This is a genomic window from Pseudoxanthomonas sp. UTMC 1351 (genome assembly GCF_040948865.1).
GTDB lineage: Bacteria > Pseudomonadota > Gammaproteobacteria > Xanthomonadales > Xanthomonadaceae > Pseudoxanthomonas_A.
This window is the reverse complement of the sequence record NZ_JAVGJT010000006.1, coordinates 1-230,686: the sequence shown is the minus strand read 5'-3', so window position 1 is coordinate 230,686 and position 230,686 is coordinate 1. Positions and strand designations below refer to the sequence as shown.

Here is a 230,686-nt window from a genome sequence, read left to right as displayed (position 1 = left end):
GCGCCTGGGACAGTCGCCAGGGCCGTCCGGTGGTCATCCAGAACATCTCCAAAACCCCATGCCGCGAGAACGTCAACTGGGGTTATCAAGGTCAGCAAATCTGGGTGAACCGCGGCTGCCGCGCGCGCTTTGGGGTTCGATGAGCCGCTTAGTTGCGTTTTCGCGTCAGGTCACAACGAACTCGTCATCCCGGCGCAGGCCGGGACCCAGCGACTGTCCGCCATCTAGAACGCAAGGCACTGGGTCCCGGCCTGCGCCGGGATGACACTTTTCAGAGGTTTTTGTTTCCCGACCCAGAAGGACTAGCCCTCCGCGCCCCAAGGTGCCGGTGGCGCGGGCACCGGTTGGGTCAAATCGAACTCCACCTGAAACAGCCGCCCATTCGGGCGGCTAAGTTCGTACACAAAACGCTGCCCCGGCACGATTTCCATCGCCCAGGTATTGGTTACCGACGCCGCCAAACCTTCCCGCTGAAACAGCGCAATGGATTCCGCATCCACCGGGAAGGCCTGCCTAGTGGCGGTTCCGGCGTCAACGGTGTCGCCGCCATACATCGTGGTGGTATCTGGACTGCCGTCTTCATGCCGGTGATCGTGCTTGAGCTGCAGCCCCTGTTGCGTACGGGTCAACACCCAGGTACGCGAACGGTCATCGCCGACATGAAAAGGAATGCGCAGCTGTTTCTGCGGCTCATCGCAGCCGCGCACGTGCATGATCAGCGGCTTGCCTTCGAACGCATCCGGCGTGGACGGCTTGGGCACATTGGCGACCACCCGCCCCGCGAACGCTTGGCCGCAGTGATGGGCGATGGCCGCCATGAACCGATCCGCCGGCGCTGTTGCCGCGGGCCGGGAAAGCGGAGTGTTGGAAGAAGAAGCGCAGCCGGCGAGTAACCATACCGACGCGGCCATCAGGGCGGGCTTGAGGATATTCATGCGCCACCCTACCTGCGACGGCAGGTCGGCATCAAGCCGCCGCTTATTCCAAGCGGCTGCAGACCTCAAACCGCAGGCGTGGACGGCGCCGCCGCAGGTTTTGCTTCGGTCTTGGCCTCTGCCTTAGCCGCAGGCGCCGCTTCCGACGGCTTGCTGTCGCCAGAGGGCTTGGCCGCACCGTCGCCACTGTCGGCGAGGTTGCGCTTCTTGTCGCCATCTTTCTTGAAATCGGTCTCGTACCAGCCGCTGCCGGCCAGCCGGAACGACGGCGCCGTCAGCTGCCGCTTGACCGAAATCATGCTGCATTCCGGACAGGTATCCGGATCCGGGTCAGACAGCTTCTGCAAGCGGTCAAAACTGTGTCCGCACTGGGTGCATTCGAAGGCGTAGATGGGCATGTCAGGGAACGCAGAAAGTGGAAGGAACTAGCGAAGCAATGGGGGTGGAACGGCCAATATCAAGCACGGGCATCACGCGACGTCGTAAAGCGAAGACCAGGCCTGCTCGGCCTCTGCCAACTGGCGCAGCAGCACTTCGCGGTCCCGTCCCAGCTGGGCGAGGCGATCGGCTTGCCCATAGATCTTCGGATCGGCCAGCGCCGCATCCACTTCCGCCACCTTGGCTTCCAGCTCTGCGACGCGCGCTTCGGCTTGGGCCAGTTTGACCGGGTTGATCTTCTTTGCCGGGGTCAGCGGCTTGGCGTGTGGCGGCGGCGTGGGTACGGCTTCGGCCAGCTTCTGCTTGGTGCCTTGGGCCGCGGGGCGCGTGCGCAGCCAGGCGGCGTATTCGTCCAGGTCGCCATCGAAGGGTTCCACCACCCCGTCGGCGACGCGCCAGAAGGTATCGCAGACCAGACCGATCAAATGGCGGTCGTGCGAGACCATGACGATGGCGCCGTCGAAATCGCTGAGCGCTTCGGCCAGCGCCTCGCGCATTTCCAGGTCCAAGTGGTTGGTGGGTTCGTCCAGTAGCAGGACATTGGGTTGCTGCCACGCGATCAGGGCCAATGCCAGGCGCGCGCGTTCGCCACCGGAAAAACCATCGACAACCTCGAACGCACGGTCGCCAGGAAAATTCCATTTGCCCAGGAAGTCGCGGAAGGCCTGGGTAGGCGAATCCGGCGACAGATCGCGGAAGTGATCGATGGGCGATTGCCCTTCGTGCAGCGATTCGACCGTGTGCTGGGCGAAGTAACCAATGCGCAGATCCGGATGCGCGCTGCGCTCGCCAGCGATCAACGGCAAGTCACCCACAAGCGTTTTCACCAGCGTGGTCTTGCCGGCGCCGTTCGGTCCCAGCAAGCCGATGCGATCGCCGGCTTCCAGTCCGAAACCGACGTTGCGAAGAATGACGGTGTCGCCATATCCCGCTTCACCATGGTTGATGCGGATCAGCGAGTGCGGCAGGCGATTGGGTTGCGCGAATTCGACGCGGAATTCGCGCTCGGCGCGCACCGCTTCGGTACCGGCGAGTTTGGCCAGCCGCTTCATGCGGCTCTGCGCCTGCTTGGCCTTGCTGGCTTTGGCCTTGAAGCGGTCAATGAAGCTTTGCAGGTGCGCGCGTTCGGTCTGTTCCTTCTCGTGCGCGATCTGTTGCTGGCGCAGTTGCTCGGCGCGCTGGCGTTCGAAATCGGTGTAACCGCCGGTGTACAGTTTGGCGCCGCCGCCATGCAGGTGCAGCGTATGGGTGGCGACGTTGTCCAGGAATTCCCGGTCGTGCGAAATCAACAGCAACGTACCCGGATATTTCAGCAACCACTGCTCCAGCCACAGCACCGCGTCCAAGTCCAGGTGGTTGGTGGGTTCGTCCAGCAGCAGCAGATCGCTGGGCATCATCAGCGCACGCGCCAGATTCAAGCGCACGCGCCAACCGCCAGAGAATGCCGAAACCGCACGGGTGTGCGTTTCGGCGGGGAACCCAAGGCCGTGCAGCAACTTGCCGGCGCGTGCGGTGGCGTCGTAGCCGTTGACCTCTTCCAGCCGGTGATGGGCATTCGCCACGGCTTCCCAATCTTCCGCCGCCAACGCGTCGGCTTCCGCCTTGAGTGCGGCGGCCACGTCCGCGTCGCCGCCCAGCACGAAGTCCAAGGCCGAATCCGGCAGCGAAGGGGATTCCTGCGCCACGCTGGCGATCCGTAAACGGCCGGACAGCTCCACATCGCCCTTGTCGGCCTCGAGCTCACCCCGGATGGCGGCGAACAGGCTGGATTTGCCGGTGCCGTTGCGGCCGACCACGCCCACCCGGTAGCCGGCATGCAGGGTCAGGTCCACATTGGAAAGAAGCAGGCGTTCGCCCCGGCGCAGGGCGAAATTACGGAGGGAAATCAAGCGGGAACCTATTGCGATCAGCGGGTGCGTGGGGGCGCTAGTTTATCGGTACATGGCCGTCCCAGATTTGTTAATAAATTGTTGACTTCTTTGTCATGGCGCTGTAATCACCTTTGGTGCACCGCAAAAAAGTCCTTTCAAATGAAACGGATGGGCACGCATCAAACCCCGACCTTTCTAGGAGTAGCTATGACCCGTAAGCCTTCTCCACTCGCCCTTGCCGTTGCCTTGGCACTGGCCGCGTCCCCCGCTCTTGCGCAAGACCAACCACAAACCCCCGCGGACACCCGCACGCTGGACACGCTGATCGTGACCGGCACGCGCGTCGCTGATCGCACGGTGGCCGAGTCTGCTTCGCCTATCGACATCATCACCCCCGAGGCGTTGGAAGCCACTGGCACTACCGAGTTGGCGACCGCGTTGTCGCGCATGGTGCCCTCATTGAACTTCCCACGTCCGGCCATTACCGACGGTACCGATGCCGTTCGCCCCGCGCAGCTGCGCGGCCTCTCTCCGGACCAGGTGCTCGTGCTCGTCAACGGCAAGCGCTACCACACCACCGCGCTTATCAATTTGAATGGCAGCCAGGGCCGTGGTTCTTCGCCGGCGGATCTGAACACCATTCCCATCGCCGCTGTCGAACGCATTGAAGTGCTGCGCGACGGCGCGTCCGCCCAGTACGGCTCCGATGCCATCGCAGGCGTCATCAACGTGGTGCTGAAGGGCAGCGGCCAGGGCGGCAGTGTCGCCGCGCGCTATGGTCAATACAGCGCAGGCGATGGCGAGCAGTATCAGCTGTCCGGCGATGCCGGCTTCAGCCTGGGCGAGAAGGGTGCCATCCACCTCGCCGGCCAAGCCGGCCATCAGGACCAGACCGATCGTGCCAAGCCGTATCAGGGCGTGGTGCAACAACGCTATGGCGATCCTGACATCGACCAGGGCGCTGTGTCGTACAACGGCGAATACAGCCCTACGGACTACCTGACCTTCTATTCCTACGGCATGGCCAGCAAGCGCGAAGTGCTGTCCAATGGTTACTTCCGCTGGTCCGGCGACAATCGCAATCGTCCGGAGATCTACCCCAATGGCTTTCTGCCGCAGATCTACAACGTCAGCAAGGACGTGTCATGGGTCGGCGGCTTCAAAGGCAGCACCGAGGGCGGCCTGAATATCGACATCAGCTACAACTATGGCCAGAACAATCTGCGTTTCGAGGTGAAGAACAGCCTCAACAACAGTCTGGGACTGGATAGCCCCACCCAGTTCTATGCCGGTACGTTGGAAGTGACCCAGAACGTGCTCAACGCGGATTTCAGCAAGACATTGGATTGGGGCCTGGCCTATCCGGTCGCATTGGCCTTCGGTGGTGAATGGCGCGGCGAGAAGTTCAATGAATCGCCGGGTGAACTTGCCTCTTACGTCAACGGCGGCGTCCCCTCGGCCGACGGCACGATGCTGCCGGGTGCGCAAGTGTTCGCTGGATTCAAACCGTCCGATGCTGGCCATTTCGACCGTAACAGCTATTCGGCCTACGTCGACCTGGAAGCGGACCTAACCGACAAGCTGTCGGCCGGCCTGGCAGGCCGCTATGAGAACTACAGCGATTTCGGCAATACCACGACAGGCAAGCTGTCCGCGCGCTATGCGTTCACCGAGACAGTCGCGCTGCGTGCCACCGCATCCACCGGCTTCCGTGCACCGTCGTTGCAACAGCAGTACTTCCAGTCGGTCGCCACCAACTTCATCAACGTCACCCAGCCGGATGGAACCATAGCCGCGGTTCCTTTCGAGATTGGTACTTTCCGTACCGACAACCCGGCAGCCGTTGCGTTGGGTGCCGAGCCGTTGACGGCGGAAGAGTCGACCAACTATGGCCTGGGCCTGGTGCTGCAACCCGTCGAGGACCTCTACATCACCGTCGACGCCTATCGCATCGACATCGATGACCGCATCGTGCTTTCGGAGAACCTGACCTCGACGGATGTGCGCAACTATCTGCAGGCCAATGGCTATGCCGGTATCGGCGGCGGCCGCTACTTCACCAACGCCATCGATACCAAGACCACCGGTATCGATGTGGTCGGCACGTACCGGCTGGGCCTGGCCAGCAGCAACCTGGACCTCACGGCGGGCTATAACTACAACAAAACCGATATCGAAAAGATCGCCGAGAATCCGCCTGCACTCGAGGCCATCGATCCTACCGCGGTGCGCATCGGCCGTGCCGAGATCGGCCGCATCACCGAGGGCGCACCACGCGACAAGTTCTTCCTCAGCAGTACGTGGACGCCGGGCGACTGGGCGTTCACCGCAACAACAACGCGCTGGGGCGAGTTCACCACGTTCGGCACCACGGCGGCGGCCGATCAAACCTACAGCGCGAAATGGACGCTCGATCTGGCCGCAACCTACAAGCTCGGCAACTGGAGCTTCACCCTGGGTGGGGACAACGTCCTGGACGAATACCCCGACGACACCATCGCCGGCCAAGGCACGCGCAACTATCTGCCTTACAGCGGTTCCTCGCCGTTCGGTTTCAATGGCGCCTACATGTACGCCAACGCCGGATACAAATGGTGAGCGAAGCGGGTTAGCCCCTGTAAACGCCCCGCTTATGCGGGGCGTTTTTGTATAGGAAGAGTATTTCAACGTCTGTAACGCCAGTTTTTTTCTCCGCATGGGGTTTTGATGTGAGTATCTCTGGTCGGATGAATACGTCGCTCATCTTCCATTTGCCCCCATCGGCCCCATCAGCGACACTCTTTTCCCACCAAGCGGATCATTCTATTTAGATGCACCATGACACCGACCTGATCAACATCATCGCGGTTGGGCTTGCCCTCGCCTTCGTGCTGGGTGCGCTGGCCCATAAGCTGCGCCTGTCGCCGTTGGTCGGTTATCTGCTCGCCGGCATCTTCGTAGGTCCCTTCACGCCAGGCTTCGTCGCCGACCAGGACCTGGCCAATCAGTTGTCCGAACTTGGCGTGATGCTGTTGATGTTCGGTGTGGGCCTGCACTTCTCGCTGGAGGACCTGCTGGAAGTCAAAGCCATCGCCATTCCCGGCGCCCTTGCGCAGATCGCGGTCGCCACGTTGTTGGGCTGGGGCATGGCGTGGGGGATGGGCTGGTCGCCGTTGAACGGCTTCGTCTTCGGGCTGGCGTTGTCGGTGGCCAGCACCGTGGTGTTGTTGCGGGCGATGGAAGACCGCCGCCTCTTGGACACCAAGCGCGGACGCATCGCGGTGGGTTGGCTGATCGTCGAGGACGTGGCCATGGTGCTGGCGTTGGTGTTGCTGCCGGCGCTGGCGGAAGTCGTAAACGGAAAACCGGGCGCGGAAGCGGGCGCCGCGACGACCGGCAACGGCATGGCCATCGCGATGGCGATTGGCTGGACGCTGCTGAAACTGGGTTTGTTCGTGGCCGTGATGCTGGTGGTTGGCCGCCGCGTTATCCCCTGGACCTTGGAGCGCATCGCCGCCACCGGTTCGCGCGAACTGTTCACGCTGTCGATCCTGGCGATTGCATTGGGTGTGGCGTTCGGTTCGGCCATGCTGTTCGGCGTTTCGTTCGCGCTGGGCGCCTTCTTCGCCGGCATGCTGCTCAACGAATCCGAACTCAGCCAGAAGGCCGCCAACGATTCGTTGCCATTGCGCGACGCGTTCGCGGTGTTGTTCTTCGTCTCGGTCGGCATGCTGTTCGACCCGTCGATCCTGCTGGACCAGCCTTGGCAGGTATTGGCGACGTTCCTGATCATCGTGGTCGGCAAGTCGTTGGCGGCGTTCGCCATCGTGCGGCTTTTCAAGCATCCCACCAGCACTGCGCTGACCATCTCGGTCAGCCTGGCGCAGATCGGCGAGTTCTCCTTCATCCTGGCCGGACTGGGAGTAAGCCTGGAGATACTGCCGCCGGAAGGCCGCGATCTGATTCTCGCCGGCGCGTTGCTGTCGATCGTCGCCAATCCTTTTCTGTTCTCCTGGCTGGACCGCTGGCAGGCACGGCAGGCCAAGAAAGTCGCGACCGTCGAGGAATCGGAACCACCACCGGGCCCTTCGCTGGATATCAGCGACCACGCCATCATCATCGGCTATGGCCGCGTTGGGAGCGAGCTGGCGCGCGTTCTGCGCGAGCGTGGCGTGCCGCTGATCGTCATCGACGATAACGGCGATCACGTCTTGCGTGCGCACGCGGCTGGTATTCCCGCCATCCGGGGTAACGCCACCTCCGACAGAGTGCTGGCCGAGGCTCGTCCGGAGAAAGCCAAAATCGTGGTGCTGGCCATCCCGCAGCCGCTGGAAGCCGGCGAAGCGTTGGCCAAGCTGCGCGCGATCAATCCCGAGCTGACCTTGCTGGCGCGTGCGCATAGCGATGCCGAGGTGAAACATCTGCTGGCCCACGGCGCTGATGGTGCCGTCTTGGCCGAGCGCGAACTGGCGTTTTCGCTGGGCGAGATGGTGCTGGCTACGCCGCCGTACCGGGCCAAGCGGGTTTAGCGCTGTCGTTTTTGTAGGAGCGGCGTCCCCGCCGCGAGCTCTTCGCTTCTATTGCGATCTGACAGCAAGAACTCGCGGCGGGACGCCGCTCCTACATTCAGACGATGCTTGTTCGATTCTTTTGTTCACCGTCCCAATTGCGTTCAGCCCCGTTAGCCGACCGCAGACACCTTCGATAGCACCGGCACCGCCTCGGTCAATACATCGGACAACGGACGTGGTGCGCCGTACAGATAACCCTGCACGCGCTGCACGCCCAGTTCGCGCAAACAGTCGGCGGTCGCCTCATCTTCGACGAACTCCGCCACCGTCTCCGCACCGAACGCCTTGGCGATGGCCACCGATGCCTGCACCAGCGCGAAGTCGTTGCCGCGGGCTGTCACGTTGCGGATGAAGGAACCGTCGATCTTGATGATGTCCACCGGCAATTCCTTCAAACGCGAAAAGCTCTGCATGCCAGTGCCGAAATCGTCGATGGCAATGCGGCAACCCTTGGCGCGCAGATCGTTCAACAATTGGCTGGCGGCGGCGGTGCTGGAAATCGCCGCGGTTTCGGTCACTTCGAAACACAGGGAAGACAACGGCAGTGGCGTGTCGGCAAGCAAGGTGCGCAACTCCACCTGGAAACTCGTCGACGCCAGGCTTTGGCCGGTCAGGTTGATGGCTATCTGCCGGCAGTAAGGCAGCGACTCGGGGTACTTGCGCAATTGCCGGAACAAGGCGCGCAGTACCGCCAGATCCAGTTCGGCGCCGCGGCCGGCCGCTTCGATTGGGCCCATGAACCGGGCCGGCGGTATCAGTTCACCGCTTTCACTGCGCAACCTGCACAGCACCTCACCGTAGATGACCGATGACGGCGTATGTACCGCACCTTTGGCCAGCAATGGAGGGATCGGTTGGAAGTACAGGACGACACGCTCGTTGCGCAGGCAAGCCAGCGCTTCAGCTGCGTTCTGCAGCTGTTGGCGCTGCGAGTGGCGCACCAGCAAATCGCCGACTTCGCTGTAGCGCGGGCGGACTTCGCCATGCTGGCGCGCGTTGAAGGCCAGATGGGACGCAGTCTGCAGCGCGGCATCGAACATTTCGGGGCGGCCGCCGGAGAAAGTCGCGATGCCCAGGTAAGGCAGCAGGCGCACAGCTTGTCCGTCCACGTCGATTTCGGCGTGCTCCACGCGCGCCATCAGCATTTCCCAAAGGTCGTCATCAGCGGACGCGCGCGGCAACAGGGCGAACTGGCCGGTACCGACGTAATAGGATTCCACCAGGTCGCTCAGCCGGCGCGCCACCGCGTTCATCGCGGCGGCCTGCGTCTCCAGGCCGAAACCGGCCACCAGCGAATCGGTCTGGTCCAGTAGCAGGTATCCGAGTTCCGTGCGGCGCGGCGCCTGCTGCGCCATTCGCAACCGCAACGCTTTCAGATTGGGCAGGCCGGTGACCGTGTCGCGGCGGGTTTCGTCCGAAAGGCGTTCCGCCAACTCGCGCCGATCGCGGTTGATCAGCCACAGATACAGCATCGCCATCAGCAGGATGTTCACTTCCAACGCAATGTGCAGCAGGTTGACGAAGCCGATTGCGCTGTTGCCGTATTCGGCGGTGCCCGCCACTGCGTACACCAACAGCGCCAAAGCGCCAGACAACGCCAGCATCGACCAATGCGATGGCAAACGCAGCACACACCAGGCCAGCACGATGAACAACGCGAAACGGTAGTCCATCAGCACGATGCGCGGCGCCTGAGCGTCGGTTAGCGTCTCCTGCACATGCACGGTGGTCCACAGGCTGGCCGCCAGCACGCCGCACAACAGCAACGGCCACCACCAACCCCGTTTAGGCAGCCGCGATGGCTGTCGGCCGCGTTCGCACCAGACGATCACCAACGGCATCGTCACCACCGCAACGCCAAACAGTTTGGCGAAGAACGTCTGGAAGACATCGCTCAGCGCCACCTGGGGAGTCGACAGCAGGACAATGCTGGCGCCGAGCACCGCCATCCCCGCCGGATACAGCAAAAGACCCGCGCCGGCGAAACGAACCAGATCGGCCTGCCGGACCCGCCGGGTTTCGGCGGGCCGTGGCCAACCCGCCCAACGTGCGCAGGCGATCGTCCATACGTAGCCCAGCGTCGATACCGCCAAACCCCATAGCAAGGTGATGCTGGGTCCGCCCTCGTCAGCGGATTGGCGGACCGTCCAACCCAGAAAAGTGATGAAGTACGTACCCGCCAGCACCCACCGGTCGCGGTCCAGCATTGCGATGGCCAGCAACACACCAGCCTGCAGGTGGATCAGCGAGGCATCGTCCTGGTTGCCGAAGAAATCGATGCGATAGGGGATAGGGATCTGTTGCAGCAACAGGCATAACAATCCCAGCAGCACAATCTTGCCGGCTCGGCTGTGGATCATTTCTTCAGGCAGGAATCGGGCGATTGGCATGCCTCAGACAGGATTCGTGCTCCCCCAGCACGCCACTATCCTGACATGAAAGATGGACTTGGCAAGAACCGCGCCCTGCGATCGTTCCCGAGCCCGCAGCAATGAGGCCGTCGCAACGGCCGCCTATAGCCGCTTTTCGTAGAGCGGAGCTGCGCCTCGCAATACTACCGGCTCAGTAGCAATGAGGCCGTCGCAACGGCCAGCGATAGCGAATGGCCGCTTATAGCCGCTTTTCGTAGAGCGGAGCTTGCTCCGCTGCTCTTCGTGGGGCCGCGCGACGATTCATGGACGGCGGAGCAAAAGCAGCGGAGCAAGCTCCGCTCTACGACAAGCGCTATCTCGGGGCGCAGCCCCGCTCTTACGAAGTAACCGATTCGGCCTGCCTGTATCAGCTCCGCTTTACGAAGGACAACTGCCCACCCGCCGCTTCAACGACAACGGTGTCGCCCGCGCCGAATTCGCCTGACAGGATCTTCTGCGCCAAGGGATTCTCCAGCTGCGTCTGGATGGCGCGCTTCAACGGCCGCGCGCCATAAACCGGATCGAAGCCCACGTTGCCCAACAGCGTCAGCGCCGATTCGCTCAATTCAAACGCGATCTGCCGATCAGCCAGCCGCTTGGCCAGATACCGTGTCTGGATGCGGGCAATCTCGCGGATCTGCACCTTGTCCAGTGGATGGAAGACCACGATGTCATCCAGCCGGTTGATGAACTCCGGGCGGAAGTGCGCCTGCACCACACCCATCACCGCGGCCTTCATCTGGGTGTAGCTTTCCGGCGTGTCGCCCGACCCGCCACTATCGGACATGTCCTGGATCAGGCTGGAACCCAGATTGGAGGTCATCACGATGACAGTGTTGCGGAAATCCACCGTGCGTCCCTGGCCATCGGTCAGGCGTCCGTCGTCGAGCACCTGCAGCAGAATGTTGAATACATCCGGGTGCGCTTTCTCCACTTCGTCCAACAGAATGACGCTGTAAGGCCGGCGCCGTACCGCTTCGGTCAGATAACCGCCTTCCTCGTATCCCACGTAGCCCGGAGGTGCCCCGACCAAACGGCTGACCGCGTGCTTCTCCATGAACTCGCTCATGTCGATGCGGACCATGGCGTCGCTGCTGTCGAACAGGAACTCGGCCAGCGCTTTGCACAACTCGGTCTTGCCGACGCCGGTGGGGCCGAGGAACAGGAACGAGCCGCTGGGCCGTTCGGGATCCGACAGACCGGCGCGCGAGCGGCGCACCGCATCGGACACCACCTTGATGGCTTCTTCCTGCCCGATCACACGGCCACGCAACGAATCCTCCATCTTCAGCAGCTTTTCGCGCTCGCCTTCCAGCATCTTATTTACCGGAATGCCGGTCCAACGCGACACGACTTCCGCGATCTCCTCGTCGGTTACTTTGTCCTGCAGCAGCCGGAAACCCTTCTGCTCGACTTCCTGCGCGGCCGCCAACTGCTTTTCCAGCTCCGGCAACTGGCCGTACTGGATTTCGCTCATGCGCGCGTAATCCTGCTTGCGTTGCGCGGCCTCCAATTCCAGCTTGGCGCGTTCGATCTGTTCCTTGAGCTTGGTGGCACCCGTCAGCATGGCCTTCTCGGCCTTCCAGATTTCCTCCAGATCGTTGAACCCGCGCTGCAAGGATTCGATTTCGGTCTCGAGATCGGCCAGGCGCTGCTTGGACTGCGCGTCCTTTTCTTTTTTCAGGGCCTCGCGCTGGATCTTCAGCTGGATCAGCCGGCGCTCCATGCGGTCCATTTCTTCCGGCTTGGAGTCGATCTCCATGCGGATGCGGCTGGCGGCTTCGTCCATCAGGTCAATGGCCTTGTCCGGCAGCTGGCGGTCGGCGATGTAGCGGTGCGATAGCGTGGCGGCGGCGACGATGGCCGGGTCGGTGATTTCCACGCCATGATGCACGGCGTATTTTTCCTTTAACCCGCGCAGGATGGCGATGGTGTCCTCCACACTCGGCTCGCCGACGAACACCTTCTGGAAGCGACGTTCCAGTGCAGCGTCTTTTTCGACGTACTTGCGGTATTCGTCCAGCGTAGTGGCGCCAATGCAATGCAGCTCGCCGCGCGCCAGCGCCGGCTTCAGCATGTTGCCGGCATCCATGGAACCTTCCGCCTTGCCGGCGCCGACCATGGTATGCAGCTCATCGATGAAGAGAATGATCTGGCCTTCGTTCTTGGACAGATCGCTGAGCACCGCCTTCAAACGTTCTTCGAACTCACCGCGGAACTTGGCGCCCGCGATCAACGAACCCATGTCCAGCGACAGCACGCGCTTGCCGCGCAGTCCTTCCGGCACTTCGCCGTTGACGATGCGCTGGGCCAGTCCTTCGACGATGGCGGTCTTGCCCACGCCGGGCTCACCGATCAGCACCGGATTGTTCTTGGTGCGGCGTTGCAGGACCTGGATGGTGCGGCGGATCTCTTCGTCGCGTCCGATCACGGGGTCGAGCTTGCCTGATTCGGCCCGCTCGGTCAGATCGATCGTGTACTTCTCCAGCGCCTGACGCTGTTCTTCCGCATTCTCGGATTGCACTTTCTCGCCTCCACGCAGCTTGTCGATGGCAGCGCGGAGCTTCTGCTTGTCGACGCCGCTGGCTTTCAACTCAAGCCCCGCCGCGCTCATGTCGTCCAGCGCAGCCACCAGGAACCACTCGCTGGCGATGTACTGGTCGCCATTGTCCTGCGCCAGTTTGTCGGTGACGTTGAGCAACCGTGCCAGATCGTTGCCGATTGACAGGTTGCCGGCCTGGCCGGACACCTTGGGCAGCTTCTCCAGCGCTTCGCCCAGCCGCTCACGCAGCAGCGGGATGTTCGCGCCCGCTTGTGCCAGCAGCGGACGGGTGCTGCCGCCGCTCTGGTCCAGCAACGCGGTCAGCACGTGGATCGGTTCGATCATGTTGTGGTCGCGGCCCACGGCCAGCGATTGCGCGTCGGCCAGCGCCTGCTGGAAACGCGAGGTGAGCTTGTCCATCCGCATCGGGGATTCCTCAGAAAAGTAAGGCCAGCGTGTCCCGGCAATGCTATCCAGATGCGGTTAAAGGCGAGCGATTCAAGCCCACCGTGGAAAACCATTAGCCCTTGAATGAGCCTTATTCCAGCCTCTCCCTTGGAAAACCTGATTAGCGTCGAGTCTCAGCTTCCTTCTCCCTCTGGGAGAAGGTGCCCGGAGGGCGGATGAGGGAATGGCAGTGACTCGCCAGCGGATTCGTTACAAGCGGACACTCCATGCCCTCATCCGTCGCTGCGCGCCACCTTCTCCCGGAGGGAGAAGGGAAGGAGCCCAGCCGGCGTGATAGCGCCAAATCTCGCAACTAGATACGCGGCTGAGATTTGACGCTAATCAGGCAACAGCCGTCCTTATTGACCCATTTCGGGTTCCACATTCTTCTGCAACGACAACAACCCCAGCAACACCGCCAGCGCCACATAGGCACCAAAGAACTGCCACAGGATGATCTTCGGCAGACCCTCCACCGTCCAGGGCAAGTAGATACTGCCGCGCGCATCCACGGAGTGGATCAAGCCGAACAGGGTCAGCACGGCACCGACCAGCAGAACGCAGGCGGCACGGCGGAAGCGCTGGTCAATCATCGCCACCAGCGCGGTCGACCAGATCATCGCGGTGATGATGAAACCATTGCCCAGCGTGACGATGGCCGCCAGGTCCGGCAAGCCATGCCCTTCAATGCCGTTGTACAGCGCAGCGAAACGATCCGGTGCTATCCAAGCCGGATTACTCACCTTGATGACCAGCAAGTAGGCGATCGACGGCAGGAACGCCAGCGCTACCGCCGGCGCGTGCTTGCGCGGACTGTCGTGGAAGGCCTGCATCGTGATGTCCATGCCTACATAGACGATGATCGGCGCCAGCACGGCGATCGGCAGCCACTGCACCAACCCGGAGACATAACCCAGAACGCCGCCTAGGCCGATGAACAATCCGGTCAGCAGCGTGTAGCCCGTGCGCGCGCCCATGTGCTTGTAGGCAGGCTGGCCGATGTAGGGCGTGGTTTGCGCTACGCCGCCGCAGAATCCCGCGACCAATGTGGAAACAGCTTCGGCCAGCAGCACGTCGCGGGTACGGTAGTCGTCGCCGGCTGCACGCGCGCTTTCGCTGACGTTGATGCCGCCCACCACCATCAGCAAACCGAACGGCAGCAACAGCGGCAGATAAGGCACGGTGTAAGGAAGACCTTCCAGGAAGCCAAGCGTCGGTAGCGGCAAGGTGAAGGTCAGCGGCACCGCTTTAGGCAACGCAAAACCCGGCGCTCCCATTCCGGCCAGGCCCAGTCCGTAATACAACGCGGTGCCAACGATGAAGGCCAGCAGCACGCCGGGAATCTTCACCGGCAACTTGCCTTTCGCGACCAGCACGTACAACAACAGCCCGAAGGTCACCAGCCCGACCACGGGCGAACGCAGCGTTTCGATCAGCGGAAGAAAGCCCAGCAAGGTCAACGCCGCGCCACCGATCGAACCCAGCAACGCCGCGCGCGGTACCGCGCGAGTGATGGCATCGCCGAAGAACGACAGCACCAACTTCAACAAGCCCATCACCACCAGCGAAGCCATGCCCAGTTGCCATGTGGCGATCGCTGCCGCCTGCGCATCCAGTCCTTGCTGCTTGAAAGCGACGAACGATGGACCCAGCACCAACAATGCCATGCCGATGCTGGTAGGCGCATCCAGTCCCAGCGGCATCGCGGTCACGTCGTCACGACCGGTCTTCAATGCAAGCCGGCGTGCCATCCAGGTGTAGATGAGATTCCCCACCAGCACGCCCAGCGCGGTGCCAGGGAACATGCGGGTGAACACTACTTCCGCGGGGAACTGGAAGATGCCGATCAGCGCCGCGGAGATGAAGCCCAGGATGGACAGGTTGTCCACCACCAAGCCAAAGAAGCCATTGAGGTCACCAGCGACGAACCAGCGGGGGCGAGATGGGGAGGAGGTCATGACGGCCTTGGAAGTCAGAGACGGAGTAATGGTGTCATAGGGTGGGCCCTGGCCCACCGTTGCCATGCCGAGAATGCGCAAAAATTACATCGGAGTTGTTCGGCTGGTGGTCGGGAAAATTCGATGATTGCCATCGCTGTTTGAGGCATGGCAATGGTGGGCCGGGGCCCACCCTAGAACGACACTTCCGCTGCCTGTTGCGACCACAGCACCGACTGGTGCTTGGTGGCCTGCTTCCACGCTAAGCGAATGGCTTCGATATCGGCCCGCCGCTGCGGCGTGTTCTCATGCAGGACCACCAGCACTTTGGAGTTCAGCCGCTCCGGCCCCTGCGCTCCGCGAAACAACCATTGCCCGTACGCGTCGAACACCGTCAGCCCATCGGGAAAACGCGGCGTCACTTCCTTGTCCAGGAACGCACGCCATTGCGCCTCGGTGATGGCGTTCTTCTCGTCGCCCTCGGTGCCCACACCGAAATACAACTCGCTACGTACCCAGCCCTGCACCTGCGCCGGACGCGCCGCATCGCCTTGCATCGTCGCGGTGGTTGCGCCTGGAGTAGTTGCATCGGAGCTGGCAGCTACCGGCAGCTGGCTCGCACAACCGCCAAGGCCCAACAACAAAGCCAACAAAACAGCACGCAATGGCATGGAACGACTCCTCTTGTGGAAGCGGCACTCAACTTGTTGAGTGCCTTCATTTTTCCCTCCCTCGCGTTGCGGGGGAGGGCAAGGGTGGGGGGAAATTGATTCGGCCTTTTCCAGGATGGATTTTTTCCGAATCAATTGAAAGCGGGTCACTGTCGGCGCAGCGACGGCCTTCCCCGAAATAACCAATCGGCATGTCCACATAGACAGCCGCCATGGTATGGATACACACGTATGTGTACTGTATTGCTTTATCCGGATGGAAAGATAATCCCCCCGGCTGCGCAAACAAGAAAAAGATCCACTCCGATGCCCATGCTACCGATCCCCCGTCACCCCGCCCGCGCAGCACGCGTGCAGTGCACGGTTGATTGTTGACGACTGCATCCCGCCGGATCGCCGCAGCGGCGGCCGCCTTCACGCAAACAGCCTTTACCTAAGCAACTCGTTGCCATTCCACCCCACAGGAGTCCGCATGTCCCGTTCCTCCATAGCGCCGCTCGGCGTCGCCATTGCCTTGGCGCTCACCAGTCCGGCGTTCGCGCAAAGCACCTCCCCTAGCGCGTCCGGCGATACCATCGATCTGGACAAGGTCATCGTGACCGGCACCCGCGCACGCGACCGCACCGTGCTGGAATCCACTTCGCCCATTGACGTGCTGACAGCCGAGGATATCCGCAAGGCAGGCGTGCTGAATGGGGAGCTGGGCGGTGCGCTGCAGGCACTATTGCCTTCCTTCAATTTCCCGCGCCAATCCAACTCCGGCGGTGCCGACCATGTGCGTGCCGCGCAACTGCGCGGACTCAGCCCCAATCAGGTGCTGGTGCTGGTCAACGGCAAGCGACGCCACACCAGCGCATTGGTCAATACCGACAGCAAGATCGGCAAGGGCAATACGCCGGTCGATTTCAATGCCATCCCCGTCAGCGCGATCAAGCGCATCGAAGTGCTGCGCGACGGTGCCGGCGCACAGTACGGCTCCGATGCCGTGGCCGGCGTGATCAATGTGATTCTCAACGACGCTCCGGAAGGCGGCGCGTGGGAGGCCAGCTATGGCGCGCATCACACTGATGTGGAACCGATCAATCAAACGTTGACCGACGGTCAATCCGCTTTCGTGAGCGGTCAGGTCGGCAGCCGGTTAGGCGACGACGGTGGATTCTTCCGCGTCGGGTTCGAATACAAGAACCGCGAGCCCACCAACCGCGCCGGGTTCGACCAGATCCCGTTCTTCGAAGAACAGACACCCGACAATCTGGCGCTGGCAGGCCGGCGCAACTATGTGCTGGGCGACGGCTCATCCAAAGCCATCAATGCATGGCTCAACAGCGAAATTCCACTGGGCGAACTTACCGAGTTCTACGCCTTCGGCACGTATCACCAGAGCGACACAGAAGGCGCCAACTACTTCCGCTATCCCGATGGCGTGGCCAACTGGAAGGAGGTCTATCCCAATGGCTATCGTCCCATTTCCGAGGGCGAGAACCTGGATATCGCCGGCGTGGCCGGTGTGCGCGGGCAATGGGGCGACTGGGACTACGATGCCAGCCTCAACTACGGCCGTAACGAATTCACCTATCGCCTGCGCAATTCGCTCAATGCCTCGCTGGGTCCGGGAAGCCCCACTCGCTTCAAGACTGGCGACTACGAATTCCAACAAACGTTGTTCAATTTCGATCTGAGCCGCGTTTTTGGCCAGGGCGACAACACACATACCTTCGGCACCGGTGTGGAATTCCGTCGCGAGGATTTCGAAACCGGCGCAGGCGATCCGGCATCGTATGTCGCGGGACCGTTCACCGATCGTCCCACTGGCTCGCAGGCGGGCGGCGGTCTTACTCCGCGGGACACCGCGGACCTGAGCCGCGATGTATCCAGCATCTACGCCAGCCTCAGTAGCCAGTTCGGCGAAAAGTTCTTCACCGACCTCGCCACGCGCTATGAACACTACGACGACTTTGGTGGCGAGCTGACAGGCAAGCTGGCGGCGCGCTATGAATTCGTCCCGGCGTTCGCGATGCGCGGCTCGGTGTCGAACAATTTCCGCGCGCCGTCGCTGAGCCAGATCGGCTTCGAGTCCACTTCCACCGGTTACGACGCGTCCGGCCAACTTCTGCAGGGCCGGTTGTTGTCGGTCAACAACCCTATTGCTCGTGCTCTCGGCGCGCAGGATCTGCAGCCTGAGAAGTCGGTGAACTTCAGCGTGGGCTTCACCAGCCAGATCGGTGAGCACCTGGACCTGTCGCTGGATGTGTTCCGTATCGATATCGACGATCGCGTTGCGTTGACCGAACGTATCACCGGCGAAGCGCTGACCGAGTTCGTACAGGACAACTTCGGCGTGCCTGGTGTGCAGAGCGCCAACTTCTTCATCAACGCCGCCGACACGCGTACCGAAGGCGCCGAATTGGTCGCCAATTGGCGCCAGAAGTTGGGCGGTGGCGACCTGCTATTGACCGGCACCTACAGCTACGCGAAGACCGAAATCAAACGAATCGCCACGACGCCCGACGCATTGCTGACGATCGATCCCAGCTACGTGCTGTTCGGCGTTGAAGAGAGCAATACGCTGACCGATGCCGCGCCGCGCACGCGCGGGGTAATCAGCGCCAACTGGGGCAACGACGACTGGTCGCTACTGGGGCGCGTCAGTCGACATGGCAGCGCCAAGCGCGTGTTCAACTTCGGCGGCGGTTTCGAGCCCGAACAACGTTACGGTGCCGAATGGCAGCTGGATGCAGAGGTGGAATACCGCCTCACGCCGCAACTGAGTCTGGCTATCGGTGGTTTGAACCTGACCGACGAATATCCGGACCTGTCCAACGAAGACATCTACTACTTCCGCAACCTGCCCTACGACGTGCTATCGCCTATCGGCAGCAACGGCGCGTATTACTACACCAGGGTCCGGTATACGTTCTGACAGTGACGTGTTCTTGTAGGAGCGCCGTCCCGGCGCGAGCTCTTCGCTTCTATCGCGATCTGACGGGAAGAGCTCGCGCCGAGACGGCGCTCCTACTATGTGGGGTCAATCTATAAATCTGGCTCTTTGCGCTTCGTCAGGCACGTGGCAAACGGTGGTGCCGAACAAACGATAGCGGTTGCGGGCAATGGCGCGATAGATCGGATCGCGGACAACCCGCGGCACCAGCGAGATCAGCATCGCTACCCGCCAAACTCCACCCAACCCCATCAGCACCCGCCGTATCGCGTCGCTGTCTGTCCAGGCGCGGCCGTCCTCTACCAGGAGGAACGATGCCGGATCGTCGGCATCCAGCCCATGCACCGATAGCAGCGCCTTGCCGCTCTTCGACTGCATCGCCGCAAAGCGATACCTGCCTACAGGATCGTGCCGCAACAGAAAGCGCACCCAACCGTTGCACAACACGCAGATGCCATCGAAGACGATGATGGGGCCGGACGATAACGGTGGATCAAGCGGCATCCAGCCATCCCCGGTAGTGCACCAGCAAACCGGCAATCGGCATCGAAGCCGACACATCGAAATAGTAGCGGCCACGTTCATCAACCGATTCCCGCGCCTGCACCGATCGAAACCAACGAGACGGAAACGGCACGCCCAGGGTATGCACGCTTGCGACTCGCCAAACAATGGCGCCCTCTTCCACCGTCAATCGGAAACCGAAACGCGCCAGGCCCAGTTGTTCGCATAGCAAACCGTCCTGCATCCACAACCGCGACGGCATCGCCGCAGCGCCGATCTTGCGGACCCAGGACTCGCCGTGTTCGTTGGCATCGATGTCGACTTCGATCACGCCACAGCCCGCGGGTGGAAGTCTCGTCGCCCACGCGAGCAGTTGCGCAAGTGGATTGCGATCGCGGTTCACTTCGACCTGTCCACGGTAGCGATGCAGGCCTGCCCGCGAATGCAGCGCCTGCACCACGAGCGGCAGCGTATGGAAGTCATCGCCCAGCACGCGCTGGAACAAAGGCTGGTTTACCGCTGCATCCACACCAAGGTCGCCATGCGGCCCGTGCGCGCGTCGCGCCGGTGCGAATAGAAGCGCTGCGAGTCGGAAATGGTGCAAAGATCGCCGCCGAAAATCCGGGTGACGCCGGCATCGGCCAGACGCTGGCGCGCCAGCGCATACAAATCTACTTTCCAATGCCCTGGGCGTGTGGCGACGAAGGCGGACGCCGCGCGAGCATCGCGCGAAACGAAAGCATCGAACACTTCCTGCCCGATCTCATAAGCCTGCGGTCCCGCAGCCGGCCCTAGCCAAGCGATGAGGCGCTCCGGCGCAACATCCATCGCAGCCACTGTGTTTTCCAGCACACCGCCCGCCAATCCGCGCCAGCCCGCGTGCGCCGCGCCGACCGCACTGCCATCATCAGCGGCGAACACCACCGGCAGGCAATCTGCGGTGAGTATCGCCAGAACGGTGCCGGGGGTGGAGGTTACAGAAGCGTCGGCGATGGGTTCTGCCCCCTCCCCTGCGAAGGCAGGGGAGGGTTGGGGAGGGGTGCTGTTGGATTCACGAGATTCTGAAGCCACCCCCTCCCAGCCTCCCCCTGCCTTCGCAGGGGGAGGGGCGGAAAGCCTGATCACGTCCACCCCATGCACCTGCTGCAGCCAATGCGGCGAGGACGGAAGCGCAAAGCGTTCGACCAGCTCCGCACGATTCGTAGCCACTACCAACGGATCATCGCCACAGCGGGCACCCAGGTTGAAGTGATCGAATGGCGGCAGCGACACGCCCGCGCCATACCGCAACGTGGTGAACGCGTTGATTCCCGGCGGCGCCGGCCAATCCGCGCGGAGTGCCGCATTCATCCGCGATGCGCCTCGCTGTCCGCGCGCAGGGCGGCCATCAGCGTCAGCATGTCGGCGGGTACCGGCGCGGATACGCGGACCGGCTCGCCGGTGCGGGGATGCTTGAACTCCAGCGTTTCGGCATGCAGCGCCTGCCGCTTGAACCCGCGCAAGGCAGCGACCAGTTCTTCGCTGGCACCCTTCGGCAATTTCAACGGTCCGCCATACAACGGGTCGCCGACGATGGGGTACTTGATGTGCGCCATATGCACGCGGATCTGGTGGGTGCGGCCGGTCTCCAGACGGCACTCCAGCGCCGTGTGTGCGCGGAAGCGTTCACGCAGCCGGTAATGAGTGACGGCTTCGCGGCCGTCCTCGCGCACACCCATCTTCAAGCGGTCGCGCGGATGCCGATCGATCGCCATGTTGGCCGTGCCACCACTGACCATCGCGCCGACCACGATCGCCAGATACTGGCGATGCACCTCACGCGACGACAGTTGCGCGACCAGCGCGGTATGCGCCTGCAGGTTGCGCGCCACCACCATCACGCCGGAGGTGTCCTTATCCAGGCGGTGCACGATGCCGGCGCGCGGCAAAGTCTCCAGCGTGGCGTCCCGGTGGAGCAATGCATTGACCAGCGTGCCGGTCGGATTGCCGGCGCCGGGATGCACCACCAGCCCCGCAGGCTTGTTCAATACGAAAACGTCGACGTCTTCGTAAAGGACCTCCAGCGGGATGTCTTCGGCCAGGGCGTGGGTCTGGGTTTCCAGCACTACGTCCAGGCTGGCGACCTGGCCACCATGCACCGGATCGCGCGGTCGGACGGCCTGGCCGTCCAGCCGCGCGTCACCGGACTTGATCCATTCGGCCAGACGGGAGCGGGAGAATTCAGGGAAAAGCTCCGCCAGCACTGCATCGAAGCGGCGGCCGGACGCATTGTCCGGCACCGTGGCGGTGCGCGAGGGGGTCGAAGAATTTGCGTTGGGGGTATCTGTCATGCGGGGAAAGACGGCACGTTGGCCGATTGTTCATGGCTTGGGCGGCGCCTAGGCTATCATCGACACCCTGTTTCCCTGCCGCGGCTTGCCGCCAGCCCATGACCCAGCGCGTCCCAACCCGTTTTACCGCCTCTGCCCGACTCATCGTCCTGATCCTGGCGATCGCCATTACCGGAACCGGCTGCGGCAAGATCTTCAAGCGCGACAAGGACAATGCGGAAGGCCAGCCGGTCGAAGCCCTTTACGAAAAAGCGCACGGCGCCATGACCAAGGGCAACTGGGACCGCGCGGAGACCACTTTCCGCCAGCTGATCGCCCAGTATCCCTACGGGCCGTACACCGAGCAGGCGTTGATGGAAACCGCCTACGCCCAGTACAAGGCCGGCAAGATGGACGATGCGGTGTCGACGATCGACCGTTTTATCCGCACCTACCCGACCCAGCGCAACATCCCGTACATGTACTACCTGCGCGGTCTGGCCAATTCCGGCCGCGATACCGTGTTCCTGCAGAAGGTCTGGAGCCTGGACGCCAGCCGGCGCGACCTGTCCACGCCGATGCAGGGCTATAGCGACCTGAACATCGTCGCCGAGCGCTACCCCAACAGCCGCTATGCCGCCGATGCGCGCAAACGCATGATGGCGCTGCGCGACCAGTTCGCTCAGCACGAGCTGGACTCTGCCGTCTACTACCTGCGTCGCCAAGCCTGGGTGTCGGCCGCCAGCCGCGCTCGCTACCTGCTGGAAACCTATCCGCAAAGCACCCACCAGAACGATGCCGTCGCGGTGCTGGCCGAGGCCTACACCCATCTGGGCAACGAAGCGCTTGCCAATGATGCCAAGCGGGTATTGGAACTCAACGATCCCCAGCATCCCTGGCTGGCCGGAAAGTGGCCGGATTATCCTTGGATGGTCCGCAAGTTGAATCCGTTTGCTGGCGAAAAATCGATCAATACGACCGATCGCAAGCGCGACTGAAATCGCGCAGCGATGAGGTGAGAAAAAGGGCCGCAAGGCCCTTTTTCTTTGTCAACAGACCTGTGAACCGCCCCTTCCCCGCGTGCGGGGGAAGGCTGGGATGGGGGCAAAAGTACGGGGCAGGCTCTTCCCCCCGCACGCGGGGGAAGGGGCTGAATCACGACTCAGGCGGGGTACTTGTTGGTGATCGGATAGCGCCGTTCACGGCCGAAGGCGCGCCGTGACACCTTGGGCCCGGGTGCGGCCTGATGGCGCTTCCACTCATTGATGCGCACCAGCCGCAGCATTCTGTCCACGGTCTCGGCATCGAATCCCGCGGCGACGATTTCGTCGCGCGACTGTTCCTGGTCGACGTAGCGGAACAGGATGGCGTCCAGCACGTCGTACGGCGGCAGCGAATCCTGATCAGTCTGGTTCTCGCGTAGCTCGGCTGATGGTGGCCGAGTGATGACAGCCTCCGGAATCACAGGCGATCCACCAACGGTATTGCGCCAACGCGCCAGCGCAAATACTTCGGTCTTGTACAGATCCTTGATGGGCGCGTAGCCGCCGCACATGTCGCCGTAGATGGTGGCGTACCCCACGGCGTACTCGCTCTTGTTGCCCGTGGTCAGCAACAGCCCGCCTAGTTTGTTGCTGAGCGCCATCATGATCGCGCCACGGCTGCGCGATTGCAGGTTTTCTTCGGTGGCATCCACCTCCAAACCAGCGAAGACCGGCGACAGCGCTTCCATGAAGCCCTTGAACGGCGCCTCGATGGAGATGGTTTCCAGCTTCACGCCCATCGCCTCGCACTGTTCGGCAGCCAGGTCATTGGATAAACCCGCCGTATAACGCGAAGGCAGCCGCACTGCGGTAACGTTTTCGGCGCCTAAGGCATCGACAGCCATCGCCAATACCACGGCCGAATCGATGCCGCCCGACAATCCCAACCAGACTTTCTTGAAGCCGTTCTTGCCACAGTAATCGCGCACACCGCGCACAATGGCACGCCAAGCGAGCGCATCGCGGCTTTCGTCGCCATCGTCCATCCACTGCACCGCGTTGAAACGGCGCGTGGAGGCATCGAAATCCACGACCAACCATTGATCGGTGAACGCCGCGGCCGCTGGATGTACCACCGCGTCACCATCGGCAACGACCGAGGCACCATCGAATACCAGCGCATCCTGTCCACCAACAACGTTCAGATACGCCAATCCCACGCCGGTCTCTTTGATCCGCATGGTTAGCAGCGCGTCCCGTTGCGCGTGCTTGTCGCGTTCGAATGGCGATGCGTTTGGAACCACGACCAGTTCGGCGCCAGCGGTCGCCGTTTCCGCCAAGGGTTCGGGAAACCACAAGTCTTCGCAGATCACCAAGCCCACTTGCACGCCCTTCATCTCGAACACGCACGTGCCGCCGTCGGGGTCTACATCGAAATAGCGGCGCTCGTCGAACACCGCGTAGTTCGGCAATTCGCGCTTACGGTAGGTGGTTTCGATGGCGCCATCGCGCAGCACGCTGGCAGCGTTATAGACCACGCTGCCCACCGATTGCGGCCAGCCGACCACCGCCACGATGCCATGCGTGGTCGCCGCCAAATGACGCAGAGCGCTTTCGCAATCGGACAGGAAACGCGGCCGCAGCAGCAGATCTTCCGGCGGATAACCGCTGATCGCCAACTCAGGAAACATCACCACGTCCGCGCCGTATTCATCGCGCGCCTCGGCGATCATCGCTTCAATGCGCTCGGCGTTCTGCGCCACCGCGCCGACGGGGAAATCGAATTGGGCCAGGGCGATGCGGAGGATACGGGACATGTCAGCCTTCTGGTTCAGCCCCTTCCCCCGTCTGCGGGGGAAGAGCCTGCCCCGTACTTGATACGGGGTTGGGATGGGGGCAAGCCTCCGAAAGCCGCTGCGCGATCACCGCACGGACACCCTCCAGATTCGCCAGGACATCATTATTCCAGAACCTCAGCACTCTAAAGCCTTGCCTCGCCAAGTAGCTGTCGCGAGCAGCGTCGCTCGCCGACTCCAGATGCTGACCGCCGTCCACCTCAATGATCAAACTGGCTGCCAAGCAAGCGAAATCAGCGACATACGGGCCGACAGGCATTTGACACCTGAACCGATATCCGTCGAGTTGCTGTGCTTTAAGTATCGACCATAGCTTGCGCTCGGCCAGCGTCATGTCCTTGCGGAGTTCACATGCGCGATCGCGCTTTTGTCCATTTCGCATACGCACTTCCTGTGCTTTGTCGTCGTTGGCGACATTTTGCCCCCATCCCAGCCTTCCCCCGCAATCGGGGGAAGGGGCGATCCGCCGCGCATGGCATGAAAAGGCCGCCAAAAGGCGGCCTTTTTTGTCTCACATTTGGGAACGCTTACTTCAACCGCGAAGCAATCGCCGCACCCAAGTCACCGGGCGAACGCACCGTAGTGATGCCGGCCGCTTCCATCGCGGCGAATTTGCCTTCCGCGGTGCCCTTGCCGCCCGAGGCGATGGCGCCGGCGTGGCCCATGCGCTTGCCGGCCGGAGCCGAGGCGCCGGCGATGAAGCCGACCACTGGCTTCTTGACGTGCTTGGCGATGTATTCGGCGCCTTCTTCTTCCGCCGAACCGCCGATCTCGCCGACCATGATGATGCCTTCGGTCTGCGGATCTTCGTTGAACAGCTTCAGGCAGTCGACGAAGTTCAGGCCATTGATCGGGTCGCCGCCGATGCCGATGCAGGTGCTCTGGCCCAGGCCGACGGCCGTGGTCTGGTGCACCGCTTCATAGGTCAGCGTGCCCGAACGCGACACGATGCCGATCTTGCCCGGCTTGTGGATGTGGCCCGGCATGATGCCGATCTTGCACTCGCCCGGGGTGATGATGCCGGGGCAGTTGGGACCGATCAGGGTCACGCCCGGGTAACCCTTCAGCGTGTTCTTGACGCGCAGCATGTCCAGCACCGGGATGCCTTCGGTAATCGTCACGATGACCTTGATGCCGGCATCGGCCGCTTCCAGGATGGCATCGGCCGCGAACGGCGGCGGCACGTAGATGACCGAGGCGTCGGCGCCAGTACCTTCGACCGCTTCACGCACGGTGTTGAACACCGGCAGTTCGATATGGGTGGTGCCGCCCTTGCCCGGGGTTACGCCACCGACCACCTGGGTACCGTATTCCACCATCTGGGTGGCGTGGAAGGTGCCCTGCTGGCCGGTGAAGCCCTGGACGATGACCTTCGTGTTCTTGTTGACCAAAACGCTCATGAATTCTTCCTAGTCTGGTTTTGAGCCCTTCCCTCGCTTGCGGGGGGGAAGGGTTGGGATGGGGGCAGCCGTCAAAAGCGCCCCCACCCTAGCCCTCCCCCGCAAGCGGAGGAGGGGACCAAAAAAACGATCAGGCGGCGACCGCAGCGACGGCTTTCTTGGCGCCGTCGTTGATGTCGTCCGCCGGGGTGATGGCCAGGCCGGAGTCACGCAGCAGCGTCTTGCCGGCTTCCACGTTGGTGCCTTCCAGGCGCACGATCACCGGCACCTTGACGCCCACGTCCTTGACCGCGGCGATGATGCCTTCGGCGATCATGTCGCAGCGGACAATGCCGCCGAAGATGTTGACGAAGATCGCCTTCACCTTGTCCGAGGACAGGATCAGCTTGAACGCCGTGGTCACGCGTTCCTTGGTGGCGCCACCGCCGACGTCCAGGAAGTTGGCCGGCTCGCCGCCGTTGAGCTTGATCACGTCCATGGTGGCCATCGCCAGACCCGCGCCATTGACCATGCAGCCGATGTTGCCGTCCATGGTGACGTAGTTGAGGTCATGCTCGGAAGCCAGCACTTCGGTCTCGTCTTCCTGCGCCTTGTCGCGCATGGCGACCAGGTCTGGGTGGCGGAAGCTGGCGTTGTCGTCGGAATTGACCTTGCCATCCAGCACGGCCAGATCGCCGTTGGTAAGGATGGCCAGCGGGTTCAACTCGACCAGCGCCAGGTCCTTTTCATTGAACAGCTTGTACAGGCCCATCATGATCTTGGTCAGCTGGTTGACCTGCTTGGCGTTCAAGCCCAGCTTGAAGCCGATCTCGCGGCACTGGTAAGGCTGCAGGCCCTGGACGAAGTTGACGTCCAGCTGATGAATGAGTTCGGGCGTTTCAGCGGCAACCTTCTCGATTTCCACACCGCCTTCGCTGGAGGTGATGAAGGTGACGGCCTGCGTGGCGCGGTCCACCAGCACCGACAAGTACAGCTCCTTGGCGATATCGGTGCCTTCGGAAATCAGCACGGTGTCGATGGGCAGGGCCACGCCGGCGGACTGATAGGTCGCCATCTTGGTGCCCAGCATCGCGGCGGCGTACTGTTTCACTTCGTCCAGGGTCTTGGCCAGCTTGACGCCGCCGGCTTTACCGCGGCCGCCCGCGTGAATCTGGGCCTTGACCACCCAGAGATCGCCGGGGATGGACTTCGCGGCTTCTACCGCTTCTTCCGGCGTGCGCGCGACGCGCCCGGCCGGGACTGCAATGCCATATTCGGCAAACAGTTGTTTTGCCTGGTATTCGTGGAAATTCATGCGTCACCGTGGGTAGGGAACAGAAGTAAAGCAAGCACTTCGCCCGCAGCCGGACCTGGCAAAACGCCTCCAGGCGGCTCGGGCGAGCCCCCTATTGTGGCCGACCCGGGCGGGTGGCGCAAAACGGGACGCCCGTGGCGCCTTGGGGCCGATAAAGGATGCCTATACTGTCCCCCTCGTTCTGGGGGAAGTACGGGCTTGCGACACGCACAAGCGATCATGGCGCACATCGAGTCGGCTCCGAAGCGCGAGCTCTACTCCTTCGCCCTGTTCCGTCTGCTGGAAGCCGGCGTATTGGCGGCGTTGCTGTTCAGTCCGCTGATCAGCGTACTGGGCCAGGCGCACAACCCGGAACTGGCCACGTGGGTCACCATCGCCTACATGGTCTTGGCGCTGGTGCTGTTTTTCTTCGGGCGCAACGTCCGCTGGCTGATGCCGATCGTGTTCGTCAGTATCTGCATCGACGTCGCGGCGGCGATGCTGATCACCCATGCCCTGCCTTCGGCCACCGCTGGCGTCGCCATGATGCTGCTGTTCAACGTGTCGGCCGCCGCATTGCTGATGCCCTCGTGGCGCTGGGTGGCGGCGGTGGCGGCACTGTCCACGGGAGCATTGTTCGGCGAATTCTTCTGGAGCACCTTCACCGAAACCGATTATTCCCGGCCGATCGCCGAAGTCATGATGTTCGCCATCGGCTATCTGTCGTTGTCATATCTGGCGTTCCAGATCGGGCGCCGTGCGCGTTCCAGCGAGGCCCTGGCGGACAAACGCGGGGTGGAAGTCGCCAACCTGTTCGAAGTCAACGAACTGATCATCCGCCGCATGCGCACCGGCGTATTGGTGGTGGATGCCGACAATCGCATCAAGCTGGCCAATGAAGCCGCCAACCTGCTGCTGGGCGACGGCACCGAAGCCGGCGACGGCAAGAACGATGGCCAGGGAATTTCCTTGAACGACGCGGCTCCGGAACTGGCCCGCCGGCTGCAGCGCTGGCGCAGCGGCTGGCAGACCGACGAGACACCGATGCAGCTTTCGCCCGATCAGCCGGAGGTGCAGCCGCGCTTCGCTCGTTTATTGGCCGACAGCGATACCTCGCTGATTTTCCTGGACGATGCCACCGTGGTTTCGCGGCGCGCCGAATCGCTGACACTGGCCGCGCTGGGCCGGTTTTCCGCCAGCCTGGCGCACGAAATTCGCAACCCTCTGGCGGCCATCAACTACGCGGTACAACTGCTGGAAGAGTCACCCAGCATCGTCGATGGCGATCGCCGCCTGCTGCAGATCATCCATCAGCAATGCCAGCGCACCAACGGCATCGTGGAGAGCGTGCTGGGGCTGGCCCGGCGCGAACGCGCGACGCCCGAGCACGTGGAGCTCGGCACGTTCGCCCGCCGCTTCGTCGAGGAATATCGGCAGAGCCTGTCCATCGAAACCGATACGCTGGAAGTGATCACCGGCGCCAAGTCCGTACCGGCTCTGATCGATACGCGCCACCTGCAGCAGGTGATGACCGTGCTGGTACACAACGCACTGAATTATGGCCGTCTGCCAGGCGAGCCGGCGCGGATCCGGATCCGCGTGTTCCAGTCCGATCACCGCCCCATGATCGATGTGATGGACCGCGGTCCTGGCATCCCCGAGGTGGTCGCGGCGCAGCTGTTCCGGCCGTTCTTCACCACCTCCGAGCACGGCACCGGCCTGGGCCTGTATATCGCCCGCGAACTCTGCCGCGCCAACCAGGCCACATTGGAATATGTCGCCGTACCCGGCGGCGGCAGCTGCTTCCGCGTCACCCTGCCTGGCCCGCACGCGTTGTTGCCTGCGTGAAGGTGTCGCGATGAGTCGGCATCGTTTCCCCGCCCACCTGTAGGAGCGCCGTCCCGGCGCGAGCTCTTCCTGTCAGATCGCGATAAAGGCCAAGAGCTCGCGCCGGGACGGCGCTCCTACGTTGGTGACTGCGCCTACCATCGTTCACACCGAGCCGTTACACTCACGCGACAGGGGCCGAAGGGGGATTCATGAGCGAAAATCGTAGCGCCCTGATTGTCGATGACGAACGCGATATCCGCGAACTGCTGGTATTGACCCTGGGCCGCATGGGCCTGCGTATCGACACCGCTGCCAATCTCGGCGAAGCCCGCGAGCTGCTCGCCCGCAACACCTACGGTCTGTGCTTCACCGATATGCGGCTGCCAGACGGCAACGGCATCGACCTGGTCAGCGAGATCGCCCGCCTGTACCCAAAGATGCCGGTCGCCATGATCACGGCGTTCGGCAATATCGAACTGGCAGTGGAGGCGCTGAAGGCCGGCGCTTTCGACTTCGTCAGCAAGCCGGTCGACCTCACCGTGCTGCGTGGCCTGGTCAAGCACGCCCTGGAACTCAGCAACGCCGACCGCGCGCCGCCCGCCCCACCGCCGCCGGAACAGGCCAGCCGCCTGCTGGGCGGTTCGGCTGCCATGGCCACCCTGCGCGAAACCATCGCCAAGGTGTCGCGCAGCCAGGCGCCGGTCTACATCCTGGGCGAATCCGGCGTGGGCAAGGAACTGGTGGCCCGCACCATCCACGAACAGGGCGCGCGCGCGGTCGGGCCGTTCGTTCCCGTCAACTGCGGCGCGATCCCGGCGGAGCTCATGGAAAGCGAGTTCTTCGGCCACAAGAAGGGCAGCTTCACAGGCGCGCATGCCGACAAGCCTGGCCTGTTCCAGGCGGCCAACGGCGGCACCCTGTTCCTGGACGAAGTCGCCGAGCTACCGCTGCCCATGCAGGTCAAACTGCTGCGCGCCATCCAGGAAAAGTCCGTGCGCCCGGTCGGTGCTTCCACAGAGTCGCTGGTTGACGTCCGCATTCTTTCCGCGACCCACAAGGATTTGGGCGAACTGGCCAGCGACGGACGCTTCCGCCACGACCTGTACTACCGCATCAACGTCATCGAACTGCGGGTCCCACCACTGCGCGAACGCACCGGCGATTTGCCGCAGCTGACGTCGGCCATCCTGGATCGCCTGGCCGAGCAGCACGGACGCAATCCACCCTCGGTTTCACCGGACGCCATGGCGTCACTCGGCCGCTATTCCTTCCCGGGCAACGTGCGCGAGCTGGAAAACATCCTGGAGCGCGCACTGGCCATGGCCGAAGGCCACAGCATCGAAGTCGACGACCTGTACCTGCCGCAAGTCCCAGCCAATGCCCGTAAGTCCGGCAACGACATCGGCGCTGGCGAAGCGATTCCCGACGCGCCCGGCGCCATCGACATCGACCCCGCCAGCGGCGCCCTGCCCTCCTACATCGAACAGCTGGAACGCGCCGCCATCCAGAAAGCCCTGGAAGAAAACCGCTGGAACAAGACCAAGGCTGCCGCGCAATTGGGCATCACGTTTCGTGCGTTGCGGTACAAGCTGAAGAAGCTGGGGATGGAGTAACTGTAGGAGCGTCCCATGGGCGCGAGCTTCTCCGCCGGTATCTCGCAATAAAAGCTCGCGGGCATGGCCCGCTCCTACCAACAACCGTCGTAGGAGCGCCCCATGGGCGCGACCGCAATCCTGCACCGTCCGCTCCCCATCACAGCCATACCGCATCCCAAAACGGGTAATCCCCGATTCGCTCCACCAAACCGGCCCGCAGCGGATTGGCAATGAGATAGCGCGCCACTTTTTGCACATCCTCATCCCGGCGCAGCGCGTGGTCGTGAAAGGAGCGACTACACAGCGGTCCCTCCTGGCCCCGCGCACGGTTCGCACACCGCGCCGTCGCTGACTTTAATCGCGCAACCGCATGCGACAGTGACTCCAACTGTCCTAACTGCAACAGCCAATGCGTGTGGTCCGGCATCAACACCCAAGCCAGCAAACGCGACCCGTTCAAATCCGACTGCCGGTGCAGGCAGCGAGCGGCCGCAACCGCCACGTCGTACTGCTTGAACACAGGGGTACGGCCATGGGTTACCACCGTCACGTGATAGATCTGTCCCGCCGACGAAAATCGTCCGCGCCGCAATGCAGCATGCCCCGATGGAGATGCAAGCTTCCAGACCATGCTGGACAGATTTGCAAATACCCGGCCGCAGCGCCATCGGAAAACCACGTCACGCAAGGTCGGAAATCGCCTTGCAAACCCGTCTCGGTAGGAGCGCCCCATGGGCGCGAAGCTCTTCCCTCACACCCCGCCAAAACCTTCGCGGGCATGGCCCGCTCCTACGCCAGCCGCTCACCATCCGCATCCGCCATTTCCTTGACACCACCCGTAAGCCACACCCCTACAAACTGACCCACAAGGTCACAAAGTGACGCACCTCGTCAGCCTTGCTACCGCTGGCTTTGCGCCGCTTTAAGACGCCGCAACCAACAAGCTTCCAATTCTGTGATGCACCCCAGAATTGCGAACTTTGGCCGATACACAAAGCTAAAAATTGGTGCGATAGTCGCCGCCGACTTCAGCGTCTGGGTCCCCGAAGCATCGGGACAGGGGACCACCAGGGGGCTCTGACAGTTGGCACGCAACATGCTCCAGTTCCTAGGCACGTGCGGCGTATGCACGGCGCCCACGGTCCATTCTTAGGGGCATGGACGCTCACGTGTCCCTAACCATCCACGCCAAATCCTCAAAGGGGAATTGTTTATGAAGAAGAACATGCAGGGCTTCACCCTCATCGAACTGATGATCGTCGTCGCCATCATCGCCATCCTGGCTGCGATCGCGCTGCCGGCTTATCAGGACTACACAGTCAAGGCACGCGTGTCAGAATTGGTGTTGGCCGCCAGCGCCGCCCGCACCTGCGTAACCGAAGCCTCCCAGGTTGCTGGTTCTGCAACGGCTGGCAACTGCCAAGCGCCAGGCACCGGCGGCAAAGTGGCTACCGCCACTATTTCTTCTGCAGGCGTCATCGCCATCACGGGGGCAGCAGGCACCGGCGGCCCCGATGGCACTGGCGGCCAGGTCATCACCCTGACTCCGGCCTGGAATGCTCAATTGGGTTCAGTCACCTGGAGCTGCAGTGCTAGCGTCGCTCGTTATGCTCCGCAGTCGTGTCAGGCTGCTGCTGCTCTGTAATTGACGTCAAGCCAATTTGCGCTTGGACAAGGGGCGTTGAATACGCCCCTTGTCATTTTGAATGATTGCTCTGGTCAGGTAGACATTAACCGCCACCACTAGTGTTGCGCAGACGTCGCGGCGACTTATGCTAAATGCTGAAGACACATTGATAGATTCACTTACGCAGCTGCTCTCCGCTGTATTCGATGCAACCAGGGCCTTGTCGGTGGAAGCGGGTGCTTTCCTATTGCTTTCGGCAATCTTGCATAGAAAGGACCTGATACAGGTGCTACGGAAAATCTCCGGCGCCAGCTTCCGGGTCAACTATCTTTGCTTCCTTCTTGATGCGCTGTTTGTCGGCCCTCTGCTGGTGACACTGGCGTTTTTAATTCAAGACACCGTAGCAACCACGCAAATAAATCGACTCGGCCTTTCATTCTTCGAAGCGTTACCCACCTGGGCAACGCTGCTGATAGCCGTGGCAACAGGGGACTTGATCGGCTATTTTCGCCACCGATTGGAGCACAGCATCTGGCTTTGGCCGATCCATTCCATGCACCACAGCGATCGGGAGATGAATTGGCTTACTGTTTACCGTATCCACCCCTTGAATCGGGTAGTTACTGTTTTGATTGACATGGGGACCCTGTATCTAATTGGCTTTCCGTTCTGGGCACTTATCGCCAACGGCCTCATTCGCCACTACTATGGCCTCCTAACTCACGCGAACGTCCCATGGACGTATGGGCCAGTTGGGCGCATCTTAGTATCGCCCGCCATGCATAGGTGGCACCATGTCAGGGAAGGGCTCGGCATTGGCAACAATTTCGCCACCATCTTTTCCGTGTTTGATCAAGCCTTCAAGACTTACTACGTACCGGGAGTCTGTGATGCAAAGGTAGGAACCGACTGCATCAACCATGCTTCGTTTACACGTCAACTGCTAAATCCAATCGCTCAATGGGCGAGCTTGCTGAGGGAAAAGTCATCGCGTTTATGGAGTAGCTGCTTCGCGGCTAAAAGCTAGGGATTTTATAGTGGCGGGTTCGTATAAAACGACCGCTATCGATGATGGATGAACGAATTTTTACAATGACTTGGCAGTTGGTCTGCTTCCTGCCCGCCTACCAGTTTCGTTTGCGTCACAGAGAGTTTCACTATGAATGCCCAAGTCTCCAATACTGTCAATCTGGTCGGGATTACCGGCATCGCTCGGCGCCTGGTCATCGATAGCGCAATGGACGAAACATCGGCACGCACCGCGATGGCCAACGCCGCCGAGGCGAAAATTCCGTTGGCGCAATGGGTCGCCGAGAAGAAGTTGGCTACTGCGGCACAGCTTGCTGCCGCGAATGCGATCGAGTTTGGCATGCCATTGCTGGATGCCACTGCCTTCGCTCCTGCACATAATGCCATCAAGTTGGTGAGTGATGACTTGTTGCAAAAGCACCGCGTGCTACCGCTGTTCAAACGTGGTAACAAGTTGTTCGTTGGCGTATCCGACCCCACGAATACTCATGCACTAGATGAAGTCAAGTTCCATACCAATTTGGTGGTGGAACCGATCTTAGTTGACGAAGACATGCTGCGGCGCACGCTGGATCAGTGGCTCAATGCTGTCAGCAATCTGACTAATGCTTTCAGTGACGACGATGACGGCTTAGAGAATCTGGAAGTTGGCACCGACGAAGATTTGGCCAATACCGCAGATAGCGCGATGGATAGCAAGGGCGACGATACACCTGTCGTCAAGTTCGTCAACAAGGTACTGATAGATGCCATCAAACGCGGAGCGTCGGACATTCACTTCGAGCCTTATGAGACCGACTACCGAGTCCGCCTGCGTATCGACGGCATCCTGAAACAGGTGGCGAAAGCGCCAGTCAAGTTGAGCCAGCGCATCGCTGCCCGTCTGAAGGTGATGTCGCAATTAGACATCGCCGAAAAGCGTGTGCCACAGGACGGGCGCATCAAGTTGAATCTCAGCAAGACCAAGCAGATCGACTTCCGTGTCAGCACCCTGCCTACCCTGTTCGGTGAAAAAGTGGTGCTGCGTATCCTGGACGGCAGCGCGGCCAAGCTAGGCATCGAAAAACTGGGTTACGAGCCGGACCAGCAGGCGCTCTTCGAGGCGGCTATCCAGAAGCCTTACGGTATGGTACTCGTCACCGGCCCCACCGGCTCCGGTAAAACCGTATCCCTATACACCGCACTGGGCATCCTCAACGACGAAGTCCGTAATATTTCCACCGTGGAAGACCCGGTGGAAATCCGTTTGCCGGGTGTCAATCAGGTGCAGCAGAACATCAAGCGCGGCATGACCTTCGCCGCGGCGTTGCGCAGCTTCCTGCGCCAGGATCCGGACGTGATCATGGTCGGCGAAATTCGCGACTTGGAAACCGCCGAAATCGGCATCAAGGCGGCCCAGACTGGCCATATGGTGCTATCCACGCTGCACACCAACGATGCCCCCCAGACCATTGCCCGCCTGATGAATATGGGTATCGCGCCCTACAACATCACAAGTTCGGTCACCCTGATCATCGCCCAACGCTTGGCTAGGCGGCTGTGCAACCGCTGCAAGCGTGCGGTTGAGTTGCCGGCGCATGCCTTGTTGGCAGAGGGCTTCAACCAGCAGGAAATCGATGCTGGGTTCATTCTCTACGAGCCAGTGGGCTGCGACGAATGCACCGAAGGTTATAAAGGCCGGACCGGCATCTATCAGGTCATGCCGATGAGCGACGAGATCCAAGCCATCGTGCTAGAAGGCGGCAATGCCATGCAGATTGCGGAGGTTGCGCAGAAGGCTGGCATCCGGGACCTGCGGCAGTCCGCTCTTTTAAAGGTCCGCAACGGCGTTACCGGGCTGGCGGAGATCAATCGCGTTACTAAGGATTGAGGCGCGCGCTCCTGGCATCCAGGAAACAGTCCGCCCGCGTAGGAGCACCCCATGGGCGCGAGCTTTTCCAGGGGCGATCTAAGCTCACGCCCATGGGGCGCTCCTACGGTTCGTCGGTTTGGAACCGCAAACCCTGCCGACCGTCACAGCAGGGGTGGTTCCCTTCCCCTGATAACCGGCTACCATGAAGAGAGACGTCCGGCTGGGGAAGCCGGCCAGGGGAAAACAGATGGCTATTACCCGTTCCGCCGCCAAGAAGACAGTCACGCCTGTTCGCGACAACCCGCTGAGCCTATTCGTCTGGGAAGGCGTGGACAAGCGCGGCGTGAAGATGAAGGGCGAGCAGCAGTCCAAGAACGCCAATATGCTGCGCGCCGAGCTGCGCCGGCAGGGCATCACACCCAATGTGGTCAAGGCCAAGCCGAAACCATTGTTCGGACAGGCCGGCAAGCCAATCAGTGTCAAGGAAATCGCATTCTTCAGCCGCCAGATGGCGACCATGATGAAGTCCGGCGTACCTATCGTGAGCGCGCTGGAAATCATCGAAGGCGGACAGAAGAACGTACGGATGAAGAAGATGGTGAGAACCATCCGCAATGATATCGAAGGCGGCTCATCACTGTCCGAGGCCATCAGCAAGCACCCTGTGCAATTCGACGAGTTGTATCGGGGACTGGTACGGGCCGGCGAAAGCGCAGGCGTGCTGGAGATCGTGCTGGATACGATCGCCAACTACAAGGAAAATCTGGAAGCCCTGAAAGGCAAGATCAAGAAGGCGCTGTTCTACCCCGCGATGACCATTGCGGTTGCGATCATTGTCAGTGCGATCCTGCTGATCTTTGTCGTCCCGCAGTTCGAAGAGACGTTCAAAGGATTTGGTGCCGAACTTCCCGCGTTTACGCAGATGATTGTCGGCGCGTCTCGTTTTCTGGTGAGCTGGTGGTGGGTCGCGCTGTTGCTGGTTGTTGGCGGCTTGTTTGCTTTCATCTTCTTCTTCAAACGTTCCCCCGCTTTTCAGCATTTCATCGACAAAGCCATCCTGAAAATTCCAGTGATCGGTGAAATCATGCATAACTCGGCCATTGCCCGGTTCGCCCGGACCACGGCGGTCACCTTCAAGGCCGGTGTGCCACTGGTGGAAGCTTTGGAGACGGTGGCCGGCGCGACCGGTAACACTGTCTATGAAAAAGCAGTCCTCCGTATGCGCGACGATGTGGCCGTAGGCTATCCAGTCAACATGGCGATGAAGCAGACGGCGCTATTCCCGCATATGGTGATCCAGATGACCGCAATCGGCGAAGAAGCCGGTGCGCTGGATACCATGTTGTTCAAAGTGGCCGAGTACTACGAACAGGAAGTCAACAATGCGGTGGATGCGTTGGCAAGTCTGATCGAACCGATGATCATGGTAGTGATTGGTGTCCTAGTTGGCGGCATGGTGATAGGCATGTACCTACCCATCTTCAAGCTGGCTGCTACGATTTGATGTATACCCGCTAGAATCGCCAAATGGCATTCCTCGATCAGCACCCAGAACTGGGCTACCCAGTCGTAGCCGGCCTTGGCCTGCTTGTTGGTAGTTTTCTCAATGTGGTGATCCTGCGGTTGCCGCGGCGGTTGGAGTGGCACTGGAAGCGCGATTCGCGGGAGATCCTGGAGTTGCCGGAGATCTACGACCCGCCTCCACCTGGGATCGTGGTGGAGCGGTCGCACTGCCCGCATTGCAAGCACACGCTGTCGTGGTTCGAGAACATTCCGCTGATCAGCTGGCTGGCGCTGCGTGGGCGTTGCCGCCACTGCAAGGCGCCGATTTCTGCGCAGTATCCGTTGGTGGAGCTCCTGACGGGCTTGCTGGCGGTCGCCGCGGTCTGGCGCTTTGGTTTTGGGTGGCAGGGCTTTGGTGCGGCGTTGCTGAGTTGCTTTCTGGTGGCTTTGTCTGGGATCGACTTTCGCACCCGGTTGCTGCCGGATCAGCTGACCTTGCCTTTGATGTGGCTGGGATTGATCGCCAGCGTGGACAACCTTTATATGCCGGCCAAACCGGCGTTGCTGGGTGCGATTGCCGGCTACACGTCCCTGTGGGTGGTGTGGTGGCTGTTCAAGCAGGTGACTGGCAAGGAAGGCATGGGCCATGGCGATTTCAAGCTATTGGCCGCGATTGGTGCCTGGGTCGGCCTGAAGGGCGTGCTGCCGACGATCTTGTTGTCTTCGGTGGTGGGCGCGGTGGTCGGCTCCATCTGGCTGGCGATGAAGGGGCGTGACCGTGCCACTCCTATTCCTTTTGGCCCCTATTTGGCGATCGCGGGTTGGATTGTTTTCTTTTGGGGCGAAGCGCTGATTGATGGGTATCTTCGGTTTGCTGGGTTGAGGTAGGTCTTTAGACCATTGTGGGAGCGACGTGAGTCGCGACCGGAAAGTGGCCGGCATGGGAAAGCGTCGCGACTCACCCGTACCGGCATGCCGGTACGACTCCCACAATGCAGGAATCGAGACGGCTTCCCCTGTCACTGGGGAACAGGGTCTAATCCCCCTCATGGCCGATTACTTCATTGGACTGACCGGCGGCATCGCTTCGGGCAAGAGTGCGCTGGAGAGAGGCTTCGCCGAGAGAGGCGTTGCGGTGGCCGATGCCGATTTGATTGCCCGTGAGATTGTCGAACCCGGACAGCCCGCCCTGGCTGCCGTTGTGGCGCATTTTGGCGGTCAGGTGCTGCTGGCGGATGGCCGGCTGGATCGGGCCGCTTTACGGGCGCGGGTGTTCCAGAATGATGAGGAGCGGCGTGCGCTGGAAGTGATCCTGCATCCTGCGATTCGGGCACGACTGCACGCCATCTGTGCCGACGCACCGGGTCCGTACGCCATAGCGACGATTCCGCTGCTGACTGAGGCGGGTGGTCGAGCGGGCTATCCATGGCTGGACCGCATTCTGGTGGTGGATGTTTCACCCGCCACGCAGAAGGCGCGCCTGATGCTGCGTGATGGTATCGATGCCGTATTGGCCGACAAGATGATGGCCGCTCAGGCCAGCCGCGCCCAACGCTTGGCGTTGGCTGATGATGTGGTGGTCAACGAGGGGGATATCGAGAATTTGCGGGATGCAGTGGCTGAGTTGGATGGGCGCTATCGGGTGCTGGCGGCGGAAGCTCTTAGCGGCCATGCCCAGTAGCAGCTTGGGCGGCGGCCTTCTGACCGCCGCCGAGGAGCTCGGTCGTGAGCGTTTCCGGCATATGCCGTGAATGATGCTCATATCTGGGGATGCGTGTCGTTTGCGGAGCAAGAGCTCGCGCCGGGGACGGCGCTCCTACAACAGCAACGGCAACGGCAACGGCAACAGCAACAGCAGCGGCAGCGGCAGCGGCAGCGGCAGCGGCTGCAATAGCGACAAGCAAGGTCTCCGGCAGGGGCGCTGGCTGGTGGTAGGAGCGACGTCCCGCCGCGAGCTGTTCGCTTTTGTCGCGACCTGATGGGAAGAGCTCGCGCCGGGACGGCGCTCCTACAACAGCAACAGCAACAATCGAAGCCTGCGGTAGGTCTGGGCTTCCTACATTGTCACGCCGGCCACAACGCCCGAATAGCAGCGATACCCTGGGCTCCATGTTGCCTGGCTTCGGCGATGTCCTGCGGGCGCAGGCCGCCAATGGCGTAGATGGGAAGCGATACGTTTTCACGGAGACGGGCGAAGCCTTCCCAGCCTAAAGGCGATGTGCGGGGATGAGTCGCGGTGGGATTCAGGCTGCCGAGTACGGCGAAATCGCAGCCCAGGGATTCGGCTATCTGCAGGTCATCGGCGGTGTGGCAGGAAGCAGCAACCGGAACATCTTCCGGTAGCGGCCGAGCCGTTACGTCGCGCAGTTGGGAGGCGCGCAGCTGCACGCCGGTGTTTAGCTGGCGGGCCAGATCGATATCGCCGTTGATCAGCACTTCCGCCTTGGCGTCGCGGCAGGCTTGCACGGCGGCGCTGGCGAGCGCCTGCCAGCGCTCACCACTGATACTGCGAGCACGCACCTGCACGCGCTGAACACCGACCGCCAGCGCGCGCCGTAGCGCCGCCAGCCAAGCCGCATCGTCATCGCCTGGCTCTGGCGTCACCAGATAGTGATCAGAATGCAGCAGCGCCGCGACCACCGGCCGGTCCGCGGGCGGCATGGCATAACGGGTCAGTTTGTCGGGCGCCACCCAGGCCAATGCTTGGCCTTCGTGACCGCGTGGCGTGCCCTTCCAGCGGGTCAGTCGGCGCACGTCCAGGCGCAGGCGCTTGTCCGGATATTGCTGGGGCACGCTAATCACGTGCTCGCCCACTTCGATATCGATGCCCAGCTCTTCCTGCAGCTCGCGCGCCAGTGCGGCTTCAGGTGTTTCACCAGGTTCGCGCTTCCCGCCTGGGAATTCCCAACGTCCGGCAAGGTCTCGGCCTTCGGTGCGTCGGGCCAGCAGGATGCGGCCGCGGGCGTCGGTGATGACGGCAGCCATGACGTGAATGGAACGGACAGGAGTCAGCATGGCCGAAGCTTGCCGGGAATCAGGTGGGTAACGCAATTACCTGGTCGCGCCGCGATCGGGTGCCGATTCGGATCGTGTAGGAGCGGCGTCTGGGCGGTTAGGGCACCGTCTCGGGGTAGCAACGGCTGTCTCGACGGTAGGAGCGGCGTCCCGCCGCGAGCTCTTCGCTTTTATCGCGATCTGACGGGAAGAGCTCGCGGCGGGACGCCGCTCCTACATATATGCCGACGGGGATCTATGCTTAGCCCAGCTGACCGTGGCAGTGCTTGTACTTCTTGCCGCTGCCGCAGGGGCAGGGATCGTTGCGCCCAACCTTGGGCGAATCGCGGTGGACGGTTTGCGGAGGGGATTGCACGAAACCGCCCTGCGCCGCCTGGCTCATCGCCTGCTCGCGCGCGGCTTCCTCGTCGGCGCCGTAACCGCCGGCATCTTCGTGCTGGAACTGCAGCTGCCGCGCCTTGGCTTCGGCCAGCGCGCGTTCCTGCGCTTCCAGCGCCGCCACTTCCTCTTCGCTGCGGATGCGCACGCGTGCGAGGATGGTGATGACTTCGCGCTTCACCTGCTCCAGCATGCTGGAGAACAGTTCGAACGCTTCTTTCTTGTATTCCTGCTTGGGCTGCTTTTGCGCATAGCCACGCAGGTGGATGCCCTGGCGCAGGTAGTCCATGCGGGCCAGATGCTCTTTCCAGCTCTTGTCCAGCACGGTCAGCATGATGTGCTTTTCCAGCGCGCGCATGGTGTCGGCGCCAATCACTTCTTCCTTGGCATTGAAGTATTGCGCCATGGCGTCCTGCACACGCTGTTCGATCGCTTCGGCGTCCAGCTCCTCGGTTTCCTGCGGCCAGCGCGTGACCGGCAGCTCCAGGCCCGCTTCCTCGCGCAGTTCATTTTCCAGGCCGGTCAGGTCCCACAGTTCGTCCACCGAATTAGGCGGCACGAAGCGATTTACCAATTCTTCGACCACATCGCCGCGGATGCCATCGATGTTCTCCTTCACCGAATCGGCTTCCAGCAATTCATCGCGCTGGGCGTAGATGACCTTGCGTTGGTCGTTGTTGACGTCGTCGAAATCCAGCAGGTTCTTGCGGATGTCGAAGTTGTGCGCTTCTACCTTGCGCTGTGCCTTTTCGATCTGGCGGCTGACCAGCTTGTCCTCGATGACGTCGTCTTCCTTCATGCCGATCAGCTTCATCGCTTTCTGCACCCAGTCGGATGCGAAGATGCGCATGAGGTTGTCTTCCAGCGACAGGTAGAAGCGGGACGAACCCGGATCGCCCTGGCGGCCGGAGCGGCCGCGCAACTGGTTGTCGATGCGGCGGGATTCATGGCGCTCGGTACCGATGATGTGCAGGCCGCCAGCGGCCTTCACTTCGTCGTGGCGCTTCTGCCATTCGCGCTTCACCCGCAGACGGTCGGCGTCGGTGGCGTCTTCCGGCAGTTGCTCCAACTCCGCTTCCAGCGAACCACCCAGCACGATGTCGGTACCGCGGCCTGCCATATTCGTGGCGATGGTGACCGCCTTGGGACGGCCGGCCTGGGCCACGATCTGCGCTTCGCGCTCGTGCTGCTTGGCGTTGAGCACCTCGTGCGGCACGCCGGCCTTGCGCAGGTGGTCGGACAGCAGTTCCGACGTCTCGATGGAGGTGGTGCCCACCAGCGCCGGCTGGCCGCGGGCGTAGCAATCCTGGATATCGGCCAGCACGGCATTGAACTTGCCGGTGCGGTTGAGGAACACCTGGTCCGGCGAGTCCCTGCGCACGGTTGGGCGATTGGTCGGAATGACGATCACTTCCAGGCCGTAGATGCTCTGGAATTCGTAGGCCTCTGTATCCGCCGTGCCGGTCATGCCGGACAGCTTCTTGTACATGCGGAACAGGTTTTGGAAGGTGATGCTGGCCAGCGTCTGGTTCTCGCGCTGGACCGGCACGCCCTCCTTCGCTTCCACTGCCTGATGCAGGCCATCGGACCAGCGTCGGCCCACCAGCGTGCGACCCGTGAACTCGTCAACGATCACTACTTCTCCATCGCGCACGATGTAGTCCACATCTCGCTGGTAGATGGCGTGCGCGCGCAGGGCGGCGTTGAGGTGATGGACGATCGACAAATTCGTGGCGCCGTACAGGCTGTCCTCTTCGTCTTTCAGGATGCCGGCCTGGCGCAGCAGCTCTTCGGCATGCTCCATACCCGCTTCGGACAGGTGCACCTGCTTGCCCTTCTCGTCCACCCAGTAGTCGCCTTCGCCTTCCTCGGTTTCCTGCTTGATCAGCGAGGGCACGATGCGGTTGACGCGGATATACAGCTCCGGGGATTCGTCGGCCGGGCCGGAGATGATCAGTGGAGTGCGGGCCTCGTCGATCAGGATGGAGTCCACTTCGTCGACGATGGCGTAGTGCAGGCCTCGCTGATAGCGGTCCTGCTTGGCCATGGCCATGTTGTCGCGCAGGTAGTCGAAGCCGAATTCGTTATTGGTGCCGTAGGTGATGTCGGCGGCATAGGCGGCGTGCTTGTCGCTGTGCGGCATGCCCGGGTAGACCACACCCACGGTGAGACCCAGCCAGCTGTACAACTTGCCCATCCAGGCAGCGTCGCGGCGCGCCAGGTAGTCGTTGACGGTAACGACGTGCACGCCCTTGCCTTCCAGCGCGTTGAGGTAGACCGGCAGCGTACCGACCAGTGTCTTGCCTTCACCGGTGCGCATTTCGGCGATCTTGCCCAGGTGCAGCACCATGCCGCCGATCAGCTGCACGTCGTAGTGGCGCATACCCAGCACGCGGCGCGAGGCTTCACGGGCTACGGCAAAGGCTTCCGGCAGAATCTTGTCCAGCGATTCTCCATCGCGGATGCGCTGCTGGAACTCGGGAGTCTTGGCTTTGAGCGCGTCGTCGGAGAGCTTTTCCATCTCCGATTCCAGCGCATTGATTTTGCCGACGCTGCGCTGGAGCTGTTTCAACAGGCGTTCGTTGCGGCTGCCAAAGACACGGGTAAGCAGGTTGTTGATCATGTAAGGAACCGAATGGGAAAGGAGCGCCCGGGGCGAACCGCAGTGAATACCGCAGCGCCCAAAACGAAACAGGGCGCAATGCGCCCTGTTGGCAACGTCGTATTGTAGCTTGGGGCGGCGCCCCGGGGGATCAAGTGGGCGGGACTCACCCGCCATCACCATCCAAGCGGTGAATGCGTCAACTCGGGCGGCGGGTCGAGACCCGCCTACGTCAACCCCGCTTGACCTTGCCTACCGGGGTCGGGCCGTCGCCCAGGAACTTACGCGGATTGACCACGCGGCCGTTTTCCCAGACTTCAAAGTGCACGTGCGCGCCAGTGGAACGGCCGGTGGAACCTGCCTTGGCCACCACACTGCCGACGCGGATCAGATCACCGGCTTTCACCATCAAGCGGGAATTGTGCGCGTAACGAGTGATGTAGCCATTGCCATGGTCCACATCCACTACGTTGCCGTAGCCGCCCTTGACGCCCGCAAAGCTGACCACGCCATCGGCAACCGCCAGGACCGGGTCGCCCACGTTGGCCTTGAAGTCGATGCCTTTGTGATACTGGCCGCCGCCGCCGAACGGATCCGCGCGGCCGCCGAAGCCCGACGTGATGTAGCTGTTGGCGATGGGCATGCGCGAAGGCGTGGCGTTCTTGTCCAGCTCACGATTGAACAGCAACGCCTCCAGCACGGACAGCTGCTGGCCGGAAGCGGCGAACTGGCGCTCCAACTGGTTCACGCCTTCCTTCAATTCGGCCGGCCGCATGTCGAAGGCGACATCGTTGCCGCCAACGCCCACGGGCTCGTTGAAATCGAACTCGCCGTCCTGCAACTGGCCGACTCGGGTCAGGCGCTCGCCCAGGGCATTCAGCCGATTGGCCTGCGCCTGCAGCTCGCCCAACCGCGCCGCCATGGCGTTGATTTCCTGTTGAGCACCGCGGCGCACCTGATCCAGTTCGGTTTGCTGCTGATCCACATTGGCCTGCAGCAACGACACCTGTGCCATTCCCATCGCGCTACGGCCCGCCATGCCGACCACAAGGCCGGTCGCAAGAAGAAAACCTGCGCTGAGGAAGGGACGGGAATGGAAAAAGTGACTTGTCCGGTGGTGGGCATTGGTCAGCGAAAGCGCCAACCTATTGCGTGAATTGTTTACGATGGTCTGAAAGGTCATAAATACCGATGTCTGATTCGAAGTCCAAACCGCGCCGTTCCGGCATCGCACAGCCCGCCTTGCAGGCTGCCATGTCCGATGCCGCTACCGACCCGGTGCGCCGTGCCCTCTGGCTCGACGCGCTGGAACAGCAACTTCGCCCCTGTCTTCCGCCAACCCTGGCCCCGCATTGCCGACTGGCGAACGTGGCGGGCAAGCGGCTCGTTTTTATCGTCGATTCCCCAGTGTGGCGGGCCAAATTGCGCCTAGCCGCACCGGAACTGATCAACGTGGCCCAATCCATCGGACTGGCGATCACCGAAGTCACCGCCAAGACAACGACTGCACCGCTCCACCCTTCCAACACGGTGCAACGCACGGCCAAACCTGTTTCGGAGGCTTCGCGCTCAGCGCTGAAAGCCATCCTCGCGTCCTTGGAAGACTCCGGCTCCGCGGAGTCAGGTAACGCTCCTCAAGACCGGCGTAGCGGGCGGAAACTCTGATTGCCCGACGCACAGGTGCAGGCATAGTACCGATCCAGGCCAGCTGGGTGGTTAGCCAAAAGTTAAATAATGGTTAATATACAGGTTGTGTCGTGACATCCGTCACGCTTCCGAAAAGGTGTAACCGGAATGATCCCCAACGACGGCTGTGTCGGACGACACCGGTAGCCAATAAATCCAGGGATGAGTAAGACGTACAGCAGCTGGATTAGCCGGCTTGCTCAGCCCGCCAGAACGGGATTGCCGTAGCTCACCGGGCCAGGACCGTGCGCGGCCCCGAAAACGACTTCTTCCCAGGCGGAAGTATCGGCGAGCAACGCTCGCACCAGCTTGTTGTTGAGCGCATGCCCGGACTTGTAGCCCTCGTAGGCGCCCAGGATGGGGCGGCCGGCGAGGTAGAGATCGCCGATGGCGTCCAGGATCTTATGACGGACGAACTCGTCCGCGTAGCGCAGGCCGTCGTCGTTGAGTACGCGGAACTCATCCAGCACGATGGCGTTGTCCATCGAACCGCCCAGGCCCAGATTGCGTTCGCGCATGTATTCCAGATCGCGCATGAAGCCGAAGGTGCGCGCACGCGCCACTTCCTTGATGTAGGCGCCGGTGGAAAATTCCACTTCCGCCCGCGACTGCGAGGCCGGAATCATCGGATGGTCGAACTTGACGGTGAAGCCGATGCGGAACCCGTTGTAGGGCTCGAAACGCGCGACTTTGTCGCCGTCGGTGACTTCCACGGTGCGCTTGATGCGGATGAAACGCTTGGGCGCATTCTGTTCCGCGACACCTGCCGACTGCAGCAAGAATACAAACGGGCCAGCGGAGCCGTCCATGATCGGCAATTCCGCCGAGGACAGTTCTACATAGGCGTTATCGATACCCAGGCCGGCCATGGCTGACATCAGGTGTTCCACCGTCTGCACTTTGGCGCCTTCGCGGCTCAAGCCGGTGCACAAGGTGGTTTCGGTTACCAGCTCGGCGTTGGCCGGAATTTCGACCACGGGATCCAGGTCCACACGGCGGAACACTATGCCCGTATCCGGAGCGGCCGGCCGCAGCGTCATGTAGACCTTTTCGCCGCTGTGCAGGCCCACGCCGGTGGCGCGGATCACGTTCTTGAGGGTGCGTTGCTGAGCCATGGGCAAAAAAATAGGCACGGATGCTGAGTGCGAGCGGCGAGAATAGCACGCAATTAGCTGAATCTTAACGGAAGAACCGCTCTGTCCCAGGGCCGAAACAATCGCTTGGCATCCTGGCAGGTTCACCCGCGGGTCCATGAAAAAGCTGCCGGACCGGACAGTCCGGCAGCAAAGGACATGGCGATGTTGCATTGCGCTTTCCCCGGTTCACTGAGGAAAGCTGGGATGAGGCGGCTTTCAAAGAAAACCACGCGACACATTATTCATGCATCCGGAACCGCAAAGCTCCGACCTGCACCTCACCCCCTCCTCCGACCAGCGGAGGAGGATTCCACAGTTACATCAGTCCGCTTGGCGGCGCAGGAACGCCGGGATATCCAGATAGTCGTTGGGCAGATCGGCTGCCACGGGCGCTGAGGCGGGCGAAGAAGCCGGTGCCGCCGAACCCCGGCGCAGGCCCAAGGACCCGACCGCATCGGCCACCGGATCGGCATGCGCCATCGCGTCGTACATCGGCATGCCGGTGGTAGCGTCGCGAACCAGCTTGATGGGTGCCCGCACCGGCTCGCGGTGGCTGCCACCGGACAAGTCGCCGCGCAGCGGCTGGCGGACGGCAGCACGATTGAGGCCGGTGGCGACCACCGTGACCCGCACTTCGTCCTGCATGTCCGGGTCCAGCACGGTGCCCAACACCACGGTGGCGTCCTCGGAAGCGAAGCCTTCGATGGTGCGGCCCACTTCGTCGAACTCGGCCATGGTGAAGTCCGGGCCGGCGGTGATGTTGACCAGGATGCCGTTGGCGCCGGACAGATTAACGTCGTCCAGCAACGGATTCTGGATGGCGCTTTCAGCGGCGGCCTGAGCGCGGTCGTCGCCGCGTGCGCTGCCGGTGCCCATCATCGCCAGGCCCATCTCCGACATCACGGTGCGCACGTCGGCGAAATCGACGTTGATCAGGCCCGGACGCACGATCAGATCGGCGATACCCTGCACGGCACCCAGCAATACGTCATTCGCGGCGCGGAAGGCCTGGATCATGGTGGCATTGCGGCCCAGCACGGTGATCAGCTTTTCGTTGGGGATGGTGATGAGCGAATCGCAGTGCTGCGAAAGTTCCTCGATGCCCTTCAGTGCCACCTGCATGCGGCGGCGGCCTTCAAACGGGAAAGGCTTGGTGACCACAGCAACGGTCAGGATGCCCATTTCCTTGGCCAGCTGCGCGACAACCGGCGCCGCGCCAGTGCCGGTGCCACCGCCCATGCCCGCGGTGATGAACACCATGTCGGCGCCTTCCAGCGCTTCGATGATGCGTTCGCGATCTTCCAGTGCGGCCTGACGACCGACTTCAGGGTTGGCGCCAGCGCCCAAGCCCTTGGTGACGTTGCCGCCCAACTGCAACTGCAACTTGGCGCCACAGTTCTTGATGGCTTGCGAGTCGGTGTTGGCGGTGACGAATTCCACGCCTTCCACGCTGCTGCTGACCATGTGCGCGACCGCGTTGCCGCCGCCGCCGCCCACACCAATCACCTTGATCACCGCATTCGGAGCCATTTTTTCAACCAGTTCGAAATGTGCCATGTCCGTAGTCCTCATTTATTTAGTTATGTGTTGCTTGAAGCGGGAACGGGGAACAGGGAACGGGGAATGACGCTTCCTCGGATGTTCGATGTTCTCTTCCCGAATCGGGTTACCGCTTTACCAACGTTTAGCCTTTGCTTCTCTTACTACTCCGCACGATCCATGCGCGTTCCTACACTTGAATTCCCTGTTCCCGGCTCCCTGTTCCCTGTTCCATGCTCTTCAAAATTCACCGCGATACCAGTTCTGCAATTTCTTCAGCCAACTTCCCGCCTTGCCCGTAGGCAGCGATGGGCGGCGCGGGTGTTCTATCTGGCTGCCCATCAGCAGCAGGCCCACGCCGGTCGCGTGCACCGGGTTGCCCACTACTTCGCCCAAACCGTGTACGTGCTGCGGGATACCCACGCGCACCGGCATCTGCACCATTTCTTCGGCCAGTTCGACCACGCCTTCCATCTTCGAGGCGCCGCCCGTCAGCACCATGCCGGCGCGCACCAGTTCCTCGAAGCCGGAGCGACGTAGTTCCGCTTGCACCATCTCGAAGATTTCCTCGTAACGGCCCTGCACTGCCTGCGCCAGCGAATGGCGCGGCATGCGTCGTGGCGGACGGTCGCCGACGCTGGGTACCTGGATGCTTTCTTCCGCCGTCGCCAGTTGCGCGAGCGCACAGGCGTAGCGAACTTTGATCTGCTCGGCTTCCGGCGTCGGCGTGCGCAGCATGTGCGCGATGTCGTTGGTGACATGGTCGCCGGCGATCGGCAGCGAAGCCGTGTGGCAGATGGCGCCTTGCACGAACACGGCCAAATCGGTGGTGCCTGCGCCCATGTCTACCAGCACCACGCCCAGTTCGCGCTCATCGCTGGTCAGCACCGCCACACTGGAGGCAAGCGACGACAGGATCAGATCATCGATCTGCAAACCGCAACGCTGCACGCACTTACTGATATTGGCAGCGGCCGATTGCGCGCACACCACCAGGTGCGCATGCACTTCCAGGCGCACGCCGGTCATGCCGACGGGATTGCGGATGCCTTCCTGAGAATCGTCCAGCACATACTCGCGCGGAATCGCGTGCAGGATTTTCTGGTCGGCCGGAATGGCGACCGCCTTGGCCGCTTCCAGGACCCGGTCCAGATCGCCCCAGGTCACTTCGCCGTCGCGGATCGGCACGATGCCGGGCGAGTTCTTGCATTGCACATGGTTGCCGGAGATCGACGCATAGACCGAGCGGATCTCGCAGCCGGCCATCAGCTCCGCTTCCTCCACCGCGCGCTGGATCGACTGCACGGTGGATTCGATATCGACCACCACGCCGCGCTTGAGCCCACGCGACTCGTGCGAGCCGATGCCGATCACCTCGATAGGATTGCCCGGCGAGTACTCACCCACCAGTGCGGTCACTTTGGAGGTGCCGACGTCGAGTCCGACGATCAGCGATTTGTCGCCTTTGCGGTTCATGTTTTTGATGCCTGTTGTGGAGCGAGAGCGGGAACGGGGAACGGGGAACGGGGAATGCGGCGATACAGGGAGCGGAGAAGACGCGACTCATCTGGTGGAACGTTGTTTCGCATCCCGCGTGCTATCCCTTGTCCGCTGCCCGGCGCGGGTTCGCGATCTTTCATTCCCTGTTCCCCGTTCCCTGTTCCCTGCTTTTCCGTATCCCAACTCAACGCAAATCCATTCGTGTAACGCAGGTCCGCGCGTCGCAGCGCCTGCGGCTGCATGGTCAAAAGCTGTGGAAGCATCCGTGCGAAGCGGCCCAGACGTGGGCGCGCGTCGGCGCGGCCAATCACCACTTCCGTTCCATTGCCCAACGTCAGCGACCAACTGCCACGGCGATCCAAGGTCAGGCGCTCGACTTCCAAACCCAACGGCGCGAACAACTGGCGCGATTCGTTGTACAGCGCGATCACTTCCTGCACCTGCGAATCCGGTCCGCCCAGCTGCGGCAGTTTCAAACCCGAAAGTGCTTTTGGCGTCGGGAAAAGACGGCCGTGCTCGGACAACAGGCGATCCTGGCCCCAGCGTGCGAATGGTTCATGCTCCACCACGCGGATTTCCATCACATCCGGCCAGCGCTTGCGCACTTCGGCACGCTCCACCCACGGCAGCTTTTCGACGGCGTCTTGAGCGTCCTGCAGGCGGACAGCAAAGAATCCATGCTTCGCATAAGGCAGCACCGCCGCGCGCAACTGCGCCGGATCGACGCGCTCGAACTCGCCGTGCATACGCAGTTTGGCCAACGGCCAGCGTTCGGCACCGATCCAGCCATTCATGACGGCGACCACGGGCAATGCCACCAGAGCCAGTGCGAGCAGCCAAGCGATGATGCGCAGCGCGGCGTTCATGGGTTGCTCCTGCGGAGCGGGGAACGGGGAACGGGGAACGGGGAATGACGCAGTCCCGCGACCGACGCTGCGTTGCTCCAGCGATGACGGGAATGAAAAACAGGGAATAGGGAATGGCGCAGCACTGCAGCAGAAGCCGCATTGCTCCATTCCCTGTTCCCTGTTCCCTGTTCCCGCTTCTGCATTCTCATGCCGCGATCTCCGGCAGTGTCGTTTCCAGGATCCGCCAGCACAGCTCTTCGAAACCGATGCCGGCCTGGCCCGCCGCCTTGGGCACCAGCGAATGACTGGTCATGCCTGGTGCGGTGTTCACTTCCAACAGATAGAACTTGCCGCTGTTGCGGTCGCGCATGACGTCCACGCGGCCCCAGCCTTTGCAACCGGCAGCCTGGAATGCGGCCAGCGCGATACGGCCGATTTCGGCTTCCGCTTCGCTTTCCAAACCTGGACACAGGTACTGCGTATCCTCGGCCACGTATTTGGCGTGGTAGTCGTACCACTGCCCCTTCGGCACGATGCGAATCGACGGCAATGCGACATCGCTCAGAACGGCGACGGTCAGCTCGTCGCCTTCGATCAGCTGTTCCATCAGCAGTTCGCCGTCGTAGCGCGCTGCCAGCTCGACCGCCGCGTCGAGATCAGCTTCCTGAAAGACGCGCGTTATGCCAACGCTGGAACCTTCATTGGCCGGCTTGACGATGACGGGAAGCCCGAGCTGCTTGGCGGCAGCATGCATCGCCTGCCCACTGTCAGCACCACTCAACAAACGGACATAGCGAGGTGTCGGCAGATCCAGCGACAACCACACTTGCTTGGTACGAACCTTGTCCATGCTGAGCGCGGAGCCCAACACACCAGAGCCGGTATACGGTGTACCGAAAGCTTCCATCAAACCTTGTACGACGCCATCCTCGCCGCCACCTTTGTGGCCGTGCAGAATGTTGAACACGCGGTCGAAACGACGCTGGATCAGCGCTTCCGCCAGCGCGGGAATACCGTCCACCGCCGTCGCGTCGACGCCGCGAGCACGGAGCGCCTCCAGCACGTTGCGTCCGGAATCGCGGGAAACTTCCGCTTCACTGGAAGTTCCGCCCAGCAATACGGCGACTCGGCCAAAGGCATTCGGCTCTGTCACACGCAACGGCGGGAAAGTGTAGTGACTCATTCCACCTGCCCTCCGAATCCCTGCGTGGCGATCTGCTGTGCGATGTGGCCGATGTCGCCGGCACCCATCAGCAGCAGCAAGTCGCCGTCCTGCAAGACGTCCGGCAGCACGACCGCTAGTTCCGCAACTTGGCTGACCACGATGGGTTCGTTGCGCCCGCGCGCACGGATCGCGCGCGCCAGCGATTTGGCATCGGCTCCTGCAATCGGCGCTTCACCGGCGGGATAGACTTCGCTGAGCACCAGTACGTCGACTTCGGAAAGCACTGCCGCAAAGGCATCGAACTGATCGCGTGTACGGCTGTAGCGGTGCGGCTGGAAGGCGACCACCAGTCGCTTGTCCGGCCAGCCTCCGCGCGCGGCGGCGAAAACAGCGGCAAGCTCTTTGGGATGATGACCGTAGTCGTCGACCAAGCGCACCTGCGCTCCAGAGGGCGTGGCGATTTCGCCCAGGTCATTGAAGCGACGGCCGATACCGGCAAACTTTTCCAGCGCCGTGGCGATACTTTCCGGCGTCACACCCAACTGCCAGGCCACTGCCGCCGCGGCCAATGCGTTCTGCACGTTGTGCCGACCCGGCAACGCCAGCTTCACCGGCACATTCACGTCTTCGGGCAAGCGCAGGGTGAAGTGCATGCAGCCGCCCTCCTGCACCACGTTCTCGGCACGCACGTCGGCGTTCTCGGCAAAACCGTAGGTCATCACGTGGCGCGGGGTATCCGCGGCCAACACTGCAACCTCGGGGTCGTCGATGCAAAGCACCGCCAATCCGTAGAACGGCAGTCGCTGCAGAAACTCGGCGAACGCCGCCTTCACCCGCTCGAAGTCGTTGTCGTAGTTTTCCAGATGGTCGGCATCGATATTGGTGACGACGGAGATCAATGGATTCAGACGCAGGAAGCTGCCATCACTCTCATCGGCTTCCGCCACCAGCCACTGCCCATCGCCGAGCTTGGCGTTGGCACCGGCCGCCAACAACTGACCACCGATCACGAACGTCGGATCCATGCCGCCTTCGCTCAATACGGCGGCGGTCAAGCTGGTGGTGGTGGTCTTGCCGTGCGTACCGGCGATGGCGATGCCGCGGCGGAAACGCATCAGCTCGGCGAGCATGGCAGCGCGCGGCACGATGGGAATGCGCTGCGACCGTGCTTCCATCAGTTCCGGGTTGTCATGCTTGATGGCACTGGAAACCACGACGCAATCGGTGCCCAGCACGTTGGATGCATTGTGGCCGCGCATCACGCGCGCGCCCAACGAAGCCAGGCGGCGTGTCGCCGCATTGTCGGCGTTGTCGGACCCGGACACTTCATAACCCAACGTGCACAGCACCTCAGCGATCCCGCTCATGCCCGACCCGCCGATGCCGACGAAGTGAACACGACGGAATTCGCGAGCCAGATTGCCCGTGTGCTGCAGGCGACGCTCGCGTGCGGCGGCCATCATGGGGTGGCTCCTTCGAAGCGGGAAACGGGGAACGGGGAACGGGGAATGACAGACCCCCATGCCCGCACGTCCGCGATGCTGTCGAAGCCGCGGACCGTCGTTCCCTGTTGCCCGTTACCTGTTCCCAGCTTCATAGTGCTTCTTCCAAAATAATGTCGGCGATGCGTTCGGCCGCATCGGTCTTTGCCAGTCCGCGTGCTGCTTCCGCCATTGAGAGGCGCTTGCCCGCATCAGCAGCCAGGTCGCGCAACATGCCGGTGAGTTCGGTGGACAGGGATTCGTCTTGTTTCAGCAGCAACGCCGCACCGCGTTCGACCAGGAATTCGGCGTTGCGGGTCTGGTGGTCGTCGACTGCTTGCGGGAATGGCACCAGCACGCTGCCGATACCCACCGCGCACAGTTCCGCCAAGGTCGACGCGCCCGCACGGCAGATCACCAGATCGGCCCAGCCATAGGCTTCCGCCATATCGGCGATGAACGGCTCCACCTTGGCCATAACGCCTGCATCCGCATAGGCACGTACCGCTTCGTCGTGCAGTTTTTCGCCGCACTGGTGGCGCACTTCCATGGCGAAGCCATCCAGCGCCGCGGCCGCTTTGGGAACCGCCTGATTCAACGCACGTGCGCCCTGGCTGCCACCCAGCACCAGCAGGCGCAATGGTCCTACCCGGTTCGCCAGGCGCTGCGTGGGCTCCGGCACCGCGGCGATTTCGTCGCGCACCGGATTACCCACGTATTCTTCGCGCTGCGCAAAACTGCCGGGGAAGCCAGTCATCAATCGACGTGCGTATCGAGCCAATACCCGATTGGTGAAGCCAGGCGCGCGGTTCTGCTCATGCACTAGCAGCGGCGTCCGCATTAGTCGTGCTGCGATGCCACCCGGCCCCGCGGCGAACCCTCCGAAACTGACCACGGCACGTGGCGCACGCCGACGCAGCACGAAGCCAGCCGCGCGAATCGCACGCAAGACCCGTATGGGCGCACCTAGCAATGCCAATTTGCCTTTGCCACGCAATCCCGAGATAGCGATGGTGTCCAGCTCGATGCCGTGTTGCGGTACCAGGCGCGTTTCCATGGCACCGTCCGCTCCCAGCCACACCACCGGCACACGGCGCGCGCGCAGCACCTTGGCCACCGCCAATGCAGGGAAAATATGCCCACCGGTGCCGCCCGCCAGGATCATCACTGGGGCGCCTTGAGTCGCCACGCTGGATTGCCCTGATGTCTGCGAGGGATGCGCATACGTGCTCATGTGATCCTCTCGAAGGTCGGTTCGACACGCGGGCGCAGCCGGTTGGTACCGCGTATCGGATTCGATGCGGCGGTCGGCGCAGGCGTAGCCACCTTAGGCAAGGGAACGGCGGCTTCCGTTTCCGTGTGCGGCTCGGCGGACGCCTGCATCGCTTCGCCGCGCAGCGCGACCTGGCGCTGGGCGCGCTCCAGCTCATAGGAAACCCGCAGCAGCAAACCCATTGCCACGCAGGTCATCAGCACACTGGAACCACCTGAAGAGATCAGCGGCAGCGTCAAACCCTTGGTCGGCAGCAGACCCAGGTTGACGCCCACCGAAACGAAACTCTGCATGCCGATCCACAACGCGATACCGAACGCGCAGTAGCCGGCGAAGTGGCGGCGCATTTCCACGCAACGCAAGCCGATCCAGAAAGCGCGGCCGACCAGCAGTGTGTACAACGCAATGACCAGGCACAGTCCAACGAAACCCAGTTCCTCGCCGATTACCGCGAGAATGAAGTCGGTGTGCGCTTCCGGTAGGTAGTTCAGTTTTTGGATCGAGCCGCCAAGGCCCACACCGAACCATTCGCCACGGCCGATCGCCATCAAGGCGTTGGTCAGCTGATAGCCGCTGCCGAACGGATCGGCCCATGGATCGGAGAACGAGGTCAGGCGGCGCATGCGGTAAGGCTCGGCAATGGCGATCACCGCTAGCACCGGGAGCCCGACCAGCACTGGTCCAAACATGCGCGGCATGTTGACGCCACCCAGCACCAGCATGCCCGCGGTGATCGCCAACAGCAGCGAGGAAGAACCGAAGTCCGGTTGCGCCAGCAACAGCGCCACCAGACCCACCGCCACACCCAGCGGCTTCAGCATCGCCGGCCAGGTGGCGTTGACTTCGTCGCGGAAGCGCACCAGATAGCTCGCCAACCAGACGATGAAGAACACCTTTACCGCTTCGACTACCTGGAAGTTGGAAACACCCAGGTTGATCCAGCGATGCGCGCCTTTCACGCTCACGCCCAAGCCCGGCACGAACACCAGCAACAACAACACGAAACAACCCAGCAACAGCAGGTGGTTGTAGTGCTCGATGGTCTTCAGCTCAGTGCGCATCGCCCACCATGCCAAGCCCAGACCGGCGGCGAGAAACAGGATGTGGCGGGTGGTGTAATAGAAAGGCGATGCAGCCAGTTCGATCGAACTGGAAGCGACCATCACCACACCCAGCGATGCCAATGCCAACGCGGCGCCCAGCAGCCACGGATCGTAGCGGCCGCCGATGGCCTCCAACCGGGTTGCCTGGCGCAGCGTATCGTTCATCAGCGCACCTTCAATGTCGCCAGCCCCACCAGGACCAGCACGACGGAGATGATCCAGAAGCGCACGATCACGCGCGGCTCAGGCCAGCCCTTGAGTTCGAAGTGATGATGGATGGGCGCCATCCGGAACACGCGCTTGCCGGTGAGCTTGAACGACGCCACCTGGATCATCACCGACAGCGTTTCGATCACGAACACACCACCCATGACCACCAGCACCAACTCCTGGCGCACGATCACGGCAATGGTGCCCAGCACCGCACCCAGCGCCAGCGCACCGATGTCGCCCATGAACACCATGGCCGGATAAGTGTTGAACCACAGGAAGCCGAGCCCGGCACCGGCGATCGCCGCGCAGATGATCACCAGCTCGCCCGCACCTGGGATCTGCGGAATCTGCAGGTAGTTGGAGAACACCGCATTGCCCGAGGCATAGGCGAACACACCCAGCGCGCAAGCCACCAGTACCGTCGGCATGATCGCCAAGCCATCCAGGCCGTCGGTCAGATTGACCGCGTTGGAGAAACCGACGATCCAGAAGTACGCGATGGCAACAAAGGTGACCCCGACCAGCGGTAGCGCGATGGCTTTGAAGAACGGGATATAGAACGTGGTCGCTGCCGGCACATCGGCGGTGTAGAACAGGAAAAGGCCCGCAGCCAAACCGCACACCGATTGCAACAGGTATTTCCAGCGCGACTTCAACCCGTTGGGATCGCGCCGGACGATCTTGATCCAATCGTCGTACCAGCCGATGGCGCCGAACGCCAGCATCACTGCCAGCACCAGCCACACGTAGCGGTTACGCAGGTCACCCCACAGCAGCACCGAGAACAGCACCGTCATCAGAATCAGCGCGCCACCCATCGTTGGCGTGCCGGCCTTGGTGAAATGCGTCTGCGGGCCATCCTGACGGATCGGCTGGCCGCCCTTGAACTGCGCGAGGCGGCGGATCACAGCCGGACCGACCCACAACGACAGGAACAACGCAGTCAACGCCGCGAGAATGCCGCGAAAGGTCAGGTAGCCGAACAGGCCAAAAAAGTTTTCCAGGCTTTGCAGCCAGCGTGCCAGTTCAAGCAGCATGTGTTTTGTCCTCCCCTGCGGACAACAGTGCAGCGACGATGCGATCCATGGCGCTGCCGCGCGAACCTTTGACCAGCACGCGGACCAGACCGGACGCAGCATCGGCCGTGGCCGCATTCAAATCGGCACGCAATGCGTCCGCCAATGCTTTATGGGTATCGAAAGAACCCGCGCCTTCACCGAACGTCAATGCGGCGGCTTGGCTCAATGGTCCAAATGTGTACAACCGACGAATACCGGCGCTCTTGGCGCGACGCCCGGCTTCGGCATGCAGCGCCATCTCGCCGGCACCGAGTTCGCGCATATCGCCCAGCACCAGCCACGCTTGACCCTGCCCCGACGCAGTGGCAGCAGCCAGCGTGTCGATGGCTGCGTCCAGCGAACCGGGATTGGCGTTGTAGCTGTCGTCGATCAACACCGCACCATTACGCAACCGATGTGCGATATGGCGGCCCGCCACCGGCTTGGCCGCGGCCAGGCCTTCGGCGATGGTGGACAGCGAAATCCCACAGCCCAGCGCCAGCGACGCCGCCGCCAGTGCATTCAGCATGTTGTGGCGGCCAGGCAGATGCAGCTCGACGGCGACCTCGCCCTGTGGCGCGACCAGCATGAAACGCGAACCTTCTTCGCCAACGTGCACATTGCGTGCCGTGACGTCCGCGGACGCCTCCAGTCCAAACCGGATGACCCGCCGACCTGAAGCCAGCTGCGCGAAGTATTCGGCAAAACCGTCGTCGGCATTGATCACCGCCACACCGTCGGGCCGCAGCGCTTCGTAGACAGCACCCTTGGTTTCCGCCACGCCCAACAGTGAACCCATGCGCTCCAGATGAGCCGCCGCAACGTTGTTCACCAGCGCGACGTCAGGCGTGACGATGTCGGTCAGATAAGCGATATCGCCCGGCTTGCCGGCGCCCATTTCGTAGACGGTGAAGTCAGCGTCTTCCGGCGCGTCGATCACCGCCAGCGGCAAACCGATTTCGTTGTTGCGATTGCCGGGATTGGCATAGGCGATACCGGCCCGTTGCAAGATGGCCACGATCAGCGTCTTGACGCTGGTCTTGCCGTTGCTACCGGTGATGGCGACGACTTTCCCACTGTTCTCTTGCTGGATGCCCGTGGCGATACGCGCCAGCGCCAGCTGGCTGTCGGCAACCACCACTTGTGGCAGATCGACCTTTACCGTGTGCTCGGTCAACAGCGCGACGGCACCGCGCATGGCGGCGTCATAGGCAAAATCGTGTCCATCGAAGCGTTCGCCTCGCAGCGCGACGTACAGGCTGCCCGGCTCCAACGCCCGCGTATCGTGGGTGATGGCACCGATGACGACATCGTCGCCGATCAGTTCGCCGCCCGCCCAATGCGCCAGCAGGGAAAGAGGAATCCGCTTCATGGCGTCGCCTCCAGGGCCGCTCGCGCCACGGCGGTATCGTCGAACGGATGCTTCACGCCATTGATTTCCTGATAAGGCTCGTGTCCCTTGCCGGCGACCAGCACGATGTCGTTCGCGGTGGCTTGGCCGATGGCATGGGCGATGGCGCGGCCGCGGTCGCGCAATACCGTCACGTCATTCGGCCGCGAAAAACCCGCCAGAATGTCCGCCACGATGCGATCACCATCTTCGCCGCGCGGGTTGTCATCGGTGACTATCACCACGTCGGCCAAACGCTCGGCGCTGGCCGCCATCTGCGGCCGCTTGCCGGCATCGCGCTCACCACCGCAGCCGAACACGCAGATCAATCGGCCGTGCACGTGATCGCGCAGACTGGACAGCGCTTGTTCCAAAGCGTCCGGCGTATGCGCGTAGTCGATGACCACCAGCGGGCGACCCTTGTCGCCTTGCCCGGTATCGCCGCCCAAACGGTTCATCCGGCCATGGATCGGCAACAGTCGCGACAGTGTGCGGGCGATCTCCACGGGCGTTTCGCCCAATGCGTACAAGCTGCCGGCCACCGCCAACAGGTTGTCGACATTGAAGCGGCCCAGCAAGCGCGACTGCACGGGGTGCGATTCTTCGTCCACGGCCAAGTCGAATGCGATTCCTGCCGAATCCAGACGCAGGTTTTCCGCGCGCATGTTGGCGCCAGCCTGGCCGCGCGAACTCAGGCCAACACGTTGCAGCGCGGGCGGCAACAAGCCGAACAATTCGCGGCCGTAGGCATCGTCAAGGTTGATCACTGCTGCTTTCAGTTCTGGCCAATGGAACAACTGGGCCTTGGCAGCACCATAGCGGACCATGTCGCCGTGATAATCGAGGTGATCGCGGGTGAGATTGGTGAAGACACCCACATCGAAGTGAACGCCGTCGACGCGCCCCTGATCCAGTGCGTGCGAGCTGACTTCCATGGCGACGGCCTTGGCACCAGCGTCGCGCAGCTGCGCGAGCAGCGCATGCAGCTGCAGCACCAGAGGCGTGGTGAAACCGGTGGGCGTCACTTCGCCATACATGCCGGCTCCCAGCGTGCCGATGCTGCCGCAGCGTGTGCCACGGATGTGCCACGCTTGCGCAAGCAGCTGTACCGTCGAGGTCTTGCCATTGGTGCCGGTAACGCCCACCACCTTCATGTCACGCGATGGATAGGCATGGAAGCGGTCGGCCAAGGCGCCCATGCGTGCACGCAAGCCGGGGACCGCAATCGCGTCCTTCGGTGCGGACAAACCTGATGGCACCGGAGGTTCGAACAGGATCGCGCTGGCGCCGTTCTCTTTCGCTTGCTCGGCGAAGTTGAGCCCGTGCGCACCGAAGCCGGCGATGGCGACAAAGACATCGCCGGACTCGACTGCACGACTGTCCTGTACCAGTCCGCGCACCACGATGTCGCGCGGTACGTCCACGTCGGGCAACAGTTCGGCAAGCGCCATCATGCGCCTCATCGCGTCGCTCCCGGTGGGTTCATCGCGGCAGGAATGGTGCTGTCGTAGATCGCGGCTTCGTCGACTACTTCACCCAATACAGGGACCGGGAGCGGGAGTGATGTTGGAAGCGTCGTACTTGCAGCGCGAGACTTCGTGTTTCCCGCGGCCTGCGCGGCAAGCCACGTCTCGATATCGTCAGGCGGCACATCCATCAGCCGCAACGCGCCTTCCATCACGTTGTGGAAAACCGGCGCGGATACATGTCCGCCGTAGTAGCCGCGTCCGGGGTCAGGATCGTTGACCACCACCACCATCGAAAAGCGGGGATTCTCCACCGGGACCACGCCGGCGAAAAACGACACGTAGCGGCGCGAGTAACCGCCTCCGCTCGCCTTGCGCGCCGTACCGGACTTGCCGGCGACGTGGTAACCCAGTATCGCGGCCTGGGTTGCGGTGCCGCCCGGCTCGGTTACCGTCTGCATCATCTTCATCACTTGTTGCGCGGTGGCCGGCTCCAGCACCTGGCGCGGTTCGTTTCGCTGGCCTTTGACGAAGGTGGGAGCGATGAGCTTGCCGCCGTTGGCCAACGCCGCGTACGCCTGCGCAATCTGCAACGGGGTAGCACTCAAACCATAGCCATAGGACATGGTCGCCTTGGTGGTACCACTCCAACGAGAAGGCGGCATCAGTACGCCAGCCGATTCGCCCGGGAAGCCGCTGCCCGGCTTCTGCCCATACCCAAAGTTACGAAGGAACTCGTAGAAATAATCGTTGGGCAGTTTGGCGACCACTTTCGCCGCGCCTATGTTCGAGCTTTTGGTGATCAGGCCGGTGATGGTCTGCACGCCATAGTTGCGAAAGTCGCGGATGGTGTAGCGACCCAGCGCCATGGTGCCGGGGGAAACATCGATCTGAGTATCGGGCGTCACGAGGCCGGCCTTGAGTGCGGCGGCCACGGTGAGCGGCTTCATTGTCGAACCCGGCTCCACCACATCGGTCACGGCGCGGTTGCGGTGCGTATCGGGCTTGCCGACATTGACAGCGTTCGGGTTGTAGGTCGGCAGATTGACCATGGCCAGCACTTCGCCGGTGGCGACATCCAGCACGACCGCGGAACCACTGCTGGCACCGAGCTCCAGCAGCTGGTGCTTCAGTTCGCGATAAGCCAGGAACTGGATGCGGCGATCGATGCTGAGTGTCAGCTCCTTGCCAGGCTGCGCGGAGCGCACCAGGTCCACGCTTTCGACGATCCGGCCGCGGTTGTCGCGGATGACCTTTTTCGCGCCGGGAGTACCGCGCAGCCATTCGTCGAATGCCAGCTCCAGACCTTCCTGGCCCTGGTCGTCGATATTGGTGAAGCCCAGCACGTGGGCCATCGCTTCGCCTTGCGGATAGAAGCGGCGGAATTCGCGCTGCGAAAACACGCCGGGGACTTTGTGGTCCAGGATGCGGCGTGCTTCGTCCGGATTGATGCGGCGCTTGAGGTACAGGAATTCCTTGTCGGCACGTTGCGCCAGGCGATTGGTCAGGTGCTCGCTCGGCACGCCCAGGGCCTTCGCCAACTCGGGCAGTCGCTCCGGATACTTCAGCAGTTCCTGCGGATTTCCCCACACCGATTCCACCGGCGAAGACACGGCGACCGGTTCTCCGTTGCGGTCGGTGATCATGCCGCGCGACGTGGGAATGGGAATTTCGCGCAGGAAGCGCGCATCGCCTTGGCGCTGGTAGAAATCGTTGTTGATCAGCTGCACATACGCGGCTCGCCCTACCAGGCTGACCGAGCACAAGCCCATCACACCGACCACCAGCGCGAGCCGCCCACGCAAGTTGAAGCGGGCGCGATTGCGGCCCTTCGGTGGCGGAGCGTTTTTTCCGGACCGGTTCATGGGCGCACCACCACGACGTCGGTCGCCTCGGGGAACTTCATCCCCAAGCGGGTACGCGCGATTTGGTCGATCCGATTGCTTTCGGCGACGGTCGCTTGTTCCAGCTGCAGTCGGCCGAACTCGACGTTCAATTCATCACGCGCTTTTTCCAGCCGTGAGAGCTCGACGAACAGCACACGATGCCGATGGCGCGCGTAGATCACCCCAATGGCGGACCCCACATTGGCGAGGATCAGGACGACCAGGAGGACGCGGATCACGGTGTGCCTCCTGCGGAGGCGGGGAACAGGGAACGGGGAACAGGGAATTCGAGGGCATTGCGGGCTGATGTATCCCGTGCACGACCAACTTCCCGTCGCATGGGTTCCTTCATTCCCCGTTCCCCGTTCCCCGTTCCCAGCTTTTCAGCCACCCGCAGCACCGCGCTGCGCGCGCGCGGGTTGGCGGCGAGCTCTTCTGGTTCGGCACGTTGCGTATCACCAACGGCGCGCAGTACGGGTACGAAGTCTTCCACCATGGGTAGGCGCCGGTTGGCCGGCGGCGCCTTGGCGTGGCGCAGGATGAATCGTTTGACGATGCGGTCTTCCAGCGAATGGAAGCTGATGACCGCCAACCGGCCTCCCGGCTTCAGCTGCGCCAGCGCAGCGTCCAAACCGGTTTCCAGATCGGCCAACTCGCGATTGATGTGGATGCGAATGGCCTGGAAACTGCGGGTGGCGGGATGGATGTTGTCGTGCTTGCCGCGCGGCACCACGGATGCGATCAGGTCGGCCAGCTGCGCGGTACGGGTCAACGGCTGCTCCGCGCGCCGCGCAACGATGGTGCGAGCGATGCGGCGGCTCAAGCGCTCCTCGCCATAGGTCCACAGCACGTCGGCGATTTCACGCTCGTCGGCACGCGCCAGCCATTGCGCAGCGCTTTCGCCCGACTCCGGATCCATGCGCATGTCCAGCGGGCCGTCCTTGCCGAAGCTGAAACCGCGCTCGGCCACATCCAGCTGCGGCGATGACACACCCAGGTCCAACAGCACACCGTCCAATCCTTCCGTGGTCTGGTCCCATTGCGCCAACTCCGCGAAGCTGCCGCGCCGGATCGTCACGCGCGCATCGCCCGCGAACGTCTGTTCGGCATGTGCGATCGCTTCGGGATCCTTGTCCATCAACAGCAGCCGGCCTCCCGGGCCGAGTTGTTGCAGCACGCCGCGCGCGTGCCCGCCGCGCCCGAACGTGCCGTCCAGATACGTTCCGTTTTCCTTGACCTGCAGCCCTTCCATGACCTGTGCGTACAACACCGGCAAATGCAGCGGGGAAAGGTGATCGGCCTGCGCGGACTGCCGCGTGCCGTCACCCTTGCTCACAACCGCAACTCGAGCATGTGCGCACTCAGATCATCGTCAGTGAGGGTCTGACGGATCTGCGCGTGATGCGCTTGCTCGCTCCATAGTTCGAACTTGTCGCCCATGCCCAGCAGCACGGCTTTCTTCTCGATGCCTACCGCGCTGCGGTGGCTGGCGGGAATGCTGATGCGGCCATTGCCGTCCAGCTCCACCGGCGTGGCCGCGCCGACCAGCTTCAATTGCAGACTGCGATGCGCGCGCTGGGTGCTGGGCAGTTTGTTGACGTCATCCCTGACCCGCTGCCACACGGTTTCCGGATACAGGTAGAGGCTGCCGGCTTCGAACGGGTTGTAGGTAATGACCAGCCGGTTGCCGCACTCGCGCGCGACCAGGTCCCGGTAGGCGGTGGGCACCGCTAACCGGCCCTTGTCATCGACTGTGATGGCGGTCTCACCTTGAAACACGAGCCTGCACCTGCAATCCGCTTGGAAAGGCGGTCATTGAACCACGAAAAACCACAAAAACCCGGGTTTTCCCTCTGACGCCCACATTAGCACCGAGCACAGGGTTGTCAACAGGCAAGACAAGAAAAAATCACGAGAAGGATCAATAGCTTGCGGCGAACTTGAGAGAGTTGTTCAAGCTTTATCCACAAGTCGCTGTTTAGTCTCAAATTTTGAGATTGAGGCGTGATTCAGCGACATGATCAGGGCGTTACGGCGATCTCATCAAAACTTGCGACACTAGACGGGTGGGGTTCGCCTCGTCATTCAGATTCCGCCAATGTGCGTGCTCGCTCTCGCTTGGAACGTCCACCCCCGCTGGCGATTGCTGCTGGCCGGAAACCGCGATGAATTCCATGAGCGCCCCACTGCCGCCCTTTCCCCATGGGAATCCGGCGGCGACGTGCTGGCAGGTCGGGATCTGCGATCGGGTGGAACCTGGGCCGGACTGGACCGAGGTGGACGAATGGCCGTCGTCACCAATGTGCGGGATCCCCGCATCGTGCTTCCGCAAGCGCCCTCACGCGGGCGGCTGACGACGGAATTCCTGACCACGGCGGGACACGCCACCAGGTACGGGCAGGCGTTGCTGGGCAGCGCCGTGGATTACGCCCCCTTCAACCTGCTGGTGTCCGACGCGGTCCGCTGCGAATTCATCAGCAACTACCCCGCTCCTCGGCAGATGAGCCTCAGCGACGGCGTACATGGCCTTTCCAACGGTGATCTGGACGAGCCCTGGCCCAAGACCCGCCGGCTGGCCGGGGCGTTGGCTGATTGGCTGGCGGCAGGGGAAAGCGATCTGGAGCCGCTTTGGCGCGCGCTGACCGACGAAACCCCCGCGCCCGACGACGAGCTTCCGGATACTGGCCTGGAACTGGAGCGCGAGCGGATGCTGTCGGCCATCTTCATCCGTGACGCGGTTTATGGCACCCGCGCCAGCACGTTGATTGCCATCGGCTATGACGGCCAAGGCTGGATCAGCGAGCGCCGGTTCAACGCCGGCGGCGAATTCACAGGCGAAACGACGCTGAGCAACAACAACTGAATTTGCCCAAGTCCCCTGTCGTAGGAGCGCCGTCCTCGGCGCGAGCTCTTCGCTTCTCCCGCGATCTGACGCGAAGAGCTCGCGCCGAGGACGGCGCTCCTACATCGAATAACGATCGAACATAGGCACATCCCGAAGCAATCGATGTACCTCGACAAAAGTGGCGGAGCCGGCCGATAAGCCGGGTTCTGTCGTGGACAGTCATTCCTCTAGGCGCAGCGTCACCGCTACGCTCAAGCAACCTACCCGGAGACACCGCGGGCCGCGGCATTGCCTCCCTATTTGGTCTTGCTCCCGGTGGGGTTTGCCGTGCCGGTCCGTTGCCGGACTCGCGGTGCGCTCTTACCGCACCATTTCACCCTTGCCGTCCTACTTGCGTAGTCTTAGGCGGTATCTTTCTGTTGCACTTTCCGTCGGCTTGCGCCGCCCAGGCGTTACCTGGCACCGTGCCCTATGGAGCCCGGACTTTCCTCGGCACCCATCATGCAAGCATGATCGATGACGCGACTGTCTGGCCGGCTCCGCCACGCGCATTGTCGCACGCCAGTGACCGCGCGACGCGTGGTTGGGAGAACGCAGCCTGTACGGCTGGATACAAAGATATGCCGGCTTAAATCGAAAAGAACGCCATCGCGAATCCGCCGAAGCCCAACGCCAGCACCACCAGCCAGGGAGGCAGTTTGGCCCACATCAGCGCTGCTATCGCCGCCAGCACCAAAGCGATATCTCGCCAATCGCGCACGCTGCTGGTCCATAGCGGGTTGTATAGCGCAGCCAGCAGCAGGCCAACCACGGCGCCGTTGACACCCGCCAGTGCTGATTGAATCAATGCGTGACGCCGCACTTGCGCCCAGAACGGCAGCACGCCAACCACCAGCAGAAACGAGGGAAGAAAAATGGCGAACAGGCACCCTGTTCCCCCTAGCCAGCCGCCGGGTCCCACCGCCATCGCCGCACCCAGAAATGCGGAGAAGGTAAACAACGGCCCCGGCACCGCTTGAGCGGCGCCGTAACCTGCCAAGAAATCACTCGCGCTCATCCATCCCGGGGCTACGACTTCGGCCTGCAGCAACGGCAGCACAACGTGTCCGCCACCGAATACCAGCGACCCCGCGCGATAGAACGCATCGAGAATCCGCGCATTTTCGTCGCCCGACCATGCGGCAACCAACGGCAGCGCCAACAGAAGAGCAAAGAAGATCGACAGCGCCCATCCGCCGTATCTTTTGGGTAACGCAATCGCCAAGCCGGTTTCCCCGATCACGGTTGATGATCGCCGCAACAGCAAGCCGACGCCGGCACCCAGCAGAATCACCCCGACCTGCATCAACGCCTGCGGCCATACGATCATCAGCAGCGCCGAGACCAGCGCCAGCGCCAGATGCACCGGCTCACGGCAAAACATCCGCGCCATTCCCCACACCGCCTGCGCCACCACCGCAACCGCCACCAGCTTCATGCCGTGCAGCGCGTCGGCCGGCAATGCCTGCCCCCAACGCATCAAGCCAAGCGCGAACAGGATCATCAACAGCGCCGACGGCAGTGTAAACCCGCACCACGCCGCCAATGCTCCGCGCAAGCCCGCACGCTTGATGCCGATCGCCATGCCGACCTGGCTGCTGGCCGGACCGGGCAGGAACTGGCAAAGCGCGATCAGCTCGGCGTATTCGCTTTCCGATAACCAACGGCGACGCACCACGAACTCGTCCCGAAAATATCCGAGATGAGCGATAGGCCCGCCGAAGGAAGTCAGACCCAGACGCAGGAAGACCAGAAACACACCTCGGAGATTCCCACGGAGTTGTTCCGTTGCCGTTCCTGTTTCCATCACCTGCTCATACAGAACGATAGATGGGCGAAAGCTGGTTTCTCACGACGGCTCCTTCAACCCATACAACGCCTTGCGCGGAGCTCCCGTGATCTCGGCGGCCAGTTTGGCGGCGGTGGACGGCGGCAGATGCTCGTTGAGCATCGAATAGACGCGTTTTCCTTCCGCCAGCTGCGCGTCGGCATCATCGCCAGCGCCTTGCACGATCAAGACGAACTCGCCCTTGCGTTGGTTATCGTCGGCTTCGACGCGTGCATGCAGCTCGGCCAAATTGCCGTCCAGCACCGTTTCGAACAGTTTGGTCAGCTCGCGCGCGAGTACCGCTGGGCGTTCGTCGCCGAAAGCGCCGCGCATGTCCTCCAGCGAGTCGGCGATGCGGTGCGAGGACTCGTAGAACACCAAGGTGCGGGTCTCGCCGGCCAATCGCGCCAGGCGTTCGCGCCGTGCCGACGCTTTGGCCGCCAGAAAGCCTTCGAAAACGAATCGATCACTCGGCAGCCCGGCTACGCTCAACGCTGCGATTGCGGCGCATGCGCCGGGGATGGGGCTGACAACGATTCCTGCTGCACGCGCCGCGCGGACCAGGCGATAACCGGGATCGCTGACCAGCGGCGTGCCGGCATCGCTGACCAGCGCCAGCGACTCACCAGAGGTCAAACGCGCGACAACGCGCTGCGCCAGCGCCTCTTCGTTGTGCTCATGCAGCGCCACCAGTGCGTTGTCGATGCCGAAATGCGACAGCAACTGCCTGGTACGGCGGGTGTCCTCTGCGCAGACCGCAGCCACGCCCCGCAGGGTATCGAGCGCCCTGGGCGATAGATCGGACAGGTTGCCAATAGGGGTGGCGACGATGAACAGGGTTCCAGCTGGCATTTAGGGAGCATCCTTCCACAAGGGTAGAATCGTAGCCGGTTCCCACGTCCCGCCGCTGAGTATGCCCATGGATAAGCGATTCGGAAGGATCTTCACATTGCTGCTGGCCACGTTGCTGATGGCCAGCTGCGCCACGTCCCAGGTCAGTGGACCGGTTAAGCCGGCACCGCGATCGAATCCCGCCTTCGTGGCGGCGGCACCCTTGGCGGCCAATGACGCCCAATTGACGGGCCAGGCCCGGATCGACAATGCGCGCGAGATCGAGCGGCTGCTGTCAGGGCTGGACGACGCCACGTTGTCGCGTGATGCCGCCGCATTGCCGCCAGGCGATCCTTTGTACGACTTCGCGGGCCGCGCCCTGTTGCGCCGTGGCCTTCCGCTGCCGCGGCCGTTCGAACGAGGCGAACAATGGGGTTTCGCCGCCGGGAATCGTCCGCCCGCGGACAGCGATGGCTACCGACCGCCCATGAAATTGGCGGTATTGCTCCCGCTTTCCGGCGACCTGGCTACTGCCGCCGCCCCCGTCCGCGACGGTCTGCTGACCGGCTACTACGATGAAAAGCGCCGTCGTCCGGAAGTCGATTTCTACGACACCGCCGGCACGCCTGGCGGTGCCATCGCCGCATACGGACGAGCGGTCGCCGCTGGCGCTGATTTCGTCGTCGGGCCGTTGGGCCGCGATGAAGTGGGCGCGATATTCAAAGAGTCCAACCTGTCGGTGCCGATGCTGGTGCTGAATCGTGCCGCGGAAACGCCGCCGCCGGGCAATGCCGGTTTTTCGCTGGCACCGGAGGACGATGGATTGATCGCTGCGGAGTATCTGCTGGAACGCGAACGCCGCGCCGTCCTGGTGATCGCCGGCAACGACGACAACGGTCGTCGTGCGGCACAGGCGTTCGGTGATCGCTTTCGCGAACGTGGCGGCACCATCGTGCAGATATTGAGCGTTGCGGATGCGCCGGGTGATCTATCCGCTGCCCTGACCGCGGCTGCGCAACGCGGAACGGATTCGGTGTTCCTCGCGCTGAAGGGCGCTCCAGCGCGAGCGATCATGCCGCAGTTGGCATTCGCGGGACTGGGCGCCAAGACGCGTGTAGCCACTTCGCAGCTGCCATCGGGCACCGGCAAGCCCGAAGAGGACATGGCACTGGACGGCGTAGTGTTCCCCACCGACCTGTGGAGCTCGCGCGGTACCGCGGGCCTGCCCGCCGCCAGCGTGGTGGCCGAACGCGTCGCCACCGCCCGTGGCCCGGCGGCGCGTTTGTTCGCTTTCGGATACGACGCCTGGCTGCTGACGGCTTATCTGGAGAAGCTCGCACTCGGCAATACGGAACTTCGCGGTGCCACCGGCAAGTTGCAATTGGACGGGTTCGGCAACGTACTGCGCTCGCCGGCATGGTCCACCTTCAGCGGCGGTCGTGCGGTGCCGATCGCCGATGGCGGTTGATCGCCGCGCACGCGGCAATGTTGCGGAAGACGCCGCCCGCACGGAACTGAAGCGCGCGGGCTTGCGTGAGATAGCCGCCAATGCGAACTACCGCGGCGGCGAACTGGACCTGGTGATGGAGGACGCGGGCACCTTGGTGTTCGTGGAAGTGCGCTACCGGCGCTCGCGCGCTTTTGGTGGCGGCGCGGCGTCGGTCGATATCCGCAAACGCCGCAAACTGGTCCTGGCCGCGCAGCTGTTCCTGGTTGGCCACCGCCAATACGCGCACGCGCCGTGCCGCTTCGATGTCGTCGAAGCCGAAGGCGATCCAACCGCACCGCGCCTCCATTGGATCAAAGACGCCTTCCGCGCCGACGACGTGTAGCCGGATACACCGCGGGGATAGCCCAGGCGGTAGTAGCGCCGTCTCAGCGGTAGGAGCGGCGTCCCGCCGCGAGCTCTTAGCTTCTCCCGCGACCTGACAGGAAGAGCTCGCGGCGGGACGCCGCTCCTACCGCCGAGACCGGCACGCCTACCTCTACAATGCCCGGGTGAATACGCTCCCGCCCGCCTTCGACACCGAGATGTCCGCTTTGCTGGGCGAATACTGGCGTACCGATGATCTCTCTCGCCGTGGCTATGGCGAAGACAATTCCAAGCGATATGCGCTTCCCGTTGGCGTAGCGTTGCCGGAGACGCGCGAACAAGTCGCCTCACTGGTTCGTGTCTGTCGTCGCCATGGCGTGCCCATCGTGGCGCGCGGCGCTGGCACCAGCAGCACGGGCGCGGCGATTCCCTACAGCGGGGGCGTAGTGCTCTCGTTCGAACGCATGAACCGCATTCTGCACATCCAGCCGGGGGATCGTTACGCCGTGGTGGAGCCTGGAGTTTTGAACGGCGATCTGCAGCGTGCGCTCGCGCCGCATGGGTTGTTCTGGGCGCCAGATCCGGCCAGTGCCGATGTTTCCACCATTGGCGGCAATCTGGCCTGCAATGCCGGTGGACCGCACGCGGTGAAGTACGGCACCGCTCGCGACAACGTGCTCGCATTGACCGCCGTCAGCGGCACCGGCGAAGTGATCCATAGCGGCGGTCTCACCACCAAGAACGCGACAGGCTATGACCTGACCCGCCTGCTGGTGGGTAGCGAAGGCACGTTGGCGTTGATCGTGGAAGCCACACTGAAACTGCTGCCGCTGCCGCCGCAACGCGCCAGCCTGCGGGCGTTGTATCAAGACGTGGGTAGCGCCGCCGCGGCGGTGATGCGAGTGATGACGCAACCGATCGCGCCCGCCATGCTGGAATTCATGGACCGCGCCTGCATCCGCTTGGCGCGCGAGGTCGGCGGTGCCGATATTCCCGATGCCGGCGCACTGTTGATGATCGAAGTCGATGGAGATGAAGCGACGCTGCCGCACGCACTGGAAGCAGTGACGGTCGCCGCGCGCGGGGCCGGCCTGCTGACTTTGGATGTCGCGCCCGACGAGGCCTCGCGCGAAATCCTGTGGGCGGCGCGCAAATCCTTGTCGCCAGCGCTGCGTACTATCGCTGCGGGCAAGATCAACGAAGACGTCGTGGTGCCGGTATCGCGCATCCCAGAACTCGTCGCCGGCGTGGAGGCAATGGCGACGGAGTTCAATCTGCCCATCGTCGCCTTCGGCCATGCCGGCAACGGCAACCTGCACGTCAATATTCTTTTCGATCCGGCCGATGACGGCCAATGCCAGCGCGCCGAAGCCGCGCTTCCGCGTCTGTTCGCCCTAACGCTGAGTTTGGACGGCACACTGTCCGGCGAGCACGGCATCGGCGTGACCAAGCGTGAATTCATGCGCGATGCTTTTGGCACGCCCACGCTGGATGTCATGCGTGCGATCAAAGCCGCCTTCGATCCTGACGGCATTCTCAATCCTGGGAAAGTGTTGCCCGCGCGTTGATCCTGATATGGATGGCGGATCGAAATCGCTGCATTTATAGGAACCGCCTCTGACCGTAGGAGCGCCGTCTCGGCGCGAGCTCTTCCTGTCAGATTGCAATAGAAGCGAAGAGCTCGCGGCGGGACGCCGCTCCTGCACGAGGTTCACCATCTATCTTGAGAAATGGTCGAAGCCTTGGCGCAGAGCCTGCCACGCACGACTATCTGCATCCAGGGCCACAATGCCGCTGCCGCGTACGATGCGGCCGATGCGTGTAGCCGCGACGCCAATGGATTCGCAGACGCGAAGCAATTCATCGCGATGCGACGGCGGTGCGGTGAAGCACAGTTCGTAATCGTCGCCGCCCGCGGCCTGGAATGACCAACGTTGTGCCGTTTCGAATGCCTGCTGCAAAGCAGGCGATGCCGGCAACGATGTCATTTCGATTTCCGCCCCCACCCCGCTACGCTCGCAGATGTGACCCAGATCGGCCAACAAGCCATCGGAAATATCCACCGCCGCGTTCGCAATGCCGATCAATGCGCGGCCCACTTCAACGCGCGGTGTCGGGCGGTCCAGACGAACCCGTAACGCGGCATCCCCATGGCCACCGAGCTGCGCCAGCGCAGCGGCGGCATCGCCCAGCGTTCCGCTCACCCATATCTCATCGCCTACCTGCGCGGCATCGCGACGCAGTGCGCGACCGGGTTCAATGAAGCCCATCGCAGTGACCGAGATCGACAGCGGGCCACGCGTGGTATCGCCGCCGATCAAGGCAATATCATGCTGCCGCGCGAGTTCCAGGAACCCGTCGAGGAATGCATCGGTCCATGCGGAATCCGCTTCCGGCAGCGAGAGCGACAGCGTGCACCACGCCGGTTCCGCGCCCATCGCCGCCAAGTCGGACAAATTGACCGCCAGCGCTTTCCAGCCGACATCCGCAGGTGCGGTTTCCCCAGGAAAATGCACGCCGTCGTTGAGGGTATCGGCGGTGACGACCAGTTGCCGCCCCGAAGGCGGCTGCAGCAACGCCGCATCGTCGCCAATACCCAATACGACATCGCCGCGCTGCTGGACGCGCGCGCGGATGCGGGCAATCAGATCGAATTCGCCGAGACTCATGGCGACAGGATAGCCGGCAATCCGCGGGTAGCGATGGGCGTGAGCTTTTTCTGCCCGATCGCGACAGAAGCGAAGCCTGCCTGTTTGGCATACGGACGCGCTGCGGCGCGTTCTTGATTCGCGCGCACTGAGAAACTATCGGGGCGCGGTTAGCGGCTCTTACCCGCTTCCACGGGCCGCCATTCCACGGCGGCATGGTCCAGCACGCCGTTGACGTACGTGTGGCCATGCTCCGCACCGAAACGCTTGGAAGTTTCGATCGCCTCGTTCAGCACCACGCGGTAAGGCACGTCGATGCGGTGAAGCAGCTCATAGGCGGCAATGCGCAGCACCGCGCGCTCGATGGGGTCGACTTCTTCCACCGTGCGGTCCAAAAACGGCAGCAAGGCTTCATCCAGTTCGCGGCGATGCTTGACCACGCCGCGCACCAAGTCCTCGAAATACTCCAGATCAGCGATTTCATGCGCCTGCTCATGCGCGAACTGGGAGATCACCTGCCCCACTTCGCCACCGGACATTTGCCAGGCATACACCGCCTGCAGGGCGCGCCGACGCGCACGTGCACGAGTGACGGGGTCCACGCCGTCCTTGCGGGGGGGATGCTGATGCCGGCTCATGGCTGCTCCTGCACTGCGTTAATCATGGCAACTGCTCCAGCAGCTGCGCCATTTCCACCGCGGCCAGCGCGACTTCTTCGCCCTTGTTGCCATGGCTACCGCCTGCGCGTGCCTCGGCATCTTCGATACGGTCCACGGCCAGGACGCCGTTAAGCACCGGAATTCCGAAATCCAACTGCACCCGCATCAGGCCTTCGGCGCAACGGTCGGCCACGTGTTCGTAATGGCGGGTCTCACCGCGGATCACGCAACCCAGCGCGATGACCGCCGCATGGCCGCCTCCTGCTGCGATGCGTGCGACCGCGACAGGGATTTCCCAAGCACCCGGCACCCGGATCACATCGATAGCACCCTCGACCACACCGTTGCTGGCCAAGCTTTGACGGGCACCCGCCACCAGCACATCGGTGATGCGCGCATTCCACCGGCTGGCAATGATCGCGAAGCGGGCGCCATCAGGGGCACGCAAATCGCCTTCGTAATGAGGCATGGGGCTTGGAGTTCCTAGGGGTCGTGCAGTTTAGCAGGGAGCTGATAGCCGGGAACGGGGAACGGGGAATGTTCGATCTCAGGCACCGGAAGTCCGTGCACCTTCAGACACACGCGGAAATGCGTTCCCTGTTCCCTGCTCCCTGCTCCCTGTTCCCTGTTCCCTGTTCCCTGTTCCCTGTTCCCTGTTCCCTGTTCCCTGTTCCCTGTTCCCTGTTCCCTGTTCCCTGTTCCCTGTTCCCTATTCCCTGTTCCCCGTTCCCCGCCTCACGGCGCCACATACTCCACCACATCCAGCCCAAACCCCGCCAAACCGATCTGCCGGCGCGGGGTACCCAGCACTCGCAGCTTGCCCAGGCCAAGGTCGGCCAAGATCTGGCTGCCTGCGCCGTTGCGCCGCCATTCGGCCAGCGCACCGGCTCGGGAAGGTGCGGGTTCGGGGGATTCACGGATGCGGTCGAGGAGAGCGTCGGGCGATGTGGAATCGCCCAGCAATACCAGCGCGCCCTGCCCTTCGGCGGCGATGCGTTTGAGCACGTCACCCACCGCTGGGCCAAAGTCGGCGCGCCGCCAGTGCAGCGCGTCAGCCAGCGGATTCTGCATGTGCACGCGCACCAGGGTGGGCGTCTGCGCATCCGCCTGTCCGCGCAGCAGGGCAAAGTGCAGCCCATGGCTCAACCGGTCACGATAGGTGAACAGACGGAACGCGCCGTGCTCGGTATCGATGTCGCGCTGATCGACGCGTTCCACCGTGTGCTCGGTGCTGAGGCGATAGCTGATGAGGTCTTCGATCGAACCGATCTTCAACCCGTGCTCGCGGGCGAACACTTCCAGTTCCGCGCGGCGCGCCATGCTGCCGTCGGGGTTGAGGATCTCCACCAACACCCCAGCGGGCTCCAGACCGGCTAACAGCGCCAGGTCGGCAGCCGCTTCGGTATGGCCGGCGCGGTTCAGCACGCCGCCGGGTTGCGACATCAGTGGAAAGATATGGCCCGGCTGCGACAGGTCTTCAGGCTTGGCGTCCGGCCGCACGGCGGTACGGATGGTGTGGGCACGGTCGTAGGCGGAGATGCCGGTGGTGACGCCTTCGGCCGCTTCGATGCTGACGGTGAAGTTGGTGTGGTGCTGCGAAGTGTTGTCCTGGACCATCGGCGGCAGGCCCAACTGACGGCAACGTTCGCGCGTCAGCGACAAACAGACCAGGCCACGTGCGTGGGTCACCATGAAATTGATGTCCGACGGCTTGACCAGTTCGGCGGCCATGATCAGATCGCCCTCGTTCTCGCGGTCTTCATCATCGACGATGACGACCATGCGGCCGTTGCGGATTTCTTCTAGTAATTCGGGGATTGGAGCGAAGGACATGGGTATTCCAAAGAAAAGTGGTACTTGTCATGCAGCCGGATTCAACAGCTGAATGGATGGCCAAGCCGGGAACATCTGGCTGCTTTTGTTTTTTGCCGTTTCTGTTCGCGGTCCAAAGAAAGCAAAAGCAAAATGGATCCCAGCCTGACCAGCCATTCGGCTGTTAGAAGCCGCTGGGATGACGACTGAAGATCTCAAGAAATGGACGTACCCTGCAGAAGCCGCTCCACGTAGCGCGCAACCAGATCGATTTCCAGATTCACAGCGTCGCCCACGCCTGTCTGCGAGAAAGCGGTGTGCGAGACGGTATGCGGAATCAACGCGACTTCGAAGCCTTCGTTGTCCACCTCGTTAACGGTCAGGCTGACCCCATCCACGCAGATGGACCCTTTCTTGGCGATATAGCGCAGCAGCGGAGCCGGCGCGGAAAAGCGCCAACGCTGCGCGCGTGCATCTTCACGGATGTCGATCACAGTGCCCATTCCATCGACATGCCCACTGACCAGATGGCCACCCAGCCGATCAGTGGGAAGCATCGCGCGTTCAAGGTTGACCAGCGCGCCCGGCTTCAGAGCGCCCAGCGTGGTCAGCGACAAGGTTTCGTTGGAAGCATCCGCGTGAAACGAAGCCTTATCGAACTCCACCACCGTCAGGCAGACGCCATTGACGGCGATGCTCTCGCCCAGGCGCACGTCCGTGAATGGCAGCGTGCCCACCTCGATGATCAACCGTGCGTCGCCCCCGCGAACTTCCGAATCACGCAGGCGACCTACGCCTTCGATGATGCCGGTGAACATCAGCGCACCTCCAAGATAGGCATTGCATGCGCGGCGCTATCGGATTTTGTCCGCGCCGTCCGTCGCCCCTCATGGGACTGCAAGAAAACGAAAATGCCCACGGCGCTCATTTCCAACGAGCGGTGGGTGGATTCACGGTGCGGCACTGGGTTCGACTTGAACATGGAAAACGTTTCTCGCAAAAGGCAAAAGCGAAAAACGCCCCAAGGCATGAGGCAGGCAGGCGAACGCAAGGTCTTGGACCTTGCGCAATCGCGCACCGCCGTCTTCTTTCATCCGGACTATGACCGTCGGCTCCGGCATTGGACCGGATCTGCTGACCTTCCGGCGGGGCCGGAAGCGCTCGCGGGCTCGTCGCTATCGATCCAGAACGAATTCGGCTTGAAATCGACCGGACCCATCCCCCACCCTTGCCCTCCCCCGCAGTGCGAGGCAGGGAAAATGGAAGGCGCTCTACCGAGCGCCGCATCTCTAAGCAACCTACCGCCGGTGGGGAATCGCACCCCGCCCTGAAGACGTTACGTGTGCCGGCGAACCGGCGCCCGCATTCTAGCACCGCGTCCTCCTACGCTCTTTCGGACGGACCGTTCCGGATTTCGTAGCCAAGCGGAAGTAGGCAAACGGTCAAAATGGCGCCAAGCGTCAATGGGCACCCGCGCCAGCTTCCTTGCGAATACGCGCACTTATGTCGCAGCTTGCAGGGCGAAGCAGCGCGTTTCGGACTCGTGCGGCCCTTTCAGGCGGTGGTCAGCCCAGGCTCTCTTGGCCTGCGGAAAGCGTCGGCTTGCGACGCAAATGCAGCACCAGTGGCCAGCGCAAGGTACGTACCGTCATCGGATCGCCCCAGGCTTCGGCCAGCTCCGCCGCATGGGTTTCCACCGGGTCGCGCCCTGTCGCGGCGCGGTAACACGCGGTCGCCGACAGGCTGCCGAAATACCCCAAAAGATGCGGCAGGGTCCAATCGGCGGTGAGCCATAGATTGGGGGCGGGCAAGGCTTCGAATGGCCAGGGGTAGTCGCTGTAGCCCAGATCCACGTCGTTGCGTTCCGGCGGCCAGTAATCGTCGATGTCGTCGCGGATGTTTTCCGCGGCCTCGGCCATGTCGTCGGAAAACACGATGTCCTGATACGTCCAAGCGGCCAGCACACCGCCCGGTTGCAACACACGCTCGCAACTGGCGAAGAATGCTTTCCGCTCGAACCAGTGCAGTGCCTGCGCCACGGCTATCAATCCCACGCTGCAGTCCGGCAATGCGGTGGTTTCGGCCAGTTCCACCGCCACGGTGACGTTGCTGTTTTTATCTTGCGCCGCCCAATGGCGTTCGATCTGCGCGGCACTGGGATCGGTAGCGTAGACATGAGCGAAGCGCTGGCTGAGGCCGCGAGTGGCTTGGCCGCTGCCGCAGCCGGGCTCCCAAACGTCGGCGGTGGCGGGCACCACGGCCGTGATCGCATCGTACAGTGCGTCCGGATAGGTTGGCCGCGACGAGGCATAGGCCTGGGCGATACCGGAAAAGTGATCTTTGAAAGACGTCATGGGGTTTTCCGAAGTCCGTCAGGCCGGCGCTACCGGTCGCAACAGGAGGCGGTGATCTTCGCCAATTGCACGCGAGTCGACAATCTTCAGATGCATCCGCTGGGCCATCGCGTCGATTCCCAGTCCACCGAACAGTGGACGAGCGCGATCACCCAGCAGAACCGGCGCCACGTACAGCAACAGCTCATCGGCAAGCCCGGCGGCAACGAAAGCGCCCGCCAAGGTGGCGCCCGCTTCCACCTGGACCTCGTTGATGCCACGGGCCGCCAATAATTCCAAGACGGCCTTCAGGTCGAAATTGCTGCCGATCGCCGGTGCCACCATGCGCTCGGCATCCATGGCCCGGGGTGGTTTGACATCCGCGGTGTGGATGTAAAGCGTGGGCGCATCGCCTTCGCGCACTTTTCCGCGTGCGACCGTCGCCAGCCCCGGGTCCAGCACCACCCGTGTCGGCGGCACGAACGGCGTGTCGTCGCCCAGGCGCACCGTAAGCGAGGGGTCGTCCGCCAGCACTGTGCCCGCGCCGGTCAGGATGGCGCCTGCGCGCGCGCGCCAGCGCTGTACGTCAAGGCGCGAGGCTTCACCACTGATCCACTTGGAATCCCCGCTGGCCGTCGCGGTGCGGCCGTCCAGGCTGGTGGCCAGCTTCACCCTCAACCAGGGCCGGCCGCGCTCCACCCGCGAGAGGAACCCACGGTTGACCTGGCGCGCCTGGGCTTCCATCAATCCCGACTCCGTCGCGATGCCCGACGCCCGCAGCCGATCGAAACCGGCGCCATCCACCTGCGGGAATGGATCGCGCATGGCGGCGACCACCCGCGATACGCCCGCTGCGATCAATGCATCCGCGCAGGGTCCGGTGCGGCCGGTATGCGCGCAAGGTTCCAGCGTCACATAAGCGGTGGCGCCTTTGACACGCTCGCCCGCCGCCTGCAGCGCGTAAACCTCGGCATGCGGTTCGCCGGCACGCTGGTGAAAACCTTCGCCGATGACTTCCCCATCGCGGACGATCACACAGCCCACCATCGGGTTGGGCTTGGTGGTGTAGGCGCCACGTTCGGCCAAGCGCAGCGCGCGCGCCATGCACTGGTGATCGAATGCGGTGAACGTCGTTTCAGTCACGGGGAATATCCTGGTTGCTGCTTAGTCAGAAAGTAATCGGTTCACTGCCGCGCCTGGTTTCTATCGCCACCCAGCTTCTATCGTCACCTGACAGGAAGAGCTCGCGGCCAGAGGCCGCTCCTACCTGGCATGGAAGCGGTCCTTAGAGTCACAAGACACCAAATCGATAGCCATCACGGTAACGAATAACGGACCCAGCTGCAGTTGGTCGTGCACTTGCCAACCCAAGGCGCGGTAATAGTCGACCGCGTCCGTGCAGTACAGGTAGAGCCGATCAATCCCCAGAGCCGCCGCCTCCTGCACGCAACGCGTCACCAGCAGGCGACCCGCGCCATGCCGGCGCGCTTCCGGTTTGACGTACAGGCTGGCCAGCCAGGGCGAGTACTGGCGAATATCGTCGTGATCGTTCTGCAGCAGGCTGACCGAACCCAGCCAATCGCCATCACCTATTGCTATCAGCGTGGTGGGAATGGCGCGGCGGCGATCATGCGTTCTCAGTTCGTCCAGTGCCTGCTCGACCGTCCAATCCGGAAGCAAACCACCAAAGGCGTCCACATGGGCCTGCGCCAAGGCCGGTGCGAGTGAAGGATGATCGCAAAGATAGGCGATTTCCACGCCAGCTTAGCGTTTCTTGTTCTTATCGATAGGCACGATATCCGCACCCAACAACGGTAGCTGGCCGCTAGCGGTGGGCAGATCGCGCTCGAGCTTTTCGATTTCCTCGCGAAAGTCGGCTACATCTTCAAAACTGCGATAGACCGACGCGAAGCGCACGTAACCGACGTGGTCCAGTTTGCGCAATTCGTTCATCACAAATTCGCCGATGCGGCGCGAAGGCAATTCGCGCTCGCCGCTCATTCGAATGTTGTGCACCACCGCGCGGACGGCAGATTCGATCTGCTCTTCCGACACCGGCCGCTTCTGCAACGCGCGATCGAAGCCGGCGCGCAGCTTGCGGGCATCGAATGTATCGCGGCGGCCATCGCTCTTGATTACCGCCGGCAGCTTGATCTCGATGTTCTCCAGCGTGCTGAAACGCTCCCCGCAAGCCTCGCACTCGCGGCGGCGCCGAATCGTCGCGCCGTCTTCGGAAACGCGCGAATCGATAACGCGGGTGTCTGTGTGCTGGCAGAAGGGGCAGTGCATCAGAGCGCCGGGGAACGGGGAACGGGGAACGGGGAATGAGCTCCTGCGGACACGGATGCGCTACGGCGTTGCAGAGAGTTTTTCATTGCCTGCAAGAGCATGGAAACCGATCGATGCTGCGCTAAGCAAGGATCTGCATGCTTGCGTTCGACAAAACCCAGCCTCAACGCCAACAGTATTTGCGTTTGTATCTCTGCAAGTGAGCCAGCCGCCATGGACAGGAAGCGGAGATAGTCACGTATAGAACCGCGCCCATTACCTTCGGCAATGCAAGATGGCACTGACATAGAGGCGCGCTTAAGCTGACTCGTCAGCCCAAAACGTTCATCAGCGGGAAATCGCTGTACCAGCTGATAAACCTGTTCGGTCAGTACCATCGCCTCCTCCCAAACTCGCAACTCACGAAAGTCCGTCGCCATTTCCAACCTCCTTGTTGTCTATCAGTTCATCCCGAACCGTCATTCCCTGTTCCCCGCTCCCTGGTCCCGCTTCTCTCAGCCATAAACCGGAAACTGCCTGCACTGCTTGGTCACGTTCTCACGCACCGAAGCGATGACATTCTCATCCTTCGGATTGTCCAGGACGTCGCAGATCCAGTTGGCCAAGGCTACGCAGTCGGGTTCCAGATAGCCGCGCGTGGTGACCGCCGGGGTACCGATGCGCAGGCCGGAGGTGACGAAGGGCTTCTGCGGGTCGTTGGGCACGGCGTTCTTGTTGACGGTGATATGAGCCTTGCCCAGCGCGGCTTCCGCGTCCTTGCCGGTGATGCCCTTGCCGATCATGTCGACCAGCATCAGGTGATTCTGAGTGCCGCCGGAGACGATCTTGTAGCCACGCTTGATGATGGTCTCGGCCATCGCCTGGGCGTTCTTCACCACCTGCTGCTGGTACGTGGTGAATTCCGGCTCCAGCGCTTCCTTGAACGCCACGGCCTTGGCGGCGATCACGTGCATCAGCGGACCGCCCTGGATTCCCGGGAAAACGATGCTCTGAAGTTTCTTCTCGATCTCTTCACCCGCATCGCCGCTGCCCTGGCGACTGGACAGGATGATGCCGCCGCGTGGACCGCGCAGCGTCTTGTGCGTGGTGGACGTCACCACGTGCGCATGCGGCAGCGGATTGGGATACACACCGGCGGCGACCAGGCCGGCGACGTGCGCCATGTCCACGAACAGATACGCACCCACCTTGTCGGCGATGGCGCGGAAACGCGACCAATCGATGACTTGCGAATACGCGGAGAAGCCCGCCACCACCATCTTCGGCTTGTGCTCCACCGCCAGTTTCTCGACTTCGTCGTAGTCGATCATGCCCTGGTCATTCACGCCGTACTGCACGGCATTGAACAGCTTGCCGGAGGCATTCACCTTGGCGCCGTGGGTCAGGTGACCGCCGTGGGCCAGCGACATGCCCAGGATGGTGTCGCCCGGATTCAGCAGGGCGAAGTAGACCGCCTGGTTGGCTTGCGAACCGGAGTGCGGCTGCACGTTGGCATAGTCCGCGGTAAACAGCTGCTTGACGCGGTCAATGGCCAGCTGCTCGGCCACGTCGACGAATTCACAACCGCCGTAGTAGCGCTTGTGGGGGTAGCCTTCGGCGTACTTGTTGGTCAGCACGCTGCCCTGGGCTTCCAGCACCCGGGGGCTGGCGTAATTCTCGCTGGCGATCAGCTCGACATGGTCTTCCTGCCGCTGGGCTTCGGACGCGATGGCCGCAGCCAGTTCAGGGTCATAACCTTCGATACGGGCGTCGCGCGGGAACATCGTCACTCCAAGGCGGGAATCGGGGCCTGGGATTGTAACGGTTCCGACCATGTTGGATGGGCTGCTCCCGCTGGCGGCGGGTTTCGTGAGGGCAGCTGCCTCCCGCCACCCCAATCGCTCCCTCCCTGCTCAACCGCATCTTTCCGATAAGGCTCGTAACGCTCAGAAATGGGCGCCCACCACTCGAAAATTGGCATGCCACCCCCATATCCGCGATAATCCGGATATCCCGATTTCCTTTTCGCGGCCCCTGCCCCAGGCAGGCCGTCGCTGACCGTCTGCGGAGTTTCATCGCCAATGTCGCAATACATCTACACCATGAACGGCGTCAGCAAGACCGTGCCGCCGAAGCGCCAAATCATCAAGGACATCTCGCTGTCGTTCTTCCCGGGCGCGAAGATCGGCCTGCTGGGCCTGAACGGCGCCGGCAAGTCGACCGTTCTGAGGATCATGGCCGGCGTGGACAAGGACTTCCAGGGCGAGGCCCGTCCGCAGCCCGGCATCAAGGTCGGCTATCTGGCGCAGGAGCCCGAACTGGATGCGAACAAAACCGTGCGCGAAGCAGTAGAGGAAGGCGTCGGCGAAGTCCTGCAGGCGCAGGCCGCGCTGGATCGCGTCTACGAAGCCTACGCCGAGGAAGGCGCCGATTTCGACAAGCTGGCCGCCGAACAGCAGCGCCTGGAAGCCATCCTGGCCGCCGGCGATGCGCATACGTTGGAACATCAGCTGGAAGTTGCCGCGGACGCGCTGCGCCTGCCGCCGTGGGACGCGGTGGTCGGCAAGCTGTCCGGTGGCGAAAAGCGCCGCGTGGCGCTGTGCCGCCTGCTGCTGCAGAAGCCGGACATGCTGCTGCTGGACGAACCCACCAACCACTTGGACGCCGAGTCGGTGGAATGGCTGGAGCAGTTCCTGGCCCGTTACACCGGCACCGTGGTGGCGGTCACCCACGACCGCTACTTCCTGGACAACGCGGCCGAGTGGATCCTGGAACTGGACCGCGGCCGCGGCATTCCGTGGAAAGGCAACTACACCGACTGGCTGGTGCAGAAGGACGAGCGCCTGAAGCAGGAAGACAACCAGGAAAAGGCCCGCCAGAAAGCGATCCAAAAGGAACTGGAATGGTCGCGGCAGAATGCCAAGGGCGGCCGCAGCAAGGGCAAAGCCCGTCTTGCCCGCCTGGACGAGCTGCAATCGGTCGATTACCAGCGCCGCAACGAAACCAATGAAATCTTCATTCCCCCTGGCGAGCGCCTGGGCAACAGCGTCATCGAGTTCAAGAACGTCTCCAAGAAGTTCGGCGACCGCTTGCTGATCGACAACTTGAGCTTCATCGTGCCGCCTGGCGCCATCGTCGGCATCATCGGCCCCAACGGCGCGGGCAAATCGACGCTGTTCAAGATGATCACCGGGCAGGAAAAGCCCGATTCGGGCCAGATCGCCATGGGCCCGACCGTCAAGCTGGCCTACGTGGACCAGAGCCGCGAAAAGCTGGAAGGCAACCACAACGTCTTCCAGGAAGTTTCCGGCGGCCTGGACATCCTTAACATCAACGGTGTGGAAATCCAGTCGCGTGCGTACATCGGCCGCTTCAACTTCAAGGGCCAGGACCAGCAGAAGATGGTCGGCTCACTGTCGGGTGGTGAACGCGGCCGCCTGCATATGGCCAAGACGCTGTTGCAGGGCGGCAACGTGCTGCTGCTGGACGAACCGTCCAACGACCTGGACATCGAAACGCTGCGCGCGCTGGAAGACGCCTTGCTTGAGTTCCCGGGCAACACCTTCGTGATTTCGCATGACCGCTGGTTCCTGGATCGTATCGCCACCCACATCCTGGCGTTCGAAGGCGACTCGCACGTGGAGTTCTTCCAGGGCAACTACCGCGAATACGAAGAAGACAAGAAGCGCCGGCTGGGCGAAGAAGGCGCCAAGCCCCACCGCCTAAGGTTCAAGGCACTCAAGTGACGTGATGGCCCGTGCGCAAAGCGCACGGCTTTGCCATCCCGTCACCCCGGCGCAGGCCGGGGTCCAGCGCCGTTGCTGTTAGCTGTTAGCTGTTAGCTGTTAGCTGTTAGCTGTTAGCTGTTAGCTGTTAGCTGTTAGCTGTTAGCTGTTAGCTTTGCTGCTGACTATTGAATCAACAGACAAAAACAGAAAAACGCCGGTCACACCACCGGCGTTTTTTCTTTTTGTATCTCCACATCAGCCGCCTAACCTTCCCACCCAGCCCGATGAGCCTATTCAACAGCGAACCTACCGTCCGGCGACCTTACGTCAACTAAAACCAAGACATCTAGTCAAGGTATAAGCCAAGGCACTGGGTCCCGGCATACGCCGGGATGACGGATGACGGATGACGGATGACGGATGACGGATGACGGATAGCGGATGACGCCACGGTCGATCAGCGGCGAAGCAACCGCGCAGCACAAACCGCCAAAAAATGCGCCCAAATAACGCCAAACACCCCCGCACGCGTAAACCAACTACGCTGCCCAGCCTCGAACTTACCGAAGTAGCGCCATAACCCACGATGCTTGTGCCATTCAACAAACACCGGACGGGCGCGACTGGAAACACCGCGAATATGCACCACCCGGATGTCATTGGCGACCGCCACGACAGCACCGACTTGGCGCGCGCGGCGACAGATATCCATGTCTTCGGCATGCAGGCGGTAGCCTTCATCCAAGCCTTGCAGCCGATCGAACAAGCTGCGCGGCATCAGCATCAGTGCGCCGGACACCGCATCAACCGGCTGCAAGCGCACACTGTCGTCCACAGGCACACCCAGGCGCGACGCCGCGGCAGGTGACGTCAGCATCGCTGCAAAATCAGGATCGCGGCGGCGCGCGGCCACGTCGCGGACACCTGCCTCGTCGACCAGGTCGACGCCCAGCAACGCATCGCCAAAGTTTTCAGCATGCGCGCGCAGTCGCGACAAGGTATCGGGCTCGACCAGCAAGTCAGGATTGATGAAGGCAAGCCACGGTGATTGCGTATCTTTCGCGCCCTGATTGCAGCCCACCGCAAAGCCGGGGTTGTCAGGATTGGCGACGAAGCGTACGCGTGAATCGGACACCGCGTGGCGTTGCACGATGTCCAGCGTGCCATCCTCGGAGGCGTTGTCGATAACGCGAATCTCGGCGACATCATGCGCCACGCGCAGTCGCATCAAGCATTCGTCAATAGTGGAGGCGCTTTCGTGAGTAACCACGATGGCGGCTACCGCCACCGCGCCCAGATCAGTGGAAGAGTTCACGCTGCGGCTCCGGCGATCCTATTTCGGCATACAACGCGCCCAGCCGTTCACGCGGCTGGCGCAGCGGATCGTTCATCAGGAAGCCCGCCAAGCGCGGGTGCCAGGCCGGCCAACGCGCGTTGATCGCATCCATGTCGCCATCTGCGGGCCGGCCCTCGCCACCACGCGCGACGAATGCGGTCTCGCACAGCACGTTGCGCCAACCCAGCCCGGCTAAACGCAACGAAAGGTCGATCAGCGCGGCGTACCAGGAGCCGTAGCTGCTCGCATCCAGGCCGCCGACCTTCTGGCGTGCACTGCCGCGCAACGCGACCGCATGCGCGACCGCCGCCGGTAGCTCCGGGTGCAATGGCGGCATTGCGGCGCAGGCTTGCGCGGTGCGGAGGAAATCCATGGGTGGTGAGGAAACCTCACCCAAACGAGGCCATGCTGCCGATTCGCCCGCGTTGCACCATGGGGTGGCAGTCGCGATAGCGGCATCACGCGCCAGACAAGCACCGAGTTGCTGCAACCAACCCGGCAATGGTTGGGCATCCGGCGCCAACACCACGACGTCGGCATCGGCGCAGGCGGCCAACATCTCGTCCAGATGCGCGACTTCGCCGGCCATGCGCGGCCGGCGTGTGTAATTGGCTTGCAAGCAGGTGCGTTTCAGCCAGCGCTCGATGATGGCCAATCCGCGTGGACCGGCTTGCGCATCGTCGGCCAGCCACACGCGGGTGCCTGCTGGCGTTCCGGCTTCCAATGCGCCCAGGCAGGCATCCAATGCATCGTCGTCGACACCGACTGGCAACAGGACGACAGGCAGTATGGAGGCCGGCCGTTCGCTCACTTCTTCGGCGCGCGCAAGGGTTCCAGGGCGCGGAAGCGCTGGCCGTATTCGTCGGTCAGATTGCGCGCTTCCAACGGGTTACGGACGATGGTGGGGGTCAGCAGGATGATCGTTTCATTGCGCCGGTTATTGACACTCTGCCGCCCAAACAATGCACCGATGATCGGTAACCGGCTCAAGCCGGGAAATCCGGTCGAACCCTTGACGGCGCTATCATCGATCAGACCTGCCAGCATCACCGTGTCGCCCGCCTGCACGGCGGCTTCGGTCTTCATGCGCCGTGTATTGATGGATCGGTTTCCGTTCGCATCACGATCCCCGCTAGGCGAACTCACTTCCTGCACGATATCCAGGAATACCATGCCGTCCTTGGTGACGCGTGGACGCACCTTCAAGATGACGCCGGTATCCAGATACTGCACCTGGCTGTAGGTGGTATCGGTGTTGCTGCCAGGATTGACGTTGACCGAATTGATCGGAATCCGGCTACCGACGTTCAACGTGGCTTCGGCGTTGTTACGCACGAATATGGAGGGTGTCTGCAGCAGGCGCACATCGGAGACCTGATCCAGCGCCGAGATAATCGCTGCCGCATTGCGGCCCAGGAAGGTCCAGCTGAAACCGGGGGCCACGCCGCCCACCTGGCTGCCGCTGACATTGCCAGCCAATCCGCTCCAGGTCGTGCGATTTACCGCATCGGGCAGTCCAGCATCGGTCACTGCGCGCTCGAAATACCAGTTCACGCCGTAACTCAGCTCGCCAGACAACGTGACCTCGGCGATCTGCGCCTCAATGTGCACCTGCATTGGCATCACATCGAGTTTCTCCACCACGTCCTGGATCGACTTCCAGGCCGACGCGGTGGAGCGCACCAGCAGCGTATTGGTTTCTTCCACCGCCGATACGCCGACACGATTGCCGTCGACCTCCAGTGTGACGCTGCCGCTGCCGCCGCCTTCGCGCGGACCCAGCGACAGCGAGCCACCACCCAGGCCACCACCACTGCCGCCTGAGCCGCCGCCCGAACCACCGAAGTCGACACTGCTGTTGCGGCCATCCATGCCGCCGTCGTTGATCTGTACCGGATCTGTGCCCGGCATCAGTGACACGTTGCCGGGGCCGCCAGTATCGCGGCCAGAACCGCCACTACCGCCACCGAACACTTCCGCCAATCGCTGTGCCAGCTCCTTGGCTTTGATGTACTTCAGCTCGTAGGAGAACAGGCGCGCGCCTTCACCGGAACCATCGATGCGTTCCATCCATTCCTGGATATCGTCCAAATAGGCGGCTTGCGGCGTGATCACCAGCACCGCGTTGGCGCCTTCCAGCGGCATGAAGCGGAACATGCCGGCGCTGGGCGTCTTGCTGTTCTCGCCAAAGACCTTTTCCAGATCGGCGACTACCTTGGTGGCGCGACTGCTCTGCAAGGGGAACACGCCCACTGACATGCCGGCAAGCCAATCCACGTCGAAGATCTCCACCGTGCGCAGGTAGTTTTCCAACTCCGAGCGGGTGCCGGCCAGCGTGATCACATTGCGGGCGGGATCGATGTTGACGATGGCGTTGGCGCGAGCGTACGGCTCCAGCACCTTCTTCATCTCGCTAGCGGAAATGAAACGCAGCGGCACCACTCGCACTTCGTAGCCGCGCGCGTTGGCGGGAGCGCCGGTGCGCGGAGCCACCGAGCCGCTCAGGTTCTGCTCGTTGGGCACGATGCTGTAGCGGCCGTCGCTGTACACCATGCGCGCGTTGTTCCAGCTGAGCACCTGCTCCAGCACGCTCAGCGCCTCAGCCGGAGATACCGGCTTGGAAGTCGTGTAGGTCACGGTGCCTTGCACGCCCGGTGCGATGACGTAGTTCTGTCCCAACATGTCGCCCAGGATGGCTTTGACCACGGCGTGCAGCGATTCGCCTTCGAAATTGAAGGTCGCCGTGCCTGTGCGGGCGTTCGCCAGCGAAGGCAGCGGCGCGGCAGCGGCGCTGCGGTTGATCATCTGCCCGCTACCGCGGCGTATCACCGCCTGCGGCCCGCTTTGCGGTTCTTCCGAAGTGGCCATGGGCAAGGTCTGCGCCGTACCGGGCTGGGCCTCTCCGCTGCCAGGCTGTTGAGTGCCGCCCCGCCGTATGTCGGGCGCGGGCGTGGTGGCGCAGGCCGCCAGCAGCCCGACGCATAGGGAAATCAAAATCACGCGTAGGTTCATGCCTGCTCTCTACTGGGTCTTGTCCGGCGCTGTCGGCGGCGGTGGGGTGGGCTGAGCCTGCTGCTGACGCATCTGGGCACGGCGCGCTTCGATGCGTTTGCGGATGGCTTCCATCTGTTCTTCGGTGCTCTGGGGCGGCGCCGGCGGCGGATCGGGTGGCTGATTCTGCGCCGTTGCGGGCGCGTTGGGTGCCATGGGCGTCGGCACCGCGGCTCCTCCGGTGACCCGCGCGGCACCCGGCGGCGTTACCGGCGGCGTGGCAGCCCTCACCTGCGTAGGTGGAACGCCGCCGCTGCCGTCGAATACCCGCAACTCCAACGCACGGCGGCCCCCTGGCCCTTCGAACACGGCGCTGCGCGGCTGCAGTTCCGCCAGCCGCCATCCTGATTGCCCGGTAAGCTCTTCGCCCAATTTCACGCGGACGCCCTCGCCTCCCTGCGGGGTTTGCAGAATGGCCAGCTTCACCTGCGGCGTAATCAGCACGCTGCTCAGCACCCAGTCGAAACTCGCTGGAGCGGCGGAGGCCTCCTCCTTGCCCGCAATGTAGAACGGTTGCGGCTGCCGGTTTTCCGAGAACAACGGGCGGGCGGCAATGTCCGCGTACTGGCTCAAGGGGCCCAGCCGTTCCGGCGCAGGCGCCGTCAGCTTGGGCAGCGCCTGCACCAGCGCCGGATCGTCCGCCATGGGCGTAATGCGGCCAGCCAGGCCGAAGAGCGCCAACAGCGCCAACAGCACCGCCCAACCGGCGACCACCGCCAGCAACCACGTCCGCGGACCGAAAGCGTCAGGGCGCACGTTCGTCTCCCGGCGCCGGCGCAGCGGTTCCTGAAGGGGATGCTCCTGCGCCCTCACCGGTCGCGGCGACGCCTGACGGCTTCAGAAAGCCATAAAGATCGAAACTGATATCCAACCCACCCGCGCCGCCTTCCACCGCCGCCATGTAAGCGTAGCGTTGGGCGAGCACGTTGAAATTGTCGATAAACAACCGCGGGCTGCCGGATTCCAGTTGGTGCAGCACGGATGCCAGTTCCGGCGTGCCGCAACGCAGCCGCACCTGCACGGTCACCCGCGTAAGCGCATCTCGGCCGGGCAGCGACAGGGGCGATTGATTGCTGATGGCGCAACTGCGGTTGCCTGGGCTGGCCTCTTTGACTACGGCTTCCAGCCGCTGCACCAAGCCCGCGGTCGCCAGTTCCACCGTGGGTTCGGGCAGGAATCCGGGGCGCTGCGCCTGTTGCGCAATCGCTTCGCCCAGCAAGCGCTCGATCTGCGGTGCTTGTCGCAGCTGCGTGCGCATGCGCAGGTCGCGTTCGCGCAGTGCGGCGATGCGTTCATTGGTTTCCAGCATTGGCGAGGTCCACCACGGATGCACCAGCACCAGATAGGCCAATGCCAGGACCGCCAGCAGCAGTCCCAGCGCCAACCAACGGTCCCGCTTAGCGATTGCTCGCGCCACTGGCGTCTCCTGCCGGTGCGGGCGTTGCGGAAGGCGCTGGCGCTGCGGCCGCGGAGGTGCCAATCAGTTCGGCCGTCATGGTGAACCGGTCCAGGCGACTGCGCGAATCCGGTTGCAGGGCGCCGCTAAGCGCCGGGTTTCGCCAGAGCGGAGAATCCTGCAGGCGAGCAACCAGGCCTGAGGCTTCAGGACTGAGACCGATCAGCAACAGACGTTGGCCTTCGATGGAAAGCTTCTCCAGATATGTGTTGTCGGGCAGGCGGCGAGTGACCTCCTCCAGCACTTCCACCGTGGTGGGGCGACTGGCGCGCGCCTGATCCAAGGTGATAGCGCCCTGAGTCAATTCGACCAGTTGCTGACGCTTGGCCGACACGCGCCGCGCTTCCGCCGAACGGCTTTCCATTTGCGCCTCGAACGCATCTGCCGCCGCACGGCGGTTGTCCAGCATTTGCCAGCCCGCGAACGCAAGAGCTAACACAGCCGCAGACGCCAGCCCCCAATGCAGACCGCGATGCGCGGCACGGCCCGCGCGACGCAACTCGGACGGCAGCAGGTTGACACCCATCGGCTGGCCGTCGGAGCCGGCGACATCAACGCCCACCAGGTCGGCGGAGAGCGGCTCCAGGGCCTGCAGCGCCACGTCGAAACGAGCGCGCGGTACGACCACGAGTTCGGTTTCCAGCTGCCCATCTTCGCGGCGCTCAAGAATGCGCGCGTCGAAGCACACTTGGTCGGCCGTGAACGGGGTCTGCCGATCCAACTCGAATCGCACCACATCACGCAGGCGTTCGGCTGCCGCCGCGGGCAGCAGCAACCGTCGATGCAACACGCTATCCACGGGCAACAGCAACCAGCGCGGCAGTTCCGCCAAGCGGCGGCTCAACAAGGCCTGCAGCTCTTCGCTGGTCACAGGTGCAGGAACCTGCGCGATGTCGCGCATTTGATGAGCTTCCTCCCAACGCAGCTGGAGTTCGTTATCCAATCGCTGGATCAGCAAGCGGTCCTGCGTAAGCCCCAGCAGCACCCGCCAGCGCAGCGGCAACCAGGACGCCAACGCATCCGACCACCACGCCAGAAAACTGCGCGGCCCCGGCCCCACGTGGGAACGGAACCAATCGATGCTATCGCGCAGACTACTCATTGTGGTGTCGCCCCCTCCTCCCAACGCAGTACCGTGTAGGCAGACCCCAACATGGGATTGCCGCCTGCCCGCACCACTGTCCGTAATACTGCTTCTCGTCCTTCCGCCAGCGTTGCGCGGCTCTCGATACTATACGTGCCGCTGCCGGAGCCTACGAGTTGGTTCTGCCCGGCGACGCCCGCCGTCTGCCGCTGCTGCAGCCATTGGACAGGATCCTGGCCCATCGCGGTCAATACCGCGGCGGGCGCATAGGTCGTATCGGGCATTACGCGGCCCGAATAGAGAGTGAGGTAAGGCGCCACCAGCGCATAGATTTCCGGCGTCATTCCCAGCACCTGCTCCACTTCAGCCACCGTTTCGAATGCCGCATCCTTGGCACCGTATTCCAGGCCCGCCGACGCATAGTCGGGGTCTTCCGCACCGCCCGTTGGCTGAGTCAACGGATCCGGGTCACGCCAGTCGACGATCGCCGCCGCCAGCTGTTCGGCTTGTTCGCGCGGTACTCCCACTGCCTGCATCAACTGGGAGAGCAAGGGGTGTTCAGCCTGATTGAGATCGACCTTGCCGGTCTCGTCGACAATGTTTATCTCCAATGTGCTGCCTGCATACGGCCAGCGATAAGAACGACCGTCAGGTAGCCAGCGCGTTTCGGGGCGGCTGTCCGCCAGCCGCACCAGCGCGTATTCGACGCCGGCGCGCGCTACTTCCTGCGCCACCGCGCCGCGGCTGACAACGCGGCCCTGCATGGCTTCCACTCGCGCCGTCAGCGCGAAAGCGCCGATCAATGCGGTCAGCAACGCCACCAGCCAAAGCACCAGCAACAGAGCCGCGCCATGCTGCGGTTTTCTCAGAACCTGTTGACCATCCTGCTGCGCTCGGCATGCAGCCCGCGTCGCGCCTTTCATAGCGCTTCCGGGGGAGGTTCGAAGCCCGCCCCGCCTTCACTGCGGGCGAGAGTGACGATCATGGGCGGCCAATGCCTGCCGTCGTCGGACTGCAATTCCACCGCCACCTGCAATGGCAGTACTTCGACATTGTTCCAACTGTCCTGCCACTCGCCGAGCCGATTTTCCTGGTCCAGTCCCCGGTACCGGAAACGCACCGCCTTCATGCGATCGGCCAATCGCTCCGGATCCGCGCCCGCTACTTCATCCAAGGTGCGCGTGTTGCCGGGTTGCACTATGGAGAATGCGATCGACAACCGACCATCGGCATCGACGGAGAGATCGTGCAGATAGGGACCGCCACGGCCGAGATAATCGGGAAGATCGGCGACGAAGCGCATGCGTTGTGGTCCACCGGCAAAACGCGATTGCCGCAAGTTAGCCGGATCGGTGGCGAACACGATCGGTTGCGCCGACGCCAGCCGCTGGCGCAGGAAACCTTCGACCGCGCGCATGCGTTCATTGCGCTGCGCGATGGCTTCGCCACGGCCGACCATCGTCGTGGAAGCACGGAGTGTGGCGAACGCCAGCGCCAGTCCCGCTGCCAACAACACCGTGGCCAGCAGGACTTCGATCAGGGTGAAACCACGCGCGTGCCGACTCATGGCAATGCCGATTGGTTGGGATCGTGCGGCGCCAGCCGCAAGGTCTGCCACCGCTGCGCCTGGCCGGCGGCCTCGCCCCAACGTACGACCAATTGCAATTCCAGCAGCCGCGACCCAGACGGATCGATCACCGCGCCGGGCACCAGGGGATCGGTGTACGGCGCGATATCCAAGGACCAGCGATACCGGCCTTCTTCGAACTCGCCTTCGCTATGACCCGGCTGCAAGACTTCGACGACACCCAGCTGCGAAAACAGCGATTGCGCGTGCAAACTGGCACGGCTGGCATCATCCGCCGCGCGTATCTGCCGGGCAGCACCGGACAACGTACCCAGCAGCAGCGTCAGCGCCAAGGCCAACAGCGCGAATGCCACGATGACTTCGATCAAAGTGAAGCCCCGCTGCTGGCGGGCGGGCCGTGGACGAGCACGTTGCTGGCGAGAAAAGCTGCTCGTCAGGCCATTCGTCGCGGAGCTCATGGCGCGGCTCCGACAGAATCGCGCATCACCCGCACTTCGCCGGTCAACCAACCCACGTCCACCACCCACGACGCGCTCTTTGCACTCAGGCGCACGCGGCCACCCGTAGAGCCGCCATCATGGAAAAAAAGAATGCCGCCTTCGCCCGCTCGCGCCTGTGCCTGCCGGGCGCCGGTGAACTGGATGTCCAGCGATTCTGAAATCGTGCCGCGATGATCGTTGGGCGCCTGCCAGCGGCGCGCCTGCGGGTCAATGGTGAAACGTTGCGGCCGTCCGGTGGCGAGCGCTTGCGCACGCGTGTAGCGGAGCTCCGCCGCGATTTCCTTCGCCTCGGTTCGCAGTCGCATGCCGTTCAATCCACCGGTCAGCACCATCGCCGCCAAAGTGCTGGCAATGGCGATCAAAGCCACCACCAGCAGCATCTCAAGCAACGAGACGCCACGTACGCGCCTCAGCGAAGGGGCTTGCCTGGCGAAAGCATGCTTATTGCGGGCGCGCACATTCCAAGCCAATGCACTCAAAGCGCACCCGCCCAATCCGGAATTCAACTGTGGCGCTTCTGCCAAACGCATGCCTTTATCTGCTGTTCCCGATACCATTCCATGGAATCGATCCGGCGCGCACGGCCAATACCCGTTCGCTCGCCTGCACTGTCACTCGTTCTTGATGTCGGCATCAACGCTGTCGCCGCCAGGCTTGCCATCCCTGCCCAGGCTAAGCAGATCATACGACTGCGACTCGCCAGGCACGCGATACTGAATATCGTTGCCCCAGGGGTCCTTCAGCTCGGACGATTTTGCGTACGGACCCAACCAACCGGCCGCGCCACCGGGCTGGGTCACCAGGTCGTCCAGCTGACTGGGAAGTCGACCCGTGTCCAACTGATAATTTTCCACCTTGCCGGACAGTGTCTGGATTTGCGATTTGGCCAGATTGGCCTTGCCGCGATCCGCGCCGCCCAGCACCCGGCTGCCCACCAGCGTGAGCACCGCGCCGATCAGGACGATCACGATGATGATCTCCAGCAGGCTCATGCCACTTTGGGCAGCGGGGGACGGCGAACGGGTCAAAGAGCGGGAAAGGCGCATCGCGGGGGTCCTTGTTGAATCTCGATAGTGTGAGCGTGAGCTACTGAACAATTTGTTCTGCCGCCGTGACCAAGATACCCGTCCGCCGCGTCCACGGCCTCAACCGATGGCGTTGGTCAGATCGTACAAGGGCACCAGCACCGCAATGATGACCAACCCCACGACGGTCGCCAAGACCAAGGTAATCAGCGGCACCAGGGCGGCCAGCATGCGATCCATCGCCTGGGCGGTTTCGCGTTCGAACGTATCGGCGGTTTTCAGCAGCATGCTGTCCAGCGCGCCGGATTCCTCGCCCACCTGGATCATCTGCAACGCCAAACGCGGAAACCGCTTTCCCTTCGCCAGCGACGACGACAAACCGTGACCGTTCTTGACATCTTCGGCGGCGGCTTCCACATCGGCGGACAACGCCCGATTGCCCAGCACATTCCGGGAAATGCCCAGCGCGCTCAGTAGCGGCACCCCGTTCTTCAACAGCGTGCCCAGGGTGCGCGCGAGTCGTGCGGTTTCCAGCTTGGCGATCAATGAACCGATGAAGTTGAATTCCAGCAGCCGTTTATCGAAACGGTCGCGGAACGCCTGGTCACGCCGCTTGCGGTCGAACCACCACCCCGCCAGCGCCGGCACTCCCACCAACAGGAACCACCAGTCGCGCACGAACAAGCCCAGCGCCAGCACGCCGCGGGTAAACCACGGCAGCTCCACATCCAGACTCTCGTACATCAGCGCGAACTGCGGCACCACGTAACCCATCAGGAACAGCAGCGCGAAGCCGACCACGACTACCAGGATGGCGGGGTAGATCAACGCGTTGATCACCCGTCCCTTCAAGGCACGGCTGCGCTCCAGGTAATCGGCCAACCGTTGCAACGTGTCATGCAGGCTGCCGCCAGCCTCGCCCGCGCGCACCATGTTGATGTAAAGCCGGGAAAAGATGCCGTGCTGGCGATCCAGCGCCGCCGACAACGGCGCACCGCCGCGCACCGCATCGCGGATATCGGTCAGCACGCCTTTGGCTTTCGGGTCCTCCGGCAGATCGAGCAGGATGGACAGCGAACGGTCCAGCGGTTGCCCGGCACCGAGCAGCGTCGCCAACTGCTGAGTGAACTGCACCAGCCGGTCGCCGCTGAAAGCATTGGGCTGGAACAGCCTGCGCCAGTTTCCGACGCCGCCGGCTTCGGCCGCCAATTTGGTTTCGACCGGCAAATGGCCTTGCTCCTGCAGTCGCGACACGACCTCGGTGTCGCTGGCGGCCTCCATCTGGCCATCCATGACTTCACCGCGCGGATTCAGGGCCTTGTAGCGGTACAGCGGCATGCGGACTCTCGCGGACAAGGGACGCCAAACTACCGCAGAACCAAGTGCCTGCGCCATGGGCGTCGTGCTTCCTGCACAATCCCCGCCCCCGGAGTACGGAGGCGGGGCCAATCTCATCGAGAGTGCTTACGGGGCGGTGAAGCTGCCCCTGATGCTGACGTTGCTGAACTTTGTCTTCCCTACCAGTGTTACGTAGTAGGTGCCGGCCTGGGGATTGGCGATATTCACCATTTCGTTGTTGCCCGGCCGAGCTGAGCGGAAATCGTAACTCCCGCTACTGGCCTCGCTTCCGAACTTCACGTAAAGATCGGCGTTGCCCTTGCCGCCGAAACTGATGAACGACAGTTGCGTGGCACCCGCGGGAACCACCAGCGCGTACTTGATCTCCGCGTTCTTCGCACCCGTGTTGCCGCCCACTGCGACATTGTTGGTCAATGGGGTTGCCGTGGGTGGTTCACCACCCAGCACCGCATCGACGGCCGCCGATGCATTGACGATGCCTGCGCCGATCGGCCGGTTCGCCGGCGGCGCCACCGGGAATGGACGCGCGGTCGCCTTCAGTGTCGACAACACTTGCGCGGGCGTCAGCGGCGTTTCGGCAACGCTCTGCATCAATGCAACAACGGCTGCCACGTGCGGCGAAGCCATCGACGTTCCGCCCATGCCGAAATACGTCTCGGTGGTGGGAACCGTGGTGCCCGCGTTGCCGGCGGACCAGACATAGCCACCGGGATTCCCATCCACGCTGCCACCGCCTCCCGGCGCGGAAATGTCCACGACGGATCCGTAGTTGGAATAGGAGGTAATGCCGCCAGTGATGCGTGTCGCCGCCACCGCAATCACACCGTCGCAGCTGGCAGGCGAATAGTCGCCTGCATCGTCGGCGTCGTTGCCAGCGGCCACCACCACGGTGGAACCATTGGCCAGCGCGATATCGAACGCAGCCTGCTCGGTCTGGCTACAAGCGCCGCTGCCTCCCAGGCTGAGGTTGATGACTTCCGCGGGATTGGCGTTGGCGGGTATGCCTGCCACGGTGCCACCCGAAGCCCAGATCACCGCATCGGAAATGTCAGAGGTGTAGCCGCCGCAGCGACCCAATGCGCGTACCGGCACGACCTTGGCATTGAAGGCGGCGCCGGCCATGCCTTTGGCGTTGTTGGTGACCTCGGCGACAGTACCGCTCACATGCGTGCCGTGCCAGCTGCTGTCCTGGACCGGGGATCCTGGATAACACTCGTCGGCTACCGGATTCCAGTCGCCCTCGTCCAGCGGGTTGGCATCGCGAAGATCGCCGTCGCGCGAAACGAACGTGTCGCTGATGAAGTCGTAGCCCCGCAGTATGTTGGCGTCCAGGTCGGTATGCGGCGTGATGCCGGTATCGATCACGGCCACTACCACTCCGGCGCCCGTCGCTTTATCCCAGGCTGCGGGCAGGTTGATGCCGCCGACCGGATCCTGGAAATGCCATTGATACTGAGCGTAGTAGGTATCGTTTGGCACCAGGTTGCGCGTGCGACGCGCGTCGACCTCCGCATAGGCCACATTCGGATCTGCGGCGAGCTGCCGAAGCAGACTCTCTGCTTCCACGCGATCGAGCTTGCGCGAGGTGCGAATGACCTCGGCACCGATCGCCAATCGGCGGAGCTTGGTGGCGGCGACGGCGGAGCGCCCCTTGGCCGTTGCGCCCAAGCCGGCACCGGAAACCGCCGAAGCCAAGGAACGTTGCAACGTGGCGGCACTGGCGCTTGCCTCGCTGCCGTCACGGTATTTCACGATGAAGCGGTCGTAGCTTCCCCCATTCTGCAAGCCCGCGGTGCTGGCCTCGCCACCCAGCGCAACCGCGCTGGCTCCGGCGATGGCCAAGCCGACGGCTATGGCGGAGAACACAACATGCACATGCTTGCGGTTACTGAGCTTCTGAGGATTCACTTGACATACTCCGTGTCTGACAGGAAAAGAAAAAAAGCGCACGTGTCTGCGCACCAAAACGTCATGGTTCAAACACTTGCACGCCCCACTTCATGCAACATGATCAGGTATCTCTGTTCACCTACAACGCCGGATCTTCACGCGACTTACACATTACGTTGACACGCTGTTAACCCCTTAAAAACAGCTGCGAAGTACCGACACGCCTAACGTAGCAAATCCGCTCGCAAATGCTACTGCGCGCATGTAGTGTTGAGTGACACGGAGTTGTTGGCATCACCTTGGGGAAGGGGAAACGGATGCGGGACGCGGTCGGTAGTGCCACTTTTTCTTCACTGGTTCGCTTGCGATACCTCGCGTATCCATTCGGCTGCGCTTCGATGGAAGGGCGGAATTCCCGTTCCCGTTTTATCTTTCCCCTTGTCTCCCCGTTTGCGTCGTCTCCAGCCTTCCCCGGGCCGGAAGACTTCGCGTGCCCTCACCTGTTGCGTGCGATTCACTGCCGCGCGGATCGCCGCACCACTTCCTGAAATCCGTTACGAAACCGTCCCGACTCCGCAAGGAGCTGGGCGTCGTCGCATTCCCCCGAACACCCAACGCGAAGGACGTAAATCATGAACAGGATCTACAGCAAGGTTTGGAATCGGTCTCTCGGCATGCTGGTTGTCGCATCCGAATTCGCGAAGCGCTCGCACGGCAGCACCGGCACCACCCGGCGCACTGGCCAGCGCGTCGGCATCGCCGCATTGACGCTGGCAGTCTGCGGCGCATTCTCGACCGCATCGGTGGAAGCGTACGACAAGGACCATCCGCAGCAGCAAAAGAAGAACGGTGCAAATGCGGCTTACTGTGTAGATGCCAAGGACCGTCCGATCGTCGACGGCAAACCGGGCGAAAACGCGGTTTCCTGCGGAGATGGCGTGGACGCTTCCGGACGCAATGCCGTCGCGGTCGGCTACAAGAGCGTTGCCAACAAGACCGGCGCCACCGCTGTCGGCGGTTACGCCGAAGCCACCGGCACGAACGCCACCGCGTTGGGCTATCAAAGCCAAGCCAGCCGCCAAGGCGCTATTGCCGTCGGTAGTTACAGCGAAGCCGACGGCGGCAACAGCACTGCCGTGGGTACCGAATCGATTGCGTCGGGCGATGCATCCACTGCTGTGGGTTATCGCAGCGAAGCGTCCGGCGCTTCGGCGACCGCTATCGGCAACGGCAGCGCCGCGACCGGCGCGTTCTCCTCGGCGTTCGGCAATGGATCTTCGGCTTCCGGGCTCCAGTCGATTTCCGCCGGCCATAACAGCGCGGCATCCGGTGTGGCGTCATCAGCATTTGGCGGCTACAGCCAGGCGTTCGGCGACTTCGACGCGGCCTTCGGCTATGGCGCCGAGGCGAGCGGCGGCGATAGCACCGCGCTGGGATCAGGCGCGATCTCAAGTGGTTACAACAGCGTAGCGGTCGGTGGGACGTTGCTCGGCTTGTTGCCGACCGAAGCATCAGGCGATTTTTCCACAGCAGTCGGCGGCGGTGCGTGGGCGGCGGGCGTCAATGCCAGCGCCTTCGGCAATCTCGCTTCGGCAATCGCCGACAACAGCGTAGCCATCGGCGGCGATTCGGTGGCCGATCGGGAAAACACGGTATCGATAGGCAGCGAAGGCAACGAACGCCAGATCGCAAACGTCGCCGCCGGCACGGAAGGCACCGATGCAGTGAACCTGGATCAATTGCAGGATGCCACGGCCGATGCGCGTTATTTCAAAGCCAACGGTGCCGACGACGGCACGGATGACGCGGTCGCTTCGGGCGATTACGCGACTGCATCCGGTTCGGCGAGTCTCGCCGAAGGCACGGGCGCGACCGCTACGGGTTCGGGTGCTTTCGCATTGGGCGAGTACAGCAACGCCACAGGTTTCAATTCGGTCGCCAGCGGCGACAACAGCGTCGCCAATGGTTCGATGGCGCAAGCCACCGGAGCTAGTGCTACGGCGATAGGCGGACAGCGCCAGCTGTTCGATGATGAAGGCAATCCGATTCTTGACGAGGACGGCAACCCGGTCTACGCCAGCACGGAAGCCAGCGGAGAAGACGCGACCGCTCTCGGTGCCGGTGCGGTAGCCAGCGAGATCGGTGCGACCGCGACCGGTGCTGGCGCCAATGCCTCCGGCGCGTATTCCACTGCGCTGGGGACCGAGGCCAGCGCGTCGGATACGCAGGCCACCGCAGTGGGTTTTCGCAGCGATGCCGCGGGCATTGCCGGTACCAGCGTCGGCGGCTATAGCAGCGCATCAGGTTTTGGTGCGTCAGCCTTTGGATATGGCGCCGAGGCCACTTCGGATAGCGCGACAGCGTTGGGTTTTGGCGCAGTAGCCAGCAACTTCGATACCACCGCGCTAGGCTCCAATTCGATCGCCAGCGGCAACAACAGCGTCGCGGTAGGTGGTGCGTTGTTCGGCCTGTTGCCGACCGAAGCTTCCGGCAACTTCTCCGTCGCGGTCGGTGGCGGCGCGTATACGCCTGCGTTCAACGCGGTCGCACTCGGCAATCTCGCTTCGGCAATCGCCGACAACAGCGTCGCCATCGGCGGGGATTCGGTGGCCGATCGGGAAGACACCGTTTCGGTCGGCGGCGAAGGCAACGAGCGCCAGATCGCCAACGTGGCCGCCGGCACCGAAAGCACCGATGCGGTGAATCTGGATCAATTGCAGGATGCCACCGCCGATGCGCGTTACTTCAAAGCCAGTGGCGCCGACGACGGCAGCGATGATGCGGTCGCTTCGGGCGACTACGCGACTGCATCGGGTTCGGCGAGTCTGGCGGAGGGCACGGGCGCAACCGCTACGGGTTCTGGCGCTTTCGCATTGGGCGAATACAGCACCGCGACCGGTTTCAATTCCGTTGCCAGCGGCGACAACAGCGTCGCCAATGGTTCGGCGGCGGAAGCCAGTGGTACTTCCAGTATCGCCATCGGCGGACAAGTGGATGCCTTCGACGCTGACGGCAACCCGATCACCGTCAACACGGTGGCCTCGGGCCTCGGAGCGACGGCAGTCGGCTCAGGCAGCTTGGCATCCGCCCTTGGAAGTTCCGCTTTCGGCGTGCTCAGCGAAGCCAGCGGCGCATCGAGTTCAGCTTTCGGCTACGGCAGCGTCGCCACGGGCGAGTACGCTTCGAGCTTCGGCCATGCCAGCGGCGCGACTGGCGACTACAGCGTGGCGGTCGGCGGACCGGCCGATCTTATTCCCGGCCTTGGCATCCTGGTCTACACCCGGGCCAGCGGATTGAGTTCAGCGGCGTTTGGTGCGGGTGCCATTGCGGCCGGCGACTACAGCACGGCGGCCGGCAGCCTGGCGGAGGCGTCGGGACTCGAAAGCACGGCGCTCGGCTTTTTCTCCTACGCACCGGGCGACAACGCGACGGCGCTGGGAGCGGAAACCTGGGCCAGCGGCGACAACAGCACCGCGGTGGGTTATTACAGCAGCGCTTTCAGCGACAACAGCGTGGCATTGGGCGCCAATTCGGTAGCCGACCGCGACGACACGGTTTCCGTCGGCAGCGCCGGAGATGAGCGCCAAATCGTCAACGTCGCCGCCGGCACGGAAGGCACCGATGCGGTGAACCTGGATCAATTGCAGGATGCAACCGCCGATGCGCGTTATTTCAAAGCCAACGGTGCCGACGACGGCACGGATGACGCGGTCGCTTCGGGCGATTATGCGACTGCATCCGGTTCGGCGAGCCTGGCCGAAGGCACGGGCGCGACCGCTACGGGGTCGGGTGCTTTCGCATTGGGCGAGTACAGCACTGCGACGGGTTTCAATTCCGTTGCCAGCGGCGACAACAGCGTCGCCAATGGTTCGATGGCGCAGGCCACGGGCGCAGGATCGACCGCTATCGGCGGACAACGCCAGCTGTTCGATGATGAAGGCAATCCGATTCTTGACGAGGACGGCAACCCGGTCTACGCCAGCACGGAAGCCAGCGGAGAAGACGCGACCGCTCTCGGTGCCGGTGCGGTAGCCAGCGAGATCGGTGCGACCGCGACGGGTGCCGGCGCCAACGCCGCTGGTGCGTATTCCACCGCGCTGGGTACCGAGGCCAGCGCATCGGACACGCAGGCCACCGCAGTGGGTTTCCGCAGCGATGCCGCGGGCATTGCCGGTACCAGCGTCGGCGGCTATAGCAGCGCATCAGGTTTTGGTGCGTCAGCCTTTGGATATGGCGCCGAGGCCACTTCGGATAGCGCGACAGCGTTGGGTTTTGGCGCAGTAGCCAGCAACTTCGATACCACTGCGTTGGGCTCCAATTCGATCGCCAGCGGCAACAACAGCGTCGCGGTAGGCGGTGCGTTCTTCGGCCTGCTGCCGACTGAAGCCTCTGGCGACTATTCGGTTGCCGTCGGCGGCGGTGCGTACTCGCCCGGCTTCAATTCCATCGCGCTCGGCAACCTTGCCTCGGCGATGGCCGACAACAGCGTCGCTATCGGCGGCGATTCGATAGCCGATCGTGAGAACACGGTGTCGGTCGGCATTGCCGGAGGTGAGCGTCAGATCGCCAACGTGGCCGCCGGCACCGAAGGCACCGATGCGGTGAATCTGGATCAATTGCAGGATGCCACCGCCGATGCGCGTTACTTCAAAGCCAGTGGCGCCGACGACGGCACGGATGACGCGGTCGCTTCGGGCGATTACGCGACTGCATCCGGTTCGGCGAGTCTCGCCGAAGGCACGGGCGCGACCGCTACGGGGTCGGGTGCTTTCGCATTGGGCGAATACAGCACCGCGAACGGCTTCAATTCCGTTGCCAGCGGCGATAACAGCGTCGCCAATGGTTCGGCGGCACAAGCCACCGGAGCGGGTGCCACGGCGATAGGCGGACAACGCCAGCTATTCGACAACGAGGGCAATCCGGTGGTTGATGAAGACGGCAACCCGGTCTACGCCAGCACGGAAGCCAGCGGAGAAGACGCGACCGCTCTCGGTGCCGGTGCGCTAGCCAGCGAGATCGGTGCGACCGCGACGGGTGCCGGCGCCAACGCCTCCGGTGCGTATTCCACCGCGCTGGGTACCGAGGCCAGCGCATCGGACACGCAGGCCACTGCGGTGGGTTTCCGCAGCGATGCCTCCGGGCTGGCTTCCACCACCGTGGGCGGCTACAGCAGTGCAAGCGGCGACTTTTCTTCAGCCCTTGGCTATGGCGCCAGCGCCACCGGAAGCGGCGCGACGGCGGTCGGTGAAGGCGCTGCCGCGGTAGGCGAGGAAAGCACTGCCGTAGGCGGCACGACTTTCTTTGGGCTCATCAACACCCGCGCCACTGGCACCGGTGGATCGGCGTTCGGCAATGGCGCGTGGGCCACCGGCGAGTACAGCACCGCACTGGGCCACAACAGCTACGCCGATGGCGACGACAGCGTGGCGCTGGGTGCCAACGCGGTAGCGGAAGCCAACAACAGCGTGGCAATCGGCGCCAATTCGTGGAGCGACCGCGCCGACAGCGTCTCGGTAGGCGACACCGGCAGTGAGCGGCAGATCGTCAACGTGGCGGCGGCCACCGAAGCGACGGATGCGGTGAATCTGTCGCAGGTCAGCTTCGTGGCGAGCGCGCTGGGCGGAGGCGCGGGCTTCTCCGGTGGCGTCTTCATCGCACCGAGTTATTCGATTCAAGGCAATGCCTACAACAACGTCGGTGCGGCGTTCACCGCTGTCGATGCCAAACTGACCGAATTGTTCGGCAAGTTTGATACCGCAAGCGGTGCCGCGGCATCGCCACCTGCACAAAGCAGTCAGGCCCGGGTGGCGGCAAACAGCAACGCTTCGCAGAGCGGCCAAAACACCAGCAATGCAAGTTCCGCAACGGCGGGCGCTTCCTCCGATCCGGCTCACACCACCCAGCAGGCGGCCGCGAACGCGGAGGGCGATGTCCCCGCCGCCGCGTCCGGTTATGCCGACGCCGGGGATGCTGCCACGCTCAGCAACGCGCAGGCTTACGCCGACAACGCCGCCACACAGACGCTGACCAGCGCCAACGCCTACACCGATTTCAAGGTGCTGGCGCTGGAAGACGACTTCAATGCGTTCCGCAACGACGTCGACCGCCGCTTCTCGCAGCAGGATCAGCGATTGGACAAGATGGGCGCCATGAGCTCGGCCATGCTGAACATGGCGATCAACGCCGCCGGCAGCCGCAGTCCGCGCGGACGCGTGGCAGTGGGCGCAGGCTGGCAGAACGGTGAGAACGCGCTGTCGGTTGGCTATGCCAAACCCATCGGCGAGCGTGCGTCGTTCAGCATCGGCGGAGCGTTCAGTGGCGACGAGAAGTCGGCAGGTGTGGGTTTTGGTATCGATCTGTAACGGCGGGTACGACGGCAGGGCCAGGCAAGCGCCTGGCCTTACTGCTGCCCGAGATCCCATGTTGACTGTCAACCCATCACGTCGGCAGAGCATCCTTGTGGGAGCGACGTCAGTCGCGACGTTGATGTTTCCGGTCGCGACTGACGTCGCTCCCACAAGGAATTCATCCATTCTTCTGTAGAGCCGATTCTCGTCTCAACGTTTGCTCGGAGAATGCCATCGCACCCTTCCTCAAGGAACGGCGACTACCTTGCTCAAACGGGATACTCCGTTCTCGTCGAAAGCTTCGACCGCCACGAAATAGCTCACGCCGACATTCAGCGCACGCAGTTCCAAGTGTGTGCCCTGGTCGGCGAAGATCTGATAAGTCGAATACAACCGGTCCGGCGCGACACCCCATCGCACGTTGTAACCGACCGCACCGGACACCTCGCGCCAACGCACGGCCACTGCCCGCGGATCGGCATCCCGCACGGCCGTGATGGCGGCCGGCGCGGCCGGCGCTTTTCCATCCGCGTTGCCGAACACGCGCACGTCGCTGATCGCCAGATGTGCGGCACCCACGTGTCCATGCACGTAACGCACATAGCGGGCACGTACCGGCGATGGCAACTGGAAATAGGCATTCGGCCGGTCGCGCCGCTGTTTGCCTGTGTCCGCCAACGGCTGCCATTGTTTTCCATCCCGCGAATATTGCAACGCGAATTCGGTATAGACGTCGTCGGCATCGCCGTAGCGCCCGGACTGGTAATCGGCGAAGTTCACCTGCACGGCGCACAGCGTTTTGGCCGAACCCAGATCGAGCGTCAACGTTTGACCCGCCTCATTACCCCCAGCGACCCAGAAAGTACGCGGATTCTCGTCGGTGACATTCTCCGCAGCAAAGCTTTCCGCGCCGGATTTTTCCAGCGTCGATGATGCGGTCGCCGGCTTTCGGTACGACAACAACATCCAGCCAGTAAACAATCGTTCGGGATCTTCGTTCGGTCCTTCCGGGATGTAGTGCGGGAAATCGCCGAAACGCGTGGACACCGACATCTGGCCGTCCTCGCTAAAGGCCGCGGGGAACATTGCGATGCGGCGCTCGAAGTTCCAGTTGTAGCCGAGCCACGGCGTACCGGTGTTCCACCAGTTGCCATGCGCATCCTGGAACGTGGAGCCATGGCCGGCACCTTGGACGAAACCACCGGGTTTATAGCCGACCGGATTGTACGGCGCGTATTCAAACGGTCCCAACGGATCGTCGCCCACGTAGACGCCGGTCGCATAGGCGTTGTATTCAGTGCCGGGCGCGCCGTATTGCAGGTAATAGCGGCCACCCACCTTGTTCATCCAGGCACCTTCGATGTAGTTACCCGCTGGTTTACCGTCGGCGAGCGTGGCGCCGCGATGGTCCTGGCCAAAACGTTCCCAGCCATGCCGTTGAGGTTCGAGCGCGACCAGTGCACGTGGTTCTCCGATATAGCGCATGCCCTCGCGCATATCCAGCTCGATTCCATAGAGTGGAAAGGTGTCGGACGATCCCCAGTACAAATACCAGCGCCCATCATCGTCCTTGAAGAACGCAGGATCCCAAGGGCCCGGCGGGATCGCCACGGGCTGCGGTTCGCCCATGTGCCAAGGCAGCAGATCGCGGTCCCGACCCGGCGATACCGAATTGGGCAGCTTCGGTAGCTTTCGGGTCAGGAAATCGAATTGGCCGTGCTCGGGATCGCGCGTCACCAACACCGCGCCGGGCGTGAACATGGATTGCATCAGCAGCAGGCGATCGCCATCGGAGATTGCCGTTGGCGCCACCATGCTCTCGAAGGGCCAGCGGTTAGGCGCAATGAAAGTCCAGTCGATGAGATTGGTCGAACGCCAATACCCGTCCGCCAGTGTCTGGAACAGGTAATAGGCGTCGCCGTGGCGGACGATGACCGGATCGGCGCCGGTCCGATAGGAAATGCCGACGTTGAGTTGTTCGAAGTTGTAGCGGTAGTCGATATCGACCGGGTTGGCGTAAGTACGGCTGTCGGGTTCCGGCTTTGGTGTGGGTTTGGCCAGAGTGGTGGTGCTAAGCCCGCTCATAGCCAATAGTCCGACTGCGCACACCCAATTCCTGCATCGGTTCCCACTCATGACCCGCCTCTGAAAGCGATTTCATGGCGAGTATTTCCCAGAGCGCGTCCGTGGGAAAGATGCAGTGCAGCGAAAAAAGCGGGAAACGGGAAACGGGAAACGGGAAACGGGAAACGCTGTGGCTTTACCTCCCCCTTGTAGAGGGGGATGACCCGCCATTCGGCGGTTGAAAAGCATTTGAGGGGGATTTGCTTTTGCTCTTCAAAGCAAAAGCAAAAGCAAATCCCCCGTAGCCCCCTTTTTACGCTTTTTAACAGCCGAATGGCTGGTCAAGGGAGCAAAAGCGAAATGCTCTTCCCGCTCACCGCTCACCGCTCACCTCTGACCTCTGACCATTAAGCGTCCTCAGTCACCCGCAGCACTTCCTCGATCGTGGTCTGACCATCCAGAGCCTTGATGATGCCGTCTTCGTACATGGTGCGCATGCCGGACTGGCGGGCGAGTTGTTCCAGTTCGCCCATGCCGGCATGGCGCATCACCGCGCGCCGCAGTTCATCGTTCATCACCAGGAATTCGATGATGGTGGTGCGGCCCAGATAACCCGTGGGCGCGATGGCCGAACCGCGCGGACGGAACAGGAAAATATCGCCCTCGGGCTGGAACCGGCGCAAACCGAATTTTTCGATTTCCTCCGGCGAGGCTGGATAGCGTTCGGCGTGGGTGGGCTCCAATTTGCGAACCAGTCGCTGAGCCAGGATGCCGTTGACGGTGGAGGTCAACAGATAATCCTCTACGCCCATGTCCAGCATGCGCGTGATGCCGCCGGCTGCGTTGTTGGTGTGCAGCGTGGACAGCACCAAGTGACCCGTCAGTGCCGACTGGATCGCGATACGCGCGGTTTCCAGGTCGCGCATTTCGCCGATCATGATGATGTCGGGGTCCTGGCGCACGATGCTGCGCAGCGCATTGGCGAAATCCAACCCGATCTGAGGTTTGGCCTGGATCTGGTTGATGCCTTCGATCTGGTATTCCACCGGATCTTCGACGGTGATGATCTTGACGTTGCTGGTGTTGAGCTTGCTCAACGCGGTGTAGAGCGTCGTAGTTTTTCCGGAGCCCGTAGGACCGGTGACCAGCAAAATACCGTGCGGCTGCTCCAGCACCTTCTGGAACTGCGGCAGGAACGCATCGGTGAAACCCAGCCGCTTGAAGTCGAACACCACGGTTTCGCGGTCCAGCAGACGCATCACCACGGATTCACCGTGCGCGGTAGGCACGGTGGAAACACGCAAATCCAGTTCCTTGCCCTGCACCCGCAACATGATGCGGCCGTCCTGCGGCAGGCGGCGTTCGGCGATATTGAGCTTGGCCATGATCTTGATGCGACTGATCACCGCCGCCGTCAGATTGGCCGGCGGACTTTCGCCTTCTTCCAGCACACCATCGACGCGGTAGCGCACTTTCAGGCGGTTTTCGAAAGGCTCGATGTGAACATCGGAAGCACGCAGTTCCACTGCGCGCTGGATCACCAGGTTGACCAGACGAATAACGGGCGCTTCGGAAGCCAGATCACGCAGGTGCTCGACATCGTCCATATCGCCGACCGTTTCGCCATCGGCGTTCTCGACGATCGCCCCCATCGCACTGCGGCCCTGGCCGTAATAGCGCTCGATCAAATCGTCGATTTCCGAACGCAGCGCCACCCGGGGCCTCACCTGTCGCCCCGTCGCCAACTGCACCGCATCTATCGCGTAACCGTCCTGAGGGTCGGCCATCAGCACATCGATGTGGTACTCGTCCTCGTCTACGGGACAGAGATGGAACTGCTTGAGAAAGCGCAGCGACAGCGTCACCGATTCCGGGGGCGCATCCGGCGCGTCCTTCGCGCTGACCAGCGGGAGCCCCAGCACCTCGGCGGCGGTTTCGGCGTGATCGCGCTCGGAAACCAAACCCAGGCGCGACAGCAGCGATAGCAAGCTGCCTCCGGTTTCCTCTTGCAGGCGGCGCGCCCGACCCAGGTCGGCCTCCTTCAAGCGGCCCTTGGCCAATAGCGCGTCGACGACGCGTTCGTCGGTGCCAACGGGGGTACCGGTTTCCAGAACGGCTGTGTTCACTTCGGTCTCCTCGAAGAGCGCCGACTTTAGCAGGTCCGCGGTTGCGGCCGCGTAGCGTCCACTGCGCACGGCCGATGCTCATCATTTAGGAAGCATCCGGCCGCGATTCGCGCGCAGCGCACCTCACCCGTGCCGTTCACCCCACCCATACCCGCGCGTTGCGGAACATCCGCAGCCACGGCGAATCCTCCGGCCAATCGGTTGGGTGCCAGCTCAGGTTGATGCTGCGCGGGGTGCGTTCCGGGTGCGGCATCAAGATAGTCGCGCGTCCGTCGTCGCTGGTCAGGCCGGTGATGCCATCAGGCGAACCGTTGGGATTGCTGGGGTAATGGGCGGCGACGTTTCCGTCTCCGTCGATATAGCGCAACGCGACGCGTGCGGCTACCTGATCCACCGCGTTGTCGAATTCGGCGCGGCCCTCGCCGTGCGCCACCGCCACGGGAATGCGTGAACCGGCCATGCCGCGCAGGAAGATCGATGGAGACTCCACCACTTCCAACAGTGAAGTGCGGGCTTCGAACTGTTCACTGCGGTTGCGTAGGAAGCGCGGCCAATGCGTCGCACCTGGAATGATGTCCTTCAGCTGGCTCAGCATCTGGCAACCGTTGCAGACACCCAGTGCGAACGTATTGTCACGGGCGAAGAACTCCGCGAATGCACCACGCAAGCCGCCATGCTCCAGCACCGAGGTGGCCCAACCACGCCCCGCGCCCAATACGTCGCCATAACTGAAGCCGCCGCATGCGGCAATGCCGTTGAAATCCTTCAGCACGACCCGGCCGGAAAGCAGATCGCTCATATGCACGTCGAAGGCATCGAAGCCGGCGCGCGTGAATGCCGAGGCCATTTCGATCTGGCCGTTGACGCCCTGCTCGCGCAGTACCGCGACTTTCGGCTTGCGACCACTGACGATGAACGGCCCAGCGACATCTTCAGCCGGATCGAACGTCAACTTGGCTTTCAGCCCTGGAGCGGCGAAGCGGCGCGTGCTTTCGCGCTCTTCGTCGGCCGATTCAGGGTTGTCGCGCAGCTTCTGCATGGCATGGGTGACCGACCACCAAGCGTCGAACAATTCCTCCCAATGCCACTGCGTCAGTTGTTCGCCATCCTGCTGCACGCGGATGGTCGGCGCCGTGGTTGGACGCGCAATGCGCTGCGCGCATTCGGTCAGGGCATGGCGTTCCACCAGATCGGCGAACGCCGGGCGGTCTTCCGCCGCCACTTGCACCACCGCGCCCAATTCTTCGGCGAACAACGTGCGGAACGGATCGTCGCCCCACCCATCCAGATTGATGTCCAGACCGCGATGCGACGCGAATGCCATTTCGCACAGCGTGGCAAAGGCACCGCCATCGCTGCGGTCGTGATAGGCCAACAGCAGGCAGGATTCGCGCGCATCGCGGATCAGCGCGAAGAAATCGCGCAAACGTTGTGGGTCGTCCAGGTCCGGAACACTGTCATCCGCGTCGCTGCCTGCGAACGCCGGCAACGCACCGTCGCGTTTGGCTTGCGGATAGCATTGCGCCAGTACCGAGCCGCCCAAACGCTTCTTGCCCGCGCCCAGGCCGATCAGCCACAGCTCGCTGTCCTCTTCGCGTGACAGCAGCGGCGTCAGCTGCGTACGTGCATCGGTTACCGGCGCGAACGCGGTGATGACCAGCGATACGGGCGAAACGCTTTTGCAGAGGCCAGAGGCCGGAGTCAAGAAAGCCTCGCCTTGCTCTTCCCTGGTCCTTGGTCCCTGGTCCCTGGTCCCCGCTTCCACCCACTGCGCCTGCATCGACAGCGAGTCCTTGCCGACCGGAATGCTGACGTCGATCTCCGGGCAGAGTTCCATGCCTACGGCTTTCACCGCGTCGAACAGCAATGCGTCTTCGCCCGGGTGATTGGCGGCTGCCATCCAATTGGCCGACAGCTTGATGCGCTCCAGCGACTCCACCGGTGCGGCACACAAGTTGGTGATGGCCTCGCCTACCGCCATACGTGCGGCCGCGCCGGCATCCAACAGTGCGATCGGCGTGCGTTCGCCGATCGCCATGGCTTCGCCGACATAACCTTCAAAACCGGACAAGGTGATGGCGCAATCGGCCAACGGCAACTGCCAGGGCCCGATCATCTGATCGCGCGCGGTCAAGCCGCCGACACTTCGGTCACCGATGGTGATCAGGAATTGCTTGCTCGCCACCGAAGGATGCGCCAGCACGCGCAGACCTGCCTCGTTCAAATCGAGACCGGCGGTTTCCAGCGATGGCCACAACGGCGCCGGCGGATGACGGGTATCCCGATGCATCTTCGGCGCTTTGCCGAAGAGGACGTCCATGGGGATGTCTATTGGGTGAAGCGGGGAACGGGGAACAGGGAACGGGGAATGACGTTCCGCGCCCGCTGAATCTTCATTCCCTGTTCCCGGTTCCCGGTTCCCGCTTTCGGAATCGAGCACCCCATACCCAACAACCAGCCTTTCCTCAGCCGTCGCCACGCCCACTGCCGCGAACGGGCAGCGCTCGCGCGCGCAGATATCGGCGAATTCCGCCAGACGCGCCTGCGGCACGCCCAGCACATAGCGTTCCTGCGATTCGTTGCACCACAGCTGCATCGGCGACAACGAAGGATCGTCGCTGGGCACTTTGTCCAGGTCGATCACACCGCCCACGCCGGAGTCGTGCAGCAGTTCCGGGATGGCATTGGACAGACCGCCCGCGCCCACGTCGTGGAACCACAGGATGGGATTGTTCTCGCCCATCGCCACGCAGCGGTCGATCACTTCCTGGCAGCGCCGCTCCATCTCGGGGTTGTCGCGCTGCACGCTGGCAAAATCCAGGTCTTCGGCACTGTCGCCGGAAGCCACCGAACTGGCGGCGCCACCGCCCAGGCCGATCAGCATCGCCGGTCCGCCCAGCACAATGACGGCATCGCCTGGCGAAAGCCGCTTCTTCTCCACCTGGATGCGGTCGATGGCACCGAGACCGCCGGCCAGCATGATGGGCTTGTCGTAGGCACGAGTCAGCTGACTGCCGTTCGAGTCGTTGCCTTGCGAAAGCTCGAAGCTACGGAAATAGCCCAACAGATTGGGGCGGCCGAATTCGTTATTGAACGCGGCGCCGCCCAGCGGCCCATCCAACATGATTTCCAACGCAGGCGCCATGCGCGGGTTCAGCGCGCGATCCGTCTCCCAGGGCTGCGGCAGCGTGGGAATGCGCAGATGCGAAACGGTGAAACCGGTAAGGCCGGCTTTCGGCTTGCCACCGCGGCCCGTCGCACCTTCATCACGGATCTCACCACCGGCACCGGTGCTGGCGCCGGGAAAAGGCGCGATCGCGGTGGGGTGATTGTGCGTTTCGACCTTGATACAGAACGCGGAGTCCTGCACCACTTCACTACGGTAATGGCCGTTGCCATCAGGACGGAAACGCGCCGCGGGGTAGCCTTCCAGCACCGCGGCATTGTCGCTGTACGCCGACAGCGTGTATTGCGGCGTCTGTGCGTGCGTGTGCTTGATCATGCGGAACAGCGAATTTGGCTGGTCCTTGCCATCGATCGTCCACGACGCGTTGAATATCTTGTGGCGGCAGTGCTCAGAGTTGGCCTGCGCGAACATCATCAGCTCGACGTCGGACGGATCGCGGCCGAGCTCGCCATAGCGTGCGCGCAGGTATTCGATCTCGTCGTCGGCCAGGGCCAGGCCCAGGCGGCGGTTGGCGGATTCCAGGTCGCTCAGCGCGATGCGCTCCAACGCGCCACGCGCCGGAACCGCGAACAACGCCGCGGCTTGTTCGCGTGCCGTCAGCAACGACTGGGTCATTGGATCATGCAAGACCTTGAGCAAGGCCGCATCGTCGTTGCCGCCGATCAGATCGATGCGGGTACCCCGCTCCACTCGCTTCACCTTCAACCCTGCATCGCGCAGTAGTTCGGTCGCTTTGCTGGCCCAAGGCGACAACGTCCCTAAGCGGGGCACCACGAAGCGCGATACAGCGCCGGATTCCGCCGGTGCGATGTCTGCCTGCGCCTGCAGGATGCGGCGCAGCGTGGCATCGTCGAGGCTGGCGCCGGGCTCAGGTTCGATGAAGTAGACGTACCAGGCTCCGCTGATGCGGACGGCCGGAACGATGGACTGGAGCTTGCTTTCGAGCCGCGCGCGGCGGAATTGCGACAAGGCCGGCAGGCCTTCAAGGACGATCATGTCCGAACCGTGGGTACGTGCCGTCAAGACGGGGCCCGGTATTGTAGCAAGGCCAAGGTACGGGAGACTCAGAGGTCAGAGGTCAGAGGTCAGAGGTCAGAGGGCGGAGGTCAGGGGTCAGGTCAGAGATGCTCTGATTTGCCTCCCCCGTTATAAAGGGGGATGACCCGCCATTCGGCGGTTGAAAAGCATTTGAGGGGGATTTGCTGTTGCTCTTCAGAAAAGCAAGAGCAACAGCACCCCCCATCGTCCGCTGCGCGGACGCCCGCCTCCTTCTCTAGAAGGGGGCTCTCCGCCTTTACTTGCCGGCGGCACCGGCCTGGGCGGACTTGCTGGCCAGCTCGTCCAGCTTAGCCCGCAGTGCCTGCGGGGGCAGGTAGCCGCCCAGCTGGGTGCCGTCGGGAGCGTAGATAGCCGGGGTACCGGTGACACCGATGCGCTGGCCCAGGTTGTATTCCATGGTTACCGGGTTCTTGCAGTCCTTGGCGGGGACTGGCTTGCCCGCCTTGGCATCGGTCAGGGCGCGCTTGCGATCGGACGAACACCACACCGAAATCATGTCTTTATGGTCCTTGCTACCCAGCCCCATGCGCGGGAAAGCCAGGTATTCCACCGCCACGCCAAGCTTGTTGAGTTCGGCGATCTCGCCATGCAGCTTGCGGCAGTAACCGCATTCGATATCGGTGAAGACGCTGACGGTGTACTTGGTGTTCGGCGGAGCGAAAACGATGCGTTCCGACTGCGGTACGGTCTTCAGCAAGTCCACGCGGTATTTCATTAGCGCCGGGCTGGACTGCATCAAGTCCTCTTGCGCCTGGATGTCGAGCACGGCACCTTGCATCAGATAACGGCCGTCGTCGCTCACATAAAGCAATTGACCACCGGCAATGACTTCGCGGAAGCCTGGCAACGGCGCCGCGCCCACGTAGTCGACGGTGATCTGCGGATTAAGCGACTTGAGCGCTTGGCGTGCACGTTCATTTGCATCGCCGGTTTTGGCAACAGTGGCGGGAGCTGCCGCGGGCTTGGTGCTGGTAGCCGCTGGAGTTTGCGGCGCCTGAGCACAGGCGGAAAGGCTGGCAGCGGCCAACAAGGTGGCGGCGAGAGAACGCATCATGGGGATTCCTGTGCTGTCCCGCCTGCGGCGGCAACATGGGTAACGGAGGGACGCAATTCTCGCATACCCGCTCCCACTGAGCTGACTGGCTCGCAACGGGCTGCCGCTTAACTTTCCTGCCACCGCTGAAAGCGCTGGCGCCGCTCCTGCCGGTAATTCGCCACTTCAAGCCGGATGCCGTCCGGGTCCTGAAAGAACGTCGCGACATAGGAATGCATCGCTTTTACGGAAACCGAGCACGTCCAGCAGCACGGCGTCGTAGAACGCTTCGGAGCGGGCCAAATCGCTTACGGTGAAGTAGATGTGGTCGATGCCGACGACTTCAGGCATGGGAACTCCAGTCGCTCCCTGGTGTGGCGGTCATGCCCGCGGATGATGCTTGCCATGCAGCTGCTTGAGGTGCTCGCGCGCGACCAGCGTATATATCTGTGTGGTCGACAGCGAGCTGTGACCCAACAGCAATTGCAGGGCGCGCAGATCGGCGCCGCGATTGAGCAGATGGGTAGCGAAACTGTGACGCAGCCCATGCGGGCTGATGCGTGTCGGGTCGATGCCGGCGGCACCCGCGTATCGTTTCACCAAGCCCCAGAACGCCTGCCGGCTTGGCGCCCGACCATCGGGCTCTATGAACAAAGGAACCAGGCTGCGCTTGCCGGCCAGTACCGGCCGGGACTCGGCCAGGTATTTCTCCAGCCAGTGTTGCGATTCTTCGCCCAACGGCACCAGCCGTTCCTTGCTGCCTTTGCCGGTCACCCGCAGCACGCCCTGGCGCAGATTGACGGCGGTGGAAGGCAGATCGACCAGTTCGCTGACGCGCAGGCCCGCGGCGTACATCAGCTCCAGCATCGCGCGGTCGCGCAGCCCGAGCGGAGCCGCGACGTCAGGCGCTGACAGCAAGGCATCGATTTCGGACTCGGTCAGCGCTTTGGGCAAGGATCGCGGCAACTTGGGCGGGTCCAACAACGCGGTAGGGTCATCGCTGCGCCGGCCCCGGCGGACCGACAGCGCATAGAAAGCGCGCAGCGACGACAACAGGCGCGCATTGCTGCGTGGGGAATAGCCTTCGCGCGTGCGCCATGCAAGGTAGTCGAACAGCAGCGCGCGGTCCGCGTCGGCCAAGCTGCCCTGGCTGGTATTGCACCAACGCGCGAAACCTTCCAGATCGCGGCGATAACCGTCCAACGACTGCTGCGCCAAGCCATTCTCTGCCCAGACGGCGTCCAGAAAAGATGCAATCGCCGTAGCATCCGCCTCCGGTACCGGCGGCAAAGCGTTGGCGAGCAGGCGCCGTTCGGTGGGAGTTTTGGCGGTCATGGAGGAAAGCTTAGCGCGGCCGCTGGCAAGACTGACGGATGCCGACCAAGACCGGTCCCTTTGGGTCATGCATGTCGTTGCTACAGCACATCTCGCAAGCCACTGTCGCTCCAGCTGCTACCGCCATCCAGCGCCGAATGGGAGCAAAACGCTATCCTGTTGCGATGAACGCCACTCACCATTCCACCAAAAAAACTCATGCCTCCGGACCAGGTCCGGGAAAAACTTTGATCGGCTGGCGCTTGCTTGCATTGGTCTATGACGTGTGGCCGGTATTGGCGCTGTGGATGCTGATTTCCGCGGCTTTCACGTTTGGCTATTACCTGACCGGGCACAGCGCACGGCAGAACATCGCTCCCCTCAGTCCGTTGCAGATCCTGTTGTGGCTGCTGTGCTGGGGCGTGACGGGTCTCTACGCAGTGCTCAGTTGGCGCCGAGGCGGGCAGACCTTGGGGATGCGTCCCTGGCGGCTGAAGGTCGTGGCGACTGATGGCGGCCCAGCCAGTTGGCGGGCGCTGGGGCTGCGCTTTGTGGTTGCCACGCTTTCGACGTTGGCAGGAGGTCTGGGCTTTTGGTGGGCCTGGGTGGACCGGGAGAAGCTGACGCTGCACGACCGGTTCAGCGGGACGCGGATGATCCGGTTGCCGAAGTGATACAGCTGATGAACCTACCAACTGCAGGAGCGGCGTCCCGCCGCGAGCTCTTCGCTTCTATCGCGAGTTGATGGAAAGAGCTCGCGGCGGGACGCCGCTCCTACCGCCAGGACGCCGCTCCTACGGTTAGATGCCCCTAACATCCCTAGAGGCCGCAGCGACCCTTCGAAATCAGCTACTTCGCCGTCGGAACAGCAGGCCCGAAATCACCATCAGCAATATCGGCGGTAGCGCGTAGGCGACGCGGAAATCCAGGTGGAAAGCGCCGGCCATGCGGACGAACATCGTCTGCAACGCCCAGAATCCGACCGCGAACACGATGCCCAGGAACAAGCGCTTGCCCATGCCGCCGCTGCGCAGACTGCCGAATGCGAACGGAATGGCGGCCAGGCACAGCGCCAGTACGTTCAACGGAAAGAACCAGCGGCTCCAGTAGAGGTCTTCATATTCGCGGGCGTCCAATCCGTTGCGGCGCCGGTATTCGATGTTTTGTCCCAGGTCCCGGGTAGGCAGGTTGCGCACCTTGGTGACGCCGGACGCCAGCACCGCGGCATCCAGCTTCGACTCCCAGCGTTCGCCCAGGATCTGCTGCTGGGTCACCGAACGTTCGTGGAAGGTGGTGCGGCGGACATTCTTCAGCAGCCAGTAGCCTCCCAGGTGCTCGGCCGTCGCCGCTTGCGCGATGGATGCAAGGCGACCGTCATCGGCGATTTCGTACAAGCGCACGTCGTTCAACTGCAGCCACTGCTTGCCTTCGCCGTCGCGTTGCTCGCCGCTTTGCGCGTACAGGAAGGTGTTTCCTTCCCGCGCCCACATGCCAAAGAAGCGGTCCAGCGCCACCACGTCGCCACTGCGCGCACTGATCTTGAGGGCGTCGGCGTGGCGCTGGCCCCACGGCCCTATCGTCTCGCCGCTAATCACCATCAAGCCCGTCAGTATGGCCAAGGTGGCGGCAACGGAAATACTCAGACGCCGACGCGACAAACCCAGCGCGCGCAACGCCGTCAGTTCCGAACTCGCCGCCAACTGGCCAAGCCCCATCAACGCACCGATCACCGCCGCGGTGGGAAACATCGTGTAGGCACGCCGCGGGATCGTATAAGCCACCCACGCCACGGCATGGCCGAACGTGTAGTTGCCTTTGCCCAGGTCGCTGACTTCACCCGACAGCGCCATCACCATGTCCAAGCCGACCAGCACGGCCCACGTCAGCAGCACCGTGACCAAGACGACTTGGCCGACGTATAGATCATGCAGTCTGGGACGCAACTTCATGCGCGCGCCCTCCGCCAGCTCAGGCGACCATCACGCAGATACAGCCATATCGCTACCAGCAACAACGGCAACGTCAGCCACCATAGACCCAACATTGCCGGCAGCTTGTTCTCCGCCAGCATCTGGGTGCCGTTGAACATCAGGCTGACGCCGACCAGATAAGCCATGAACCCCAGCATCACTCGCCCGTAGCGCGTCTGTCGCGGCGAACTACGCGCCAGTGGCAGCGTCAACAGGGCGAAAGCCAGCGCCAGTAGCGGCGGTGCGATGCGGGCATGCAGCTGCGCATTCGCATCCGGGCGCGGATCGCCCAGCAATGCAACCGTGGAAAGCACCTCCGGCGAATTTTCATCCAGGGTCTCGGAGCGATCCGGCAGCCCTACTTCGTTGACGGCATAGCGGATCAGCCGATAGTCCATGCCCTTGTCCGCCGGCCCTTCCACCCGGAAACCGTCTTTCAGGCGCAGATAGCGGTCGCGGTCGCCTTCGAAGAACATCTCGCCACTCCGGGCGGTCACCACGTCGATACGGTCTTCCTGCTGGCGATGCATGAACACCCGGCTCAGTTGTGTCCCGTCGCCCGAAATTCCGCTGATATAGATCACCGCCCCGCTGGACAGCACGGTGAACTTGCCGGCATCCAGTCCAGATACCACCAAGCTGCGGTTGGCGTGATCCAGCATGCGCTCGGCCGTGCGCACCGCCCACGGTCCAACCCACAGCGAACATGCACCGACCAGCAGCACCACCGGCAGGACCAGCAACAGCAACGGTTTGAGCAGGCGAGCCGGACCGATGCCTGTACCAGTCAGCACGGCCATCTCCGAATCGCGATAAAGACGGGAGAACGCCAGCAGCAGGCCCAGCATCAACGCCAGCGGCAGGATGTAAGGCATGTAACCCAGGAATTGGAGGCCCAGCTGTGACAGCAACAGGCGCGCGGGAACGCGCCCGTCGGCCACCTTGCCCAACAGATCGGCCATCACTCCGCCCACGCTGACCATCAACAAAATGATCAGCGTCGCAAGGAAGCTTTGGGTGAATTCTCGGAAGAGATAGCGGTCCAGCTTCGGCATGGGTAGGGCTTGATCTACAATCGGGGGCTTGTGCGCCGGCTTTCACGGCGTCGGTTCACGCGGTCCGAGGCAACTTCCGCCACCGGCATCGGCCCGCGATTGTACGTAAACGACTACGGAATCTGATCAATGACCTTGGAATTCACCCTGAATCGCGATGCTCCGGCCTCCGCCTCGTTCGATTGCATCGTGGTAGGCGCGTTCGCCGACAAGACCCTGACGCCCTCCGCCAAAGCGCTGGACGCGGCCAGCGGCGGCAAGCTGGCGGCATTGGCCGAGCGCGGCGATATCAGCGGCAAGACCGGCAAGACCACGCTGGTGCACGACCTGTCAGGCGTAAGCGCGCCGCGTGTGCTGGTGGTGGGACTGGGCGAATCGGCAAAGTTTGGCGTGCCCCAGTACATCAAGGCGATGGGCGACGCTGCGCGCGCTCTGAAAGTGGGTCCGGCCACCAGCGCCCTGTTCACCCTCACCGAGTTGGACGTGAAGGAACGCGATGCGGCCTGGAAGATCCGTCAGGCAATCATCGCCGCCGAACATGCTTGCTATCGCTACACCGCGACACTGGGCAAGAAGAAGAACGACGACCCCGGTTTGGCCAAAATGGCCATCAGCGGCGAAGACGCGCCCGCGCTCGCTCAGGGCGAAGCTATCGCCGCCGGCGTCAAGTTCGCCCGCGAGCTGGGCAATCTGCCACCCAACATCTGCAATCCGGCGTATCTGGCCGACCAAGCGCGCCAATTCGCGGCCGACCACGGCGCCGAATCCGAAATCCTGGACGAAACACAGATGGAAGCCCTGGGAATGGGCTCCCTGCTGGCGGTCGCCCGCGGCTCAGTCAACCGCCCCAGGCTGGTGGTGCTGAAGTGGGATGGCGCGGCAAAAGCAGGCGCCAACGACGCCAAGCCCTACGTACTGGTCGGCAAGGGCATCACCTTCGACACCGGCGGCGTCAACTTGAAGACGCAGGGCGGCATTGAGGAAATGAAGTACGACATGTGCGGTGCTGCCAGCGTCATCGGCACCTTCGTCGCTGCCGTCAAGATGAAGCTGCCCATCAATCTGGTGGTCGTGGTGCCCGCGGTGGAAAACGCCATCGACGGCAACGCCTACCGCCCCTCCGACGTCATCACCAGCATGTCCGGCAAGACCATTGAAGTCGGCAACACGGACGCCGAAGGGCGCCTGATCCTGTGCGATGCACTGACCTATGCCGAACGCTTCAAGCCTGAAGCGCTGATCGACGTCGCCACTCTGACTGGCGCTTGTGTCGTCGCACTGGGTCGCTACGCCACCGGCCTGATGAGCAAGCACGACGATCTGTCCAACGAACTGCTTGCCGCCGGCGAGCAGGTATTCGACCGCGCCTGGCGCCTGCCACTGTGGGACGAATACCAGACCATGCTGGATTCGACCTTCGCCGACGTCTACAACATCGGCGGCCGCTGGGCCGGCGCCATCACCGCCGGCTGCTTCCTGGCCCGCTTCACCGAAGGCCAGCGCTGGGCGCACCTGGACATTGCCGGCGTCGCCAACGACGAAGGCAAGCGCGGCATGGCGACCGGGCGGCCGGTGGGTTTGCTGACGCAGTGGCTGCTGGATAGGGCAGCTTGATGAAAGCGGGAACGGGGAACAGGGAACGGGGAATGCAAGTTTCCTGTGCCCGCGAGTTCGCCGCCCCCTCACGCCTGCATTCCCGGTTCCCCTTTCCCCGTTCCCCGCTCTGATGCGCGCCGATTTTTACCTGATCGCCAAGCCTCGCTTCCTGGAGGAGCCGTTGCGCCTGGTCTGCGAGTTGGCACGCAAGTCCTACGATGCCAATCTGTGGACATTGATCCTGGCACGTGACATGGAACAAGCCGAGCAGATCGATGCGTTGCTGTGGGAGCTGGAGGACGATGCCTACATCCCACACCAGATCGCCGGTACCGACGAAGAAGACGAACTGACACCCGTACTGATCGCCACGCCCGATATCGATGTTCCCGCACGCGCACTGGTGATCAACCTGCGCGATGCGGCCTTCGAAGGCGCTTGCGAACGCATCCTGGAAGTCGTCCCCGCCGATCCCGCCGCACGCGAACCGTTACGCGAGCGCTGGAAGCAATACAAAGCGCGTGGCTTTGATGTGACTAAGTACGATATGTAGCTGGAAAAAAAGCGGGAACGGGGAATAGGGAACAGGGAATGAGGGTGTCCCTGACCGGAACTTCCCTGCCCCATAGCGTTGAAGCACGTTCAAGATTTTTCATTCCCTGTTCCCCCGTTCCCCGTTCCCGGCTTTTCCATGACCGACCTCGCCTCCAGCTACGATCCAAAATCCTTCGAAACCCGCCTATATGAGGCGTGGGAAAGCGCCGGCTATTTCAAGCCACGCGGCGAAGGCGAGCCGTACTCCATTCTGTTGCCGCCGCCCAACGTCACCGGTACGTTGCACATGGGTCATGCTTTCCAGCACACGCTGCAGGACGCGTTGATCCGCTATCACCGCATGCGCGGCTACGACACGCTGTGGCAGATGGGCACCGACCATGCCGGCATCGCCACCGAAATGGTGGTCTCGCGCAACCTGGCGCAGGAGGGCAAAGGCGAGACCCGCGACTCGCTGGGACGCGAAGGCTTCATCGGCAAGGTCTGGGATTGGAAGGCGCAGTCGGGCGACACCATCGAACGGCAAATGCGCCGCCTGGGCACGTCCGGCGACTGGTCACGCAGCACCTTCACCATGGATCCGCAGCCTTCACAGGCGGTGATCGAAGCCTTCGTGCGTCTGTACGAAGAAGGCCTGATCTATCGCGGCCAGCGGCTGGTCAACTGGGATCCGGTGCTGAAGACGGCCATCTCCGACCTGGAAGTGGAGAACATCGAGGAAGACGGTTTTCTTTGGTCCATCGCGTATCCATTGAGTGACGGCACCGGCTCGCTGACGGTGGCGACCACCCGCCCGGAAACCATGCTGGGCGATGCCGCGGTGGCAGTGCATCCGGAAGATGATCGCTATGCGCATCTGATCGGCAAGACGGTGAAGCTGCCGTTGACGGATCGCGAGATTCCGATCATCGCCGACACTTACGTGGAGCGCGAGTTCGGCACCGGCGTGGTGAAGATCACTCCGGCGCACGACTTCAATGACTACCAGGTCGGCATGCGGCATGGCTTGCCGCTGATCAACATTCTTACCGACGTCGCGGCCATCAACGACACGGCACCGGCGAAGTATCGCGGCCTGGATCGTTACGAAGCACGCAAAGCCGTGCTGTCCGATCTGGAAGAAGCCGGCCTGCTGGTAGAAACCAAACCGCACAAGCTGCAGGTGCCCAAGGGCGACCGCACTGGCCAGGTCATCGAACCGTATTTGACCGACCAGTGGTTCGTGAAAATGGACGGTTTGGCTCAGCGCGGGCTGGAGCTGGTTGAGAGCGGAGCGGTGAGGTTCGTTCCTGCTAACTGGATCAACACCTACCGTCATTGGATGGAGAACATCCAGGATTGGTGTATCAGCCGCCAGCTGTGGTGGGGCCATCGCATTCCGGCGTGGTTCGATCCGGCCGGCAATATCTTCGTCGGCCGCGACGAAGCCGAAGTGCGCGCCAAGCATGGCATCGCTGGCGACGTGACGTTGACGCAAGACAGCGACGTACTGGAAACCTGGTTCAGTTCGCAGCTGTGGCCGTTCAGCACGCTGGGCTGGCCGGATGAAGCGGCGATGGCCGAACGCGGCTTCGATCGCTACCTGCCTTCTTCAGTGCTGGTCACCGGCTTCGACATCATCTTCTTCTGGGTCGCACGCATGATCATGGCGACCGACCATTTCACCGGGCAGATTCCGTTCAAGGACGTCTACATCACGGGCCTCATACGCGACAAGGACGGGCAGAAGATGTCCAAGTCGAAGGGCAATGTGCTGGATCCGCTGGACATCATCGACGGTATCAGCCTGGACGACCTGGTCGCCAAACGCACCGCCGGACTAATGCAGCCGAAAATGGCGGAAAAGATCGAGCGCGCCACACGCAAGGAATTCCCCGACGGCATCATCGCCCACGGCGCCGATGCCCTGCGCTTCACCATCGCCGCATTGGCGACTCACGGCCGCGACATCAAGTTCGATCTGGGCCGGGCCGAAGGCTACAAGAATTTCTGCAACAAGCTGTGGAACGCCACTCGCTTCGTGCTGATGAATACCGAGGGCTTCGCTCGCGCTTCCCTTCTCCCCCCGGGAGAAGGTGCCCGAAGGGCGGATGAGGGAATGGACCATCAGGGGTCCGCCAACCTTCCGGGGCAAGTCGCTCCCCCTCCCTCATCCGGCGCTGCGCGCCACCTTCTCCCGGAGGGAGAAGGGGACAAACCCATCACCGACGCCGAAAAATGGATCCTCTCCCGCCTGGCCAAAACCACCGCGGAAGCCGAAACCCACTTCGCCCACTATCGCTTCGACCTGCTGGCGCAGTCGCTTTACGAATTTGTCTGGAACGAGTTCTGCGATTGGTTCGTCGAACTGGCCAAGCCCGCCTTGAACGGTAGCGATGCCGCTGCTGCCGAGAGCACCCGCCACACCTTGTTGCACGTGCTGGAATCGTTGCTGCGCCTGCTGCACCCGCTGACCCCGTTCATTACCGAGGAACTGTGGCAGCAAGTGGCAACGCGATTAGGCATGGAAAGCGATACGATTTCGCTGAAGCCCTATCCGTCCGCCGCCGATTTCGCCGGGCAGGACTTCACGCACGCGGAAGCGGATGTGGAGTGGTTGAAGACCATGGTGACGGCGCTGCGCCGCGTACGCAGTGAGCTAAACGTATCTCCCGCCAAGACCGTGCGCCTGCTGCTGCAAGGCGGCACCGCGGAGGATCACCCACGCATCGAGCGCTTCGCTCAATCGCTGAAGTTCCTGCTGAAACTGGACGCTATCGAATGGCTGACCAGCAATGCCGAAGCGCCCGCCTCCGCCGCGGCGGTCGTCGGCGAACTGAAGCTGCTGGTGCCGTTGGAAGGCCTGGTAGATTTGGACGCCGAACGCACGCGCTTGGACAAGGAGATCAAACGCGTGGAAATCGAGATAGGCAAATGCAACGGCAAGTTGAGCAACGCCACCTTCGTGCAGAACGCACCGGCCGCCGTTGTCGAACAAGAGCGTGCGCGCCTGGTGGATTGGAACACCCAACTTAATGCTCTGCGCGAGCAGCGGGCCAAGCTGTAGTGGCGTGAACCGGCTCTCCACTCAGGGTCGGGTTCATTGATATCTTTTCGAGGACTCCACTGCCCCCGCTTCCGTAGAGCCGAGCTTGCTCGGCTGCTTTTTCGAACCACATCAGGAGCAGCCGAGCAAGCTCGGCTCTACAAGGCACCTACACAAACACTTCCGTTCTAACGCGTCCTATCTAGGCAATTTCGCCGACAACTACGCGGGGTACGGGGCACCCTTTCCAGCGCTCGGACCGGAAATGACTTTGACAGTCTGCGAGCCGTCGGCTGCGGTGGCACCCGCACCCTCCGCGGCGAGCTGACGCTGGCTGCGGCAACCGATCCTGACGCAGCCCAGTCCTGCCCTGCTCCTGCCTGCACCACAACGGCCGCTGCAACCTCACCCGCAGGCAGTAACGCGTAGCCATACGGCGGCGTCCAACCAATATTGCTGTCCCAAGAGCACGTCAACGCTTTTCCGTTGAGCAGCGAACCGACATCGCGATAGGTATTGCCGCCGTAGTTCGCGGCTATTTTGGTGCAGCCGGTAACGCCTGCGACATCGAAGACATTGTGCTCCGACAGTATCTTGGATTCCTTGCCCACACCATGCGCATAGCCAAACGGGTATGCCGGATCCTGAATACTGCCCACGTGATAGTTGTTGTACAGGTGCACCATGCCGAAACGAACACGCGGACTCCGCGAGGAGATGTTCTCGAACAATGAATGGTGGATGGTTACCTTCAGCTTGCCCGCATCGGTGCTTGCCGCACTGTCGCTGGAACCAATCAGATTGTTCTTCTCGTGCGAGGTGAACACCGTGTGGGAAACGGTGACGTAATTGGCGCCTTTCTTCACGTCCAACGCGCCATCGTGATGCTGCACGCGGCGGCTATTGGAGATTTCCGCCGGATCGTCCAGGCGGCGCCCGTCGGTGAACAGCATATGGTCGATCCAGACGTTGCTGGCGCCTTCGATGGTCAACCCGTCGTACTCGGAATTCCAGTTGCCGTTGCTGCCATCGTCCGGGTCCCAGACCGGTTGCGGGTCCCAGGGATTTTCGATCATCAGGTTGCGGATGATCACATCGTTGGCTTTTACGTAGAGATAGCCCTCGATGATTCCGGCGTCCCGGGTGATGCCGATCAGCGTCGTCTTGGTGGGAATGTCGAGCCGCGCGCGCAGCTTCATGTCCGCGGTCGTGGCGTACGGCTTGCCTTCGCTCACGTCGATAACGCCCTGGATCTTGATGATGCGTCCACCGCTGCCGGCCGCCGCCTTCAAGGCAGTCTTCAGCGCCGGTGCCGTGGAAACGGTGTAGATGTCGGGCGCCGCCGCTTGGGAACCGCCCCGCGTGCCGCCGTTCTGCGTAGCCCAGCCCGTTGTGGCGACCTCACGGGCGTGGTCAACAACATCCCCAGGGCGAGAAGGAATAAGTGGATGCTGGCCACGCACCAGAATGGGCTCAGCCGCCTGCGCCTGTGCCAACAATACACCGGACAGCAGGATGCAAAGCGCAGCCGCACATGTGGAACCAAGCGCTCTCGATGGTGTTCGCATATTTCGAAGTCGACCTTTGGAGGACACCCGATGCGGATCTTGCGATCCGGCACCTCATATCCCCTCCCCGTCGCGAATGCTCGCACGCCGCAGGGGTTTTCGACTTCGGAGAAGAAGTGCGTTCTGTCGCAGAACGGCACCTCCCGTACGCGCCCTGCATATGGTCTGCACATCAATGCATGGATAGAACTTCTTCGCGATCCCGTCGCTAGCGAAGACAAGCGGCACTCTGCGAAGCAGAGCAAGGGCAGCGTACTTTTTGCGCTACGTGAGCATTGCGGGCACCGGGGCGATACATGCCGAGTACGGCAGAATCGCGGCCAGTTCTTAGGACATGCCCTCGAAGTTCAACTCCATCGCCATCACCAGCGCATCCTCACGACCATCGTGGGCGGGGTAGTAGCGCGGACGCCGGCCGATCTCATTGAAACCTTCCTTGTGATACAGCGCGATCGCGGTGGGATTCGACGGGCGAACTTCCAGGAAAACCCGTTGCGCGCCCAGATTGCGCGCCGCTCCCACCAACGCGCGCAACAGGAATCGGCCGTATCCGCGCCCCTGGCGTTCCGGTGCCACGCACACGTTCAATACGTGGGCCTCGTCGGCGGCACAGCTAAGAATGCCGTAACCGATCACCAGCCCATGCTCCAGCAATACCCAGGCCGGATACTGCGCCTTCAGGCAGTCCCGGAAGATGCCGCGGCTCCATGGAAACGGATAGGCGCGCTGCTCAATGGCCAGGATGGCCTCCAGATCGGAGTCGCGCATCGGCCTGAGAGAAGGCGAAGGCGCCGCCGATTCGACACCTAGCGCGTTCATGGGTTCGGCCGCCGCAACTTGCGCAATGCAGGCCACAAGGCTCGCTTGGCGGCAGGGTTTCCGCGTAGCTCCGCCGAAGAAGGCCATTGAGCAATGATCTCCGCAGCGCCCGCCGCGTTGGGATTGCAGCCAGAGGCGCGGATCAGCGCGAAATGCAGGCGGTCCGGCAGAGCTCCCGCGGCGCGGCGCGGCGGCGTGGACGTATTCGCAGTGGGACCCGCGGCGGGCGCAGGCGGAGCGCGCCGGGCGGGGACTGAAGCTGCGGGCCCCGCCGCTGTCGTTTGCGGTTTTGCGAGCGGCACGGAGGCTTCCAGGCTTTCTACCGGTAGCGGACCCGGCACATAAAGCGTATGGCCCAGCGCGGATAGCCACTCTTGCTGCTCCGCCGACCACAACATGTCAGCGGACAGGCTCACGGCACCGGCTCCTGGGCACGGCGTGTCCGCTGCCATATCCAATATGCCGGGCCCGACAACGCATACAGCACGCCGATGGCGAACAAGGTGCGCGGCGGATCGGTGAACACCACCGCCAGGCCCACCGCCACCAGCAGCAGCACGAAGAACGGCACCCGGTCGGCCTTCGGGCCGCCTTCGCCAGAGCCTTTGAAACTCCAGAAACGGATGCGGCTGACCATCAACAGCGCGGCGGTCAGGGTGACGAACAACGCCACATAGCGCAGTTCGTCGCCACTCCAGCCCAGGCTGCCGTCCGCAAACGCCCAGACGAAGGACATCATCAATCCGGCCGCGGCCGGGCTGGCCAGGCCGATGAACCAGCGCTTGTCGACCGTGCCCACCTGGGTATTGAAGCGCGCCAAACGCAACGCCGCGCACGCGGCATATAGGAATGCCACCGTCCACCCCACCCGGCCCATCACCGCGCCGTCGAACTTCAGCGACGACAGCGACCAGTGATACATGACCAACGCCGGTGCCAACCCGAAGCTGACCAGGTCAGCCAAGGAGTCGTATTGCACGCCGAAGTCGCTGCTGGTGCCGGTCAGCCGTGCCACCCGGCCATCGATACCATCCATCAGGCCAGCGACGAACACCGCGATGGCGGCATAGGCGAAATGCCCGTTGGCCGCGGCGATGATCGCGTAGAAGCCGGCGAACAGGCCTGCCGTGGTGAACAGGTTAGGCAGCAGGTAGATGCCGCGAGAACGCGGCGGCGGCTTGATTTCGTCCATATGTCCCAGTTTAGCCCAACCGGCCGAAGCCACGGCTTGCCAGCTCCGCTCGGGGGTGCTGCAATCGCAACCCTACCCTGAATACTTCGGACTCGCCATGCGCACACTGCCCCGGCTCCGCCATTGGCTCCCTGCCTGCCTCCTGGCCACGCTGGCCGGCGCCAGCGCGCTGGCCGCGGCCAGCAATCTGTATCAATGGAAGGACGCCAAAGGCGTCACCCATTATTCGGACAAGCCGCCGACCAACGAACAGTACAAGGGACGCCGGATCAACAACGAAGGCGCACCCGTACAGACCGCCGCACCCGTGGGCGAATCGATCGTCGATCCGCAGTGCCAAACGGCGCGGAAAAACCTGGAAGTACTGCAAGGCAAAGGCGCGGTGCAGCAGGACCTCGACGGCGACGGCAAGCCCGACAAGACGCTGGATGACAGCGAGCGTGAAAATCAGCGCGCCTTGGCGCAAGCGGCGGCCAACGCCTACTGCAAGCCACCTGCCGCTGGCGCATAGGCGCTATGCGGGCGTTATGGGCGATCGCCGCCGGTATCGCGCTTGGCGGCGGGCTGGCTTGGTATCTGTCTCGCGAGGCGCCGGAGTCGACAGCCGCCAAAAAGCAGCGGGCCGAGCAAGCGGCATCCGAGCAAGCCCGTGACGCGCGTCCTTCGATTTACCGCTGGCGCGACGACGCCGGCGTACTGCAAATCACCGATAAGCCGCCCAAGAACCAAAAATACGAAAGAATCGACCGCGATGCCCCCGCCGCAATCACGGTGAATGGCGACGGCGAGTCCGACGATACCCGGCGGTAAACGATTCTTCTGCGGCTGCCGGGTACTACCGGAATATGACCTTGCCAGAACCGCTTTCGCCGTCACCAGGCACGCGGATCACCGATATCTGAAAGGCGTGCGGCAACGTATTCGGCGCAGCGGCCGCCAACACTGGCAAAATAGCGCTTTCGTCCCTCGGAAGCCCGCATCGATGCGCCTGTCGCAATTCCATCTGCATACCACCAAGGAAACACCCGCCGACGCCGAGATCGTCAGCCATCAGCTGATGCTGCGTGCCGGCATGATCCGCAAACTGGCATCGGGCCTGTATACATGGTCGCCGCTGGGCCTGCGCGTTCTGCGCAAAGTCGAAACGGTGGTTCGCGAGGAAATGGATCGGGCTGGCGCCATTGAAATGCTGATGCCTACCATCCAACCGCAAGAGCTGTGGCAGGAAAGCGGACGCTGGCAGAAATTCGGCGACCAGCTGTTGAAGATAAAGGACCGCAAGGAAGCCGAGTATTGCTATAGCCCCACCGCGGAAGAAGCCATCACCGATTTCGCGCGCAACGAGCTCAGCAGCTACAAGCAGTTGCCGGTCAACTTCTATCAGATACAAACCAAGTTCCGCGATGAGATCCGTCCGCGCTTTGGCGTGATGCGCGCGCGCGAGTTCCTGATGAAGGACGGCTACTCATTCCATCTCACCGATGAAGACATGGTGCGCGAATACCGCAACATGCACGCGGCCTACTCCCGCATCTTCACGCGCTTGGGACTCGAGTTCCGCGCCGTGCAAGCCGACTCCGGCGCCATCGGCGGGGACGCATCGCAGGAGTTCCAGGTGCTCGCTGAATCGGGCGAGGACGCGATCGTGTTCTCCACCGGCTCGGACTACGCCGCCAACCTGGAAACAGCGCAAGCAGCCACGCCCGGTCCGCGACCGGCAGCCGGCGAGGAAATGCGCAAGGTCGCAACGCCCATCCAGAAAACCTGCGAGGAGGTCGCCGCACTGCTGGGCATCGCGCTGCAGCGCACGGTCAAATCAGTGGCGGTGATGACCGACGACGGCTTCGTATTGGCGCTGGTGCGTGGCGATCACATGGTCAACGAAATCAAACTTGCCAAGGTTCCCGGACTGACGGACTACCGGCCGGCCACCGAAGCGGAAATCGCCGATTATCTGGGCTGTGAACCCGGCTTCCTGGGACCGGTGCAGCCGCGCAAAGCGATCCGCATCATCGCCGATCGCGACGTCGCGGCGATGGCCGATTTTGTCGTTGGCGCCAATGAAAACGGCTTTCATATCGCCGGCGTCAACTGGGGACGGGACCTGCCCGAACCCGAAACCGTCGCTGATATCCGCAATGTGGTCAAAGGCGAGCGCGCGCAGGATGGCGGCGAAATCCGCATCGTCCGAGGCATCGAGGTCGGCCACGTCTTCCAACTCGGGCGCAAGTACAGCACTGCATTGCAGTTCACCGTGCTGGATGAGAACGGCAAGGCAGCGACACCGGCGATGGGCACCTACGGCATCGGAATATCGCGCATCGTCGCCGCCGCGATCGAACAGAACCACGATGGCAGCGGCATCATCTGGCCTGAACCGATGGCACCATGGGCGGTGGCGATCTGCATCATCAACCCGAAAAACGACACTGCAGTGAATGAAGCTTCGCAGCAGTTGCTGGACGAGTTGAGATCGGCCGGCGTCGACGCCGTATTGGATGATCGCGGCTTGCGCCCTGGGCCGATGTTCGCGGATATCGAACTGATCGGCATTCCGCACCGCGTCGTGGTGTCCGAACGCGGTTTGGCAGCGGGCACCTACGAATATCGCGCGCGTCGCGCGGAGGCGGCGGAAAATCTGAGCCGCGATGAACTCGTTGCACGCCTGATTAAATAGAGAAGCAATTTGGTGAGAATTGGGATAAACGTGCGGTCACGCACGTTTATCCGGCGATTGCCGGAATATTGGGGTTTGTGCCGGGTCGATTAAGTCGACTATCATCGGGCATCCCCTGCAGGGGCCGTTTCCTCTTTTCTATTCCGGAGATATTGATGTCGATTGATTTGCGTGGCCTCTCGGCCAAACAACTCTCAGCCTTGATCAACAAGGCAAAAGAGCAACAGAGCAAGCTCGCCAAACGCAATCCGATTGCTTCTGTCCGCGGCAAGATCACCAAGTACGCCAAAGCCGAGGGCTACACCATCGAGGAATTGTTTGGTGCGTCGCCTGCGCCTGCCGCGCGTGGCCGCAAGGCGGCTGTCGCCAAGCCAAGTTCACGGGCTGGGCGCAAACTCGGCAAAGTTCCACCGAAGTACCGCAACCCGGCCAACCCGAAGGAAGTCTGGACCGGCCGAGGCAAACAGCCACGCTGGATGGCCGCGTTGGTTGCCAAAGGCAAGAAGCCTGACGATTTCCTGATCAAGAAGAAGTAAAACCGCAGGAATAAAAAAGAGACGGGAGGCGGTAGACAAAGCGGGGGCGTGCTTTGTTTTCCACCTTCCGTCTCTCGTTTCGCGGCTTAAAGATTCTTGCGCGCGGAGATCACCAGATTGCCGAACAACAGGCCGGCGATCAGTGCCATCACGATATTGACGACCGTCAACAGGGCAGGTTCGCCCACGCCTACGTCCTGCTGCTGCACCATTGTCATCAAGCCACGCAGGCTGGTGCTGCCCGGCACCAGCATGATGATGCCGGGAACCCGAATCAACGCTCCGGGCCTATTCGCCCAACGCGCGAAAGCATTGCCGCCTGCGGTCAGCACCAGCGCCGACAAGAAGATCCCCACCGGACTGCCCCACGCCTGACCCGCCACACGCGAGATCAGATAGCCGGTGATGGCCGCCGCCATCACCCATGGATAGTCGCGCCGATGCGCGCGGAACAGCACAGCGAAGGCAAAGGCTGCTACGAGCAGCGCGCCCCACTCCACCCAATCCTGTTGCGGACGAAGTGCGCGCACCTCCGGATACATTCCCACCAGTTGTGCGAGGGTCACGGCGATCAAGCTGCCGACGGTCAATTTGAGTATCGTCGCAAGCGCACCCGCGAAGCGGGCCGTGCCGGACACCAGATGCTGGCTGGTCAGTTCATTGACCGCATTGGTCAGCGCCATACCAGGCAACAGCACGATCAGTGAAGCGATGATCACGGTGTTGAGGTTGAGCGGGGCGATGAAATTGCCCACCAGAATGGCGACCAAGCCGGCGACCAACGCCGACAACGCATCGCTAGCTTCTTTGAACTGTGGGCGCCGTTCGATCGTCAGCGCCAATACCCCAATCAACAATCCAATCAAACCCGCCGTGGTGATATCCAGCCAGGGCAGCCGCCACAAGCCCGCCACGGCGCCTGAAGCCAGGCCGGAAGCCAGTATCTGCATCGCCCGCCAGCGCCTGCTGGGCGTGCGGTCCAGTTGCCGCAATGCGGTGTGGCCTTCGGCGATGCTCATGCTGCCCGCGGCAACCGCGTCGGCAATGCGGTCCGCTTCGCTGAGCTTGTGCAGATCGTTCTCGCCGGGTGGCAGGCGGATCACGCGGGTGGTATCGCTGGCACCCAAGGGACGCGTGGGATCGCTGAAGCTCAGGATGACGCCCGTCGGATTGGACCAAGGTTCGCAATCCAGGCCTAGCTGCTGCGACAGCGCCACCACCGCGCCTTCCAGGCGCTGGGCCGTGGTGCCGTAACTATGGAGCCGGCCCGCCATTTCACAGACGAAAGCGATGCGCTGGGCGTAGGTGGCGGAAGTCGCTGATTCGAGCATGGCGACAGTATCGCCGAAGGTCGCGGAAAGTGCCCTCTTCAGTGAACGGTGAATGGTGAAGTGATGAGCTGTGAGCCCAAAAACGTCTGCGCTTTGCTTCCCCTTTTACAAGCGCTTTCCAACAGCCCGAATGGCTGGTCAAGCGGGACCGAGGGGGATTTGCCGTTGCACCTGGAAAACACTGCGCAAGCAAATTCCCGTTGCACCGCGCGGATGCCGCCCCGCTTTTGAACCAGCCAGTAGCTGACTCGGCGTTGGGCGGCGTGTAAGGAGCACGATGCTCGGGTCGCTGACGACAAGCCCGTCCGGATGGCGAGGCTAAGCCGCGCTAGCGGCGGGACCGTCAATCTTGCGCCGTCTGGAGGCTACGCAATATACGTCCGCTTCGCACGCCGCTATTCTCCTGAAAGTGCGCTGGTGATCGCCTATCCTGGCTCTCGCTGAGCGCCCCCGAATTCCTCGCTTCTTGGTGTGCTGCTTACGTTCAGTGCCATAGCCTGTATGCTCCACGGCCGAGTGCCCCTATGACCCAGACACCCGCACATCCGCAGTACCAGGCCGATCAAACCGACCCGACGCGGGTACGGCTGGTCGGCGACTGGGTGTTGTCCACGGCGCTGACGGTGGCGGACCGGTTGCGCGAGCTTCCGGAACAGACCAAGCGCATAGATGCGACGGACATCGGCCGGATCGATTCGGCTGGCGTGTTGCAGTTGCTGCGCTTCGTCAATCGGCGCGGCCTTTCGCTGAACGACATCGAGTTCCGCAAGGACCATCAGGCCTTGGTCTCCACCATAGAAGATGTGGCCGACGACCGTCCGCCGCGCAAGCGTGACTACGGTTTCCTGGCCGCACTGGCGCGCTTGGGCTACCGCATGGAGGAAAACGGCAAGGAAGTCGTGGCGCTGCTCAGCTTTACCGGCGAAAACATGGTGAAGCTGCTGCGGATGGTGCGGGAGCCGCGCCGCTTCCGGATGACCGCTACCGTGTCGCACATGGAGCAGGTAGGGCTGGATGCGGTGCCGCTGGTGATTCTGCTGTCCTATCTGGTCGGTACGGTCATCGCCTTTCTGGGCTCCACCGTCCTGCGTGATTTCGGCGCGGAGATCTACGTGGTGGAACTGGTCAGCATCGCGTTCCTGCGTGAGTTCGCGGTACTGCTGACGGCCATCGTGCTGGCGGGCCGCACCGCCAGTGCTTTCACCGCGCAAATCGGCACGATGAAAAGCCGCGAAGAGATCGATGCGATCCGCACATTGGGACTGGACCCCATCGATCTTCTGGTCATCCCGCGCCTGTTGGCGCTGCTGGTCATGCTGCCGTTGCTGACCTTCATTGCGATGATGGCTGGCCTGGCAGGTGGCATCACCGTCGGCGCGTTCGATCTCGGCATCCCACCCCAGATGTACATAGCGCGTATGCACGAGACTATCGAAATCAGGCATTTCATCGTCGGCCTTTCCAAGGCACCGATCTTCGCGCTGGTGATCGGCCTGATCGGCTGCCTGGAAGGCCTGCAGGTGGAAGGCACCGCCCAATCGGTTGGCGAACGCACGACGTCCAGCGTGGTGCAGACCATCTCGCTGGTGATCGTCATCGACGCAATCGCGGCGTTGTGGTTCATGAATATGGATTGGTGAGCGAGGTGAAGGGTGAATAGCCAAGTCGCCCGCTGCGCGGGCTGTGAATCAGGCGGGCGCGGGTGCGAGAGAACCCGCTTTTCTTGGCCATTGGCAGGCGGCGCAGCCGCCGACTTCACCATTTACTATCACGATCAACATCGGAAGAAGGACCTATCGTGACACCCGCCGGAGCCGACGAAAGCCCCATCATCCAAGTCCGTGGCCTGATCAATCGCTTCGGCGAACAGACCGTGCATGACGACCTGGATCTGGACGTCCGCCGCGGCGAGATCCTGGGTGTGGTGGGCGGTTCCGGCACTGGAAAATCGGTGCTGATGCGATCCATTCTGGGCCTGCGCATACCGAATGAAGGGCAGATCTCCGTGCTGGGCGCCGATGCGCGCTCGGACGATATGCAGGCACGCCAGCACATCGAGCGGAACACGGGCGTGTTGTTTCAGGACGGCGCGCTGTTCTCGTCGCTCACGGTTGGCGAGAACGTGCAGGTGCCCTTGAAAGAGCATCACCCTGAGCTTCCAGACAGTTGGCGCTACGAGTTGGCGCTGCTGAAGGTCAAGTTGGCGGGCCTGCCGGCCGACGCCATCGGCAAGCTGCCTTCGCAGCTCTCCGGCGGCATGCGCAAACGCGCGGGCCTGGCGCGCGCATTGGCGCTGGACCCGCCGCTGCTGTTTCTGGACGAACCCACCGCCGGCCTCGATCCCATCGGCGCAGCCGCTTTCGACCGCCTGATCAAGACCTTGCAGGAAGCACTGGGGCTGACGGTATTCCTGATTACCCACGACCTGGACACCCTGTACGCTATCTGTGATCGGGTCGCGGTGCTGGCCGACCGCAAAGTCATCGCCATTGCCCCGCTGGAGGAAGTCGAGACGTTCGACCACCCCTGGGTGCAGGAATATTTCCACGGTCCGCGCGCGCGCGCTGCGCGCGATGGACGGCAGCGTTACCAGCAGCGCACCACGCAAACGGCGGTATGAGACATGGAAACCAAAGCCAACTACGTCCTCATCGGCGCATTCACCATCATCATCATCGGCGCGCTGCTGTTGTTCGGCTTGTGGGCGGCAAAGTACTCGTCCGAGCGCACCTGGCAGCAATACGAAGTGGTTTTTCGCGAGGCAGTCACCGGACTGTCGGTCGGTAGTCCGGTTCAGTACAACGGCATCTCGGTGGGTTCGATCACCAAACTGTCGCTGGCTCCCAACGATCCACGCCAGGTCATCGCCCTCATACGCGTTGAATCAACCACGCCCATCAAGACCGATACCCGCGCCAAATTGGCCATCACCAGTCTGACCGGCCCCACCATCATTCAATTGAGCGGCGGCACCCCGCAGGCGCCGGCACTTACGTCCGTCGACAAACGGGAGGCACCGGTCATCCAAACCGCCCCTTCCGCGCTGCAGAACATCACCGACACCGCCAACCGTATCGTCGAGCGGCTGGATCAGGTATTGAGCGACCGCAATGTCGCCAGCATCGCCGCCACATTGCAGAACCTGGAAGTCGTCAGCGGCTCGTTGGCAAGCCGCGACGAAGGCCTGCAGTCTCTGCTCGTCAGCGCGCGCGACGCCGCGCAGAAATTGGACGCGACGTTGACTACCACCAATGGCGCGATCGAACGATTGGACCAGAACCTGATACAGGAACTGCCGCCTATCCTCACCAAGCTGGACAGCACGCTAGTCAAGCTGGATTCGGCGGCGAACAACGCCGACGCGATCCTGGGCGAGAACCGCGCCGCCATCAACAGCTTCGCCAACGATGGGTTGTCCCAGCTTGGGCCTACGCTGACTGAGCTACGCTCGCTGGTACGCGACCTGCGCCGCGTCAGCGATCGTCTCGAAGGCAACCCTGCCCGTTATCTGCTTGGCCGCGACGCACCCAAGGAGTTTGAACCCAAATGAAGGCGCTGCGATTCTCTTTGATTCTGCCGTTGATGGCCTTGGCCGGTTGTTCCGTGCTGAGCGCCACGCAGCGTGATCCGGTCACCATTTACTCGCCCGACGTCCGCGTTCCGGTCGATCCCGCCTGGCCCACGGCCGACTGGTCGCTGGTCATCGCCAAACCCACCGCCGCGCGCGTGGTGGATAGCCCCCGCATATCCGTTCGGCCGGTTCCCGGCGAACTGCAGGTATACCGCGGCGCCTCGTGGGCCCAGCCGGCAACGGATCTTCTGCAGGACGCGGTGCAGCGGACGTTGGAGGATTCGGGCCGCATCCGCGCCGTAGCGAGTTCGGACGCCGGCATCCTGGGCGACTACCGGCTGGTGATGGACCTGCGCCGCTTCGAAGCGGAATACGCCGGGCAATCGATACCTTCGGCGGTAGTCGAAGTCAGTGCAAAGCTGGTGCAAAACCGCGACCACCGCGTCGTAGCTTCGCGTACGTTCCGTCAATCCAAACCCGCCAGCGATGCCGAAATCACGAATGTGGCGGCTGCCTTCGAGGATTCGTTGGCGGCGGTCACGCACGACATCGTGGGTTGGGTGCTGAGTAACGGTAATGGAGACGCGCAGCGTTCACCTTGAGGATTCACATCAAATGCTGGGCCTGAGGACGTTACGAAACGTCAGATTGATCCTCTCCCCTACCGGTTTCGCGGTGCGCGGCAATGCATGCCGGTAGTTGCGCTGGGTCTCGCCGGACATCAGCAAAAGGCTGCCATGCGGCAGCGGCAGTTCCAGTTTTCGCTCCGGTTCCTGGCGATGCTTCAACAAGAACCGTCGCGTCGCGCCAAGACTGATTGAAGCTATCAGAGGCGCCGCGCCCAATTCCGGCTCGTCATCGCTGTGCCAGCCCATGGCGTCGCGTCCACTACGGTACCTGTTCGCCAGCACGCTGTTGAACGTGGCGGCGAATTCGCTCTCCAGACGCTCCCTCAGCGTCCGCAATGCAGGGTGCCAGGCGTGCGGCACGAAGCGTGTCCCCGAATAACGATAAACGGCGTCAGGATCACCCATCCAGCAACTCAGCCGGGGCGAATCGATCTCCCGACCAAACAATCGGATGCGATGGACATCCCATGGAATCTCCGCCATTAATTGGGCGAACAAAGCATCCGCTTCCACCGGGCGCAGCCACTGCGGTGAGAACCACAGCGCCGCGCCGGGCAAACTCGGCGAAATCCCATTCGCGGGCGGCCGCTTTGGTATGGTCATGGCCAGCGCCTGTCATCCCTTGAGTAGCCGCCCTAATCCTGGCGGATTTGCCCCACCCGACGCAAACCACGAAAATAGCCGAAGCCGAAATGCCAACTGGAGTTCCCTGATGACCGATGTCGAACGCGATGTAATGGAATACGACGTCGTCACCGTGGGTGCCGGGCCGGCTGGGCTGGCGCTGGCGATTCGCCTGAAGCAGCTCAAGCCCGAGCTGTCCGTTTGCGTCATCGAAAAGGCCAGCACCATCGGTGCGCACATTCTTTCCGGCGCGGTGATCGAGCCCGGCCCGCTGGACGCGCTACTGCCCAACTGGCGCGACAATCCCCCGCCGATCTGCGTGCCCGCCAGCGAGGACGAGCTCTGGTTTCTGAATAAAACCGGCGGACGCAAATTCCCGATCCTGCCGCCCGGCATGCGCAACCACGGCAACTTCATCGTCAGTCTGGGCGCGATGTGCGCGTGGATGGCACCACAAGCCGAAGCCTTGGGCGTGGAGATCTATCCGGGCTTCGCCGCCTCGGAAACCTTGCACGACGACGCAGGCAAGGTCATCGGCGTGCGCATCGGCGACATGGGCGTAGCAAAGGACGGCTCCCCCAAAGCCGGATACACACCCGGCATTGATATCCACGCCAAAGTCACCGTGCTGGCCGAAGGCGCACGCGGCCATTTGACCAAGCGCTTGGTCAAACGATTTGAACTGGACAAGGACAGCGACCCGCAGGCGTATTCGATCGGCATCAAGGAGCTTTGGCAGGTGCCGGCAGGCCGTACCAAGCCCGGCAAGATCGTGCATACCCTGGGGTGGCCGGCGGACAACAAGACCTATGGCGGCAGTTTCCTCTATCACCTGGACAACGACCGGATCGCGTTGGGTTACGTCAGCGGGCTGGATTACAAAGACCCGCAGTACAAGCCTTGGGAAGCTTTCCAGCAATGGAAAAACCATCCGCTGATCCAGCCATTGCTGGAGGGCGGCAACATTCTTTCCGCTGGCGCGCGCGCTATCGTCACGGGTGGCTGGCAGTCGCTGCCAAAAGTGGAAATGCCCGGCGCATTGCTGATCGGCGACACGGCCGGCCTGCTCAATGTGCCCAAGATCAAAGGCACTCATCAAGCCATCCGCAGCGGCATGCTCGCGGCAGAACATCTGGCGCAATCGCTGGACAGCGCCGGCTTCGACGCAAAGCTGCGCGCCTCCGATGCGATGACCGAACTCAAACAGGTTCGCAACATCAAGCCCGGCTTCAAGAAGGGGCTGTGGTTCGGTCTGTTGAATGGCGCCTGGGAAACTGCCGTGGGCGGCCATTCGCCCTGGACTTTGAAGGTAACCCCAGACTGGTCATCGCTGGATAAAGTCGGCGAGCACGAGCAGCCCAAGCAAGACTACGTGGACCGCACGCTGGTTCCTCGCGATCGCCTGCAAGGCGTCTACTACGCCGCCACAGAACACGACGAAGACCAGCCCGTACACCTGCGCGTGCTCGACACCTCTATCTGCGTCACCCGCTGCGCAGAGGAATACGACAACCCCTGCACCCGTTTCTGCCCCGCCGCCGTCTACGAAATCGTTTCCGACGACACCGGCAAACGCCTGCAGATCAACGCCGCCAACTGCGTTCACTGCAAAACCTGCGACATCAAAGACCCCTACGAGATCATCACCTGGGTAACCCCGGAAGGTGGCTCGGGGCCGAATTATCAGAATTTGTAAGGCACCCTCTTGGCACAGCCCCTGCACCGCCGTTTTCGTACCGGACTTTTCTACGCACTACGCACGGCATTCCGTATCGCGCCTATGCCTGAGGCGACGCGAGACAAGTTACGGCAGCGATTTCTCGACCGCTACTCGAATCTTATTCCGCCAAGTCCCAAGGGACAGGTCTCGGAAGGGACGCGAGTCCGCCGTCCTTATGTTCGTTCCGACGAGCGCGCCATCGGCTATGTTCCGTACGCCAAAGGCGAACTGCCAGATCCGCTTCCTGCAACTCTGGTAGCGTTCTACCTGCCGCAGTTCCACACTATTCCGGAGAACGACGAGTGGTGGGGCAAAGGATTCACCGAATGGCGCAATGTTACCCGGGCGCTGCCCCAGTTCGAAGGCCATCACCAGCCTAAGCTGCCGGGGGATCTAGGCTTCTACGACCTGCGCAATCCCGAAGTCATGCGCGAACAAGCACGTCTCGCGCGCGAATACGGCATCAGTGCCTTCTGCTTCTATTTCTACTGGTTCGGCGGCAAGACGCTTCTAGAGACCCCACTGCGCAATTGGCTGGCGGACCCGTCGATCAATCTATCCTTCTGCCTTTGCTGGGCCAACGAGAAATGGACCCGCACTTGGGATGGCCGCGGCGACGAGATACTGGTAGATCAGAAACACAGCCCTGAAGACGACCTAGCCTTCATCGCGCACGTTGCCGAATACATGCGCGACCCGCGTTATCTGCGCGTCGACGGCAAACCTATGTTGCTGATCTATCGGCCAGGTTTGTTTCCCGACATGGCGGCGACCGCGGCAAGATGGCGCCAATGGTGCTTCGAGAACGGCATCGGCGAGATTCATCTAGCCTATGTGCAGAGTTTCGAACGACCCGATCCGCGCGCGATTGGCTTTGACGCTGCGGTGGAGTTTCCGCCGAATCTCACCAGTCCTTTGCCTATCACCTCAGGCATGCAGCTCATCAATCCCGATTTCTCTGGGGAAATCCTTGACTGGCGCACTATGGCCGCAGAGATACGACAACGCGCAAATACCGAATACCTGACCTATTCCGCTGTCAATCCAAGTTGGGATAACGAGGCAAGGCGTTCTTCAAAAGGTCGCGTCTTTCAGCACTCTTCGCCAGGGCTCTACCAAGATTGGCTGGCGCAGTCCATTGCCAACCAGTTGGATAAAGAGCCTACTCCGCCGTTGATCTTTATCAACGCCTGGAACGAATGGGCGGAAGGCGCCATTCTGGAGCCAACGGCCACGTTGGGCTACGCGAACTTGCAAGCGACGCGACAAGCCCTAGGCAGATCGCTCACGTCGCCCACGATCCCATCGGCACTGCGATACTGCGCCGCGATACATGTTTGGTATTTTGAAGCTTTGGACGAGATTTTATCGTTTCTCGGCCGAAGTGGGCTCGATTGGTACGTTGTGGTTACCACCTCTGCTGACCTTGAATCCGATGTTCGTACGAAGATCGCCAGCTATGGATTCTCGTCGCACGTGATTCTTGTCGACAACCGAGGGCGGGACATTCTCCCGTTTCTACAACTCTGCAGCCAGTTGTACATCAAAGGCATTGATGTCGTGCTCAAACTTCACACCAAACGCTCTCTGCACCGGAATGACGGCGATCTGTGGCGCAAGGAATTACTGGAACAACTGCTGGGCGAGAATCGCGCTAATACCATTATCTCCGCTTTCCAGCAGAGTTCGACGCTTGGCTTGGTAGCGGCAGAAGGACATATCTTGCCACTGACATCGTTCTGGGGGGCAAGCAAAGAAGTCGTCGCATCCGTGGTTGATCAGCTAGGATTGAATGCACCATCGAGCGAGTCTGTATTTGCCTCCGGAAGCATGTTTTGGGTGCGACTGGATGCCATACGGACGCTCTTTGACGGCCATATATATGAACACGACTTCGAGGAAGAGACTGGACAGATCGACGGAACATTGTCTCATGCGCTAGAGCGCATGTTCTGCATTGTCGTCGAATCGAGAGGCTTCAGCGTCGAAAGTGCAGCTGCTGTTTGCCAGGCCTTGGGGTGCAAGGTATCTGATTATCCATTTGCGCGCCGGACGCCAACGTGATGCTGGTACCTTCTTGGCGGGGCGTGGCCAAGCTGATGCAGTCCCGCATTAGAGAGGACGGCATGTTCGCCCACAGGGCCAATCGCGAGGCTACTAGTTCGATGTCCACCAGAAGCATGATTCTCGCCGAAGACCAAAATAAATGACGCAGAACCTTCGTCACACATCTCCCACCGGGGAAGTAGTCGTAATCGGCCCGGTACTTCCGTATCGTGGCGGGATATCGCAGTACAACACCGCATTGATGCGCTCGATGCTTCGTCTTCAGTTGTCGCGCATCGGCGTTTCTTTCTCGCGTCAATATCCACGATGGCTTTACCCAGGGAAAAGCGACGTCGATTCCGCGCTCTCCAATCACGTCGAAGAAGGAATCGTCTATTCGATAGATTCCATAAACCCGGTCACTTGGTGGAAGACATACAGGGACATCCTTCGTCGCGCACCTGCTCTCGTGGTTTTCCATTGGTGGACCATCTTCTGGGGGCCATGCTTCTTTTTTCTTGCTTGGCTGCTGAAGAGGAAGGGTATCCAGATTGCATTCATATGCCACAATCTTGAGGATCACGACGCTACCGGCATCAAGTCAAGCGTGGCCCGACACGCCCTGTCCATGGCTGATGCCTACCTGGTGCATTCGACGGAACACCTGAACATCTTAAGAAGCCGCTACCCATGTAAAAGGGTGCTTTTTCATCCAATTCCGATCTATGGTCATTACCCCTCTCCCAAAGGGACAATGGCGAAGCGTGGGAGATTGGAACTTCTTTTCTTTGGCTTCATCCGTCCCTACAAAGGATTGGATGTGCTCTTGGAAGCCATGGAGTTTCTGGACGATCAAGACGTTTATCTAACGGTTGTCGGGGAATCATGGGGGGAGACAGATGATCTGTTCGAGGCGGCCCGCCGGCTCGGGCCAAGGCTGGAGTTGCATTTGAGATATACAAGCGATGAGGAGGCTGCCGAGTTCTTTGACAGAGCCGACGTCGTCGTCCTTCCATATCGAACCGCAACCGGCAGCGCGGTGGCTGCCGTAGCCCACCGTTATCTTAAACCGGTGCTAGCAACCCGCGTTGGCGGCTTGCCCGATGTGGTGATTGACGGCGAGACCGGATTCCTGGTTAACGCCGGGGACAAGCACGCACTTGCTGCATCTATTCGTTCAATGACCCGCGAGGAGACCGCTGCTCTTTCAATCCGCATCGCTGCGTTCACTCAACGTTGGAACTGGGACTCACTCGCAGCAACGGTAAAGTCGCTCGTCCATCCCGTCGAGACTTCCATCTCTTCAAGGAATTGCACCGATGACAGATAGGGCGCGCCTCCCGCACGCGATTCTTGACCGCAACAGCCGCATCAACAAAGCCAACAAGATTGTGTCGATCGTTGGTAAGGGGAGGTTCTCACAATGCGAAAGAGTCCTCGAGATCGGTTGCGGCTCGGGCGTCATCTCCCATGTTCTTTCAACAATGTCGGAAACCACCGATTTTTACGCAGTTGATGTTGCAGACAATCGCATTGAGAGCGAAGGCTACAAGTTCAGCATCGTCGGTGGAACCTCCCTTCAGTTTCCAGACAATCACTTTGATCTTGTCATATCCAACCATGTCATAGAACACGTAGGGCCTGAAGATTGCCAAGTTCACCATTTAAAGGAAATCAAAAGAGTTCTGTCCGACGAAGGTGTCGCCTACTTAGCGGTACCGAACAAATGGGGACTGTTTGAACCGCACTATAGACTTCCATTGCTCAGCTGGCTCCCAGAGAGAGTATCTAGCGCCTATGTTCGCGCCGCGCGCAAAGGAAACTACTATGATTGCCGCCCCCTCAGCGCCCGCGGCATAGAACATCTTTTTCGGCAGTGCGGACTTGAGTTTGAGGACGTAACAATAACAGCCCTTAAAGAGACACTCCGCATAGAATGCCCCGACTCGTTAGCAGCAAAGCACGCCGGAAGCATACCGGCCTGGATTTTGGCACTGGCGATGCCTGTGATTCCAACCATCATTTACCTCCTTAGAAGAGGCCATCGGTGAAGCGGCTATATCTGATCATTGGCTTGCTCGTCACCGCAGCCTCTATTTTTTTCTTTCTCCGCGCTGTTTCGATGCACTGGCAGTCGATTCGAGCCGTACAGCTTGGAACCGACAACATATTGGTGTTCACCGCTGCATCGGCGCTATACATCCTGACTTACATCAGCGCTTCAAGATCATGGTTACTGGCGTTACGCTGCTTTGGCGTAAGAATAGAACTCACACTGGCTCTCAAGATTCTTGCGCTATCGCAGTTCGCAAAATATCTTCCAGGAAACATTGGCCACCATGTTGGTCGTGTACTGCTTTCTAAGCGCGCAGGTATTTCTGGCGAATCAACGTTGTTGAGCATCGTGGTCGACAGCATGATGGTGATCGCTGCCGCGCTGTTTTGCAGCATCCCCGGGCTGTCGCTCTTTACAGCGCTTTTGAAAGATAGCGACGTAGATGCTGTCAGAACATCCATTTCAATCCTGGCGACAATAGTTGCACTTGTGGCATTCGCGCTGTTGATGCCCCCTTTCCGCAACTATCTGCGGACCGTCGTGGCGCGGCACAGGGATCTGGTGAGCATGAAGAATGCACGGACCCTAGCCGGCAATCTGCTGATGCATTTGACTAATTTTGGCCTGGGTGGTGCGGCGTTGTTTGCAATTTCAGCCAGTCTCACGCCAGCAGAGCTCGCTTTCTATCCGGCTTTCTTTCAGATAGTCAGCATCTATTCTGCGGCTTGGCTGCTGGGCTTCCTGCTCCCGGGAGCACCCGCAGGATTGGGGGTCAGGGAATTGTGCCTGCTATTAGGCTTGTCGCCATTAATCGGGGAGCAGAACGCACTTCTCGCAGCAGCGATTCTCCGCCTTGTTACCACCTTGTCGGATGGCCTTGTGTTTTTGATTGGGATTGCGCTAAGGAGTCGACATCCAACAGAAACCGCGATCTAGCCCGGCTGGCTAACCAAGGGAACGGGCTGGCTTGGCTGCTTTGGAAGGATCTTACGTATACGCTTCTGAAGTGGCACCTCGAAGAAATGGTAGCTGCACAATGAGAGCGTGATTAGCAGAGCAAAGAATAGCGCCATCAGCTCGGGACGATAATAGAGAGAAGGGTTGGCGAAGCAGAGATGGAAAGCCAGCTGCAACGGAAAATGAAGTAGATAGGACGAGTAAGAGATGTCGCCGATGAAGGAGATACGCCTAACCGCAACAGAGGTGTAGCGCTCAAGCAGAGCCAGGGTAAGCACCGTCAACGGAAAGACTGCACAGATTACCCAAACTGTGTGCATATTGTTGGCTGTCATCCCATTGAGCTGGCCAAGCTTGGGACCGACCTCCAGGATCTCACTTCTGACCGACTCGAATCCTTCCAGCCCAAGTAGAACTGTGGCTCCCCAGGCTAGCAGGCATAGAACGCATACGCCTATTTCGAAGTAGTGCCTCAAACTGGAAGCTGTTACGGCTCGATAAATAACAAGAACGCATCCGCCAAGATAGAAAGACCCCACCCCCCTGCCAATTGGTGAGTGCAGTTTTGCCAGCACTGTGAACCCGATAAGGGAAAACAAAGCAAGTACAAAAAATTTCTTTGGCGCGTATCTCGAGGCGAGAAAGAATGTGAGGTACAGCAACACCTCAGTTGATACGGACCAAGAGGGCGCATTGAATGAATAACCGGACTCAAATCCCCACGAGGACGTGAACGTCAAATTGAGGAGCAGGTGCTTGAGATCGTTATTTTCATAGACGAAGCTCTGCTCACCATTGAAGTACAGGACTAGCTGACCTATTGCCACCAACAGCAATGTGAAGCAGTGCAGCGGGTAAAGTCGTGAGAAACGCAAAATTGCGAACTCTTTCAAGGACACCTGCTTCCTTGAGATCTTCTCGGAATAGAGCCAGTAGAAAATAAATCCCGAAAGCCCAAAGAATAGATCGACGGCTAGCCAGCCCTTGGTATAAAGCAGCGGGAAATAGTGAAAGAGAGGCAAAGCACGAATGTCGAACGAGCCCGGTTCGGTTCCGTGATAGAAAAAGTGCTGCCAGTGCCACAACACGACGCTCAATGCCGCAATCCCGCGCAGCACATCCAGCGAATAGAAACGCTCAATCGCCCCTACTGATTTCATCGACAAACCGACTAGTTCTTCTGTGCGATGATTTTCTTATGAAAATGCACCGGAAGCTAGTTCAATCCACTTTTTCGCGCCCTCCCCCTGGCTGACAGACATCGAAAGCCTCATTTCAGCAGGAAGCAGCCGCCTACCGCTGCTCTTGACGCATATGATCGGGCACGTCAAGACCGATATATGGCATTGCTCCACAGTTCATTCACCAGAGTCGGACTAAGCAAATACGGGGACTCGCGGGAACAGTTCGCCCGAACACACCCAATCCACCGGTCTCCAGCATCGCAACGACTGCTGGTTTCTGGAACTGCGATATATGGGATCTCTTCAAGCTAGAAAGCGCGAATATCCTACAGATACAACCGACGAACTGAAAAGATCCATATTCCATCTCTTGATGGAATATGGACTGCGCCTATCAGTTGATCGAATCCGTATTTCCGATCTTGGCATATTGTGCGGAAAGATTGGTGCCGTTTCCGAGCCATACCCACAGATCATTGGTGCGCGTCTTCCAAACCAGATCTAGTCGGCGGTCTCCATTGAAGTCACCGCTTGTGGCTAGTGTGTCTCCAGCTCCCAGACTCACCGGATTTGCCTGGCTGACAATGGTAGTGCCATTCATTAGCCAGTATGTATAGCGATTCGGACTTGGATTGACAAAGAATAAATCGTCTCTGCCATTTGCATTGATATCGCCGGCCGCCTTGACCTCCCAACCAGCGCCAAGTGTTGCGATCTTCTTGTATGTCGCACTTAGATTGTTGCCGTCCCCCAACCACATCCAAAGGTCGAGGTTCTTCTTCCAAACCAAGTCGAGCCTGCCATCACCATTAAAATCCCCACTGGCAGCCAAGGTTTCTCCTGCTCCCAATGCTTTTGGGGAACCCTGACGCACGATGGTAGTGCCGTTCATAATCCAATAGGTATACCGATTTGGCGATGGATTGACAAAGACTAGATCATCCCGGCCGTCGCCATCTACGTCTCCTGCCGCAGCTACGTTCCAACCACTACCTAGCCGCGCCACTTTCGCGTAAGTCGACGCCAAATCGACTCCATTTCCCAGCCACAACCAGAGATCATTTGCAGCAGTGACCCAAGCTGAATCTAGCCTGCCGTCGCCGTTGAAATCACCAGTAGCTACAAGGACGTCTCCAGCACCAGTCCGCCGGCTCGCGGATTTCTGCACGACACTTAAGCCATTCATCAACCAATAACTGACGTGATAAGTGTCCTCATTCGAAAAGATCAGATCCTGTCTTCCATCAGCATTTACTTCACCACTTCTCAACTTCCAACCGGCGATGGGGACTACCGCGGCTCTGAACTGTGTGACAACGGGAATCGTCTGATTCAAGCTGCGCGCATTGTCCGCCTGGTTTGCTACGCCACAAGCATTCCCACCACAAGTCGTGAGATTCGGATTCGAGAAAACGCGATAGGGCGTCTGATTCTCGTCGCCATACGCCATGACGGTAAAGAAGTTGCCGTTGGTGGTTTTGTACCCATACGAATAAGGATAGCGGCCACTGGCATTGGGCGAGTTTGCCACGTCATGGGCCGAGCCCATCAAATGGCTTGCTTCATGGACCAAGGTTTCCGGAGCGCAGTAGTAGCTATTGCCGTCAGAACCCGTGTCATCGCCATCGCTGACTACCGCGTAAGCCCATTGCGCGTCGCTCGGCACGATTTCGCGCTGATCTGCGCCTATCAGCCAGGCAATACCACACCCCTGATGCTCAGGCTGCTGGAAATCTCGAACCAGGATTGCAATATCTGCGCCGTTCTGATCGCGCGCCGTACGCAGCGGCGTCAATGAAGCGGGGATTGCCACATTCGACGTTCCGTTGCTGCCGGTCAGTTCGTGCAGCGCGGTCTGGTTGGCGTTGCCGTCGGTATAAGCTACTTCCGTGGCACTTACCAAGCGCAGATAACCGTTAATCGAACTATTCGAATATGCCTGGTTGCCCACCTGGATCAGGAAGATAAGGCGGGTCGTTGTTGCCGATTGGCTTCCGTAAACCGCGCGGTAACCTGCGGTGTAACCGATGGCGACGTCTACGGTATTGGCGGTCGTTGGAGGAGCATTCTGGGCGATGGCGTTCTGCGACACCTGCGCATTCGTTTGGACTTGGGCGGCGGCCGCTTCACGCACTGCCAGTGCCGCAGGCACCAACATGTCGTTGTGCCCCTTGTTCGGCGATTTCACCTTGGAGGGATCGGTCTGCACCGCGAACAAGGCGCCGTTGCGTGTCTGAATACTCAGTGGCGGCGCGCCGTTGGCCTGGGGAATCGATGCGAACACCGCTTTCTCGCCGAAGGTGACAATGGCTTCCTGCTGCGGATCACCGCCAACGACGCGGCCAATCCAGGTCCAATTGCCATCGGGACTTTCGTCGTGACGCTCATACTTGAGCTTGACCTGGCTGCCGTCTGGCATCGGCATGGACATCTCCCCGGTCACCAGCGCCTTCAGAGCATGGTCTTCACTGATCGCAACCGGGTAGAAGGTAAAGGCACCCTCGCGTTTGGTCGGAGCGCCTTTGTTCTGGTAGCTCACCAATGCACCGCGATCGGGCGCATTGGCGATGGATTTTGCGGCCGCCCGGCCGAGTTGAAGCTTGGGAAGTTGTGCAGTAGCGCCCTTCGTTGCCGCCGCACCGCGCAGTTCGGCGAAATCCGTATTCGGGCCTTTTTCGCTGCACCCGGCCAGACATACCAACAAGGCGCACGCGCCGACCCGAAACTTCATGTAAGCCTCAATCTGAATGGATAACCCCTGGCCCTGCACTATAACGCAGGGGTCTGGCTCGCAATAGAGAGGGCCGTCCCGTCTCTCTATCGAATTTGGCCGTTATACAGCTTTCAGATCAGAACCCTGGGGCACAGCAGGCGAGCGGCTAGGACGGGCGATGGAACGGCACCCCGGTTTTCGACCGGAGCTCATCATCCGCAACGCCTTCCGCCGATTCCACCAGCACCAATCCCTCTGGCGTCACATCGAACACCGCCAGATCGGTGATGATTCGATTGACCACCCCAACCCCGGTCAGCGGCAGATCGCATTTCGGCAGGATTTTGTGACCGCCATCCTTCGCAACGTGTTCCATTAGTACAACGATGCGCTTGACCCCGGCGACCAGATCCATCGCCCCGCCCATGCCTTTGACCATCTTGCCCGGCACCATCCAGTTGGCCAGATCGCCCTGGTCGGTGACCTGCATGGCGCCCAGTACCGCCAGGTCGATGTGACCGCCACGAATCATTCCGAAGGAATCATGACTGCCGAAGTAACTGGCGCCCGGCCGGGCGGTGACGGTCTGCTTGCCGGCGTTGATGAGGTCAGCGTCGATTTCGTCCTCGGTGGGGAACGGGCCGATGCCCAGCAAGCCGTTTTCGGATTGCAGCCAGACGTCCATTCCGTCCGGAATATGGTTGGCCACCAAAGTCGGTAACCCAATACCCAGGTTGACGTAGGCACCATCGGTCAACTCGCGGGCGGCGCGCTGCGCCATTTCGTCACGGGTCCAGGCCATCACTCGGCTCCTTGGCGCACGGTGCGCTGTTCGATTCTTTTTTCCGGATGCGGGTTGTGGACGATGCGGTCCACGTAGATGCCGGGCAAGTGGACGTGATCAGGATCGATCTGGCCGATTTCCACCACTTCTTCCACCTCTGCCACGCAGACTTTGCCCGCCATAGCGCAAGCCGGGTTGAAATTGCGCGCGGTCTTGCGGAAGACCAAATTGCCGGCCTTATCGGCCTTCCACGCCTTGATCAGCGACACATCGGCAATCAGGGCGGTTTCCATGACGTACCAGTGCTCACCGAATTGGCGGGTCTCTTTGCCGTCGGCCACGATGGTCCCGTAACCAGTGCGGGTGAAGAACGCAGGGATACCCGCACCGCCGGCGCGCAGACGTTCCGCGAGCGTGCCCTGGGGGTTGAACTCCAGCTCCAACTCGCCGGACAAGTACTGGCGTTCGAATTCCTTGTTCTCGCCCACGTACGACGAGATCATCTTGCGGATCTGCCGGGTCTCCAACAGCAACCCCAGACCGAATCCATCCACGCCTGCGTTGTTGGAGATGGCGGTCAATCCTTTCACTCCGCTATCGCGAAGCGCCGCGATCAGCGCTTCCGGAATGCCACACAGGCCGAACCCACCGACAGCCAAGGTCTGGCCGTCGGCGACGATCCCTCGCAGCGCCGCCTCGGCATTCGGAAAGAGCTTGCTTTTGGTTCCGCCACTCGACGGCGTGGATGCGACAGCTTCGGCCATGACCAGGTCCATTCCAGAGGATGACGGCATTTTACGCACCTGGCGGTTTGCCACACAGGTACTTTCGGGCAATGGTAATGGAAGCTCCTCTCGTCTCCTGCGTTTAAACTTGCACGATGAAGATGCTTGCCCTTGTCACCGCCATTGCCGCCGCCGGTCACGACGAAGACTTAGCGCCGCTGTTGGACGCCTGTGCATCGGCCGGCCTACACGCACGTGCTGTCGCCTGGGACGACCCCACCGTTAGCTGGCAGCAGTTCGATGCCGCATTGCTCAGGTCTCCGTGGGACTACACCGAGCGACTCCCGGAATTTCTGGCTTGGTGCGATCGGCGGGATCAGCAGGTTTCCCTGCTCAACCCCGTCCACGTGATTCGCTGGAACACGGACAAGCACTACTTGTCGGACTTAGCGACATTCGGCATCCCCGTCGTCACCACGACCTTTGTGGAACCGGACGCCGAGCCTTTACAGGCCTTGCAAGCCTTCCTGGGGACGGAGCCGGCGCCTGAGTTTGTGGTCAAACCCACGGTCAGCGCCGGTGCCCGCGACACGCAACGGTATGCGCGCGCGCAAGAGTTCGCCGCCAGCAACCATGTCGCGCGCTTGCTCGATCAAGGCCGCGGCGTGATGTTGCAGCCTTATCTGCCGGCGGTGGACCGTGCCGGCGAAACCGCGCTGATCTACTTCGAAGGCAGCTTCAGTCATGCCATCGCCAAGGGGGCGCTGCTGCAACCCGACGCGGCCGCCCTTACAGCACCGTTTGCTGCAGGCGACATCAGCAGCCGCAGCGCCGGCGCGGACGAGTTGGCGCTCGGCGAACAAGTCCTGGTGGCGGCGTCCCGCCTCCTGCGGCTCGGCCAGCCGTTGTCCTACGCCCGCGTCGACCTGATCCGGGATGACGGCGGACACCCCCGCCTGTTGGAGCTGGAGTTGATCGAACCCTCGCTGTTCTTCGCGCAGGCCCCCGGCAGCGCCGACCGCTTCGCCGCAGCGCTGGCTTCCCGTTTGAGCGGCGACACCATACGCGCTCGCACGGGCACCGGCTGACCGGTAAAATCCCCGTTCCGCCCTCGGCTTCCGCCGTGGCCGCTCCGATCCGCAGCATTCAAGGAAATTCCGCAGGATGAAGATTCTCGTCGCCTACAAGCGCGTGGTGGACTACAACGTCCGCATTCAGGTCAAGCCGGACGGCTCCGGCGTGGTTACGGACGGCGTCAAATTGTCCGCCAATCCCTTCGACGAAATTGCGCTGGAAGAAGCCCTGCGGCTGCGCGACAAGGGCATTGCCACCGAGGTCGTGGTCGCGACGATCGCCCCCGCCGATGCCCAGGCCCACCTTCGCAACGGTTTGGCCATGGGCGCCAACCGCGCCATCCATGTGGTTACCGATCAGCCGATTCAGCCACTGACCGCCGCCCGCACCCTGCTCAAGCTCATCGAGAAAGAACAGCCGCAGCTGGTCATCCTGGGCAAGCAGGCCATCGACGACGACGCCAGCCAGACCGGCCAGATGCTGGCCACGTTGTGGGGCCGCCCGCAGGCAACCTTCGCTTCCAAGCTCGAAATCACTGGCGACAAAGCGACCGTCACTCGCGAAGTGGACGCCGGACTGGAAACGCTGGAAGTCGATCTGCCCGCCGTGGTCACTACCGATCTTCGCCTCAATGAGCCGCGTTTCATCAAACTGCCGGACATCATGAAAGCCAAGAGCAAACCTTTGGAAACCCTCCAGTTGGCGGATTTGGCCGTGGAGTCGGCGGACACGCTGAAGATCACGCAGTACGCCCCGCCACCCAAGCGCAGCAAGGGTGTCATGGTCAAGGACGCGGCCGAACTGGTCGCTGCATTGAAGGCCAAGGGCCTGCTGTAACGCTTTTAGCCCCCTCTCTCGCTAGCGGGAGAGGGTTGGGGTGAGGGCGCGAAACCACTCTGCCGCGACCCGCCCGACTTTTCCGGAGATTCCGTTATGTCCAAAGTCCTCGTTATCGCCGAACACCTGGACGGCAAACTCAATGCCGCCACCGCCAAGACCGTCAGCGCCGCGCTGGCGCTGAAGCCGGACAGCATCGATGTGGCAGTGCTGGCTGCCGATCCGACGGCCGTTGCCGCCGAAGCCGCGCAGATCGCAGGCGTCGCGAAAGTGCTGGCGGTAGCCAACCCGGCCAACGAACACGCCATTGCCCAATTGCTCGCGCCGCAAATCGCCAAATTGGCCGCTGGCTATACCCATGTGTTCGGACCTTCGACCACCTTCGGCAAGGACCTCATGCCGTGCGTCGCCGCTTTGCTGGGAGTCGCCCAGGTGTCCGACGTGATGACGGTGGAGGGCAGCCACACCTTCAAGCGCCCGATCTATGCCGGCAACGCCATCATCACAGTGGAAGCGCCGACCGACCAGATGGTAGTCGCCACCGTGCGCACCGCCTCCTGGCCGGAAGCCGCCAAAGGCGGCAGCGCTGCGGTGGAAGCGGTGGCAGTCGAAGCTCCCCTGCCTACCCACACCCGATTTATTGGCCTGGCTGCCGGGAAGTCAGACCGCCCCGACCTCCAAAGCGCCAAGCGTGTGGTCTCTGGCGGCCGCGGCGTGGGCTCGATGGAGAACTTCCAGATCATCTACTCCCTGGCCGACAAGTTGGGCGCCGCGGTTGGTGCCTCTCGCGCCGCAGTGGACGCCGGCTATGTTCCCAATGAACTCCAGGTGGGCCAGACCGGCAAGATCATCGCCCCCGAGCTGTACGTCGCCATCGGAATCTCGGGGGCCATCCAGCACCTGACCGGCATCAAGGACGCCGGCACTATCGTCGCCATCAACAAGGACGCCGAAGCGCCAATCTTCGAGATCGCGGATATCGGACTGGTCGGTGATCTATTTAAGTTGTTGCCGGAGCTGGAATCTGCTCTCGGTTGAGCTCAGCCACCTCCACAGCTACCAAGGAATGCAATTGTCTTTATCTTGTTTCAAAGCCTATGACATCCGCGGCCGAGTGCCTGAAGAACTGAATCCACCCCTCGCGCGCCGGATCGGCATGGGCATGGCCGGGCTGCTGAATACCGGACCTGTGGTTTTGGGCCGTGACGTACGCCTGAGCAGCCTTGAGCTGCAGCAGGCGATTGAGGACGGGTTTCGGCATGCTGGCCGCGAGATTATCGATATTGGTCTGTGCGGCACGGAGGAGGTCTACTTCCAGACTGCGCACCTGGGCGCAGCAGGTGGAGTGATGGTCACTGCCAGCCATAATCCGATGGATTACAACGGCATGAAACTGGTGCGCGAAGACGCCCGGCCGATCAGCGGTGATACCGGACTGTTCGCTATTCGTGATTTCGCCGCAGGAAACGAAGACCTCCCGGCTGCCACAGATCCTGGCCGTCGCGAGTCGACCGATAAAGGTGCCTACATCAAGCACTTGCTGTCGTACATCGACAGCAGCGCATTGAAGCCGTTGAAGATCGTGGTCAATGCAGGCAATGGTGGCGCGGGCCTTATCGTCGACCAACTCGCGCCGCACCTGCCCTTTGAGTTCGTCCGGATTCAACACGAACCGGACGGCACGTTTCCGAATGGTATTCCCAACCCGCTGCTGCCCGAAAACCGCGCCGCCACCGCCGAAGCGGTGCGCGCCAGCGGCGCGGACTTCGGCATCGCTTGGGACGGTGATTTCGATCGCTGCTTCTTCTTCGACGCTGGCGGCAACTTCATTGAAGGCTATTACTTGGTCGGCCTGCTCGCCACCGCGCTGCTGGTGCGCGAGCCGGGTGGAAAAATCATCCACGATCCCCGTCTGACCTGGAGCACCATCGAGATGGTGCAGCAAGCCGGTGGCATCCCGGTGATGAGCAAGACAGGCCATGCTTTCATCAAAGAGCGCATGCGCGCGGAAGACGCCATATACGGTGGTGAAATGAGCGCCCATCACTACTTCCGCGACTTCTCTTATTGCGATTCCGGGATGATTCCGTGGCTGCTGATTGCCGACCTAGTTTCGCGCACCGGCATGCCATTGGGTGAGTTGGTCGCCGATCGTATGCGAGCCTTTTCCTGTAGCGGGGAAATCAACTTTCGTGTCGACGATGCCAAAGCGACTGTGACCCGCATCATGGAACACTATGCTGCACAATCGCCAACGCTTGACCACACCGATGGCGTCAGCGCCGACTTCGGCGACTGGCGATTCAATCTGCGCAGTTCCAATACGGAGCCACTGCTCCGCTTGAACATCGAGACTCGAGGCAACCCCACCCTGCTGCAGATTCGCACCAACGAGCTTTCTGCCATGATCGGTTCCGAAACTCCCACCACTGACTAGGACTTCCCCCAATGTTGCCTATTCTTCCCGTCATCCTGTCTGGCGGCTCCGGTACCCGTTTGTGGCCACTCTCGCGCGAGGCTTATCCGAAACAGTTTTTACCTCTCGTAGGTGAGGACACGATGCTCCAAGCCACCTGGAAGCGCGTAGCGCCAGTGGCAGGTGCTGCACCGATCGTTGTGGCCAATCAGGAGCATCGATTCATGGCCGCCGAACAATTGCGCGAGTGCGATGTAGCACCGGCGGCACTCATTCTTGAGCCTATCGGTCGGAACACCGCTCCTGCCATTGCCATTGCCGCTTTGCAGGCCCGCTCAACCTGCGACGACGCATTGTTGCTGGTTCTTCCATCGGACCATGTGGTGCGCGACGACGAGGCGTTTCATGCTGCGGTCCGTGAGGCAGCTGTTGCTGCCAACACCGGCAAACTAGTTACGTTCGGCATTGTTCCGACCGGTCCGGAAACAGGTTATGGCTACATAAAATCAGGTGCCGGACTAGGCGTACGCGCTGTCGAGCGCTTTGTCGAGAAGCCGAACATGGCGACAGCTCAGGAGTACGTGGCTTCCGGAGAATACTTCTGGAACAGCGGCATGTTCCTGTTTAAGGCGTCACGATACCTGGAAGAATTGAAAACCTTGCAGCCGGCGATGTTGAGCGCGTGCGAACAAGCCTTAGCCAAGGCGACTCGTGATACAGACTTCATACGATTGGACGCTGACGCGTTCGCCGCATCGCCAAGCGATTCAATCGATTATGCCGTCATGGAGAAGACCGCCGATGCGGTGATGATACCGCTGGATGCCGGTTGGAGCGACGTTGGTTCATGGTCTGCGTTGTGGGAAGTGTCCGATAAGGACGCCTCCGGCAACGCCCATCACGGCGACGTGATCGAAATCGATTGCCGCGATACCTATGCCTACGGCACTCGCTTGATTGCCATGGTGGGGCTGCAGGACGTAGTTGTCGTCGAAACCGACGACGCCATCATGGTCGGCCACCGGGACCGCGTTCAGGACGTGAAGGAAGTGGTAGCCCGAATAAAACGCGATGGCCGCAGCGAGGCGGCTGCGCACCGCAAGGTTTACCGCCCCTGGGGTGCGTACGACTCAATCGATAACGGCAGCCGTTTCCAGGTGAAGCGCATCACGGTTAATCCAGGCGCAAGTCTCAGCCTGCAGATGCACCACCACCGAGCAGAGCACTGGATAGTGGTTAGCGGCACGGCGAAGGTGACCCGTGGAGAAGAGACCATTCTCCTTGCTGAAAATCAAAGCACTTACATTCCACTTGGCGTTACCCACCGCCTTGAGAATCCCGGGAAGCTACCGCTCGAGCTTATCGAAGTGCAATCGGGCAGCTATCTTGGAGAAGACGATATCGTCCGTTTTGACGATGTCTATGGCCGAGCGAAGTAAGTCAGCATAGCGGATTGGCATTGACTGCTTCCCCAGTGAAGCTCGCAACACACTAACGGATAGCAAACAGAATGAAACTCATCATCCAAATCCCGTGCCTGAATGAATCAGGCACTCTGGCGATTGCGATCAATGCACTGCCCCGAGAAGTTCCGGGCTTTGACCGCGTCGAATGGCTAGTGGTTGATGATGGGTCAACCGATGACACTTCTGAGCTGGCGAAACAGTTGGGTGTGGATCACGTGGTCAGACATCCCGTCAACCGCGGACTTGCCACCGCTTTCATGACCGGGCTCGATGCATGCCTGCGCCGGGGCGCGGATGTGATTGTCAACACAGATGCCGATAATCAGTACGAGGCTAGCGATATTCCTCTACTTACTTCGCCAATCCTCACTGGCGTAGCGGACATGGTGATCGGAGCGCGCCCAATTGATGAAACTGAGCACTTCTCGTGGATCAAGCGCAAGCTGCAGCGGCTGGGTAGTTGGGCCGTGCGTGTGGCGAGCAAGACCAATGTCGCGGACGCACCTAGCGGGTTCCGCGCGTTTACGCGTGAGACCGCGATGCGCCTGAACGTATTCAATTCCTACACGTATACGCTCGAAACGATTATTCAAGCCGGCCGCAGCAACTTGCGGGTTATCTCAGTACCGATCCGGACCAACCCAGATTTGCGCCCTTCACGCTTGGTCAAGAGCATCCGCAGCTACGTACAGCGATCACTGATTACGATTCTGCGTGTCTTCGCCATCTATCGCCCCTTTCTATTGTTCTTCTGGCCAGGCGCCGTGTTGGGCGCGATCGGCATGCTCGCAGGCTTGCGCTACCTGTACTTTTTCGTCATTGGCGAAGGTGGCGGTCACATCCAGTCGGTGGTCTTCGCAGCGCTGTGCCTGATTCTTAGCGCACTGACGGTAATGATGGGATTCCTGGCGGAACTCATTTCTACCAATCGCAAATTGATGGAACGCATCGACGTTCGCGTGCAGCGGATCGAGCTTGAAATTCAAGGCAGTAGCGAGAACATGAAGGTGTAACGCAGCGTCGCGCGCCGCATCCCGATACAGATGCGGCGACGAACCACTGCATTCAATTCTTTCTGACTGCCTTATAGGACTCGGGTATGACGAGCGAGTAGCCCGCATTGTGCATTGTGGCCGCTCGCCCCATCGACGAATCCGACGGCAGTGAGTGCAGCATTGTTTAGATATCCGATTTCGTCCCCGCGTGGAACCCTGCCGTGACCATGCCCACGAAGGTGGACCTATGTACCAACGAAAATCGCTCGGCATGATCAGCAGCTTTGCAACATACCGTGCAGAACGCTGGAAATAGCAATCCGGTCAAACTAGACCGTTGCCCAAAGCGGGCACGTTCGCCCGAACATCAAGGACACTGGCTCACCTTCACATCATGCACGGCAAGCGGCGCAGCCGTCTCCCAGCGCAGCTACTTTCAGTTAGAGGGCTGGACTGGATTCACTGAATACTCATTTACCACAATCCTGTCGCCCGAGCCGGCAAAAGCCCGAACTTCCAGATCAGGAACCTCTCGGTCGACCGTGAACTCAGCATGGATCAAGCTGCCTTCGCCAGCCTGGGCGGGCACGGGCACACGAAGGTAAGTCCGCTCCCCATTGCCAGACACCACATCTACCCAGCTTCCTGCAGCGGCGTCGGACTTACCGGTGACCTGTAGAACGTATCGACCGGCCAAAAGCTTGCGATAGGGGCCATAGAACATGAATCCCTGACGCCCATCGGAACGAAGTCCAGACCGGCCCATCGTACCGATTTGGCGCGGCAATCGAGCCAAGTCCGCGGCTCCATATCTGAATCTTGTTATTGGCTCGTCGCCAGTTCCCGGTTTGCTCTCATTCGCAAAACCAGCCATATGGTCAATGCCGTACCCATTTAGTTGTATATCGTCCTTCTCCGAAACCAGAATTCTAATTTCTAGCCTTTGGGCATGATCGGGTATTGAGAAAGGTAGATGAGCCTTCTTTCGATCAGATGACAGCAGTTCCGAGAGCGCAGATACAGCGTAAACAGTGGACGAACCATTAACGATATCGACCTTCGCTCCATCAACCGCTCCGAAATCTCCCTTCAACTCAAGTATGTAGTCTCCCCTAGGTAATGGAGCATACGGCCCATAGATCAGATAGCCCGCACGGCCATCCGTCCGTATTCCCGCCTCGGAAGGCTTACCGATCTCGTGGAACGCATGTAAACGAGCCCCCTCCACATGGAAGCAGCCAGCCAGTAAGCAGCTTTCGCTCTGACTGTCCTTCCAATACTGCTCGCCTGACTCTTCGTCAGGGAAAAGGAATTTCCTTTCCTCTTCTCTGGCTACCACATAAAGATTGGAAGAAGTTTCTCTCCCTATGTACTCAATCCCCGGAATGTCCAAATCGCCATTGAAAGTCAACAAAGGACCAGGACAGCTCTCAAGCCAGCGTTGTGGTGACATACGAATCATTGGACTATTGAATAGGTAGAACGAGTACATGTTCGCCCGCTCACGGGCTAGTTCGGGGAGCCCGGGAAGCGAAGCAGACAAATAGTCGAATCCGACACAGACTCCACTTCCATAATTCTCTTCTATAAAGGCCGGTATATTTGATGGGTTACTGATATGAGTAAGGATGTTCTGGTGCCAAGCGCGCTGAGCGTTCGCGCAATATGCGAAGGAGACCAGGATCAAGATGCTCGCCATGACGCGATGGAACAGGGACGCAACCACAATTCCCCCTGCACCTACTACAAACCAGGAGAGGTGCGAGGAACCAAGACGAGTGAACTCCGGCCACCACCCTGGGACATTCATTACATAGAGAGGTCCAGTTGCGTCGACAACATGGACAAGCCAAGCGCCCGTCAGGACGACGAACAATGCCGATATGAAGACCGCAGTACGTGAAACTCTACTGAGCAGCCCCATGCCAAAGAGGAGGGCGATTACCGGCTCCACGTATCGCCCATAGATCCAATGATCGAACCGATCGGGCCGCACCAAAAGTGTAGCCAACCTAGTCTCGAAGATTATGCCGACTACCGCTAGGACAAGAAAAACAGCGATGGCAAAACGGAAGATCGGCGCCTTCTCAGGCACGTCGATCTTCAAGGCACCCCACGAATGCCATGCGTCCCGAACGAACCAGGCCGCTCCGGCCACAATGAACCCGAATGTAGCGACGAACAGATAGGCGGCCTGGCCCGCCACGACACCGACGGACATTTTTAACTGTTCCAGCGATATGCCGTCGCGAAGTACCAAAGATGCATCCTGGTAGTGGAGGCTTGCCATGCCACCTATCGGAGTCATTTCCCCGATCATCCAAGGCCGTATCAGACCCAAGTACGCCCCGGCAACGGCGACAATCACCCCTGCATTAACAGCAGGCAACAAGAATCGCCTGGAGCGCCAAAAGGTAACGAAGATAGCAACCGAAGATGCCACCGCCACTGACAAGCCAACAGGATGAACGCAGCACAGATAGCCAACCAACAGCGCGTGCGGCAAAACCGAGATGCTACGTCTGGAATCCAGGTAAGACAGTGAATACGCGGCAGAAGTGAATACGAAGGCAAAAGCAGTCTGACTGAAGGCATATCCACTCATGGCGAGATAGGCCGGGTACATCGCGACAACGAACAGCGCCAGAATGATCTTCCACTCAGCTGCACCCGATTGCAGTTTCCTGAGCAAAAGCGAGACTAGGAACAGAGTCGCTCCCCACATAAAACTATTCGTTGCAAGAATTCCCATCCAGACATCCTGGGAATCCGAGAAGAAATAGAACAGGGGCGAGACTAGCAAAGAGAAACCGGCGTAATAGCTACTGGCCCCGTCGGAATGATGGCCGGCAATAAACGCAGCATTGTTCAGATAGCCGATCTCGTCAGCCAAGTACGCTGGGCCACCATACTGCAGACTTACAAGAAAATAAGCTGCGGTCGCGATTAAGCAGAAAACTATGCTCTTCAGTTCAAAACTCGCCATTCGTGGCTGTCCAAGCACCATTAGAAGTTCATGCCTCGACCATCCAACGCAAAGTCTCAGCCATGGAGAACTCCAACGACTGCCCAAGACGTGCCTTTAGCCGGGCAGGATCGCCTACCAGACGTTTTACGTCATTTGAGCGCACGAAGTTCGCATTGACGGTTATCTCGGGCATAAACCCAGTAATATCCTCAAGCATACTGAGGATATCGCGAATCGAGTGTTCCTGGCCGGTACAGACATTTAATGTCTCCCAACGCTCGCCATCGTGCGCTAGGTCTACGTATACCTTGGCGACATTCCTGACGTCATTGAAGTCCCGAATGACATCGATGTTTCCCAATTCCAGTATCGGCGCTCTGCGCTTGAAGTGTGAGACGATCTTGGGAACAAGGAATCTTTCAGACTGTCCGACACCGGTGTAGTTAAATGGCCGAACGACAGTTATGTTCAGATCGTTCGCCCACAGCTTGGCCATAGACTCCATTGCAAGCTTGCTAACGGCATAGTCGTTCTGCGGGCTGGGCGTGGCATCTTCCCCGATGATTCCTTCTACGTTCCCGTATATGTTCGCCGTTCCTGCAAGAATTACTCTCGAAGGCCCTGTCTTCTTTTCCGCCAAGGCCTTAAGAAGGTTCCTCGTGCCGATGATGTTCACACGATACATCTCTTCGATGTCGCTGTGCCCGACGAATGAGACGGCCGCAAGATGGATGACGACATCAGGATCGATGTCGGTCAACGCTGAACTGATGCCATGGGGGTCGCAAAGATCAACCCCCGTGGCCGTGCCGGTGCTTGCGTCATCATGGGACCATGCTATGACGCTGTACCCCGCACACGATAATGCTTCTACGACATATTTACCGGTGAAGCCGCCTGCACCCGTGACTAGCGCGATTCGATTCTTCATTATCAGAACGAGAAACCCTGAATGTTCCTGCGCAAATCCGCCTCCACCATCATCGAGCAGAGTTCTTCCAGTTTTGTACTTGGACTCCAGCCGAGCTTTTCCGTTGCCTTGCTCGGATCTCCAATGAGTATGTCGACTTCAGCGGGACGGTGGAACTTTGGATTGATGCGAAGCACAACCTTACCGGTCGCATTGTCGGTAGCAATTTCATCCAACCCCTGACCGGAGAAAGTCACATCAACACCGACGAAGGAGAAGGCCAGACGTACGAAATCTCGCACCGTAACCGTTTGGTTTGTAGCCAGCACGAAGGTATCCGGCTCATCTGCCTGTAGCATTCGCCACATCCCCTCAACGTACTCTTTCGCATAGCCCCAATCACGCTTGGCATCCAGATTTCCCAGCTCCAGGCAGTCCAGCTTACCCAATGAAATCTTGGCCACGGAATCAGTAATCTTGCGAGTTACGAACTCACGTCCGCGTAACGGACTTTCATGATTGAACAATATACCGCTTGACCCGAAGATACCGTAGCTTTCCCGATAGTTCACGGTCATCCAGTGTGCGTACAGCTTCGCGACGCCATAGGGGCTTCTGGGATAAAAAGGCGTATCTTCCACCTGCGGAATGGCTTGGACTTTACCGAACATTTCCGATGTCGATGCTTGGTAGAACCGAATGCTCCGGTCTGTGAGCCTGATTGCTTCTAAGAGATGAAGAGCACCGATACCCGTGATATGGGCTGTCGTCGTAGGCTGCTCAAAACTCACACCTACGAAGCTCTGAGCAGCAAGGTTGTAGATTTCGTCCGGCTTCACACGCTGGACGAGCGCAATACTCGCACCAAGATCCGTCAGGTCGTATTCAACCAGATTCAGTTCCGGATGATCTTGGATCCCTAACTCCTCCAAGCGCCAAAAGTTAACCGAACTGGTCCGACGATATGTCCCAAATACGACATAACCTTTGTCCAGTAACAGTTGCGCAAGATAGGCACCGTCTTGGCCGGTGATTCCCGTTATTATGGCTTTCTTCACTTCATATTCCTTCAATTAGAGGCGCGAGCCCCATGGTCGCCCGATGGCGGCTTAGCGACGGACGATCTTGTAGCCGATCAACTTGGTGTCCGCACCCTCCGGAACAATCACGCGGATTTCCAAGTCGTCCACTGACGTCGGGAGGTCAAAAGGCAGGGATGTCAGCGGCACCGCGTCTTTCCCCGGAGCAACTCGCTTTCTTCCGTGCGTGTTTTGAGCGCGCGCCGAGACTACATCCAGCACGAAAGGTGTCGAAGTGGCGCCTTCTACCGTCAGCAGGTAACGCCCTGGACCCAGTTTCTGGTAGGGGCCATGGGCCAGAACACCCTTCTTGCCCGTCGCGGCCAAATCGCCTTGCTCTTTTGTGCCAACCTGCGTCTTGATGCTTGGCTCCGATGCCTTCAGCTCGGCGACTAATTGTCCAGAGGCCGGAGCAGATGCAGCTGTCGGGGCCGCTCCAACTTCAGGCGCCTGCGGCTCGGATCGATTGCAACCTGTAATCAACAAGACGGCCAGCGCGAAGCCAATGTGACGAATAAGAACGGAATTCATCTAGTATCTCCAGTTTGTGGTTTTGAGTTGCTCAACGCGAAATAGTAACCGCGGAAAGCCATGCGCGTGGTGGCATTCGTCCATATCCTAACCTCCATATCGCGTACGGCCTTTTCGATCAGTATCTGAGACTCGGCGAGGCACCAAGCGTCTTCGGATAAGGCCCCCTCGCTCAGAACGACGCTTCCCTTCTCGGTGGTCACTTCATAGCGAGCGCATGCTAGCGCCTGCCGCGGCTCAAGAGAACCCAGTATTTTCATCGTATACAGTCCTGATGGCACAGACGCGTAGGGTCCATACACCAAGTAGCCCTCATTTCCCTGGGTCTGGAGGCATCCATCCAGCAGACGACCGCTCTGGGTCATTAGCGCAGGATCGTGCGCCAGCCAGGAGTGCACCTGAGTCTCCGCGACCTGTAGCGCCTTCCAGCCGTCGGAATAGCCGTGCACAGCCAACTGATGAAGGGCGTCCGCACTGCAGGAGCGCCCTTCCCCGGGATAGTAGATGGTTGGGCTGTTGCTACCAAGCACTGCCCTGGCGACCAGGAAATGGTCCGTTACGAACTGGGCGGACTTTTCGTCGTCAACAATGATCGCCGCTGCGGAAGGCAGCACACGCAGCAGCGATTCGCTGATCTGCATCGCCCCGGCACCCTCAGAATCATTCGCTGGCGTGGACCAGTACCACACGATCCTCGCACCGCTCATTCGCGCGTCACGCATTAACCGAAGTAAGCCGAGATGAGGATCGGCCGACGCCAGTGCCATCTCTGCAGTCAATAGGCACACGTCGCCCTCATGTAAATCGAAGCTGCATGCGGGCATTTTGACTGAATCGACGTTCAGAAGCGCCGCAGTGGTGTCGATCGCGTTGAGGTATCCCAACGTGTCCACCCTCAACGATTCGGTGCGCAAAGCGTGGTCAGAATCGACGAGCCAACCACGCACGGCTGCGTCTTCTTTGCTGTGTAGGCCGACCAACAAATTCTCATCCACATAGACGTGCCTTTGCGGCGCACTACTGGGGAAGTTCGCCAGGGCAGCCGTGACGGCCACCTCCAAGTCGTCCCTGGACGGTGATACCTGAACAGTGATTGCCGCCATCCGATCGACCGAGCGCGCCCGGCGCGCAACGGCATTGTGGCGATGGAAATGCTCGATCGCGTCCTGATAACGGGCTGCCACCACTGCGGGATCGCATTCTCTTTGAAGATAATCCCTGCCAGCTAGCCTCAGTCGCTCCAAGCGTTCCGAATCAGCCAAGACTTCATCGATAGCCGCGATCAGCGCGTTATCTTCGAACTCGGCGGGGATCTTCATCACTGCTTCGTGCGGGATTTGCGAGAAGGCGCCGTTATCGTTGATAACTAGCGCCACATCATGCGCCAGGCAATCAAGCGCGGCGGCAGAAGTCTCCCCACGCGACACGCCACGAAGCTGGACCGCGGCATCTGCGGCCTGCAAGTAGAGGCCGTAGTCAGTGTCCGACACAAACCCGGTAAAACCAACCCGACCACCGCTCTGCGCAACTATTCGCGCAACCTCTTGACCGTAGTCGCCGTCCGCGTTTTTGCCGACCAGCACCAACCGTGCCTTGCCATGGCGGTACAGCGACGAGGCGAGGAACGCCTGCGCCAGCCTCAGGCTATGCTTAGTGGAATGGATGAAGCCGAATGAGCAAATCAACGCTTCGTCGGTGGGTAATCCGAGCTTGGCCTTGGCCGCCGCTTTGTCGATGTTCGCCACAAGTCCCTTCAGACTGCTGACCAGGCGCACATCTGTGAGCAGATCATCGCCATACCAATTGGCAATCATGCTTGCGCTGTACTGAGAGTGGACGATCACGCCGACAGCAGACTCGATCACGCGCCTGTTGCAGGGAAACTCGTTGACTACGGGAATGTCGTGCCCGCCACCCCGACGCAGGGAAAGCGCCGGCCAACCATGGGAATAATGGAGATACTCGTCCCAGATGTAAGGATCGCGCTCGTAGAGCTGAATGTACTCCAATACGTTGCTCAGCCAGAAATCATGCAGAACGACCGTTCCAGGCACCGATTCGAGTAGCCGGAACATGTACGAATGATGATCGGAATTACCGAACTGGTAGACGACACGATCGAAGCGATCGGCGTTGTCCCGTAGCCACTGCGGCGTGTGGACCTGGAAGTTCGCAGCGAGGTAGTCGTCGGAAACCTCGCCAGTGACGCAGATCAGCGTGATCTCGTAGTGCTGATCGAGAAATGGCAGCAGTTGCGCGGAGTAACCCGAGATGCCCGACTTGCTTGGCGGAAGCGGTGATACGAAAGCCAGACGCAGACGTCGACTGACGCTTACTTTGTTCTTCTGGCTAGGTGTGTCCCGCGCATGCACCTCTTCCATCGCCGCCAACGCGATAGCCGCGGAGCTGTCCCAGCTGAACTTGCGCGCCTGCACAGCACCATGCTCGATCAGACGAGACTTGAAAGCTTCATCTTCCAGAACATGGACCATCTTCTCGGCCATGTCGCCGATCGAGTAGGGATCGAACAAAGCATCGTTGAATCCGATCACCTCAGGAAGACTGGACGTTCCGGCTGCAACCACGGGCGCACCGCATTGCATGGCTTCCAGCGCCGGCAGCCCAAATCCCTCGCACCAAGAAGGAAAGACGAATAGATCGCACAGATTGTAGAAGTTGACGAGATCATCATCACTGACATAGCCCGTCATAACGAGGCGATCCTGAGCCAATCCCTGTGAAGCCGCCAAACGCAGCAGGTGTTCCCGCTGATAGGCCTGGACGCTGCACACGATGACCAGTTGGTACTCGGCGATGATGTTTTGAGGCAGCGCGGCATACGCCTGAATCAGACGTTCGATGTTTTTCCGGTGGTCGATGCCGCCGGTATACATGATGAACTTGCCCACGCCGAATCGCTCCAGCAGAGAACGACGCGCCTCCGGCGCGACGACCACCTTCTGGAAGCGATCATCCGCGGCGCCTGCGATATTGACGACGCGCGCCGGGTCTATCCCGAGTCGATTAATAGCCTCGCTGCGGGAAAAGTCCGAGATTGCCAGCAGCAGATCAGCCTTCCGTAACTGTTGGATCTTCCGCAGATAGGACATCCGCATCGGCAATTCCGCCAGGTAGCTCTCCGGGAACGCGTACGGAATGAGGTCATACAGTGTCACTCCATGCAACGCGCCTGCAGGAATCTGCCCCCAGGACGTGGAAGAATCGTCCATCGGGCTTTCGAACAGGCTGGTGCAATGGACGAAGTCGAACGATTGCGCCGCAATATAGGACTCTCTCAGATACTCGGATGCCTTGTGCCGCCAGGCATCTTCCGGAGCCCACTCGGTCGAGTGGGGGAGCGTCTGGTACACCTTGACGCGTGGATCGCGTGCATCGACGTCGAAATCCGCCTTCACCATGCCGACGGTGCGGTCGAACACGCCGTTCAGCAGAATGGAAAACTCATGCTCGCGCCCATGGCGCAGCATCGCCTTCGCCAGCGACAGGGAATACCGTCCTATCCCGCGCTCCCGACTTCCCGTCGTCTGGCGGGACTGCATGTCCAGGGCGATCTTCATTCTTGCGATTCCGTCCAAACGCTCTCCTGGCGCACCCGGTCCGTCATCCTGCCCACCAAACGTACCCGTTCGCTACCCGGCACATTTTCCGTTCCCTGCAGCGATGGCGGCGCCGTCGTCGTGCTGGCGATCGGCAGGATTCTCGCAGTCAGGGCGCGCCTGAGACGACCGTTCTCCGGGATCAAACGCCGTGCAAGTCCGCGAACGCCCGGTACCTCTGCGAGGTTCCGAAGCGTCTCGCCCAGATAGAGCGACATGCCCTTGCGGCTGCCGCGCATCAGTTCCGTTAGCAGGCGCAAGGGCGCCGTGACTTTCCAGGACGAACTATTGAGCAGTTCCAGCGCGCGCGCTTCCGCGGATCGCAAAGCCGCGTCCTTTTCTTCAAGCCGCTTTGAGGCCCCTCTCAGCTCTTCCAGCAAACCGCTCTTGCCGGACCTCAGCACGTCGGCTTCGGCCACTGCGACCGATAGCTGGTGCGACTGTTGCCTGAAAGATTCCTTCGCTGCGTCCCTTTCTTGAGTCAGCTCCCGATAGCCGGATAGGACTTCGATCAGACGCATTTGCAGCGCCCCCTTTTCCTGCTCGTACCGGACCTGGTTGTGCTGAATTGTCTCCTGCAAAGCAATTTTTTCGGATCCCAGCCTGGCGCCCTTTTCTGAGAGGGTTTTCACACGCTCCTCCGCCTCAGCGATGGCTCCCGAGAGCTTGCCTTGCTCTTCGATCAGCGATCTTGCCTGCTCCTCCGCAGCGCTCAACTGATCGGCCCTCTCTCTCAGCTGAAAGCTCAGCAGCGACGTGAAAGTCGAAGTCGCGGTGCCACTGAGACAAAACATATCGAAGACATTCGGACCCACTTTGAAGGCGTCCGCCAAATGCAGCTGCCGCTCTGAAACGTAGTAACGATTCAGTCCGTCGAAATGCACAAATCGATAGCCCTTCTGGAGCAGAAAAGGTTCCCAATCGGCATAGGAATCGGCATGGCTGTTTGGCTCTACTCCTTCCAACATCACCACCCAAGGCCGAATCGACGAGGACTTCCATCCTTCCAGCACCTGCTTTTCTGCTCCTTCCACATCGATCTTCATCCAGTGGACATCGGCTTGCGGAAGATCATCGAGCACATCGTCCAGAGTAACGACGGAGATCCAGTCCTCCCTGACTTGGAAACCCGACTGTGCGTGTTGAAGCGCCACGTCTTCGAGCAATGTACTGAGACCGGTTTCCGGAATATCGTAGAACTTTAATAGGCCCGCCGTTCCGGAGAGCGCAGCATGGAGATTGATGTCATGTGGTCGTTGCTCGCGCAGTTCATTGATGAAGGGCAGCGATGGTTCGACGTTAACGCCACGCCACCCCTTCTCGTAGAATGCGAGGCTAACGGAATCGATAACGGGACTATTGGCCCCGATATCGATGTAGAAGCCAGATTCGACGTGCTTTAGGGCCCGCCAGAGCAGCACATCTTCGAAGTTCTGTGCGTACGAAACGAATGTGGTGCTCACGCCTTATCTCCTTGATTAACCGAGCGCGTGATGGCGAAATCTGCGCGGAGCCAATTGGTCCCAATGAACACCGGGTGTTCGAAATTGACGACATCAAACACCAACATGTTATCGGTCCATTCGTAATTGTTTTCCAGGTGCGTGTCAGAACTCACTAACGCGGGTGACACAGAATAGGAGCCCGGGCCTAGCGTGCATTTGAAGTTCAGTACGAACCTCACGCGATCGCCAGCGCGCAGATCACTCAGTATTTGTCCGGTATGCCACGTATTGGTACCCCAGACCACCTGACCTTGCTTGTCGCGGATGATATAGCCGAGCACCAACCGCTCTATGTCGCTCTTCACGTCCGCCTCCAGCACCAGGCTGACATCGCTGCCAACCTGTAGAACTCCCAAGCTTTTTCCGGTATCTGGCTCATAGAAGCCGATATTCTCGACGACCACTTCCAGGGTTCCGCTTCGGGTCATCACCCAGCCATGCTTCGCACGCTTCTGTTCGATCGTCTGACTGACGCCCTCTTTCTCGGCGATCAGTGCATTGTAGTAATCCACGACCACATCCGGCGCACCCTCTTTGAGGACTCTGCCGTGGTCCAGAAGAATGACGCGGTCGCAGAGCGACTTGACGTCGCCCAAGGCGTGCGAGACGAGCATGATTGATGTGCCCTCCTCGCGAAAGCGGCGCATTCTGTCGAAACTCTTGTGCTGGAAATAACTGTCGCCGACTGACAAGGCTTCGTCGACAATCAACAAGTCCGGCTTGAATGCGGTTGCCACCGCGAAAGCCACGCGGACCTGCATGCCGCTGGAATAGGTCCGGACCGGTTGATCGAAATATTCGCCGATCTCGGCGAAATCCTCGATTCCCGGCATGGCAGCTTCGATCTCTGCCTGACTGTAGCCCATGAGTCCTGCGGAGTGGAAGGCATTCTGTCGCCCGGTCAAATCGTTGTTGAAGCCCATGCCTAGTTCCAGGATGGCGGCAACACGACCAGTCCGGATGACCCGACCTTCGCTAGGCTGCGCCGTCCCTGTGATGATTTTCAGCAGCGTGCTCTTTCCAGCGCCGTTATGGCCGATGACACCTACCGCTTCGCCGGGACCAATGCTGAAGGACACGTCCCTCAGCACCCAGTGTTCTTCCGTAGGCCTCACCGCCAAACCGATCCAAGAAGCGATGCGTAACCACTCGCTGTCCCAGCTGCGATAAACCTTACCCACACCCTGGACATGCAATTCGCCGCTCATAGAACATCCACCATCTCTGGACTCGCGCGCCGAAAAACCACTAGTGCCACGAGCAGAATGACCATTGAAACCGCGGCCAGAACAACCACGTCAAGCCAGAGGGGTGCCTTTCCAAATACCAACACGTTCTGATAGCTGGTGACCAACGGATACATCGGGTTGTACTTGAACCAACTCTGCAAGTTTTCCGGAAGGATGTTGATGTTGTAGACCACCGGCGTGAGCCAGAACATGGCCTGAAGAACAACCGGAACGACCTGCCCGATATCCCGCATGAAAACGTTCATGGTTCCCAGAAGCAAACCGACACCCATGCCCAGCATCAGGGTTACCAGCATGAGGGCTGGAAGCCACACGAAGTGATGCCCAGGAAAGTGACCCAGCACGGCAAATACAAGTAGCACCGCCGCCAGAAGCAGCAAATTATTCACCAGCATCGTGCCCGCTGCGATCAGCGCAAGACATATTCTAGGAAACGCCATCTTCTTCATCAGGTTGCCGTTGTCTATGAAAAGCGTCAGGCATTTTGAAATGGTTTCGGAAAACAGCGTCCAGCAGAGCGTACCCGCCATAAGATAAAGAGCATAGGCGTACTTGTTATCGATGCCTGGCAGCTTCGCCGACAGCACCTCGGAAAGGATGATCGCAAAAATGAGGACCTGCATCAGAGGATGAATGACGATCCATAAAGTACCGAGCTTGCTCCTGAGAAAGCGTATGCGCAGGTCGTTCTTTATCGACGAGAGGACAAAAAGTCGATAGTTGAAAATCGCTCGGAAGAGATCTTTCACGTGACACTTACCCCATCATGTTTCATTGGATGCCGATACCGGAAGCGCGGGGGCGGCTCAGCCAATGGTGGATCTCCTCGGCAACCCTGCTAGGAGATAGATTTTCCCGTATCGATTCGGCGGCGCTTTTGCCAAGGCGGTTGGCGAAACCCGGCTCTTCCACGACTTTCGCCATAGCCGCGGCGGCAGCCTCCACGTCCGCATCCGCCCATCGAGCGCCTTCGGAGAACGGATAGTCTCCCGGTGGGATCGGAATCAGCCGGTACTGAACGGGAATGCTGTTCTCGGCATCCATGAAGTCCATATTGCCAGACCACCCGGTCGCGATCACCGGCTTTCCAAGCGCCATCGCTTCCGCCATGCCCAAGCCGAATCCTTCTGCCCGGTGCAGGGACACATAGGCATCGCAGCATCGCAGTAGTGCCTGGACATGCGCTTTGGGGATGACATCATCGCGCACAAGGATGCGAGAATCGGCCGACGCGGCTTTCAGGAGGCGCTTCAGTTGATGCACGGCTGACTGACCATTACTGGTCTTTATCAGCAGGGACACATCGGTGCGATGAGGGGGGAAAGCAGTCCGAAATGCTTCTATCACGGCAAACGGGTTCTTGCGCTCGATCGACGAATGGAAATCAAACATACATAGGAATGTAAATTTTCCTGCCTCCAAGCCGAAATCCTTGCGTTCCAAACTGCTGGTCGACATCGGACAAACAGGCAGTGGAACCCGCAGTATTGGTTTGTCTGTACTCCGCCGGAAGGCTTCTTCGACGAAGGTCGATGCCACCATTATTTCGTCGACCTGCTCGATCACTGCGTGCCATTGTTCCGGTATGGTTTCGAGCTCCCAGAACCAACACGCAATGAGTCGATGACCCACCGATCGCTCGCTGCCTATCTTCTTCAGAGCAAGCTCAAAGAAATCAGGATTGATGAAAACGATACTGTTGGGATACGGCGAACTTTCGGAAATCCACGGATCCAAGCTTCGGTCATTCCAACTATGCGGAAGATCGAGATCGATATTATTCAGGGCGACCTTGTAGCCGCCCTCAATCAGGGCGCGAGCGTACATGCGCGCACTTTCGGCCAAGCCGAACTCCCCACGCAGATAGCCTAGGACGTTAACTCCAGGGCCGACTGAGGACTGACTCCTGTACGACTTGGAATTTTCTGAAACATTTTCAACAATTAAGTGCCAAGCCTCACTACGCTCGAAGCGAAGTCCCTTCGGCATGGTTGAGCGCATCGTCGCCAGGGCCCGGACGGGCAAGCTACTGCGCAAAAAGGTGTGTATCCACCACAACCAGCGGCGCTGCGCCATCCATGCAAACGGCGCGGCCACGAGCCTGCTCAAACGAATACGCCGCATATGGATACTACTTACTAGACGCGCGATGGATATCCCACAACGCGCAGTCCATATCTTGCCTCAGATCTGCTATCACTTCTACGCCCACACTTAACCGCACCAGCCCATCACTGATCCCCAGCGCTACGCGCCGCTCCACCGGAATCGACGCATGCGTCATCACCGCGGGATGATTGATCAGGCTTTCAACGCCCCCCAAAGATTCGGCCAGGGTGAATAGATGGGTGTTTTCGCATAGGTGCTTGGCAGCTTCGAAACCGCCCTTCATTACGACGGAAATAATCCCGCCGAAGCCATGCATCTGCCGCTTCGCAAGCTCGTGCTGCGGGTGGGAAGGCAAGCCAGGATAAATAACTTTCTCAATCGCAGGATGCGTTTCCAGCCATTCCGCCAATGCCTGCGCATTCTCGCAATGGGCCTTCATCCGCAGGTGCAGGGTTTTCAGACCACGCAACGCCAAGAAGCTGTCGAACGGTCCCTGCACGGCGCCAATGGAGTTCTGCAGGAACGCCATCTGTTCGGCCAGTTCCTGGTCGTCGCCTACCACCGCCATGCCGCCGACCATGTCGGAGTGGCCGTTGAGGTATTTGGTGGCCGAGTGCATGACGATATCGGCGCCTAGTTCCAAGGGGCGCTGCAGGATGGGTGAGGCGAAGGTGTTGTCCACCACTACGCGCAGGCCGTGCTTGCGGGCTATCTCGCAAACGGCTTGGATGTCGACGATCTTCAGCATGGGGTTGGTAGGGGTTTCCACCCATACCATCCGGGTTTCCGGTTTTATGGCCGCTTCGAAGGCAGCCAGGTCGGTCAGGTCGACGAAGCTGAAATCCAGACCGGCGCTGCGCCGGCGCACGCGCTCGAACAAGCGGTAGCTGCCGCCGTAGATATCGTCCATCGCAACCACGTGGCTGCCGCTGTCCAGCAGTTCCAGCACGGTGGAAGTCGCTGCCATGCCTGAGGCGAATGCGAAGCCGCGGCTACCGCCTTCCAATGCCGCCACGCAGCGCTCGTAGGCGAAGCGGGTGGGATTGTGGGTGCGCGAATATTCGAATCCTTGGTGCACACCCGGACTGCTCTGGGCATAGGTCGAAGTGGCATAAATGGGCGGCATCACCGCGCCGGTGCTGGGATCCGGCGACTGTCCGCCATGGATGGCCAGCGTGCCGAGCGCCAGCGGCGAAGCGCCGCTCCCGACCTTGCTTGGGTTTTCCGACATAACTAATCCTTAATGCAGCCGCCGATTTTAGCAGCTGCGACTTAACCTGCCGTCCACGCGGCTACGCCGCGGCCGAATCGACGCCGATGCTACAAGGTAAATGCGTTTACTGTGCTCGCCGTCGCAGATAGTTCAGCAAATCGATCCGGGTAATCAGGCCTAGGAAGGCCTCCCCGTTGGTGATGATGGCCACCTGTCCGCGGTCGAAGACCGGCAGCAGTGCCTCGATGGGCGAACGCACATCCAGACGGTCCAACTTGCTGACCATGGCCGTGGAGACCGGGTCCCTGAACCGGGCTTCGTCCCCATAAACATGCAACAGCACGTCGCTTTCATCGACGATACCGACCAGCTTGTCGCCTTCCATGACCGGCAACTGCGAGACGTCATACAGCTTCATGCGCTGGTAAGCCGTCGTCAGCAGGTCGGTCGGGCTGACTACCACGGTGTCGCGCTGGCTGTACGGGCGCAGGATCAGGTCGCGCAGATCGCCGTACTGCGGGCGTTCAATGAAGCCGTTGTCCAGCATCCAGTAGTCGTTGTACATCTTTGACAGGTATTTGTTACCCGTGTCGCAAACGAACACCAGCACGCGCTTGGGCGTGGTCTGCTCCTTGCAATACTTCAGCGCCGCCGCCAGCAAGGTCCCGGTGGACGAGCCGCCCAGGATGCCCTCTTTCGCAAGCAGTTCGCGCGCGGTCAGGAAGCTTTCCTTGTCGCTGATCGAATAGGCCTTCTTGACCCGGCTGAAATCGGAAATCTGCGGCAGGAAGTCTTCGCCAATGCCTTCCACCAGCCAGCTGCCGGACTTCTCGCTGATGGTGCCTTCGTTGATGTATTGGGTCAGGATGGAACCCACCGGATCCGCCAGCACCAGCTCCACGCCCGGGGCGTGCTCGGCGAAACAACGGGACAAACCCGTCATGGTGCCGGAACTGCCGCAGCCGAACACGACCGCGTCCAGTTGGCCATCCATCTGCCGCAGGATTTCCGGGCCCGTGCCGAATTCGTGCGCGGCCGGATTATCGGGGTTGCCAAATTGATTGATGAAATAGGCGCCGGGCGTTTCCGCCGCGATGCGCGCCGCGAGGTCCTGGTAATACTCAGGATGGCCCTTGGCCACATCCGAACGGGTCAGGACGACGTCCGCGCCCATGGCCTTCAGGTTGAAAATCTTCTCCCGGCTCATCTTGTCCGGGACGACCAGCATGAGCTTGTAGCCCTTTTGTTGGGCCACCAGCGCCAAGCCGATACCGGTGTTGCCGGCGGTGCCTTCCACCAGCGTCGCGCCGGGTTTCAAGTCGCCACGCTTCTCAGCCGCTTCGATCATCGAAAGGCCGATGCGATCCTTGATGGATCCGCCGGGATTGGCGCTTTCCAACTTCAAAAACACTTCGCACACACCCGTGTCCAGGTGTTGCGCTTTGACGATGGGAGTGTCGCCGATCAGGTCGAGGACGGAAGAATGGATCGCCATGCTGGCTGTGCGCTCGGGCATTGGAATAGGCCCGATTATCGCACTTGGGTGACGCGGACGGCGACAGCCGACGAGGAGGCCATCGCCGCCCGCGACAAGAAACGTCAGGACGGAGGGGGAGGTGTCAGTGAGGTTTGGTGTCGTAGATCCGGAGCAATCGCTCTTTAGCGCGGAGCTTTTCGCGTTTCATCTGGCCTAGTCGCGTGTCGTCGATAGGCAGCACGCCCAGTTCGGCGTCAGTGACTTTTTTGTCGAGCTCGCGATGGAGCTGATACAGCTGTTTGAACTCCGGATCGGTCTTGATCAGTGCTTCTACTTCGGCCTGCGGTTGACTTTCGAACATGGCAATACCTCCTTCAGCAGAAATACGAACGCCCCGGCCTTTGCAGGCACGGGGCGTTGGCTTGGGAGCGGAAAATCAGGTGGACGGTGCGGGTGCGCCCATCAGGATCACCCGCATAGGCCTTGTGGCCGGGGGCGGTCTCCTGAGTGATGCATACCAGCGTCATCGGCTCGATTCTCCGGTGAGCCAAGCGGCGGGAGCCACTTGGGTATACGACCCTACTCCTCGAAATCCGGTCCGGCAAGACCTTTTGCGAGCGTTTTTTTGTTGTGTGATCCTGCGTGTGAAGACAGTCGCGTCGAAAGTTACTCCAAGCCTTGAAGCCCGTTCAAGTTACTGAATATAAAGCGAATTCAATGCACCACGATCAGCTCTGCCGCTTTCGCACGGCCGCCGTTGCCTTTTCCAGCCGCCCGCAACCGGGCGTTTGAAACACCGGCAGCAACCAGGGCATCTCGAATGGCGTTAGCCCGGGTCTGTCCCGGCGTCTGTGCGTCGCCATAGCCTTCGATCCGAGCCTTGGCCTTGGGGTTGGCGTCCAGGTACGCCGCCAAGGCGGTTGCCGCGGCGGAGCCGGATGCGGACAGCTTGGAACCGGATGCGAAGCTATCGGCCGTGAGGGTGAACACCTCGCCGCGGCTTTCGAACTTGGAGGCCGGCAGCTTGGCACCAGACACCAGTTCCGCCTCCTCCCGCGCCAGCTTCAACTCCCGCTGGCGGGCCGCACTCAATCGGGCGGTCTGCTGACCGGCCACGGTTGTCAGAGTGTCCTCTGCTTCCTGCCGGGCCAGCGTTTCAGCTTCTGCGGCCAGTCGCAGTCGCTCGGCTTCCTCTGCCTGGATCTGCGCCTGGATACGCAAGCGCTCGGCTTCCTGGCGAGCACGTTGCGCATCCCGGCGGCTTGCCTCCACTAACAGTTCGCTGCGGGTGCGGTCCAGGCGATCAGCTTCGCGCCTGGTCATTTGCGCCCGCGCGGCGGTCTCCGCGATTTCGACCCGGCGTTCAGCCACGTATTGCGCGGTCTCCCGGTCCCGCCTCCGCGCCTTGGCGAGCGCGGCGATGGCTTGCTGAGCCTGGAGCTTCTCGTACGCGGCGTACTCCGACAGCTCGGAATCGGACTGCAGAGCCACCAAGCGCTGGTTGAGCTGCGCCACGATGGGATTCTCCGCAGCCATCGCGGAACCGGCCATCAGCGCAATAGACAGAATCGTCGCGCTGGCGAAATTACCCAACAAGACACCAAACCTGCTCATCGGCTGGCCTCCGGGCTCAATCTACGTTGTAGCTCAGCGACCTCACTGCGGCGCTGCTGCAGTTCCGCACTGGCTACCGCCTCATTGCTGCGCGCCCGGGCCAGATCCGCATCAACGGCCGCCCGTAGCGCCAGGCTCAGCGCCAGCTTGCGGTCACGGTTGGCTTGCGCGGCCTGCGCCTGCCTCAATGCTTGGCGCGCCACATTCAGTGGCTCTGGGGCGTATTGGTCGGCATCGGCCTGGGTCGCCTTTTGGACCGCCTGCTGGGCGGCTTCCAGCTCCGGCGTGGTCACCGTTTGAGCTCGAAGTGGCGAAATAACGGTGATCGACGCGACTAGTGCGGCGGCCATCACATACAGTGGCAAGCGGAATTGTGCGAAGCTACGAATCATTGGGGTGCCGTGTCGAGAGGGGCGCGCGGCCATTGTCGGAAGCCTGCGTCGCAGTTGCAATGCTGTGTCGCCATTGTGGGGAGCATCACCTATGGACATCGGCTATTTCCTGAAGCTGATGACCGAGAAAAACGCCTCGGACATGTTTTTGACCACCGGGGCGCCGGTCTATATCAAGATTGAAGGAAAGCTGTACCCGCTAGGCAATACCGGCCTGCCCCCGGGCATGGTGAAGAAGATCGCCTATTCGCTGATGGACGAAGGCCAGGTGCCGGTGTTCGAGCGCGAGCTGGAATTGAACATGGCCATCGCCCTGCAGGACGCCGGCCGCTTCCGAGTCAATGTGTTCAAGCAACGCGGCGAAGTCGGCATGGTGATCCGCGCCATTCGCAGCGTGATCCCGTCGATCGAAGAACTGAACCTGCCGCCGGTGCTGAAGGACATCATCATGACCCCGCGCGGGCTGGTGTTGATCGTCGGCTCCACGGGTTCCGGCAAATCAACATCGCTGGCATCGATGATCGATTACCGCAACAGCAGTAGCACCGGCCATATCCTCACCATCGAGGATCCGATCGAATACCTGCACCGGCACAAGCAATCCATCGTCAACCAACGCGAAGTCGGCCTGGATACTCACGCCTTCCATAATGCGCTGAAGAACGCGATGCGTGAGGCGCCGGACGTCATCCTGATCGGCGAAATCCTGGACGCAACCACGATGGAAGCCGCTATCGCCTTCGCCGAAACAGGCCACCTGTGCCTGGCGACGCTGCACTCCAACAATGCCGATCAGACCATCGAACGCATCCTCAACTTCTTCCCTGAAAGCGCACACAAGAACGTGCTGATGAATCTGGCGTTGAACCTGCGCGCGGTGGTATCGCAGCGCCTGGTGAAGGGCACCGACGGGCGCCGCTTGCCCGCGGCTGAAGTGTTGATCAATACACCGATGATCCGCGACCTGCTTCGGCGCGGTCAGGTGCATGAGATCAAGCAGGCCATGGAGGATTCGCTGGAGGAAGGCATGGAAACCTTCGATCAGTGCTTGTTCCGCATGGTCAAGGATGGCCAGATCGAGCAGGAAGAAGCGCTGCGTGCAGCGGATTCCCGCGAAGGTTTGGCGCTGAAGTTCCGCCTGTCGGAAGGCAGCAAAGGCGAGCACGACCCTTACGCGGACTACGAGAATCCTCCATCCGGCTCTCCGCCCCGCATCACTCACGGATTTGGGTGAGCGGTCGGATTTGATACAACGCCGCGTCGTCAGATCATAGGAGCGTCCCCTGACGCTCCTACGCAAGCCTTAAGCGACGCCCTCGCACTAGGCGTCTAAGCCGGCTGAGCGTCCGGCTGCCGTTCCGGGCGCGCCTGCTCGAATGCAGGCAACGCCAGGCAGGCTTGTTCGATCCGCACCAGCGTCGGAAAGGGCTCCATGTCGACGCCGAAACGGCGCGCATTGAATACCTGCGGTACCAAACAACAATCTGCCAGCCCTGGCGTCTGACCGTGGCAGTAAACACCCGTGGCCGTGTCATCGCGCAACAGCGCTTCCAATGCGTTGAAGCCCTCGATGATCCAATGCTTGATCCAATCATCGCGCTCGCTCTGCGGCACGTTCCAGGTCTTGTCGAAGTACTGGAGCACACGCAGGTTGTTCAGCGGGTGGATGTCGCTCGCGACGATTTGCGCCAGTGCCCGCACTCGCGCACGGTCGCGTGCGGTCATGGGCAACAGCCGTGGTGATGGCCACGCCTCATCCAGATATTCAAGGATGGCAAGCGATTGGCGAATCACGCGCACGCCGTGCAGAAGCGTGGGCACCATGTGTTGCGGGTTCTTGGCAACGTATTCGGGTTGGTGCTGCTGTCCGCCATCGCGGACCAAGTGCACCGGAAGCGTCTCGTAGTGCAGCCCTTTCAGATTCAGACCGATACGGACCCGATAGGCGGCACTGGACCGCCAGTACGAATAAAGACGCAGTTGTTCAGTCATGCCTGCTCACCCCGGCATTTGCCCCAAGGTGGTGTCATTTGGCGTTTGCTGTCCTTTGCCATGTTCCGCTCCCCGTGCCACGTCCCGCGCCAGCATGCCTCAGGGCAAGGGCTGCTGCTCAATTCGCTGCTCGATCACGCCAAAAATGGAATTTCCGTCACGGTTTTTCATCTCAATCCGGACCACGTCCCCGAACTTCATGAAAGGCGTGGACGGCTGGCCGTCCCGCAGGATTTCCAGGGTCCGCTTCTCGGCAAAGCATGAGGCACCCTTGGAAGTGTCTTCGTTGGCAATGGTGCCGGAGCCGACCACCGTTCCCGCGGACAACGGCCGGGTTTTGGCGGCGTGCGCCACCAACTGCGCGAAATCGAACTGCATATCCACGCCCGCTTCCGGCGCGCCAAACCACTCACCGTTGATATGCGTCAGCAGCGGCAAATGCACTTTATTGTCGCGCCAAGCTTCGCCCAGCTCGTCCGGAGTGACAAACACTGGCGACAACGCGGAACGCGGCTTGGACTGAAGAAACCCGAATCCCTTGGCCAGTTCTCCCGGGATCAGGTTCCGCAGCGAAACATCGTTCACCAGGCCGATCAGTTGGATGTGCGCCGCCGCTTGCTCCGGTGTCACCGCCATCGGCACGTCATCGGTAATGACCACGATCTCGGCTTCCAAGTCGATGCCGTAATCCTCGCTAACCACTCGCACAGCGTCGCGCGGCCCATAAAAACTGGCGCTGGTGGCTTGATACATCAGCGGATCGGTATAGAAGCTTGCAGGCATTTCGGCATTGCGGGCGCGGCGTACCCGCTCGACATGCGGAAGGTAGGCGCTGCCGTCCACGAATTCGTAGGCGCGCGGCAGCGGCGCGGCCATGGCCTTGAAGTCCACTTCGAACACGCCGTCGGCGTCGCCGTCATTGAGCGATTCGGACAAGGCATTAAGCCGCGGCGCGACATTGGACCAGTCTTCCAACGCCTGCTGCAGGGTCGCTGCGATTCCGGTGGCACGCACCGCGCGGGTCAAATCCCGAGAGACGACGATCAGCGTGCCATCACGACCGCCTTCTTTAAGCGAACCCAGTTTCATAACACTCCAATGATGTGGTTCAACGCCATTGTTTCAGATGCAACCAATATAGTCGGCCTGCCATCCGATTGCGAACTCGCCAGCCGGCCACTTTTCCCGAAATCGTCGCTTCAAATATCATCGCCTTGAAACGCGCCTGCACGAAAAGTCAGTACCAGCGTATCGCGGTATCCGCGTTCCGCCACTGGCAGGATCGGCGTTGATTCGTGGATCACCCGCTCGTCGTCCAGGAAGATCAACGACCACGGGGCTTCCAGAGTAAACCGTTGGCCATCGGGGCCGGCAGCATCGAATACACGCGTTTCCCCGCCCTTGATGTCCACCCGGTCGACCAGCATCACCGCTACGAAATCCACGCCGTCCCGGTGCGCACCCTCCGGCGTCGGACGACCAATGCCATCAGTGGTATCGATGCGAAATTGATGCGCTTCCACATACCAAGGCTGTGCGCCTTTCAGCGAGGAGCACCACTGCCCCAGCGTGGTCAACAGCTGCGTCCAACCAGGCTGCAAAAGGACGGAGGGGTGCATCGGCTCAAACCACCGTCGCATGCCGCCATGCAAGGCGTTGTAGTCCGGCGACTGCCAGTGCGCGCGGTGAGGGGTCAACGTCACCCTTCCGTCTTCGACTACGAAACACGAATGCCGGCGTCGGCGGTAGCGTCCGCCATCTTTGAGATAAAGATCCGGCTGCAGGTCATCCCAACTGGGTTTCAGCGCATCCAGCGATCCCGGGGAGAAGCCGCACAAGGTCCCAATGCTGTCGGGAGACAGCACGGTGTAGCCGCGCTCGCGCATCCGCGGCAGCAGTTGATCCGGAGACGAATAAGGCGGAAGGAACGTGGCAACCATGAATCTAGGGCCTGTTGGCGCTAGTGGGATGAGTTACGTCGCTGCCCGTACAAGCGCCGCAATTGAAGTGAGTTCGCGACAGCGTCCTCACTCGGGCATGCATCGACCTACATTTCATCATTCAGCCTGGCCCTCCCACGCACTAGACAGCGACGCGACCTATTTCAACCGCCGAGCCCCAATCCTTCAAAACAAAAACCCGCACAGGGCGGGCTTTTGCTGATGCCTGGCGCAATGTAGCCAGCGCCTGAACTTCAAATTGGCAGCCCCGGAAGGATTCGAACCTCCGAATGCCTGAGTCAGAGTCAGGTGCCTTACCGCTTGGCGACGGGGCTGTGTACTGCGAGTAGTAAAGTCGGCGGCTGCGCCGCCTGTCAATGGTGAACAGGAAAATCCCGCTTCCCCATTTGCAGCCCGCACAGCGGGCGACTTTACCCTTACCTCTTTTACTATTAGCGCTTCGAGAACTGCGTGGCGCGGCGTGCCTTGTGCAGACCGACCTTCTTACGCTCGACTTCGCGCGCATCGCGGGTCATGAAACCAGCCTTGCGCAGTTCCATCTTGAGGGTTTCATCATACTCCACCAGCGCGCGAGCGATGCCCAGGCGAATGGCACCGGCCTGGCCGGTGGTACCGCCGCCAACGGCGGTGACGAAGATATCGAAGCTTTCGGTGTTCTTGGTGAGCTCCAGCGGCTGGCGCACGATCATGCGCGCGGTTTCACGGCCGAAGAATTCGTCCAGCGGGCGGTCATTGACGGTGATGTTGCCGGTGCCCTTGCGCAGGAACACGCGGGCGGTGGAGGACTTGCGACGGCCGGTGCCGTAATTCTGGGTAATTGCCATGATCAGATATCCAGGACTTGCGGCTGCTGGGCGGCGTGCGGGTGGTTGGGGCCTGCGTAAACCTTGAGTTTGCGGTACATATCGCGACCCAATGTGCCTTTCGGCAACATGCCTTTCACCGCGATCTCGATAACGCGCTCCGGGTGGCGCTCCAGCGCCTGAGCCAGCGTCTCGGTCTTCAGGTTACCAATGTAACCGGTGAAGCGGTGATACTTCTTGTCGGCCAGCTTGTTGCCGGTCACGTGAATCTTTTCGGCGTTGATCACCACCAGATAATCGCCGGTATCAACGTGGGGGGTGTACACAGGCTTGTGCTTGCCGCGCAGGCGGCGGGCCAGCTCGGTGGACAGACGGCCTAGCGTCTTGCCGGTGGCGTCGACGAGATACCAGTCGCGCTGGACGGTCTCGGACTTGGCGGTGAAAGTAGTCATGAATAGCTCTTGGTTTGGTCGGGCTGATTCCGGCCGGTGATCTGGCGGAACTTTGCCACGCGTTGTGGATTGCGGAACGACAGAAGCGGAATTGTACGGGCCGGCGAATTTTCGCGCAAGTCGCCCTAGGCGGAGAGTCCAGGATCTACACCTGCCGCACGAGCACCGGCACAATGCCCGCCATGGTGACCCGTACTCTCTCTCCCTTTGATCGGCTGCTGATCGAAGCCCAGCGCGGACTGGAAACCGTCCTCGGTGCGCCCCCGGCCCATCGTCCCAACCCTGCTGCCGGCACCCCGGATGTGGAGCTCGATCCAGCCGAGCAGCGCCACGCAGCAGGACTGATGCGCATCAACCATGTCGGTGAGATCTGCGCCCAGGGGCTGTACTTCGGCCAGGCGGCAGTCGCACGCGATGCAGAGACTCGTCAGTATTTGCTGGAAGCCGCCCAGGAAGAAACCGATCACCTTGCCTGGTGCGCCGATCGGCTACGTGAACTGGACAGCCGCCCCAGCCTGTTCAATCCGCTGTGGTACGCCGGCAGTTATGCCCTGGGCGCGCTGGCAGGGTTGCGCGGCGACGGCTGGAGCCTGGGCTTCGTAGTGGAAACCGAGCGTCAGGTCGAGGCGCACTTGGATGAGCACCTGCAGACTCTGCCGGAAGCCGATCTGCGCAGCCGCGACATCCTGAGCGTGATGAAGGAAGACGAAGCGCGCCACGCCGATCACGCCGAGCAAGCCGGCGCCCGCGCGCTCCCGCCCCCTATTCCCACCTTGATGGCAGGCGCGTCGAACCTGATGAAGGCGATCGCCTACCGCTTGTAGGGAACCTCTTGCCGGACGGCCCGTAGGAGCGGCGTCCCGCCGCGAGCTCTTCCTGTGGGATCACGATAAAGGCAAAGAGCTCGCGCCGAGACGGCGCTCCTACGGGGTCATGATCGTTCGCTTTTGTAGGAGCGGCGTCCCGCCGCGAGCTCTTTCCATCAAATCGCCACTAAAGCGAAGAGCTCGCGCCGGGACGGCGCTCCTACAGCAGGTGCTTCTTAACGCGATATCTGCTGCCCGCCCCCCAAAGCTCAGCCGGCCGAAGTGACCTTCAGGCCAATCACACCCGCCACGATCGCCGCGATGCAGAGCAACCGCGGCAGCGAAGCACTCTCGGAAAACAGGACAATGCCCAGCATTGCCACGCCGGCCGCACCGATGCCGGTCCATATCGCGTAGGCCGTGCCAACTGGAATCGCCTTCAACGCCTGCGTCAGCAGCCACAGGCTGATTGCCGCGGAAACCACAGTACCGACACTCGGCCACAGCCGGGTGAATCCTTCGGTGTACTTGAGGCCGATCGCGAAACCAATCTCAAAAAGTCCGGCAAGCAGAAGATAGAACCAAGCCATGATGTACCTCCAAGCCTAAAAAAAAGCGGTCCGGAGCCTTCGCTCCGGACCGCCGTCGGTCTACGTAATGCAGCACCACGGCCGCATGCGGGTCGTCCCGCTGTATTCATTGCAAAGCGAATCTATCGCAGGCAATCCGAACCAGGCGTAACCCCGGCCGGCAAACCCGCTCATGCTCACTCCACCAGATTGCGACCGTGGAACAGCTCCTCGATCTCGCGCTTGAGCAACGCTTCGATCTTCATGCGTTCCTTGAACGACAGATTCTTGGCTTTTTCTTCGAACAGGTACTGATCCAGGTCGAAGTCCTTCAGGTGCATCTTGGTGTGGAAGATGTTTTCCTGATAGACATTGACATCGAACATCTCGTAGCGCGACTTGATGTTATTGGCCAGAAAGTTCTGGATCGAGTTGATTTTGTGATCGATGTAGTGTTTCTTGCCTTTCACGTCGCGCGTGAAGCCACGCACCCGGTAATCCATGATGACGATGTCGGATTCCAGGCTTTCGATCAGGTAGTTCAAAGCCTTCAGTGGCGAGATGACGCCGCAGGTAGCGACGTCGATGTCGGCCCGGAACGTGGCGATACCGTGCTGGGGGTGGGTTTCCGGATAGGTGTGGACGGTGATATGGCTCTTGTCCATATGCGCCACCACCGCGTCGGAAATAATTTCCTTGCCGGCCTGTTTCTTGTCGATCACAGGTTCTTCGGAGATCAGGATGGTCACCGACGCCCCCTGCGGATCGTAGTCCTGGCGGGCCACATTCAGGATGTTGGCGCCGATGATCTCGGCCACGTCGGTCAGGATCTGGGTCAGGCGATCGGCGTTGTACTCTTCATCGATGTACGCGATGTAGCGCTGGCGCTCCTCTTCGGAGACCGCATAGCAGACGTCGTAGATATTGAAGCTCAGCGCCTTGGTGAGGTTGTTGAAGCCTTGCAGCCTGAGGCGAGGCAGTGGTTTGACCACGGCGGCGATCCCTGTGGGGGAAGCGGGAGAGGGGCGCGATTATGCGGCAAATAACGTTACAACGAAACGTCTGCCTAGGGGACGGCGCATCGGCCGTCGGTGCTCCGACGCGGCTTTGGCCCATCACTTGCATCGCGAGGTTTGCTGTTGGGGGCGTATTCGGACTAAGCTTCATAGATTAACCGCCCTGAAACACCCATGAGCCCAGGCAACCACTTTATCGCCCCCGCTCGACCAGCCGCCAGTCCGTTGACGCCGGACGCCGCCGCCATAGAGCGATTCCTCGCCCACAGCCACCGCCGCCGCTATCCGGCCCGTGCGGACGTTTTCCGTCCTGGAGACCCCGCCGGCACCCTGTACTACGTGGTCAGCGGCTCGGTCAGCATCATTACCGAAGAGGACGACGACCGAGAGCTGGTGCTGGGTTACTTCGGCTCTGGCGAATTCGTCGGTGAGATGGGCCTGTTCATCGAATCTGACCGACGCGAAGTCATCCTGCGCACTCGCACCCAGTGCGAACTCGCCGAGATCAGCTACGAGCGCTTGCATCAGCTGTTCCTCGGATCGTTGTCCGCCGATGCGCCGAAGCTGCTGTATTCCATCGGCGCACAGCTGTCACGGCGCTTGCTGGATACCAGCAGGAAAGCCAGCCGCTTGGCATTCCTGGATGTGACGGACCGCATTGTTCGCACCCTGCACGACTTGGCGCGCGAGCCGGAAGCGATGAGCCATCCTCAAGGTACGCAGCTGCGTGTCTCGCGCCAGGAACTGGCACGGCTGGTTGGTTGCTCGCGTGAGATGGCCGGCCGCGTCCTGAAGAAGCTGCAGGCCGATGGCGCCTTGCATGCGCGCGGTAAGACGGTTGTGCTCTACGGCACTCGTTAAGTCGTGCCGGTCAATGTGAATAAACTTACCTGGCGGCATCCAGGCGAGCGCCGTTTTCGACTCGCATCCGCTGCCATCGCGAATCGGCACATCGTCGACCCGTCTCCGCTATTCTGGCAGTGACACACGGGTAAGCCCTGCCCGCGGGAGCACTGGATGGAATTTGGGAGCGAGTTTTACTGGTTCATCGTCATCGGTTTGGCAGCACAACTGGTAGACGGCGCCCTGGGCATGGCATTCGGCCTAGTGTCCTCCTCCATCCTGCTCGGCATGGGCTTGCCGCCGGCGGCGGTGAGCGCCAGCGTGCATACCGCCGAAGTTTTCACCACGGGCGTTTCCGGCGCTTCCCACGCCTACTTCCGCAACATCGACAAACGACTGTTCTGGCGGCTGACCATCTCCGGCACCATAGGCGGGGTCATCGGCGCCTACGTGCTGACCCAATTGCCAGGCGAACTCATCCGGCCGTTCGTCTATGTCTACCTTCTCGCGCTTTCAGTGTTGATTCTGTTCCGTTCGGCGGGCAAGTTCGTACCCAAGCAGGAAATCCGCCGGGTACCGGTGTTGGGGTTCTTCGCCGGCTTGCTGGATGCCAGCGGCGGCGGCGGCTGGGGACCGCTTGCGACGTCCACGCTGCTCGCAGGCGGCGGCAAGGCGCGCACGACGATCGGCACAGTCAATGCCGCCGAGTTCGTGATCACCCTGGCCGTATCGCTGACCTTCTTCCTGTCCATCGGCATCCAGCATCTGGAGATCGTGCTGGGACTGTTGATCGGCGGCGCCTTGGCGGCGCCTTTCGCTGCGTACCTGGTGAGGCACGTCTCCGAACGCACCGTGTTGACCATCGTTGGCGTGGTGGTGTTGTGCATCAGTCTTTACCACATTGGTCGGGCTTGGCTGTTCTGAGTTCGCTGCAGGCGTTGCGATCGCGACCATAAACATCAATCGCGACTCACCGGCAGCGGCATGCCGCCACCACTCCCACAGGAGACGCATCCGTGCTTTTGTAGAGCCGAGCTTGCTCGGCTGCTCTTCTTGGCATATGCAAGTTAAGAGCAGCGGAGCAAGCTCCGCTCTACGAGAAGCACCTTCGCGGCCATTCATTGTCGGCCTACCGTTGCGACGGCGTCATTGCTACGGACTCGGCGCCATCGCGTGGCGCAGCTCCGCTCTACGAGAAGACCAAAGCCTACGCGCCTCGCTCGCCACCCCTGCTTTCACATCCCCAATTGAGGATGGGCGTGTCCCTGGGCAACACGCGCCGGAAAAACGCCTCACGCGCTTTTTTTGGATTTACCACCACAGGCCGGTGCGCCGCCTTGAGCAGCGGAAGATCGGCGCTGCTGTCGGAATAAGCAACCGCCACATCGCCGTAGCCGCGCTCGCGCAGCATCCGCATTTTTTCTTCGCTGTGGCAGTGACGAACGGCCACCACGGCTCCCCAGCGGGGTCCGACCGCCGTGCCGACGACGGGCACATCCTCATGCGCGACGAAGCTGAGAATGGCGCGCGCCAGCTCCGGCGGCGCGCCGGTGGCGACGACCACGCGGTCTCCGGCTAACCGATGCTGGCGGAATACTTCCAAAGCCACCGGCAGCAACCGGCCCTGCACTTCCTCGCAATGAGTCGCCACATAGCGATCGATCAATGCATCGAAACTGCGCCGGCCATGCAGGCCGAACGTTCCGATCCAGATATAGCCTGAAACCCCACGGCGACGGGTCGGCAGAAACGCAACCATCGGCCCCAGCACTACCGAAGCGGCCAGTGCGGCGGCGATCCGCAACGGATTTCGCTTGATCAGCCACTTGACCAAATGACCACCAGAATCGCCGTCGTACAGGGTGTGATCGAAATCAAACACCACCAATGGCGCATCGGCGTGCGGTTCTGGATAAACCAAGTCGTTCATGCGGCAAAGAATAGCTGACGCAACGCTTCGCCCGGCTCCTCGGCCCGCATGAAAGTCTCGCCGACCAGGAAGGCATCCACACCAGCCGCGCGCATCCTGGTCACGTCGCCGGGCACCAGGATGCCGCTCTCGGTGACCAGCAGCCGATCCTTGGGCACGGCGTCTTTCATCGACAACGTGGTGTCCAGCGAGACCTCGAAGGTACGCAGGTTGCGGTTGTTGATGCCGATCAGCGGCACCGGCACCTGCAACGCGCGCTCGAGTTCATCAATGTCGTGCACTTCCACCAGCACATCCATTTCCAGCTGCATCGCCAGGCTGGAGAGTTCGACCAGTTGCGTATCGTCTAACGCAGCGACGATCAGCAGGATGCAGTCCGCGCCCAGCACGCGCGCTTCATAGACCTGATACGGGTCGACAGTGAAGTCCTTGCGCAACACCGGCAATGTGCACGCCTCGCGTGCCTGTTGTAGATAGGCATCAGCGCCTTGGAAGAAATCGACGTCGGTCAGAACGGACAAACAAGCTGCGCCGCCGAATTCATAGCTGACCGCGATATCCGCTGGCCGGAAATCAGGACGTATCACGCCCTTGGACGGACTAGCCTTTTTCACCTCCGCGATCACCGCCGGGTCACCCTGCGCGATAGCCGCCTGCAGGGCAGCGGCGAAACCGCGCGCCGGCGGCGCATCAGCCGCGCGCGCAACGAGTTCCGCCTGTGGCACGCGTGCGCTGCGTGCAGCGATCTCTTCCGCCTTGCGGGCCAGAATGGTGTTAAGGATGTCGCTCATTGGTGTCCTGTCATTCTCGCGTTCGCGAGAGCGGCATTCTCGCACTTATCGTTTTGCAACCGATACGGATCGGATCAATCCTTGTTCCACCCGTACGCGCGCTCCACTTTGGCGATGCGCAGCTCGAAGTGCCGGTACCAATCGCGCCGCCCTTGCTCCCGGGCGGCGGTGTGTTCGGCATGCTGGCGCCAGGCACGGATCGCGTCCTCGCTCTCCCAGTAGGCCACGGTGATGCCGAAACCATCGGCGCCTCGCGTCGACTCCACGCCCAGGTATCCCGGCTGCTGTTGCGCCAGTTCCACCATCCGCTGCGCGGTTGCACCGTAGCCCTCATCGTCCTGGTCGGTGCGCTGCGAAGAGAAGATCACGGCGTAGTACGGTGGCTTGGGCAGGCGGGCGAATCCGCTGGCGCTCATGGCTAGGCTCCTGTGGGTGGTGTGGACAAGGCGCGCGTCGCGGCAACAAACTCCTCCAACTTGGCGAGGGCCTTGCCGGTAGTGATCGCATCGCGTGCGTGGGCGATGCCTTCTTCGATACTTTCTACGACGCCGGCGACGTAGAGCGCCGCACCCGCATTCAGCACGACGATCTCGCGCGCCGGTCCCGGTCGGTTGTCCAGCACGCCTAGCAGCATCGCTTTCGATTCGGCCGCATCGGCTACCCGCAAGTTGCGGCTCGCCGCCATGGCGATGCCGAAATCCTCGGGGTGCAGTTCGTATTCGCGCACTACGCCGTCGCGCAGCTCGCCGATCAGCGTGCCGGCGCCCAGCGACAGTTCATCCATCCCATCGCGACCCCAAACCACCAGCGCGCGCTCCGCGCCGAGTTCCAGCAGCACGCGCGCCTGGATACCGACCAGGTCGGGATGGAACACGCCCATCAGGATGTTCGGCGCGCCCGCTGGATTGGTCAGCGGACCCAGGATATTGAAGATGGTGCGCACACCCATTTCGCGTCGCACCGGCGCCACCACTTTCATAGCGGGATGATGGACCGGCGCGAACATGAAGCCGATACCCGTCGACGCGATGCTTTGCGCCACCTGTTCCGGCTGCAACTCGATGGCCGCACCGAGCGCTTCCAGCACATCCGCGCTGCCGGATTTCGAGGACACGCTGCGATTGCCATGCTTGGCGATCTTGGCACCCGCCGCGGCGGCAACGAACATCGAAGCCGTGGAGATATTGAAGGTATGCGAGCCGTCGCCGCCGGTACCGACAATGTCGACCAGATGGCGCTTATCCGGCACATCGACCGTGCGCGAGAACTCGCGCATCACGGTGGCCGCGCCGGCGATTTCCCCGATGGTTTCCTTTTTGACCCGCAAGCCGGTCAGGATCGCTGCCGACATCGTGGGCGAAACATCGCCGCGCATGATTTGCCGCATCAGATCGACCATTTCGTCATGGAAGATTTCGCGGTGCTCGATGGTGCGTTGTAGGGCTTCTGAGGGCGTGATGGGCATGGGGTTAGGGCCGGGAACGGGGAATGGGGAACGGGGCAGATGGCTGGAGTCGGAGAGCCTCCGGTCGAGGGAAACGTTCATTCCCTGTTCCCTGTTCCCCGTTCCCGCTTCTGCCTACTTCTCTAGAAAATTCTTCAGCAATGCATGGCCATGCTCGGTCAAGATGGATTCCGGATGGAACTGCACGCCTTCCACCGGGTACTCCTTGTGCCGCAATCCCATGATCTCTTCAAAGCTGCCGTCCTGGTTCTCGGTCCATGCGGTGATCTCCAGGCGGTCCGGCAGCGTCGCGCGATCCACCACCAGCGAGTGATAGCGAGTCGCTTCGTATGCATCCGGGAGACCGGCGAATACGCCCTTTCCTTCATGGCGGATGCGCGAGGTCTTGCCATGCATGATGTTGCCGGCGCGCACCACATCACCGCCGTACGCCTGACCAATGCTTTGGTGGCCCAGGCAAACACCGAGAATAGGTGTCGTCCTCCCGAGCCGTTCGATCAACTCAAGCGAAACCCCGGCTTCGTTTGGCGTGCATGGTCCGGGTGAAATAACGATGCGCTCGGGCGCGAGTTTCTCTATCTCGTCCACCGTCATCGCATCGTTGCGCACCACCTTCACCTCAGCCCCCAGTGATTGCAGGTACTGGACGAGGTTGTAGGTGAAGCTGTCGTAGTTGTCGAGCATTAGCAGCACGGTAGCTTCTCTCGCATTTCAAGATGTCGAATAGCTAGATGGGTAAACACGATACTTTTCGTTAGAAAAATCAACCAACCAAATTCGGCCGAACTGCGACTCTCTGGTCGCCATTTCCATGGATTCATTGAGGGCGTGTTGATCATAAAGCCAGAGATCATCTATTGGAGTCGCTCCTTCATGCAGAACCAGTTCGATGACGGACCCGGACTGATAGGCCTTATCAGCCTTACTCCTGATACGTTCAACCAGATCGTGAATCTCAATCTTGAAGTTAGAGTAGAACGATGTGCTGGTTCTTACCTTTCTTTCAATTGTAGGATCGGTAATCAAGGTAAGCTCGAATCGCCTTTCAACTCCATCTACCGAACAACAAATGTCAGGGTTCGGTGGGGGCAACTGCCAGATAGCTCCTTCATCCACATTCAAGCCCACCAGCTTACTGAACTCTTGAAAGACGGTTAGCTCGAATGCCGCCTTATCAAATTTTTTCATAGCCTTTTCCCCAAGCATCCATATCCCAGGCAGAACCTGAGATAGTCGCTCACAAACCCTTGGCCGCCTCAGCCACAGCCCTGAACAACGCCCTGCCCTTGTTCATCGTCTCGTCCCATTCCTTCTCCGGGTCCGAGTCGTAGACGATGCCAGCGCCAGCCTGCACGTGCAGCCGACCGTCCTTGATGACAGCGGTGCGGATCGCGATGGCGGTGTCGGCATCGCCGTGCCAGCCGATGTAGCCGATGCTGCCGGCATAGACGTTGCGTTTGATCGGCTCCAACTCACGGATCACTTCCAGCGCGCGAATCTTGGGGGCGCCGCTGACGGTGCCGGCCGGGAATGTTGCACGCAACACATCGGCGTAACTCAGGCCGGGGAGCAACTTCCCGGTGACTTCGCTAACGATGTGCATCACGTGGCTGTAGCGCTCGATGACGAACTGTTCGCCTACTTCCACGGTGCCCGCCTTCGATACGCGACCGGCGTCGTTGCGGCCCAGGTCGATCAGCATCAGATGTTCGGCGCGCTCCTTGGGGTCAGCCAGCAGTTCGGCTTCCAGCGCGAGATCTTCCTCATGCGTCTTGCCGCGCGGGCGCGTGCCGGCGATGGGACGCACCGTGACTTCATCGCCATCCAGCCGCACTAATATCTCTGGCGACGAACCAACCACCTGGATGTCCCCGACATCCAGGAAGTACATATACGGCGACGGGTTCAGTGCCCGCAGCGCGCGATAGACATCCACCGGGCGCGCGCTGAACGGCACGCTGAGCCGCTGCGACAGCACCACCTGGAAGATATCGCCAGCGCGGATGTATTCCTTGGATTTCTCCACCGCCGCGATGAAGCCATTGCGGGTGAAGCCGGAAACAAAATGGCTCTCGTCCAGCACATCGCGCGTGATCGGCGCGGGATAGCCGGCGCCTGGCTGGCGCAGCTTCTGGGTCAGCGCATCCAGTCGCGCCTGGGCGTTCTCCCAGGCGTTTGCTTCGCGCGGATCGGCATGGACGATCAGGTAAAGACGGCCCTTCAGATTGTCAAAGACCGCCAATTCTTCCGACAGCATCAACAGGATGTCGGGAGTATTCAGCTCATCGGGTTTGTCGCCGGTGGCCAGCCGCGGCTCGATATAACCGATGCACTCGAACCCGAACCAGCCCACCAGTCCGCCGGTGAAACCCGGGAGCCCCTCCAGCTTGGGCACGGAATGCGCGGCACGCAGCGCTTCGACTTCGGCGAAAGGGTCGGACACCTCACGGGCCTCGACCAGTTCGCCGTTCTCGCGAATCTCCAGCGAATGGCCACGGAAACTGATGACGCGCTTGGCGGGCAGTCCGATGATGGAGTAACGGCCGAAACGTTCGCCGCCTTCCACCGATTCCAGCAGATAGGTATAGGGCGCGTCGGCGAGTTTCAGATAAACCGAAAGCGGCGTGTCCAAATCCGACAGCACTTCGCGGACAACGGGGACGCGGTTGTAAGAGCCAGGGCTATCGCCGCTAGCGGCGTACTGCTGAAATTGTTCGAGCGAGATCAAGACGGAGTTCCTTCCGGGTCACTGGGGCACGGCAGACGACGGCAACGGGCCACCATCGCCACCCATGGCGTGCGGAAAGAACGGAGTGCTGGACCGTCTGGCAGTTCACGGAAGCTAGCTTAGCCGATCGCGCGATCTGGTTCACTCCGACCGCAGACCAGGATTTCCCAAAGGGTGGGCCGGAGGCGGACGCTTTGTCGAACCGGCGAGGCAGGCATGGCGGCTGGCAGCCATTCCTCGCCGCTAGACCGGCGGCGAACGACCGGCGGACAGCAACGGACAATCGACCGGCAGATGCATGCGCAGCCGCGCCGGGACGCAGGCGATACGGAAACGGCGCGCCTCCACCGGTTCGCCATCCAGATTCAGAACCAATGGTGCTTCCGCCGCCAGTTCGACCCAAGGCAGCTGCGCGCGCACCGCCACCCGATCCAGCGCCGCATCGCGGCCTTCGGCGGCAGCCAAGGTACCCAGGATGGCGGCGACTTCGCCGGACAGTTCCGGCACCACGGTCAGATCCAGTAGGCCGTCATCGATCCGCGCATCCGGACACAGCGCCTGCCCGCCGCCGGCTTGACGGCCGTTGCCGATGCCTAGCGCGATGAAATCACCTTCCCAGGCGAAATCCGGTCCCTGCAGCCGTGCACGGGTGGGTTCGATCTTGCCGAGCTTGGCTATGCCGGTAATCAGATAGGCCAAGCCTCCCAGCATCTTCTTCAGGCCTGCGTCGGTCTCCACCGTTACCTCGGTTCCAAAACCGCCGCTGGCCAAATTGACGCACCAGTAGCTGCTGTCGTCCGCGTCGACCCGCAGCAGGTCCACTGGCAACGCAGGAGTGGCGTTAATCAACTGCAGCGCCGGCAGCGGTTCTTCAGGAATACCGGCGGCGGCGGCGAAATCGTTGGCCGTGCCCAGCGGCACCAACCCCAGCGCGGGCAAGCTCTCGGCCGGCTGATCACGGTGCGCCAATGCGCTGGCGACCTCGCTCAGCGTTCCGTCGCCCCCGGCGGCGACGATGACGTCCACGGCGTCGGCGATCGCCTCGGCGACATAGCGTTCGCTGTCGCCACCCTCCCAGGTGACCCGCACATCCAATGCGAGGCCCTGCTCGCGCAAACGGCCGACCGCGCTACGCAGGTCGTCATCGCCCGCGGACTTTCCATTGAGGATCAGACGCCAATGCGGTGTGGTCATGAAGCTACCTTGCGGAACGGGCCGAGCTTATCAGTCCCCTTGTAGCAGCAACGTCGGTCGCGCGACGCTGACCTCGCCGCATGTGGACCGCAATGGCACCCATCGCTCCGGCGCGCCGTGACTCACGGCTGCGACAAAAACCGCTAGTGTCATCATTCGGTCATACCCGCGACGTAGCGTGGAAGGCCATAGCAGGGACGACGGGCGGAGGCAGGATAAGCCTCCAACATTCCGGGGCGGTGACGCGAGTCATCGCCCTTCTGCTGTGCGCGATCAGCCGCGCGCCGCGGCCACGGCCTGGCGCATCCGGCGGATCACGTCCGCATAATCCGGGGCACTGAAGATCGCCGACCCGGCGACGAAGGCGTCGGCGCCGGCCGCGGCGATCTCGCCGATGTTTTCCGCCTTCACTCCGCCATCGATCTCCAGGCGGATGGGCTTGCCGGTGGCGTCGATCTTCTTGCGGACCGTGCGCAGCTTGTCCAGCGCCGAGGGGATGAACGCCTGCCCGCCAAAGCCGGGATTGACCGACATCAGAAGTACCAGGTCCAGGTCTTCCAGCACCCAGTCCAGCGCATCCACTGGCGTGCCGGGGTTCAGCACCAGGCCGGCCTTGCAGCCATGCGACTTGATGAGCTGGATAGTACGGTGGACGTGGCGGCTGGCTTCGGGATGGAAGCTGATGATGCTGGCGCCGGCTTCGGCGAAGTCCGGGACGATGCGGTCGACTGGCTCTACCATCAAGTGCACATCGATCGGCGCGGTGACGCCGTGTTTGCGCAGCGCCGAACAAACCAGCGGGCCGATGGTGAGATTGGGCACGTAGTGGTTGTCCATGACGTCGAAATGCACCCAGTCGGCGCCGGCTGCGAGCACGTTGTCCACCTCTTCGCCCAAACGGGCGAAATCTGCGGAGAGGATGGACGGGGCGATGATGCAGTTGGACATGATGATGCTTAGAACCTGTTTAAAGTCTGTCGCGAGCGCAGCCAGCTGGCGCGTGGCGGAGCGCAGAAAGCGCAGTGTACATACAAGTGAATGAGCATTTCGAGCACCGCACGCGCACCAGATGGCAAGCGCAGCAAGACTTTGAACAGATTCTCAGCGCTTGCGCAGCGCCTTGATACGGTCATAGGCAGCGTTGATTTCGCCGGCTTTCTTTTCGGCTTGGCGGCGCAGATCATCGGCGACACCACCCATCTTGTCCGGGTGATACTGCGAAATCAGACGACGGTACGCTTGGTCGATCTCGGCGTCGCTGGCATCGCTGGTCAGATTGAACACGCGATAGGGGTTGTCCCGACTGAGCTTGAACCAATCCTCGTCGAAGGCATGGCCGATCAGAAGACCGATGAGCGCGCCCGCCGGGTGCCGCATCAGCAGCCATCCGGCAACAAATCCCAGCAATTTCCCGTACCAGCGCTTCATCGGACCGATCTTCTCCATCAATCCCGGCATTTTACGGCACATGACGACGCCGGTCGCCGTACACTACGCGGCCCGGTTCGGAACCCGGCCCCGCCTGGCGGGAATGGAACCACCGCCGGGGCGCAGGACGACCGGCTGCGCCGGCGCCTGCGGATCACCGTGATGGTTTTCCAAACTCCCCAAGGAGTGTCTGTGCCTACGACGTTGCTCCAATCCGATCTGCCCGGCCTTCCGCTGCGCCACCGCGGCAAGGTCCGCGATGTGTTCGATATCCCACGCGAGCGCTTGCCTGCCGATGTGCTTGCGGGTGGCTCGTCCAATGCCGCTTTCACGGGCGATTACCTGTTGATGGTGGCCACCGATCGCCTCAGCGCCTTCGACGTGGTGCTGCCCGATCCGATTCCCGGCAAGGGCGAGATGCTGTGCCAGATCTCCAATTTCTGGTTCGCCAAGACCGCCCACCTGATGCCCAATCACCTGACCGGCATCGACGTGGCCAGCGTGCTGCCGGAAGGCGTGGACGCGGCGCTGTACGCCAAGCGAGCCGTGGTGACCAAGCGGCTGAAGCCGGTACCGGTGGAAGCGATCGCACGTGGCTATCTGATCGGCAGCGGCTGGAAGGACTACCAGCGCACCGGCAAGGTCAGCGGTATCGAATTGCCTGACGGTCTGCGTCAGGCGGAAAAACTATCCGAACCGATCTTTACTCCTTCGACCAAGGCAGCTGTCGGCGATCACGATGAAAACATCGATTTCGACGCTATGGTAAGGACAGTGGGCGCAGAACTGGCGGAGCGAGTGCGCGATGCCACCCTGCGTATTTACCGTTACGCAGCCGAATATGCGGCCGAACGCGGCATCCTGCTGGCCGATACCAAGTTCGAATTCGGCACCGACGAAAACGGCCGCCTATACATCATGGACGAGATGCTGACACCGGACTCCTCACGCTATTGGCCGGCGGATGAGTACGAAGTCGGCACCAGCCCGCCAAGCTACGACAAGCAGTTTGTGCGCGACTATCTGGAAACGCTGGACTGGGGCAAGACCGCGCCTGGTCCTAAATTACCGGCCGAAGTGATAGAGCGCACGCGTGCCAAGTACGCCGAGGCGCTGCAGAAGCTGGCCGATATCCAGGTCGATTGATCGCCGTCCGTCTGGTTGCGTAAGCACGCATACAGCATTCGACTGTGCGGCCGATATCACGATGATGTCGGCCGCTTTGCACGCAAATCCACGAAAAGATCAAACGCTCCAGGACAGCATGGGTTCAGTGCGCTGTGAAGTAGGCTTCGCCCCCGCCCAGCCGTTGCATGGAGTTTGCCGCATGAATACCGCCTACGTCTTGCTGGGTGTGGCCATCGTGGCCGAGGTCATCGCGACGAGTGCGCTAAAGGCGTCGAATGGTTTCACACGCCTGGGGCCTTCGTTGGTTGTCGCGCTCGGCTATGCAATCGCGTTTTATAGTCTGTCGCTGGTGATGAAAGCGATTCCAGTGGGCGTGACCTACGCGATCTGGTCCGGTGTGGGCATCGTGTTGATTTCGCTGGTGGGTTGGCTGGTGCTGAAGCAGCCGCTGGACCTCCCCGCCATGCTGGGCATGGGGCTGGTAGTGGCCGGCGTCATCGTGATCCAACTGTTCTCCAAAACCGCTGCGCACTGATTCCCACGGGTGACGGCCGGCTCAGCGTCCGCTGCCCGGCTGCGCTATGCTCCATACCCTGGCGAACTGAATCCTCGGGAGGGATGAATGAACGCGACGACCAAACGCCCGGTGGACCGGTGGTTCGCCAGCTATTCCGGCGACCACCAGAACGACACCAATCAGCTGATTCATATCTTTGCGGTGCCGGCGATACTTTGGACGGTCGTCGCGCTGCTTTGGTGTATCCCGGTGTTCGGTACCTGGGTGAAATCGGGCGCCTGGGCGGCGATGGCGATGTTCGGCGCGTGGTTGTTCTATTTCAAACTCTCGCCGCAGCTCGGCTTCGGCATGCTGGCCATCTTTGTCAGCATGGCTTGGCTGACCCGCTGGCTGGAAGCCGCCCTTGGATTGCAGAATCTGTTCTGGCTGGCGCTGGCGGTGTTCGTGATCGCGTGGGTCGCGCAATTCATCGGGCACAAGATCGAAGGCAAAAAGCCAAGCTTCCTGACCGACTTGACCTACCTGCTGATCGGCCCCGCCTGGGTTTTGAGCAAGCTGTATCGCAAGCTGGGTTGGCGTTACTGAGACATCGCTCCTACCGCAATCCCAATGCGGCTGGATCAGGTTGGAACGGCCGCGGCGCGTAGCCGAAATCACGCGCGGCCGGTGCTGCGTCAAACACCATGTCTTCGCGCATCCGGTTGACCGCGGCATCGCTCAAGCCCTGCATTCGCCCACTTCGTCGAGCGGCCCACAACATGGCGCGAAACAATGGCGCCGGCACTTCGATCAATCTGGCGGGTGGCTGCAATGCGGCCAGCGTGCGTTTCACCATCTGGCGATAAGCCAGCGCCTCGCCCCCCGGCAGCGCGTAGTGACGTCCATAAGTGGCAGGCGCGTCGATCACCGACAGCGCGGCGGCGGCGAGGTCCACCACATGCACCGGCTGCCGCAACCCGGTAGCACCCGAAGGCAGCACGAAGAAGCCCGTGCGTTTGGCCACGGCCGCGATGCGTGTGAGGGACTTGTCGTGTCCGCCGCCATAGATCAGCGTGGGACGCAGCAATGTGGCGTGCGCGCCGCGCGCGGCGGCGTGACGGAACACCTCCGCTTCGGCGGCTTTCAACCGCGCCGCCAGGTCGCGCTCGTAGTCGTCGGCGGAGGCTTGCTTGGTTTCCAGGCTGGTCGAACCGAACGCCACGACCCGTGGCGAACTCACCTGCTCCTGCGCATACCACTGCGCAAACCGGTCCAAAGGTCCCAAGCTGAAAATCGCATCCACGCGCTCGGGCAGCACCATTGCCCGGCCGAACTCGCCGCTCAGCCAATGCAATCCCGGCTGCGATTCATGCGATGAACGCGATACCGCGTAGACCTGCCAGCCGGCTTGCAGCAGGCGAGCCAGCAGCGGCACGCCGATCTGACCGCTACCACCGAAGACCAGTGCTTTGCGCACCTCAGCCGGCGACCGGTTTCAACGTGAATCGCAACCATACCCAGCCAAACGTGGCCGATACCAGTGAGCCGCAAAGCACTCCCAGCACCGCGGCTTCGACCAGATGATTGCCCACGGAAGCGAACGCCAGATTGGTGATGAAAAGACTCATGGTGAAGCCCACACCGCACAGCATTCCCAAGCCCAACATGGCCTTGAAATTCATGCCCTCCGGGTATCTGGTCAGGCCGATGGCGGAGGTAATCACCGCGGTGGCGACAATGCCGATGGGCTTGCCAAGTACCAAGCCCAAGCCGATACCCAACGGCACCGGTGCCACCACATCGCTCATGCTGAGCTCCCCAAGCGACAGCCCCGCGTTGGTGAAGGCGAACAGCGGCAGAATCAGATACGCCACCCAAGGGTGCAGCGAGTGCTCCAAGGTTTCCAGCGGCGAGGCTGCTTTCTCGTCGCGACCCTTCAGCGGAATCAGCAAGCCGGTCACCACGCCTGCCAGCGTCGCGTGCACACCGGACTTCAGGATGAAATACCAAACAACAGCACCCAACAGCAGATAGGGCCAGAGCCGCTTCACCCCACGCCAGTTGAGCAGCAGCATCAGCCCCGCACCTGCAGCGGCCCAGACGAGCATGCCGATCGCCAGTTCGTGCGTGTAGAAGACAGCGATGATCAGAATGGCAACCAGATCGTCCACGACCGCTATCGTGGACAGCAGCAGCTTCATGCCAAACGGAACGCGCGATCCCAGCAGCGCCAGGATGCCCAGGGCAAATGCGATATCCGTAGCCGTGGGAATGGCCCAGCCGCGCATTGCAATCGCTTCGCCATGATTGACCGCCCAGTACAGCACTGCCGGCACCATGACGCCGCCAAGCGCGCACAGCATCGGCAGCATCATCTGGTCGCGACTGGACAACTGCCCACTCAGGGCTTCGCGCTTGATCTCCAGCGCCACCAGCAGGAAGAACACCGCCATCAGCAGATCGTTGATCCAGAACTCGGCAGGCTCATCCATCCGGAATGCGCCAACCGCAAAGCCGACCGGCAGATGCAGAAAAGCTTCGTAATACTGGCTGGCTGGTGAGTTGGCCAGGATCATCGCCAAAGCGGCGGCCAGCATCAGCACAATGCCGCCTGCTGATTGCAGACGGAAGAATTCGGTCAACAGGCTCAGCGTGCGCGCGATAGGGTTGGGTCTGCTCATCCGGAGATTGTAGTGTGGCGTCTCACAAATTACGTACCCCTTTGACGTCATCCCTCATCCGGCGCAGCTCGTCACCCGGTTGCCGCCAAATTCTCCCTGGTGCTTTGTCTCGGAGGTCAATCCACGGAGTCAAATGGGAGCGCCATCTGTCGGACGCGACACAGGCAGCCCGATCCAGCTTGCTGAGTGTCATCAGGCGATCAGCAAAATTTCCAATACCACCCAGCCCACGAACGCCACAAACAGAATGGCGCCCTCGCCTCGGCTGACGCGCAGGTCGCCGCGGAGCATGGGGTACAACATGAGTGAAAGCACGATGGCGATTGGCAGCTCCAGCTGCACGAAAGACTCGGGCAACGGCAGCGGCCGGAATGCCGCCATGCCGCCTATCACCACCAACAGGTTGAACAGACTCGAGCCGATGACATGGCCTGCAACCATGTCGCCTTGACCGCGTTTGGCCGCAGCCATGGCGGCGGCGAGTTCCGGTAACGCGGTACCGATAGCGACTGGAAGCAAGCCGACCAGCAGCGGGGAAATACCCCAGCCCGCACCGATGACAGGCGCACTCTGCACTACGTATTTCGCTCCGAAATACAAAAGCGCCACTGCTACCAGGAAACGCAGCAGATTCATCCACAAGATAGGACGCGTGACAGCATAGGCGACGATACCCGCACGGACATTCTCATCTTCACGCGTGCTTCGCGCCAATATGAAAACCAGCATAGCGACGAAGCCGAACAGCAGCACGGCGCCTTCGATTCGTCCTATCACGCCATCCAGACCGAAGACGATCACCGCCAGCGTGGCCACCGTCAGCAACACCAGCAATGGCGATAGCAGTCGCATCCTGATCAGCAAGGGCGCAGTCATTGCCGCGATGCCCAGCGTGAGACCGAGGTTGGCGATGTTGCTGCCCACCGCGTTGCCCAATGCCAGGTCCTGCGCACCGACCGCAATCGCGTGCGCATTGACAGCCAACTCAGGCAGTGAAGTACCGAAAGCGATTAGCAGCAGACCTGCCACGAACGGCGAAGTGCCAAAGCGCTGCGCCAACCCCGATGCACCCTTGACGATGGAATCGCCGCCCAGCGCCAGCAGTACCAGCCCCAGCACGAAAAAGCCCCATGCTTCCGTCATCGCACTACTCCCCGCCGTTGGACTCAGGCGATTCTATGCCTTGGCGCCTCAGGAGCAACCTTCCACATAGTTCGCCTGCGGTAACAGCCCCACGCGCCAGCGAGTCACAATGCCATTTGCATCGGTCTCGAACACAAGTTTGCTGGGCGCCTCAGCGGCGGCATCCACCGAAAGATACTGGCCGCTTTCAACGTACTTGTGCGGCATGGACTGCAACGCATCACCGTAGAGCTTCTTGAGTTCTTCAGCCGTCATGCCGATCTTGCCGCCGCCGGGCGCGGCTTCCGCGGTAGTGCCCACGTCGTAGCGGACGAACTTGCCGTCTTCCATCATGAAAGCCAGGTCGGAAGGCTGCTTGGCCCAGGTCGGGTAAAGATAGTGGCAGGTGGTGCCTTCACTGGGCGCACCTTTTAACTCACCGCCCCACCCGGTTTTGGCTTCATCAATAGTGCTGCCCAGCCTCATCTCGCCGTAGCCCAGGAAGGTGGCTTGGCCGAAAGCAGTGGGAGGGGCAGGCTCCACGCCGGGAGCCGGCGTCTGCGCCGTGGGCGCTGGGACCGGCGCATCGGTCGATTCCGGGGCCGGTGTTTCCGGCTTGCACGCGGTCGACAAGACGGCGGCGAGCACTGCCGTGACAGCCAGAGACGGTATCGACTTCATAGAGCTACTCCACTGAGAAAGCAGGAAGCCTACTGCTTATTGGTTAATTCGTCGCGAACAATACGCATGCCGGGTGCCCCGGCGCCTGGCCATGGCTGTCAAGCGGGTTAGCAACATGCTGATTGTCACGAGCACTTCATCGGCACCCCCTAGGCTGCCGACGCTCCTCAGCCCAGCATCACATTGCCCATATGCTTCCACGCAAGACCGATCTTGCCCGCACCGCGCTGCAATCGCACGCCGGGCCGTTGAGCATGCGCGAACGCCGCACGTTGATCCTTTGCGACGGTCAACGGGACCTGCCTTCTCTGGTCGACCTGCTGGGGCAGGATGCTCCCCTGCTGATCCGCAAGCTGTGCGGTGCAGGCTACTTGGTCGATGCCGCTTCCGAGATCTCCGCCGTCGCGCTGCCTGCTCCCGCCATCGCTCCCACCCAGCCCACGCCCCGAGCTTCCGGCGCACGCCGCTCCATGGCGGCCGCCAAGCTCTACATGCTGGATATGCTGGCGCTACAGCGTCATGACGCGGCGATCCGTCACAAGGCCGAGCTGCAGGCCTGTCACGAGCCCGAGGAAACTTTCGCTCAACTGCTCGCCTCGCTGCGATGCCTGCAAGACACCTCCGCCGCGTCGCTCGCCCGGCGCGTCCGCGAGCGCTTGGCCGAAGTGCTACCGGAAGATTGTCTGGCCGCCTTGGAAAGCATGGATCTACCGGCTGCGACGTCCGCCACAGCACAGTAACCACAGATACGTATGGCCGGTTATTCCGCCGGCATGACGAAGTGCCTCTTCAATCCCGCCCAGCACGCTTGGTAGTCACGCTGCCGGTGCGACGCATCGATCGCTTGGCGGGCGGGACGAATGACCGCGCGGGTCTCGAACATGAAAGCCATGGTGTCTCGGATGACATCGGGTTGGGAGAGATCCGCACCGCTGGCTTTTTCGAACGTCACGGCGTCCGGCCCATGGCCGGTCATGCAGTTGTGCAGCGAAGCGCCGCCCGGGGCGAAGCCCTCGGCCTTTGCATCGTACGCGCCATGCACCAATCCCATGAACTCGCTGGCGACGTTGCGATGGAACCACGGCGGGCGAAAAGTATCCTGCGCCACCAGCCAGCGCGGCGGAAAGATCACGAAGTCGAGATTGGCGGTGCCCGGCGTGTCGCTGGGCGACGTCAGCACGGTAAAGATGGAGGGATCCGGGTGATCGAAGCTGATCGATCCGATGACATTGAAGTGCCGCAGATCGTAGCGATACGGTGCGTAGTTGCCGTGCCAGCCCACCACGTCCAAAGGCGAATGACCGATGGTGGCGCGCCATAGATGCCCTTGGAACTTGGCGATCAGTTCGAAATCGCCTTCGATATCTTCATAAGCCGCGCATGGCGTTTCGAAATCGCGAGGATTCGCCAGCCCGTTAGCCCCGATGGGGCCCAGATCCGGCAGCCGCATCAGCGCACCGAAGTTTTCGCATACATACCCGCGCGACGCGCCATCCGGCAACTCGACGCGGAAGCGAACACCGCGCGGAATGACCGCGATCTGTTGCGAGTCGACCTCGACCACGCCCAACTCCGTCGCGATGATCAGCCGGCCTTGTTGCGGCACGATCAGCAGCTCGCCGTCGGCGTCGTAGAAAAAGCGCCCCTGCATCGAGCGATTGGCCGCATACAAATGAATCGCCACGCCGTGTTGTGCTTCGGCCGCACCATTGCCGGCCATGGTGTACAGGCCGTCCACGAAGTCGGTAGGAGCATCGGGGATGGGCAAAGGATTCCAGCGCAGCTGGTCCGGCGAGACCGGCGCGCTGCTGAAATCGTTGTGGAACCGGGGTTGCACAAACGGCTCGAACGACGAATGCATCGCCGCAGGCCGGATACGGTAAAGCCAGCTGCGCCGATTCTCGCGGCGCGGCGCGGTGAACGCCGTGCCGGAAAGTTGTTCCGCATACAAACCATGTGCAACCCGCTGCGGCGAATTGCGCCCAACTGGCAGTGTTCCAGGAATAGCTTCGGTTGCGAACTCGTTGGCGAAACCGGATTGGTAGGTGGTGGTTCTAGTCATGCGCGTGTCCTGCTGCTCAAAGCCCCTCTCCCGCCGGGAGAGGGGTTGGGGTGAGGGTACGGTCACCAACGATGTTCCAGATCGCCTCGACCACCGCTTCAGTTTGCTTCAGAGCCTCACCACTGCCAAAGCGAAGCACTCGCCAGCCTTGAGACTCCAGATACCGGGTACGGGCCGCATCGCTTTCTGGGGTGTGTTGCGAACCATCCAGTTCGACCACCAGGTTCTTCTCCAAACAGCAAAAATCCACTACGTAGGGAGGAACCGGATGCTGACGTCTGAATTTCCATCCACCTAATCTTCCGGCCCGCAGGTGGTACCAGAGTTTCCGTTCGGCATCCGTCATTTCGCTGCGTAAGCGTTTTGCATTCTCAAGCGTGGTCGATGGCAATGGTGGTTTATCGTCCTGGGCATCCTGATCGTCGTGGAGAATAGCGTGGCGACATCTTAGCGGCTGGGACAATACCTACTTCGCCGTACCCTCTCCCCAACCCCCGCTCCGCGCCCCTGCCCACGCTAGCAGCGTGGGCGCTCCAGCGCACACGCGCCAGTGGCGCGTAACCCATGCGCTATCGCCCCGCTGGGAGAGGGGCTCAAGGCGTCAAAGAACCCCGCGCTTCATCTGATCGCGTTCGATGCTTTCGAATAGCGCCTGGAAGTTGCCTTCGCCAAATCCTTCATTGCCCTTGCGTTGGATGATCTCGAAGAAGATCGGGCCGATGGCGTTCTGGGTGAATATCTGCAGCAACTTGCGCTGGTGTGTTTCCGGATCCGCGTCGATCAGGATCTTGTTCTTGGCCAAGCGCGCGACGTCTTCGCCGTGGTTCGGCACGCGCTGGTCGATCACTTCGAAGTAGGCATCAGGCGTGTCCAGGAACGCCACGCCCTGCGCGCGCATGGCTTCCACCGTGTCGTAGATATCGTCGGTGAAGCAAGCAATGTGCTGGATGCCTTCGCCTTTGTAGGCGTCAAGATACTCATTGATCTGCGACTTAGGGTCGGAGGATTCATTCAGAGGAATGCGTACGATGCCGTCCGGCGCGGTCATCGCCTTCGACAGCAGACCCGTCTTGGCACCTTTGATGTCGAAGTAGCGGATCTCGCGGAAGTTGAACAATCGCTCGTAGTAATCCGACCACTTGTCCATGTTGCCGAAATAGAGATTGTGGGTCAGGTGATCGATGAAGGTCAGGCCGAAACCTTTTGGATGCTGTTCCGCGCCGGGAATAGGCAGGTAGTCGGTGTCGTAGATGCTGCCGGCGTCGCCATAGCGATCCACCAGGTACAGCATGCAATCGCCGATGCCTTTCACCACCGGTGCGGGCACGGCTCGCGTGTCGGCCTTGTCGTCCACTGCTTCGCCGCCGTTGGCGATCACCTTCGCCAATACCTCGTCGGCCGGCTTCTTGAAGCGGATGGCAAAGCCGCAGGCGCTCGGTCCGTGCGCCTGGGCGAAATCCGCGGCAAAGGAATTGGGATCTTCGTTGACCAGGAAGTTCACGCCGCCCTGGCGGTAGACGGTGATCGGGCGCATCTTGTGGCGCATCACCGCGGTAAAACCCAGGCGGCGGAAATAATCGTGCAGGGCTTTGCTCTGGTCGGCGGGAGCAGCGAACTCCACGAATTCGAAGCCGTCGATACCCATCGGGTTTTCGAAAGTCGTCACCTGCATGCCGAGGTTGGGTTGTGCGTTCACGGTGCGCCTCGCTAGGCTTGCGTCGTATCTGCAGCCTTTATAGTTTCACATGTAACTAATTGCAAGCTGCAGTGCAAAAAAACCCTCTTTCTGCCGACACGCTCCCATGACCGACCCTTCGCAAGCCGCTCCCCAGGACCACCCCACCGAGCACGCCGTCCTGGAGCTGGAGAATTTCCTGCCCTACCGGCTCAGCGTCCTGTCCAACCGACTCAGCCAGACCATCGCCGTGCTTTATGAGCGCCGCTTCGGCTTGGCGATCACCGAATGGCGGATCATGGCGGTGCTGGGGCGTTACAAGGATCTGTCCGCCGGAGAAGTGGCCGAGCGCACCGCGATGGACAAAGTGGCGGTCAGCCGTGCGGTGGCCAGGCTGCTGGAACGCGGATTGATCGAGCGCGACACCCACGGCAATGATCGGCGGCGTTCGGTGCTGACATTGTCGGAGGTGGGTTATTCGGTGTACGACGAGATCGTACCGATGGCATTAGGCTGCGAACGTCTGCTGCTTGAGCAACTAAGCGCGGAAGACCGGGTGCAGTTGGATGGCCTGATCAAGAAGCTGACGGAAGGTGTGGTGAAGCTGGCGGAGTCGCATTGAGCGGCGTCGTGGACGTCGTAGGGACGATACGAGAAAGGCGGCCGCTGGCCGCCTTTCTTTTGCCGTCATGACCAGCCATACGGCTGTTGAGAAGCGCTTCCGGCGTAGGCCGGGACCCAGTGACTGTAGCTCGGTGACTCTCAGTCACTGGACAAGTGCCGCCAAAAGCAAGTCGCTGGTCCCCGGCCTGCGCCGGGGTGACGTACCGGCAAAGGCGAAAGTCGCTGGATGACCCGCCATACGGCGATTGAGACGCGCTTCCCGCCTGCGCGGGGATGACGTACCGGCAAAGGCGAGAGTCGCTGGACCCCGGCCTGCGCCGGGGTGACGATTCCGCAAAGCCGCGCTCGCTAGCGAGCGCGGGCGGAATCGTCACTTGACTCCGTGCATCAGTTTCTGGATCAGCGGTGCGATCAGGAACAGCAGCACGCCCGGAATGACCAGCGCCCAGAAGCCGAACGTGTAGCCGCTCAGTGCTGACTGCACGTTCATGCCGCTCTCACCACTGACATGGCTGGCGAAGATGCCCGACAGGTTGTTGCCGATGGCGGTGGACAGGAACCAGCCACCCATGCCGAAACCGACGAGGCGGACCGGCGCGAGCTTGGTCACCATCGACAGGCCGATGGGCGACAGGCAGAGTTCGCCGACTGACTGAATGACGTAGACCATGAACAGTGTCCAGAACGGAATCTTCAGCGTCTCCGGATCGACCAGGCTGGACAGCGCGAACATCAGCAGCAGGAAGGCCAAGCCATTGAAAATGAGGCCGAGGCTGAACTTGCGCGGGATCGATGGGTTCTTGCGTCCCATCTTCACCCAAAGCCATGCCAGCACCGGCGCCAGTGTGATGATCGCCAGCGAGTTGACCGACTGGAACCAGCCGACCGGGAAGATCCAGCCGCCGAAATCGCGATTGACGATGTTCTGAGCGAGGAAGTTGAATGAACTGCCCGCCTGTTCGAAGAAACACCAGAACAGCACGTTGAACACGAAGATGATCAACATCGCGATCGCCATGTCGCGCCTGATCGCACCGTCCTTGAAACCTTCCTTCAGGATCAATGCGCACAGTCCGACGAACAGCAGCGACAGGATCCACTGCAGCGCACCCGCGCCGATCGACAGCAGGAAATAGATCACCGGAATGGCGACGATCGTGCAGATCGCCGTCACCAGGACGCGACCAGTGCTCTCCGCGCCTTCCGGCGGCCGCCCGATGCCCTGCAGCTGCCGGCGACCAAACCAGAACCACACCAGACTGATCAGCATGCCGACGCCCGAGACAAGGAACACCACCTTGTAAGCAGGCATGTTGGGTGTCCCGCCCATCACGCGTTCGGCGAGCAGGCCCGTCAGCCAGGGCGCGATCATCGCGCCGAGATTGATGCCCATATAGAAAAGGGTGAAGCCCGAATCGCGGCGGTCGTCGCCCACCGAGTACAGCTTGCCGACCATGGCGGAGATGTTCGGTTTGAACAAGCCATTGCCGGCGATCACCGTGGCCAGTCCCAGCCTGAAGAGCTGCTCATTCGGCAGCATGATGAGGAACAGGCCGGTGGACATGATCACGGCGCCGAGCAGGATGGAACGCTGGTAGCCGATCACCCGGTCGGCGACGTAACCGCCGAAAAGCGCCGCCGCATAGACCAGCGCCAAATAGGCACCGTACAGCCGGCTGGCGGGCGCCTCGCCGGCGCTGTCGCCGGCGTAGAACTGGGCGACGATGTACAAGGCCAGCGCCCAGCGCATGCCGTAGAACGCGAAGCGCTCCCAGAATTCGGTCATGAACAGCATCCACAAAGGACGTGGATGACCCATGATCTGCTTGAAATCCGGCAACTGTCCCGGGATTTGCGTGTCGATGGCACCGCTCATGCGGTTTCCCCCTTCATTTGTTCAGGTAATAACAGGCCGTGCCAAAAACACGGGATGCGGGAGGATCACGCAGACGCGTGGTTCGCGTCAAATCTCTGTCATAACCCGCCTATTGCGGCAAAATGGGGCGATTTCGCCGCAATCACCGGTCTTTCAAGGCCTCCGGCCGTCCCGGCGAGGTGTCTCAGTAAGCCGGGGACGCGCCACCACCGCCATCAATGGTGGTGCGTACTTCGAACAATTCCGGGAAGAAAGTCAGCTCCAGCGCCTTCTTCAGAAAGCCCACGCCGCTGGATCCGCCGGTGCCGCGCTTGTAGCCAATGATCCGAAGCACGGTGCGCATGTGGCGGAAACGCCACAGCTGGAATTGCGTTTCCAGGTCCACGAAATCCTCGCATAACGAGTACTCGCGCCAGTAGCGATCGGTGTCTTGGTAGATCGCACTGAACACTGGCAGCAATGCCGCATCGGATAGGTGCGGCTGGCTCCAGTCTCGCTCCAGGTGCGCGGCGGGAACCGCATGACCGAACCGTGCCAGGTAGCGCAGGAATTCGTCATACAGGCTCGGCGCCCGCAGCACCGCGTCCAGACCGGCCTGCGCCTGCGTGTCATAGGCGAACACTTTCAGCATGGCCGGGTTCTTGTTGCCCAGCAGGAATTCGATGGTGCGGTACTGCAGCGACTGGAAGCCCGATGACGGGCCCAGCAGATCGCGGAATCCCATGTATTCGGAAGGCGTGAGCGTTTCCAGCACCGACCATTGCTCGGTCAATTGGCGCAGCACTTGTTTGCTGCGCGCCAGCACCTTGCGGCACTGCCAGACCTCGTCGCGCTGCAGATGCGCGATAGCCGAGCTCAGCTCGTGGATCATCAGCTTCATCCACAGCTCCGATACCTGGTGCTGCACGATGAACAGCAGTTCGTCGTGATGCGCCGGGTCGGAGACCGGGTGCTGGGCCGACAAAAGCTGATCCAGACGCAGATAACCGCTGTAGGTCATGCGCCCGGCCAAGTCGGTATGGATGCCTTCTTCCAGCGGACGTTCGTTCTTTTCTACGGTCATTTACGCTTTTCTGTGGTTACTGGTGCGGCCAGCCGGGCACAGAGCGTACTCCATCGCGGGTCTACCCACCGCCAAGCGCGCCCTAGGGCCAGCAAAATTGGCGCTGGAACATCCTTCTTCAACTACTTGCTCGAAATGGGGAATGGGGAATGGGGAATGGGGAGACGGGAGACGGGAGACGGGAGCCGAAAAGCTTTTGCTTTACCTCCCCTTTTAAAAAGGGGGATGGAGGGGGATTTGCTTTTGCTTTGTATGAATTAGAGACCTGGGAACGGGTGTGCGGGGACATGGGTAACACCTGACAGGCCCAGGTTGGCGTGAGGCGCAAACGCTCCCGCTCTTCCTCGCCCCGAGCGCGCAGTAGCACGGCGCGGGTGACTACCCCATCAGTAGCAGGCCCCCATGTCACGCCGCTGCAACGCCCGGCCGACATCCTTGATGCACAATGCGCCGGCCGGTGGCGGGGTTGTCACGGCGTGTGTGCGGCGTCCACATCCATGAGGGGAGTCTGCTGTATGGAAATGTCCCGGGGCCGCATCGCGGCCGTGTTGTTTGCGCTGTCATCCGTTTTTGCCGCGGCTTCGGCGCAGGCGCAGGTGGTGATCAGCCAGGTCTACGGCGGCGGCGGCAATTCCGGCGCCACGTTCAAGAACGACTTCATCGAGTTGCGCAACAACGGCGCCGCTGCCGTCAGCCTGGACGGCTGGAGCGTTCAGTACGCCTCCGCCGCCGGCAGCACCTGGCAGCGCACCAACTTGAGCGGAAGCATCGCGCCGGGAGGTTTCTACCTGATCCAACAGGCGCAGGGTGCCGGCGGCACGACCGACCTGCCCACTCCGGATGCCACCGGCACCATCGCCATGGCAGGCACCAACGGCAAAGTCGCACTGACCAACAGCACCACCACGCTGGCCGGTGCCTGTCCGATCAGCGAAGCGGCGGTGGTCGACTTCGTCGGCTTCGGCAGCACGGCAAGTTGCTTTGAAGGCGCCGCACCCACCGCCACGCTCAGCAACTCTACCGCGGCGCTGCGCAACGGTGCGGGCGCGGTGGACAGCAACAACAACAGCGCCGACTTCAGCACCGGCACACCGGACCCGCGCAACAGCGGCGCCGAGCCGCCTGAACCGCCGGAGCCGGCCATTCCGTTGACCATCGCGCAGATCCAGGGCAGCGGCCTGGCTTCGCCGCATGCGGCCAAGCAGGTCGTCACCGAAGGCATCGTCACCGCGCGGAAGTTCAACAGCGGATTCTTCCTGCAAAGCGCGAACGACGACGGCAATCCGGCAACGTCGGAAGGCATTTTCGTTTTCACCAGCAGCGCACCGCCCGCCACCGCCGCAGTGGGCAACCGCGTGCGCGTCACCGGCACGGTGACCGAGTTCACCCCGTCTTCCGCGCCGAACCAATTGAGCATCACCGAGATCGTCACGCCGACGGTGGAACTGCTGCAAGCCGGCGACGCCTTGCCCGCTGCGGTTGAGCTCACCCAGGCCGATCTGGGGTCCGACGCCCTGCCCGGCACGCTGGAGCGGCTGGAAGGCATGCGCGTCAGCCTGGCGCAGTCCGTGGTCGTGGCGCCGTCCGGCGGCAACATCGACGAGAACGACGCCACCGCTTCCACCGACGGCGTTTTCCACGTCACGCTGCCGCAGGTGGCACGTCCTTTCCGCGAGCCCGGCATCGGCATCCTGGATGTCATCGCCATTCCCGCCGACAAGAACCCGCCCCGCTTCGATACCAACCAGGAACGCCTGATGGTGCGCAGCCGCGGCCAGATCGGTGCATTGCCGATCTCGGTGGACACCGGCGCCAATGTCGCCGGCCTGCTGGGCGTGTTGGATTACTTCAGCGGCACTTGGGCGCTGTTGCCCGACGCCGCCACGCCGCCTTCGGTCAGCGGCGGCATGCTGCCAACCGCAGTCAACGACGCGCATTACGACGAAGTCACCGTTGGCAGCTTCAATCTGTTGCGTCTGTTCGATGACGTCAACGACAGCAACGGCGCCGTCACGCTGACGCCGGAAGCCATGAACAAGCGTCTGGACAAGGCGTCCATCGCGATCTGCGAGTACCTGAAGACGCCGGACATCCTGGGCGTGGTGGAAGTGGAAAACCTGCGCATCCTGCAACTGCTGTCCGAACGTATCGATGCCACCTGCGCCAACAAACCGGGCTACGTGCCTTACCTGCAGCCGGGCAACGACGTTGGCGGCATCAATGTCGGCTTCCTGGTCAGTTCGCGCACCACCACCGGCGGCGTCGCCCGGGTGGAAGTGCTGGACGTCGCGCAGTTCGGCAAAGGCACGCTGATGAACAACCCGGACGGCAGCACCAGCCTGCTGAACGATCGTCCGCCGCTACGCCTGCGCGCCCGCGTGAATCAGGATGCCGCCGGCAGTTATCCGGTGACCGTCATCGTCAACCACCTGCGTTCGCTCAACGACATCGACGACATCACGCCAGGTAGCAGCGGCTGGGCCACCGGTGGCGACCGCGTCCGCGCCAAGCGTGGCGCACAGGCCGCCTACCTGGCGGGTCTGGTGCAGCAGATGCAGGTGACGGACCCGAACGAGAAGATCGTGCTGGTTGGTGATTTCAATGCGTTCGAATTCAACGATGGCTATGTCGACGTGATGGGCGTGCTGAAGGGCGAGGAAGCCCCGGCCGACCAGGTGCTGACATATGTGGACAGCCCGCTGACCACGCCGCTGATCGACGGTTCGCAGCTGATCGCTGACCCGACGCAGCGCTACTCATACGTGTTCGCCGGCAATGCGCAAACACTGGACCATGTATTGGTCAACGAGGCCTTGCTGATGGGCGCGGATGTGCGCATCGATCATCCGCGCATCAACGCGGACTTTGGCGTCGACAACTTCGCCGACAGCAGCATCGCGGTGCGCTCGTCCGACCACGACCCGGTGCGCGTCAGCATCCGCGTCCCGGCCTTCGCCCGCGCCAATCTGTCGGTCACCGCGGCGGCGGACCGCAGCACCGCCAATGTTGGCGATACCGTGCGTTACACCGCCAATGTCCGCAACGCGGGTCCAGGCACGGCATCCGCTACCGCCGTGGCCTTCGTGTTCGCCGCACAACTGTCGCCAGCATTGACGGCGATTCCTGCGGGCTGGAACTGCGCCGCACCGGTCCAGGACGCCGGCAACACCCGCGTGATCTGCACCACCGGCGCATTGGCAGCGAACGACGAAGCGGCTTTCGCGATCGAGGCGATCGCACCAGCCGAACGTGCCGGCGCCGCTCTGGGCCTGGGCGTGTCCGCGAGTTCACCGGTTCTCGACCCCGCCAATGCCGACAACACCGCCGCGGTCTCAGTGGAAGTGGCTGCCCTGCCCCAAGCCTCTGCCGACCTGTCCGTACGCCTGCTCGGCAGTGCTCTGCCACTGCGCCGCAGCACTGTGGCCACTTTCCTGATGCCGGTGCGCAACGCCGGCCCGGATCAGGCTGAAGCGGTCAAGGTGTTGGTGCAGAGCAATGTCGCTGCCAGCCACGCCGCCGTGGCCGCTCCGCGTGGCTGGTCGTGCAGCCGCATGCAGGACACGTCCACCGGCTCCAGTGCGCAATGCACCCGCAGCGGCGCAATGGAGAACAGCACGCAGACACTGGCGTTCGCGATCGTCGTGCCTGGCAAACCGAAACGCGGCACCACGCTGGAATTCAAGGCGCAAGTCAGCTCAAGCACAGCCGATCCGAACAGCAACAACAATCAGGCCAGCCTGAGTATCGGCATCCGCTGATTTTCTGGTCTGGTGGCAAGGTGCGAGGGCGCGGCAATAGCCGCGCCCTTTTTCATTTGTGGCGGATGGGTTTTGCTGCAAAGCAATATTCGATGAATTTCGGATCCAGCTTCAATTCCGGACCAGCATTTATTCCCGTTCAGCCACCATGCTGACACCGTACGACAAGCCCGCGCGGCAAGCGATTGGCCAATCCACGCGTCAGGAAAAACTGCAGCTTTCGATGGCGGCGTTGTTGCAGCGCACGAAAGCGTATCGGCTGCGGTTCTTTAACATGGCCGGCTTAACATTCGCCGCAAGACCTACAAGAGCGACATCCAGCGATGACCATCGCCGCAAAATTCGAAATCGAATATCTGCAATACCTTGGCCCGGACGGCACACTGGTCCGGGACGATCTTCCCGAGGCCGGGCGCGACACCGCACGGCTATTGGAACTGTTCAAACAGATGCTGTTTGTGCGCACGTTCGACACCAAGGCCATCGCACTGCAACGCACCGGCAAGTTGGGCACTTACGCATCCTGCCTGGGCCATGAAGCCACGCACATCGGCATTGGCGCTTCGATGCGTCCGGAAGACGTGTTCGCTCCCAGCTACCGCGAATACGGTGCGCAATTCATGCGCGGCGTGAAGCCGCGCGACGTGCTGATGTACTGGGGCGGCGATGAACGTGGCAACGATTACGAAATTCCGCGCCAGGATTTCGCGTGGAGTGTGCCGATCTCCACGCAATGCCTGCACGCCGCCGGCGCCGCGCTGGCATTCAAGCTGCGCAAGCAGCCGCATATCGCAGTGAGTACCTGTGGAGACGGCGGTTCTTCGAAAACGGACTTCTACGCCGCGCTGAATTCCGCTGGCGCCTACGAACTGCCGCTGGTGCTGTGCGTGATCAACAATGGTTGGGCGATCTCGGTGCCGCGCTCGGCGCAGACCGGCGCACAGACGCTCGCACAGAAGGGCTTGGCGGGCGGTCTGCATTGCTTGCAGGTCGATGGCAACGACCTGATCGCCGTGCTGGAAGCCATGCGTCGCGCCAGCGAGCGTGCGCGCAAAGGCCAGGGCGGTACCGTGTTGGAATTCGTCACCTATCGGTTGTCCGATCACACCACCGCCGACGACGCCCGCCGCTACCGCGACGACGCCGAAGTGAAAGCCGCATGGCAGCGCGACCCAGTTCCGCGCCTGCGCACTTGGTTGACTGCCAAGGGACTCTGGAGCGAAGACGAAGAGGCGAAGTGGAAAGAGGAATGTTCCGCCGTTGTCGATACCGAAGTGAATGCCTACCTCAACACGCCGGTGCAGCCGGTCGAGGCGATGTTCGATTACCTGTACGCGGACCCGCCGCCCGAACTGCTGGCCCAGCGCGCTGCCGCCATTGCCGCAGAGGGTCGCCGATGAGCACCGTGATGAAATCCGAGAAAACCACCGCAGCACCTTCCGTAACGGCCGCCAATACCGCTGCCACGCCAACCGCGATCACCCTGATCGAGGCCATCACCCAGGCACTGGCGTGGGAGATCGCGCACGACGATTCCGTATTGGTGCTGGGCGAAGACGTGGGCGTCAACGGTGGCGTGTTCCGCGCCACCGCCGGCCTACAGCAGCGCTTCGGTTCCGACCGCGTGCTGGATACACCGCTGGACGAAACCACCATTGCCGGACTCACCGTCGGCTTGGCGGCGCAAGGCATGAAGCCGGTGGCCGAAGCGCAGTTCGACGGCTTCGTCTATCCGATGGTCGACCACATCATCTGCCACGCCGCACGCATGCGTTACCGCACGCGTGGGCGCCTGCATTGCCCGATGGTGCTGCGCGTGCCGTGGGGTGGCGGCATTCGCGCGCCGGAACATCACAGCGAAGCCAACGAATCCATCTTCACCAACGTGCCTGGCCTGCGCGTGGTCATGCCTTCCTCGCCGCAACGCGCCTATGGTTTGTTGCTGGCGGCGATCCGCGATCCGGATCCGGTGATCTACATGGAGCCCAAGCGCATCTACCGCCAATACAAGGAAGTGGTGGCCGACGATGGCGAAGCGTTGCCGCTGGACGTGTGCTTCGTGCTGCGCGACGGCACCGATGTAACCTTGGTGACCTGGGGTGCGCAGGTGAAGGAAACGCTGGAAGCGGCGGAAAAGCTGGCGGCCGAAGGCATCAGTGCCGAAGTGATTGACGTGGCTACGTTGAAGCCGCTGGACTTCGACACCATCGCCGAATCGGTCAGCAAGACCGGCCGCTGCGTCATCGTGCATGAAGCGCCACGCACGGCGGGCTTCGGCGCCGAGATCGCGGCGCGTTTGGCGGAGCATTCCATGTACGACCTGCTGGCACCGGTTGAACGCGTCACCGGCTACGACACTCACATCCCGCTGTTCCGTCTGGAGATGAAGTACCTGCCCAGCGTGGAGAAGATTGTCGCCGCGGCCAAGCGCGCGCTGGCCGCAGGCTGATGCGGCGGGCACGGGTCATCACGGCGCACCGCGCGCCGGATCGCCCGGCCATCCGCGTCGCGTCCGGCGATACCGTGACGCTGGGCGACCGCGACGTGGACTGGCCGCATTTCGTCTGGGCCACCTTGGCCAGCGGATTGGGCGGTTGGATTCCGGCATCGATGTTCGATGCCGAACGCGGCCTAGCGACGGCGATAAATGATTACGACACGCGCGAACTGGACGCGGAGGCAGGCGAAATCCTGGCTCTGCACTATGAAGTGGCGGATTGGTGGTGGGCCGAGAACGTACTCGGCAAGACCGGCTGGGTCCCCTCGCGCAGTTTGGAACCTTTCGAAAAGAAGCCTGCAGAAGAGAACAACGCATGAGCGACAGCAAAACTTTCAACCTTCCGGATCTGGGCGAAGGCCTGCCCGATGCGACCATCGTGGAATGGTTCGTCAAGGAAGGCGATGTGATCCGGTTGGACGAACCGCTGGTATCGATGGAAACCGCCAAAGCGGTGGTGGAAGTGCCTTCACCGGTATCGGGCAAGGTGCTGAAACTGGCCGGCAATGCGGGCGACGTGATCGTCACCGGCAGCATGCTCGCCGAGTTCCAACCCGACCCCAACCTGCCCCAGCGCGCGGAAGGCCAGGACACCGGACATCACCACGGTGCTGGCGCGCCCGCGGCCGGCGCGGTGGGCAAGGCCGTTGCCAGCGACGAAGGTGGTCAGCTACCGGTGCGGCCCGCACCCTCCGAAGCGCAGGGTGGCAACGATGGCGGTAGCGAGCGCGATGATGCCGGCACCGTCGTGGGCGCCATGCAGTCGTCCAACACCGTGCATCAGGAGCAGGCTTCCTCGATTGGCGGCGTCAGGGCGATGCCTGCCGTTCGCGCGATGGCGAAGAAGCTGGGCGTGGACCTTAGCCGCGTACGCGCCACCGGCAGCGATGGCGTGGTCACGATGGCCGATGTGAAACAAGCGGCAGCGGAGGGTTCTGCGAAGATTGGAACACCTCTCCCGCGCGCAACACAGGCGGGCCTGCCCAGTGCAGCGAATGAGAACTTGCCTCCTTCCACGGCACGGGGACCGAACGAACGCACCGCCCTCTCCGCCTCCGGCAAGCCCATGCGCACGCAGCCGCCCGGCGTCTCCGTCAGCGGCCAACCGGAACAGCTCAAAGGCGTTCGCCGCAACATGGCGCGGGTCATGGCCGACGCACATGCCAAGGTCGTGCCAACCACGCTGAGCGACGATGCCGACGTCCACGCCTGGCAGCCCGGCAACGACGTCACGGTGCGACTGATCCGTGCGATCGTCCGCGCCTGTCAGGCCGTGCCGGCGATGAATGCCTGGTTCGACGGCGAAAAGCTCAGCCGCACATTGCACCCGCAGGTCGACGTTGGCATCGCGGTGGATACCGACGATGGTTTGTTCGTGCCCGCGTTGCGCAACGCCGATATCCTGGATGCACACGGCATCCGCGAAGGCGTCAATCGTCTGCGCACACAGGTACAGGACCGCAGCATTCCGGCATCGGAGTTGACCGGCTATACGATCTCGCTGTCTAACTTCGGCATGTTCGCGGGCCGCTACGCGACGCCGGTCGTGGTACCGCCCTGTGTGGCGATCGTCGCCGCCGGCCGCGCGCGCCATCAGGTCACTCCGGTGATGGGCGGCTTCGAATCGCACAAGATCATTCCGTTGTCGGTCACCTTCGATCACCGCGCCTGCACCGGCGGCGAGGCGGCGCGCTTTCTGAAAGCTCTGATCGACGACTTGGCATTGCCGCAATAACACGCGATGTAGGGTGGGCCCCGGCCCACCATCACCATCTTTCAGCTGTATCGATAACGATCGAAATGCGGACCGGCGCCGATCTATGAACTCTTGCCGTTTTGCTTCCGCGTAACGATGCGCCGTAAGATTTTGGTTGGTCCGTCGCTTCGATGGTTGCCCTCGGTGATGGAAAAATGGCAATGGCGGGCCGGGGCCCGCCCTACGGAGAAATCGCATGACTCATCGCAGCCGCCTTGCTGGTTTCATTATCGACAGCCAGATCGATGACCTGCCTGCCGCCTCCGCTTTCTGGAGCCAGGCATTGGGACTGAAAGTCGTCAGCGCGGATGACGGCGGACTGGGTATCTACGACAAGTTCGAAGAAGGACCCGGCGGACTGCACATCGAAGTGCAGAAGGTGTCGCATCCCTCACGCGTGCACCTGGACATCGAAGCCGATGACGTCGAAGCCGAAGCCGCGCGCCTGGAGAAACTGGGCGCCAAGCGCATCGAATGCGTGCGCGGCCGCTGGTGGGTGATGGAAGCGCCTACCGGCCACCGGTTCTGCATTGTGCCAATGGATGAAGGCAGTGCGCGTGGGGAGGCCAATGCCTGGGATTAACCTCGACACAAGCGATTTCGCTCCAAATGCAACCGATACCGTCCCTGTGGGAGCGACGTGAGTCGCGACCGGAAAGCCACCGATACCAGCGCGCTCAAACCAAGGCATGAATTAAAGCACGCCGGCTTTTCGTTTTTCCCGTCGCGACTCACGTCGCTCCCACAAGGAAGCAGCTAACTCACTTCCGCTGCGCCTCGCTCTTATCCCGCGCCGCCTTGAACTCCGAACCTTCCTGCCATTGCGGCCATGCGGCGCTGTTGGCAATGCCATGGCCCAGGTCGTACAGCAGCGTCACATCCTGCGCCTGACCGCTGGTATCCCAGCTTTCGTTCCAGGCATCGCAGGGCTGGTGATAGCAGTTGGCGAAATACGCCTCGCGCTGCGCCTTGCCGCTTTCCACGCCGCCATCGATACGATCCAGTCCTGCGCCGACGGTAATGGCCGGCACCCCAGCGCGCGCAAAGGCGAAATGGTCGGCGCGGTAGAAGAAGCCCGCCTCCAGGTTGGGATCGGGCGAGTAAGTGCGCCCATGTGCTTGCGCCGCGCGCTCGAGATCACCCTCCAATGAAACCCGCCCTTTACCCCAGGAAGCGATATCCCGCGTGGGGCCATCGGGGCTCAACATCTCGATATTGATCACCGCCGCCGTGGTCTCCAGCGGCACCAGCGGATGCGCGGCGAAATAGCTCGCGCCTTGCAGACCCTTTTCTTCCGCCGTCAACGCGACGAATAGCAACGAGCGCTGCGGGCGCGGGCCCGCCGCATAAACGCGCGCCAGCTCCAACACCGCCGCCACGCCGGTCGCATTGTCGACAGCACCATGGCGGATGCGCTCACCGTCAGCGTCCGGCTCACCCACGCCGAAAGCATCCCAATGCGCCGAATAGATCACCGTTTCGTCCGGGCGCTGCGCGCCGACCAGCTTGCCAATGACGTTGCGGCTGACCACCTGATCGCGCTTGATGGCAAACGCGGCCGTCAGCTTTGCGTCGCCCAATGCCACCGGTTTGAAATTGGTCCGTTGAGCCTTCTTCTTCTCCGCTTCAAAATCCAGCCCTGCGCGCTTGAACAGCGACACCGCGAGATCCCGCTGCATCCATCCGCGCAGCAACGTGTGATATCGCTCGGCGTCGGTGCGCGGGATGTCGAACAGCGGCGACAAGCCCGAGCTTTGCACCGTGGCCCAGCCGTAAGCAGCGGGAGCGGTCTCGTGCACGATCAGTACACCGGTGGCGCCGCGTCGCGCGAGTTCTTCGTACTTGTACGTCCAGCGACCGTAGTACGTCACCGCTTTACCCTCGAACGCACCGGGTTTCGGCATTTCGAAGTCCGGGTCGTTAATCAGCACGACTGCGATCTTGCCGGTCAGGTCGCTGCCTTTGTAATCATCCCAGCCGCGCTCGGATGCCTCGATGCCATAGCCGACAAAAACCAGCGGCGCATCCTCGACTTGCACGCGCTCCACCGGATTGAGGCTTTGCAGCACCAGGTCCTCGCCATTGACCAGCTTTTGTTGTTCCCCAGCCACGCTCAACGTCGCCTGCACCGGTCCATCCACTTGCGCGCGCACCAACGGCACCGCCTGCGTCCAGCCGCCTTTTTCCCCGCCTGGCTGTACTCCGGCCTTGCGGAACTGCTCGATCAGATAGGCGACGGTCTTGTCCTCGCCCGGCGTAGCCGGTGCACGGCCTTCGAATTCGTCGGACGCGAGGATTCGTACGTGACGGGACAGATTGTCCGCACTGATACCGCCACCGGGGAGTTCCTCCGCGTGCGTGGTGAATGTGGACAGCGACAGCAAGACCAGGGCGAGGATGGTTTTCTTCACGGTGCAGCTCCAATCGGGTCACTGGGAAGTTTAAGGCGATGAACCATGCGCCGCACGCCCCGTAGGAGCGCCGTCTCGGCGCGAGCGCTTTCTGTCAGATCGCGATAGAAGCAAAAAGCTCGCGCCGAGACGGCGCTCCTACCGACCAAAGGCCGCCCCAAGGAAAGACTAACGCCGATCCCGATCCAACCAGCTCGCCAATCCCTGCGCATTGAGTTCGATGTCCATGGCCAATACCTGCGCCACGCCCGCATCATCCAGCAGGCAGCCGTGCTTGCGAGCGCGATCTTGGTAGAGCGAGGTCAGCGCGGCGGTCATGCACTGGTGTCTGTTGTCACGACCATCGCAGTCGCGTCCGATAGCGGTCATGGCATCGATCTGCTCGTACAGATCGTCGGCCAGTTTTCCCACGTCATGAACGCGCCCGTAGTGGGTCAGGTACATGCCTTGCGGCGAATAGGACAACAGCCGTGCGATGGAACTCTTCAATGCCTCGGGTTCGAACTGCACAGGTGTGCTGGTCGGCACTACGAAGGCGCCCTGGTCGCTATCCAGTTCGCGATAGGAGAGGCCAAATGTGTCGCCGGTGAACCAACAGCGGCTGCGTGCATCCCACACGCACAAGTGATGCTTGGCATGACCCGGCGTATCGATGCAGAGCAGTTCGCGGCCAGCGAGATCAATGCGGTGACCGTCTTCGGCCACGACTACGCGTTCCTCCGGCACCGGCAAAATCCGTCCATAGCTCCGCGCCATTTCCTCTTCGCCATAGACCGCGGTGGCGCCAGCGATGAGCTTGGCCGGGTCGATTATATGCGGCGCGCCGCGTGGATGGACCACCAAACGCGCGTTCGGCAACTGCGCCATCAAGGCGCCCGCGCCGCCGGCATGATCGAGGTGCACGTGCGTGGCGACCAGCCAATCGACATCAGTGGGCGAAAGTCCGGCGTTCTTCAGAGCCGCCAATAGGCGTGGCACCGAATTCGACGTGCCGCAATCGATGAAAGCGCCGCGACCATTCTCGATCATCAGGTACGCCGCGTCGAAATGATCGCGCTGGAACGCAGTGTCGATGGTGTGGATGCCGTGGTCGTTCATGCGCGTACGATGGCTGGAGATGAGACACCGATTCTATCTTTGTGGGAGTGGTGCCGGCATGCCGGCGCCGGTGAGTCGCGACCGGGATTCCGCAGACACCAGTGCGCCTAGCTAAGGGCACGTGGATTGAAGTGCATTAGATCCTTTGCCTTTCCGGTCGCGACTCACGTCGCTCCCACAAGGTAGGAACCCTAGCCGCGCTTCCTAGCCAACCACCACGTACGCAGCGGCACCGCCATTGTCAGCACGGCGAGAAACGCGCCATACGCAACCAACGTCGCCACCACCTGCTTCCAAATGGCTCCGGCGCCGGCATCCGCCGCACCCAACGCGTAGCCCCATTGCATGCCGAGGAAGCTCAACACGAAAGCGATGACCAGCGCCGCGGTGTCGAAGCCTTTGCGCGCCGTGGTGCGTGGTTGGCGCGGGAACAGCCAGAACAGCGTGCCCAGCAGCAGGAACCAAGGCAGGAACAGAATGATGGCCAGGTAGGGCATCAGGCCTCCGCTTCTCTGATCCGCTGCAAAGCTGCCAATACATCATCAGCAGATACCAGCAGCGTAATCTCCGGCGTTTCCATGCCGTCGGCGCGCTCAACCTGCTTCAGCACTGCGATCAATTGACCGGCATCTTTAGGCGAATCGAAACCGTTGCTCTGGATCAACAGCTCGCCCTGGCTATCTAGCAGCTTGAAATAGAAACGGCCGTCTTTCTCGCGATATTGCTTGAACTGAGGTAACGCAGCTTTCTCTGCCGATTTATCGCGAACCGCGGCCGACTGCTGCGAAAGATCGCGCAGTCCCACGGCGTGGCGCAGCTCAGCCATGAAGGGTATGGCGTACTTGGCGCGCAAACGCTGTGCGCCGTCGCGCAGGATGGCTTCGATTTCCACCGGGCGGGCGATCAGTGCCTCGTACTTTTCGCGCGATGGCGCCACTTCGGCGTCGATGCGTTCGAACAGCTGCTGCTTGGCGTCGCCCCAGCCGATCCCTTCGGCAAAGGCTTCCCGCATGCGCTGCGTCTCTTCTGCCGACGCGAACGCCTGGTACAACTGGAAAACATGCGAGCCTTCCGGCTCCTTTGGTTCGCCCGGCATTTTTGAGTCCGTGACGATGGAAGCGATGAGCTTCTTCAGCTCGCCGCGCGGCGCGAACAACGGAATGGTGTTGTCGTAGCTCTTGCTCATCTTGCGGCCGTCCAGGCCGGGCAGCGTGGCCACGCTCTCCTCGATGACCGCTTCCGGCAGCACGAAATGATCCTGGCCGAGCAAATGGTTGAAGCGCTGACCGAAATCGCGCGCCATCTCGATGTGCTGGATCTGGTCGCGCCCAACCGGCACTTTGGCCGCCTTGAACATTAGGATGTCGGCTGCCATCAGCACCGGATACATGAACAATCCGGCGGTGATTCCCGCGTCTTCGTCCTCGCCCTCGGCGCGGTTCTTGTCCACTGCCGCTTTATAGGCGTGGGCGCGGTTGAGGATGCCCTTGCCGGCCACGCAGGTCAGCAGCCAGGTGAGTTCGGGAATCTCCGGAATATCGCTCTGCCGGTAGAACCACACCTTGTCCGGTTCCAACCCGCAAGCCAGCCAGGTAGCCGCGATCTCCAGCGTGGAGCGCTGCACGCGCGATGGCTCCTGCACCTTGATCAAGGCGTGGTAATCGGCCAGGAAGTAGAAACTTTCCACGCCGGCGGTGTGGCTGGCCGCGACGGCGGGGCGAATAGCCCCCACGTAGTTGCCCAAGTGCGGAGTGCCGGAGGTGGTGATGCCTGTAAGAACGCGGGTGGTCATTGGTCGGATCGGAAGAGACTGAACGCGGCAAGTTTAACCGCTGCGGCCACCAACCCCGTTGTGGCCCCAGGTGCGTTCTTTCCTGCTACCTACCCAGGAGAGCGCGCCCATGTTCCGGAAGATTCTATTCGCCGTCGGTCTATTGACCGCGGCTGCATGCACCCCCGTATCCGCCAGGCCGCTGGTGGAAGTCGCGGTGATCGATCGCGACAACGGCCAGTGGCTGCCGCAATATGCCTATCGTGGCGATAGCTGGTTGGCAGGAACGCCCGGTCACCGCTACAGCGTGCGCTTGACCAATACCACCGGCGAACGGGTACTGGTGGTGCTGTCGGTGGACGGCGTCAACGCGGTTACCGGCCAGACTGCCGCCGCGTCCCAGGCCGGCTATGTGCTGGCGCCTTGGGAAACTACCGAAATCGCCGGCTGGCGAAAATCGCTGGACGACATCGCCCAGTTCGTTTTCACCGATCTGGGCGACAGCTACGCGGCCCGTACCGGCCGGCCGCGCAATGTCGGGGTTATCGGCGTGGCGGTGTTTCAGGAGGCGCGACCCCGGTACTATGTGCCCGCGGCGCCGCCGATCGCGCGCGGCTACGACGGACGCGAGCGCAACCTGGATGAGCGTAGCGCTTCGGCGCCTGCCGCCGCTGCCGACGCCATCGCCGAAGAGTCCAGTGAAAAATCGGCCACCCGGCAAAGCATCGGTACTGGACATGGACAGCGGGAATGGTCGCCGGTGGGCCGCACCGGATTCGAGCGCGCGAGCCGCAGCCCGGCCCAGCTCACTCAACTACGCTATGACGATCGCCGCCGGCTGGTGGCGTTGGGCGTGATTCCGCACCGGTACTACCACTCAGGCTACCGAGAGCGTCCGGAAGCGTTTCCTGAGGGCTTTGTCGCCGATCCGCCTCGCTACTAAATAGGCACACAAGAACAACGGGCCATCAGGCCCGTTGTTCCAGGTGTTTATGCGTCGGCCGAAGTCAGTGCCTGTCGCTTTTGAGACTGCGTTCGAATTCCTTTACCTCGGTCTCCGCACGGTCGCGCTCCCAGCCATAGCGCTCTTGCAGTTTGCCGGCGAGATATTCGGAGTCACCTTCGGCGACATCGAATACATCGTCGGTCAGGTCGCCCCATTTGGCTTTGGCCTGTCCTTTGATCTGTTTCCAGTTACCGGCAATGATGTCCTTGTTCATGGGATGTCCTCGCGTCTCGCGGTGGAAAATGCCGCATGTGCAGGATCGCAATTGTCACGTTGGGCAACGATCAATGTGGCGTCAATTTCGTATTATCCGGCGCGATTGCTCGAACGAACCTGCACAAAAAAACGGACTGCCATGGACAGTCCGTTTTTTCGAGACGATTCGCGCGTTTTACTTGCTTGACGCGTCTTCCATCTTCTCTCCGACCTTCTGCACATCCTTGCCGAAACCATTGACCGTATTGCATCCGGACAGGGCGGCGATCGAAAACAAGGCCATCAACATCAACGCTACAGTACGCTTCATAACCGACTCCTTTGGACTATTCGCTGGGCCCGGTGGAAACCTCGCTCGAGCGGTCGTAACCGCGGCGACTCGTTCCCGCACCGGCAGCAAGTCTGATTAGAACATGCTGCATCGCAGCTGACCATAAACCGCAGCCAGACACGCGAAAGGGCCGGTCGCCCGGCCCTCTCGTGGCGCGCCTGCAAGCGCCAAGCTCAGGAGCGAACGTCCGTCAGCACTTGCCGTCCTTGCAATCCTCAGCCTTGTCCTCGACTTTTTCGCCCACCTTTTGAACGTCCTCGCCAGCACCGGCCATGGTGTTGCAAGCGGACAGTGTGGCGGTTGAGAACATCGCCATCAGCAACAAAGCCATTGTACGTTTCATGCTCGACTCCTTTGGTGGTTGGACAGCTTCCGCGCCGGCGCCGCTATCGCGGCCGTGTGGTTGCGGTTTGTCTCCACCATGCTGACGCGACTGTTCATGCCATGTGAATTCGGTTGCTCGCGTTCAGTCCGAACTCAGCCCTCGCTCACGGTACTTTCAGTCCCGCATCAATGTGGATTTTCCAAACAAGCTTTCCACCAGATCCACGGTAAGTTTGGCGGTGCGATTGCGGCGATCCAGCACGGGATTCAACTCGACGATATCCAGTGACGACATGCGGCCGGTATCGGCGATCATCTCCATCACCAGTTGCGCCTCCCGGTAGTTCGGTCCGCCCGGTACGGTGGTGCCCACCCCAGGCGCGATGCTGGGATCCAGGAAATCCACGTCGAAGCTGACGTGCAGATGGGTGTTTTCGTCCACGCCGTCCAGCGCCGCTTCCATTGTGCGCTTCATGCCGACTTCGTCGATGTAGCGCATGTCGTAGACATCAATGGCGTGGTCCTTGATCAGCCGCTTCTCTTCCGGGTCGACCGAGCGGATGCCGATCTGGCGAATCATGGACGGTGTGATGGCGGGTGCATCGCCGCCCAGTCGGGTGAGCGCTTCGGGGCCGATGCCGCACAGGCATGACACCGGCATGCCATGGATGTTGCCGGACGGCGTCACCTCGCTGGTGTTGAAGTCCGAATGTGCGTCCAGCCACAACACCCGCAACTGCTTACCGGTTTCGCGGCAATGCCGCGCGACGGCGGTGATGGAACCGATGGCCAGGCAGTGATCGCCGCCCAGCATGATAGGCAGGCGGCCTTTCTGGAGCTCGGCATACGTCGCATCCATCAGCCCGAGGTTCCAGGCCACCACTTCGTCCAGATGCCGGTATCCCCGCACCGGGTCCTGCCAGGGATTGCGTGGGCCTTCCACGTTCCCGGTATCGACCACATCGACTCCGCGTGCAACCAGCGCCTCGCCCAGACCAGCAATGCGCAGTGCATCCGGTCCCATCCGTGCACCACGATGGCCAGCACCGACATCGGTCGGCACGCCGATCAGGGAAACGGCGGGAAACACACGGCTCATAGGCAGGCTCGGCATCAGGCAAGAGAAGCAGAGTCTAGCCTTCTCCCTATGACCGGGCTGTGGCGATGCAACATGTGACCGGGGATTGGTGCCGCTTATCCGAATCGAACGGATGACCTACCGCTTACAAGGCGGTTGCTCTACCAGCTGAGCTAAAGCGGCATTGGAGACTCGGCGCCGATGCCGGCGCGGGTGGAGATTCTACCGCAGTGCGGTGCAATCGAGCGATTGCGGCGTCGCCCCGCCCGTCTGCGCGGCCCATCCGGCGGGGTCGGCCGCGGCGGTGGCGCCCACGTCCAGCCACCACTTGGAAGGTGGCGCGCGACCTGCCGGCAGCATCTGCGCGGGGAAACCGGCCGCCTGCAAAGCCGAAAGCCTGCGTTCCGCGCTTTCGCGGTTTCGGTACCGGCCCAAGGCGATGCTGTTGATCTCGTCGCCGCTGTTGATGATCAGAAAGTCATTGAATCCGGCCGCGCCGATCCGCTGCGCGTTGGCTTGTGCTTCTTCCCGAGTGGCCGCGGGAGGCAACACGATGCGATAGCCGCTGGCGCTGACGCCCGGCACTTCGCGCAATTTGGAGCGAAGAATCTGCGGCCGTAGTTTCTCCAGCACCGTGTTCGCCGCCGCCGCGTCGGCGAAGGGCCCCAGGCTGAAGCAAGCTTGCGGTTCGGCCGGTGCCGCGGTCACGGCGGACGATGGCGTATTGGCAGCCGGCGGCGGTGCCGCATTCGCTTGCGGCTCGTCGACCAACTGCAGGCGCGCCACGCCTGCCGGCAATTCCGGTGGAAGCGGTGGTTCCGGTGCGGGGCGGGTGATCCACCACGCGGCTACGCCCAGGTTCAACACGAACAACAGGACGATCAGGGCGCGAATCAGCATCCGGCGATTCTATCTTTCCGCCTCAGCGCGCGATACCGGCGCGCGCCCATTGCGCCAGTCCTTCCAGCACCAGCGATGGCGCATAGCTGGCGGTCGTCAACTGCGGCAGCAGAGCTTCCGCGCCTCCGCCATGCAGAAGCAACGCCGGCGTCTCACCCAGCAACGTGGTGGCTTGATGCAGGCTGCGCTCAATCAAACCCAAGGCGGCGCCGTCGCAGCCGGAGGCCAACGCATCTTCGGTATCGCTTGCGAACTCGTGGTACTCGCCCCCTTGTGCTGGAAGGTGATGGGCGGCGCGATGCAACGCTTCGCGCATCAGCCGGGGCGAAGGCCCAATGCGGCCACCGCGATGCCGGCCATGTGCGTCCAGCAGATCCAGCGTCACCGCAGTACCGACGCCCACCGCCAGCCAGGCCTTGCGAGCACGCGCACGCGCCGCGATGAGCGTCAGGAAACGATCCACGCCCAGCTTCGACGGATCGTCATAACCGATGCGCACTCCTGCGAAGGCGCGCTGCGTGCGGGCGACGGAAATGCTGCGGAACCGCGTGGTAAGGACGTCCAATACCGTGGCGGTCAACGCGGGCGATGCCACGCTGGCCAGGCACGCCGAAACCTCGCCTGCCGGTAACGCATCCTGCAATGCGGCGGCGAAAGTGGATCCATCGTGTCCCAGGGCGATGACTTCGCCCATGCGGCCGCTTTCATCCAAGACAGTGAATTTCAGCCGCGAATTCCCCAAATCGAACAACCAATGCTTCATTGCGCCCTCACACTGATTTCCCCTGCATGCACGTTGCGAATCTCACCGGCGATCCGTACCCGCAGCGCGCCGTCGGCGGCGATGCCCTCCGCCCAGCCCTGCTCCGTTCCCCCGGCCGAGTGGATCAGCACTTCCCGTCCCGCCAGCGCATCAAGGCGGGCATAACGCGGTAGGAACGGCGCGAGCCCTTCCTCGTCGAATTGGTCCAGCACGGGCAGCAACTGCGCCAGCACTTGCGCGGCGATGGCGTTGCGCGACGGCAACGGTGCCGCCATCGCGGCAAGGTCGATCCAAGGTTGATCGATATCCATCGCGAACGCCTCCGGCATGCGGACATTGATACCAACGCCGATTACGGCCCGGACAGGACCACCATGCTCGCCGCCGCCCTCCACCAGCAATCCACCGAGTTTGCGTCCACTCACCACTAAATCGTTCGGCCACTTCAGGCCTACATCGGCGAACCCCTGCGCACGCAACGCTTCAGCCACCGCAACGCCTGCCACCAAACTCAGCCCGCCCAGGCGCGCCAGTCCTCCGGAAAAATGCCGGGCGATCGATAGATATAGATTGGCGGCGACCGGGGAGGCCCAGGCACGCCCGCGCCGTCCCCGTCCGCCGGTTTGCTGTTCGGCCAGCAACACTGTCACTCCGTCGGTTGAGGTTTGGCGGCGCAGTAGTTCGCTATTGGTCGAGTCCAGCGACCACGCCACCTCCAACGCGGCGATACACGGATGAACTTCGCTCGGCAGCGCGCGCAGGATCTCGTCGCGCTCCAGCAACTCCAGCGGATCCGCCAGGGCGTACCCTCGCCCCGGCCGAGCCTCGATCCGCACACCCGCCTCACGCAAGCTCTCGATCCGTTTCCACACGGCGGCACGGGTCAGTTCGGTTCCCTGCGCCAATGCTTCGCCGGTGGCGGGACCTGCAGCCAGTCGCTGTAGCAGTTCGCGCTCGCCGGTCATGGACGCCCCGAATCCGAAGAAGGGCGGGGACGGAGGGTGGGCGATATCGGCTCAATCAACATCCGCCGATTATGAAGCACCGCCGCGGGAGCGTTACTTGCCTGCCCATGCACTGCGGCAATGGTTGCTTTGACAGCCCGCGTTTCGGCCGTTCCCGCCCCGCCATCACCGGACTCGCCCAAACCCGCTGCATCGCAACAACGGATCCCTGGAAAATCTCGCCTGACCGATGTTTTGGCACGTTTGGGCGCATCCACGGGCCGGTTCATGCCGAAGGCTCGATTTCCGGCTATATTCGCCCAGCTTCCACTGGTGGCCGCACCTTCTAGGATGGAGTTCCCGATGCTTCGCGCCAGCTTCGCTCTGCTGCTGATTTGCGCTTCCGCAACGGCTCTGGCTCAGAGCGGGCGTGGAGTGCAGACCAACGCCACCAACTGCCAGGAAATCGCCGACAAGGCGGTGGAAAATCCATTGCCCGTGGAAAGCCGCCCCAAGGCAACCGCGGTGCGCAATAAATACGCACGCCCTACTGCAGCCGCCGCTCTTCCAGCACCTACGCGCAATAGCGGCGGTGGTGGTGGCGACAGCGGCGATAGCGCACTGCCGCGTTCCCGCGGCTCCAAGTGGCACAGCTTCCTGCCGGGCATGTTCCGCTGATCCAGAGCGTGTCGTCCATTGGGTAGCCACTCGCATTGAGTCAGGAGTCGGCGCCAGACGGGCCGTCCGAACCTGCCCTTGAGAAAGCACAGGTCACCAATCAGTCCGGAACGCCTGCCCCGCAGTTGATAAGGGCGTACCACCACGCGTTCGGCGCAGCGCCAGCGCTCGGGCTTGGATCGGCATACACTTCCCCACTCTTCCTTGCGCCGAACGCGCGGTGTTGCGGCGCGGGTGTCTATTCAATGGATGACAGGTCCTAATGCTTGGTCTGCTACGGCGGTTCGGCCGTTCCCCGCCACCCATAGATCTTTCGCTCTGGCAGCAAGTCCGCAAGACAACCCCATGGCTGAATGAGCTGGATGCGGTGCGCGATAGTGCCTTGCAATCGTTGAGTGCGCGCTTTCTTCATCAAAAGACCATTACGCCGGTCGCAGAGCTGACGCTGGACGCAACGCAACGCACACAGTTGGCAGCGCTATGCTGCTTGCCGCTGCTGGAGTTCGGCGAATCGGGACTACGCGGCTGGTCGCAACTGATCGTCTACCCAAATGCGTTCCGCGTGCATCGCAGTCATACCGATGCCGCCGGAGTGCTACACGAATGGGAAGACGAACTGGCGGGTGAATCCTGGGGCGCCGGGCCACTGATCCTGTCGTGGGAAGACGTACAGGCCGACCTGGCGGAACCGCGCGAGGGTTTCTGCGTGGCCGTGCACGAAATGGCGCACAAGCTGGACGCGTTGGATGGCGAAATGGACGGCACGCCTCCGTTGCCGCGCGAATGGCAACGGCGTTGGGCGGACGATTTCCAGCGCGCGTACGATCTTTTCTGTGTCGAAGTAGACGCCGGCCGCGAAACGCTGATCGATGCTTATGCGGCGGAGGCGCCCGAGGAGTTCTTCGCTGTCGCCAGCGAATACCATTTTTCGGCACCGACCATGCTGCGAAAGGCAATGCCGGAAGTCGCCGCGCATCTGCGGCGCTTCTACGGGCCGCCGCCGTTTTTTTAGGGGCCAGGGGCCGGAGACCAGGGGCCAGGGAGAAGCCAAAGCGGTGGCGCGTGCGATCGCTTTTCCCTGCTCCTAACTCACGGCCTCTGGCCTCTGGCCCCTGCCTACAAACCCTGCGGCAATTTGACCTCAAAGCGCGCCCCGCCAAGTTCCTCGGAACGGCGCACGTGCAGCTCGCCACGATAGCCGCGCACCAGATCCTGCACGATCGCCAATCCGATGCCATGCCCCTGCACACGTTCGTCGCCGCGGACGCCTCGCTGCAGGATATGCGCGACGTCTTCTTCAGCAATGCCAGGGCCATCGTCGTCAACGGCAAGCAACAGGCCGGCGCGCCGGTTGGCAGCGGCGGCACCCGGTCGCGCGGTCAACAGCACACGTGAACGCGCCCACTTGAACGCATTCTCCAGCAGGTTTCCCATCAATTCCTGCAGATCGCCGGGTTCGCCGTGGAATCGCGCTTTCGGATCGATATCGAACTCGCACAACACGCCCTTGGCGGCGTAGACCTTCTCCAGACCGCGCACGATTTCATCGGCGTGCGGCTCGATTGGCACCGGTGCGGCAAACAGCTTGTGCCCACTGGTCGCCGCGCGCGCCAACTGATACGAGACCAGGTTGTTCATGCGCTTGAGCTGGATATCCAATTCCTCGCGCAGAGCTTCGCTATCGACGCCGGCATCCAATTGCGTGCGCAACACGGCCAAGGGGGTTTTCAAGCTATGCGCAAGATCGGCCAGCGTATTGCGTTGACGGTCCAGGTTTTCGCGTTCGCTTTCGATAAAAGCGTTGATGCTTTCGGTCAGCGGTTCCAGCTCGCGCGGATGGCGTTCGCTCATGCCGGAAGCCTCGCCGCGCTGTACGCGGGTCAGTTCGCTAACCACATATTTCAGCGGGCGCAGGCTCCAACGCAGCACCAGCATCTGCAATAGCAGCAGGATCAGGCCCGCGCTGCCCAGATAGACCCACAAAGCACCGCGGAAGACCCGCACCTGCGACCGCAGCACTTGCGCATCTTCGAGCACGTAGATCGTGTATGGGAATTCCGGATTGTTGCGCCGGGCCGGCCAGACAAACCCGATGCCATAGCGATAGACCGTGCTGGACTCGCCGTTGAGGCGGGTAATCGGCAGCGGTCCTTCGAACAATTCTTCCATCGGACCCAGCAAGGGCGAGTCCGGCAGCACCAGTCCCAAGGTGGAAGTGGAACTCCAATAGCTCTTAGGCAAGACCACTTCCGCGTAAAGACCGCTGTCCAGCATGTCCAGGCGGGGATCGGGCGGGACGTCCAGCGGAATGACTTCACCGGCACGGTCGAAGTCGAGCTTTTCGGTATAGGCCAGTGCGTAGCTGCGCAGGCGCTGGCGCTGGTTCTGCTCTGCGGTGCTGACGAAGGCGCGGTCGAGCGCGTAGCCGGCCAATGCCAAAAAAGCGACCAGTCCAAGACTGGCCGCCAGCAATTGGCGCGTGCGCAACGAACGCGGACGCCAGCCGCCGAATCTCGCGCGCCCAGCGGTCCTCGTCGGTTTATCGACGCCCTTCCCCGAGGGCATCAGTCCTCGTTGCTACGCGGTATCGCGAACCGGTAGCCGCGGCCGCGCACGGTTTCGATCGGCTTCAGCTCGCCATCCGGGTCCAGCTTCTTGCGCAGACGCCCGATGAAGACTTCAAGCACGTTGGAATCGCGGTCGAAGTCCTGCTGGTAGATGTGCTCGGTGAGGTCTGCTTTGGAGACCAGTTCGCCGGCATGCATCATCAGGTATTCCAAGACCTTGTATTCGTAGCTGGTCAGATCGACGTTGCTGCCGTTGACGCTGACGGTCTGTGCCGCCAGGTCCAGTGCCACCGGGCCACATTCAAGCGTCGGCTTGCTCCAGCCGGCAGCGCGGCGCAGCAATGCGTTGACGCGCGCCAGCAGCTCTTCCACATGGAACGGCTTGACCAGATAGTCGTCAGCGCCCTGTTTCAGGCCTTCCACTTTGTCCTGCCAGCTGGAACGCGCGGTCAGGATCAGCACGGGGAATTTCTTGCCCTCGTCGCGCAGCGCCTTGATCAGTTCCATGCCGGACATCTTGGGCAAACCCAGGTCGATGATGCCTACATCGAAGGGAACTTCGCGGCCCATGTAGAGGCCTTCCTCTCCATCTTGAGCGGCATCGACGGCGAAGCCTTCACGCTTGAGGCGCGCGGCAAGGGTTTCGCGCAACGGCGCTTCGTCTTCGACCAGCAAGATACGCATGGACTCTCCTTGAGTGAGTGCTGGCGGCTTTGGGCAGCCGCTTCTGCTTACGCAGAGGATTCTACGTAAGACTACGGGTAAGAAGGGTTATCGCCGCGTGCAGGCGATTCACTGGGAATGTCTCGACGCGGGCGTACCGGCGAATCGATGCGGCGCGTGCCTTGCGCATCATCCATGTAGCGCACACGACCACGATCATCCACGTATTTGACCCGATTGATGTCTCGGCCATCGAACTGCACGCGTTCGGCGCCGAGCACCTGTCCTCCTGTCGTTCGCTGCACCCTGCGCACCGACTCGGACAACGAATGGTGATTGCCGCGCCCTTCGGAGCGAGGCATGGCGCGTTCCTGCGGCGGCGGCATATGGCCATTTCCCTGCGCCTGCTGGGCTGTCGCAACTGAGGCAAAAGCCATCAGCGCGGCGGCCGCGACAAGGGGGGCGAATAGGGGGCGTAGGGAGGGGCAGCGCATAACGGAATCGTAACGGATTTCACGGTCTGAAACTGAACGCAACCCGAAACACCTCTAGCGAATGGACGCAAAGTCTTGAGTCCAAGCAGTGAATCCGATCTGAACTTATCCACAGGCCCATCGCCACCATTCAGCTTTCGGGCGTCTGAAAAAGCCGGCCGACAACGCCCTGGCGAACCGCCGGCATTCCGCAACCATGACCCGTTCCGACCAGCCGACCCTGGCGAGGCAAACTTGCGTCTGCCAAGCGTGAGCTCCCCACTCTTAGGCGGCAGGCCGCAGCCGCGCTGCCGTGGCTGCTAGCGCTTCCTCCACCAGCTTCCAATCGGCACCGGGCTTGTGCGCGCCCTCGCTCAACACCTGGCGGAAGACACGGCCACCTGGCTGTCCATGGAACAAACCCAACACATGCCGCGTCATGTGCTTCAACGCGGCGCCTTTGGCGAGCTGCGCCTCCACGTAAGGGCGCCACGCGCGCAGTAACTCAGCGCGCGCGCTCGGCTCTCCGCCGTAAAGCTCGACTTCCAACAAGTGCAGCAGATACGGATCGTGGTAGGCCGCACGGCCCAGCATGGCGCCATCGGTAAAGCGCAGGTGTTCGCGTACCTGATCCACGGAAGCGATACCGCCGTTGATGCCTACTGTCAGGTCCGGACGTTCCTGCTTCAACCGATAAGCCCAGTCATAGCGCAACGGCGGAACTTCGCGGTTCTCCTTCGGCGACAGGCCCTTCAACCAAGCGTTGCGCGCATGCACGAAAAAGATGCGGCAGCCCGCCTCGGCAACCGTGTCGATGAAGGCCCGGAAGCGGTCGTAGTCCTGCTCGTCGTCCACACCCAACCGACATTTGACGGTCACCGGAACGGGCCGATCAGAATCCGCGACCGCCGCGATCATGGCGGCCACGTTGTCGGCCACCAACGCCGGCTCCTTCATCAGGCAGGCGCCGAAACGGCCGGCCTGCACGCGATCGGATGGACAGCCGACGTTGAGGTTGATCTCGTCATAGCCCCATTCCTGCCCAATGCGCGCCGCCTGCGCCAGCAGCGCCGGCTCGCTGCCGCCCAACTGCAACGCCACCGGGTGCTCACTGTTGTCGAACCCAAGTAGCCGATCACGATCCCCATGAATCACCGCCTGCGCATGCACCATCTCGGTATACAAGCGCGCATGCGGCGATAACCCGCGGTGGAACACCCGGCAATGCGAATCTGTCCAGTCCATCATCGGGGCTGTGGATAAAATTTTATCCTTGTAATTCAATGATTTATCTAACATAATCAGACACCTATAAGACGCAGAGAGCACTCCCGTGTGTACTCGATTTCGACCGGTTTCGCCCTTCTACGCTCCCTTAATGCACACATAGCGCACACGAAATGGCCACCTTCACCAGGCTCAAGTCGGGCCACTGGCGGGTTCAGGTCCGACGCAAACAATCGTATGCGAGCGAGACCTTCCTGCGCCACGAAGACGCGCGGATTTGGGCCATTGCGACCGAACGACGGATCGATCTTGGCCGATCGCCACTGAAGCGGGCCAAAGCGGACCCGACGACCCTCGCCCACCTAGTCGACCTGCACGTGATCGACATGTGCGAGGTCGGCAAGGCACCCCGCCGGTCCAAGCAGTTCACCCTCGATGCGCTCAAGGCCAAGCTCGGCACGGTCAAGCACAGGGACCTGACCCGTGAGCGCCTGATCCAGTTCGGCAAGGACCGGGCAAAGGAAGGCGCCGGCCCAGTGACGCTGAGCTCAGACTTCGGCTACCTCAAGCTGGTGCTCACCCATGCCGCAGCCGTACATGGCGTCGACGTGACGGTCGAGCCCGTTGACCTCGCGCGCGTCGCGCTCAAGCGTCTGGGCTTGATTGGCAAGTCGCGCCAGCGCGACCGGCGCCCGACCGCGGATGAGATCAAGCGCCTGCTCGAACATTTCGACGACAACCGCCGGATGCGGATTCCCATGGGCCGCATCACGCGCTTCGCCATCGCCAGCGCGATGCGCCAGGAAGAGATCTGCCGGTTCCGCTGGAGCGAGGTCGACATACAGCGGCATGTCGTCCTTCTGCACGATCGCAAGGATCCGCGCGAAAAGGACGGCAACGACCAGTGGGTGCCGTTGCTCAGCCTGACCGGGTTCGACGCACTGGTTCTGATCAAGGAGCAGCGCAAGCACTGGCCGCGCGGCGATCTGGTCTTCCCGTACAACTCGCGATCCGTCGGCGCGGCATTCCGGCGTGCGTGCAAGGCGCTGAAGATCAAGAACCTGCATTTCCACGACTTGCGCCACGAGGCCACCAGCCGCCTGTTCGAGGCGGGCTTGCGCATCGAGGAAGTCGCGCTCGCTACCGGCCACCGCGACTGGAAGATGCTCAAGCGCTACACACACCTGCGTCCGGAGTACCTCTCATGTACACAGCGAACCGCAACGAACATAACGATGCCGCTGGCGCCGCCCACACCAGACGCGACGCACCTCCCCGTGCGTGAATTGTTGGTGCACTGGCTGCAACAGGTCAAACGCACATCCGGCACCGATGCCGAACTCCAGTTGGGCGAGCTCGTAGGCGCACTGCTTCAAGGGATCCGTGGTCGGCTACTGAGTCTGGACGCGCCGGACGAATCCGGTAGATAGGGGCGCTTGCCTGTTGTGATGTATAAGTTACATTGGAGTGTTGGATGATCAAAGGTCTGCCGCTAACAGCGAGCGGATGGGCGCGGCGCCGCTGACTGAATGGCTGTCGAGCCTGCGACATGCGCGCCGGCGCCAGGCCGAATCAGCTTTGAGCCGATGCTGTGGCGTTTGGTGAAGAACAGTTCGACGGCCGGAGAGACGTGGGCATGGCTTCGGCGCTACCGTGCCCAGCGCATAGAGACACAGAAGCGGCCGGTTACAGGCCGACCGGCGGCCACTGCTGGTGACGCAGAGCGGGACACCCTTGGCCCGGTCATCGTTGAAGACTTCGTGGCGACGCATAATTTTGGTGGCGATCAGCGAGGGAGTAATCGCGGAGGACCAGCGCTTCAACCTTCATAGCCTCAAGCATCATCGATACACCGGGCATCCGCGACGTGAGGCGTGACGGCGCTGGACACGTCAACCCTTCGATGACTGTGCGCTACGATCATTCTGTGCCAGTGGTGGCTCCACCAACGCTGCCGGTAGAAAAAACCCGGAGCTGCGAGTGATCGCGGCCTTTTTTTTCTGTCCAACATTATTGGAACTGTCCTATACGATCAGCTCCGTTCTGCTTCATTGGGCGTCCGCGCTCGCTGTCAAACCACCGCTCAACATGGCATTTCACCACTCGGATACTCGGCTCACAGCCCCGCACTTCCTTGCCTCACTGGTTCTGCACAGACCTCTACCCACTCGCCCACCTGCTTGACCGTGGCTAGGCAGGCACACCAGGTAGTACGACTCAACTTCTCTATCGATCCAGAGGCACGAAATTTCAGACAGTCAGGAAGGATATGTCGGATGGCCTCAGGGGAGACCACCTCACATTATCGCCCCCTCTAGATAACTGCTCATACCGCCCGCTCGCTATCGTCGGGCCAACGGCCGCGGGCAACGTGCCTTCCCTCCTGGAGGGCGTCTACCTGCAACCGAGAATTCAACGAACACAATGGGTGCCGTATGGAGCTGATTCACCAACAGACCGTTCACTCCGCATCGGAGTCGCGATCACACGTGAAGCCGTATTTGGATGAGCCAATTCCTACGCTACCCGTGATCCAGTTCTTGGATGATGTCGCTTGGGAAACAATCGCGAATCGACTCCGTGGTAAGACCAGAGCGCGGGCATTGAAAGGCACAGAAACCCGCCGGTTCATCGAAATTGTCCTATGGGTGACAGGGAACGAGCTCTCCTGGAGTCGCATACCCGCAAGATACGGCAAATGGCACTCGATCTATGTGCGCTTTGGACGTTGGGCAGATGCTTATACCTGGGACCAACTGGCTGCGGTGATGGATAGCCAACGCAGCGCAGCGCAGCTTCAAAGGCGCGTGGAGACCTATCGGGCGTCGTGCCGCGCACGCAAAATTCCGAAAGGAATAGCAGCGGTTGAGGATCGCTGCAGCTAAGCGAATGAGGCTACTGCTATTCAGTCAAGTCGATCAAGTCGATCCGCTCTCGCCGCGTCACCGATACGCCCGCTCCCATTGTGTACCGGATTGGTACCGTCTTGCCGTCGAAGCGATCGAAGAGCGCCGCATGTTGGGATGATCGTTGATGCTCATCACCAAGCCTCCGTTGAGTTCGGCCATGGCGGTAGCCAGCTCCACGTACCGCTCCAGGTCGAACTCGGTCACCCCGGCTTGATTGGAGCATGCGCGATACCAGTGCGCAGCGATAGCCTGATCGTGCCGTCGAGAAGAGAGCTCCGGCATGAGACCACGCCCCCCCTACCGACCAAGGCCCCGGCGATACGCGCGCGCTTGGCGATACCTCCAGCAAGGCTACACCGACATCAGCAACTAACGACCCGGTCGGCCACCAACGGCCTTGCTCAAAGAGAAATTCAGCGCGCAGAAGATTCCGCTTCAAGCGGACTTTGCTGATCTCATTGATGTCGCCGACTGCGGACGTAATGCCGTTGGCCTAAGTCCTGAGCAACCGGGCGGTACAAGAAATGGTTTGCAGCTGGATCCGAGGAGCGCCTCACGGTTCGGCCCGCTACCAGCAAAGGACTTGCCGTTGATGCCACCAGCGTGAGCATTGTTCTCGCTCCGGACGAAGGACTAGTCGTTGGCGCGCCAGCGGCCTCGGCATCAATGCCGATCAACGCTTCGCTCCAGGGATGATTATGATGTTCTCTGAAACGACTGCGCCACCTGGCTGGGCACTCTGCAATGGTCAGAACGGCAGCCCTGATCTGAGAAATCGGCTCGTTCTAGGTGGGTCAGGAAGCGATGTTCGCGCTTATGGCGGTAGCATTATTAGCGGCTCGGGAAGCTCCAAGACACACAGCGTAAGCACTAATTCTGCATCGGCTGGAGGCATAGCGGTTACCGTTGCAGGCGCCACATTGAGCCCCCGCTCAGATGCCTAATCATTATCATGATGACGGACTTATGATTTGCGACCAAACCGGTGTTCCAGTGGACAGTATATCTCAGTACGGCACGGTAACTTTGGGATATAGAGATCACAGCCTGAACCTTAGCAACACAATCCGTGGGTACTGGGCCAAGTTGACGAAAACAAGTAGCAGTGGCGGAGGGAATACGCATTCACACGGCGCGTCGGCGACTCAAGGGATCCACAGTCATGAGCTAACCAGCTTACTTACTCATTACATCTTCGCGTATATCATAAAGCTTTAATGAAGGTGCGGATGCAACAGATGGTCTTTCCGCCGGGCCACGGAAGCATAGGCGTCGCGCGATGCTGGCTCCTTCTCGATTGCTCTTTGAAGCTCACGCCCGCCTCGGGTGAGAGTCCGCAAGAGGAGTGCACGCTTGTCAGAGGCATAGAGGTGCTTCACATGATCGGCCGTCAGATCCAGCCGCCCATGACGCGCGACAGCGTATCGAGCAGTAGCGAGGGCGCTGCTCCGGAAGCGCACAATTGTCGAGATTTGCGCGAACCTGCAATAGCTTCTGCACGACCAGTTTGTCAGAAAGAACCGCTGCGATTGCTTCGCTTCGCCCCCAAAAACCTACCCATTTTCTTCATCCCACGACAGGTCGGTGGTGAAGCGTCCTCGTTCTTTCGAGTCAGTCAAAAGTAGAGGTGGATGGCAGTTGTGCCATTGCGTAGGGAATGGGTGATAGGCCGCCCAGTGAA

General features: G+C 61.6%; 196 protein-coding genes, 2 tRNA genes, 1 other RNA gene, 3 pseudogenes and 1 riboswitch (1 of these 203 cut by a window edge). Of the genes and pseudogenes, 65 read left to right on the top strand and 137 right to left on the bottom strand.

Features of this window, described 5'->3' with window-relative positions:
* Nucleotides 1–143: the 3' end of a DUF3011 domain-containing protein gene (locus tag AB6O04_RS04960; protein WP_368562680.1), read on the top strand. The gene continues 589 nt to the left of window position 1, outside the view; 143 of the gene's 732 nt are visible here — the last part of the coding sequence; the start codon falls outside the window, past its left edge; its stop codon occupies nucleotides 141–143.
* Between the two features lie 159 nt (nucleotides 144–302).
* On the opposite strand, the gene AB6O04_RS04955 is transcribed toward AB6O04_RS04960, so the two are convergent.
* The 3 genes from AB6O04_RS04955 to AB6O04_RS04945 form a co-directional block, all read right to left on the bottom strand.
* On the bottom strand, nucleotides 303–935 hold the full coding sequence (locus AB6O04_RS04955; RefSeq protein ID WP_368562679.1) for a hypothetical protein: 633 nt from the start codon (nucleotides 933–935) through the stop codon (nucleotides 303–305).
* A 65-nt stretch (nucleotides 936–1,000) separates the two neighbouring features.
* Nucleotides 1,001–1,333: an FmdB family zinc ribbon protein gene (locus AB6O04_RS04950; protein ID WP_368562678.1), complete on the bottom strand. Its 333-nt coding sequence runs from the start codon at nucleotides 1,331–1,333 to the stop codon at nucleotides 1,001–1,003.
* Nucleotides 1,334–1,405: 72 nt separating this feature from the next.
* Nucleotides 1,406–3,262, bottom strand: coding sequence for an ABC-F family ATP-binding cassette domain-containing protein (locus AB6O04_RS04945; RefSeq protein WP_368562676.1), 1,857 nt, complete (start codon nucleotides 3,260–3,262; stop codon nucleotides 1,406–1,408).
* A gap of 189 nt (nucleotides 3,263–3,451) precedes the next feature.
* Here AB6O04_RS04945 and AB6O04_RS04940 point away from each other — a divergent pair, with 189 nt between their 5' ends.
* Nucleotides 3,452–5,842, top strand: coding sequence for a TonB-dependent receptor plug domain-containing protein (locus AB6O04_RS04940; protein WP_368562674.1), 2,391 nt, complete (start codon nucleotides 3,452–3,454; stop codon nucleotides 5,840–5,842).
* Nucleotides 5,843–6,054: 212 nt separating this feature from the next.
* Complete coding sequence (ybaL, locus tag AB6O04_RS04935) at nucleotides 6,055–7,752, top strand: YbaL family putative K(+) efflux transporter (protein ID WP_368562673.1); 1,698 nt, start codon at nucleotides 6,055–6,057, stop codon at nucleotides 7,750–7,752.
* A 152-nt stretch (nucleotides 7,753–7,904) separates the two neighbouring features.
* On the opposite strand, the gene AB6O04_RS04930 is transcribed toward ybaL, so the two are convergent.
* The 4 genes from AB6O04_RS04930 to AB6O04_RS04915 all read right to left on the bottom strand — a co-directional run bounded on the left by AB6O04_RS04930 (nucleotide 7,905) and on the right by AB6O04_RS04915 (nucleotide 15,802).
* Complete coding sequence (locus tag AB6O04_RS04930; RefSeq protein ID WP_368562672.1) at nucleotides 7,905–10,184, bottom strand: EAL domain-containing protein; 2,280 nt, start codon at nucleotides 10,182–10,184, stop codon at nucleotides 7,905–7,907.
* 388 nt (nucleotides 10,185–10,572) lie between these two features.
* The gene (gene clpB, locus AB6O04_RS04925) at nucleotides 10,573–13,173 is read right to left on the bottom strand and encodes an ATP-dependent chaperone ClpB (protein WP_368562670.1); all 2,601 of its coding nucleotides are present in this window, start codon (nucleotides 13,171–13,173) and stop codon (nucleotides 10,573–10,575) included.
* A gap of 380 nt (nucleotides 13,174–13,553) precedes the next feature.
* A complete protein-coding gene (locus AB6O04_RS04920; protein WP_368562669.1) occupies nucleotides 13,554–15,152 on the bottom strand; it encodes a hypothetical protein in 1,599 nt (532 codons plus the stop codon).
* A gap of 173 nt (nucleotides 15,153–15,325) precedes the next feature.
* Nucleotides 15,326–15,802, bottom strand: a complete 477-nt coding sequence (locus AB6O04_RS04915) for a DUF3574 domain-containing protein (protein WP_368562668.1) — start codon at nucleotides 15,800–15,802, stop codon at nucleotides 15,326–15,328.
* Nucleotides 15,803–16,274: 472 nt separating this feature from the next.
* On the opposite strand from AB6O04_RS04915, the gene AB6O04_RS04910 reads away from it, so the two are divergent.
* On the top strand, nucleotides 16,275–18,722 hold the full coding sequence (locus AB6O04_RS04910) for a TonB-dependent receptor plug domain-containing protein (RefSeq protein ID WP_368562667.1): 2,448 nt from the start codon (nucleotides 16,275–16,277) through the stop codon (nucleotides 18,720–18,722).
* Nucleotides 18,723–18,827: 105 nt separating this feature from the next.
* On the opposite strand, the gene AB6O04_RS04905 is transcribed toward AB6O04_RS04910, so the two are convergent.
* Genes AB6O04_RS04905 through rluD form a run of 4 tightly spaced genes read right to left on the bottom strand, consistent with a single transcriptional unit; the run spans nucleotide 18,828 to nucleotide 21,574 of the window.
* Nucleotides 18,828–19,244, bottom strand: coding sequence for a thiol-disulfide oxidoreductase DCC family protein (locus tag AB6O04_RS04905; protein ID WP_368562666.1), 417 nt, complete (start codon nucleotides 19,242–19,244; stop codon nucleotides 18,828–18,830).
* A complete protein-coding gene (locus AB6O04_RS04900) occupies nucleotides 19,234–19,773 on the bottom strand; it encodes a DUF4166 domain-containing protein (protein ID WP_368562665.1) in 540 nt (179 codons plus the stop codon). The genes AB6O04_RS04905 and AB6O04_RS04900 overlap by 11 nt, the downstream gene beginning before the upstream one ends.
* Complete coding sequence (pgeF, locus tag AB6O04_RS04895; RefSeq protein ID WP_368562664.1) at nucleotides 19,758–20,594, bottom strand: peptidoglycan editing factor PgeF; 837 nt, start codon at nucleotides 20,592–20,594, stop codon at nucleotides 19,758–19,760. Before pgeF ends, AB6O04_RS04900 begins: the two co-directional genes overlap by 16 nt.
* On the bottom strand, nucleotides 20,591–21,574 hold the full coding sequence (rluD, locus tag AB6O04_RS04890) for a 23S rRNA pseudouridine(1911/1915/1917) synthase RluD (protein WP_368562662.1): 984 nt from the start codon (nucleotides 21,572–21,574) through the stop codon (nucleotides 20,591–20,593). The genes pgeF and rluD overlap by 4 nt, the downstream gene beginning before the upstream one ends.
* A gap of 98 nt (nucleotides 21,575–21,672) precedes the next feature.
* On the opposite strand from rluD, the gene AB6O04_RS04885 reads away from it, so the two are divergent.
* Nucleotides 21,673–22,551 carry an outer membrane protein assembly factor BamD gene (locus tag AB6O04_RS04885; RefSeq protein WP_368562661.1) on the top strand — a complete coding sequence of 293 codons (879 nt, stop codon included), beginning with the start codon at nucleotides 21,673–21,675 and terminating at the stop codon, nucleotides 22,549–22,551.
* A 164-nt stretch (nucleotides 22,552–22,715) separates the two neighbouring features.
* On the opposite strand, the gene AB6O04_RS04880 is transcribed toward AB6O04_RS04885, so the two are convergent.
* The 4 genes from AB6O04_RS04880 to sucC form a co-directional block, all read right to left on the bottom strand.
* Nucleotides 22,716–24,353 (bottom strand): NAD+ synthase, encoded by a 1,638-nt coding sequence (locus tag AB6O04_RS04880; RefSeq protein ID WP_368562660.1) that lies wholly within the window; start codon nucleotides 24,351–24,353, stop codon nucleotides 22,716–22,718.
* Nucleotide 24,354: 1 nt separating this feature from the next.
* Complete coding sequence (locus tag AB6O04_RS04875; protein ID WP_368562659.1) at nucleotides 24,355–24,774, bottom strand: endonuclease domain-containing protein; 420 nt, start codon at nucleotides 24,772–24,774, stop codon at nucleotides 24,355–24,357.
* A 145-nt stretch (nucleotides 24,775–24,919) separates the two neighbouring features.
* Nucleotides 24,920–25,792: a succinate--CoA ligase subunit alpha gene (sucD, locus tag AB6O04_RS04870; protein WP_368562658.1), complete on the bottom strand. Its 873-nt coding sequence runs from the start codon at nucleotides 25,790–25,792 to the stop codon at nucleotides 24,920–24,922.
* Nucleotides 25,793–25,922: 130 nt separating this feature from the next.
* Nucleotides 25,923–27,086 carry an ADP-forming succinate--CoA ligase subunit beta gene (sucC, locus tag AB6O04_RS04865; protein ID WP_368562657.1) on the bottom strand — a complete coding sequence of 388 codons (1,164 nt, stop codon included), beginning with the start codon at nucleotides 27,084–27,086 and terminating at the stop codon, nucleotides 25,923–25,925.
* Nucleotides 27,087–27,284: 198 nt separating this feature from the next.
* Here sucC and AB6O04_RS04860 point away from each other — a divergent pair, with 198 nt between their 5' ends.
* Both AB6O04_RS04860 and AB6O04_RS04855 read left to right on the top strand, forming a co-directional pair.
* The gene (locus AB6O04_RS04860) at nucleotides 27,285–28,913 is read left to right on the top strand and encodes a PAS domain-containing sensor histidine kinase (protein WP_368562656.1); all 1,629 of its coding nucleotides are present in this window, start codon (nucleotides 27,285–27,287) and stop codon (nucleotides 28,911–28,913) included.
* Nucleotides 28,914–29,104: 191 nt separating this feature from the next.
* Entirely contained in the window at nucleotides 29,105–30,508 is a 1,404-nt protein-coding gene (locus tag AB6O04_RS04855; protein WP_368562654.1) for a sigma-54-dependent transcriptional regulator, read from the top strand.
* A gap of 139 nt (nucleotides 30,509–30,647) precedes the next feature.
* Here AB6O04_RS04855 and AB6O04_RS04850 read toward each other — a convergent pair whose 3' ends face one another.
* Nucleotides 30,648–31,121, bottom strand: a complete 474-nt coding sequence (locus AB6O04_RS04850) for a transposase (protein WP_368562653.1) — start codon at nucleotides 31,119–31,121, stop codon at nucleotides 30,648–30,650.
* A 582-nt stretch (nucleotides 31,122–31,703) separates the two neighbouring features.
* Here AB6O04_RS04850 and AB6O04_RS04845 point away from each other — a divergent pair.
* The 7 genes from AB6O04_RS04845 to AB6O04_RS04815 all read left to right on the top strand — a co-directional run bounded on the left by AB6O04_RS04845 (nucleotide 31,704) and on the right by AB6O04_RS04815 (nucleotide 38,480).
* Nucleotides 31,704–32,135 carry a pilin gene (locus AB6O04_RS04845; RefSeq protein ID WP_368562652.1) on the top strand — a complete coding sequence of 144 codons (432 nt, stop codon included), beginning with the start codon at nucleotides 31,704–31,706 and terminating at the stop codon, nucleotides 32,133–32,135.
* A gap of 127 nt (nucleotides 32,136–32,262) precedes the next feature.
* Nucleotides 32,263–33,144, top strand: coding sequence for a sterol desaturase family protein (locus AB6O04_RS04840; RefSeq protein ID WP_368562651.1), 882 nt, complete (start codon nucleotides 32,263–32,265; stop codon nucleotides 33,142–33,144).
* 132 nt (nucleotides 33,145–33,276) lie between these two features.
* Complete coding sequence (gene pilB / locus AB6O04_RS04835) at nucleotides 33,277–35,016, top strand: type IV-A pilus assembly ATPase PilB (protein ID WP_368562650.1); 1,740 nt, start codon at nucleotides 33,277–33,279, stop codon at nucleotides 35,014–35,016.
* A 229-nt stretch (nucleotides 35,017–35,245) separates the two neighbouring features.
* On the top strand, nucleotides 35,246–36,502 hold the full coding sequence (locus AB6O04_RS04830) for a type II secretion system F family protein (protein ID WP_368562649.1): 1,257 nt from the start codon (nucleotides 35,246–35,248) through the stop codon (nucleotides 36,500–36,502).
* A gap of 23 nt (nucleotides 36,503–36,525) precedes the next feature.
* Entirely contained in the window at nucleotides 36,526–37,389 is an 864-nt protein-coding gene (locus AB6O04_RS04825) for an A24 family peptidase (protein ID WP_368562647.1), read from the top strand.
* 160 nt (nucleotides 37,390–37,549) lie between these two features.
* Nucleotides 37,550–38,182, top strand: a complete 633-nt coding sequence (gene coaE / locus AB6O04_RS04820) for a dephospho-CoA kinase (protein WP_368562646.1) — start codon at nucleotides 37,550–37,552, stop codon at nucleotides 38,180–38,182.
* A 100-nt stretch (nucleotides 38,183–38,282) separates the two neighbouring features.
* Nucleotides 38,283–38,480, top strand: a complete 198-nt coding sequence (locus tag AB6O04_RS04815; protein ID WP_368562645.1) for a hypothetical protein — start codon at nucleotides 38,283–38,285, stop codon at nucleotides 38,478–38,480.
* 85 nt (nucleotides 38,481–38,565) lie between these two features.
* On the opposite strand, the gene AB6O04_RS04810 is transcribed toward AB6O04_RS04815, so the two are convergent.
* From AB6O04_RS04810 to AB6O04_RS04800, 3 genes are all read right to left on the bottom strand, one after another.
* Nucleotides 38,566–39,516 (bottom strand): Nudix family hydrolase, encoded by a 951-nt coding sequence (locus tag AB6O04_RS04810; RefSeq protein WP_368562644.1) that lies wholly within the window; start codon nucleotides 39,514–39,516, stop codon nucleotides 38,566–38,568.
* 241 nt (nucleotides 39,517–39,757) lie between these two features.
* On the bottom strand, nucleotides 39,758–42,517 hold the full coding sequence (secA, locus tag AB6O04_RS04805; RefSeq protein WP_368562643.1) for a preprotein translocase subunit SecA: 2,760 nt from the start codon (nucleotides 42,515–42,517) through the stop codon (nucleotides 39,758–39,760).
* A gap of 211 nt (nucleotides 42,518–42,728) precedes the next feature.
* Nucleotides 42,729–43,535, bottom strand: coding sequence for a peptidoglycan DD-metalloendopeptidase family protein (locus AB6O04_RS04800; RefSeq protein ID WP_368562642.1), 807 nt, complete (start codon nucleotides 43,533–43,535; stop codon nucleotides 42,729–42,731).
* Between the two features lie 152 nt (nucleotides 43,536–43,687).
* On the opposite strand from AB6O04_RS04800, the gene AB6O04_RS04795 reads away from it, so the two are divergent.
* Nucleotides 43,688–44,161, top strand: a complete 474-nt coding sequence (locus AB6O04_RS04795) for a DciA family protein (RefSeq protein ID WP_368562641.1) — start codon at nucleotides 43,688–43,690, stop codon at nucleotides 44,159–44,161.
* 221 nt (nucleotides 44,162–44,382) lie between these two features.
* On the opposite strand, the gene lpxC is transcribed toward AB6O04_RS04795, so the two are convergent.
* The 15 genes from lpxC to mraZ all read right to left on the bottom strand — a co-directional run bounded on the left by lpxC (nucleotide 44,383) and on the right by mraZ (nucleotide 62,019).
* The gene (lpxC, locus tag AB6O04_RS04790; RefSeq protein ID WP_368562640.1) at nucleotides 44,383–45,297 is read right to left on the bottom strand and encodes a UDP-3-O-acyl-N-acetylglucosamine deacetylase; all 915 of its coding nucleotides are present in this window, start codon (nucleotides 45,295–45,297) and stop codon (nucleotides 44,383–44,385) included.
* Nucleotides 45,298–45,639: 342 nt separating this feature from the next.
* Complete coding sequence (gene ftsZ / locus AB6O04_RS04785) at nucleotides 45,640–46,875, bottom strand: cell division protein FtsZ (RefSeq protein ID WP_337344341.1); 1,236 nt, start codon at nucleotides 46,873–46,875, stop codon at nucleotides 45,640–45,642.
* A gap of 222 nt (nucleotides 46,876–47,097) precedes the next feature.
* On the bottom strand, nucleotides 47,098–48,333 hold the full coding sequence (gene ftsA, locus AB6O04_RS04780) for a cell division protein FtsA (protein WP_368562639.1): 1,236 nt from the start codon (nucleotides 48,331–48,333) through the stop codon (nucleotides 47,098–47,100).
* Nucleotides 48,330–49,223: a cell division protein FtsQ/DivIB gene (locus AB6O04_RS04775; RefSeq protein ID WP_368562638.1), complete on the bottom strand. Its 894-nt coding sequence runs from the start codon at nucleotides 49,221–49,223 to the stop codon at nucleotides 48,330–48,332. The genes ftsA and AB6O04_RS04775 overlap by 4 nt, the downstream gene beginning before the upstream one ends.
* A 187-nt stretch (nucleotides 49,224–49,410) precedes the next feature.
* On the bottom strand, nucleotides 49,411–50,388 hold the full coding sequence (locus AB6O04_RS04770) for a D-alanine--D-alanine ligase (RefSeq protein WP_368562637.1): 978 nt from the start codon (nucleotides 50,386–50,388) through the stop codon (nucleotides 49,411–49,413).
* On the bottom strand, nucleotides 50,385–51,833 hold the full coding sequence (murC, locus tag AB6O04_RS04765; RefSeq protein WP_368562636.1) for a UDP-N-acetylmuramate--L-alanine ligase: 1,449 nt from the start codon (nucleotides 51,831–51,833) through the stop codon (nucleotides 50,385–50,387). Before murC ends, AB6O04_RS04770 begins: the two co-directional genes overlap by 4 nt.
* 130 nt (nucleotides 51,834–51,963) lie before the next feature.
* A complete protein-coding gene (gene murG, locus AB6O04_RS04760) occupies nucleotides 51,964–53,085 on the bottom strand; it encodes an undecaprenyldiphospho-muramoylpentapeptide beta-N-acetylglucosaminyltransferase (RefSeq protein ID WP_368562635.1) in 1,122 nt (373 codons plus the stop codon).
* On the bottom strand, nucleotides 53,082–54,392 hold the full coding sequence (ftsW, locus tag AB6O04_RS04755; protein WP_368562634.1) for a putative lipid II flippase FtsW: 1,311 nt from the start codon (nucleotides 54,390–54,392) through the stop codon (nucleotides 53,082–53,084). The genes murG and ftsW overlap by 4 nt, the downstream gene beginning before the upstream one ends.
* Nucleotides 54,392–55,477 (bottom strand): phospho-N-acetylmuramoyl-pentapeptide-transferase, encoded by a 1,086-nt coding sequence (mraY, locus tag AB6O04_RS04750; protein ID WP_368562633.1) that lies wholly within the window; start codon nucleotides 55,475–55,477, stop codon nucleotides 54,392–54,394. Before mraY ends, ftsW begins: the two co-directional genes overlap by 1 nt.
* Entirely contained in the window at nucleotides 55,467–56,870 is a 1,404-nt protein-coding gene (gene murF / locus AB6O04_RS04745) for a UDP-N-acetylmuramoyl-tripeptide--D-alanyl-D-alanine ligase (protein ID WP_368562632.1), read from the bottom strand. The genes mraY and murF overlap by 11 nt, the downstream gene beginning before the upstream one ends.
* Nucleotides 56,867–58,351 (bottom strand): UDP-N-acetylmuramoyl-L-alanyl-D-glutamate--2,6-diaminopimelate ligase, encoded by a 1,485-nt coding sequence (locus AB6O04_RS04740; RefSeq protein ID WP_368562631.1) that lies wholly within the window; start codon nucleotides 58,349–58,351, stop codon nucleotides 56,867–56,869. The genes murF and AB6O04_RS04740 overlap by 4 nt, the downstream gene beginning before the upstream one ends.
* Nucleotides 58,348–60,219: a peptidoglycan D,D-transpeptidase FtsI family protein gene (locus AB6O04_RS04735; protein WP_368562630.1), complete on the bottom strand. Its 1,872-nt coding sequence runs from the start codon at nucleotides 60,217–60,219 to the stop codon at nucleotides 58,348–58,350. Before AB6O04_RS04735 ends, AB6O04_RS04740 begins: the two co-directional genes overlap by 4 nt.
* Nucleotides 60,216–60,479, bottom strand: coding sequence for a cell division protein FtsL (gene ftsL, locus AB6O04_RS04730; RefSeq protein WP_368562629.1), 264 nt, complete (start codon nucleotides 60,477–60,479; stop codon nucleotides 60,216–60,218). Before ftsL ends, AB6O04_RS04735 begins: the two co-directional genes overlap by 4 nt.
* Entirely contained in the window at nucleotides 60,476–61,576 is a 1,101-nt protein-coding gene (rsmH, locus tag AB6O04_RS04725) for a 16S rRNA (cytosine(1402)-N(4))-methyltransferase RsmH (RefSeq protein ID WP_368562628.1), read from the bottom strand. The genes ftsL and rsmH overlap by 4 nt, the downstream gene beginning before the upstream one ends.
* The gene (gene mraZ / locus AB6O04_RS04720; protein WP_337344353.1) at nucleotides 61,573–62,019 is read right to left on the bottom strand and encodes a division/cell wall cluster transcriptional repressor MraZ; all 447 of its coding nucleotides are present in this window, start codon (nucleotides 62,017–62,019) and stop codon (nucleotides 61,573–61,575) included. Before mraZ ends, rsmH begins: the two co-directional genes overlap by 4 nt.
* A gap of 319 nt (nucleotides 62,020–62,338) precedes the next feature.
* Here mraZ and AB6O04_RS04715 point away from each other — a divergent pair, with 319 nt between their 5' ends.
* Nucleotides 62,339–63,103, top strand: coding sequence for an NRDE family protein (locus AB6O04_RS04715; RefSeq protein WP_368562627.1), 765 nt, complete (start codon nucleotides 62,339–62,341; stop codon nucleotides 63,101–63,103).
* A gap of 161 nt (nucleotides 63,104–63,264) precedes the next feature.
* Here the strand turns inward: AB6O04_RS04715 and rnpB are convergent.
* The 3 genes from rnpB to rsmI form a co-directional block, all read right to left on the bottom strand.
* An RNA gene (rnpB, locus tag AB6O04_RS04710) (RNase P RNA component class A) lies at nucleotides 63,265–63,626 on the bottom strand.
* An 87-nt stretch (nucleotides 63,627–63,713) separates the two neighbouring features.
* A complete protein-coding gene (gene chrA / locus AB6O04_RS04705; RefSeq protein ID WP_368562626.1) occupies nucleotides 63,714–64,883 on the bottom strand; it encodes a chromate efflux transporter in 1,170 nt (389 codons plus the stop codon).
* A gap of 90 nt (nucleotides 64,884–64,973) precedes the next feature.
* The gene (gene rsmI / locus AB6O04_RS04700; protein ID WP_368562624.1) at nucleotides 64,974–65,804 is read right to left on the bottom strand and encodes a 16S rRNA (cytidine(1402)-2'-O)-methyltransferase; all 831 of its coding nucleotides are present in this window, start codon (nucleotides 65,802–65,804) and stop codon (nucleotides 64,974–64,976) included.
* A gap of 184 nt (nucleotides 65,805–65,988) precedes the next feature.
* On the opposite strand from rsmI, the pseudogene AB6O04_RS04695 reads away from it, so the two are divergent.
* The 3 genes and pseudogenes from AB6O04_RS04695 to AB6O04_RS04685 all read left to right on the top strand — a co-directional run.
* Nucleotides 65,989–67,251 (top strand): annotated as a pseudogene (locus tag AB6O04_RS04695) (penicillin-binding protein activator); the annotation flags it as partial.
* On the top strand, nucleotides 67,241–67,615 hold the full coding sequence (locus AB6O04_RS04690; protein ID WP_368562623.1) for a YraN family protein: 375 nt from the start codon (nucleotides 67,241–67,243) through the stop codon (nucleotides 67,613–67,615). The pseudogene AB6O04_RS04695 and the gene AB6O04_RS04690, both read left to right, overlap by 11 nt.
* Before the next feature lie 199 nt (nucleotides 67,616–67,814).
* Nucleotides 67,815–69,164 carry an FAD-binding oxidoreductase gene (locus AB6O04_RS04685; RefSeq protein ID WP_368562872.1) on the top strand — a complete coding sequence of 450 codons (1,350 nt, stop codon included), beginning with the start codon at nucleotides 67,815–67,817 and terminating at the stop codon, nucleotides 69,162–69,164.
* A gap of 150 nt (nucleotides 69,165–69,314) precedes the next feature.
* On the opposite strand, the gene thiL is transcribed toward AB6O04_RS04685, so the two are convergent.
* The 11 genes from thiL to glyA all read right to left on the bottom strand — a co-directional run bounded on the left by thiL (nucleotide 69,315) and on the right by glyA (nucleotide 79,100).
* Nucleotides 69,315–70,265, bottom strand: coding sequence for a thiamine-phosphate kinase (gene thiL / locus AB6O04_RS04680; RefSeq protein WP_368562622.1), 951 nt, complete (start codon nucleotides 70,263–70,265; stop codon nucleotides 69,315–69,317).
* Nucleotides 70,266–70,414: 149 nt separating this feature from the next.
* On the bottom strand, nucleotides 70,415–70,882 hold the full coding sequence (gene nusB / locus AB6O04_RS04675; protein WP_368562621.1) for a transcription antitermination factor NusB: 468 nt from the start codon (nucleotides 70,880–70,882) through the stop codon (nucleotides 70,415–70,417).
* A gap of 22 nt (nucleotides 70,883–70,904) precedes the next feature.
* Complete coding sequence (gene ribH / locus AB6O04_RS04670; protein WP_368562619.1) at nucleotides 70,905–71,372, bottom strand: 6,7-dimethyl-8-ribityllumazine synthase; 468 nt, start codon at nucleotides 71,370–71,372, stop codon at nucleotides 70,905–70,907.
* A gap of 266 nt (nucleotides 71,373–71,638) precedes the next feature.
* A complete protein-coding gene (ribB, locus tag AB6O04_RS04665; RefSeq protein WP_368562617.1) occupies nucleotides 71,639–72,736 on the bottom strand; it encodes a 3,4-dihydroxy-2-butanone-4-phosphate synthase in 1,098 nt (365 codons plus the stop codon).
* A gap of 194 nt (nucleotides 72,737–72,930) precedes the next feature.
* Nucleotides 72,931–73,533: a riboflavin synthase gene (locus tag AB6O04_RS04660; RefSeq protein ID WP_368562615.1), complete on the bottom strand. Its 603-nt coding sequence runs from the start codon at nucleotides 73,531–73,533 to the stop codon at nucleotides 72,931–72,933.
* A gap of 260 nt (nucleotides 73,534–73,793) precedes the next feature.
* A riboswitch (FMN riboswitch) is annotated at nucleotides 73,794–74,054 on the bottom strand.
* 226 nt (nucleotides 74,055–74,280) lie between these two features.
* A complete protein-coding gene (locus AB6O04_RS04655; RefSeq protein WP_368562614.1) occupies nucleotides 74,281–75,069 on the bottom strand; it encodes a class I SAM-dependent methyltransferase in 789 nt (262 codons plus the stop codon).
* A gap of 18 nt (nucleotides 75,070–75,087) precedes the next feature.
* A complete protein-coding gene (gene ribD / locus AB6O04_RS04650; protein WP_368562871.1) occupies nucleotides 75,088–76,152 on the bottom strand; it encodes a bifunctional diaminohydroxyphosphoribosylaminopyrimidine deaminase/5-amino-6-(5-phosphoribosylamino)uracil reductase RibD in 1,065 nt (354 codons plus the stop codon).
* Nucleotides 76,153–76,311: 159 nt separating this feature from the next.
* On the bottom strand, nucleotides 76,312–76,806 hold the full coding sequence (locus AB6O04_RS04645) for a GNAT family N-acetyltransferase (protein WP_368562612.1): 495 nt from the start codon (nucleotides 76,804–76,806) through the stop codon (nucleotides 76,312–76,314).
* 6 nt (nucleotides 76,807–76,812) lie between these two features.
* Nucleotides 76,813–77,337, bottom strand: a complete 525-nt coding sequence (nrdR, locus tag AB6O04_RS04640; protein ID WP_368562611.1) for a transcriptional regulator NrdR — start codon at nucleotides 77,335–77,337, stop codon at nucleotides 76,813–76,815.
* On the bottom strand, nucleotides 77,337–77,756 hold the full coding sequence (locus AB6O04_RS04635; protein ID WP_368562609.1) for a four helix bundle protein: 420 nt from the start codon (nucleotides 77,754–77,756) through the stop codon (nucleotides 77,337–77,339). Before AB6O04_RS04635 ends, nrdR begins: the two co-directional genes overlap by 1 nt.
* A 75-nt stretch (nucleotides 77,757–77,831) precedes the next feature.
* Nucleotides 77,832–79,100 carry a serine hydroxymethyltransferase gene (gene glyA, locus AB6O04_RS04630; protein ID WP_368562608.1) on the bottom strand — a complete coding sequence of 423 codons (1,269 nt, stop codon included), beginning with the start codon at nucleotides 79,098–79,100 and terminating at the stop codon, nucleotides 77,832–77,834.
* A 297-nt stretch (nucleotides 79,101–79,397) separates the two neighbouring features.
* Between glyA and ettA the strand changes: the two genes are divergently transcribed.
* Nucleotides 79,398–81,062 carry an energy-dependent translational throttle protein EttA gene (ettA, locus tag AB6O04_RS04625; RefSeq protein ID WP_368562607.1) on the top strand — a complete coding sequence of 555 codons (1,665 nt, stop codon included), beginning with the start codon at nucleotides 79,398–79,400 and terminating at the stop codon, nucleotides 81,060–81,062.
* 439 nt (nucleotides 81,063–81,501) lie between these two features.
* On the opposite strand, the gene AB6O04_RS04620 is transcribed toward ettA, so the two are convergent.
* The 13 genes from AB6O04_RS04620 to AB6O04_RS04560 form a co-directional block, all read right to left on the bottom strand.
* Nucleotides 81,502–82,341 (bottom strand): glycosyltransferase, encoded by an 840-nt coding sequence (locus AB6O04_RS04620; protein WP_368562870.1) that lies wholly within the window; start codon nucleotides 82,339–82,341, stop codon nucleotides 81,502–81,504.
* Between the two features lies 1 nt (nucleotide 82,342).
* Nucleotides 82,343–83,170, bottom strand: a complete 828-nt coding sequence (locus AB6O04_RS04615; RefSeq protein ID WP_368562869.1) for a glycosyltransferase family 2 protein — start codon at nucleotides 83,168–83,170, stop codon at nucleotides 82,343–82,345.
* Nucleotides 83,171–83,187: 17 nt separating this feature from the next.
* Nucleotides 83,188–85,392 (bottom strand): type II secretion system secretin GspD, encoded by a 2,205-nt coding sequence (gspD, locus tag AB6O04_RS04610; RefSeq protein ID WP_368562606.1) that lies wholly within the window; start codon nucleotides 85,390–85,392, stop codon nucleotides 83,188–83,190.
* 9 nt (nucleotides 85,393–85,401) lie between these two features.
* Nucleotides 85,402–86,187 carry a hypothetical protein gene (locus AB6O04_RS04605; RefSeq protein ID WP_368562605.1) on the bottom strand — a complete coding sequence of 262 codons (786 nt, stop codon included), beginning with the start codon at nucleotides 86,185–86,187 and terminating at the stop codon, nucleotides 85,402–85,404.
* A complete protein-coding gene (gspM, locus tag AB6O04_RS04600) occupies nucleotides 86,177–86,848 on the bottom strand; it encodes a type II secretion system protein GspM (protein WP_368562604.1) in 672 nt (223 codons plus the stop codon). Before gspM ends, AB6O04_RS04605 begins: the two co-directional genes overlap by 11 nt.
* Nucleotides 86,829–87,989, bottom strand: coding sequence for a PilN domain-containing protein (locus AB6O04_RS04595; RefSeq protein ID WP_368562603.1), 1,161 nt, complete (start codon nucleotides 87,987–87,989; stop codon nucleotides 86,829–86,831). Before AB6O04_RS04595 ends, gspM begins: the two co-directional genes overlap by 20 nt.
* Nucleotides 87,986–88,894, bottom strand: coding sequence for a general secretion pathway protein GspK (locus AB6O04_RS04590; RefSeq protein ID WP_368562602.1), 909 nt, complete (start codon nucleotides 88,892–88,894; stop codon nucleotides 87,986–87,988). Before AB6O04_RS04590 ends, AB6O04_RS04595 begins: the two co-directional genes overlap by 4 nt.
* The gene (locus AB6O04_RS04585; protein ID WP_368562600.1) at nucleotides 88,891–89,538 is read right to left on the bottom strand and encodes a prepilin-type N-terminal cleavage/methylation domain-containing protein; all 648 of its coding nucleotides are present in this window, start codon (nucleotides 89,536–89,538) and stop codon (nucleotides 88,891–88,893) included. The genes AB6O04_RS04590 and AB6O04_RS04585 overlap by 4 nt, the downstream gene beginning before the upstream one ends.
* Nucleotides 89,535–90,017, bottom strand: a complete 483-nt coding sequence (locus AB6O04_RS04580) for a type II secretion system protein (RefSeq protein WP_368562599.1) — start codon at nucleotides 90,015–90,017, stop codon at nucleotides 89,535–89,537. Before AB6O04_RS04580 ends, AB6O04_RS04585 begins: the two co-directional genes overlap by 4 nt.
* Entirely contained in the window at nucleotides 90,014–90,472 is a 459-nt protein-coding gene (locus tag AB6O04_RS04575) for a GspH/FimT family pseudopilin (protein WP_368562868.1), read from the bottom strand. The genes AB6O04_RS04580 and AB6O04_RS04575 overlap by 4 nt, the downstream gene beginning before the upstream one ends.
* Before the next feature lie 198 nt (nucleotides 90,473–90,670).
* Nucleotides 90,671–91,105: a type II secretion system major pseudopilin GspG gene (gspG, locus tag AB6O04_RS04570; RefSeq protein WP_368562598.1), complete on the bottom strand. Its 435-nt coding sequence runs from the start codon at nucleotides 91,103–91,105 to the stop codon at nucleotides 90,671–90,673.
* A gap of 99 nt (nucleotides 91,106–91,204) precedes the next feature.
* On the bottom strand, nucleotides 91,205–92,422 hold the full coding sequence (locus AB6O04_RS04565; protein ID WP_368562597.1) for a type II secretion system F family protein: 1,218 nt from the start codon (nucleotides 92,420–92,422) through the stop codon (nucleotides 91,205–91,207).
* A gap of 126 nt (nucleotides 92,423–92,548) precedes the next feature.
* Nucleotides 92,549–94,351 carry a S8 family peptidase gene (locus tag AB6O04_RS04560; protein WP_368562596.1) on the bottom strand — a complete coding sequence of 601 codons (1,803 nt, stop codon included), beginning with the start codon at nucleotides 94,349–94,351 and terminating at the stop codon, nucleotides 92,549–92,551.
* Between the two features lie 614 nt (nucleotides 94,352–94,965).
* On the opposite strand from AB6O04_RS04560, the gene AB6O04_RS04555 reads away from it, so the two are divergent.
* Nucleotides 94,966–100,695: an ESPR-type extended signal peptide-containing protein gene (locus AB6O04_RS04555; RefSeq protein WP_368562595.1), complete on the top strand. Its 5,730-nt coding sequence runs from the start codon at nucleotides 94,966–94,968 to the stop codon at nucleotides 100,693–100,695.
* A gap of 231 nt (nucleotides 100,696–100,926) precedes the next feature.
* Here AB6O04_RS04555 and AB6O04_RS04550 read toward each other — a convergent pair whose 3' ends face one another.
* The 6 genes from AB6O04_RS04550 to xerD form a co-directional block, all read right to left on the bottom strand.
* Nucleotides 100,927–102,765, bottom strand: a complete 1,839-nt coding sequence (locus AB6O04_RS04550) for a family 43 glycosylhydrolase (protein ID WP_368562594.1) — start codon at nucleotides 102,763–102,765, stop codon at nucleotides 100,927–100,929.
* Nucleotides 102,766–103,151: 386 nt separating this feature from the next.
* Nucleotides 103,152–104,870 (bottom strand): type II secretion system ATPase GspE, encoded by a 1,719-nt coding sequence (gene gspE, locus AB6O04_RS04545; RefSeq protein WP_368562592.1) that lies wholly within the window; start codon nucleotides 104,868–104,870, stop codon nucleotides 103,152–103,154.
* Nucleotides 104,871–105,006: 136 nt separating this feature from the next.
* Nucleotides 105,007–109,053: a phosphoribosylformylglycinamidine synthase gene (gene purL, locus AB6O04_RS04540; protein ID WP_368562590.1), complete on the bottom strand. Its 4,047-nt coding sequence runs from the start codon at nucleotides 109,051–109,053 to the stop codon at nucleotides 105,007–105,009.
* A gap of 298 nt (nucleotides 109,054–109,351) precedes the next feature.
* Nucleotides 109,352–110,170, bottom strand: a complete 819-nt coding sequence (locus tag AB6O04_RS04535; protein WP_368562589.1) for a thioredoxin fold domain-containing protein — start codon at nucleotides 110,168–110,170, stop codon at nucleotides 109,352–109,354.
* Nucleotides 110,171–110,335: 165 nt separating this feature from the next.
* The gene (locus AB6O04_RS04530) at nucleotides 110,336–110,500 is read right to left on the bottom strand and encodes a hypothetical protein (protein WP_368562588.1); all 165 of its coding nucleotides are present in this window, start codon (nucleotides 110,498–110,500) and stop codon (nucleotides 110,336–110,338) included.
* A 30-nt stretch (nucleotides 110,501–110,530) separates the two neighbouring features.
* On the bottom strand, nucleotides 110,531–111,484 hold the full coding sequence (gene xerD, locus AB6O04_RS04525) for a site-specific tyrosine recombinase XerD (protein WP_368562587.1): 954 nt from the start codon (nucleotides 111,482–111,484) through the stop codon (nucleotides 110,531–110,533).
* Between the two features lie 164 nt (nucleotides 111,485–111,648).
* On the opposite strand from xerD, the gene AB6O04_RS04520 reads away from it, so the two are divergent.
* A complete protein-coding gene (locus AB6O04_RS04520; protein WP_368562585.1) occupies nucleotides 111,649–112,137 on the top strand; it encodes an RDD family protein in 489 nt (162 codons plus the stop codon).
* 171 nt (nucleotides 112,138–112,308) lie between these two features.
* On the opposite strand, the gene lptG is transcribed toward AB6O04_RS04520, so the two are convergent.
* On the bottom strand, nucleotides 112,309–113,412 hold the full coding sequence (gene lptG, locus AB6O04_RS04515; RefSeq protein WP_368562584.1) for an LPS export ABC transporter permease LptG: 1,104 nt from the start codon (nucleotides 113,410–113,412) through the stop codon (nucleotides 112,309–112,311).
* Nucleotides 113,409–114,488, bottom strand: a complete 1,080-nt coding sequence (gene lptF / locus AB6O04_RS04510) for an LPS export ABC transporter permease LptF (protein ID WP_368562583.1) — start codon at nucleotides 114,486–114,488, stop codon at nucleotides 113,409–113,411. Before lptF ends, lptG begins: the two co-directional genes overlap by 4 nt.
* A gap of 129 nt (nucleotides 114,489–114,617) precedes the next feature.
* On the opposite strand from lptF, the gene AB6O04_RS04505 reads away from it, so the two are divergent.
* The 3 genes from AB6O04_RS04505 (at nucleotide 114,618) to AB6O04_RS04495 (ending at nucleotide 119,685) form a co-directional block, all read left to right on the top strand.
* Nucleotides 114,618–116,102 (top strand): leucyl aminopeptidase, encoded by a 1,485-nt coding sequence (locus tag AB6O04_RS04505; RefSeq protein WP_368562582.1) that lies wholly within the window; start codon nucleotides 114,618–114,620, stop codon nucleotides 116,100–116,102.
* A 109-nt stretch (nucleotides 116,103–116,211) separates the two neighbouring features.
* A complete protein-coding gene (locus AB6O04_RS04500; protein WP_368562867.1) occupies nucleotides 116,212–116,637 on the top strand; it encodes a DNA polymerase III subunit chi in 426 nt (141 codons plus the stop codon).
* A gap of 138 nt (nucleotides 116,638–116,775) precedes the next feature.
* A complete protein-coding gene (locus AB6O04_RS04495; RefSeq protein ID WP_368562581.1) occupies nucleotides 116,776–119,685 on the top strand; it encodes a valine--tRNA ligase in 2,910 nt (969 codons plus the stop codon).
* 344 nt (nucleotides 119,686–120,029) lie between these two features.
* Here AB6O04_RS04495 and AB6O04_RS04490 read toward each other — a convergent pair.
* The 4 genes and pseudogenes from AB6O04_RS04490 to pssA form a co-directional block, all read right to left on the bottom strand.
* Nucleotides 120,030–121,127: pseudogene (locus AB6O04_RS04490) on the bottom strand (polysaccharide lyase family 1 protein); the annotation flags it as partial.
* Nucleotides 121,128–121,559: 432 nt separating this feature from the next.
* Nucleotides 121,560–122,051, bottom strand: coding sequence for a ribosomal protein S18-alanine N-acetyltransferase (rimI, locus tag AB6O04_RS04485; protein ID WP_368562580.1), 492 nt, complete (start codon nucleotides 122,049–122,051; stop codon nucleotides 121,560–121,562).
* Nucleotides 122,048–122,449, bottom strand: a complete 402-nt coding sequence (locus AB6O04_RS04480) for an alanine acetyltransferase (protein ID WP_368562866.1) — start codon at nucleotides 122,447–122,449, stop codon at nucleotides 122,048–122,050. Before AB6O04_RS04480 ends, rimI begins: the two co-directional genes overlap by 4 nt.
* Nucleotides 122,450–122,463: 14 nt before the next feature.
* Nucleotides 122,464–123,243 carry a CDP-diacylglycerol--serine O-phosphatidyltransferase gene (gene pssA / locus AB6O04_RS04475; RefSeq protein ID WP_368562579.1) on the bottom strand — a complete coding sequence of 260 codons (780 nt, stop codon included), beginning with the start codon at nucleotides 123,241–123,243 and terminating at the stop codon, nucleotides 122,464–122,466.
* Nucleotides 123,244–123,340: 97 nt separating this feature from the next.
* Here pssA and AB6O04_RS04470 point away from each other — a divergent pair, with 97 nt between their 5' ends.
* From AB6O04_RS04470 to AB6O04_RS04455, 4 genes and pseudogenes are all read left to right on the top strand, one after another.
* Entirely contained in the window at nucleotides 123,341–123,754 is a 414-nt protein-coding gene (locus AB6O04_RS04470; RefSeq protein WP_368562578.1) for a DUF4124 domain-containing protein, read from the top strand.
* A gap of 5 nt (nucleotides 123,755–123,759) precedes the next feature.
* Entirely contained in the window at nucleotides 123,760–124,053 is a 294-nt protein-coding gene (locus tag AB6O04_RS04465; RefSeq protein ID WP_368562577.1) for a DUF4124 domain-containing protein, read from the top strand.
* Nucleotides 124,054–124,225: 172 nt separating this feature from the next.
* Nucleotides 124,226–125,920 (top strand): proline--tRNA ligase, encoded by a 1,695-nt coding sequence (locus AB6O04_RS04460; RefSeq protein ID WP_368562575.1) that lies wholly within the window; start codon nucleotides 124,226–124,228, stop codon nucleotides 125,918–125,920.
* A gap of 155 nt (nucleotides 125,921–126,075) precedes the next feature.
* A pseudogene (locus tag AB6O04_RS04455) lies at nucleotides 126,076–126,450 on the top strand (H-NS family nucleoid-associated regulatory protein); the annotation flags it as partial.
* A 92-nt stretch (nucleotides 126,451–126,542) separates the two neighbouring features.
* Here AB6O04_RS04455 and AB6O04_RS04450 read toward each other — a convergent pair.
* A complete protein-coding gene (locus AB6O04_RS04450; RefSeq protein WP_368562573.1) occupies nucleotides 126,543–127,787 on the bottom strand; it encodes a threonine/serine exporter ThrE family protein in 1,245 nt (414 codons plus the stop codon).
* Nucleotides 127,788–128,311: 524 nt separating this feature from the next.
* Between AB6O04_RS04450 and AB6O04_RS04445 the strand changes: the two genes are divergently transcribed.
* From AB6O04_RS04445 to AB6O04_RS04430, 4 genes are all read left to right on the top strand, one after another.
* Nucleotides 128,312–129,427: an MlaE family lipid ABC transporter permease subunit gene (locus AB6O04_RS04445; protein ID WP_368562572.1), complete on the top strand. Its 1,116-nt coding sequence runs from the start codon at nucleotides 128,312–128,314 to the stop codon at nucleotides 129,425–129,427.
* A gap of 155 nt (nucleotides 129,428–129,582) precedes the next feature.
* On the top strand, nucleotides 129,583–130,407 hold the full coding sequence (locus tag AB6O04_RS04440; RefSeq protein WP_368562865.1) for an ABC transporter ATP-binding protein: 825 nt from the start codon (nucleotides 129,583–129,585) through the stop codon (nucleotides 130,405–130,407).
* Nucleotides 130,408–130,410: 3 nt separating this feature from the next.
* Nucleotides 130,411–131,337: an MlaD family protein gene (locus AB6O04_RS04435; RefSeq protein ID WP_368562571.1), complete on the top strand. Its 927-nt coding sequence runs from the start codon at nucleotides 130,411–130,413 to the stop codon at nucleotides 131,335–131,337.
* Complete coding sequence (locus AB6O04_RS04430; protein ID WP_368562570.1) at nucleotides 131,334–131,960, top strand: ABC-type transport auxiliary lipoprotein family protein; 627 nt, start codon at nucleotides 131,334–131,336, stop codon at nucleotides 131,958–131,960. Before AB6O04_RS04435 ends, AB6O04_RS04430 begins: the two co-directional genes overlap by 4 nt.
* Nucleotides 131,961–131,969: 9 nt before the next feature.
* On the opposite strand, the gene AB6O04_RS04425 is transcribed toward AB6O04_RS04430, so the two are convergent.
* Nucleotides 131,970–132,590: an alpha-ketoglutarate-dependent dioxygenase AlkB gene (locus tag AB6O04_RS04425; protein WP_368562569.1), complete on the bottom strand. Its 621-nt coding sequence runs from the start codon at nucleotides 132,588–132,590 to the stop codon at nucleotides 131,970–131,972.
* Between the two features lie 109 nt (nucleotides 132,591–132,699).
* On the opposite strand from AB6O04_RS04425, the gene AB6O04_RS04420 reads away from it, so the two are divergent.
* From AB6O04_RS04420 to AB6O04_RS04400, 5 genes are all read left to right on the top strand, one after another.
* Nucleotides 132,700–134,307 (top strand): 4Fe-4S dicluster domain-containing protein, encoded by a 1,608-nt coding sequence (locus tag AB6O04_RS04420; protein ID WP_368562568.1) that lies wholly within the window; start codon nucleotides 132,700–132,702, stop codon nucleotides 134,305–134,307.
* Between the two features lie 9 nt (nucleotides 134,308–134,316).
* Nucleotides 134,317–136,395 (top strand): glycoside hydrolase family 99-like domain-containing protein, encoded by a 2,079-nt coding sequence (locus AB6O04_RS04415; RefSeq protein ID WP_368562567.1) that lies wholly within the window; start codon nucleotides 134,317–134,319, stop codon nucleotides 136,393–136,395.
* 142 nt (nucleotides 136,396–136,537) lie between these two features.
* The gene (locus AB6O04_RS04410; RefSeq protein ID WP_368562566.1) at nucleotides 136,538–137,707 is read left to right on the top strand and encodes a glycosyltransferase; all 1,170 of its coding nucleotides are present in this window, start codon (nucleotides 136,538–136,540) and stop codon (nucleotides 137,705–137,707) included.
* A complete protein-coding gene (locus AB6O04_RS04405) occupies nucleotides 137,697–138,428 on the top strand; it encodes a class I SAM-dependent methyltransferase (protein WP_368562565.1) in 732 nt (243 codons plus the stop codon). Before AB6O04_RS04410 ends, AB6O04_RS04405 begins: the two co-directional genes overlap by 11 nt.
* Entirely contained in the window at nucleotides 138,425–139,369 is a 945-nt protein-coding gene (locus AB6O04_RS04400) for a lysylphosphatidylglycerol synthase domain-containing protein (protein ID WP_368562564.1), read from the top strand. The genes AB6O04_RS04405 and AB6O04_RS04400 overlap by 4 nt, the downstream gene beginning before the upstream one ends.
* Here AB6O04_RS04400 and AB6O04_RS04395 read toward each other — a convergent pair.
* From AB6O04_RS04395 to AB6O04_RS04380, 4 genes are all read right to left on the bottom strand, one after another.
* Nucleotides 139,366–140,550, bottom strand: coding sequence for an acyltransferase family protein (locus AB6O04_RS04395; protein ID WP_368562563.1), 1,185 nt, complete (start codon nucleotides 140,548–140,550; stop codon nucleotides 139,366–139,368). The genes AB6O04_RS04400 and AB6O04_RS04395 overlap by 4 nt on opposite strands.
* 418 nt (nucleotides 140,551–140,968) lie before the next feature.
* The gene (locus AB6O04_RS04390; RefSeq protein ID WP_368562561.1) at nucleotides 140,969–143,305 is read right to left on the bottom strand and encodes an FG-GAP-like repeat-containing protein; all 2,337 of its coding nucleotides are present in this window, start codon (nucleotides 143,303–143,305) and stop codon (nucleotides 140,969–140,971) included.
* Between the two features lie 148 nt (nucleotides 143,306–143,453).
* Entirely contained in the window at nucleotides 143,454–144,089 is a 636-nt protein-coding gene (locus tag AB6O04_RS04385; RefSeq protein ID WP_368562560.1) for a CoA transferase subunit B, read from the bottom strand.
* Nucleotides 144,089–144,835 carry a CoA transferase subunit A gene (locus AB6O04_RS04380; protein ID WP_368562864.1) on the bottom strand — a complete coding sequence of 249 codons (747 nt, stop codon included), beginning with the start codon at nucleotides 144,833–144,835 and terminating at the stop codon, nucleotides 144,089–144,091. The genes AB6O04_RS04385 and AB6O04_RS04380 overlap by 1 nt, the downstream gene beginning before the upstream one ends.
* 122 nt (nucleotides 144,836–144,957) lie before the next feature.
* On the opposite strand from AB6O04_RS04380, the gene AB6O04_RS04375 reads away from it, so the two are divergent.
* From AB6O04_RS04375 to AB6O04_RS04350, 6 genes are all read left to right on the top strand, one after another.
* Nucleotides 144,958–145,884, top strand: a complete 927-nt coding sequence (locus tag AB6O04_RS04375; protein WP_368562558.1) for a RimK family alpha-L-glutamate ligase — start codon at nucleotides 144,958–144,960, stop codon at nucleotides 145,882–145,884.
* Nucleotides 145,885–145,960: 76 nt separating this feature from the next.
* Complete coding sequence (locus tag AB6O04_RS04370; protein WP_368562557.1) at nucleotides 145,961–146,707, top strand: EtfB protein; 747 nt, start codon at nucleotides 145,961–145,963, stop codon at nucleotides 146,705–146,707.
* Nucleotides 146,708–146,803: 96 nt separating this feature from the next.
* On the top strand, nucleotides 146,804–147,745 hold the full coding sequence (locus tag AB6O04_RS04365) for an electron transfer flavoprotein subunit alpha/FixB family protein (RefSeq protein WP_368562555.1): 942 nt from the start codon (nucleotides 146,804–146,806) through the stop codon (nucleotides 147,743–147,745).
* A gap of 34 nt (nucleotides 147,746–147,779) precedes the next feature.
* Nucleotides 147,780–149,144: a phosphomannomutase gene (locus tag AB6O04_RS04360; protein ID WP_368562554.1), complete on the top strand. Its 1,365-nt coding sequence runs from the start codon at nucleotides 147,780–147,782 to the stop codon at nucleotides 149,142–149,144.
* An 11-nt stretch (nucleotides 149,145–149,155) separates the two neighbouring features.
* A complete protein-coding gene (locus tag AB6O04_RS04355; RefSeq protein ID WP_368562552.1) occupies nucleotides 149,156–150,562 on the top strand; it encodes a mannose-1-phosphate guanylyltransferase/mannose-6-phosphate isomerase in 1,407 nt (468 codons plus the stop codon).
* 71 nt (nucleotides 150,563–150,633) lie between these two features.
* Nucleotides 150,634–151,602: a glycosyltransferase family 2 protein gene (locus AB6O04_RS04350; protein ID WP_368562551.1), complete on the top strand. Its 969-nt coding sequence runs from the start codon at nucleotides 150,634–150,636 to the stop codon at nucleotides 151,600–151,602.
* Between the two features lie 418 nt (nucleotides 151,603–152,020).
* Here the strand turns inward: AB6O04_RS04350 and AB6O04_RS04345 are convergent, their stop codons facing one another.
* The 14 genes from AB6O04_RS04345 to AB6O04_RS04280 form a co-directional block, all read right to left on the bottom strand.
* Nucleotides 152,021–154,570 carry a hypothetical protein gene (locus AB6O04_RS04345; protein ID WP_368562550.1) on the bottom strand — a complete coding sequence of 850 codons (2,550 nt, stop codon included), beginning with the start codon at nucleotides 154,568–154,570 and terminating at the stop codon, nucleotides 152,021–152,023.
* 28 nt (nucleotides 154,571–154,598) lie between these two features.
* Nucleotides 154,599–155,483 carry a GDP-mannose 4,6-dehydratase gene (locus tag AB6O04_RS04340; RefSeq protein ID WP_368562549.1) on the bottom strand — a complete coding sequence of 295 codons (885 nt, stop codon included), beginning with the start codon at nucleotides 155,481–155,483 and terminating at the stop codon, nucleotides 154,599–154,601.
* A gap of 2 nt (nucleotides 155,484–155,485) precedes the next feature.
* A complete protein-coding gene (gene gmd / locus AB6O04_RS04335) occupies nucleotides 155,486–156,520 on the bottom strand; it encodes a GDP-mannose 4,6-dehydratase (RefSeq protein ID WP_368562548.1) in 1,035 nt (344 codons plus the stop codon).
* A gap of 51 nt (nucleotides 156,521–156,571) precedes the next feature.
* A complete protein-coding gene (locus AB6O04_RS04330; RefSeq protein ID WP_368562547.1) occupies nucleotides 156,572–157,072 on the bottom strand; it encodes a hypothetical protein in 501 nt (166 codons plus the stop codon).
* Nucleotides 157,069–160,650, bottom strand: a complete 3,582-nt coding sequence (locus AB6O04_RS04325; RefSeq protein WP_368562546.1) for a glycosyltransferase — start codon at nucleotides 160,648–160,650, stop codon at nucleotides 157,069–157,071. The genes AB6O04_RS04330 and AB6O04_RS04325 overlap by 4 nt, the downstream gene beginning before the upstream one ends.
* Nucleotides 160,647–162,152, bottom strand: coding sequence for an FkbM family methyltransferase (locus tag AB6O04_RS04320; RefSeq protein WP_368562545.1), 1,506 nt, complete (start codon nucleotides 162,150–162,152; stop codon nucleotides 160,647–160,649). The genes AB6O04_RS04325 and AB6O04_RS04320 overlap by 4 nt, the downstream gene beginning before the upstream one ends.
* The gene (locus AB6O04_RS04315; protein ID WP_368562544.1) at nucleotides 162,149–163,402 is read right to left on the bottom strand and encodes an ABC transporter ATP-binding protein; all 1,254 of its coding nucleotides are present in this window, start codon (nucleotides 163,400–163,402) and stop codon (nucleotides 162,149–162,151) included. The genes AB6O04_RS04320 and AB6O04_RS04315 overlap by 4 nt, the downstream gene beginning before the upstream one ends.
* Complete coding sequence (locus AB6O04_RS04310) at nucleotides 163,399–164,193, bottom strand: ABC transporter permease (protein WP_368562542.1); 795 nt, start codon at nucleotides 164,191–164,193, stop codon at nucleotides 163,399–163,401. Before AB6O04_RS04310 ends, AB6O04_RS04315 begins: the two co-directional genes overlap by 4 nt.
* Before the next feature lie 22 nt (nucleotides 164,194–164,215).
* Nucleotides 164,216–165,568: a glycosyltransferase gene (locus AB6O04_RS04305; RefSeq protein ID WP_368562541.1), complete on the bottom strand. Its 1,353-nt coding sequence runs from the start codon at nucleotides 165,566–165,568 to the stop codon at nucleotides 164,216–164,218.
* A gap of 7 nt (nucleotides 165,569–165,575) precedes the next feature.
* Complete coding sequence (locus AB6O04_RS04300; protein WP_368562540.1) at nucleotides 165,576–166,784, bottom strand: cystathionine gamma-synthase; 1,209 nt, start codon at nucleotides 166,782–166,784, stop codon at nucleotides 165,576–165,578.
* Between the two features lie 106 nt (nucleotides 166,785–166,890).
* A complete protein-coding gene (locus AB6O04_RS04295; protein ID WP_368562863.1) occupies nucleotides 166,891–168,261 on the bottom strand; it encodes a pyridoxal-phosphate dependent enzyme in 1,371 nt (456 codons plus the stop codon).
* Between the two features lie 124 nt (nucleotides 168,262–168,385).
* Nucleotides 168,386–168,604 (bottom strand): YdcH family protein, encoded by a 219-nt coding sequence (locus AB6O04_RS04290; protein ID WP_337344428.1) that lies wholly within the window; start codon nucleotides 168,602–168,604, stop codon nucleotides 168,386–168,388.
* A 353-nt stretch (nucleotides 168,605–168,957) separates the two neighbouring features.
* Complete coding sequence (locus tag AB6O04_RS04285) at nucleotides 168,958–169,857, bottom strand: hypothetical protein (RefSeq protein ID WP_368562539.1); 900 nt, start codon at nucleotides 169,855–169,857, stop codon at nucleotides 168,958–168,960.
* Nucleotides 169,854–170,249, bottom strand: a complete 396-nt coding sequence (locus AB6O04_RS04280; RefSeq protein ID WP_368562538.1) for a DUF4398 domain-containing protein — start codon at nucleotides 170,247–170,249, stop codon at nucleotides 169,854–169,856. The genes AB6O04_RS04285 and AB6O04_RS04280 overlap by 4 nt, the downstream gene beginning before the upstream one ends.
* A 91-nt stretch (nucleotides 170,250–170,340) precedes the next feature.
* On the opposite strand from AB6O04_RS04280, the gene AB6O04_RS04275 reads away from it, so the two are divergent.
* Nucleotides 170,341–171,483, top strand: a complete 1,143-nt coding sequence (locus AB6O04_RS04275; RefSeq protein ID WP_368562537.1) for a PilT/PilU family type 4a pilus ATPase — start codon at nucleotides 170,341–170,343, stop codon at nucleotides 171,481–171,483.
* 95 nt (nucleotides 171,484–171,578) lie between these two features.
* On the opposite strand, the gene maiA is transcribed toward AB6O04_RS04275, so the two are convergent.
* The 6 genes from maiA to rplM form a co-directional block, all read right to left on the bottom strand.
* A complete protein-coding gene (maiA, locus tag AB6O04_RS04270; protein ID WP_368562536.1) occupies nucleotides 171,579–172,241 on the bottom strand; it encodes a maleylacetoacetate isomerase in 663 nt (220 codons plus the stop codon).
* Nucleotides 172,242–172,340: 99 nt separating this feature from the next.
* The gene (locus tag AB6O04_RS04265) at nucleotides 172,341–173,330 is read right to left on the bottom strand and encodes a fumarylacetoacetate hydrolase family protein (RefSeq protein ID WP_368562535.1); all 990 of its coding nucleotides are present in this window, start codon (nucleotides 173,328–173,330) and stop codon (nucleotides 172,341–172,343) included.
* A gap of 110 nt (nucleotides 173,331–173,440) precedes the next feature.
* Nucleotides 173,441–174,181, bottom strand: coding sequence for a 2OG-Fe dioxygenase family protein (locus AB6O04_RS04260; RefSeq protein WP_368562533.1), 741 nt, complete (start codon nucleotides 174,179–174,181; stop codon nucleotides 173,441–173,443).
* A gap of 260 nt (nucleotides 174,182–174,441) precedes the next feature.
* A tRNA-Gln gene (locus AB6O04_RS04255) sits at nucleotides 174,442–174,516 on the bottom strand.
* 117 nt (nucleotides 174,517–174,633) lie between these two features.
* Entirely contained in the window at nucleotides 174,634–175,026 is a 393-nt protein-coding gene (gene rpsI / locus AB6O04_RS04250) for a 30S ribosomal protein S9 (protein WP_368562532.1), read from the bottom strand.
* 2 nt (nucleotides 175,027–175,028) lie between these two features.
* Nucleotides 175,029–175,457: a 50S ribosomal protein L13 gene (gene rplM, locus AB6O04_RS04245; protein ID WP_368562531.1), complete on the bottom strand. Its 429-nt coding sequence runs from the start codon at nucleotides 175,455–175,457 to the stop codon at nucleotides 175,029–175,031.
* 173 nt (nucleotides 175,458–175,630) lie between these two features.
* Between rplM and coq7 the strand changes: the two genes are divergently transcribed.
* The gene (gene coq7 / locus AB6O04_RS04240) at nucleotides 175,631–176,281 is read left to right on the top strand and encodes a 2-polyprenyl-3-methyl-6-methoxy-1,4-benzoquinone monooxygenase (protein ID WP_368562530.1); all 651 of its coding nucleotides are present in this window, start codon (nucleotides 175,631–175,633) and stop codon (nucleotides 176,279–176,281) included.
* Between the two features lie 251 nt (nucleotides 176,282–176,532).
* Here the strand turns inward: coq7 and sugE are convergent, their stop codons facing one another.
* The gene (sugE, locus tag AB6O04_RS04235; RefSeq protein WP_368562529.1) at nucleotides 176,533–176,853 is read right to left on the bottom strand and encodes a quaternary ammonium compound efflux SMR transporter SugE; all 321 of its coding nucleotides are present in this window, start codon (nucleotides 176,851–176,853) and stop codon (nucleotides 176,533–176,535) included.
* Between the two features lie 176 nt (nucleotides 176,854–177,029).
* Complete coding sequence (gene speD / locus AB6O04_RS04230) at nucleotides 177,030–177,824, bottom strand: adenosylmethionine decarboxylase (protein ID WP_337344438.1); 795 nt, start codon at nucleotides 177,822–177,824, stop codon at nucleotides 177,030–177,032.
* Between the two features lie 198 nt (nucleotides 177,825–178,022).
* Here speD and crp point away from each other — a divergent pair, with 198 nt between their 5' ends.
* Nucleotides 178,023–178,709: a cAMP-activated global transcriptional regulator CRP gene (gene crp / locus AB6O04_RS04225; protein WP_337344439.1), complete on the top strand. Its 687-nt coding sequence runs from the start codon at nucleotides 178,023–178,025 to the stop codon at nucleotides 178,707–178,709.
* A 156-nt stretch (nucleotides 178,710–178,865) separates the two neighbouring features.
* Nucleotides 178,866–179,615 (top strand): sulfite exporter TauE/SafE family protein, encoded by a 750-nt coding sequence (locus tag AB6O04_RS04220; protein ID WP_368562528.1) that lies wholly within the window; start codon nucleotides 178,866–178,868, stop codon nucleotides 179,613–179,615.
* Between the two features lie 283 nt (nucleotides 179,616–179,898).
* Here AB6O04_RS04220 and AB6O04_RS04215 read toward each other — a convergent pair whose 3' ends face one another.
* The 10 genes from AB6O04_RS04215 to AB6O04_RS04170 all read right to left on the bottom strand — a co-directional run bounded on the left by AB6O04_RS04215 (nucleotide 179,899) and on the right by AB6O04_RS04170 (nucleotide 188,227).
* Nucleotides 179,899–180,621: a haloacid dehalogenase-like hydrolase gene (locus tag AB6O04_RS04215; RefSeq protein WP_368562527.1), complete on the bottom strand. Its 723-nt coding sequence runs from the start codon at nucleotides 180,619–180,621 to the stop codon at nucleotides 179,899–179,901.
* The gene (gene trpC / locus AB6O04_RS04210; protein ID WP_368562526.1) at nucleotides 180,618–181,412 is read right to left on the bottom strand and encodes an indole-3-glycerol phosphate synthase TrpC; all 795 of its coding nucleotides are present in this window, start codon (nucleotides 181,410–181,412) and stop codon (nucleotides 180,618–180,620) included. The genes AB6O04_RS04215 and trpC overlap by 4 nt, the downstream gene beginning before the upstream one ends.
* A gap of 74 nt (nucleotides 181,413–181,486) precedes the next feature.
* On the bottom strand, nucleotides 181,487–181,828 hold the full coding sequence (locus AB6O04_RS04205; protein ID WP_368562525.1) for an antibiotic biosynthesis monooxygenase: 342 nt from the start codon (nucleotides 181,826–181,828) through the stop codon (nucleotides 181,487–181,489).
* A gap of 2 nt (nucleotides 181,829–181,830) precedes the next feature.
* A complete protein-coding gene (gene trpD / locus AB6O04_RS04200) occupies nucleotides 181,831–182,877 on the bottom strand; it encodes an anthranilate phosphoribosyltransferase (RefSeq protein WP_368562523.1) in 1,047 nt (348 codons plus the stop codon).
* Between the two features lie 114 nt (nucleotides 182,878–182,991).
* Complete coding sequence (locus AB6O04_RS04195) at nucleotides 182,992–183,570, bottom strand: aminodeoxychorismate/anthranilate synthase component II (RefSeq protein ID WP_368562521.1); 579 nt, start codon at nucleotides 183,568–183,570, stop codon at nucleotides 182,992–182,994.
* Nucleotides 183,571–183,588: 18 nt separating this feature from the next.
* Nucleotides 183,589–184,065 carry a hypothetical protein gene (locus AB6O04_RS04190; RefSeq protein WP_368562520.1) on the bottom strand — a complete coding sequence of 159 codons (477 nt, stop codon included), beginning with the start codon at nucleotides 184,063–184,065 and terminating at the stop codon, nucleotides 183,589–183,591.
* Between the two features lie 49 nt (nucleotides 184,066–184,114).
* The gene (gene trpE / locus AB6O04_RS04185) at nucleotides 184,115–185,605 is read right to left on the bottom strand and encodes an anthranilate synthase component I (protein ID WP_368562519.1); all 1,491 of its coding nucleotides are present in this window, start codon (nucleotides 185,603–185,605) and stop codon (nucleotides 184,115–184,117) included.
* A gap of 243 nt (nucleotides 185,606–185,848) precedes the next feature.
* A complete protein-coding gene (gene yegS / locus AB6O04_RS04180; RefSeq protein WP_368562518.1) occupies nucleotides 185,849–186,799 on the bottom strand; it encodes a lipid kinase YegS in 951 nt (316 codons plus the stop codon).
* A gap of 273 nt (nucleotides 186,800–187,072) precedes the next feature.
* Nucleotides 187,073–187,747 (bottom strand): ribulose-phosphate 3-epimerase, encoded by a 675-nt coding sequence (gene rpe / locus AB6O04_RS04175; protein WP_368562517.1) that lies wholly within the window; start codon nucleotides 187,745–187,747, stop codon nucleotides 187,073–187,075.
* Nucleotides 187,748–187,900: 153 nt separating this feature from the next.
* A complete protein-coding gene (locus AB6O04_RS04170; RefSeq protein WP_368562862.1) occupies nucleotides 187,901–188,227 on the bottom strand; it encodes a DnaJ family molecular chaperone in 327 nt (108 codons plus the stop codon).
* 192 nt (nucleotides 188,228–188,419) lie between these two features.
* On the opposite strand from AB6O04_RS04170, the gene AB6O04_RS04165 reads away from it, so the two are divergent.
* The 3 genes from AB6O04_RS04165 (at nucleotide 188,420) to AB6O04_RS04155 (ending at nucleotide 190,457) form a co-directional block, all read left to right on the top strand.
* Entirely contained in the window at nucleotides 188,420–189,373 is a 954-nt protein-coding gene (locus tag AB6O04_RS04165) for a phosphoribosylaminoimidazolesuccinocarboxamide synthase (protein WP_368562516.1), read from the top strand.
* A 181-nt stretch (nucleotides 189,374–189,554) separates the two neighbouring features.
* A complete protein-coding gene (locus tag AB6O04_RS04160; RefSeq protein ID WP_368562515.1) occupies nucleotides 189,555–189,890 on the top strand; it encodes an SMR family transporter in 336 nt (111 codons plus the stop codon).
* Nucleotides 189,891–189,977: 87 nt separating this feature from the next.
* Entirely contained in the window at nucleotides 189,978–190,457 is a 480-nt protein-coding gene (locus AB6O04_RS04155) for a DUF962 domain-containing protein (RefSeq protein ID WP_368562514.1), read from the top strand.
* A 10-nt stretch (nucleotides 190,458–190,467) separates the two neighbouring features.
* On the opposite strand, the gene AB6O04_RS04150 is transcribed toward AB6O04_RS04155, so the two are convergent.
* The 4 genes from AB6O04_RS04150 to AB6O04_RS04135 form a co-directional block, all read right to left on the bottom strand.
* On the bottom strand, nucleotides 190,468–191,328 hold the full coding sequence (locus tag AB6O04_RS04150) for a nucleoside-diphosphate sugar epimerase (RefSeq protein WP_368562513.1): 861 nt from the start codon (nucleotides 191,326–191,328) through the stop codon (nucleotides 190,468–190,470).
* 1 nt (nucleotide 191,329) lies between these two features.
* Nucleotides 191,330–192,532: a Na+/H+ antiporter NhaA gene (gene nhaA / locus AB6O04_RS04145; RefSeq protein ID WP_368562512.1), complete on the bottom strand. Its 1,203-nt coding sequence runs from the start codon at nucleotides 192,530–192,532 to the stop codon at nucleotides 191,330–191,332.
* Nucleotides 192,533–192,724: 192 nt separating this feature from the next.
* A complete protein-coding gene (locus AB6O04_RS04140; protein ID WP_368562511.1) occupies nucleotides 192,725–193,675 on the bottom strand; it encodes a calcium/sodium antiporter in 951 nt (316 codons plus the stop codon).
* Nucleotides 193,676–193,723: 48 nt separating this feature from the next.
* Entirely contained in the window at nucleotides 193,724–194,335 is a 612-nt protein-coding gene (locus tag AB6O04_RS04135) for a lectin (protein WP_368562510.1), read from the bottom strand.
* Between the two features lie 191 nt (nucleotides 194,336–194,526).
* Between AB6O04_RS04135 and AB6O04_RS04130 the strand changes: the two genes are divergently transcribed.
* Entirely contained in the window at nucleotides 194,527–195,075 is a 549-nt protein-coding gene (locus AB6O04_RS04130) for a hypothetical protein (RefSeq protein WP_368562509.1), read from the top strand.
* A gap of 20 nt (nucleotides 195,076–195,095) precedes the next feature.
* Here the strand turns inward: AB6O04_RS04130 and hmgA are convergent, their stop codons facing one another.
* From hmgA to hppD, 3 genes are all read right to left on the bottom strand, one after another.
* Entirely contained in the window at nucleotides 195,096–196,397 is a 1,302-nt protein-coding gene (gene hmgA, locus AB6O04_RS04125; RefSeq protein ID WP_368562508.1) for a homogentisate 1,2-dioxygenase, read from the bottom strand.
* 16 nt (nucleotides 196,398–196,413) lie between these two features.
* Entirely contained in the window at nucleotides 196,414–196,860 is a 447-nt protein-coding gene (locus AB6O04_RS04120; protein ID WP_368562507.1) for an endonuclease domain-containing protein, read from the bottom strand.
* A gap of 138 nt (nucleotides 196,861–196,998) precedes the next feature.
* The gene (gene hppD, locus AB6O04_RS04115; protein WP_368562861.1) at nucleotides 196,999–198,069 is read right to left on the bottom strand and encodes a 4-hydroxyphenylpyruvate dioxygenase; all 1,071 of its coding nucleotides are present in this window, start codon (nucleotides 198,067–198,069) and stop codon (nucleotides 196,999–197,001) included.
* Between the two features lie 130 nt (nucleotides 198,070–198,199).
* Between hppD and AB6O04_RS04110 the strand changes: the two genes are divergently transcribed.
* Complete coding sequence (locus AB6O04_RS04110) at nucleotides 198,200–198,694, top strand: MarR family winged helix-turn-helix transcriptional regulator (protein ID WP_368562506.1); 495 nt, start codon at nucleotides 198,200–198,202, stop codon at nucleotides 198,692–198,694.
* Between the two features lie 372 nt (nucleotides 198,695–199,066).
* Here the strand turns inward: AB6O04_RS04110 and AB6O04_RS04105 are convergent, their stop codons facing one another.
* Both AB6O04_RS04105 and AB6O04_RS04100 read right to left on the bottom strand, forming a co-directional pair.
* Nucleotides 199,067–200,572 carry a peptide MFS transporter gene (locus tag AB6O04_RS04105; protein WP_368562504.1) on the bottom strand — a complete coding sequence of 502 codons (1,506 nt, stop codon included), beginning with the start codon at nucleotides 200,570–200,572 and terminating at the stop codon, nucleotides 199,067–199,069.
* 184 nt (nucleotides 200,573–200,756) lie between these two features.
* Nucleotides 200,757–201,635 carry a tryptophan 2,3-dioxygenase gene (locus AB6O04_RS04100; protein ID WP_368562503.1) on the bottom strand — a complete coding sequence of 293 codons (879 nt, stop codon included), beginning with the start codon at nucleotides 201,633–201,635 and terminating at the stop codon, nucleotides 200,757–200,759.
* 515 nt (nucleotides 201,636–202,150) lie between these two features.
* On the opposite strand from AB6O04_RS04100, the gene AB6O04_RS04095 reads away from it, so the two are divergent.
* From AB6O04_RS04095 to AB6O04_RS04070, 6 genes are all read left to right on the top strand, one after another.
* On the top strand, nucleotides 202,151–205,393 hold the full coding sequence (locus AB6O04_RS04095; RefSeq protein WP_368562502.1) for a lamin tail domain-containing protein: 3,243 nt from the start codon (nucleotides 202,151–202,153) through the stop codon (nucleotides 205,391–205,393).
* Nucleotides 205,394–205,716: 323 nt separating this feature from the next.
* Nucleotides 205,717–206,793 (top strand): pyruvate dehydrogenase (acetyl-transferring) E1 component subunit alpha, encoded by a 1,077-nt coding sequence (gene pdhA, locus AB6O04_RS04090; RefSeq protein ID WP_368562500.1) that lies wholly within the window; start codon nucleotides 205,717–205,719, stop codon nucleotides 206,791–206,793.
* 8 nt (nucleotides 206,794–206,801) lie between these two features.
* Complete coding sequence (locus tag AB6O04_RS04085) at nucleotides 206,802–207,842, top strand: alpha-ketoacid dehydrogenase subunit beta (RefSeq protein ID WP_368562499.1); 1,041 nt, start codon at nucleotides 206,802–206,804, stop codon at nucleotides 207,840–207,842.
* On the top strand, nucleotides 207,842–208,210 hold the full coding sequence (locus tag AB6O04_RS04080) for an SH3 domain-containing protein (protein ID WP_368562498.1): 369 nt from the start codon (nucleotides 207,842–207,844) through the stop codon (nucleotides 208,208–208,210). The genes AB6O04_RS04085 and AB6O04_RS04080 overlap by 1 nt, the downstream gene beginning before the upstream one ends.
* Nucleotides 208,207–209,625: a dihydrolipoamide acetyltransferase family protein gene (locus tag AB6O04_RS04075; protein ID WP_368562496.1), complete on the top strand. Its 1,419-nt coding sequence runs from the start codon at nucleotides 208,207–208,209 to the stop codon at nucleotides 209,623–209,625. The genes AB6O04_RS04080 and AB6O04_RS04075 overlap by 4 nt, the downstream gene beginning before the upstream one ends.
* 217 nt (nucleotides 209,626–209,842) lie before the next feature.
* Nucleotides 209,843–210,229, top strand: coding sequence for a VOC family protein (locus tag AB6O04_RS04070; RefSeq protein WP_368562495.1), 387 nt, complete (start codon nucleotides 209,843–209,845; stop codon nucleotides 210,227–210,229).
* Nucleotides 210,230–210,407: 178 nt separating this feature from the next.
* Here AB6O04_RS04070 and AB6O04_RS04065 read toward each other — a convergent pair whose 3' ends face one another.
* From AB6O04_RS04065 to AB6O04_RS04050, 4 genes are all read right to left on the bottom strand, one after another.
* Nucleotides 210,408–212,045, bottom strand: a complete 1,638-nt coding sequence (locus AB6O04_RS04065) for a M28 family metallopeptidase (RefSeq protein ID WP_368562860.1) — start codon at nucleotides 212,043–212,045, stop codon at nucleotides 210,408–210,410.
* 180 nt (nucleotides 212,046–212,225) lie between these two features.
* Entirely contained in the window at nucleotides 212,226–213,155 is a 930-nt protein-coding gene (locus AB6O04_RS04060) for an MBL fold metallo-hydrolase (RefSeq protein ID WP_368562494.1), read from the bottom strand.
* A 191-nt stretch (nucleotides 213,156–213,346) separates the two neighbouring features.
* Entirely contained in the window at nucleotides 213,347–213,652 is a 306-nt protein-coding gene (locus AB6O04_RS04055; protein ID WP_368562492.1) for a hypothetical protein, read from the bottom strand.
* Nucleotides 213,652–214,947: a tryptophan--tRNA ligase gene (locus AB6O04_RS04050; RefSeq protein WP_368562490.1), complete on the bottom strand. Its 1,296-nt coding sequence runs from the start codon at nucleotides 214,945–214,947 to the stop codon at nucleotides 213,652–213,654. The genes AB6O04_RS04055 and AB6O04_RS04050 overlap by 1 nt, the downstream gene beginning before the upstream one ends.
* A 109-nt stretch (nucleotides 214,948–215,056) precedes the next feature.
* Between AB6O04_RS04050 and AB6O04_RS04045 the strand changes: the two genes are divergently transcribed.
* The gene (locus tag AB6O04_RS04045; protein ID WP_368562489.1) at nucleotides 215,057–215,869 is read left to right on the top strand and encodes a hypothetical protein; all 813 of its coding nucleotides are present in this window, start codon (nucleotides 215,057–215,059) and stop codon (nucleotides 215,867–215,869) included.
* A 64-nt stretch (nucleotides 215,870–215,933) separates the two neighbouring features.
* Here AB6O04_RS04045 and AB6O04_RS04040 read toward each other — a convergent pair whose 3' ends face one another.
* The 8 genes from AB6O04_RS04040 to birA form a co-directional block, all read right to left on the bottom strand.
* On the bottom strand, nucleotides 215,934–216,146 hold the full coding sequence (locus AB6O04_RS04040) for a CsbD family protein (protein WP_368562488.1): 213 nt from the start codon (nucleotides 216,144–216,146) through the stop codon (nucleotides 215,934–215,936).
* A 177-nt stretch (nucleotides 216,147–216,323) separates the two neighbouring features.
* Nucleotides 216,324–216,458, bottom strand: coding sequence for an entericidin A/B family lipoprotein (locus tag AB6O04_RS04035; protein WP_368562487.1), 135 nt, complete (start codon nucleotides 216,456–216,458; stop codon nucleotides 216,324–216,326).
* A 211-nt stretch (nucleotides 216,459–216,669) separates the two neighbouring features.
* On the bottom strand, nucleotides 216,670–216,822 hold the full coding sequence (locus tag AB6O04_RS04030) for an entericidin A/B family lipoprotein (protein WP_368562486.1): 153 nt from the start codon (nucleotides 216,820–216,822) through the stop codon (nucleotides 216,670–216,672).
* Between the two features lie 156 nt (nucleotides 216,823–216,978).
* Complete coding sequence (rocF, locus tag AB6O04_RS04025; protein ID WP_368562485.1) at nucleotides 216,979–217,902, bottom strand: arginase; 924 nt, start codon at nucleotides 217,900–217,902, stop codon at nucleotides 216,979–216,981.
* 86 nt (nucleotides 217,903–217,988) lie between these two features.
* Nucleotides 217,989–218,064, bottom strand: a tRNA-Thr gene (locus AB6O04_RS04020).
* Between the two features lie 39 nt (nucleotides 218,065–218,103).
* Nucleotides 218,104–218,781 (bottom strand): SPOR domain-containing protein, encoded by a 678-nt coding sequence (locus AB6O04_RS04015; RefSeq protein ID WP_368562484.1) that lies wholly within the window; start codon nucleotides 218,779–218,781, stop codon nucleotides 218,104–218,106.
* A gap of 22 nt (nucleotides 218,782–218,803) precedes the next feature.
* The gene (locus AB6O04_RS04010; RefSeq protein ID WP_368562483.1) at nucleotides 218,804–219,544 is read right to left on the bottom strand and encodes a type III pantothenate kinase; all 741 of its coding nucleotides are present in this window, start codon (nucleotides 219,542–219,544) and stop codon (nucleotides 218,804–218,806) included.
* Entirely contained in the window at nucleotides 219,541–220,509 is a 969-nt protein-coding gene (gene birA / locus AB6O04_RS04005; protein ID WP_368562482.1) for a bifunctional biotin--[acetyl-CoA-carboxylase] ligase/biotin operon repressor BirA, read from the bottom strand. Before birA ends, AB6O04_RS04010 begins: the two co-directional genes overlap by 4 nt.
* Nucleotides 220,510–220,851: 342 nt before the next feature.
* Here birA and AB6O04_RS04000 point away from each other — a divergent pair, with 342 nt between their 5' ends.
* Nucleotides 220,852–221,166, top strand: coding sequence for a hypothetical protein (locus AB6O04_RS04000; RefSeq protein WP_368562481.1), 315 nt, complete (start codon nucleotides 220,852–220,854; stop codon nucleotides 221,164–221,166).
* Nucleotides 221,167–221,428: 262 nt separating this feature from the next.
* The gene (locus AB6O04_RS03995) at nucleotides 221,429–222,178 is read left to right on the top strand and encodes a zinc-dependent peptidase (protein ID WP_368562480.1); all 750 of its coding nucleotides are present in this window, start codon (nucleotides 221,429–221,431) and stop codon (nucleotides 222,176–222,178) included.
* A gap of 104 nt (nucleotides 222,179–222,282) precedes the next feature.
* On the opposite strand, the gene AB6O04_RS03990 is transcribed toward AB6O04_RS03995, so the two are convergent.
* From AB6O04_RS03990 to dusA, 4 genes are all read right to left on the bottom strand, one after another.
* Nucleotides 222,283–223,731 carry a sensor histidine kinase gene (locus AB6O04_RS03990; protein WP_368562479.1) on the bottom strand — a complete coding sequence of 483 codons (1,449 nt, stop codon included), beginning with the start codon at nucleotides 223,729–223,731 and terminating at the stop codon, nucleotides 222,283–222,285.
* Nucleotides 223,731–224,417 (bottom strand): response regulator transcription factor, encoded by a 687-nt coding sequence (locus tag AB6O04_RS03985; protein WP_337344481.1) that lies wholly within the window; start codon nucleotides 224,415–224,417, stop codon nucleotides 223,731–223,733. The genes AB6O04_RS03990 and AB6O04_RS03985 overlap by 1 nt, the downstream gene beginning before the upstream one ends.
* 71 nt (nucleotides 224,418–224,488) lie before the next feature.
* The gene (locus tag AB6O04_RS03980) at nucleotides 224,489–224,758 is read right to left on the bottom strand and encodes a hypothetical protein (RefSeq protein WP_368562877.1); all 270 of its coding nucleotides are present in this window, start codon (nucleotides 224,756–224,758) and stop codon (nucleotides 224,489–224,491) included.
* Between the two features lie 396 nt (nucleotides 224,759–225,154).
* Nucleotides 225,155–226,168 carry a tRNA dihydrouridine(20/20a) synthase DusA gene (gene dusA / locus AB6O04_RS03975; RefSeq protein ID WP_368562478.1) on the bottom strand — a complete coding sequence of 338 codons (1,014 nt, stop codon included), beginning with the start codon at nucleotides 226,166–226,168 and terminating at the stop codon, nucleotides 225,155–225,157.
* Nucleotides 226,169–226,269: 101 nt separating this feature from the next.
* On the opposite strand from dusA, the gene AB6O04_RS03970 reads away from it, so the two are divergent.
* On the top strand, nucleotides 226,270–227,526 hold the full coding sequence (locus AB6O04_RS03970) for a site-specific integrase (RefSeq protein WP_368562477.1): 1,257 nt from the start codon (nucleotides 226,270–226,272) through the stop codon (nucleotides 227,524–227,526).
* Between the two features lie 1,005 nt (nucleotides 227,527–228,531).
* Nucleotides 228,532–228,981 (top strand): transposase, encoded by a 450-nt coding sequence (locus AB6O04_RS03965; RefSeq protein ID WP_368562476.1) that lies wholly within the window; start codon nucleotides 228,532–228,534, stop codon nucleotides 228,979–228,981.
* A gap of 57 nt (nucleotides 228,982–229,038) precedes the next feature.
* Here AB6O04_RS03965 and AB6O04_RS03960 read toward each other — a convergent pair whose 3' ends face one another.
* On the bottom strand, nucleotides 229,039–229,287 hold the full coding sequence (locus AB6O04_RS03960; protein WP_368562475.1) for a hypothetical protein: 249 nt from the start codon (nucleotides 229,285–229,287) through the stop codon (nucleotides 229,039–229,041).
* A 410-nt stretch (nucleotides 229,288–229,697) separates the two neighbouring features.
* Between AB6O04_RS03960 and AB6O04_RS03955 the strand changes: the two genes are divergently transcribed.
* Nucleotides 229,698–229,949 (top strand): tail fiber protein, encoded by a 252-nt coding sequence (locus AB6O04_RS03955; protein WP_368562474.1) that lies wholly within the window; start codon nucleotides 229,698–229,700, stop codon nucleotides 229,947–229,949.
* The last annotated feature ends 737 nt before the right edge of the window (nucleotides 229,950–230,686 follow it).

Excerpts from the sequence above, each read along its gene's own strand:
- lptF (WP_368562583.1), bottom strand. The coding sequence starts at position 114,488 with ATGCCGAAGCTGGACCGCTATCTCTTCCGAGAATTCACCCAAAGCTTC.
- AB6O04_RS03965 (WP_368562476.1), top strand. The coding sequence starts at position 228,532 with ATGGAGCTGATTCACCAACAGACCGTTCACTCCGCATCGGAGTCGCGA.
- AB6O04_RS04010 (WP_368562483.1), bottom strand. The coding sequence starts at position 219,544 with ATGAAGCATTGGTTGTTCGATTTGGGGAATTCGCGGCTGAAATTCACT.
- gspD (WP_368562606.1), bottom strand. The coding sequence starts at position 85,392 with ATGAACCTACGCGTGATTTTGATTTCCCTATGCGTCGGGCTGCTGGCG.
- AB6O04_RS04505 (WP_368562582.1), top strand. The coding sequence starts at position 114,618 with ATGACCTTGGAATTCACCCTGAATCGCGATGCTCCGGCCTCCGCCTCG.
- AB6O04_RS04800 (WP_368562642.1), bottom strand. The coding sequence starts at position 43,535 with ATGGCGGGCCGTAGCGCGATGGGAATGGCACAGGTGTCGTTGCTGCAG.
- AB6O04_RS04875 (WP_368562659.1), bottom strand. The coding sequence starts at position 24,774 with ATGCGAAATGGACAAAAGCGCGATCGCGCATGTGAACTCCGCAAGGAC.
- secA (WP_368562643.1), bottom strand. The coding sequence starts at position 42,517 with ATGATCAACAACCTGCTTACCCGTGTCTTTGGCAGCCGCAACGAACGC.
- AB6O04_RS04885 (WP_368562661.1), top strand. The coding sequence starts at position 21,673 with ATGACCCAGCGCGTCCCAACCCGTTTTACCGCCTCTGCCCGACTCATC.
- AB6O04_RS04040 (WP_368562488.1), bottom strand. The coding sequence starts at position 216,146 with ATGAACAAGGACATCATTGCCGGTAACTGGAAACAGATCAAAGGACAG.
- rimI (WP_368562580.1), bottom strand. The coding sequence starts at position 122,051 with ATGAACGCGCTAGGTGTCGAATCGGCGGCGCCTTCGCCTTCTCTCAGG.
- AB6O04_RS04920 (WP_368562669.1), bottom strand. The coding sequence starts at position 15,152 with ATGACCTCCTCCCCATCTCGCCCCCGCTGGTTCGTCGCTGGTGACCTC.
- AB6O04_RS04555 (WP_368562595.1), top strand. The coding sequence starts at position 94,966 with ATGAACAGGATCTACAGCAAGGTTTGGAATCGGTCTCTCGGCATGCTG.
- AB6O04_RS04345 (WP_368562550.1), bottom strand. The coding sequence starts at position 154,570 with ATGGCGAGTTTTGAACTGAAGAGCATAGTTTTCTGCTTAATCGCGACC.
- AB6O04_RS04830 (WP_368562649.1), top strand. The coding sequence starts at position 35,246 with ATGGCTATTACCCGTTCCGCCGCCAAGAAGACAGTCACGCCTGTTCGC.
- gspG (WP_368562598.1), bottom strand. The coding sequence starts at position 91,105 with ATGCGCCTTTCCCGCTCTTTGACCCGTTCGCCGTCCCCCGCTGCCCAA.
- xerD (WP_368562587.1), bottom strand. The coding sequence starts at position 111,484 with ATGACCGCCAAAACTCCCACCGAACGGCGCCTGCTCGCCAACGCTTTG.
- AB6O04_RS04290 (WP_337344428.1), bottom strand. The coding sequence starts at position 168,604 with ATGTTCGAAAGTCAACCGCAGGCCGAAGTAGAAGCACTGATCAAGACC.
- AB6O04_RS04295 (WP_368562863.1), bottom strand. The coding sequence starts at position 168,261 with ATGGCGATCCATTCTTCCGTCCTCGACCTGATCGGCGACACTCCCATC.
- AB6O04_RS04275 (WP_368562537.1), top strand. The coding sequence starts at position 170,341 with ATGGACATCGGCTATTTCCTGAAGCTGATGACCGAGAAAAACGCCTCG.
- AB6O04_RS04035 (WP_368562487.1), bottom strand. The coding sequence starts at position 216,458 with ATGAAGCGTACTGTAGCGTTGATGTTGATGGCCTTGTTTTCGATCGCC.
- AB6O04_RS04840 (WP_368562651.1), top strand. The coding sequence starts at position 32,263 with ATGCTAAATGCTGAAGACACATTGATAGATTCACTTACGCAGCTGCTC.
- rsmI (WP_368562624.1), bottom strand. The coding sequence starts at position 65,804 with ATGCCAGCTGGAACCCTGTTCATCGTCGCCACCCCTATTGGCAACCTG.
- coaE (WP_368562646.1), top strand. The coding sequence starts at position 37,550 with ATGGCCGATTACTTCATTGGACTGACCGGCGGCATCGCTTCGGGCAAG.
- AB6O04_RS03970 (WP_368562477.1), top strand. The coding sequence starts at position 226,270 with ATGGCCACCTTCACCAGGCTCAAGTCGGGCCACTGGCGGGTTCAGGTC.
- ybaL (WP_368562673.1), top strand. The coding sequence starts at position 6,055 with ATGCACCATGACACCGACCTGATCAACATCATCGCGGTTGGGCTTGCC.
- AB6O04_RS04205 (WP_368562525.1), bottom strand. The coding sequence starts at position 181,828 with ATGAGCGCCAGCGGATTCGCCCGCCTGCCCAAGCCACCGTACTACGCC.
- AB6O04_RS04280 (WP_368562538.1), bottom strand. The coding sequence starts at position 170,249 with ATGATTCGTAGCTTCGCACAATTCCGCTTGCCACTGTATGTGATGGCC.
- sucD (WP_368562658.1), bottom strand. The coding sequence starts at position 25,792 with ATGAGCGTTTTGGTCAACAAGAACACGAAGGTCATCGTCCAGGGCTTC.
- AB6O04_RS04370 (WP_368562557.1), top strand. The coding sequence starts at position 145,961 with ATGAAGATTCTCGTCGCCTACAAGCGCGTGGTGGACTACAACGTCCGC.
- AB6O04_RS04160 (WP_368562515.1), top strand. The coding sequence starts at position 189,555 with ATGAATACCGCCTACGTCTTGCTGGGTGTGGCCATCGTGGCCGAGGTC.
- trpC (WP_368562526.1), bottom strand. The coding sequence starts at position 181,412 with ATGAGCGACATCCTTAACACCATTCTGGCCCGCAAGGCGGAAGAGATC.
- AB6O04_RS04585 (WP_368562600.1), bottom strand. The coding sequence starts at position 89,538 with ATGAGTCGGCACGCGCGTGGTTTCACCCTGATCGAAGTCCTGCTGGCC.
- AB6O04_RS04850 (WP_368562653.1), bottom strand. The coding sequence starts at position 31,121 with ATGGTCTGGAAGCTTGCATCTCCATCGGGGCATGCTGCATTGCGGCGC.
- AB6O04_RS04130 (WP_368562509.1), top strand. The coding sequence starts at position 194,527 with ATGCTTCCACGCAAGACCGATCTTGCCCGCACCGCGCTGCAATCGCAC.
- AB6O04_RS03995 (WP_368562480.1), top strand. The coding sequence starts at position 221,429 with ATGCTTGGTCTGCTACGGCGGTTCGGCCGTTCCCCGCCACCCATAGAT.
- AB6O04_RS04690 (WP_368562623.1), top strand. The coding sequence starts at position 67,241 with ATGGCGGTTGATCGCCGCGCACGCGGCAATGTTGCGGAAGACGCCGCC.
- AB6O04_RS04450 (WP_368562573.1), bottom strand. The coding sequence starts at position 127,787 with ATGCTCGAATCAGCGACTTCCGCCACCTACGCCCAGCGCATCGCTTTC.
- AB6O04_RS04435 (WP_368562571.1), top strand. The coding sequence starts at position 130,411 with ATGGAAACCAAAGCCAACTACGTCCTCATCGGCGCATTCACCATCATC.
- AB6O04_RS04050 (WP_368562490.1), bottom strand. The coding sequence starts at position 214,947 with ATGACCACCCGCGTTCTTACAGGCATCACCACCTCCGGCACTCCGCAC.
- AB6O04_RS04465 (WP_368562577.1), top strand. The coding sequence starts at position 123,760 with ATGCGGGCGTTATGGGCGATCGCCGCCGGTATCGCGCTTGGCGGCGGG.
- AB6O04_RS04660 (WP_368562615.1), bottom strand. The coding sequence starts at position 73,533 with ATGTTCACCGGCATCATCGAAGGCGTAGGTCGCCTGCGTGATTCGGAA.
- AB6O04_RS04380 (WP_368562864.1), bottom strand. The coding sequence starts at position 144,835 with ATGGCCGAAGCTGTCGCATCCACGCCGTCGAGTGGCGGAACCAAAAGC.
- AB6O04_RS03985 (WP_337344481.1), bottom strand. The coding sequence starts at position 224,417 with ATGCGTATCTTGCTGGTCGAAGACGAAGCGCCGTTGCGCGAAACCCTT.
- AB6O04_RS04940 (WP_368562674.1), top strand. The coding sequence starts at position 3,452 with ATGACCCGTAAGCCTTCTCCACTCGCCCTTGCCGTTGCCTTGGCACTG.
- AB6O04_RS04715 (WP_368562627.1), top strand. The coding sequence starts at position 62,339 with ATGTGCGTGCTCGCTCTCGCTTGGAACGTCCACCCCCGCTGGCGATTG.
- AB6O04_RS04060 (WP_368562494.1), bottom strand. The coding sequence starts at position 213,155 with ATGAACGACCACGGCATCCACACCATCGACACTGCGTTCCAGCGCGAT.
- AB6O04_RS04445 (WP_368562572.1), top strand. The coding sequence starts at position 128,312 with ATGACCCAGACACCCGCACATCCGCAGTACCAGGCCGATCAAACCGAC.
- ettA (WP_368562607.1), top strand. The coding sequence starts at position 79,398 with ATGTCGCAATACATCTACACCATGAACGGCGTCAGCAAGACCGTGCCG.
- AB6O04_RS04950 (WP_368562678.1), bottom strand. The coding sequence starts at position 1,333 with ATGCCCATCTACGCCTTCGAATGCACCCAGTGCGGACACAGTTTTGAC.
- AB6O04_RS04855 (WP_368562654.1), top strand. The coding sequence starts at position 29,105 with ATGAGCGAAAATCGTAGCGCCCTGATTGTCGATGACGAACGCGATATC.
- AB6O04_RS04425 (WP_368562569.1), bottom strand. The coding sequence starts at position 132,590 with ATGACCATACCAAAGCGGCCGCCCGCGAATGGGATTTCGCCGAGTTTG.
- ftsW (WP_368562634.1), bottom strand. The coding sequence starts at position 54,392 with ATGAACGATACGCTGCGCCAGGCAACCCGGTTGGAGGCCATCGGCGGC.
- AB6O04_RS04190 (WP_368562520.1), bottom strand. The coding sequence starts at position 184,065 with ATGAAAAAATTTGATAAGGCGGCATTCGAGCTAACCGTCTTTCAAGAG.
- rpsI (WP_368562532.1), bottom strand. The coding sequence starts at position 175,026 with ATGGCAATTACCCAGAATTACGGCACCGGCCGTCGCAAGTCCTCCACC.
- pilB (WP_368562650.1), top strand. The coding sequence starts at position 33,277 with ATGAATGCCCAAGTCTCCAATACTGTCAATCTGGTCGGGATTACCGGC.
- sugE (WP_368562529.1), bottom strand. The coding sequence starts at position 176,853 with ATGGCTTGGTTCTATCTTCTGCTTGCCGGACTTTTTGAGATTGGTTTC.
- purL (WP_368562590.1), bottom strand. The coding sequence starts at position 109,053 with ATGATCGTCCTTGAAGGCCTGCCGGCCTTGTCGCAATTCCGCCGCGCG.
- AB6O04_RS04580 (WP_368562599.1), bottom strand. The coding sequence starts at position 90,017 with ATGAGCTCCGCGACGAATGGCCTGACGAGCAGCTTTTCTCGCCAGCAA.
- AB6O04_RS04105 (WP_368562504.1), bottom strand. The coding sequence starts at position 200,572 with ATGAGCGGTGCCATCGACACGCAAATCCCGGGACAGTTGCCGGATTTC.
- AB6O04_RS04955 (WP_368562679.1), bottom strand. The coding sequence starts at position 935 with ATGAATATCCTCAAGCCCGCCCTGATGGCCGCGTCGGTATGGTTACTC.
- AB6O04_RS04405 (WP_368562565.1), top strand. The coding sequence starts at position 137,697 with ATGACAGATAGGGCGCGCCTCCCGCACGCGATTCTTGACCGCAACAGC.
- AB6O04_RS04430 (WP_368562570.1), top strand. The coding sequence starts at position 131,334 with ATGAAGGCGCTGCGATTCTCTTTGATTCTGCCGTTGATGGCCTTGGCC.
- AB6O04_RS04390 (WP_368562561.1), bottom strand. The coding sequence starts at position 143,305 with ATGAAGTTTCGGGTCGGCGCGTGCGCCTTGTTGGTATGTCTGGCCGGG.
- AB6O04_RS04480 (WP_368562866.1), bottom strand. The coding sequence starts at position 122,449 with ATGTTGTGGTCGGCGGAGCAGCAAGAGTGGCTATCCGCGCTGGGCCAT.
- AB6O04_RS04220 (WP_368562528.1), top strand. The coding sequence starts at position 178,866 with ATGGAATTTGGGAGCGAGTTTTACTGGTTCATCGTCATCGGTTTGGCA.
- AB6O04_RS04930 (WP_368562672.1), bottom strand. The coding sequence starts at position 10,184 with ATGCCAATCGCCCGATTCCTGCCTGAAGAAATGATCCACAGCCGAGCC.
- lpxC (WP_368562640.1), bottom strand. The coding sequence starts at position 45,297 with ATGGCTCAGCAACGCACCCTCAAGAACGTGATCCGCGCCACCGGCGTG.
- AB6O04_RS04045 (WP_368562489.1), top strand. The coding sequence starts at position 215,057 with ATGTTCCGGAAGATTCTATTCGCCGTCGGTCTATTGACCGCGGCTGCA.
- AB6O04_RS04365 (WP_368562555.1), top strand. The coding sequence starts at position 146,804 with ATGTCCAAAGTCCTCGTTATCGCCGAACACCTGGACGGCAAACTCAAT.
- AB6O04_RS04740 (WP_368562631.1), bottom strand. The coding sequence starts at position 58,351 with ATGAGGCGCATGATGGCGCTTGCCGAACTGTTGCCCGACGTGGACGTA.
- AB6O04_RS04315 (WP_368562544.1), bottom strand. The coding sequence starts at position 163,402 with ATGAGCGGCGAATTGCATGTCCAGGGTGTGGGTAAGGTTTATCGCAGC.
- mraY (WP_368562633.1), bottom strand. The coding sequence starts at position 55,477 with ATGCTGCTTGAACTGGCACGCTGGCTGCAAAGCCTGGAAAACTTTTTT.
- AB6O04_RS04340 (WP_368562549.1), bottom strand. The coding sequence starts at position 155,483 with ATGAAGAATCGAATCGCGCTAGTCACGGGTGCAGGCGGCTTCACCGGT.
- AB6O04_RS04420 (WP_368562568.1), top strand. The coding sequence starts at position 132,700 with ATGACCGATGTCGAACGCGATGTAATGGAATACGACGTCGTCACCGTG.
- ftsZ (WP_337344341.1), bottom strand. The coding sequence starts at position 46,875 with ATGGCACATTTCGAACTGGTTGAAAAAATGGCTCCGAATGCGGTGATC.
- AB6O04_RS04330 (WP_368562547.1), bottom strand. The coding sequence starts at position 157,072 with ATGAATTCCGTTCTTATTCGTCACATTGGCTTCGCGCTGGCCGTCTTG.
- trpD (WP_368562523.1), bottom strand. The coding sequence starts at position 182,877 with ATGCCCATCACGCCCTCAGAAGCCCTACAACGCACCATCGAGCACCGC.
- AB6O04_RS04470 (WP_368562578.1), top strand. The coding sequence starts at position 123,341 with ATGCGCACACTGCCCCGGCTCCGCCATTGGCTCCCTGCCTGCCTCCTG.
- nhaA (WP_368562512.1), bottom strand. The coding sequence starts at position 192,532 with ATGAGCAGACCCAACCCTATCGCGCGCACGCTGAGCCTGTTGACCGAA.
- AB6O04_RS04155 (WP_368562514.1), top strand. The coding sequence starts at position 189,978 with ATGAACGCGACGACCAAACGCCCGGTGGACCGGTGGTTCGCCAGCTAT.
- yegS (WP_368562518.1), bottom strand. The coding sequence starts at position 186,799 with ATGACCACACCGCATTGGCGTCTGATCCTCAATGGAAAGTCCGCGGGC.
- ftsA (WP_368562639.1), bottom strand. The coding sequence starts at position 48,333 with ATGAACCGCAAAGGCGACAAATCGCTGATCGTCGGACTCGACGTCGGC.
- AB6O04_RS04410 (WP_368562566.1), top strand. The coding sequence starts at position 136,538 with ATGACGCAGAACCTTCGTCACACATCTCCCACCGGGGAAGTAGTCGTA.
- AB6O04_RS04460 (WP_368562575.1), top strand. The coding sequence starts at position 124,226 with ATGCGCCTGTCGCAATTCCATCTGCATACCACCAAGGAAACACCCGCC.
- AB6O04_RS04265 (WP_368562535.1), bottom strand. The coding sequence starts at position 173,330 with ATGAAACTGGGTTCGCTTAAAGAAGGCGGTCGTGATGGCACGCTGATC.
- AB6O04_RS04530 (WP_368562588.1), bottom strand. The coding sequence starts at position 110,500 with ATGCCTGAAGTCGTCGGCATCGACCACATCTACTTCACCGTAAGCGAT.
- AB6O04_RS04260 (WP_368562533.1), bottom strand. The coding sequence starts at position 174,181 with ATGGTTGCCACGTTCCTTCCGCCTTATTCGTCTCCGGATCAACTGCTG.
- ribH (WP_368562619.1), bottom strand. The coding sequence starts at position 71,372 with ATGCCTCATTACGAAGGCGATTTGCGTGCCCCTGATGGCGCCCGCTTC.
- pssA (WP_368562579.1), bottom strand. The coding sequence starts at position 123,243 with ATGGACGAAATCAAGCCGCCGCCGCGTTCTCGCGGCATCTACCTGCTG.
- maiA (WP_368562536.1), bottom strand. The coding sequence starts at position 172,241 with ATGACTGAACAACTGCGTCTTTATTCGTACTGGCGGTCCAGTGCCGCC.
- AB6O04_RS04100 (WP_368562503.1), bottom strand. The coding sequence starts at position 201,635 with ATGACCGTAGAAAAGAACGAACGTCCGCTGGAAGAAGGCATCCATACC.
- lptG (WP_368562584.1), bottom strand. The coding sequence starts at position 113,412 with ATGAAGTTGCGTCCCAGACTGCATGATCTATACGTCGGCCAAGTCGTC.
- murG (WP_368562635.1), bottom strand. The coding sequence starts at position 53,085 with ATGAGCACGTATGCGCATCCCTCGCAGACATCAGGGCAATCCAGCGTG.
- AB6O04_RS04905 (WP_368562666.1), bottom strand. The coding sequence starts at position 19,244 with ATGCCGCTTGATCCACCGTTATCGTCCGGCCCCATCATCGTCTTCGAT.
- AB6O04_RS04140 (WP_368562511.1), bottom strand. The coding sequence starts at position 193,675 with ATGACGGAAGCATGGGGCTTTTTCGTGCTGGGGCTGGTACTGCTGGCG.
- AB6O04_RS04095 (WP_368562502.1), top strand. The coding sequence starts at position 202,151 with ATGGAAATGTCCCGGGGCCGCATCGCGGCCGTGTTGTTTGCGCTGTCA.
- AB6O04_RS04325 (WP_368562546.1), bottom strand. The coding sequence starts at position 160,650 with ATGAAGATCGCCCTGGACATGCAGTCCCGCCAGACGACGGGAAGTCGG.
- AB6O04_RS04055 (WP_368562492.1), bottom strand. The coding sequence starts at position 213,652 with ATGCCCTACCTGGCCATCATTCTGTTCCTGCCTTGGTTCCTGCTGCTG.
- AB6O04_RS04595 (WP_368562603.1), bottom strand. The coding sequence starts at position 87,989 with ATGAGTAGTCTGCGCGATAGCATCGATTGGTTCCGTTCCCACGTGGGG.
- dusA (WP_368562478.1), bottom strand. The coding sequence starts at position 226,168 with ATGTTAGATAAATCATTGAATTACAAGGATAAAATTTTATCCACAGCC.
- sucC (WP_368562657.1), bottom strand. The coding sequence starts at position 27,086 with ATGAATTTCCACGAATACCAGGCAAAACAACTGTTTGCCGAATATGGC.
- pdhA (WP_368562500.1), top strand. The coding sequence starts at position 205,717 with ATGACCATCGCCGCAAAATTCGAAATCGAATATCTGCAATACCTTGGC.
- birA (WP_368562482.1), bottom strand. The coding sequence starts at position 220,509 with ATGACCGGCGAGCGCGAACTGCTACAGCGACTGGCTGCAGGTCCCGCC.
- AB6O04_RS04000 (WP_368562481.1), top strand. The coding sequence starts at position 220,852 with ATGCTTCGCGCCAGCTTCGCTCTGCTGCTGATTTGCGCTTCCGCAACG.
- AB6O04_RS04795 (WP_368562641.1), top strand. The coding sequence starts at position 43,688 with ATGTCTGATTCGAAGTCCAAACCGCGCCGTTCCGGCATCGCACAGCCC.
- hppD (WP_368562861.1), bottom strand. The coding sequence starts at position 198,069 with ATGCAGGTGACGACTTTCGAAAACCCGATGGGTATCGACGGCTTCGAA.
- AB6O04_RS04375 (WP_368562558.1), top strand. The coding sequence starts at position 144,958 with ATGCTTGCCCTTGTCACCGCCATTGCCGCCGCCGGTCACGACGAAGAC.
- AB6O04_RS04910 (WP_368562667.1), top strand. The coding sequence starts at position 16,275 with ATGTCCCGTTCCTCCATAGCGCCGCTCGGCGTCGCCATTGCCTTGGCG.
- AB6O04_RS04655 (WP_368562614.1), bottom strand. The coding sequence starts at position 75,069 with ATGACGTCTTTCAAAGATCACTTTTCCGGTATCGCCCAGGCCTATGCC.
- pgeF (WP_368562664.1), bottom strand. The coding sequence starts at position 20,594 with ATGAATGCGGCACTCCGCGCGGATTGGCCGGCGCCGCCGGGAATCAAC.
- AB6O04_RS04845 (WP_368562652.1), top strand. The coding sequence starts at position 31,704 with ATGAAGAAGAACATGCAGGGCTTCACCCTCATCGAACTGATGATCGTC.
- crp (WP_337344439.1), top strand. The coding sequence starts at position 178,023 with ATGAGCCCAGGCAACCACTTTATCGCCCCCGCTCGACCAGCCGCCAGT.
- murC (WP_368562636.1), bottom strand. The coding sequence starts at position 51,833 with ATGATGGCCGCCGCACGCGAGCGTCGCCTGCAGCACACGGGCAATCTG.
- AB6O04_RS04770 (WP_368562637.1), bottom strand. The coding sequence starts at position 50,388 with ATGAGTCACTACACTTTCCCGCCGTTGCGTGTGACAGAGCCGAATGCC.
- AB6O04_RS04590 (WP_368562602.1), bottom strand. The coding sequence starts at position 88,894 with ATGAAAGGCGCGACGCGGGCTGCATGCCGAGCGCAGCAGGATGGTCAA.
- coq7 (WP_368562530.1), top strand. The coding sequence starts at position 175,631 with ATGCCCGCCATGGTGACCCGTACTCTCTCTCCCTTTGATCGGCTGCTG.
- AB6O04_RS03990 (WP_368562479.1), bottom strand. The coding sequence starts at position 223,731 with ATGCCCTCGGGGAAGGGCGTCGATAAACCGACGAGGACCGCTGGGCGC.
- ribD (WP_368562871.1), bottom strand. The coding sequence starts at position 76,152 with ATGGCGCGCGCGCTGCGCTTGGCCGAACGTGGCGCCTACACCACCAAG.
- AB6O04_RS04775 (WP_368562638.1), bottom strand. The coding sequence starts at position 49,223 with ATGAACGCCGCGCTGCGCATCATCGCTTGGCTGCTCGCACTGGCTCTG.
- rocF (WP_368562485.1), bottom strand. The coding sequence starts at position 217,902 with ATGAGCCGTGTGTTTCCCGCCGTTTCCCTGATCGGCGTGCCGACCGAT.
- AB6O04_RS04285 (WP_368562539.1), bottom strand. The coding sequence starts at position 169,857 with ATGAGCAGGTTTGGTGTCTTGTTGGGTAATTTCGCCAGCGCGACGATT.
- murF (WP_368562632.1), bottom strand. The coding sequence starts at position 56,870 with ATGAAGCGGATTCCTCTTTCCCTGCTGGCGCATTGGGCGGGCGGCGAA.
- AB6O04_RS04135 (WP_368562510.1), bottom strand. The coding sequence starts at position 194,335 with ATGAAGTCGATACCGTCTCTGGCTGTCACGGCAGTGCTCGCCGCCGTC.
- AB6O04_RS04395 (WP_368562563.1), bottom strand. The coding sequence starts at position 140,550 with ATGAAATCAGTAGGGGCGATTGAGCGTTTCTATTCGCTGGATGTGCTG.
- hmgA (WP_368562508.1), bottom strand. The coding sequence starts at position 196,397 with ATGACTAGAACCACCACCTACCAATCCGGTTTCGCCAACGAGTTCGCA.
- AB6O04_RS04030 (WP_368562486.1), bottom strand. The coding sequence starts at position 216,822 with ATGAAACGTACAATGGCTTTGTTGCTGATGGCGATGTTCTCAACCGCC.
- AB6O04_RS04520 (WP_368562585.1), top strand. The coding sequence starts at position 111,649 with ATGAACGCCACTCACCATTCCACCAAAAAAACTCATGCCTCCGGACCA.
- AB6O04_RS04825 (WP_368562647.1), top strand. The coding sequence starts at position 36,526 with ATGGCATTCCTCGATCAGCACCCAGAACTGGGCTACCCAGTCGTAGCC.
- AB6O04_RS04170 (WP_368562862.1), bottom strand. The coding sequence starts at position 188,227 with ATGAAGCGCTGGTACGGGAAATTGCTGGGATTTGTTGCCGGATGGCTG.
- nusB (WP_368562621.1), bottom strand. The coding sequence starts at position 70,882 with ATGAGCCGGCATCAGCATCCCCCCCGCAAGGACGGCGTGGACCCCGTC.
- rluD (WP_368562662.1), bottom strand. The coding sequence starts at position 21,574 with ATGACAGATACCCCCAACGCAAATTCTTCGACCCCCTCGCGCACCGCC.
- AB6O04_RS04495 (WP_368562581.1), top strand. The coding sequence starts at position 116,776 with ATGACCGACCTCGCCTCCAGCTACGATCCAAAATCCTTCGAAACCCGC.
- AB6O04_RS04300 (WP_368562540.1), bottom strand. The coding sequence starts at position 166,784 with ATGTCGGAAAACCCAAGCAAGGTCGGGAGCGGCGCTTCGCCGCTGGCG.
- glyA (WP_368562608.1), bottom strand. The coding sequence starts at position 79,100 with ATGTTCCCGCGCGACGCCCGTATCGAAGGTTATGACCCTGAACTGGCT.
- AB6O04_RS04550 (WP_368562594.1), bottom strand. The coding sequence starts at position 102,765 with ATGAGCGGGCTTAGCACCACCACTCTGGCCAAACCCACACCAAAGCCG.
- thiL (WP_368562622.1), bottom strand. The coding sequence starts at position 70,265 with ATGAGTCTCGGCGAATTCGATCTGATTGCCCGCATCCGCGCGCGCGTC.
- AB6O04_RS04070 (WP_368562495.1), top strand. The coding sequence starts at position 209,843 with ATGACTCATCGCAGCCGCCTTGCTGGTTTCATTATCGACAGCCAGATC.
- AB6O04_RS04735 (WP_368562630.1), bottom strand. The coding sequence starts at position 60,219 with ATGAACCGGTCCGGAAAAAACGCTCCGCCACCGAAGGGCCGCAATCGC.
- AB6O04_RS04215 (WP_368562527.1), bottom strand. The coding sequence starts at position 180,621 with ATGAACGACTTGGTTTATCCAGAACCGCACGCCGATGCGCCATTGGTG.
- clpB (WP_368562670.1), bottom strand. The coding sequence starts at position 13,173 with ATGCGGATGGACAAGCTCACCTCGCGTTTCCAGCAGGCGCTGGCCGAC.
- AB6O04_RS04385 (WP_368562560.1), bottom strand. The coding sequence starts at position 144,089 with ATGGCCTGGACCCGTGACGAAATGGCGCAGCGCGCCGCCCGCGAGTTG.
- rpe (WP_368562517.1), bottom strand. The coding sequence starts at position 187,747 with ATGTCCAACTGCATCATCGCCCCGTCCATCCTCTCCGCAGATTTCGCC.
- AB6O04_RS03960 (WP_368562475.1), bottom strand. The coding sequence starts at position 229,287 with ATGCCGGAGCTCTCTTCTCGACGGCACGATCAGGCTATCGCTGCGCAC.
- AB6O04_RS04880 (WP_368562660.1), bottom strand. The coding sequence starts at position 24,353 with ATGTCCCGTATCCTCCGCATCGCCCTGGCCCAATTCGATTTCCCCGTC.
- ribB (WP_368562617.1), bottom strand. The coding sequence starts at position 72,736 with ATGTCCTTCGCTCCAATCCCCGAATTACTAGAAGAAATCCGCAACGGC.
- AB6O04_RS04305 (WP_368562541.1), bottom strand. The coding sequence starts at position 165,568 with ATGCGGCGTATTCGTTTGAGCAGGCTCGTGGCCGCGCCGTTTGCATGG.
- AB6O04_RS04110 (WP_368562506.1), top strand. The coding sequence starts at position 198,200 with ATGACCGACCCTTCGCAAGCCGCTCCCCAGGACCACCCCACCGAGCAC.
- AB6O04_RS04635 (WP_368562609.1), bottom strand. The coding sequence starts at position 77,756 with ATGGCGACGGACTTTCGTGAGTTGCGAGTTTGGGAGGAGGCGATGGTA.
- AB6O04_RS04350 (WP_368562551.1), top strand. The coding sequence starts at position 150,634 with ATGAAACTCATCATCCAAATCCCGTGCCTGAATGAATCAGGCACTCTG.
- AB6O04_RS03955 (WP_368562474.1), top strand. The coding sequence starts at position 229,698 with ATGATTATGATGTTCTCTGAAACGACTGCGCCACCTGGCTGGGCACTC.
- AB6O04_RS04075 (WP_368562496.1), top strand. The coding sequence starts at position 208,207 with ATGAGCGACAGCAAAACTTTCAACCTTCCGGATCTGGGCGAAGGCCTG.
- AB6O04_RS04685 (WP_368562872.1), top strand. The coding sequence starts at position 67,815 with ATGTCCGCTTTGCTGGGCGAATACTGGCGTACCGATGATCTCTCTCGC.
- AB6O04_RS03980 (WP_368562877.1), bottom strand. The coding sequence starts at position 224,758 with ATGCCTCGCTCCGAAGGGCGCGGCAATCACCATTCGTTGTCCGAGTCG.
- AB6O04_RS04535 (WP_368562589.1), bottom strand. The coding sequence starts at position 110,170 with ATGATGCGTTCTCTCGCCGCCACCTTGTTGGCCGCTGCCAGCCTTTCC.
- AB6O04_RS04015 (WP_368562484.1), bottom strand. The coding sequence starts at position 218,781 with ATGCTGATTCGCGCCCTGATCGTCCTGTTGTTCGTGTTGAACCTGGGC.
- AB6O04_RS04355 (WP_368562552.1), top strand. The coding sequence starts at position 149,156 with ATGTTGCCTATTCTTCCCGTCATCCTGTCTGGCGGCTCCGGTACCCGT.
- AB6O04_RS04810 (WP_368562644.1), bottom strand. The coding sequence starts at position 39,516 with ATGCTGACTCCTGTCCGTTCCATTCACGTCATGGCTGCCGTCATCACC.
- AB6O04_RS04085 (WP_368562499.1), top strand. The coding sequence starts at position 206,802 with ATGAAATCCGAGAAAACCACCGCAGCACCTTCCGTAACGGCCGCCAAT.
- rplM (WP_368562531.1), bottom strand. The coding sequence starts at position 175,457 with ATGACTACTTTCACCGCCAAGTCCGAGACCGTCCAGCGCGACTGGTAT.
- nrdR (WP_368562611.1), bottom strand. The coding sequence starts at position 77,337 with ATGCACTGCCCCTTCTGCCAGCACACAGACACCCGCGTTATCGATTCG.
- AB6O04_RS04080 (WP_368562498.1), top strand. The coding sequence starts at position 207,842 with ATGCGGCGGGCACGGGTCATCACGGCGCACCGCGCGCCGGATCGCCCG.
- AB6O04_RS04565 (WP_368562597.1), bottom strand. The coding sequence starts at position 92,422 with ATGCCGCTGTACCGCTACAAGGCCCTGAATCCGCGCGGTGAAGTCATG.
- AB6O04_RS04915 (WP_368562668.1), bottom strand. The coding sequence starts at position 15,802 with ATGCCATTGCGTGCTGTTTTGTTGGCTTTGTTGTTGGGCCTTGGCGGT.